Genomic DNA, 196,974 nt, shown 5'->3' with positions numbered 1-196,974 from the left:
CCCCCTGCCCCTCTCACCGCGTCGGATCCCCAGCCCGCCTCAAGGCGCTGGCTTGCGCACATCGTCCCTGCGGCGCTGGTGGTGTTGATCCTGTGGCTGCCGTTCGGCTTCGCGCTGACCGGACTGATCGAAGAGTGGGACGTCCTGGGCCTGTTCATCAAACATGGCGTCTTCTTTTTCGCCGACACCTCCAGCCCGCTCGCGCCGCACGCCTTGAGGCCGCTGACGATCTTTCCCCACGCCCTGGCCTTTTGGCTGGACAGCAACTCCTTCTTCTACTGGCATGTCCTGCTGATGCTCGCGCTGGTGATCAAGGGCGCCTCCGTCAGCTACCTGATGGAGAAGCTGACGGGCAGCCTGAAGCTGGGCGTCATTGCCTGTGTGCTGGTCATCATCTACCCGGCCGACACGATGCAGCTCTCCTTCAGGGGCGTGCACATCAACTGGGCACTCAGCCTGGCCTTGCTGGGCAGCGCCATTTTCCTGCATGCACTGTCGCTCAAGCACAAGTTCCGCGCCTGCCTGTTCAGCGCCCTGGCCAGCGCCTTGTTCGCCTCCGCGTGCTTCATGTACGAGGCCTCGCTGCTGCTCGCCTGCATCCCGGCCCTGATGCTCTTTGCCCGGGACGGCCTGGTGACGACGCTGCGCCAGATCAGGCCGAAGCTGGCGGAGCACGCGATCTGGGTCGCCGGCCCCGCCGCCTATGTGATCTACGCCCTGCGCACATCCGCCGCGGTCAAGAGCTATCAGGCCGGCGTCGTCGGCACCGACCTGCTCTCGACGCTCAAGCTCACCTATCCGAAACTGTTCAGCGTCGGTCTGCTGCGCAGCACGCTGGGCGGGTGGTTCGACGCCCTGAGGATCACTGCCGAAGAGTTCGCCAACTACGGGTACGTCGTCGCGGCGAGCGCTGTCTTGTCCGTGGCCATCATGGCGCTCCTGCGAAAGGACAAGGCAAACCCGGCCGGCACCCGGAACACGTCCGCCCTGGCCTTCAACATCAGACTCGGCCTCACCGGCCTGACACTGATCCTGCTCGGCTACTTCCCTTTCCTGACCTCCTATTCCCACCTTGCGATCAGCCAGAGGACTTTTCTGTTCGCGACACCAGGCGCGGCCTTGCTGCTGGCGGCGATACTGAACGGCGGGTTCAGCCTCTCCAAAGCGCTGACCCGTGCGGCCATCGGCTTTTTCTTCATCACGGGCATTTCGTTTCAGCTCTATCAGTTCCATCACTACATCGAGATATCCCGGACGCAGACGGCCGTACTGAGCGACATCACCCGTCAGTTTGACGGGAACTCCGAAAACAAGACGTTGCTGATCCTCGATCACGGCAATCGGCTGAACCACAATTGGATGTTCATCAATGCAAGCCTGACGGGGGCGTTGTCGTTCCTGTACGACAAACCGATTTCGAACGTCCAGGTCTGCCACCTGCCGAGCAAGTATTGGCAGCGTTCGGACGAACTGGGCCGCAAAGGGCGATGCGTTGAAGGCGCACAGGACTGGACATTCGAGTATCCGACCCCGGTCAGCGGACCGGGCTTCCCCACCAGCCTCCAGCCTGCAAGCCTGGTGATACCGAAAGCATCGATCGTCACTGTGGAGATCGGCAGGACCGACGAGACGCCCCAGGACATCCGGACCGCCCCCAAAGGCGTAGCCGAAAAGCGCTACGAAAGCCTTATCGACTCAATGAATGCGAAGACACGCTTCATCCGCTTCAAGGACACCGTCACGACCGACCGGTACGACTGGACGTTCGGCAAATGGTGGAGCATGGAGATACCGACCCACGGCGCTGGCTGGCGCCAAGGGGAATGGGAAGTCAACAGCTTTCATCACCAAGCATTGGCCTGGAAAAGCGAGCGCTACTCAAGCCTCATCTTCCCGTTCAAGCCCAAAGACCAGCGCACCTACGAACTCAAGGGCCGATTCACGATCTTCGCCGGAAAAACCGACCGGAGCAGCATGAAGATTACGCTCAACGGTCAGCCGCTGGCGCTGCAGTGGAGTGCGGACGGCACGTTCTCGGCCACGATCGCACAGGGAGCGCTCAAAGACGGCGACAACCTCCTGGAGTTCGACTCACCGACCGACGACAGCTACTACGGCCTTGCCGCAAGGCTCGAAGGCATCCATATCGCCCGGCAGCCCTGATACCCCCACGGAACCTGCCCGCCGGCCGCTGAAACGCGCGCCGGCCGGCCAACGCCGGATCCTGTCGACCGAAGCCCGCCAGCGCGCTTCAGTCGGCAATCCCCGCAGCGCAGCTAGCGCTCCTCGACACCCAATTCCCGCGCAATGGATCTCACGACGAAGTCCGACCCCCGAGGGGTCAGATGAACGATGTCGAGATAGAAGGCATCACCGCTCGATGCCGACTCCCGCATGAGGCAACCTTCGTCATTGCACATTTTCTGTATGACCGAGATGTAGACGGCCCCGCCTGTCGGGCGTGGGTCGGGAGGTACTGTTCCGCCGCAGCGGTCTGGCTGTCCTGGCCGCCTTCGGTTCAACCGGCGGCCGGGCCGGCGCTATCGTTCGCAAACCTTGCGATAGAGCGCCGCGTAGGCGGCGACCATCGTGTCGGCCGAAAAGACGGACTCGTAGCGGTGCATTGCGCGTCTGCCCATGCCTTCGGCCAATTCGGTGTCTTGCCACAGGGTGTTCATCGCCGCCGCCAGCGACTGAGCGTCGCGGGGAGGCACCACCAGCCCCGTTTCACCGGCGATGTTGATGAACGTGGTGCCGGAACCCATTTCGCACGAAATGAGCGGCTTGCCGTACATGGCAGCCTCCAGCAGGGAAATGCCGAAGGACTCCGAACGCAGGTGCGAAGGGAAGACGAACGCGTGGCAAAGCGTGAGCAGCGCCGCCTTGTCCTCGTCGCCCAGCCCTCCCAGGAAGCGCACATTGGAAAGCCCGAGGCGCTGCGCCTGCGCCTTCAGCTCGGCCTCCTCATGGCCGCCGCCGAGGATCACCACCGGCAAGCCGGTGATCCTGGCCGCCTCCAGCAAGTAGTCCAGGCCTTTGTAGTAGCGCAACGCCCCCACAAAGAGAAAGAACTTCTCGCCGACCATTCGCCGCCACTCGGCGAGCTTCGCCTCGGGAACGGCCGGATAGGTGGCCCGGTCCAGCCCGTAGGGAATGATTTCGACCTTGTCACGGAAGCGGGACAGCACCGGGCTGCTCTGCGCATAGTTCGGCGAAGAGGCGACGATGCTGTCGACGCTGGACAGGAAGCGGTTCATCAGCGGCTGGTAGAGCTTGAGCAGGGTCTTCTGCTTGACGATGTCGGAGTGGTAACTGACCACCGCCGGCTTGCCGTGGCGGGTCGCGAAATGCACCAGGTCCATGAAGGGCCACGGAAAGTGGTAGTGCACCACGTCGGCCTCTTTCGCCAACTGCGAAAAATCCTTGAAGGCCGACAGCGAGAACCCGGTGGACGCGACGTGCAGGTCCAGCTTCGAACGGTGGGTGATGTGATTGCCCACCGTTTCGCCACGGGCGGCCCCCCGCTCGCTCAGGTAAAGCACCTCGGAGGAAAAGCCGTGGCCGGCGCCGCCCTGGGCGATCTGGAAAATGACCTGTTCGATCCCGCCCATCGTTTCCGGGTAGTAGGTCTTGAAGAAGTGCAGAACCTTGATCATTTTCCGTCGACGACCCTTCGATAGACCTGTTGGGTTTCCCGGGCGCAGCGCTCCCAGGAAAACCCTTGCGCATGCTGCATGCCTTTGACCACCGCGATGTCTCGCCAGGCTTCGTCGACCAGGCCCCGCTCCAGCAGCCGGGTCAACTCGTCGATGTCCATCGGTGCGCACATCAACGCCGCGTCGCCGGCCACTTCCGGCAGCGAAGAACTGTTGGAGCACACCACCGGCACGCCGGAACTCATGGCCTCGAGCACCGGCAAGCCGAACCCTTCATAGTGCGACGGGAAAGCGAACAGACGCGCGCCGGCGAACAGCAGGGGAAGATCCTCGCTCGGCACGAATCCGAGGTAATGCGCCCAGCCTTCACGCCGGGCGGTTTCCAGCTTCTGGTGAATCACATCGCTGCGCCAGCCGTGGTAGCCCGTGAGGATCAGCGGCCAACGCGTGCGCACGTCCACCGGCAGACGGCTGTAGGCGTCCAGCAGCGTTTCGATGTTCTTGCGCGGTTCGATGGTGCCGACGAACAGCGAGTAGCCGTTCGCCTTGAGGCCGTAACGGGCCAGTGCCGGCTCAAGTTCGGCCAGCGGCCTCGGGTAGAACTCAGGGGAACTGGCCAGCGGCACGGTGTGGATCCGCTCGATGGGCCAGTTGAAATATTCGGCCAGCTCCCGGCGGGTGAATTCCGAATCGGTGATCAGCGCATCGGCCCTGGTCAACGTGGCCTTCAGCTCTTTCTGCAGGTAGCGCACCAGTTGCGGGGCGTGGCAATGGGCCCAGGTGAAGGGCGACAGGTCGTGGAACGTCGCCACGCTGCGCCCGGCGAAGGGCGGCAGATAGTAATTGGGGCTGTGGTACAGGAAATCGCCGTGACCCTTGAGCGCCGCCTTGCGCAGCATCGGCATCAGCAGCCGGTAGGCCTCGACGGCGAGGAAGTTTTTCTGCACCGCACGCTTCAGGCCATAACCGCTGCCGGACTCGTCGGCGGCCGTGGGCAGTTCTGGCAAAAAGCGTCGACCCGCAAAGAACTGCAGGTCTGAAATGTCTGAACTCTGCTGAAGCCTCAGCGCAAGTTCGTAGGTATAGCGACCGATGCCGGTCAGCGGGAAGCGGATCGGCTCAACAGACAGGATTAGCTTCATTTAGTCCGCCGAAAGCATCCAGCTCAACGTTTCATCCAGCGCCGGCGTCTCCCACCCCTTCACCAGTTCACGGAGCCGGGTGTTGTCGCCGCACAGGATCTTCACCTCATTGGCCCGGACGAAGGCCGGGTTCACTTCGACTTCGATGCTGTGGCCGGTGAAGGCCGAACACATATCGATGACTTCGCGAAGGGAATGGCTCTTGCCCGAACTGACGTTGACGGTCTGCCCCAACGGCCTGGCTTCGATCAAGCCGCGGTAGGCCTTGACCACCGCGCGGACATCGCTGAAGTCCCGGGAGACGTCGAGGTTGCCCAGTTCGATCTTGTCGGCGCGCCGACGGAAATGCGCGACGATCTTGGGCAACAGGAAACTGTCGGCCTGACCGACGCCCGTGTAGTTGAACGGCCTGGCGATCACGATCGGAAGACGGTCGAACCAGAGGCGGGCCATGTACTCCATCGCCAGCTTGCTGACCGCGTAATCGTTGGCCGGCGCCGGAAGCGTCGCTTCACTGAGCAAGCCGGTGGAGGCATTGCCGTAGACGTTCGCGCTGCTGGCCAGCAGCACGCAGTCAGGCACCTTGCCGCAGGCCGCGATCGCTTCCAGCAGGTGACGGGTTCCGATCAGGTTGACCCGATAGAACGTGTCGGCGGCGCCATGCCCGACGAAGGCCAGCGCCGCCAGATGGATCACGACATCCGGTTGAATGGTTGCCAGCAACTCGCGCAGTGCGGAGCCATCCGCCAGATCGGCTTGAAAGTACCCGGGCTCGTCGGAGGGCTGGGTACCCAGCCCGAACACTTCATAGCCGCCAGCCTTGAGCTCGGCGGCCATGTAACGCCCGGTGAAACCTTGAACTCCTGTAATCAGCGCTCGTTTACCGGCAATACTCATCAGAAGGAAAATCCTTTCTCATTTCGACGCAGGTCAGCCTCGACCATCATGCGGCACAGCTCTTCCAGGGTGGTCTTCGGTTCCCAGCCCAGGGTGGCCTTGGCCTTGGCCGGGTTGCCGATCAGCAGCTCGACTTCCGCCGGACGGTAGTACTTAGGATTGATGCTCACCAGCACCTTGCCGGTCGCGGCGTCGGTGCCCTGCTCGTCTTCGGCCGAACCGCTCCAGGCCAGGTCGATGCCGACGGCCTTGAACGCCATGGTGACGAAGTCGCGCACGGTTTCAGTGCGGTTGGTGGCCAGCACGAAGGTGTCCGGCTCGTCGGCCTGCAGCATGCGCCACATGCCTTCCACGTATTCCTTGGCGAAGCCCCAGTCGCGCTTGGCGTCGAGGTTGCCCAGCTCCAGCTTGTCCAGCAGGCCCAGCTTGATCTTGGCCACGGAGTCGGTGATCTTGCGGGTCACGAACTCACGGCCGCGCAGCGGCGACTCGTGGTTGAACAGGATGCCGCTGGTGGCGAAGATGCCGTAGGACTCGCGGTAGTTGATGGTCATCCAGTGGGCGTACAGCTTGGCCACACCGTACGGGCTGCGCGGATAGAAAGGCGTGCTTTCGATCTGCGGGATCGCCTGGACCTTGCCGAACATCTCGGAGGTCGACGCCTGGTAGAAGCGCACTTTCGGGTTGACGATCCGGATGGCTTCCAGGAGGTTCACGCAGCCCATGCCGGTGATGTCGCCGGTGGTCAGGGGCTGGTCAAAGGACACGCCTACGAAACTCTGGGCCGCGAGGTTGTAGACCTCGGTCGCGCCGGTGGTCTGGAGCAGACGGATGCTGGCCGACAGGTCGGTCAGGTCGTACTCGACCAGATGCAGCTCAGGGTGCTTGTCGATGCCAAGCTCCTCGATGCGCCAGAAGTTGACAGAACTGGTCCGGCGGTAGGTGCCATACACCGTGTAGCCCTTTTCCAGCAGCAGTTCCGCCAGGTAGGCGCCGTCTTGCCCAGTAATGCCGGTAACGATAGCTTTCATGCGAATCCTCTAAACTCCATTTGAGCGCCTAGTCAGCAGGCTCTGTTGTGTCGTGTGCGCCATTGGGCTCCGGTCGGCAGAGCCGCAAATTCTTGCAGATCATACAGAATGCGGCCCGGAACGACGATACCCAACCGACCGACAATACGTGTCCGGTCCTTTCCCGTCGCCGCCGGAGAAACCATTGCCCGATGCTGCACAAGGCGTCCGTTCGGTTTTCTCGCCTGCCGGGCGTTACCTTGAAAATTCAATCACTTGAGGGTTTCCGACCGAAGGCCCCGATCTTGCCCCGCCGACTGTAAAGAAAAGATGTAGAAAAGGTGACACTCCCCGCCCCCCAGCCTAAAATGGCGTGTTTTTTTGATCAATAATCTGGTGCTCTTAATGCGCAATGGTTCAGTAAGTATCGCCGTGTCGGACATCATCGCCGCGACAAGGCGGTACGCTTTGGTAGGGACGCTAGGCTGGCAAGACGTGCGACAGCGCTACAGGAGGTCCGCGCTCGGCCCCTTCTGGCTGACCATCAGCATGGGCGTGATGATCGGCACCATCGGCGTGGTGTTCGGCCAGATCTTCAATTCCCCGATGCAGGAGTTCCTTCCGTTCCTGGCCATCGGCATGATCCTCTGGAGCTTCATGTCGACCGTGGTCACCGAAGGCTGCACCGGCTTCATCGCCGCCGAGGGCATCATCAAGCAACTGCCCATTCCCCTGTTCACCCACATCCTGCGCATGATCTGGCGCAACATCCTGATCCTGGGGCACAACATCGTCATTTTCCCGCTCGTGCTGCTGGCCGTCGGCAAGCCGTTGACCTGGCTCGCCCTGATCAGCATTCCGGGCTTCATCCTCGCATTGGTCAACCTGACCTGGATCGCCTTGCTGCTGGGCATCCTCTGCGCCCGCTACCGCGACCTGCCGCAGATCGTCGGCAGCCTGCTGCAAGTGGTGTTCTACCTCACCCCGATCATGTGGATGCCGAGCCTGCTGCCGCAGCGCGCCGGGCTTTACCTGCTCGACCTGAACCCGGTCTACCACGTCATCTCCGTGGTCCGCTCCCCGCTGATCGGACAGATGCCGACCGCCACCAACTGGTGGTTCTCCGTGAGCATGGCCGTGATCGGCTGGATCGTCGCCCTCATGGTGTATGGCCGCTACAAGCGCCGCATCGCTTACTGGCTCTGAGAAGAACTCCCAATGTCCTTGATCGAATTCAATAACGTCAGCGTGGATTTCCCGATCTACAACGCCAACGGCCGTTCCCTGAAGAAACGCCTGATCCAGGTGGCCACCGGCGGGCAACTCGGCGCCGACCAGCAGGGCCGCGTCATCGTCCGGGCCCTCGAAGACCTCACGTTCACCTTGCGCGACGGCGACCGGGTCGGCCTGCTCGGCCACAACGGCGCCGGCAAGAGTACCCTGCTGCGCCTGCTCAGCAGCGTCTACGAACCGTCCTCCGGCACCGCCCGGATCGACGGCGAGATCGGCTCCCTGATCGACATTTCCCTGGGCACCGACCCGGAAGCCACCGGCCGGGAAAACATCTACCTGCGCGGCGCCATCCTCGGCATGACCAAGGCGCAGATCACCGAAAAGCTCGACGAGATCATCGAGTTCTCCGAGCTGGGCGACTTCGTCGACATGCCGATCCGCACCTATTCTTCGGGCATGCACCTGCGGCTGGCGTTCGCGGTGTCGACCACGATCAAGCCGGAAATCCTTCTGATGGACGAATGGCTGTCGGTCGGCGACGAAGGCTTCAAGCACAAGGCCGAAATCCGCATGAACGAACTGGTGAAGTCGACCAACATCCTGGTGATCGCCAGCCACTCGCGCGAACTGGTCATGCACACCTGCAACCGGGTGCTGTGGCTGGAGCACGGCAAGATCAAGATGGACGGCGACCCGGCGACCGTCACCGCTGCGTACTTCGGAGGCTGAAGCCAGTGAACAGCATCAAGCGCAACGGCGTTGACATCGCAATGGCATTCACTTCGGCGTCCAGGCGCATGCGGATCGCTGCAGTCGTCCAGCCTGTCGCAGCCGCACCGGCCGACATCGCCGAGGCAGCCGTCCACAGCGTGGGCGATGTCGCCGGCGGCGCCCGAACGAGGATCAGCACGATGTTACGACACCAGATCAAACGAGTGCTTCGACGACTGGCCCGCAGCGCCTATCGCGCGACCAAGCCTTTCGCGCGTCCGGTGCTCTTTCGTGTACGCAGCTATTTCACCAGCGCCCTGCGCGAGGAAATGCAGCAGCAGTTCGCCAGGCTGCAGGAACATCAGCAAGAGCAAACCCGGCAAATCATGCAGGAGCTCCAACGCCTGGCGAATGCGGCCAATGTTCAGACCTCGCTCTCTCGCAAACTCATTGCCGAGCAGCTCCCCCTGGAGAAGGCCGGACCGCAGCTGGACCGCATCGAGCACTACTCGCTCATCGACGTCAACCGCGTCGCCATCAACTCCGGATCCGACGAGACCCTGGTGAAATCGGCTGTCGGTTATGTCCTGTGCGGCGCCAAGGATCATGCCCTTCTGGCCAACCTGATGGAAGCCGGGGAGCTGGAGCCCGGAACCCGAAAGCTCATTGAACGGCTCGTCCGCCCGGGCGACACCTACATCGATGTCGGCGCCAATATCGGCATGCATTCGATCGCGGCGGCCCGGGCGATGGCGGGACGCGGCAAGGTCATCGCCTTCGAGCCGTTCGAACCCACCCGCAAAATGCTCGAAAGGAACCTGTGGCTCAACGGCTTCTCCGAGATCAGCGAAGTTTCCCACTACGCCCTGTCGGACACCACGGGCACCCACAAGCTGCACCTGGGTGCCACCAGCGGCCACCACTCGCTCTACGAACTCGAGACCCCGTCGTTCTCGTCTGCGGCATCGGTCGACATCTCAACGACCACCCTGGATGAGTTCCTGCCCGAACTCCAGACCGCGCGGCTGCTGAAGCTCGATGCGGAAGGGGCCGAGATCGATATCGTCAAAGGCGCAAAACGCCTGCTTTCGACCAACCCGCACATGTTCATCATCGTCGAGCTTGGCCTGTCCCACCTGAAACGGAACTCGATCGCGCTCGAAGACTGGCTGCGACATTTCACCGCCCTGGGGCTTGCCTTCAACGTCGTCAACGACCAGACCGGCGATCTCGAAGACTGGTCGGCCGAACGGCTGTCCCAGGCCGAGTCCGTCAACCTGCTTTTCACCTCCCCCGAATCAATGCAAGCCGCAAGGACGCAAGCATGAAGACCGAAGTCATCGTCATAGGCGCCGGCGGACACGCCAAGGTCTGCATCGAACTGCTGCAGGCCCAGGGCGACACCGTCGCCTGCTGCGTCGGCAATCCGGACAGCCCGGACACCTGCGTGGGCATCCCCGTGCTGAAAAGTGACGACCACCTGTCCGCGCTCTTCAATGAAGGCTATCGGCGGGTGTTCGTCGCCATCGGCGCAAACGCCGTCCGAAACAAGCTCGCCGCCAAGGCCACCGCCCTGGGCTTCACGCTGGTCAACGCCGTCAGCCCGGCCGCCACCGTTTCGCCCTCGGCCCGGCTTGGCGCAGGGGTCGCCGTGATGGCGGGCGCCGTGATCAATGCCGAGGCGACGATAGCCGACCTCTGCATCGTCAACACCGGCGCCACCATCGACCATGACTGCGTCCTGGGCCAGGCCGTCCACATCGCTCCCCAGTGCGCACTGGCGGGCAACGTCCAGGTCGGCGACCTCAGTTTCGTCGGCGTAGGCAGCAAGATCATTCCGGAGATTCGCATCGGCGAGTCTTCCATGGTAGGCGCCGGCAGCGTCGTCATTTCCAATGTCGGTTCGGCAGTCACGGTTGTGGGCGTGCCGGCCAAAGCTTTAAACAAATTTTGAAGGAAGAGACATGAAACGTATTTCCGTTGCACAACCGAAGCTTGCCGGAAACGAGCGCAAGTACGTACTCGATTGCCTGGACACCAACTGGATTTCCTCCAACGGCAAGTACATCACCGCCTTCGAAGAAAGCTTTGCGGCCTTCTGCGGGGTCAAGCACGCGATCGCGACCAACAACGGCACCACCGCCCTGCACCTGGCGCTGGTCGTGCTCGACCTGCAGCCCGGCGACGAAGTCATCATTCCGACCGTGACATACATCGCGACCGCGAACGCCGTCCGCTACTGCGGCGCCACACCGGTGCTGGTGGATGTGTGCGCCGATACGATGAACATCGATCCACAGACCATCGAAAGCAAGATCACCTCCAAGACCAAGGGCATCATCCCGGTGCACCTCTACGGCCATCCGGCGCAGATGGACGTGATCAACGACATCGCCCGCAAACACAACCTGTGGGTCGTCGAAGACGCCGCCGAAGCCCACGGCGCCGAGGTCAAGGGCAGCAAGGTCGGCAGTCTCGGCACGTGCGCGACCTTCAGCTTCTTCGGCAACAAGATCGTGACCACCGGCGAAGGCGGCATGGTCACCACCAACGACGATGCGCTGGCCGCCAAGCTGCGCCTGTTCCGCGGCCAGGGCATGGATCCGAACCGTCGCTACTGGTTCCCGGTGATCGGCTACAACTACCGCATGACCAACATCCAGGCCGCCATCGGCCTGGCCCAGATGGAAGGCATCGCCACCTCGCTGGCAGACCGCGAACAGATCGCCAACTGGTACGACGAGGCGCTGGCCGACCTCAAGGACAAGATCGTCCTGCCTACCGAGGCGGCCTGGGCCAAGCAGGTGTTCTGGATGTACAACATCTTCCTGGCTGACGGCGACGAGCACAAACGCGACGCCGTCATGCAGAAGCTGGACGCGATGGGCATCGAGACCCGGCCGGTGTTCTACCCGATGCACGTCCTGCCGCCCTACAAGGAAGACGGCATCTATCCGGTGGCGGACCTGTGGTCCGGCCGCGGCATCAACCTGCCGACCCACCAGGACCTGACCCGCGAAGACATCATCAGGATCGCGGCCAGCTTGCGTGAGGTCTTGGCGGCCTGATGAAAATCGCCCTTTGCTCTTCATTCGTCCCTTTCATCAAGGGCGGCGGAAGAAACATCGTCGACTGGCTGGCTTCGACCCTGATCGAAGCCGGACATCAGGTGGAGGTCGTGTACCTTCCGGAGTACGACGCTCCGCCCGACATCCTGTTCCAGCAGATGATGGCGTTGCGCTGGGTGGACCTGCAGGCGGCGGACCGGGTCATCTGCTTCCGCCCTCAGGCGCACCTGATACCGCACCCGCACAAGATTCTGTGGTTCATTCACCACATCCGCACCTTCTACGACCTGTGGGACACCCCGTACCGGGACTTTCCCGACAACGCCGAGAACCGGGCGATCCGCCAATCCCTGATGGAGGTGGACACCCTGGCGATGGGTGAAGCGAAGACCGTGTTCAGCAACTCGAAAGTCGTCTCCCAACGCCTCAAGACCTACAACGGCATCGACAGCGAAGTCCTGTATCCGCCGGTCTTTCAGCCGGAGCGCTTTTTCTGCGCCGGGTACAACGACGAGATCGTCTACATCTGCCGCCTGGAGCACTACAAGCGCCAGCACCTGCTCATCGAGGCGTTGAGCTACACCACCACGCCGGTTCGCCTGCGCATCCTGGGAACGGGCGCGAGCCCGGACTACGGCAACGCCCTCCGGCAGGCGATCGAGACCTGCAACGTCGCGGACCGGGTCACGCTGGAAGACCGCTGGATCAGCGAGGAGGAGAAGGTGGAGCATCTGTCGCAGTGCCTGGCCGCCGCCTATCTGCCGCTGGACGAAGACTCCTACGGATACCCCAGCCTGGAAGCCAGCCACGCGCAGAAGCCGATCCTCACGACCTCGGACTCCGGCGGCGTGCTGGAGCTGGTCCAGGACGGGCACAACGGCTACGTCGCCGAACCGACCCCCGAATCCCTGGCCGACGCCATGGACAAACTCTACCGGGACAAGAACGTGACCCAAACCATGGGCAGGAATGCCAGTCAGCGGCTGGTCGACCTGAAGATCTCCTGGACACAGGTTCTGGAGCGTCTTCTGGCATGAAAGTATTGATCGTGAACAACATGGCGCCCTTCATCTGGGGGGGCGCGGAAGAGCTGGCCGTCAATCTGCAGAAGAACCTGACCGTCGCCGGGCATGACGCGGAAATCCTGCGGATCCCCTTCCAATGGGAGCCGGCCACCCGCATCCCGTCGCAGATGCTGTTGGCGCGGACGCTGGAGATCGCCAATACCGATCATGTCATCGCCCTGAAGTTTCCGGCGTACCTGGTGCGCCACCACCGCAAATCGCTGTGGCTGCTGCACCAGTACCGGCAAGCCTATGACCTGTACGATGCGGGCCAGACCAACCTGCCCCCAGGCGAGACCGGAGCGGACATCCGCAAAGCCATCGCCCATGCCGACAACGAGACCTTCGCACAGAGCCGGCACATCTATACCAACTCGGAAGTCACCCGACAGCGCCTGCTCAAGTACAACGGCTTCGACTCCAAAGTGCTGCTTCCGCCCGTCAACGACCCGGAAGCCTTCACCGGCGGCGAAGACGACGGCTACATTTTCGCGGGCGGCCGGGTCAACGGCATGAAACGCCAGTACCTGCTGCTGCAAGCCCTGGCCAAAGCCGACCGGCGCGTGAAAATGATCATTGCCGGCCCGCCCGAAACGCCTGCCGACACACAGCAACTGCATGCGATCATCGAGCAGTTCGGCCTGCAGGACCGCGTCAGGCTCGACCTGCGCTTCCTGCCTCGCGCGACCTACGTGGACTACGTCAACCGTGCGCTGGCCGTTGCCTACATTCCGTTCGACGAAGACTCGTTGGGTTACGTCAGCATGGAAGCGGCGACCGCCCGCAAGGCATTGATCACGACCACCGACAGCGGCGGGATCCTCGGCCTGGTGGTGCCCGGCGAAACCGGATGGCGGGCAGAGCCGTCGGCGGAGAGCCTGGCGCAAGCGATGAACGCCGCTTACGAGAACAGGGCCAGGACCCGACAGTACGGGGAAGGGGCACAGACGCTGTGGAACAGCCTGGGCATCAATTGGCCGGAGACGGTCGAGGCACTGATCAAATGAAACTTGTCATGTTCACGCCGGCCGTCAAGACGTCGGCCATCGGCCGGATGACCCGGCTCGTCGTCCGCCAGCTCCTGGCCCAGCAACACCAGGTCGTGGTGGTCCGCACCGAAAGCCAGCACGTCACGGTCGACGAGCTGCACGACTTCGGCTGCACCGTGCTGCCATGGACCGACGAAGCCCAAGTCGCCCGGGAAATCGAAGCGGCCGACGAATGCGTCTATCAGATCGGCAACAGCTACGAGTTCCATGAAGGCGGCATCGCCTGGCTGACCAAGGCTCCCGGCGTCGTCTGCCTGCACGACTTCTTTCTCGGGCATCTGTTTTTCGGCTGGTCGCAGAACCGGCGCGAAGAGGCGGTCAGGATCCTGGAGCAGTGGTATGGAAACGCCGTTGCGCAGGGGTACTTCCAGATCCATGACGGTTCGGTCTTCATCAGCCAGACCCTCAACGAAGCCCCGCTCACCGAGTGGATCAGCTCAATGGCCAGCACCGTGATCACCCACAGCAATTGGGGTTGCGAGCGCGTGCTGGCGGCCTGTGCCGGCCCGGTCTACGTGACGCCGCTGGCCTACGACGCCCCCGGCGCCACAGGCAACGACGGGCACACCGGCGGTGACCGTCTGAATGTCCTGACCATCGGCCACGTCAACCCCAACAAGCGGGTCGAACGCTGCATCCAGGCCATCGCCCAAAGCCCTTCACTGCGGGCGAACGTCCGTTACCGGCTGGTCGGCGCCATCCTTCCGGAAACGGAAAAACGACTGTCCGAGCTGGCGCTCGACAGCGGCGTCGAGCTGATCATCTCCAACGAGGTCGATGACGCGGCGCTGTCCGAAGCCATCCGCGAAGCGGATGTCATCAGTTGCCTGCGCTGGCCCAGCCTGGAGGCCGCCTCCGCCTCGGCCATCGAAGCGATGCTCTACGGCAAGGCCACGATCGTCACGGACACCGGCTTCTACAGTGAGCTGCCCGACGCGTGCGTCCTGAAGATATCGGCGGACAATGAAGTGGAGGACCTGAAACGGATCTTCCTTTCGCTCCACGAGGACCGGACATCGGCCAATGCCATCGGGCAGCGGGCACAAGCGTGGGCACGGGAAACGTTCACGGCCGAAAACTACGCACAGAAGCTGGAGCTGGCGGTCGGCGCTTCGCTTCGGGCGAAGGTGCTGCTCAAGGCCGTCGATCACTTTTCAGGCATCATCGAACAATGGTCGGCCAACCCTGCCCTGCTGGCGACGGCGGACATTCAGGCGCCGCTGAGCGTGTTCAACACCAACACCATCGTCTAGGTCTCGCGGCGCAGGCCCGGATCGCCGGGCCTGCGCCAACGCCTGACTATCTCGAACTGTCGAAAACGACCTGAGCGGTCTCTTTCCAGGCCACCGGCAGGTAGCGCTGGCGGATCGCCTCTTCCTTGGCGGCCAACGCCGCCGGGTCGAAGGCGTACTTTTCCAGCTCCGCCGCCCACACCGTGACGTCCCACGGCTCCAGGTAATCCAGCAGATCCCCACCGACCTCCGGAATCGAAGCCGCACTGGAGGCCAGGCAGTACTTGCCCGCCGCCAGGCTTTCCGCCACCGGCAGGCCCCAGCCTTCGTACAGCGACGGGAAGGCCGTCATCATGCAATGGCGATACAGGTGCATCAGATCCGAGTCGGAGACATTGTTGAGGATGCGGATGTGGTCTTTCGTGCGCGGATCAAGGTTGATGTCCATCAGCAGATCCCCCACGCCCCAGCCCGGCATGCCGACGAACACCAGCTTGGGCAGGTCCTGCACGCCTTTGTCGACCAGGCGCGTGTAGGCCCGGTACAGCACCTCATGGTTCTTGCGACGCTCGATGGTCGACACGAACAGCACGAAACGCTCCTTCAGCAGGGCCTTCACGTCCGCGCTGATGTCGTCGCTCAACTCATGGGACAACTGGCAACCCAGCTTGACCACTGCCATCTCAGGAACAGGCGCACCCAACTCGCCGAGCAGCGAAATCAGGTCTTTGCGGGTGCATTCCGAAATGCACAGGATCTTGTCCGCGCACCAGGCGACATCGGTGAAGTAGTTGGCGAACTTGGCCGCCACGTCACCCACGCACAGGTGCGGCAAGCGCACAGGGATCACGTCGTAGCAGCAAAGGACGACCCGCAGGCCGACCTTCTTCTTGAGCTCGTACAGGTACGGCAGATCCTTGTTGTCCCAATCCAGGCCGACGGAAATGTAGCTGTCGCCCTTGGAGAAGGGATGCCCGGCAATGCCGGCCTTGCGGGCAACCGGCGCGAACACGTAACCGCGGTTGGCCGGCTTCAGGAAGGCCTTGGCCGCCGAACGCAAATGCCGCACGCCGATCACCGCCTCGACGATCGAGACCCGACGCTGCTGGAAGAACTGATAGATCCGCCCGCTCAGGCGCGTCGGCAGCCGGTTCAGCACCTTGATGGCCTTATCCTTGAGCCGGGCTTCGATCGAGCTTTTGTTCGCGGCGCCGCTGGCGACCTTTCCTGGCGCCACGGCGTGGGCGCCGGAAATGCGCTTCAGCGTGGCCGCGACGTCACCGGCCGAGACCGCCGCGTAGCCGGCGGCATGGTCGTAGGCGCAGAACTTCACGTCTTCGCCGGCAGCGATCAGCTCAAGCGCATGGGCGGCCGCTTCCGCTTCGGTACGGATAATGCCTACCGCTGGCCGGCGCCAGCCCAGAATGGTCGTCACATCAAACCAGGTGGTCATGCCTCTTGCGCCTTCTTCTCAATGACTTGTGCCGCTGCTTGCGGAATCGGTTCCAGGCTCCGGGCCCAGGTCAACGGCTCACGGGACGCTCTGTCCGGTCCCTTGCCCTCTGTCGACGCCGGCCCGGTCAAACGGCCACGGATCGCAGCGTGAAACTCGGCAGGCGAACGCGCGACGCTGATTTCCGGCTGGCTCAGATGCTGCTCGAACCCGCGGAACGCCGACTCGGTGCCGACCACATACTTGCCCGAATAGATGGCTTCCGCCGTCTTGATGTTCGAGCCGCCGCCATGGGGGATCGGCAACAGGAACGCATGGGCGAGGGTCTTCACGGCATCCAGGTCTTCGTCGGGCAGCATGTACAGCAACTGCAGGCGCGACAGGTTCAACTGACCCCAACGGCTGTCGCGCAGCGTCGCCTCCAGGTGCTCGCACACGCTGCCGACCACCACCAGCTTGCTGTCCGGCGGGATGCACGCCAGGGAACTGCCCAGGCACTCGTTGAACCCCTTGAAGTTCGGCGGGTGGGCGCTGGCGACGTAGAGGATCCACGGCGATTCCGGCAGGCGCGCCTTCCAGGTCTCGAGGACCTCGGCCTTGGCGGTCCACGGCGCGATGCCGTTGGGTGCGAGCAGCGGCATCGCCGCGCCCCAGGCCTTGAGGATGTCATAGTCCGCCTGCGTGACGGCCACGGCGATGTCCGCCTCCAGCGCCGCCTTGCGCTCCAGCGCCTCGATGTCGGCGATCACCGGCGCTGCGCCCTTGATGCCGTAGCTGTCGAGGATCTCCTGCTTCAGCGGCGCTTCGATGTTCTGCGAACCGTAGATCAGGCAGGCGTTGCGGTACTGGGGCATCTGCTTGATCTTCAGCACCAGCGGCCACAGCCACGGCTGCTCGACATGGATGACGTCGATGGCCGGCGGCAGCTTCTTGAGGATCTCCGGGAACCCGCCCTGCTCCGAGGCCGCGAACTCCCCCGAAAGCAGGTCATTGATCAAGGGCACGTACGCGCCCTTGTACTTCCTGAAGTCGCTGCCGGCCGGGAACTTGACGTCGTTCGGCCCCAGCGTCGACGGCGGATAACCTTCCGGCTCATAGACCGCCAGGTGAGTCACGCTCCAGCCGCTTTGCTCGAAGGTCGAGGCGATGTTGGCCACCCGCACCTGCCCGCCGTGCCGGGGACTGGCGATCGGATAGGTACTCAGCAATAAAACCGTTTTCAAATTATGAACCTTCAGAATTGATGCTTCGCGACCGGCGACCGCGCCTGACCGCTTCGCTCACAGAAGCGCGGTCGCCGTTGGCTGCCAAAAGACCCGGCGCCTCAGGCGCCCGTGATCAGCGCCTCGACGTCCTTGAACCGTTCCTGCATCAGCGCCTCGTCGCCCTTCGCTTCGACATTGAGCCGCAACAGCGGTTCGGTGTTGGAACCGCGCAGGTTGAAACGCCAGTCACCGAAGGACAGGCTGATGCCGTCGGTCTTGTCGAGCTCCGGGCCGTGCGGCAGGTAATGCGCCAGTACCTTCTCCAGCACCGCCGGCACGTCCGCCACCCGGTAGTTGACCTCGCCGCTGCAGGGGTAAGCGGCAATCCGCTCGTCGACCAGCTGGGCCAGCGTCTTGCCGGTGGCGGACATCAAGGCCGCCACGAGCAGCCACGGAATCATCCCGCTGTCGCAGTAGGCAAAGTCGCGGAAGTAGTGGTGGGCGCTCATTTCGCCGCCGTAGATCGCATCTTCCAGGCGCATGCGCTCCTTGATGAACGCGTGCCCGGTCTTGCACAGCACAGGGACGCCGCCGGCCTGCTCGACCTGGTCGATGGTGTTCCAGGTCAGGCGCGGGTCGTGGATGATCTTGCTGCCCGGGTGCTGCTTGAGCAGCATCTCGGCCAGCAGGCCCACGATGTAGTAACCCTCGATGAACCGCCCGTTGCCGTCGAAGAAGAAGCAACGGTCGAAATCGCCGTCCCAGGCCAGGCCGATGTCGCAGCCGTTGTCCAGCAAGGCCTGGCGGGTCAGGTCACGGTTTTCCGGCAGCAGCGGGTTGGGCACGCCGTTGGGGAAATGGCCGTCCGGCTCGGCGTTGATGACCACCCACTCGAACGGCAGCCGGTCGATCAGCGCCTGCAGCGCCGGGCCTGCGGCACCGTTGCCCGGGTCGGCCAGCACCTTCAGGGGCTTGAGCGTGGCGACGTCGATGTAGGTCAGCAGGTGCTCGATGTAGCGGCCCTTGTCCGCTTCGACGCGGACGCTGCCCGGCGTGGCGGCCAACGGGCCCAGGTCACCGCTGTCGACGCGGTCGCGGATGGCGTTGAGCCCGGTGTCGCCGCTGATCGGCCGCGACTGCGACTTGACCAGCTTCATGCCGTTGTAGCCCTTGGGGTTGTGGCTGGCCGTGATCATCACGCCGCCGTCGGCGCCGAACGCGCTGGTGGCGAAATACACCTCTTCGGTGCCGCACAGGCCGATGTCGATCACATCGGCGCCGGCTTCGAGCAGGCCCCGCGTCATCGCCTCGGCCAGCATCGGGCTCTCGAGCCGCATGTCCCGACCCAGCACAATGCTTTTGCCTTGAAGCTCAGTGACCATCGCCCGGCCGATCCGGTAGGCGACCTCTTCATTGAGGTCCGAAGGCACCTGGCCGCGAATGTCGTAAGCCTTGAAGCACTGGGTCTTGATAGGGGTATGCATGCTGGTCTCTTGCTCGGGATTCAGGTGATGGCACGCCGGGAACATCCGCTGCGCGCCGTCGGGATGGATGGGTGTCGAAGATCGACACATGCAAATAAGCCTGACCGGCAGAACATGCACCGGTCAGGCTTATGGCGTCCGGCCCGCAGTTACTTGTCGACGCGGCCGTAGTTGTCTTCGAAGCGGACGATATCGTCCTCGCCCAGGTAATCGCCGCTCTGCACTTCGATCAGCACCAGCGGAATCACGCCCGGGTTCTCCAGACGGTGCTGGTGGCCGGCGCGGATGAAGGTCGATTCGTTGGTGTTCAGCATCAGCTTCTGCTGATCGTTGACCACCACCGCCATGCCCTCGACGACGATCCAGTGCTCGCTGCGGTGGTGATGCATCTGCAGCGACAGCGAGGCCTTCGGCTTGACGACGATGCGCTTGATCTTGAAGCGCTTGCCCTCTTCCAGGGTGGTGTAGGTGCCCCACGGGCGATGGACCGTGCGGTGCAGCAGGTGCACCGTGTGGCTGCAGGCCTTGAGCTGGCTGACGATGTGCTTCACGTCCTGGGCGTGGTCCTTGTGGGCGATCATCACGGCGTCAGGCGTGTCGATGACCAGCAGGTCCTCCACGCCGACCAGGGCGGTCAGGCGCTCTTCGCTGTTCACGTAGTTGTTGCGCGAGTCGTGGGCCAGCACTTCGCCTTCGAACCGGTTGCCGTTCTCGTCCGCCGGGGTCAGTTCGCTCACCGCGTTCCAGGAACCGATGTCGCTCCAGCCGATGTCGCAAGGGATGGTCGCGACCTTCTGGGAGCGCTCCATCAGCGCATAGTCGATGGAGATGTCCGGCACCTGGGCGAACAGCCCGCTGTCCAGGGCCAGGCAACGGTAGTTGTCGGACGACGTCAGGCGCGACGCCTCGATGGTCTTGGCGACCGCGGCGACGACGTCGGGAGCGTGCTGGCGCAGCTCCTCCAGCACCGTGCCGACGCGGAAGCAGAACATGCCGGAGTTCCAGAAGTAGTTGCCGGCGCTGAGGTAGCCTTGGGCGGTTTCCAGGTTCGGCTTCTCGACGAAACGCGCCACCTTCAGGCCGCCCTTGAGCGGAGCGGACTTTTGCGCCTCGATGTAGCCGAAGCCGGTTTCAGGATAGGTCGGCTGGATGCCGAAGGTGACCAGCCAGCCCTCGGAAGCCAGGGTGACGGCGTTGGCCACGGCCGCCGCAAACGCTTTCTCGTCCTTGATCAGGTGGTCGGCCGCCAGCACCAGCATGTGGGCGTCGGCGCCGTGGCTGGCCTCCAGCGAGAGCGCCGCCGCAGCGACGGCGGCTGCGGTGTTGCGGCCGAACGGCTCGAGGATGAAGCCCTGGGCGTGCCCGGCCTTGTTGACCAGGCCGTACTCGTCCTCGGTCTTGAACAGCAGCTCACGGTTGGTGACCGTCAGGACTTCGACAACCCCTTCCAGGCGCGAAGCGCGCAGGAACGTCTTCTGGATCAGATTCTGGCCATCCGGCAGCTCCATGAACGGCTTTGGATGGGCCTCACGGGAAACCGGCCACAACCGGCTGCCCACTCCGCCAGACAAAATTACGGGAATCAGTTCCATGCTCTAAATCCTTAAGCCCCTTCCCGCGGATGACCGGCGGGCAAGCGGGTTCAGTTATGTTTCTGGTCGTTCGTGCACCGGATTCAGTGCAAAACCCTCGCCGCTGGCGGCCATTCTACAGCGCCAGCCCCCCATAGATCACTCGGCACGTGCATACGGGCCACAGCAACCGACAGAACGGCCGGCCTCACATCGTCGGGTGGTCCAGCAGCTTCTGAAGATACTGACCGTAACCGGTCTTCTTCAGACGCTCGGCCTGAACCTTCAGTTGCTCTGCGTCGATCCAGCCGTTGTTGTAGGCGATCTCTTCCAGGCACGCGACCTTCAGCCCCTGACGGTGCTCGATGGTGTGGACGAAGTGCCCGGCCTCCAGCAGCGAATCGTGCGTACCGGTGTCCAGCCAGGCGAACCCGCGGCCCAGCATTTCGACGTTGAGGGTCTTCTGCTCCAGGTACGCGCGGTTGATGTCGGTGATTTCCAGCTCGCCGCGCGCCGATGGCTTGATGCCTTTCGCGATCTCGACCACTTTGTTGTCGTAGAAGTACAGCCCGGTGACCGCATAGTTGGATTTGGGCTTCAGCGGTTTCTCTTCGATGCTCAGGGCGCTGCCCGATGCGTCGAATTCGACCACGCCGAAGCGCTCCGGGTCACTGACGTGATAGCCGAACACCGTCGCCCCGGAAGGCTGGGCATTGGCCGAACGCAGGTTTTCGGTGAAGTACTGCCCGTAGAAGATGTTGTCGCCCAGGATCAGGCAGCACGGATCGTCGCCGATGAACGACTCGCCGATGATGAACGCCTGCGCCAGGCCGTCGGGGCTTGGCTGCTCGGCGTAGCTCAGCTCGATGCCGTAGAGGCTGCCGTCGCCCAGCAGCTTGCGGAAATTGGGCAAGTCTTCAGGGGTGGAAATGATCAGGATTTCACGCATGCCGGCCAGCATGAGCACCGACAGCGGATAGAAAATCATCGGCTTGTCGTAGATCGGCAGCAACTGCTTGGACACACCCAGCGTGACCGGATGCAGACGGGTGCCCGAGCCGCCGGCCAGGATGATGCCTTTACGGTTTGTCTTGATCATTTGTTGAGAATTTCCCTAAGCATTCGTGTGACGCCACTTTGCCAATCCGGCAAGTGCAAAGAAAAGTTGTCGCGCAGTTTCTGGTTGCTCAGCCGCGAGTTCAGGGGACGGCGGGCCGGGGTCGGATAGGCGGCGGAATCGATCGGATTGATCTGCGTGACCGCCAGCGCCTCGCCGAAGTCCCGGGCAAGGCCGATGACGAAAGCGGCGTAGCCGTGCCAGGACACCTCACCGCCGGCCACCAGGTGATATACGCCTGCCAGTTCGGGACGCTGTTGGACCTGCTGGATGGCGTGGGCCGTGACGTCCGCGATCAGGTCCGCACCGGTCGGCGCGCCGACCTGGTCGGCGACGACGTCGAGGCTTGCGCGCTCACGGGCCAGCCTCAGCATGGTCTTGGCGAAATTGCCGCCGCGGGAGCCATAGCACCAACTGGTGCGGAAAATCAGGTGTTTGCAGCCGCTGGCGATGATCGCCTGCTCACCCGCCGCCTTGCTGGCGCCGTAATGGTTCAGCGGGGCCACCGCATCGGTCTCCAGCCAAGGCGCGGATCCCTCGCCGCTGAAGACGTAATCGGTGGAATAGTGGATCAGCCACGCCCCCAGGCGCACCGCCTCCTCGGCCATGACCCGGCTCGCCTGGGCATTCACCCGTTCGGCCAACTCCCGCTCGGCCTCTGCCTTGTCGACGGCGGTGTAGGCCGCGGCATTGACGATGACGTCCGGCCGCACCGTTTGCAGGGTCGCGCGCAGACCGTCCAGGTCGGCAAGATCTCCGCACAGCCCCGGCGCCCCATGACGATCCAAGCAGATCAGCTCGCCGAGGGGCGCGAGCGAGCGTTGCAGCTCCCAGCCCACCTGCCCGCTTTTGCCCAGCAGTAGAATCTTCATGGCTTGCCCGAACGGCCCGCGTAGTTCTGCTCGATCCACTGCTGGTAGCTGCCGCTCTTGACGTGGGCCACCCACTCCGCGTTGTTCAGGTACCACTCGACGGTCTTGCGGATGCCGGTCTCGAAGGTTTCCTCGGGCGCCCAGCCCAGCTCACGCTGGATCTTGCTGGCATCGATGGCATACCGCTGGTCGTGGCCGGGGCGATCCTGGACATACGTGATCAGGTCCGCATGCGGGCGATGGGCGGATTCCGGACGCAGCTCATCGAGCAAGGCGCAAAGCGCATGCACCACTTCGATGTTCTGCTTTTCGTTGTGCCCGCCGATGTTGTAGGTCTCGCCGACGACGCCCTCGGTCACGACCTTGTAGAGCGCCCGCGCGTGATCTTCGACATACAGCCAGTCGCGCACCTGGTTGCCTTTGCCGTACACAGGCAACGGCTTGCCTTCCAGCGCGTTGAGAATGATCAGCGGGATCAGCTTCTCGGGGAAATGGCAGGGGCCGTAGTTGTTGGAGCAATTGGTGACCAGGGTCGGCAGGCCATAGGTACGGGCCCAGGCGCGAACCAGATGGTCCGAACTGGCCTTGCTCGCCGAATACGGGGAGCTCGGCTGGTAGGGCGTGGTCTCGGTGAAGAGGTCTTCCGGCCCTTCCAGGTCGCCGTACACCTCGTCGGTCGAGATGTGATGGAAGCGGAAGCGCGCCTTGCGCGCCTCGTCCATCGCGCCCCAGTACTGGCGCGCGGCCTCAAGCAGGGTGTACGTGCCGATGATGTTGGTCTGGATGAATTCGGACGGCCCGGAGATCGAGCGGTCGACGTGGGACTCCGCGGCCAGGTGCATGATCGCATCCGGCTGATGCTCATTGAGGACGCGGTCGATCTGCCCGCGGTCGCAGATGTCGACCCGCTCGAAAACGTAACGCTCGTCCTGGCTCACTTGCGCCAACGATTCGAGATTACCGGCGTAGGTCAGCTTATCGACGTTCACCACGGAATCGGGCGTGTTGGAAATGATGTGACGGATAACGGCCGAGCCGATGAATCCGGCACCGCCGGTTACGAGAATTTTCACGCGAAGTCATACCCTTGAGCTGCTGACGGATCGCCGACCGGGCGATGTCAAATCCACGAATACAAAAGCCCCTGAACGAAGAGGCCTCTATCGAAATCGGTCCTGACGGAAGCGCAAAGATGCCTCCAGTCGGTCAGGGCGGCATTTTACAGCTTAATGAACGATTTACTAATGGATCTGGATAGGCTGCGGATCAAACGGAACAGCATCGACATTCGGCTTTGTCGCCGCATGTGTCAGGCGAGACGTTTGCGGGACGCCCTGGACGACCGCCCGAAAAGCCAGCCGATCAGCGGGCCGATCAACATGCCGAACAGCAACGCCAGCACCATGATCAACGACACAGGCAGCTCGGGGCCGACCCAACCCATGAAGCGCAGCGAAAGCGGTTGCTGGTTTTCCAGCATGAACGCAAGGGTGGCCAGCACCGGCACCAGCAGGAAGACGCCTGCCACGATACGTTTGAGAGGGCTCATGCCGACTCCCCGGAAAGCAGCATGACGATCAAAGCCCCTCCTCCTCTTCGTTCACACGGTCACGCAATTCCTTGCCTGGCTTGAAGTGCGGAACGAACTTCCCGTCGAGGCTGACGGATTGGCCGGTCTTTGGGTTGCGGCCGACGCGCGGCGCACGGTAGTGCAGGGAAAAGCTGCCGAAGCCACGGATCTCGATGCGATCCCCGGTCGCCAGGCATTGGGACATTTGCTCAAGCATGGTCTTGATGGCCAACTCCACATCCTTGGATGAGAGCAGCCCTTGATGGGTGACAATTCGTTCGATCAACTCCGACTTCGTCATGTTTTTCCCTTCTTTTTCAAGCAGCTAGATCAGCGCTTCAAAGGTTTTAGCACGCCCTGAAGAATTTGAACAGCCCAGGGATTGACATATCTTCAACGCCCCGGAAACACCCGCTTTCGGCCCTGCGACGGCTGCGGAGTCACCGACAGATCACCAGCATGGTGCGCGTCACGTAGCCTGCCGGGTTGAACCCGAAAGGAAAGACGTCCTCCTCCTTCGCGTCGTCGGATCTCGCCAACACCTTGTAGCCAGCCCCCTTGCACTCCTTGGCGGCCCGCTTGAGACACCTGTCCCATCCGGACCCCAACCCCGAACAATCAACCTCTATGCCGCTGACGCCGTGCACCGCATGCGTCTTTGCGCCAGTCGTGCACCCCGCCAACGCCAACATTGCAAACAAAACAATCAGCTTGCTCATTCCGATCCTTATGCCAGGCAAACAGCCCGACCACTGCACTCTTCAATTCAAGCCTAGCTGCGATTGGGCAATTGATCCGCCCAGAGAAACAGACCGCAAAAAAAACGATCCGGTTTCATTCAGTTGCCGAAACCGCTTCATCAAGACCGCGAACGTCAAATCGCAGGCACAAAAAAGGGCGACCGAAGTCGCCCTTTTTCATGACCGATCAGAACTTAGTTCTGTTTGGCCATTGCTTGCTTCAGCAGTGCCGCCATGGTGGTGTCGACTGCTTCGCCTTCCGGAGCTGCTTTCAGGCTCTGGATGGCTTCTTTCTCTTCAGCGTCGTCTTTCGACTTGATCGAGAGCTGGATTACGCGGCTCTTACGGTCAACGCTGATGATCTTGGCTTCGACTTCCTGGCCTTCTTTCAGGACGTTACGCGCGTCTTCAACGCGGTCACGGCTGATTTCGGAGGCTTTCAGGGTCGCTTCGATGTCGTCGGCCAGAACGATGATGGCGCCTTTGGCGTCAACTTCTTTCACGGTGCCCTTGACGATAGCGCCCTTGTCGTTCTCTTGAACGTACTCGGAGAACGGATCGCTTTCCAGTTGCTTGATGCCCAGGGAGATGCGCTCGCGCTCTGGGTCAACCGACAGGATAACGGTGTCCAGCTCGTCACCCTTCTTGTAACGACGCACGGCTTCTTCGCCGGTTTCGTTCCAGGAGATGTCGGACAGGTGAACCAGACCGTCGATGCCGCCGTCCAGGCCGATGAAGATACCGAAGTCGGTGATCGACTTGATGGTGCCGGAGATCTTGTCGCCCTTGTTGAACTGGCCAGAGAAGTCTTCCCATGGGTTCGACTTGCACTGCTTGATGCCCAGGGAGATACGACGACGCTCTTCGTCGATGTCCAGAACCATGACTTCCACTTCGTCGCCGACTTGTACGACTTTCGAAGGGTGGATGTTCTTGTTGGTCCAGTCCATTTCGGAAACGTGCACCAGACCTTCAACGCCTTCTTCCAGCTCAGCGAAGCAGCCGTAGTCGGTCAGGTTGGTCACGCGCGCCATGACGCGGGTGCTTTCCGGGTAACGGGCTTTGATGGCAACCCACGGGTCTTCACCCAGTTGCTTCAGGCCCAGGGAAACACGGTTACGCTCGCGATCGTACTTCAGAACCTTGACGTCGATCTCGTCGCCGACATTGACGATCTCGGAAGGATGCTTGATGCGCTTCCAGGCCATGTCGGTGATGTGCAGCAGGCCGTCCACGCCACCCAGATCGACGAATGCGCCGTAATCGGTGAGGTTCTTGACGATACCTTTGACTTGCTGGCCTTCCTGCAGGGATTCCAGCAGAGCTTCACGCTCGGCGGAGTTCTCGGCTTCCAGGACGCTGCGACGGGAAACGACAACGTTGTTGCGCTTCTGGTCCAGCTTGATGACCTTGAATTCCAGCTCTTTGCCTTCCAGGTGCGTGGTGTCGCGCACTGGACGGACGTCAACCAGGGAACCTGGCAGGAACGCACGGATGCCGTTAACGTCGACAGTGAAGCCGCCCTTAACCTTACCGTTGATAACGCCCTTGACCACTTCCTCGGCTGCGAAGGCTGCTTCCAGAACGATCCAGCATTCAGCGCGCTTGGCTTTTTCACGGGACAGTTTGGTTTCACCGAAACCGTCTTCAACCGAGTCCAGAGCAACGTGAACTTCGTCACCGATGTTGATGTTCAGGTCACCCGAATCGCTCTTGAATTGCTCCAGAGGGATGAGTGCTTCCGACTTCAGGCCAGCGTGGACGGTTACCCAGCCCATCTGGTAGTCGATATCAACGATAACGCCGGTGATGATGGAGCCTGCCTGAAGGTTCAGGGACTTTAGGCTTTCTTCAAAGAGTTCCGCAAAGCTTTCGCTCATTTTAATTCCTGTAGATTAGGGCGAAGGATACGCCCATAGCCACACCCCAGACGGTATGGATCAGTTTCATTTAAAAGAAGCGCCGCAGGACTATGACTGGTCCCCTGCGGCCTTCTGGTCACCCGGCGATATCGCGGAGGGCGATCTCGCTCATGATGCGTTCAAGCACCTGGTCGATGGACAACTCCGTGGAATCCAGCTGTATCGCGTCGGCCGCCGGCTTGAGCGGGGCTACGCTTCGCTGGGTGTCACGCTCGTCGCGCGCACGGATCTCATCTAGCAGACTCGACAGACTAACACCCTCGACTTTGCCCTTCAACTGCAAATATCGGCGGCGCGCCCGCTCCTCGGCACTGGCCGTCAGGAAAATCTTCAGGGGGGCGCCGGGAAAGACCACCGTGCCCATGTCGCGGCCGTCGGCCACCAGGCCCGGCATTTCCTGGAAATCGCGCTGGCGCTGCAGCAGCGCCTCGCGCACCGCCGGCAACGCCGCCACCTGGGAGGCGCCGGCGCCGACGCTCTCGGTGCGGATGACATCGCTGACTTCGTCGCCTTCCAGGATGATGCGCTGGAGCTGACCGTTCGTCGCCGGGATGAACTGAACATCCAGATGAGCGGCGAGTTTCTTAAGCAGCTCTTCATTGGTCAGGTCGACACCATGGTTGCGCGCCGCGAACGCCAACAGGCGATACAGCGCGCCGGAGTCCAGCAGGTTCCAGCCCAGGCGCTCGGCCAGAATGCCGGCTACCGTGCCCTTGCCCGAGCCGCTTGGCCCATCGATGGTGATGACCGGTGCGATGCTGTTCACGACTGTGCCTCTTTTGCCACACGGATGCCCACCTGCGCGCACAGCGCCAGGAAGTTCGGGAACGAGGTCGCGACGTTGGCGCAGTCATGGATGCGGATCGGCGCATCGGCGCGCAGCGAGGCCACGCTGAAGGCCATCGCGATGCGATGGTCGCCGTGACCGTGCACTTCGCCGCCGCCGATGCGGCCGCCGTCGATGATGATGCCGTCCGGGGTCGGTTCGCACTTGACGCCCAGCGCCAGCAACCCGTCCGCCATCACCTGGATCCGATCCGATTCCTTGACCCGCAGCTCTTCGGCGCCGGTCAGGACCGTGCGGCCCTCGGCGCAGGCAGCGGCCACGAACAGCACCGGGAACTCGTCGATGGCCAGCGGAACCAGCGCCTCGGGAATCTCGATACCTTTGAGTTTAGCTGCCCGCACCCGCAGGTCGGCCACCGGCTCGCCGCCGACTTCACGCTGGTTCTCCAGGGTGATGTCCGCGCCCATCAGGCGCAGGATGTCGATCACGCCGGTGCGGGTCGGGTTGATGCCGACGTGCTCGAGCACAAGCTCGGAGCCCTCGGCGATCGAGGCCGCCACCAGGAAGAACGCCGACGAGGAAATGTCGCCCGGCACTTCGATGTGGGTTGCGGTCAGCTTGCCGCCCGACTCGACCGAGGCGGTCGCGCCGTCGACGTCCACCGAATAGCCGAAGCCGCGCAGCATGCGCTCGGTATGGTCGCGGGTCGGCGCAGGTTCGGTGACGGTGGTCTTGCCGTCGGCGTACAGGCCGGCCAGCAGCAGGCAGGACTTCACCTGGGCACTGGCCATCGGCATGGTGTAGGTCAGGCCCTTGAGCTTGTTGCCGCCGCGGATGGTCATCGGCGGACGACCCTCGGCGGCGGTTTCGATCACGGCGCCCATCTCGCGCAGCGGATTGGCCACGCGGTTCATCGGACGCTTGGACAGCGAGGCGTCGCCGGTCAGGGTGCTGTCGAAGTCCTGCGCCGCCAGCAGGCCAGACAGCAGGCGCATCGAGGTGCCGGAGTTGCCCAGGTAGATCGGACCCGGTGCCGGCTTGAGGCCGTGCAGGCCGACGCCGTGAATGGTCACACGACCGTGGTGCGGGCCTTCGATGACCACGCCCATGTCGCGGAACGCCTGCAAGGTCGCCAGAGCGTCTTCGCCCTCAAGGAAACCTTCGACTTCGGTGACGCCATCAGCCAGGGAGCCGAGCATGATCGAACGGTGGGAAATCGATTTGTCGCCCGGTACGCGAATCCGACCGGACAGGCGGCCACCAGGTTGAGCCAGGAAGATCAGATCGTTGGAGTTCATAGCGTCCACATAGGCCCTGCGGGCCAGGATTTTACTGAAATGCTCGCGGGCAACCCGGGCGCGCGTGAAGACGCCCAACAGTTGGTGCCCATCCCCTGCATCGACCGCGTCGCGCAAGGCGTCGAGATCGCTGCGAAATGTATCGAGTGTGCGCAGGACCGCCTCGCGGTTGGCGAGGAAGATGTCGTGCCACATGACCGGGTCGCTTCCGGCGATTCTTGTGAAATCGCGGAAACCGCCCGCAGCGTAACGGAAGATCTCCAGGTTTTCATTGCGCTTGGCCAGCGAATCGACGAGACCGAAGGCCAGCAGGTGCGGAAGGTGGCTGGTCGCGGCCAGCACCTCGTCGTGACGGTCGTCCTGCATGTGCTCGACGTCGGCACCCAGTTCGCGCCACAAGCGGTCGACGACCGCCAGCGCTTGCGGATCGGTCTGCTCCAGCGGCGTCAGGATCACTTTGTGACGGCGGAACAGCTCGGCATTGGAGGCTTCCACGCCGCTTTGCTCGGAACCGGCGATCGGATGCCCCGGCACGAAACGCGGCGGCATGCCGCCGAACGCTTGCGTGGCGGCGCGTACCACATTGCCCTTGGCGCTGCCGACGTCGGTCAGGATCGCCTGCCCCAGCTCCATGCCGGCCAGACGGCCCAGCACTTTTTCCATGGCCAGGATCGGCACGGCCAGCTGGATCACGTCAGCGCCCTGACAGGCGGCGAGCAGATCCTCCTCGCAGCGATCCACCACGCCCAGCTCGACCGCAAGCTTGCGCGACTGCGGGTCGAGATCCACCCCGACCACTTCGCGGCACAGGCCGCTTTCCCGCAAGCCCTTGGCAAAAGAACCACCGATCAACCCCAGACCGACCACCACCAAGCGACCGATCATAGGTGCAGCAGGTTGCAGCGCAGTGACATCAACCACGGGCCAAAACCTTGCTCAACGCTTCGAGGAAGCGACGGTTTTCCGCCGGCAGACCGATGGTCACCCGCAGATGGTTCGGCATGCCGTAGTTGGCCACCGGACGCACGATCACGCCCTCGCGCAGCAGCCCCTGGAACACCGGCGCCGCCTCCCGGCCGAGGTCGACGCAGATGAAGTTGCCCTTGGACGGGATCCAGCCCAGCCCCAGATCGCGGAAACCCGCCTCGAGCTGCTGCATGCCGGACTCGTTGAGCTGACGGCTCTGCGCCAGGTAGTCCTCATCCTTCAGCGCAGCGCAAGCCGCCGCCAAGGCCAGGCTATTGACGTTGAACGGCTGTCGTACGCGGTTCAGCACGTCCGCCACCACCGGCGTGGAGAGACCGTAGCCCACGCGCAGGGCCGCCAGGCCATAGGCCTTGGAAAAGGTGCGCGACACCAGCAGGTTCGGGTAGGCCGCCAGGAAGTCCAGGCCGTCCGGCAGGTCGGAGCCTTCGGCGTACTCGATGTACGCCTCGTCCAGCACCACCAGCACATGCTCCGGCACGTCCTGCAGGAATTCGTCCAGCGCTTCGGCACCGAACCAGGTGCCGGTCGGGTTGTTCGGGTTGGCGATGAACACGACACGGGTGTTGGCGTCGATGGCCGCCAACATCGCCGGCAGGTCATGCCCCCAGTCCCTGGCCGGCACGACCTTGGCCTGCGCGCCGACGGCCTGGGTCGCGATCGGGTACACCGCGAAGGCGTGCTCGCTGAACACGGCATTCAGGCCCGGGGCCAGGTAGGCCCGCGCCACCAGTTCCAGAATGTCGTTGGAGCCGTTGCCCAGGGTCACCTGGTTCAGCTCGACGCGGCATTGCTCGGCCAGCAACGACTTGAGCGCAAAACCGTTGCCGTCCGGATAGCGGGTCAGTTCGGCCAGCTCGTCGCGGATGGCCGCCAGGGCCTTCGGACTTGCGCCCAACGGGTTCTCGTTGCTGGCCAGTTTGACGATGCTGGCCGGATCCAGGTCCAGCTCGCGGGCCAGTTCGTCCACAGGCTTGCCCGGAACGTAGGGCGAAAGTTGCTGCACGCCCGGCTGCGCCAGGTCGAGGAAGTTACCGCTCATTAGGCTGATACCCCTTAGAGAACTGCTTTCGGGTAGGAACCCAGCACCTTGAGTGCCACCGCTTCCTGACTGATTTTCTCCAGCACACCCTTGACCAGCGGGTCGCGGTGATGGCCGACGAAGTCGATGAAGAACACGTAGGTCCACTTGCCGCTGCGCGACGGACGGGTCTCGATGCGGGTCAGGTCGATGCCGTTGTCATGGAACGGCACCAGCAGCTCGTGGAGCGCGCCGGGCTTGTTGCTCATGGACACGATGATCGAGGTCTTGTCGTCCCCGGTCGGCGGCACTTCCTGGTTGCCGATCATCAGGAACCGCGTGGAGTTGTCCGGACGGTCTTCGATCTTCTCGGCCAGACGGGTCAGGCCGTACAGCCCGGCCGCCATGTCGCCGGCGATCGCCGCCGAGTTCCACTCGCCCTTGACCCGCTTGGCCGCCTCGGCGTTGCTCGGCACCGCTACGCGCTCGACGTTCGGGTAATGGGCGTCCAGCCACTTGCGGCACTGGGCCAGCGACTGGGCGTGGGAATAGATGCGGGTGATGCTGTCGGTCTTGGTGTTCTCGCCCACCAGCAAGTGATGGTGAATGCGCAGCTCGACTTCGCCGCAGATCACCATGTCGTGCTCGAGGAAGCTGTCGAGGGTGTGGTTGACCGCACCTTCGGTGGAGTTCTCCACCGGCACCACGCCGAAGTTCACCGCACCGGCGGCCACTTCGCGGAACACCTCGTCGATGGCCGCCATCGGCTTGCTGATCACGGCATGGCCGAAGTGCTTCATGGCCGCCGCCTGGGTGAAGGTGCCTTCCGGGCCGAGGTAGGCCACTTTCAGCGGCTGCTCCAGCGCCAGGCACGAGGACATGATCTCGCGGAACAGCCGCGCCATCTCTTCGTTGCCCAGCGGCCCCTGGTTGCGCTCCATCACCCGCTTGAGCACCTGGGCCTCTCGCTCGGGCCGGTAGAATACCGGCACCTCGCCTTCGGCCAGCGACGCCATCTTCACCCGGGCGACTTCCTGGGCGCAGCGCGCACGCTCGCTGATCAGGTCCAGGACCTTTTCGTCCAGGGCATCGATGCGCAGGCGCAGCGCCTTGAGTTCTTGTTCGGACATCAGCCGTGTTCCTTCTCGAACTCCGCCATGTACGCCACCAGCGCGTTGACCGCGTTGATGTCGACAGCGTTGTAGATGGAGGCGCGCATGCCGCCCACGGAGCGGTGCCCCTTGAGGTTCAGCAGGCCATGTTCTTCGGCGCCGGCCAGGAACGGCTTGTCCAGACGGTCGTCGGCCAGGCGGAACGGCACGTTCATCCAGGAACGGTCCGATTTCTTGATCGGGTTGTTGTAGAGGCCGCTGGCGTCGATGAAGTCATACAGCGTGCGCTGCTTGGCGTCATTGAGCTTGGCGATGGCCTCTACGCCGCCCTGCTCCTTCAGCCACTGGAACACCAGGCCGGACAGGTACCAGGCCAGGGTCGGCGGGGTGTTGTACATCGAGCCGTTGTCGGCCGCGACCTTGTAGTCGAGCATGGTCGGGCACAGTGCGCGGGCCTTGCCCAGCAGGTCTTCGCGGACGATGTTGACGACGATGCCGCTCGGGCCGATGTTCTTCTGGGCGCCGGCGTAGATCATGCCGAAGCGAGAGATGTCCACCGGGCGCGAGAGGATGTCGGACGACATGTCGGCCACCAGCGGGACGTCGCCGGTTTCCGGGATCCACTGGAACTCCAGGCCGCCGATGGTTTCGTTCGGCGCGTAGTGAACGTAGGCCGCGTCTTTCGACAGCGTCCACTCGTCCTGGCCGGGAATGGCGAAGTAGTCATAGGGCTTGGCGCTGGCGGCGACGTTGACGCGGCCGTAGCGGGACGCCTCTTCGATGGCCTTGTGCGACCAGATGCCGGTGTCGATGTAGTCGGCGCTGCCGCCTTCGGGCAGCAGGTTCAGCGGGATCTGCGCGAACTGTTGGCTCGCGCCGCCCTGCAGGAACAGCACTTTATAGTTCGAGGGGATATTCAGCAGGTCACGCAGATCCTGCTCGGCCTGGGTGGCGATGGAGACGAACTCATCGCTGCGATGGCTCATCTCCATGACCGAAAGACCCTTGCCGTGCCAGTCGAGCAGCTCGGACTGGGCACGCAACAGGACAGCTTCAGGCAGCGCAGCGGGACCTGCGCAGAAGTTATAGGCTCGTTTGCTCACATCCACTCTCGCTATGCAATCACGGTAGCGGACAGAGCAAACACTCTGCCCTGCTACGATTGGGTTAGTCTTGCGACTCTTCTTCGTCTGCGGCGTCCGCCTGCAGGTTGTCGCCTGCGTCGTCCGGCTCGGCGCCGATCACGCCGTCGTCCAGCTCGACACCCTCTTCACCTTCAAGCTCGTCACCCTCGATTTCCGACGGTTCCTGCACCCGCTCAAGGCCCACCAGGGTCTCGTCCTTGGCCAGCTTGATCAGGGTCACGCCCTGGGTGTTACGGCCCAGGCTGGAGACTTCGTCGACACGGGTACGCACCAGCGTGCCCTGGTCGGAGATCAGCATGATCTCCTCGCCGTCGAGCACCTGCACCGCCCCAACCAGACGGCCGTTGCGCTCGTTGCTGACCATGGCGATCACGCCCTGGCCGCCACGCTTGTACTCAGGGAACTCGGAGATCGCGGTGCGCTTGCCGTAGCCGCGCTCGGAAGCGGTGAGGATCTGGCTGCCCTCTTCCGGGATCAGCATGGAAATCAGCTTCTGGCCTTCCGGCAGGCGCATGCCGCGCACGCCGCGGGCGGTACGGCCCATGGCACGAACGTCGGATTCCTTGAAGCGGGTGACCTTGCCGCCGTCGGAGAACAGCATCACTTCGCGTTCGCCGTCGGTGATGGCCGCGGAGATCAGCACGTCGCCTTCGTCCAGCTCCAGCGCGATCAGACCAACGCTGCGCTGACGGCTGAAGGATTCCAGCGGGGTCTTCTTCACGGTGCCGTTGGCGGTGGCCATGAAGATGTAGTGGCCTTCGGTGTATTCCTCGACCGGCAGCATGGTGGTGATGTACTCACCGTCATCCAGCGGCAGCAGGTTGACCAGCGGACGGCCGCGGGCGGCGCGGGACGCCTCCGGGATCTCGTAGGTCTTGAGCCAGTACACCTTGCCCTTGCTGGAGAACAGCAGCAGCGTGGTGTGGCTGTTGGCGACCAGCAGGTGAGCGATGTAGTCCTCGTCCTTGACGCCGGTGGCCGACTTGCCTTTGCCGCCGCGACGCTGGGCCTGGTAAGCGGCCAGCGGCTGGGTCTTGGCGTAGCCGCCGTGGGAAATGGTCACGACGCGATCCTCTTCCGGGATCATGTCGCCCAAGGTCAGGTCCAGGCGCGCATCGAGGATTTCAGTGCGGCGCACGTCGCCGTATTCGGCGCGGATCACTTCCAGCTCTTCGCGGATCACTTCCATCAGGCGCGCGGAGCTGTTGAGGATGCGGATCAGCTCGCCGATCTGGTTGAGGATCTCCTGGTACTCGGCCAGCAGCTTCTCGTGCTCCAGGCCGGTCAGGCGGTGCAGGCGCAGTTCGAGGATGGCCTGGGCCTGCTCCGGCGACAGGAAGTACTTGCCTTCGCGCAGGCCGTACTGCGGATCGAGGTTCTCCGGACGGCACGAATCGGCGCCGGCGCGCTCGACCATCGCCATCACGGCGGTGGATTCCCACGGGGTGCTGACCAGCGCTTCCTTGGCCTCGGACGGCGTCGGCGACGCCTTGATCAGGGCGATCACCGGGTCGATGTTCGACAGGGCGACGGCCTGGCCTTCGAGGATATGACCGCGCTCGCGGGCCTTGCGCAGTTCGAACACGGTGCGGCGGGTGACGACTTCGCGACGGTGGCGCACGAAGGCTTCCAGCAGGTCCTTGAGGTTGAGGATCCGCGGACGGCCGTCGATCAGGGCCACGATGTTGATGCCGAACACGCTCTGCAGCTGGGTCTGGGCGTAGAGGTTGTTGAGCACCACCTCCGGCACTTCGCCGCGGCGCAGCTCGATCACGATGCGCATGCCGTCCTTGTCGGATTCGTCGCGCAGCTCGGTGATGCCTTCGAGTTTCTTCTCTTTGACCAGCTCGGCGATCTTCTCGATCAGACGCGCCTTGTTCAGCTGGTACGGCAGCTCGGTGACAACGATCTGCTGACGGCCGCCGACCTTGTCGATGTCTTCGATGATCGAGCGGGCGCGCATGTAGATGCGGCCGCGGCCGGTGCGGTAGGCCTCGATGATGCCGGCACGGCCGTTGATCACGGCGGCGGTCGGGAAGTCGGGGCCGGGGATGTGCTGCATCAGCTCATCGACGGTCAGCTCGGGGTTGTCGATGAGGGCCAGGCAACCGTCGATGACCTCGCCGAGGTTGTGCGGCGGGATGTTGGTCGCCATGCCCACGGCGATGCCGCTGGAGCCGTTGACCAGCAGGTTGGGGATCTTGGTCGGCATGACCGCCGGGATCAGTTCGGTGCCGTCGTAGTTCGGCACCCAGTCCACGGTTTCCTTGTGCAGGTCGGCCAGCAGCTCATGCGCCAGCTTGGTCATGCGCACTTCGGTGTATCGCATGGCCGCGGCGTTGTCGCCGTCCACCGAACCGAAGTTGCCCTGGCCGTCGACCAGCAGGTAGCGCAGGGAGAAAGGCTGGGCCATGCGCACGATGGTGTCGTACACCGCGGTGTCACCGTGCGGGTGGTACTTACCGATCACGTCACCGACCACACGGGCGGATTTCTTGTACGGCTTGTTGTAGTCGTTGCCTAGTTCGCTCATCGCGAACAGCACGCGACGGTGCACGGGCTTCAAGCCATCGCGCGCATCCGGCAGTGCACGGCCGACGATCACGCTCATCGCGTAGTCGAGATAGGACTGTTTCAGCTCGTCTTCGATATTGACCGGGAGGATTTCTTTGGCCAGTTCGCCCATGAGAAGCCTGATTCCTTTGTTCTGGTGAAACTTCGTCATATCCATATGGGACCAACGAAGCTCGTCGCTGCAGGCCGGATGCCATGCCACGACTTACGACAAATCGGCGCGCTGCGGCGCGGATTTGCGCAGTGAAGACAACTCCGCGGAGCTGTCTCGGAAAACGCCGGATGTTATCACAACAGCCGCCACGCACCTATCCCCCAGATGCGCATGGAGCATAGTTAGATGACCGATGACAGCCTTAAAGGGGACGTGAGGGGCTCAGAGGCTCATCGGGCGCAAAAATCGGGCCCGAATTGCAGATGTTTGTTGACCTTAAGGCCCCGATCGCCAGTCGGTTGGATCCCACAGGTGGGGCGGCCGGCGCCATTGATGCGAAAGCAAGCCTGCGCGCGACGGCAATGCGCAGGCCGCCCACCGGTCTCAATGCAGGCGTTTGCGGCACATCAGCTGGGCCATTTTCGCGGCATCCGGGCGCTCGACCACGCCCTTCTCGGTCACGATCGCATCGATCAGGTCCGCCGGCGTCACGTCGAACACCGGATTGAAGGCCTGGACATCCGCCCCGACGCGCTTGCCGCCGACCTCCAGCAGTTCGGCGCCGTCACGCTCCTCGATCGGGATGTCGTCGCCGCTGGCCAGGTTCATGTCGATGGTCGAGCTCGGCGCTACCACCATGAAGCGCACGCCGTGGTGCATGGCGTTGACCGCCAGCTGATAGGTGCCGATCTTGTTCGCCACGTCGCCGTTGGCGGTGATCCGGTCGGCGCCGACGATCACCCAGGTGACGCCCTTGGTCTTCATGATGTGCGCCGCCGCCGAGTCGGCATTGAGCGTGACAGGAACGCCTTCGTTGGCCAGCTCCCACGCCGTCAGGCGCGAGCCCTGCAGCCAGGGCCGGGTTTCGTCGGCGTACACATGCTCGACCATGCCCTCGATGAACGCGGCGCGGATCACGCCCAGCGCAGTGCCGAAGCCGCCGGTGGCCAGGGCGCCGGTGTTGCAGTGGGTGAGCAGCGCCTGGGCGTTGCCCTGGTGCTTGCGGATCAGGTCGACGCCCAGCTGGGCCATGGTCAGGTTGGCTTCGCGGTCGCTTTCATGGATGGCGACGGCTTCGGCCTCCAGCGCCGCCAGCGGATCGGCGTGCTCCTTGAGGCGCTCCAGGCGTTCACGCATGCGGCCCAGCGCCCAGAACAGGTTGACGGCCGTCGGGCGGGATTGCGCCAGCAGCGCGAAGTCTTCCTCCAGCGCCGCCTGCCAGTCGCCGCCGGCCGCGAACCGGGCACGGGCGGCCAGCACCACGCCATACGCCGCCGCGATGCCGATGGCCGGCGCACCGCGCACCACCATCGAGCGTATCGCTTCGGCCACGCCGGCGGCGCCGGTGTAGGCGATCCAGGTTTCCTCGAACGGCAAAATACGCTGATCCAGCAGGTAAAGCGCGCCATCACGCCAATCGATGGCCTTCACTTTCTCTGCAGCCAACAGACGATCGCGCATCCCTCACCCCGCACTCATGAACAAAAGCGGCCGATTATAGCGATCCCCCCGCGAAGACGCTCGGGTATACTTCGCCATCCTTCACAAAAGCCCTGGAACCGATCCTCGATGCCGAAACCTGCCATTGCGCTCGACTTACTCTTGCTGCCGACCTGGCTGGTACCCGTCGAACCCGCAGGCGTGGTGCTCAAAGACCACGGCCTGGGCATCCGCGACGGTCGCATCGCGTTCATCGGCCCGCGCGCCGAAGCGCTCAAGTGCGACGCCGCTCAGGTTCGCGAGTTGCCGGACACGCTGCTCAGCCCAGGCCTGATCAACGCCCACGGCCACGCCGCGATGACCCTGTTCCGTGGCCTGGCCGACGACCTGCCGCTGATGACCTGGCTTGAGAACCACATCTGGCCCGCCGAAGCCAAGTGGGTCGACGAGGCGTTCGTGCGCGACGGCACGGACCTGGCCATCGCCGAGCAGATAAAAGGCGGCATCACCTGTTTCTCGGACATGTATTTCTTCCCGAAGGTTGCCTGCGAGCGCGTGCACAACAGCGGAATCCGCGCGCAGATCGCCATCCCGATCCTGGATTTCCCGATTCCGGGCGCCGCCGACGCCGACGAAGCCATCCGTCAGGGCGTCGAGCTGTTCGGCGACCTCAAGCACCACGAGCGCATCAAGGTCACCTTCGGCCCCCACGCACCCTACACCGTGGGCGACGAGAACCTGGAAAAGATCCGGGTGATCGCCGAAGAGCTCGACGCCTCCATCCACATGCACGTCCATGAGACCGCGTTCGAGGTGCAGCAGGCCACCGAACAGCGCGGCGAGCGCCCGCTGGCCCGCCTCGGCCGCCTCGGCCTGCTCGGCCCGCGCTTCCAGGCCGTGCACATGACCCAGATCAGCGATGACGACCTGGCGTTGCTGGTAGAAAGCAACACCAGCGTGATCCACTGTCCGGAATCGAACCTGAAGCTGGCCAGCGGCTTCTGCCCGGTGGAGCGGCTGTGGCAGGCCGGCGTCAACGTGGCGGTCGGCACCGACGGCGCGGCCAGCAACAATGACCTGGACCTGCTGGGCGAGACCCGCACCGCCGCGCTGCTGGCCAAGGCCGTCGCCGGCTCGGCCACCGCGCTGGACGCCCACCGGGCGCTGCGCATGGCCACCCTCAACGGCGCCCGGGCGCTGGGCATCGACGCGCAGACCGGCTCGCTGGAGCTCGGCAAGGCGGCGGACATCGTCGCCTTCGACCTCTCGGGGCTTGCGCAGCAACCGGTCTACGACCCGGTTTCGCAACTGATTTATGCCACCGGACGCGACTGCGTGAAACACCTTTGGGTCGCCGGCAAGCCACTGCTCGACGACCGGCGCCTGACGCGCATGGACGAACAGCAGCTGGGCGAGACCGCCCGGGCCTGGGGCCTGCGCATCAGCGGCCGCACCGAATCGTAAACACCCCGGGGCAGGCTCCGGGGCTACAGACCTTTTCAGTTTTTCGAGGATTCAATGATGAGCAACGTCGACCACGCCGAAATCGCCAAGTTCGAGGCCCTGGCCCATCGCTGGTGGGACCGCGAAAGCGAGTTCAAACCGCTGCACGACATCAACCCGCTGCGGGTCAACTGGATCGACGAGCGGGCAAGCCTGGCCGGCAAGAAAGTCCTCGACGTCGGCTGCGGCGGCGGCATCCTCAGCGAGGCCATGGCCCAGCGCGGCGCCACGGTCATGGGCATCGACATGGGTGAAGCGCCGCTGGCGGTGGCGCAGCTGCATCAGCTGGAGTCGGGCGTGAACGTCGAATACCGGCAGATCACCGCCGAGGCCCTGGCCGAGGAAATGCCCGAGCAGTTCGACGTGGTCACCTGCCTTGAGATGCTCGAGCACGTGCCGGACCCGTCTTCGGTGATCCGCGCCTGCATGCGCATGGTCAAGCCCGGCGGCCAGGTGTTCTTCTCCACCATCAACCGCAACCCCAAGGCTTACCTGTTCGCCATCATCGGCGCCGAATACATCATGAAGCTGCTGCCGCGCGGCACCCACGACTTCAAGAAGTTCATCCGCCCGTCCGAGCTGGGCGCCTGGAGCCGCGCCGCCGGCCTCACCGTCAAGGACATCATCGGCCTGACCTACAACCCGCTGACCAAGCACTACAAGCTGGCGGCGGACGTCGACGTCAACTACATGATCCAGACCCTGCGCGAGGAGTGAGCCGATGACCATCAGAGCAGTCCTTTTCGACATGGACGGCACCCTGCTCGACACCGCGCCGGACTTCATCGCCATCTGCCAGGCGATGCGCGCGGAGCGCGGCCTGGCGCCGATGAACGACAAGCACATCCGCGACGAGATCTCCGGCGGCGCCCGGGCCATGGTGGCGGTGACGTTCTCCATGGATCCGGAATCGCCGGGCTTCGAGGAACTGCGCCAGGAGTTTCTGGAGCGCTACATGGCCGGCTGCGCCGTGCACAGCAAGCTGTTCGACGGCATGGGCGAGCTGCTGGCGGACATCGAAAAGGCCAACCTGACCTGGGGCGTTGTCACCAACAAGCCGGTGCGCTTCGCCGAACCGATCATGCAGCAGCTGGGGCTGGCCGAGCGCTCGGCGCTGCTGATCTGCCCGGATCACGTGAAGAACAGCAAACCGGATCCGGAGCCGCTGATCCTGGCCTGCAAGATGCTCGACCTGGATCCGGCCAGCGTGCTGTTCGTCGGCGATGACCTGCGCGACATCGAGTCCGGGCGCGACGCCGGCACCAAGACCGCCGCCGTGACCTACGGCTACATTCACCCGGACGACAACCCGCGCCACTGGGGCGCGGACGTGGTGGTGGATCACCCGCTGGAGCTGCGCAAGGTCATCGACAGCGCGCTGTGCAGCTGCTGAATGCAGGAGCCGCTCACCTGACGCCTTCGCGGGCAGGCCCACTCCCCCAGGCCCTGCGAAATACCTGTGGGAGCGGGCTTGCCCGCGATGACCGCGCAGCGGTCGCTTGGAAGCACTTACCGTTTTGTTGAGGTTTTTATGTTTGACTACTCCGCCCGCCCCGAACTGCTCAAGGACCGCGTCATCCTGGTCACCGGCGCCGGCCGCGGCATCGGCGCCGCTGCCGCGAAAGCCTACGCCGCCCACGGCGCGACCGTGCTGCTGCTGGGCAAGACCGAAGCCAACCTGACCCAGGTCTACGACGAGATCGAAGCGGCCGGCCATCCGCAGCCGGCGGTGATCCCGTTCAACCTCGAGACCGCCCTGCCCCACCAGTACGATGAGCTGGCGGCGATGATCGAGACCGAATTCGGCCACCTCGACGGCTTGCTGCACAACGCCTCGATCATCGGCCCGCGCACCCCGATCGAACAGCTCTCGGGCGAAAACTTCATGCGTGTCATGCAGGTCAACGTCAACGCCATGTTCATGCTGACCAGCACCCTGCTGCCGCTGCTCAAGCTGTCGCAGGACGCCTCGGTGGTGTTCACCTCCAGCAGCGTCGGACGCAAGGGCCGCGCCTACTGGGGCGCCTACGGCGTCTCCAAGTTCGCCACCGAGGGCCTGATGCAGACCCTGGCCGACGAAGTCGACACCGTGGCTCCGGTGCGCGCCAACAGCATCAACCCGGGAGCGACCCGCACCAGCATGCGCGCGCAGGCGTACCCGGGGGAAAACCCGCTGAACAACCCGACGCCCGAGGAGATCATGCCGGTCTATCTGTACCTCATGGGCCCGGACAGCGCAGGCATCAACGGGCAGGCGTTCAACGCCCAGTGATGCCATACGTCGCTTTTGTTGCCGCGGCGGTTTCCCGTCGCGGCAGGTTTTTACCGCTCATCCGTGACCGCATCAGTCAATAAACCAGCGCCTCGCTCCTCCCTTCAGTCACAACCCATTGATTCGTAACGATTTAAAAGATTGCGAACTGAATGGCACGACTTTCGCTCTAAATTTCCTCAAAGCACGCCGTGTGAAGGCAGTCGGGCGGGGCTTGATTCGATAGCTGACTAATCGACATCAAGCAGACTAAACTTGCGCCAAATGTCCTACGGGACTGATGGATCAGTATGACGCGCAGCCCATAGCCGCTTCACCCAGCCTGTAAGACAGACTTACTGCTTAGGGGCTCACGCCATATGAAATCACCCTCCCAGACCACTGCAATTGATTTTGACAGCGCAAAATTGCAACGCCTGGGCTTCGGTCAACAGCCTCCGCTTCTGGAACGGCCGGTCACTGTCGCGCAATTGCGCCAGCAACTGGGCCTGCAGCTGCAAACCAGTCTTGAGCCGCAACGCATCCTCGGCCTGTTTTTTCGCGAAGTTCAGCGCCTGGTGCCCCTCGACGCCCTGAGCTATCAGCACCAGAGCAGCGACCTGCGCCTGGAATTCGGTACCCGCGGCCGTCACTCGGTCAGCTACAGCCTCAGCCATGAAGGCGAGCACATGGGCGAACTGGTGTTCCGCCGCAACGAGCGCTTCAGCGAACAGGACCAGGGCCATCTCGAATCGCTGCTGTCGGCGCTGCTGTATCCGATGCGCAACGCCCTGCTCTATCGGGCGGCGACCCAAAGCGCGCTGCGCGATCCACTGACCGGCACCGGCAACCGCATCGCCATGGAGCAGACCCTGCAGAGGGAAATCGAGATGGCGCGCCGGCACCAACAGCCGCTGTCGCTGCTGATGCTGGACATCGATCACTTCAAGCGGGTCAACGACATCCACGGGCACACCGCCGGCGACGATGTGCTGAAGGCCGTGGCGGCCTCGATCAAGAGCCAACTGCGCAACGTCGACATGGTGTTCCGCTACGGCGGGGAAGAGTTTCTGGTTCTGCTGTCGAACACCGGCCGCGAGGCGGCGGCGATGGTCGGAGAACGCCTGCGCCAGGCTACCCAGGCCCAGGACTATTACGCCAGCAACCAGTTGATCGAACTGACCGTGAGCCTGGGTTGCTCGACCCTGTTGCCGGGCGAATCGGTCGACAGCCTGCTGCGCCGGGCCGACAGCGCGCTGTACGTGGCCAAGCGCGAGGGACGCAACCGCCTCACCATGGCGGGCTGACGGCCCGTCTTCGTTCCGTCAGGCGGCGCGCCCGCTGGCGCCATTGCCAGCAGGCCGGCTCCCGCAGGTTCCGTGACGCAACCGAACTTCCTGCGGGAGCAACCTGATCAGCTTTCGACCAGTTCCCGCCGCTCGCGCCCGGCCATCACCCGCTCCGCCGGCTCCAGCTGCATGCACCGCTCAAGGAACAGGTACATGTAGTCGTAGCTCTTGCAGATGGCCTGACGCAGCTCGACCTGCAGCGCCTTGCTCGGGTTCAGGCCCGCCAGCGTGCAGATGATCTCCAGCGCTTCCCAGGGGTGCGCATCGTCGTACTGGGCGTGCATCTTCAGCCATTTCATGGCCCGCTTGCGGTCTTCCTCAGGGAAGGCGGCGGCATAGACGCCGGTGGAGCAGACCAGCGCCGACCACTCCCCGGTCGCGCCTTCGATGGCGTAGTTGGTGGCGGCGATGGCCACGATGAGCGAGTCCGCCGAGCTGGTGTGCCAGCACCAGTGGCTCAAGGCATGCAGCTCCGGCGGCACTTGCTGGGCCTGCAGGTCTTCCAGGCTCACCCCATGGGCCCGGCTCCAGTTCAGCCAATAGTCGGCGTGGTTGAGCTCGACGCGAATGTTGCGCATCAGCCAGCGCCGCGCCATGTCTTCGCCGGGATGGCGGGCGAACTTGGTCTTGGTGAGGTTCTGCGCCATGTACAACGCAAATTGCTCGACCACCGGCCAGCCCCCGATCAGGTACTGACGCATGGTCTTGGCACTCAGTTTGTTGTCCCGCATGCGCAGATACAGTTCATGTTCGACAACCCGGCGTTTGCTCTCGCTGCAATCCTGGATCAACTGTTGCGCCCAGGCTGGGTAACTAGCGGCTTCCATGAGTGGACCGGTTCGGTTGAATGTGTCGATCACTGTTCGGCTCCTTTTGATTTGTGATTGTAAGGATCGGCGAGAGTCTTCAACGGAACGTGCCAGGCGCTTTGAACAACAGCGGCTGCGGCCTGGCGGGCCGACTTTGCAAACTGTCACAGGTGAACAACTGCGGGCGGTCGATGACATAACCCTGAGCGTAATCCACGCCGATTTCAAGCAATGCCTGCTCGATCTGCGGCGTTTCGGCAAACTCGGCAATCGTCCGCTTGCCCATGACATGCCCGATGTGATTGATCACTTCGACCATTGCGCGGTTAATCGGGTCGTCCAGCATGTCCTTTACGAAACTCCCGTCGATCTTCAGGAAGTCTACAGGCAAATGTTTGAGATACGCGAACGAAGACATTCCGGCGCAAAAGTCATCGAGCGAAAAGAAACAACCTAAACCTTTGAGCTCATTGATAAATCGAATGGCGCTGCCGAGATTGGCGATTGCACTGGTTTCGGTGATTTCAAAACAAATCATTTCAGGCGGAACATTGTAATTAACAAACTGTTCACGCAAGAAGTGCAAGAACGCATCATCTCCGATAGTTATGCCTGAAAGATTAATCGCACACATCGCCAACGGCCCAGGACACTCCTCTTCAATGCATTGGCCAATGACCTTGAATACGTTCTGCACCACCCAACGGTCCAGCGACGTCATCAGGCCGTAGCGCTCGGCCGCCGGAATGAAACTGTCCGGGAGGATCATGCGCCCGGCCTCGTCATGCAGGCGCAACAGGATCTCGATGTGCCCGCGCGCGCCGTCGGCGGGGCCCAGCGGCGCGATCTCCTGGGCGTACAGGCAAAAGCGGTTTTCCTCCAGCGCCATATGCAGGCGCTGCACCCAGGCCATTTCGCCGAAGCGCAGCGACAGCTCCGAATCGTCGGCGTGATAGACCTGCACCCGGTTGCGGCCCTTCTCCTTGGCCATGTAGCAGGCCATGTCAGCGGCGCGCAGGGACGCTTCAAGGGTGGTAGGGGTCTGGGCGATGTGCACCAAGCCGACGCTCACGGTGGTCAGGAAGGGCCTGCCCTTCCAGACGAAATGCAGGTTCTGCACGGTCTGGCGCAGGCCCTCGGCGATCTTTTCCGCGGCCTCCGGCGCGCAGTTCTCCAGCAAGACGCCGAACTCGTCACCGCCCAGCCGCGCCAACGTATCGCCCTCGCGCAGACCGGACTGCAGCAGCGCGCAGATGTGCCGCAGCAACTCGTCCCCCGCCGCGTGGCCGCAGGTGTCGTTGACCAGCTTGAACTGGTCCAGGTCGAGAAACATCAACGCATGCCGCCCGGCCTGGCGGGACAGGTTATGCAGGGCCTGCTCCAGGCGGTATTCGAACTCCCGGCGGTTGGCCAGCCCGGTCAGCGCATCGTGGGTGGCCTGCCACGACAGATTGGCGATGTATTGACGCTCCTGGGTCATGTCGTGCAGCACCAGCACCGAGCCGCTGACTTTGCCGGCGTTGCGGATCGGCGCCCCCACCAGGGTCACCGACACCGTGCTGCCGTCCAGGCGCTGGATGAGCCTTGAATGCTCGCTGCCGCCGGTGAGCTGGCCGCTCAGGATGCGTTCGATCAGCGTCGGGCCTTCGGCCTGGGCATTGTCGTCCAGCAGGTTGAACAGCGCCGCCAGCGGCAGGCCGGCGGCCTGCTCCGCCTTCCAGTGGCTCAGGGCTTCGGCGGCGGGGTTCATGTAGTCGATCGCACCGTTGACGTCGGTGGTGATCACGCCGTCGCCGATCGAGTGCAAGGTGATGTGGGCGCGGTCCTTTTCCAGTTGCAGCGCCTCGGCGAACGCGTGCCGCTGCTTGAGCAGCTTGCGGGTGCGCCACAGGGCCAGCACGATCAGGCCCAGCGCCGTGGCCAGGTTGGTGAACAGCAACAAGCGCAGGATCACCCGCGATCCTTCACCCAACGCGTCGCTGAACGCCTTCGCCGCAGGCGTCACGCCATCGTTGATCGCAAAGATGCGCCCCTTCCAGCGTCGAATGTCTTCATCGCCGGCGGCGTTTGCGCTGATTTTCTCGTGCATCTCCCGGGCCACGCCGTCGAGCTCCACCAGATAGGCGTCGCCCAGGGTCCAGCGGTCGATGGCGGTCTCCAGATAGCTGAAGTGCCGGAAATTGAGGTACAGCCAGATCAGGCTGGAGACATCGTCGGGATGGTTGCCGCCCTTGAGGATGCCCTCCCGCGCCGCCTGCAGGTCGGGCGGACGCCGATCCAGGGCCAGACGCAGTTGATGCCCGCCCTGGGGCACGGCGATCGCGTTCTGGTACTTGAGGTAGATCGCCTCGTCGCGGCTGTCGGCGTAGAGGTTGAGGTAATAGATGGCGTCCTTCTGGCCCTTGGACCAGAGGCTCTCGCCTGCGACATAGCCACGTACCGCCGACAGGACGTAAAGGCTCACGCCCCCCAACAGAGCCTGAAACAGCACGACGGCGATGAATGGCCAGACGATGCCCAGCAACCGCGGCGTTCCGAGAGTACGCGTTCGAGTCATGTGGTTCCTTGCATGGTCACTGCCTGATCGTCCGTCTCTATCAGACCATCTCCCCAAGACTAGGAGGCCTTGCGGGTTACGGCAAGCGGCTGATCGGCCACCCTGCGGCAGAATCGTGCGCCCTGCATATGTACCGCCAACCGGGACGCGGACGCCGATTTACTGGGCACTCCGGATTCCCGACATGCCTGTCGGGACCATCGCCAAGGACTGCGACATGACCCAGACAACCGAAACGGCAACCGACACGACCGTCACCGATGAACATCGCGCGCGGCAGGCGCTCGGTCTCGATGACGTCCCGAGCGTGGAACGGCTGATCCGTCAGCCCGGTGCCAAGGACCGAAAACTGTTCCGATGGCTGCAGCGCCACCATCGCGCCACCCTCCAAGCGCTGACGCTCGAAGACTTCGCGGCAAAGCGTCGCGACGCGCTGATCGTCACCACGGTGAAGCACTTCATGGCCGGCCGGCCGTCGCTGATCAGGAGGCTGGGCGCCGATGTACTGCGCTCCGTCAGCGAAAAGGAATTGCGCGCAACACCTTGGGCACTCCTGTCAAAAGTGCTGGAATCGCCGCCGGCGCAGGAGCTCACCGGCCGCCTGCTCCAGACGCTGAGGTGGCATGGCGCCGCCCCCGGCGAGCAGACCCCGGACTCATTGCGCCATCAGTTGCTGTGCCGGGCCATCACCGTCTACTCGTCCGGGCCGACGACGGACGATCCGCAAACCCTGGCCGGCTTCCGCTGGGGGGATCCTGCCCTCTGGGGCCATGGCTATCAGACCCTGCGCGAGCGCTTCGAACAGCACTTGCGGCAGACGGGAGCGGCTCGAACCGCCAAGGAAGCGATTTTGCTGGCCCATGTGCTGCAGACCCGGCTGTCAAAGGACTTCGCCGTGCGAGACATCCCCTGCGACCTTCGCTACAAGAGCTCGGTGGTGTGGGTGAACTTCATGCACGGTGTGCTGTTGTCCGAGGAACTGAGCCTGGATGATGCACAGCCGCTGTCGTTCCAGCAGCTCGTCGACCTGCCTCTGGAGCGCAGCGTCGATGCCTCCGCGCAGGAACTGGCGATGATCACACGGTTGCGGCTGACGCCCGCACTGGAGTGGGCGGTGTGCAACGGGGTGATTCGCTCCCGTCCCGCCGGCGATTACGAAAAGGCCGATATCGAACAGGTGTTCAGAGCCCTGGAGGCTCACGAAACCAGCCTGATCAACGCTGTGCTGGCACTGGACTCGCCGCCTCCAGAGAGAATGAAGATGGCCAAACAGATCAAGGACCGCCTGTTCGGCGCCGACGCGTTCGAGTCCGACGGCCGCACACTTCTGCCGAACAGCCCCTCGAACAAGTACGGACACGGGCGCGTACCGACCCACACGCATCGAGGCAATACGTTTGTCGATGTCTATGCCGACGGACAATTCGAAAACGCCAGGAAGTGGTTTGTCACCAAGACTGACGGCAGGACACACAACGGCCACTGGATCAGGATCGACGGCCAGAGGATCGTCCACCACGAGGCAGAGGAAGCCCGGGGCAATGGAACGCTGCCGGTCATCTTTCTGGGAAGACCCAATCCAAACGGCAAGACACTGCCTGACATCAATGCTTTGTTCGAGGACAGTTTCAGCCTTTACCTTTCGACCGCCAGGGCCGCCTACCGGACCCTGATCACCGGCCTGCTGGCCTCTTTGCCGCTCAGCGACCGCCGTTTGCTGGAAACGGGCGAGATCCGTGTGCTGTGCCTGCGCAAGGTGCTGGGCGCAGGCCGAGGGCTTGAGACGGTTCAGGCAAGAAAGGGATTTCTTCTGGAGGTGCTCATCGACGATGACGCCCATTACTACGAGCTCATTCCGAGCGCCGGGATCGTTCGCCGACACACCGCCCTGAAGTTCGTCCTCTCCAGCGCGGAGGGCACCGAATACCCCTTGCGCGCCCCGATCTCGGGGAAACCGTTTGACCCGGCGGCCCACCATGACCTGTTGCTCGACTGGAACGCACACTTGAACGGCACGCCGCCCAAGAATGCAGCCTATTGCATTGCCTACATTGACGAAGTCGCCCATTTGTCCGCCGCCACGTCAACCGCCCCGGCCAACCGCGACGAAGGCCCCACGAGCTGGCACTCCCCAAGAATCATGGCACTGGCGCAATGCGTCGCTTCCGAGTTTCTGTTTGTCGACGAACACCGCTTGCGCACCCAGGCCCGTGGCTTGACCGTCTTCGACGAGCAAAGGGCCAGGGAGGCAGAGCGCTGGGAAACGCTGCTGGCGATCATCAAGGGACTGGTGCCTTTCTGGGGCAGCACTGAAGACCTTCAGTCCGAGAAGACCACCGACAGGATCATGGGCGGCATTGCGCTCTTCCTGGATCTGGCGTCCTTTCTTTTTCCTGTCGGCAAGTTCATATCGGGCTCGGTGCGCCTCGCCAGGGTCGGCGCCAAAGCCTCACAAATGGCGGTAAAGGCCAGTCTGCCTACATTCTCCACGCTGTCGCGCAAACTTTTTGTCAGCTCACTGAACAACCTGAATCCGCTCGACGGCCTGCCGACGCTGTTAAAGTCCCTGGTCAGCGGCGTACGCCTGGCAGGTCAGACCGGCCTGCACGCGCTCAAGAACCTGAGCACGGGAAAAAAATCCTTTCCCCCGCTCCATGACGGTTCCTACGCAATCGACCCTGCGCGCTGGAAGCCCATGACCGAGCGCGACCGACTGGCAACGGTCAACGGAACGGATGACGTGTGGGTGCGCAACACCCGCCCATCGAATCCGGCGCGGCACCATCGGGTCGATCCGTCGACAGCGTTGCCCTACGGCCCCCGCCTGTCCCTTTACCCCAAGGATTTCGTGCAGGGACAGTCATCCTTCCCGATGCTGCCGCCGACCGACACCCATGCGCTGGCCTTGATTCCCGAAAAGGCGCATGTCCGGGAACTGCTCGAAGTCGACGGCCGCACAACGCTGCTGATCGATGACATTCCCTATCGGCTGGACGGCGATCAACTGCGCCGCGCCGACCTGATCGACGATCGGGTGATGCACAAACCCTTGCCTTGCCGGGCAAAGCGTTCGCCGGGAGATGAAGTCTGCCGCACGATCTATGTCACCCGGGAACCGGCCCCGACGCCCCCCATCGGCAGCCAGGACGAAAGCAAGGGCTGGGCGCCGTGGTTCGGCGATTTCCTCTACCAACCCGCCGTCGCAAGACAGCCGACAGCGTTGAAGGCCCTCAAAGGCATCAGAGGGCTCAAGGCCTACGTCAATTTCCAGAAAGGGATCTACGCACGGATCAAGGCAAGGATTCCCTATGGGCGACGCAATCTGTTCGACGAGTTCAAGGTCGGCGCCATCCTTGTCCCGTCGAAGGACGAATCAACGCGCTACCTGTTCACTCGGCTCTATGCAGGCGATTTCTATGTCGCCGAACTGGCGCCGGGCCAGAACATCTTTCCGCCGCTGCCCTTGCGCAAGGCAGATACCTTGCCCGCAGACCTGGCCGAAGAACTGAAGACGGTCTACACAGGCTCGCTCAACGCCAACAACATGGTCAGGATCCACGGAAAGGCGCTGGTGGAGCGCGCGCTGAAAACCATGGAGGAGATCGCCATTCCGATCGGCGGACATGCCAATCCTCCGCAAACGCTGAAGCGGCTCAAGGTCGACACCAGCCCGGGGGAAGCCCTGCTCTTTGACCACGCCACACGCATGATGGTCAGCCGCCTCCCGGCCGGAACCGCCTCATGGTCGCGCAGCAAGACCGCCGACGAATCCTTCCGCCGCCGGGCCGCCGAGATATTCGATACCTTGTTCGGGGAAAAGACCATTGCCGTCAAACCGAACAGTGACCTGAAAATCAACAAGGCGATGGACAAGTTTCAGAACCTGTTGCCTGAGCAACAGAGAACGACGAATGCGCGCAACATCGCGTATGCCGACGTCGAGACGGCAACCGGAGCTCGCGAAGTCTACGTAAGCGTTTCCGGCGGACAAGGATTGACGGGGGAACTGCCGCTGTTCAAGTCGGCGTCGGCCCAAGAGAAGGTTGTCGTCGACGGCACCACCTACATCAACGCTGACTTCGGTCAGGACGTTGCCAGAACGTCGTTGGGCGTCTCCGGCGAAGGAAAGGTGTACGCGATTCCCCTTACGATCCTCGACGTGGAAACCTACACGCCGGCAAGGACCGGCCGACCGACCTCGCTGGACAGCGAGGCCAAGCTGATCGCCCTCCTCAGGGAACGGTATCCGGACAAAAACAGGCTCAGATCGGTGGACGTGGCCACGACCATGCCGCCCTGCACCAGTTGTTCGGTCGTCATCAAGGAGTTCGGGTACGACGGTTCGGCAGAGGCGCTGAACATCCTGTGGGGCTGACCTACAGCCGCTGCAGGTGCCCGTAGAGCTTGGCGTACAGCCCGCCGTCGGCGATCAGTTGCTGGTGGTCGCCGTCTTCGGCCACCTGCCCGCCGTCGAACACCAGCACCCGGTCGGCCTGTTTCACCGCCGACAGGCGATGGGCGATGATCAGGGTGGTACGGCCGTCGAGGAACCGCGCCAGGGCCTGGTGCAGGTTGTACTCGGTGGCGGCGTCGAGGGCCGAGGTGGCTTCGTCGAGGATCACCACTTTCGGCTCGGCCAGGATCATCCGCGCGATCGCCAGGCGCTGGCGCTGCCCGCCGGACAGGCGTACGCCGGAGCGGCCGACGATGCTGTCCAGGCCATCGGGCAGCGCACGGATGGCGGGTTCGAGCTGAGCGATCTGCAACGCCTGCCAGCAGGCCTCGTCGCTGCGGGTGCGGCCCATGGTCAGGTTGGCCCGCACCGTGTCGTTGAACAGCGCCGGATGCTGCAGCACCACCGCCACGTTTTCCCGTACCGTCTCCAGGCCGATGTCCTGCTGGGTGCAGCCGCCGAAGCGGATGGTGCCGGCCAGCGGCGTGTACAGCCCCAGCAGCAGTTGCACCAGGGTGCTCTTGCCGCCGCCGCTGGCGCCGACGATGGCCACCTTCTCGCCGGGGGCGATGGACAGATCCATCCGGTCCAGCACCAGCTCGTCGCCGTAGCCGAAGCTCAGGCCCTGCACCTGGATGCCGACCGTCTCGCGGCCCTTGAACGGATCGATGCCGCCGGGGTACTGCGGCTCGTCGGCGCGGGCCAGCAGTTCGTTGATCCGCGACAGCGCGCCGCCCGCCGCGTAGTAGGCATATTGCAGGTTCAGCAACTGCTCGACCGGGCCGATCATGAACCACAGGTAGCTGAACACCGCGAGCATCTGGCCGATGGACAGGTCCGAGAACAGCACCGTGAGCATCGCCGCCGCGCGGAAGATGTCGATGCCGAACTGGAACAGCAGGCCGCTGGCCCGATTGGAGGCGTCGGTCTTCCACTGCGAGTTGACCGCGTAGTTGCGCACCTCCTGGGCGCGCAGGCCGAGGCGACCGAGGAAGAAGCCCTGGCGGTTGCCGGCGCGCACTTCCTGGATCGCGTCGAGGGTTTCGCTCAGCGCCTGGGTGAAGCGCGACGTGCTGTCGTTCTCCAGTTTCTTCAGGTGCTTGACCCGTTTGCCCAACTGCACCGTGGCGTAGATCACCAGCGGGTTGAACAGCAGGATCAGCAGCGCGAGCTTCCAGTGCATCCACACCAGAATGCTCGCGGTGCCCACCAGGGTCAGCATCGCCACCAGGAAACGGCTGAGGGTTTCGCCAACGAATTTGTCGAGGGTGTCCAGGTCGGTGACCAGGTGCGTGGTCACCGTGCCGCTGCCCAGGCTTTCGTATTCGCCGAGGGAGATGCGCTTGAGGCGCTCGATCAGCCGGATCCGGATGCGGTAGACGATGTCCTTGGCCAGCCGGGCGAACAACCGCGCCTGCAGCACGCCGAAGCACAGGGCGCTGCAGCGCAGGGTCAAGGTCACCAGCAGCATGAGGCCGATGTAACCGGCCGCCTGCTGCCACATCGACGGCAGCACGTGGTTCATGACCTTGAGCGCGGCGTCGCCATGGCCCAGCAGGACTTCGTCCACCAACAGCGGCAACAGCAGCGGGATCGGCACGCTGCACAGCGTCGCCAGCACGGCCACGCCGTTGGCGATCCACAGGGATTTCTTGTGATGCAGCGCCAGTCGCCGGACTTCAGCCCAGCTCAGCCGGTCGACACGCTTGACGGCTGGCGTGTCATCGGCCGGGTCAGACACAGGCGGCGCGCTCCAGCCATCGGCCGAGCAACGGCGACAGTTCGCCCAACGGCTGATAGCCGTTGGTCAGCAGCGCCAACTGGCCGTTGCGTTCGGCCAGCAAGGTCGGGAATCCGGCGATGCCCAGGTCCTGCACCCAGCTGAAATCGGCGGCGGTGGCCGCGTGCTGCTCGGCGCGGTCGAAGGCTTCGGCGAACTCGATGCGCGGCACGCCGGCCCGCTCCGCCAGCTCCACCAGTACGCTGGCGTGGGTGACGTCGCGGCCTTCGGCGTAGAACGCGTGCTGGATCAGGCTCAGCAGTTTCCAGGCGCAGTCCGGCGCCAGGCTGCGTGCGGTGACGATGGCGCGGCAGGCAGGCTCGGTGTCGTAGACGAAACCGTCAGGCAACGCGCCTTCGAACCGGAACGGCTGGCCCGTGGCCTCGGCGACCGCGTGCCAGTGCTCAAGGATGTAGCGCCGGGTGGTCGGCTCCAGCGCCGCACCGCTGCCGGTGCGCAATCCGCCGACCACCAGGTGCAGTTCCACCCCCGCCGCCTGCGCCTGCTCGACCAGGGCCTTGGCCACCGGAGCGAACCCCCAGCACCAGGAACACATCGGATCCATCACATAGAGCAGGCGCGCAGACATGGTTCAGGCCTCGGTGGATGCTTGCTTATAGTTGTAGCCGATCGGGTGCGGCATGTTGCGCGCCTTGGCCAGTTCGATCTGCTTTTGCCGGTCGATGGCGCTGCGGCGGGTCTTCTCGCTGAGGGTGTCCCAGCAGTGCGGGCAACTGATCCCGGCCACGTAGTGTTCGGAGGCGCGATCCTCGACGCTCACCGGGTTGCGGCAGGCGTGGCATTGGTCGTAGTCGCCTTCGCTCAGGTCATGGCGCACGGTGACGCGGTTGTCGAACACGAAGCAGTCGCCCTGCCACTTGGTCTCTTCCTGCGGCACTTCTTCGAGGTACTTCAGGATCCCGCCCTTGAGGTGGTAGACCTCTTCGAAGCCTTCGCCCAGCATGTAGCTGGAGGCCTTCTCGCAACGGATGCCGCCGGTGCAGAACATCGCGACCTTCTTGTGCACGGCCGGGTCGAAATGCGCCTTGATGTAGTCCGGGAACTCGCGAAAGGTCGTGGTCTTCGGATCGATGGCGCCTTCGAAGGTGCCGATCGACACTTCGTAGTCGTTGCGCGTATCGATCAGCAGCACTTCGGGATCGCTGATCAGCGCGTTCCAGTCCTGCGGTTCGACGTAGGTGCCGACCTTCTTGTTCGGGTCGACGCCCGGGACGCCCAGGGTCACGATCTCTTTCTTGAGCTTGACCTTGGTGCGGTAGAACGGCTGCTCGTCGCAGTACGATTCTTTGTGGTCGATGTCGACCATGCGCGGGTCGTCGCGCAGCCAGGCCAGCAGCCCGTCGATGCCTTCGCGGGTGCCGGACACGGTGCCGTTGATGCCTTCCTCGGCGATCAGCAGGGTGCCTTTGATGCCGTTGTCGAGCATGGCCTTGAGCAGCGGCTCGCGCAGGTCGACGTAATTTTCGAGGGTGACGAACTTATACAGTGCCGCCACGACAATCGGTTGTGTCATGGGTGTCTCTCCAGGTGGCTACCCTCGCAAAGGGTGAACCGGATGCGAAAAAAAACGCGCCGGGTCAGCGGCGCGTTGCGGATTCTAGCAAAAAACCAAGGGTCAATGCTTGCTGCCGCCAGCGCAGGTCGGCGACGCCGGGGCGGCCCCGACCTGCGCCCATTCCTGCGGGGTGTAGGTGTGCAGCGCCAACGCATGGAACTCGCCCATCAGCTCGCCGAGCGTGCCGTAGACCTTCTGGTGGCGCTTGACCCGGTTCAGGCCCTCGAACTGGGCGCTGACCACCACGGCCTTGAAGTGGGTCTGCAGGCCGCGGCTGTGCATGTGGCTTTCGTCCAGCACCTGCAGGTGTTCAGGCTGAAGCAGGGCCAGCGTCGATTCGATGCGTTGTTGCATGGTCATCACGGACTCCGCTTACGGCTTTTTCTTGGCCGGTGCCGCGCCTTTCGGGGCCAGCTCGTTGGTCATGTCGTCCAGCAGCTTGTTGACCACCGGCACGGCGCTTTCCAGCTTGGCCTGGGTCATCTGGGCCGATTGCTGGGTCAGCTGCGGCATTTTCTCCAGGACTTTCTTGCCCAGCGGCGACTGGTAGAACGCCACCAGGTCCTTGAGCTCCGATTCGCTGAAGTTGCTGGTGTAGAGCTTGACCATGTCCGGCTTCAGCTTGTTCCAGCCGATGGCCTGGTCCAGGGCGGCGTTGGCCTTGGCCTGGTAGGTCTCCAGCACGGCTTTCTTGGATTCGGGCGCCTTGGTCTGTTCAAAGCGTTGGGCGAACATCTGCTGAACCTGCATGTACACCGGAGTGCCCAGCTTGTCGGCGTGCGCCAGGGTCAGGAAAGCTTCGGCACTGGCGTTGTGGCTGGCGGTATCGGCAAGCACCTGGCCGCTGGCGCAGACCAGGGCAACCGCGGTGCAGATGGCACGAAGACGAGTCATCGAGTTTCCTTTTCTAGCAGGCGAGGTAAAACCCCAAGGGCGACCATTCTGCGCCTGATTAACATCGGGGCTCAACCCCCGGGCCTTGCCGCGCTTGCCTGGCGGGCGTGAGCGGTCAACAATCGGTTCGATGGAACCACCTTGGCCGAAGCCGGCCTAAACAGCGCAAATCAGACCGACAGGAGTGTGCACGATGAGCCGTATCGAAACCGACAGCCTGGGCCAGATCGAGGTCCCGGACGACGCTTACTGGGGCGCTCAGACGCAACGCTCGCTGATCAACTTCGCCATCGGCCAGGAGCGCATGCCGTTGCCGGTGCTGCACGCCCTGGCGTTGATCAAGAAGGCCGCCGCCCGGGTCAACGACCGCAACGGCGACCTGCCCGCCGACATCGCCCGCCTGATCGAACAGGCCGCCGACGAAGTGCTCGACGGCCAGCACGACGACCAGTTCCCGCTGGTGGTCTGGCAGACCGGCAGCGGCACCCAGAGCAACATGAACGTCAACGAAGTGATCGCCGGGCGCGCCAACGAACTGGCCGGCAACCCGCGCGGCGGCAAGCTGCCGGTGCACCCGAACGATCACGTCAACCGCTCCCAGAGCTCCAACGACTGCTTCCCCACCGCCATGCACATCGCCACGGCCCAGGCGGTGCAGAGCCAGTTGCTGCCGGCCATCGCCGAGCTGTCCGGCGGCCTCGCGGAGCTGTCGGCGCGGCACCTGAAGCTGGTCAAGACCGGCCGCACCCACATGATGGACGCCACGCCGATCACCTTCGGCCAGGAAGTCTCCGGCTTCATCGCCCAACTGGACTACGCCGAGCGGGCGATCCGCGCCGCCCTGCCGGCGGTGTGCGAACTGGCCCAGGGCGGCACGGCCGTCGGCACCGGCCTGAACTCGCCCCACGGCTTCGCCGAAGCCATCGCGGCTGAACTGGCGGCGCTGTCCGGGCTGCCGTTCGTCACCGCGCCGAACAAGTTCGCCGCCCTCGCCGGCCACGAGCCGCTGACCACCTTGTCCGGCGCCCTGAAGACCCTCGCCGTGGCCCTGATGAAGATCGCCAACGACCTGCGCCTGCTCGGCTCAGGTCCCCGCGCAGGCTTCGCCGAAGTGAAGCTGCCGGCCAACGAGCCGGGCAGCTCTATCATGCCCGGCAAGGTCAACCCGACCCAATGCGAAGCGCTGTCGATGCTGGCCTGCCAGGTGCTGGGCAACGACGTGGCGATCGGTTTCGCCGCCAGCCAAGGCCACCTGCAACTGAACGTGTTCAAGCCGGTGATCATCCACAACCTGCTGCAATCGATCCGTCTGCTGGGGGACGGCTGCAGCAACTTCCAGCAGCACTGCATCGCCGGGCTGGAGCCGGATGCGGAGAAAATGGCGGAACACCTGGAACGCGGCCTGATGCTGGTGACGGCGCTGAACCCGCACATCGGCTACGACAAATCGGCGGAAATCGCCAAGAAGGCCTACAGCGAAGGGCTGACCCTGCGGGAGGCGGCATTGCAGCTGGGTTACCTGACCGATGAGCAGTTCGACGCCTGGGTGCGGCCGGAGAACATGCTGGAGGCCGGGGCCAAGGGCTGATCCTTGCGGCGCCTTCGCGGGCGCCATCGCCAGCAGGCTGGCTCCCACAAAAGGCTCGGGTGAATGCAGCCCCTGTGTTCACCGCAGAACCCTGTGGGAGCCAGCCTGCTGGCGATGGGGTCGGCAGAGCGCCGCCTAGATTGTGGGAGCTCGGTTTGCCCGCGATGGCGTCAGCGAGGGCCCCGCTCAGCCCGGCACGACCTTGGCCCGCCGCGCCTTGAGCCCGGCGATCAGCGAAGGCCCCAGGGCCACCAGCGCCGAACCCAGCACCACCAGCACCGCCCCGCCGTACGCCAGAAGGTTGATCTGCTCGGCGTGCACGTAGTCAGGCCAGCACCAGGCCGCCACCGCCACCGCCCCGAACGTCACCAGCGGCGTGATCGCCAACGTCGCGCTGACCCGCGACGCCTCCCAATGCGCCAGCGCCTCGGCGAACGCGCCGTAGGCGATCAGGGTGTTCATGCAGCACGCCAGCAGCAGCCAGCCCTGCAACGGGCTGAGGCCGAGCGCCTCCTGCGGATGCACCCAGGGCGTGAGCAGCAAGGCGCAGAACAGGTAGATCACCATCATCACCTGCAGCGAATTCCACACGGTCAGCAACTGCTTCTGGCCCAACGCGTAGAACGTCCACACGGTCGAGGCCAGCAGCACCAGCAGGACGCCGGCGGTGTAGTCGGACAACGACGTCAGCAGCTCCGCCAGGCGCTGGTTGAAAAACAGCGCGAAGCCGATCAGCAGCACCCCCAGGCCGATGCCCTGGCCGATGCTGAAGCGCTCCTTGAACACGAACAGGCTGGCGATCAAGAGCATGATCGGCCCCATCTGCACCACCAACTGCGCCGTGCCGGGACTGAGCAGGTTCAGGCCCATCAGGTACAGCACATAGTTGCCCACCAGCCCGAGCACCGCCATCAGCACCAGCCAGCCGCCCTTGGGCCCGAGCGCCTTGCGGCTGGGCAGGCGCCGGGTGGCCGCCAGATAGACGAACAGGCAACCGCCGGAGACCAGCAGGCGGAACCAGGTCACCGTGACCGGATCCATCGCCACCAGCACCTGCTTGAGCTTGATCGGCAGGATTCCCCACAGGAACGCCGTCAGCAAGGCCAGGAACATGCCGTACACCCAACGGCCCGATGAAATGTGCATGAGTCCCCCGGAAAACGACTGACGAGTGCGCTCATTCTAGGCGCGGCGGCCGGCGCGACACAGGGACAGTTGGGGTCAGGCCGCAAACGGAACGGTGCGGGTCGCAGCGGAATGTTGACGTACGCCCGTTGATCGGCTCGGCAGGCGCGCCAAGTGCTTCAGGCATAAGCTCATTGGATCCTTCCAGCGCCCCTCCAGGAGACCCACCATGTACGGCATGCGCGCCCAGGATCCGGAACCCGCCATGCACTTTCGCAGCGACCGGCTGTGCCGGGTCAACGGCGAACTGTTCTTCAGCACGCGGGAGAACACCCTCGAAGGGCCGTTCGACAGCCTGGAGAAAGCCGAGCAGGAGATCCGCGCCTACATTGCGCGGATGCAACTGCTGGATGCTGGCAGATAGAGCAAGAACCTGTTCCCTGCTCGCGATGGCGGTCAATCAGGCGACCTTGCTGTCTCAGGGCTCAACGCACCGCCTCGAACAACCCCGTCGCGCCCATTCCGCCCCCCACGCACATGGTGACGATCCCGTAACGCAGGTTGCGCCGCTGCAGTTCGCGCACCAGATGCCCGACCTGCCGCGATCCTGTCATGCCGAACGGGTGGCCGATGGAGATCGAACCGCCGTTGACGTTGTACCGTTCGTTGTCGATCTCCAGCCGGTCGCGGCTGTACAGGCACTGTGAGGCGAACGCCTCGTTGAGCTCCCACAGATCGATGTCCGCCACTTGCAGGCCCTTGGCCTTGAGCAGTTTCGGCACCGAGAACACCGGGCCGATGCCCATTTCGTCCGGCTCGCAGCCGGCCACGGTGAAACCGCGGAAAAACGCCTTGGGCTTGAGCCCCAGCTGCAGCGCTTTCTCAAGACTCATCACCAGGGTCATCGACGCGCCGTCGGACAATTGCGACGAGTTGCCGGCGGTCACCGAACCGTCTTCGGCGAACACCGGCTTGAGCCCGGCCAGGCTTTCGTAGGTGGTGTCGGGGCGGTTGCAGTCGTCGCGGTCGACGATGGCGTCGAGGATCTGTTCGGCGCCGGTGGTCTTGTCCTCGACCCGGTACTTCACCGCCATCGGCACGATTTCGTCGTCGAACAGCCCCGCCGCCTGGGCCTGGGCAGTGCGCAGCTGGCTTTGCAGCGCATAGCGGTCCTGCGCTTCGCGGGTGACGCCATAGCGCCGCGCCACCGTTTCGGCGGTCTGGCCCATGGTGTGGTAGATGCCCGGCACCCGTTGCTTGAGCAGCGGGTTGATCAGGTGGTCGGTGTTGACGCTCTTGAGGGTCAGGCTGATCGACTCGACGCCGCCGGCCACGATGATGTCGCTGCAGCCGGACGCGATCTGGTTGGCCGCGATCGCGATCGCCTGCAGGCCCGACGAGCAGAAGCGGTTGAGGGTCATGCCGGCGGTGCCGGTGCCCAGGTGCGACAGCACCGCCACGTTGCGGCCGATGTTGTAGCCCTGGGCGCCTTCGTTGGAGCCGGCGCCGACGATGCAGTCCTCGACGCTGGCCGGGTCGATGTCGTTGCGGGTGAGCAAGGCATTGACGCAATGGGCCGCCATGTCATCGGGACGGGTCATGTTGAACTTGCCGCGAAAGGATTTGGCCAGGCCGGTCCGGACGCTGTCGACGATCACCACTTCACGCATCGCACACCTCATTGCAGTAGTCGGTTGGGAGTGGCTCCGAGCATAAGTCCACCCCTGGACCTGCCGCGACGATCATTCACCCGGCGTATGCGTGTCCATCGGTTCAGCTCTTGTGCTTTTTCTCCCGGCGGTCGGACTTTTCGAAGGCCTCCTCCAGCGCCCGGTTGATCGTGCGCAGCACCTTGACCCGGGCCCAGCGCTTGTCGTTGGCCTCGACCAGCGTCCACGGCGAGACCTCGGTGCTGGTGCGGTCGACCATGTCGCCCACCGCCGCGCGGTAGGCATCCCACTTGTCGCGGTTGCGCCAGTCGTCCTCGGTGATCTTGAAGCGCTTGAAGGGGATCTCTTCCCGGGCCTGGAAGCGTTCCATCTGGGTGTCCTTGTCGATGGCCAGCCAGAACTTGACCACGATCACCCCGGCGTCGGCGACCTGCTCCTCGAAGTCATTGATCTCGCCGTAGGCCCGCAGCCAGTCGGCCTTGCTGCAGAAGCCTTCGACCCGCTCCACCAGCACCCGGCCGTACCAGGAGCGGTCGAACACGGTGAACTTGCCCCGCGCCGGAATGTGCCGCCAGAAGCGCCACAGGTACGGTTGCGCACGTTCCTCTTCGGTCGGTGCGGCAATCGGCACGATGCTGTACTGACGCGGATCGAGCGCCGCCGCCACCCGGCGGATCGCCCCGCCCTTGCCGGCCGCGTCGTTGCCTTCGAACACCGCCACCAGCGCATGGCGGCGCATGCGCTTGTCGCGCATCAGCCCGGACAGCCTGGCCTGTTCGGTGATCAGTTGCTCTTCGTAGTCTTTCTTGTCCAGGGACTGGGTCAGGTCGAGGCTGTCGAGCAGGTTCATCTGATCGACCGGCGTGCCCAGCGGCGCGGCGTTGACCTCTTGCGCGTGCACGTCCTGACGCTTGAGCGCGTTCTGCAGCCCCTCCAGCAGGATCTTGCCCACCGCCAGGCTGCGGTAATGGGCGTCCATCCCCTCGATCACATGCCAGGGCGCGTAGTCGCGGCTGGTGCGGCGCAGCACACGCTCGCCGTATTTGACGAACTTGTCGTAGGTCTGCGATTGCTGCCAGTCCAGCGGGCTGATCCGCCAACTGTGCAGCGGGTCGTCGGCCAGGGCCTTGAGCCGCGCCTTCATCTGTTTCTTGGACAGGTGGAACCAGAACTTGAAGATCAACGCGCCTTCGTCGCAGAGCATCTTTTCCAGGCGCTCGGCGGCGTTGATCGCCTGATCCAGCCGCGGATCCTTGAACAGCCCGTGCACCCGCCCCTGCAGCATCTGGCTGTACCAGTTACCGAAGAAGATACCCATCCGCCCCTTGGCCGGCAGCATCCGCCAGTAGCGCCAGGCCGGCGGCCGGGCCAGTTCTTCGTCGGTCTGCTGATCGAAGGTGCGCACCTCGATCAGGCGCGGATCCATCCATTCGTTGAGCAACTTGACCGTTTCGCCCTTGCCGGCCCCCTCGATCCCGTTGATCAGGACGATCACCGGAAAACGCCGTTGCTGCTGCAGCTCGAACTGGGCTTCGAGCAGCGCTTCGCGCAGGGCCGGCACCGCGGCTTCGTAAGTGTCTTTGTCGATGGCGTGACCGATTTCAGCGGATTCGAACATGGGGCGGCTCCTTCCAGGGTTCAGCAAGACTAGCGGATCAGGCACCGGCGCGGCACAGAAATTCCGGCGGGCGGCGGATTGTCCGTAAACCTGCGGCCGCAAGCTTTGCCATGGATCAAGCCGCCCCTGCGCAATCGGCTAGAATGGCGGCCTTGCCGTTGCCGAGCCTGCCATGAAACCTGAACTGCCCCACGCCCAGCTCGACTGGGACGACCTGGGACGCCCGCGTTCGCGGGCCTTTGACGATGTGTACTTTTCCGACCAGTCCGGGCTGGAAGAGACCCGCTACGTGTTCCTCGAACAGAACCGCCTGGCCGAGCGCTTCGCCGCTTTGCCGGCAAACGGCAGGTTTGTGATCGGCGAGACAGGCTTCGGCACCGGGCTGAACTTCCTCTGTGCCTGGCAACTGTTCGAACAGTCTGCCCCGGCCGGTGCACGGCTGCATTTCGTCAGCGTCGAAAAGTACCCGCTGAGCCCTGCGGACCTTGAGCGAGCGCTTTCGCTGTGGCCGGAACTGACCACGTTCGCCGATCAATTGCTCAAGCGCTATGTAGCGATCCATCAAGGGTTCCAGCGCATCGTGCTGGACAACGGCCGGGTCACCCTCACCCTGCTGATCGGCGATGCGCTGGAGCAACTGCCGCAGTTGGACGCCCGGATCGACGCCTGGTTTCTCGACGGTTTCGCGCCGGCGAAGAACCCGGACATGTGGACCGCCGAACTGTTCGCCGAACTGGCCCGGCTGGCGGCGCCCGGCGCGACCCTCAGCACCTTCACCAGCACCGGCTGGGTGCGGCGCCTGCTCAATGCGGCGGGCTTCAAGATGAAGCGCACACCGGGCATCGGCCACAAGTGGGAGATCCTGCGCGGCGAATTCCTCGGCTGGCCGGCGCAAGTGCCCGCCCCCGCGCCGGACAAGCCCTGGTTCGCCCGCCCGGCACCGTTGACCGGTGAGCGCCGAGCGCTGGTGATCGGCGCCGGGCTGGCCGGTTGCGCCAGCGCCGCCAGCCTCGCGGCCCGGGGCTGGCAGGTCAGCCTGCTGGAGCGCCACGGTGCAGTGGCGCAGGAAGCCTCGGGCAACCCCCAAGGCGTGCTGTACCTGAAACTGTCGGCCCACGGCACGGCCTTGTCGCAGTTGATCGTCAGCGGCTTCGGCTACACCCGCCGTCTGCTGGAAAGCCTGCAGCGCGGCACCGACTGGGACGGCTGCGGCGTGCTGCAACTGGCGTTCAACGACAAGGAAGCCGAGCGTCACGCGCAACTGGCCGCCGCGTTCCCGCCGGACCTGCTGCAATGGCTCGACCAACCCGAGGCGCAAGACCGTGCCGGGATCGGCCTGGCCCACGGCGGCCTGTTCTACCCTGAGGGCGGCTGGGTTCACCCGCCGGCGCTGTGCCAGGCGCAGGCCGCGCAACCGAACATCGAACTGCTGCGCCATCACGAAGTGCTGGAGCTGCGCAAGGTCGATGGCCAGTGGCAGGCCTTCGACGGTGATCGCTTGATCGCCAGCGCGCCGGTTGTCGTGCTCGCCGGCGCCGCCGATGTCCGACGCTTTGCGCAAAGCGCCGAACTGCCGCTCAAGCGCATTCGCGGGCAGATCACTCGCCTGGCGCAAACGCCACAGAGCCAGGCGCTGAAGACCGTGGTGTGCGCCGAAGGCTATGTCGCCCCTGCCCGCTTGGGCGAACACACGCTGGGCGCCAGCTTCGATTTCAACAGCGACGACCTGACGCCGACCGCCGCAGAACACCTGGGCAACCTGGCGATGCTCGACGAGATCTCCGCCGACCTGACGGCACGCCTGAACATCCCCGGGCAGGACGTGAGCCATCTGCAGGGCCGCGCGGCCTTTCGCTGCACCAGCCCCGACTACTTGCCCATCGTCGGCCCCCTCGCCGACCGCGAAGCCTTCGCCCACGCCTTTGCCGCACTGGCCAGGGATGCCCGCCAAGTGCCGCAGGTGCCCTGTCCGTGGCTCGATGGCCTGTACATCAACAGCGGGCACGGTTCGCGCGGCCTGATCACCGCACCGCTGTGCGGCGAGCTGCTGGCGGCATGGCTGGACGACGAGCCGCTGCCCTTGCCCAAAGCCGTTGCCCAAGCCTGCCATCCCAACCGGTTCGCCCTGCGCCGCCTGATCCGAGGCAAATGACGCCGGATCCGCAACCGTTCAGAAATCGGACAAGGCGCATACGCCCAGTTCGATGCGCTTGATGACGTCGTCGGTCAAACGCTTCATCAGGTTCGTTTCGGCGGTTTGCCTTTCAAGCGAAATCGCACTGACCTGTTCGAGGTAGTCAGAATCCGTCAGGGTATCGGCCTTCTCGAACAGGGCTTGCAGCCTGGGCGGATAGATTGCTTCCGTCGAGCTGAACTGACGGGGATGATGCTGCCTCATGAGGTCGCACCAGAACGGCTGCTGCGCCAGATACGTCGGAAACCGTGTCGACAGCTCGGCATTCTTGACCTTGAGCAACGCGCCCTTGAGGTCATCATCGGTGACGCCGCTCAAGAACTCGAAACGCATGTGCCTGGGCTGGCCGGGCAGATCCAGGGCCTCGGCCAGGCCCGTGCGATAAGCCAGGCCAACCTCCAGCACATCGACCCTCGGATGGCTGTCGATGTGGGCTTGGACGATCTGATCCACCTGCTCCAGGCGAAACAGCCTCTGTCCCAGCCTCAGCAGGTCCGCGGCGCTCGCCTCGGCATTCGTCTGACGGTGGAGGATCTGATGCACCTCCACGGCCACTTCCAGATGACTGAAGTTCAGCGCGGCCGAGTCCGTGCAGTGGATCGGGTTGGCCGCCAGGTCCAGAACCTGTTCGCAAAGCACCGCATCGCCCTCGGCAGCCTGCAGCACACGCCAGACCCGGCGCGCCATGTCCTGATGAACGAATTCGGAGTCAGCGGTGTTCCCCAACTCCGAGAGCAGATGAAACAGACCGCCGGCCCGTGAATCTTCCTTGAAGGCCGTCCAGACCCTGTTTCGTTGCTCGAACATCTGCCCGGCCCGGTCCGTGAACCACAGTTCCTTGGCCTGTCGCTCGCTGAGACGGGTGATGTCGTCTTCGAAGAACCCCATCCCTACCCCGACACGGTCCCTGTATGCCAACAACAAACCGCGGCTGGGATCTTGCAGCGGATTGTGCCGCAGGTTGACCGTCTCGCTCATGCGCCTCGGCGCCTGGAACAACCAGTTCGGCAGTTGCCGGATATCGTTGTCGCGCAGATCGACCCGGTCGAGGTTCGGCAAACGGGACACGCCTTTGGGCAGCTCGGTCGCCCGGGTGTTTCGCAGGGACAGGAAGCGCAGATCGAACATCTTGCCGACATCCGGGGTCGCCCCCAGCGCGTTGCCGCTCAGGTTCAGCGAGTGCAACGAGCGCAGCCCGGACAGTTTCGCCAGTGTCTGCTCGGTCAGTTGCACGCGATTGTCCGAAAGGCTCAGGCGCGTGAGCGCAGGCATGTGCGAAATCACCTCCGGCAGCCGGGTCAGCTGGTTGCCGTCCAGGTCAAGGGACTCGGCGTTCTGGAAAGCCTTGAGAAAATAGACCCCGTCATCCGTCAGTTGCATGTTCTTCAAGGACACGTGCCTCACATGATCGAACGAAGCATTCGCGGGCAGGTGCGGCAGTTTTCCGATGCGCATGTCGTCGAGCCTGAGGCTGCAATGCCCGTCGGCCATCCTGGTCTTGCGCCGCCAGGCCTCAATGATCAGCCGAGCCGCCTGTCGCCGGCTCTGGCGGGCCTCACGCAGTTCGCCGCCCATGGCTTGCAGCGCCTCACCGTCCTCGCTCCAGCGTTCAAGGCGGGTGGTCAGGTCCTTCAGCGCCTGTTCCAATTGCCTGACCGCCCGGGCGCGGGTCAGGCGATCCGGGCCCAGTCCGTCGAGAAGCGCGTTGGCCTGCGCATCGGAAAACAACGGATAGAGCCGCTTGACCTTGCGTCGCAGGGCATCGGCGTGTTTCGGCGAACCGACGGGACTGTCGCCCTGCACGCACGCCACCCCCTTGCGCACCGGCAACGGCAGATCGTTGATCAGCGCCCGTTCGGCATCGAATCGACCGTCCAGTGCGGTCTCCAACAGCCGAGCACGCAGGCGTGCGGCATCACCCGGCCGTTGTTCGGCAAACCCCGTGGCGGAGCGCCACGACGCCGGCATGCCTTTCAGTACAGCGGCATACAGGCTTTCTGGCCCTGGCAGCACCCGGCCCAGGGACCGGTTCCCCTTGAACACCTCAAACCCGGCCGACGATTTGACGATCGTGCAGGTCTCGGCAAGCGCGGCACCCGGATGGCCGATGGCTTCCAGCAACGGGCCGGGGAACGTCCGTTCGCGCAGTTCCAGCCGCCAGTCCGCCTGCCAGCCGTCCAGATGCGCCAGCAACCGAATGCCCAGCCTCTGGGTATCGTCATCGGCCAGTTCGGGCAGGTGGAATCCGGCCAGCGCCCTGTCCATCCGCACCGCGTCGCGGATCCGGCGCATCCTTTGCGCCAATCCCATCGGCAGCCGTCCGGTGGCCTGCAAGTGCTGGCGCTCGACGCTGGGGGCCAGATCGATGAGCTGCCGGGCACAGCGCTCAGGCAGGCCAGGAAACGCTTCACAGGCCTTTTTCACATCGCTAGCCCCGCCTGAGTCGTAGAGCCGGTAAAGCTGCTCGAACAGCGGCCGCCGCCCGGCCTTGAGCTCGGCGCCCAGTCGCTTCGCCAGTTGCGTGTCCTGCCCTGCGCCGATGGCGGGGGCGCCGATCAGCGTTTGCGCCTCTTCGGGGTAGAGTCCCCCGACAACCGTCTGCAGCAATTGCCCGGCGGCCAATTGAGTCTGGGTCACGTGGACGCAAAGGTCAGGGTCGCTCACCGCAGTGGGCGGGTATGTCGCCATGACGTTCGCCTCGTCATCCAGCACTTCGATGTAGCGCCCATGGGGCCAACCCTTGAGCATGGGCAACGCTTGCAACTGCTCTTGGGCATGCAGCGGGGCGCCCGCATTGCCTTGCTCCATGTCGGCGATGAAACGGCGCAACTTGCCGTCGAGCTCGAAGCGCTTGGCCATGTCCTGCAGACGCAGCGGCAGGGGCGTACTGTCCTGCGCCAACCGATGCAGTTCGTCGAGCGGTGTATCGGTCAGCCTGCAGATCATCCCCAACTGCCTGTCATCGATACCGGACAGACGCGGGTTCATGCGCTTGAGCACATAGGCAGAATCACGCCATCGCTCGACCTGCTCACCGGGACGCAGCCAGCCCCCTTCGCCATTGGGCAGGGGCTCAGGCGCAAAGGCCGTCTTGCGCGTCGGATGCAGGATCCGCCAGGTCTTCGAATCGGGATCGAGCGTCACGGCATAGTGCTTGTCCTCGATCTGCAGGAACGTCCGGTCGCGGGCCTGATACAACCCTGAATAATCGACCTGCGTCGGCGCCTCCGTTGCCGCAGGCTGCTCATACCCCTGCAACGACTGCATCCACAATCGCGATCTGCCCGCCCGATCGAACACCGCAGCGAAACGCCCGAAGAATTCCGGGTGCCGTGCAAGCGAGCGACTCACCACGCCCCCCAACGATTTGGCCACGCCTGCCGTCGCGGCCATGAGGGCAACGTTTTCCGCCACCCCGAGCATGTGCGCCAGGGCATCGTGGCGGTCGCCGCTGCCCCAGTCTTCGATGCCCTCGTAGACTTCCGCCAACAGTTGGCCGACCGCCACGCCCATCATCAGCTCGCCCACCACCGGCAAGAAAAACCCTGCCAGCCCGGCGATGGTCACGCCGGTGTCCAAATAGCCGAGCCAGCGTTCACGCGATGCCTCGGCGTCCACGTCGGCGGTGGGCACCGCAAGTACCCGCGCATCGATCTGAAGCTTGCCGACGTGGCTGTGCAGCATGAAATCGAACAACGACCGTGCAATCGGCCGGGCCTGGAGCGTCCCCAACTGCCGTGTGCGGGCGAAGGTCTGGAAAAAGTCCGCCTTGCTGTCTTCATCCAGATAGCGGGCGAAAGGCGCCGCATAGCTGCGCAGACCCAGCTTCAGCGTCAGGTATAGCTTGAACGTGCTGAAGGCGGGGTATTCGAACAGCGGACGGTAGGGTTCGCCGGGCATGTAGACAAGACACCACTCATCCGGATGTTCCTCCACCGGGCGTCGCGAAAACACCACCACACCCCAGAAGCAGATGTCCTGCCCCCCGAGGCCCTGCATAAGCAAGGGACGCCCCGCGTAATGCAGTGCCTTCGCGTCGCCGGCACCCTCGGCATCGATCAGCCGCTGCAGCATCTGATGCCCCTCCTGGGTGATGTCCCCTTTCATAGAGGCCAGATGCATGTCGAACGCCAGCAAGCGCTTTTTCAAGCGGACGATGTCCGGGCCCAGGGCGCTCGTCACCTCCGTTCGCCCGGCCCGCTCCTGCAGGCCGAATATCTGCGCGAAGTGCTCCTGATAGCGCTGCCCCAGATTCAGGTCGCGGCACAGGCCGGCAAAGGCCGACGGCGTCAATCCGGCAACGCCTTGCGGGTGGTTCTTGAGCTGGATCTCGCTGCCCTTGGGCAAGCCGTCGGAGCCCGCCTCTTCCACGGTGAAGTTCTGCATGGCCGCGTCCAGCAAGGTGCGCGTGCCCTGGTGGTCGCCCTTGAGCACCAGGCCATCGTGCTCGACCTCGAACGTCACCGGCCAGCGCAGGCGCAACGCGTGGGTCAAGGCGGAGGCGCAAAAGGCCTCCAACGGCCGCAGGTGGCTCAGTCCGACTTCGACCTTTAGCTGACTGGCCCGAAGCTCCGAGGCAGCCTGCATCAATGCGGCGATCCTTGCAGCGGAGGCCTTGAGCAGCCATGAAGGGATTCGTTCCTGCAGCACCTCGGCGGTGTCCAGGTCCCCGGTGGCGTCCAGCAGGATGGCGAGCACCTGTTCGTTCGTGAGCGTGACAGGTGTCAGGGGAGTATCCGGGCTCGGCATCGGCAATCGTCCTTAATTGCGGGGTTCAGGCCTTTAACTTATCGATCCCGCCGAGCGATTGATAACGCGAAATCCTGCGCGTTTGCCGTTGCGGATCAGCAAGAATTCCCATGTTTTGCATAACCCTGTACCGCACAGAATCGTGGCGAAGCTGTTATGGGTTCTGGCCGACGACGACGCTTTATAACCGATCGTTCTAAAACTACCGGTTCCTGCGCAGGTCAGTTTTTCAGTACCGGCCATTCCGGCGCGGTGCGTCTTGACCTCCCCAACGGAAAAAACCGGTAAGGAACTTATGTGCGGATTAGCTGGCGAGTTACGTTTTGACCAACGCCCTGCAGACCTTGCAGCCCTCGAACGAATCACCCATCACTTGGCCCCCCGCGGCCCCGACGCCTGGGGCTTCCACGCCCAGGGGCCGGTCGCCCTTGGCCATCGACGCCTGAAAGTCATGGATCTGTCGGACGGCTCGGCGCAGCCGATGATCGACAGCAGGCTGGGCCTGGCCCTGGCCTTCAACGGCGCCATCTACAACTTCCCGGAACTGCGCGCCGAGCTCGAAGGCCTCGGCCATGTCTTCCATTCCGGCGGCGATACCGAAGTGCTGCTTCGGGGCTATCACGCCTGGGGCGAAGCGCTGCTGCCCAAACTCAACGGCATGTTTGCCCTGGCCATCTGGGAACGTGACGCCCAGCGGCTGTTCATCGCCCGCGACCGGCTGGGCGTGAAGCCCCTGTACCTGTCGCGCACCGGCGAGCGCCTGCGCATTGCCTCAAGCCTGCCGGCGCTGCTCAAGGGCGGCGACATCAGTCCGGTCCTGGATCCGGTGGCCCTCAACCATTACCTGAACTTTCATGCCGTCGTCCCGGCGCCGCGCACCTTGCTGGCCGGCATCGAGAAACTGCCCCCGGCCACCTGGATGCGCATCGGCGCGGACGGGCGCACCGAACGCAAGACCTGGTGGACGCTGCCCTACGGCCCGCACGAAGACGAGAAAGGCCTGACGCTTGAGGACTGGCGCGACCGCGTGCTCGACAGCACCCGCGAGGCGGTCGCCATCCGCCAGCGTGCGGCGGTGGATGTGGGCGTGCTGCTGTCCGGCGGCGTCGATTCGAGTCTGCTGGTCGGGCTCCTGCGCGAAGCCGGCGTGGACGACCTGTCGACCTTCTCCATCGGCTTCCAGGACGCCGGCGGCGAACGTGGCGACGAGTTCCAGTATTCGGACCTGATCGCCAGGCATTACGGCACCCGCCACCATCAACTGCGCATCGACGAAAAAGAGATCATCGAACAGTTGCCCGCCGCGTTCCGCGCCATGAGCGAGCCGATGGTCAGCCACGACTGCATCGCCTTCTACTTGCTCTCCCGCGAGGTGGCCAAGCACTGCAAGGTGGTGCAGAGCGGCCAGGGCGCCGACGAACTGTTCGCCGGTTATCACTGGTATCCCCAGGTGGACGGCGCGGCCGATCCGTATGCGGCCTACCGGCAGGCGTTCTTCGACTGCACCCACGACGGCTACAAGGCCACCGTGCAGCCGAAATGGCTGACGGCCCATGACGCGGCCGGCGACTTCGTGAAGGAACATTTCGCGCAGCCCGGCGCTGACGCGGCGGTGGACAAGGCCTTGCGCCTGGACAGCACGGTGATGCTGGTGGATGACCCGGTCAAACGGGTCGACAACATGACCATGGCCTGGGGCCTGGAGGCGCGGACACCGTTCCTTGACTATCGCCTGGTCGAACTGTCGGCGCGGATCCCCGCCCGCTTCAAGCTGCCCGACGGCGGCAAGCAAGTGCTCAAGGAAGCGGCGCGGCAGGTGATTCCTGCGCAAGTGATCGACCGCAAGAAGGGCTACTTCCCGGTGCCCGGCCTCAAGCACTTGCAGGGCGACACCCTCGACTGGGTCCGCGAACTGCTGCTCGACCCAAGCCAGGACCGCGGCCTGTTCGACCCGGCGATGCTCGACCGCCTGCTGACCGACCCGCAAAGCCACATCACCCCGCTGCGCGGCTCGCGCCTGTGGCAACTGGCGGCCCTGAACCTGTGGCTCAGCGAACAAGGAATCTGACCGATGAAACCTCATGCCACGGCCTTTGGCCAGCGCCTGCTGCGCGGTCAGTCGCCCTCCTACGAACGCTTGCAGGCGCGCCTGGCCGAAGACGGCAGCGCGCCGGCCGGCGCCCCGATCGCGGTGCATTGCGGCTGGGGCCGCCTGCTGATCGGCCATACGTTCCCGGATCCTTCGAGCCTGGCCGCAGAACTGCTCAAGGAGCAGCCGGGCGAACGTGACATCGCCCTGTACGTCGCCGCGCCGCAGCAGGTGCTCGGCCTCGAACCCGCGCAGCTGTTTCTCGACCCCTCCGACACCCTGCGCCTGTGGTTCAGCGACTACCGCCCGGCGACCCGGGTGTTTCGCGGCTTCCGCATCCGCCGCGCCCAAAGCGACACGGACTGGCAAGCCATCAACCGGCTGTATCACGCCCGCGGCATGCTGCCGGTGGATCCCGCCCGGCTCACCCCGCACCACCGGGGCGGGCCTGTGTACTGGCTGGCCGAGGACGAGGACAGCGGCGCGGTGATCGGCAGCGTCATGGGCCTCAATCACCGCAAGGCGTACCACGATCCGGAAAACGGCAGCAGCCTGTGGTGCCTGGCGGTGGATCCGCAGTGCCCGCGCCCGGGGGGCGGCGAAGTACTCGTGCGCCACCTGATCGAACACTTCATGAGCCGCGGCCTGAACCACCTCGACCTGTCGGTGCTGCACGACAACCGGCAGGCGAAGACCCTCTACGCCAAACTGGGCATGCGCAGCCTCCCGACCTTCGCCGTCAAGCGCAAGAACGGCATCAATCAGTCGCTGTTCCTGGGGCCGGGGCCCGAAGCGCCGTTCAATCCCTATGCGCGGATCATCGTCGAAGAGGCGCACCGGCGCGGCATCGATGTGCAGGTGGACGACACCGAAGCCGGGCTGTTCACCCTCAGCCACGGCGGACGCCGGGTGCGTTGCCGCGAATCCCTGAGCGACCTGACCAGCGCCGTCAGCATGACCCTGTGCCAGGACAAGAGCCTGACGCACAAAGTGCTGAAGGGCGCCGGGCTGAACGTGCCGACGCAGCGCCTGGCGGGCAACGCGGATGACAATCTGGCGTTCCTCGACGAGCACCTGCGCGTCGTGGTCAAGCCGCTGGACGGCGAACAGGGCCAGGGCGTGGCGGTGGACCTGCAGAGCATCGAAGAGGTGCAGCAAGCCGTCGAAGCGGCGAAGGCGTTCGACAGCCGGGTGCTGCTGGAGAGTTTCCACGAAGGGCTCGACCTGCGGATCCTGGTGATCGGCTTCGAGGTCGTGGCGGCGGCGATCCGCCGACCGGCGCATGTGGTGGGCGACGGCCTCCACCCGCTCGACGCCTTGATCGACGCCCAGAGCCGGCGCAGGCAGGCGGCCACCGACGGCGAAAGCAAGATCCCCATGGATGAGGAGACCCGGCGCACCCTGCACATGGCCGGCTACGACTGGGACAGCGTCCTGCCGGCGGGCGAACACCTGTCCGTGCGGCGCACCGCCAACCTGCACACCGGCGGCACCCTGGAAGACGTCACGGCCATCCTGCACCCGACGCTGGCCGATGCGGCCGTGCGCGCCGCACGGGCGCTGGACATTCCGGTGGTCGGCCTCGACCTGATGGTGACCGCCGCCGACCGGCCGGAGCATGTGTTCATCGAAGCCAACGAACGGGCCGGCCTGGCCAACCACGAGCCGCAGCCGACGGCGGAGCGGTTTGTGGATCTGTTGTTTCCCCACAGCCGGCCGGCGGTCTGACCCGGATGCGTTGAATGGGCCACCGCTTTCGCGAGCAGGCTCGCTCCCACAGGCGTGCAGCGAGCTGCCCGCGGAGGTGCCCTGACGATCAGCGCATGCCTCTCACCCAACAGGAGATTCCATGTCCCCTCAACTTCCCGAACCGGACCTGAACTACCTGCAGAAAGTCCTGCTGGAAATGCTCGCCATCCCCAGCCCCACCGGGTTCACCGACACCATCGTGCGCTATGTCGCCGAACGCCTGGAGGAACTCGGCATCCCTTTCGAGATGACGCGCCGCGGCACGATCCGCGCCACGCTCAAGGGCAAGAAGAACAGCCCCGACCGGGCGGTGTCGGCGCACCTGGACACCATCGGCGCCGCCGTGCGCGCGATCAAGGACAACGGCCGCCTGACGCTCGCGCCGGTCGGCTGCTGGTCGAGCCGCTTCGCCGAAGGCAGCCGCGTCAGCCTGTTCACCGACAGCGGTGTGATCCGCGGCAGCGTCCTGCCGCTGATGGCTTCCGGGCATGCGTTCAACACGGCGGTGGATGAACTGCCGGTCAGTTGGGATCACGTCGAGCTGCGCCTGGACGCCTACTGCGCGACACGGGCCGACTGCGACTCGCTGGGCATCGGCATCGGCGATGTGGTGGCCTTCGACCCGTTGCCGGAGTTCACCGAAAGCGGCCACATCAGCGCCCGCCACCTCGACGACAAGGCCGGCGTGGCCGCCCTGCTGGCGGCGCTCAAGGCCATCGTCGACAGCGGCCGGGAACCGCTGATCGATTGCCATCCGCTGTTCACCATCACCGAGGAGACCGGCAGCGGCGCGGCGGCGGCCCTGCCGTGGGACGTCAGCGAGTTCGTCGGCATCGACATCGCGCCGGTCGCGCCCGGCCAGCACTCCAGCGAACACGCGGTCAGCGTCGCGATGCAGGACTCCGGCGGGCCGTACGACTATCACCTGTCGCGGCACCTGCTGCGCCTGGCCGACGAACATGAACTGCCGGTGCGCCGCGACCTGTTCCGCTACTACTTCAGCGACGCCCATTCGGCGGTGACCGCCGGCCACGACATCCGCACCGCCCTGCTCGCCTTCGGCTGCGACGCGACCCACGGCTACGAACGCACCCACCTCGACAGCCTGGCGGCGCTCAGTCGCCTGCTGGGGGCGTACATGCTCAGCGCGCCGGTGTTCGCCAGCGACGCGCAGCCGGCCGATGCGTCCCTGGAGCGCTTCAGCCACCAGATCGAACATGACACGCAGATGGAGAGCGACACGCGGGTGCCGTCGGTGGACAGCCTGGTGGGTCAGCGGTCCGACAGTTAGGTCGGCGGTGTCTGGGCCGGCGCCTTCGCCGGCAAGCCGGCTCCCACAGAGATCGGGCTTGCCGGCGAAGGGGGCGAACAGGCCACTGGTTCCTCCCGCGCTGGCCGCCGACCGCCAATCGCCGTAGCATCACGGCATTGATCGAGCCGAGGCCCCCATGCTGATTCCCCACGACATGCTTGAAGTCGACACCCTCACCCGTCTGATCGAGGACTTCGTCACCCGCGACGGCACCGACAACGGCGACGACACCCCGCTGGAGACCCGCGTGCTGCGGGTTCGCCAGGCCCTGACCAAAGGCCAGGCGCTGATCGTGTTCGACCCGGAAAGCGAGCAATGCCAACTGATGCTCAAACACGACGTACCCAAGCACCTGTTCGACTGACCCTCAGCGCCCCTTGCCTGCGGCCTGCTTGCGCTGGATGCGCTCGTAGACCTCGGCGCGGTGCACCTCGACCTGCTGCGGCGCCTCGACGCCGAACCGGACACTGGAGCCGTTGACCGACAGCACGCGCAGGGAAATGTTGTGGCCGATGGAAATCTGTTCTCCGACGACACGGCTGAGTACAAGCATGGGGTTGATCCTTCAAGGTAAACGGGCCTTGAAGATGCGCGGCTTGCCCGCGCCCCACAATGCATGCCGGACAAATCAGTCATGCCCTACACGCGGTGGGTACATCGCCCTTCGGACGTTTCCCGCAAAGCGGCGATGGCCTACACCGTTTCAGGCAGCGGAAAAGCGCGGGCCGAACAGGATCACCGTGGCGCCGATCACGCACAGCGCGACGCCGATCCAGTCCGAACCCAAGGGCCGGATGCGCTCGACCACCGCCAGCCAGCCGATCGACGCGACGATGTAGATGCCGCCGTACGCGGCGTAGGCGCGGCCGGCGTAGGTCGCCTCGATGCGCGTCAGCAGCAGCGCGAACAGGGTCAGGCTCAGCAGTGCCGGGATCACCCACACGGCGCTCTTGCCCTGGCGCAGCCACATCCAGAAGGCGAAGCAGCCGGCGATTTCGAACAGCGCGGCCAGAAGGAACCACAGGTAATTGAGCATGCAAGACGTCTCGTCAGGGTGACAGTTGCGGCCACCCTAGCGATGAGGCCCTGCGGGAGCAAGTTCAGCCGTTGTTCTGCCGTGCCTTGGCGCGCATTTTGTCGGCCATGGCGGTCATTTCGTCGTACAGCAATTGCGGATTCTTCTGCTTGAGCGCCCAGGCCATGCGCCCTTGCTCGTGGGGCAGGATCATGAACTCGCCGGCGGCGACCCGGTTGAAGATGTAGTCGGCGATATCGGCGGCGGTGATCGGCGAACTCTCCAGCAACTTGCCGACCTGGGCCTTCATGGCCGGCGTCGGGCCACGGAACGAGTCCAGCAGGTTGGTCTGGAAGAATGATGGGCACACCACGTGGACACCGACCTCCTGCTGGGCCAGTTCCACCAGCAGGCTCTCCGACAGCGCCACCACGCCGGCCTTGGCCACGTTGTAGTTGCTCATGGCCGGGCCCTGCATCAGCGCCGCCATGGAGGCGATGTTGATGATCTTGCCCTTGCTCTGCTCCAGCAGCGGCAGGAACGCCTTGCAGCCCTTGACCACGCCCATCAGGTTGATCGCGATCTGCCAGTCCCAGTCTTCCAGCGACAGCTCGCTGAAGAAGCCGCCCGACGCCACCCCGGCGTTGTTGACGATGATGTCGATGCCGCCGAACTTCACCTCGCAGGCCTGGGCGAAGGCGGTGAGCTGGCTGTAGTCGCGCACGTCGCAACGCTGGACGAAGCCGTCGCCGCCGGCCTCGCGCACGAGTTTGAGGGTTTCCTGCAGGCCCGCCTCGCTGACGTCCGACAAGGCCAGCCGCCACCCCTCACGCGCCCAGCGCAACGCGATTTCGCGACCCAGGCCGGAGCCTGCACCAGTGATCATCATGCGATTTTGCATAGCAGACAGCCTTGTTGTTCTTTGGAAGATGCGCGGAGTGTAGCGAAGGAACCGCGGCCACCCACGCTCCATCAGAGTGCTGAATGGCGAGGGCAAACCGCCACGCGATGCGTGGCTCGGGCCTGGGCGGAGCGCGTTGCGGACAGCGCCAAAAAACATTGAATTTTCTGTCGGGCGCGCCGGTCGGAACTGGTAAGACGCCTGGATCCGCATGGTTTCCAGCCGGCCTTGGACTGCAAGACTTTCCGAAACCTTCTCGACAAGGAAACAGACATGGGCACAATCCTCATCATTATCCTGATCCTGTTGCTGATCGGTGGTCTGCCGGTCTTTCCGCACTCCAGAAGTTGGGGCTACGGCCCTTCCGGCATCATCGGCGTCGTGCTGGTCGTGCTGCTGGTGCTGTTGTTGCTCGGCCGGATATAGCGTTTTTCGCAGGCAAAAAAAGAGGCCCTTCAAGGGCCTCTTTTCATGGGGCGGAACCTGGCGTGCCTGACAGTCAGTCCGGCTTGCCGTTGACCACACCGGCGGTGTTGTCGATCAGGCTCTTGGTGGCCGTCTGCAGGAACGCTTCGAGCTTGTGCTTGAGCTCGGCGGTGCGCGGCGCATCGGGAATGACCTCGGCGTGAGGATTGGCGCCCAGCTCGTAGGCGTAGATCTTCGGCGCCATGTCCTTGTCCTTCGGCAGCACCAGGATCTGGTCGGCGGTCACGATGGCGGTGGTCTGCTCGCTGCCGGACGGCTTGATCACGCCGAAACCGGTGTCGCCCTGCGGCAGGTTGAGCAGGTCGCGGCCCCAGCACTGGTGACGCACTTCGCCGCCCAGGCGGCCCATGATGGTCGGCACGATGTCGATCTGGGTGCCCACGGTGTGGTCACGCTGGCCGAACTTCTCCTGGATGCCCGGCGCGATCATCAGCATCGGCACGTTGAAGCGGCCCAGGTCCATTTCGGTGATCTGGCGTTCGTTGCCGAAGCCGTGGTCGCCGACGATGACGAACAGGGTCTCCTTGAAGTACGGCTCCTTGCGGGCCTTCTCGAAGAACTGGCCCAGCGCCCAGTCTGCGTAACGCATGGCGGTCAGGTGCTCGTTCAGGGTGCCGCGGTCGGTCACGCGCTCCACCGGCAACGGCGTCGGCAGCGCATACGGGGTGTGGTTGGACAGGGTCTGCAGCAAGGCATAGAACGGTTTCTTGTCCTTGCCGTCGCGGGCCTTCAGTTCTTCCAGGCCACGGTCGAACATGTCCTGGTCGGACACGCCCCACGTCGGGTCGGAGAACACCGGATTGACGAAGTCGTTGCGGCCGACGAAGTTGGTCATGCCCTGGTTGCTGAAGAAGCCCGACTGGTTGTCCCAGGCGAAATCGCCGTTGTAGACATAGACATCGTCAAAGGCGCGGGCACTGAGCAGTTGCGGCAGGCCGGACAGCTTGTGGCTGCCTTCCGGCGTCTGCATCAGGTATTCGAAGCCCGGCAGGTTCGGGAAGCACGCCATGGTGGCGAACATGCCCTGGTGGGTGTGGGTGCCGTTGGAGAAGAACCGGTCGAACAGCAAGCCTTCCTTCGACAGCTTGTCCAGGTACGGCGTGATGTTGCCCGGGCCGCCCAGCGCGCCCACCGAATGGCCGGCCATGCTTTCCATCAGGATCACGACGACGTTCTTGATCGGCAGGGTCTTGTCGGCCGGTGGCGTGTACTCGCGACGCACGGCGGCGATGTCGGCATCGACCAGCTTGTCGTCCGGCATCAGCAGCATCTCGCGCACCACCTTCTGCGCCTCAGGCTGCGGCAGCGTGGCCTTCCAGATGTTGTTGCGGTCTTCGCCCATCCGGTCCTTGGCCGCCGCGATCAGCGACAGCGTGCCGTTGAGGCCCAATTGGTTGGCGAAGTTCGACTCGGTGGTGTACACGTCGCCCCAACGCAGCGGCGGGCCTTGACGCAGGGTGCCGCGGGCGGCGACCACGCAGACCACCAGGCAGACCACGAACACCGCAAGGCGCGCATACCACGGCGCCACCTGACGGGTGCCGACGTTACCGCCGCTGAACGGCCCGCGCGGGCGGGTGGCGCGGTCGGCGCCCTTGAACGCCAGGGTCAGGATCAGCGTGCCCACGGCCCAGGCCAGCAGGTAGCGCACCACCGGGAAACCGTACCAGAGCATGCTCATGACGGTTTTCGGGTCTTCCTTCACGTACTGGAACACCAGGCCGTTGAGGCGCTGGTGGAACTCGCGGTAGAAGTCCATCTCCATCAGGCCGAGGAACAGCGCGATGCTGGAGACCACGGTCAGCCACAGGCGGAAGAACCCGCGGGCGGCCATCGCCCGGACGCTGAACAGCGCCAGCAGCAGCGGAATGCACAGGTAGACCACCAGGCGCAGGTCGAAACGCAAGCCGTTGGCGAAAGCTTCGAGGAAGGTGGAAGCCGGGGTGTCGAGGATCATCTCGCGGTTGTAGACCAGCAGCGCGAGGCGCAGCACGGACAACATCACCATCATGACCAGCGCGCACAGCAGCGTGTAGGCCAGATGCGATTTGACGGTCGGTTGCAGCAGGCGACTGGAAGATCGCTGCCGGTTCAGGGCGTCCGGGTTTGCCATGTCGTTTTAGGACCCATTGGAAGTTGAAATTGCAAGAAACAGCTGCGCCCTGCCCTCTGTTGGCCATTCCCAGGCCCCGGGGCTCGCGCGGTGCGCAAATGTTGCACGATAGACGGCGGCATTGCCATTGATTACTGCCCCGGCGCCGGACACTTTCATGTCGGGCCGGCAGGGTGCAAGGATGCGGGCGAATTGTCGGGAAGCAATTGTGAAAATTTCGTTCAACGCATATCCGGAAACACAAAATAAGTACAAAACCACCACAAAACAAAACGCCCCGAGGGATCAGGGCGTTTCGTCCATTGCGCCGGCGCTTACTTCTCGGCGCGGGCCTTGAGGGCCTTGAGCGTGTTGAACGGCGCATCCACCACGAACTTGTTGGCGACCATCGCCGGCACGCTGCCGCCCGGCTCGGTGTGCACCTGGTAGGTCACTTCGACCTGGTCGCCCTTGGGCACGAACTTCCAGAAACCCTTGACCTGGGCAACCCGCACATAGCCTTTCTCTTCCGGAACGTACTTCGGCACGCCTTCCAGGTTGCGGGTCAGGCTGCCGTCGGCGCCTTCGACGGTGGTGATGTGCAGCACCGAGTCACGGGGGGTGACCGGCCATGGCGTGTTGAAGCGGGTGTAGGTCCAGCTCTGGTCGCCTTCGTGCTTGAGCAGCTTCTGGGACTCGCACTCGTGGATCCATTTGCAGGCGCCGGCAACGTCTTCCTGGAGGGCGCGCAGCTTGGCGACGGTGGTCTTCATCAGCGTCACGCCCTGATAGGACTTGTAGTCCGAACCGGGCACTTCGCTCAGGGACACCTTGATCCCGTCCTCGTTCTTGGCGACTTTCCAGTCTTCGGCCTGGGCGGCCGAGGTGGCCAGCACGGCGGTCAGACCGCACAACACAGCGATACGGTGCAGCGAACCCATAGTCTTGTTCCTTATTGTTGAAGTTCCGTTCGTTTGACGCATCACGCCGCCGTCATCTGCTCCCACCAGCCGATCAGCCTGACCGCCTCTTCGCGGCTGTCGCCGCAGACTTCAGGATCGGCCTTGAACCCCGAACAGACCGCCGGACGCTCCGGACGGCCGAAAATGCTGCACAGGTTTTCGACCGAGAGCTGCACGCAGCGTTCCCCAGCGGGCTTGCCGTCTGGCATGCCGGGAATCGGTGAACTGATGGATGGGGCAATGCAGCAGGCGCCACAACCTTCACGGCAGTTCATGGCAACAGATTCCTCGCGGCGGGCAATGCATGAAAAGGACAGGGAACAGAGTAACGGCTAAAACGCCTGTTTTAAATTCCCTGAAACGGAGTTTTTGCGTGTAAACGGAAATGACCGACCAGTCTCCGACAAAGTATCTGGCCGGCGGGTCACCGATGAGCGGGTTTCACTGCTTGAATTCGAAATCCAGCGCGGCCCCTTCGACATCCCGCCGCTCCTCGTTGCGCAGCTGCAACTGCATTTCGTTGCTCAGCAGACGGCCGTTGAGCTGGAAACCGCTGTTCTTCTCGCCGAACATCTGCGGCAGGATCGCCTCATGCTTGGGCAGCGGCACGGCGCCGGCCGGCTTCAGTTGCTGCACCATCTCCTTGGGCAGGCTCAGGTCGAGCCTGGCGGGCGGCAACGGCGTCTTGGCCACTTCACTGGCCGACTTCGACTTGGAAGCGACCGGCGCACGCTTCTTGACCGGCGCGGCCTTCTTTTGCGGCGCCTTCTTTTGCGGCGCCTTCTTCGCCGGCGTCGCCTTGGCGGCAGCGGCCGGCTTTTTCGCGGCGGCGGCAGCGGGTGCCTTGTCCTGGGCAGCAGCCGCCAGGACGCCAGGCACCTGTGCGAACGCAAACAGGCAAAGCAAAACCCGGACGGCAGGAAGAATCGCTTTCATGAATCCAACGGGGCTAACGGCAGAGGGCCATATGCTCGCCTGTCGCAGAGCCTGTGACAAGCTCTGCCATCGACTCAGAAGCCGCCGGCAGTCTCTTGGCAGAGTTGGGTCGCCAGCAGGCCGAGGGTCATCAGCGTCCGCTCCGCCTCGCGGTTCCAGGAAATGCCGCAGTTGAGCCGGATGCAGTGGTTGAACTGCTCGGTGTTGCTGAAGATCAGGCCCGGCGCAATGCTGATGCCCTGTTGCAGGGCCCGCACGTGCAGCTCCTGGGTGTTGACCCGTCCCGGCAGGCTCACCCACAGAATGAAGCCGCCGGTGGGCCGGGTCATCTGGGTGCCTTCAGGGAAATACTGCTGGACCGCCAACTGGAAGGCGCTGAGGTTTTTCCGGTATTCCTGACGGATGTACCGTAAATGCCGGTCATAGCCGCCGTTCTCCAGGTACGCGGCGATCGCCATTTGCGTGACGCTGCACGCCGAATGGGTGCTGAAGGTCTGCAGCCGCTGGATCTCCTGCTGATACTTGCCGGCGATCATCCAGCCGATGCGCACGCCGGGCGACAAGGTCTTGGAAAAGCTCGAACAGTAGATCACCCGGTCGAGCCGGTCGTAGGCCTTGAGCGCCTTGGTGCGGCCCTGCTCGAACATCAGCTCGCCATAGATGTCGTCTTCGACGATCTGGATGTCGAAATCCGAAGCCAGGCGCAGCAGCTGTTTCTGCCGCTCTTCGGGCATGGTGCCGCCCAAGGGGTTGCTCAGGCGCGTGGTCAGCACCAGGGCTTTGATCGACCATTGGTTGGCCGCCAGCTGCAGGGCCTCCAGGCTCATGCCGGTGGCCGGGTCGCTGGGGATCTCGATGACTTTCAGGCCCAGCAAGTCGGCCAGCTGCAGCAGGCCATAGTAGGTCGGGGATTCGGCGGCGATCAGGTCGCCGGGCCGGGTCAGCACCCGCAGCGACATCTGCAGGGCATCGACGCAGCCGTGGGTGATCACCACTTCGGATGGGTCGACCACCACGCCCGCGTCGCGCATGCGGATCGCCACTTGCCGGCGCAGCGGTTCGAAACCGGGGCTGAACATATAGCTGAACGCCCGCGGGCTGTGGAACCGCGTGACCTTGGCCAACTGCTGGTGCAGCGCCCGCACCGGCAGGTAATCGACGCTGGGCACCGCAGCGCCCAACGGGAACACGCCTTCGCGGCGGGACTCGACCAACACTTGCTGAATGATGCTGCTGCGGGTGACCAGGCCCGGCCGTTCGACCCGCGCGATGTCCGGCGTCGGCGCCGTCAGGGCGGGTGTCTGGTGCACGTAGTAGCCGGACTGCGGCCGCGCCCGGATCAGCCCCTGATCCTCAAGGTTGGCGTAGGCCTGCAGCACCGTGGCATGGCTGACGTTGAGCTGCGAACTCATCTTGCGCACCGACGGCACGCGTTCCCCCGGCTGATACACGCCGCGACGGATGTCTTCAGCCAGTTGTTGAGCAATACGCTGGTAGAGCAAGAGATTGGTCATGACGCAGCACTCGATTTCACGGGGCGTTTTATTCTTGTTCGAAACAATACCGGAACAGTTTAGAAGTGTACTGGGACAGTTGCCACATTACTCGACCGTACAGTGCAGTGTCAGCCGTCGGCCTGAATATTTGAGCGCTATTCGACAGACGTAAAAAAGCCCGGCGCTGCCTGACAGCCCGGGCTTTCCAGTGACGCCGGCCTCAGCGGGCGGCGCCGAGCTGGCCTTTTTCGTCGGAGAACACGATTTCCACCCGACGGTTCTGCGCACGCCCACGCTCGGAAGCGTTGGCGTCCACCGGGTACTCGTCACCGTAGCCTTCGACCTGAATGCGCTTGTCGTCGATGCCCAGATCCATCAGCACATCGGCCACCGACTGGGCGCGGTCGCGGGACAGCTTGAGGTTTTCCTGCTTGCCGCCGGTGCTGTCGGTGTAGCCCTCGATGCGCACCACCCGCTTCGGATTGAGCTGCAGGAACTGCACCAGCTTGAGCACCACGCGGTTCGCCGAGTTGTTGAGCTCCGCTTCGCCGGTGTCGAACAGCACGTCGCCGAGGGTCATCACCAGGCCGCGGTCGGTCTGGGTGGTGGCCAGGGCAACGATCTGCTCTTCCAGCCATTTGCCTTGCTGCTGCACGCTCGACAACTTGGATTCGCGCAGGGCCAGTTGCAGGCGCTGGCGCTCAAGCTCCAGTTTCGCGGCGTGCTCTTCGTTGAGCACCTGATTGGTGTGTTCGCGGGCGATCGCGCTGTAGCGCTGGCTCAGATAGGCGTAATGCTGCACGTCGCCGCCGCTGCCCCAGTACGTGGAGAGACGGTCGGCACGGGCCAGGGATTCGCCGGCGCGGATCACGTCCTTCGGCGCGATGCGCAGCACGTTGGAGTCTTCCTTGACCTTCTGGAAGTCGGCACCCGCCTGCTGCAGCGCCGATTCGCTCTGCTGGCCGGCGCAGCCGTAGAGACCGACGCAGCCGGCCACGACCAGGCCGCCAAGGAGTCTGGACGTAAGGCTCATTGGGCATCCCCCAGTTGCTTGCGCAGACGGGCGATGCGGGTGTTGAGCGCATTCACCTGCTCTTCGCTCTTGTGGGTCAGCACCTTGGCCTCCGCCAGCCGCGCGTCCAATTCGGCCTGCTCGGCCCGCATCCGCGCGTTCTTGTAGGACTCGCCGGCCATGCTGCCCTTGGCGCGGTTGTACTTGTCTTCGGCCAGTTTCATTTCCGGCACATCGTCGGCACTGGCGCCCACGGCCTTGGCCTGTTCCAAGGCCTGCCCGGTCAGGCGCATCTGCTCATTGGGCGCAGGATCGTTGGCGCAGCCGGCCAACGCCAGAACGGCCACCGCTGCGAAAAGAAGTCGATTGCTCACTAAGAATCCCTACTGTTTTGGGGCACTGACAGGTTGCTGCGGCTGTTGCTGCTGCGCCTTCCAGCGCTCGATGTTGCGCTGCAGCGCGGCTTCCGTCAGTCCGGACGCGGGCAATTCTGTCATCTTTTTGGCCAACTGTCCGCGCAACCACGGATCGTTGCAGGCCGAGTTGTGCGAAACCGCCAGGTACAGCCCCGGCCGGTCGACAGGCTGCTCGAAGGCCAGCAAGTCATCGGCCATCCCCAGCGCCTGCGCGGCCGCCATGCCCGAGTAGCGTCCGGCGAGTACATATTCCACTTCGCCCAGCAGCAATTTCTGCAAGGCCTGGGCGAGGTTTGCCGTACGGGTGAGGGTCAAATGCTGCTCGGCATAGAGGCTGAATGCCTGGGTCAAACGAGACTTTTCCGACAGAGCGCCCGAATGTCCGTTAAGGTCCTTCGCTTCGCCGTAGACCAACGCCGAGCCCTTCTTCGTCCATACCAGGTAATCGTTCTCCAGCAGCGGCGGGTGAATGTAGTCCAGATGCTCCAGCTCGTTGAAGGCCAGCGGCGCGTCGGCCAGCATGTCCATGCGCCCGCTGCGCACTTCGTCCAGCGCCTGGGAACGTTTGCCGGCGTACAGCAGCTCGACCTTGATGCCCAGCTCCTTGGCCGCCTGCTGAAGCAGGTCGGCACTGGCGCCGATCAGTTGCTTGGGGTTCTGCGGGTCCTGCCACAGGTACGGCGGCGCATCCGGACTGCCGGTGACCACCAGGCGCTCGCACTTGCCCGCGGCCATCGACAGGCCCGGCAACGACAAAAGACCCAGCAGCGACATAAGGCCCAACCGGCGACGCAGATCCATGGCGAAACGCTCCCACTCAAATCCGGAACAAAAAAAAAGCCCGACCAACAGGCCGGGCTCTTTATAAGTGAAGCCGCCGGATTAGACCAGCTTCTCCAGCTCAGGCACCGCTTCGAACAGATCCGCCACCAGGCCGTAGTCGGCCACCTGGAAGATCGGCGCTTCTTCGTCCTTGTTGATCGCGACGATCACCTTGGAGTCTTTCATGCCGGCCAGGTGCTGGATCGCGCCGGAGATGCCGACGGCGATGTACAGCTGCGGCGCGACGATCTTGCCGGTCTGGCCGACCTGCATGTCGTTCGGCACGAAGCCTGCGTCGACGGCAGCGCGGGAAGCGCCGACGGCGGCGCCCAGCTTGTCGGCCAGGGCGTACAGGTGCTTGAAGTTGTCGCCGTTCTGCATGCCGCGGCCGCCGGAAACGACGATCTTGGCAGCGGTCAGTTCCGGACGGTCGGACTTGGCCAGCTCTTCGCTGACGAAGCTGGAGATGGCCGGGTTGTGGGCAGCGGCAACCGATTCAACGGCAGCCGAACCACCTTCGGCGGCAACCGGATCGAAACCGGTGGCGCGCACGGTGATCACCTTGATCGCGGCGGTCGACTGCACGGTGGCGATGGCGTTGCCGGCGTAGATCGGACGCTTGAAGGTGTCGGCGCTCTCAACCGAGATGATCTCGGAGATCTGGTCGACGTCCAGCTGGGCGGCGACGCGCGGCAGGATGTTCTTGCCGTTGGAGGTGGCGGCGGCCAGGATGTGGCTGTAGCCCTTGCCCAGTTCGGCCACCAGCGGCGCGACGTTTTCCGGCAGTTGGTGGGCGTAGGCGGCGTTGTCGGCGTTCAGGACCTTGCTCACGCCAGCGATCTTCGCGGCGGCCTCAGCCACGGCGCCAGCGCCCTGGCCTGCGACCAGGACGTGGATGTCGCCGCCGATCTTGGCAGCGGCAGCAACGGTGTTCAGCGTGGCCGGGGCCAGCACTTTGTTGTCGTGTTCAGCAATAACCAAGATAGTCATTTAGATTACCTTCGCTTCGTTTTTCAGTTTCTCGACCAGTTCAGCCACCGACTTGACCTTGATGCCCGCGCTGCGTGCAGCCGGCGCTTCGACCTTCAGGGTCTTGTTGGTGGAGGCGGTGGAAACGCCCAAGGCGTCCGGAGTCAGAGTCTCCAGAGGCTTCTTCTTGGCTTTCATGATGTTCGGCAGGGACGCGTAGCGCGGCTCGTTCAAACGCAGGTCGGTGGTGACGATGGCCGGCAGCTTCAGGGAAACGGTCTGCGCGCCGCCGTCGATTTCGCGGGTCACGGCAACGCTGTCGCCGGAGACTTCGACTTTCGAGGCGAACGTGCCCTGGCCGTAGCCGCTCAGCGCGGCGAGCATCTGGCCGGTCTGGTTGTTGTCGCTGTCGATGGCCTGTTTGCCCAGGATCACCAGCTGAGGCTGTTCCTTGTCGACCACGGCCTTGAGCAGCTTGGCCACGGCCAGGGAGGTCAGGTCTTCAGCGGATTCGACGAGGATGGCGCGGTCGGCACCCAGGGCCAGTGCGGTACGCAGTTGCTCCTGAGCGGTGGACGGGCCGATGGAGACGACGACGATTTCGCTCGCCACGCCCTTCTCTTTCAGGCGCACGGCTTCTTCCACTGCGATTTCGCAGAACGGGTTCATCGACATCTTGACGTTGGCGAGGTCTACGCCGGAATTGTCCGCCTTCACGCGAACCTTGACGTTGTAATCCACAACGCGTTTGACAGCTACAAGAACCTTCATGGATTCCTCGTTACTCTCCGGTGAAAAGGAAATCGCCTAGGCGAACCTGGCGGTTGGTGCTCATCGGGCACAAGGGCACCTCTAAAAACGCCGGCTTCAGTACGGCTGACTTCTCCAGCGAACGACTGACCGTTCGTCAGGAGCGACCCGCAGGTCATTCATCTTCCCGGTGTGCAGACTGCGCGCTGCGCCTCACCGCCGTACCGCCCACGCCCTGTCTTTAGAGGTGCTCTTGAAACCACCATTCAGCCTACGGCGAGCGCAAAACCGCCCGTATCTTGACCGGAACGCCTATTCCGGTCAATACGGCAAAATGGTCGTCCATAAGCCGCGCTTCTTTGATTTCTCTGGCCTGCGGCCGATTCAAACAAACGTTTGTATTGGACGCTGGGAGTGGTGTAGATATAATGCGCCCCCTAGAGAGACGGGTGGCTTATCCATTATTTCCTTTGACGTTAACGTAAAGGCAATAACGAATGCGACATCAAACCTCCAAATTAGAAAAAAAACTGTTGAGCCTTGAGTAGGAGATAGCCTGTGGAACGCGAATACATGGAATTCGACGTGGTCATCGTCGGTGCCGGCCCCGCTGGCCTTTCCGCCGCCTGCCGCCTGAAGCAGAAGGCCGCCGAAGCCGGTAAGGAAATCAGCGTCTGCGTGGTCGAAAAAGGCTCCGAGGTCGGCGCTCACATCCTGTCCGGCGCGGTATTCGAACCACGGGCCCTGAACGAGCTGTTCCCTGACTGGAAGGAACTCGGCGCTCCGCTGAACACCCCCGTCACCCGCGACGATATCTTCGTGCTGAAAAACGCCGAAAGCGCGCAGAAAATTCCTGACTTCTTTGTGCCCAAGACCATGCACAACGAAGGCAACTACATTATTTCCCTCGGCAACCTGTGCCGCTGGCTGGCCCAGCAGGCCGAGAACCTGGGCGTAGAGATCTACCCAGGCTTCGCCGCCCAGGAAGCGCTGTTCGACGAGAACGGCGTGGTGCGCGGGATCATCACCGGTGACCTGGGCGTCGACCGCGAAGGCCATCCGAAGGACGGCCTGTACACCCCCGGCATGGAACTGCGCGGCAAGTACACGCTGTTCGCCGAAGGCTGCCGCGGCCACATCGGCAAGCAGCTGATCAAGCGCTTCAACCTCGACAGCGACGCCGACGCCCAGCACTACGGCATCGGCCTGAAGGAAATCTGGGAAATCGACCCGGCCAAGCATCAGCCGGGCCTGGTGGTGCACACCGCCGGTTGGCCGATGGACATCATGGGCACCGAGAACACCGGCGGCTCCTTCCTCTATCACTTGGAGAACAACCAGGTGGTGGTCGGACTGATCGTCGACCTGTCCTACAGCAACACCTACCTGTCGCCTTTCGACGAGTTCCAGCGCCTCAAGCATCACCCGGTGCTCAAGCAGTACCTGGAAGGCGGCAAGCGCATCAGCTACGGCGCCCGCGCGATCTGCAAGGGCGGCCTGAACTCGCTGCCGAAGATGGTGTTCAAGGGAGGCGCGCTGATCGGCTGCGACCTCGGCACCCTGAACTTCGCCAAGATCAAGGGCAGCCACACCGCGATGAAGTCCGGCATGCTCGCGGCCGAGTCCGTGGCCGACGCGCTGTTCGCCGACAAGGACGGCACCGAAGAGCTGACCGCCTACGTCGACGCCTTCAAGAACAGCTGGCTGCACGAAGAGCTGTTCGCCAGCCGCAACTTCGGCCCGGCGATCCACAAGTTCGGCGCCATCGTCGGCGGCGGCTTCAACTGGCTCGACCAGAACATCTTCGGCGGCAAGCTGCCGTTCACCCTGCACGACACCAAGCCGGACTACGCCTGCCTCAAGCCAGCGGCCGAGTGCAAGAAGATCGACTACCCGAAACCCGACGGCAAGATCAGCTTCGACAAGCTCAGCTCGGTGTTCATCTCCGGCACCAACCATGAGGAAGAGCAGCCGTGCCACCTGCGGCTGACCGACCCGAGCATCCCGCTGACCAAGAACCTGCCGATCTACGACGAACCGGCCCAGCGCTACTGCCCGGCCGGCGTGTATGAAGTGATCACCAAGGAAGACGGCGAGAAGCGCTTCCAGATCAACGCCCAGAACTGCGTGCACTGCAAGACCTGCGACATCAAGGATCCTGCGCAGAACATCACCTGGGTGGCGCCGGAAGGCGCCGGCGGCCCGACTTACCCGAACATGTAAGCCACACCGCAGAACAACGAGGCTCCCGAATGGGGGCCTTTTTGTTGCCCGGCATCTACAGGGCAGCGGGAAAACGGCAAGGCCTTCATCGCCAGCAGGCTGGCTCCCACAGTGGGCCCGGGTGCCCACAGAATCGGCGATGACCGCAAACCTGTGGGAGCGGGCTTGCCCGCGAAAGCGCCCGTACTGGCAACATCAATGCAAGCTGCCCCACCCGCAAGGCAGCAACGGTTCAGGCCGCGCGCTCCTCGCCCGGGCTGCGTTCGAAGTAGCGCTTGTACTCGCGGCTGAACTGCGACGTGCTCTGGTAGCCCACCCGGTGCGCCGCCTGCGCCACGCCCAGCCCTTCGGCGATCAGCAGCGTCTGGGCCTTGAGCAGGCGCAGGCGCTTGAGGTACTGCACCGGCGACAGCAAGGTGCTGCGCTTGAAGTGCTCGTGGAAGGTCGACACGCTCATGTTGGCGCAACCGGCCAGGGTCTCGACGTTCAGCGGTTCAGTGTAGTGGGTGTGCAGATGGCTGATCGACGCGGCGATCCGGGCAAACTGCCCCTGCTGCTCCACCAGCGCCCGCAGCACATCGGCCTGGGGCCCGCGCAACGCAGTGAACAGCAGCTCGCGGATGCGCGCCGGGCCGAGTATCCGGCAGGCCAGCGGATCGTGCAGGCAGCCGAGCAAGCGTTCGACGCAGCCGCGCATGTCGTCGTCGAGCACCACCGAGGTCATCGACTCCGGCGTCTGCGCCGCAATGTGCCGCCCCGGCGCCAGCCCCATGGCCAGCACCAGCTCGCCGAGCAGCACCCGGTCGATCGACACCGACACCCCCAGCAGCGGCGCATCCGGCTCGGCATAGGTCTCGCACTCGAACGGCACCGGCAATGCCTGGATCAGGTAGTGCCCGGCGCCGTACTCCATTGTGCGCGGGCCCAGGTACGCCAGTTTGCTGCCCTGGGCGATGATCATCAGGCTCGGCTCATAGATGTGCGGGCCCCGGGCGACATCGCAACTGGCGCGCAGCACCTGCACGCCCGGCAACCCGGTCTGGCTGAAACCGTCGCGCCGGGCCAGCGGCTCGATCAGCGAAACCAGCGTGGCATTGGCATCGAGGTGGCGGGTCAACTGCATGGAAAACTCTTCACGGAAAAGTGACGGAAAAAGGCACGAAACCATCATCGCAGATCCTTTGGCCCATGCGGCGCGCCAGCCCCGCATGCCGGAGGAATAGGCATGATACCCGGAGGAATCGTCATGGCCGGACACCCGGCCTGCGCCCAGAATGCGCCGCCTCATTTGTCAGCGCTTTTGCGAGGTTCCCCATGTACACCGCCATCGGCTACGCCGCCCAGACGGCCACCACTCCCCTCGCCCCGATGACGTTCGAACGCCGCAGCCTGCGGGCCGACGACGTCGCCATCGAGATCCTGTTCTGTGGCGTCTGCCACTCTGACATCCATCAGGCCCGCAACGAATGGGGCATCGCGGTCTACCCGCTGATGCCGGGCCATGAGATCGTCGGAAAAGTCACCGCAACCGGTGCGAACGTCACCCAGCACAAGGTAGGCGACCTGGTCGGCGTCGGCTGCATGGTCGACTCCTGCCGCACCTGCGAAGCCTGCAAGGCCGACCTGGAGCAGTACTGCCTCGAAGGCCCGACCATGACCTACGCCACCCTGGACCGGGTCGACGGCAGCAACACCATGGGCGGCTACTCCGACAGCATCGTGGTCAGCGAGCATTTCGTGGTGCGCATCCCCGCGACGCTGGACCCGGCCAACGCCGCGCCGATCCTCTGCGCCGGCATCACCACCTACTCGCCGCTCAAGCACTACGGCGTGAAGGCCGGCGACAAGGTCGGGATCCTGGGCATGGGCGGCCTCGGCCACATGGGTATCAAGTTCGCCAAGGCCATGGGCGCCGAAGTGACGCTGTTCACCCGCTCCGCCAGCAAGGCCGAGGAAGGCCGCCGCCAGGGCGCCGACCATGTGATCGTGTCCACCGACGCCGAACAGATGGCCGCCGCGGCCGGCCGGTTCGACTTCCTGCTCGACACCATCCCGGTGCAGCACGACCTCAACCCCTACCTCGACACCCTGCGCTTCGACGGCGTGCACATCCTGGTGGGCCTGATCGAACCGATCGATCCGCCGGTGCACGCCGCCAAACTGGTGCTGGGCCGCCGGGTGCTGGCCGGTTCGCTGATCGGCGGCATCGCCGAAACCCAGGAAGTGCTGGATTTCTGCGCCGAGCACAACATCACCTGCGACATCGAAATGCTCGACATCCGCCAGATCAACGAAGCCTACGCGCGGATGATCGCCGGGGACGTGAAGTACCGTTTCGTGATCGACATGGCGACGCTCAAGCGCTGAGGTTCAGACCTTAAGGCCAAGCTCCGCCGACAGCCGGGACGTGACCCCTTTGATCAGGGGAATCAGCTCGGCCATCTTCTCCAGCGGCATGTACGGCACGGTGCTGGCGATGCTGATGGCCGCGACGATGCGCTTGCTGGCATCGCGCACCGGCGCCGCCACGCAGCGGATCGACGGTTCGTTGTCTTCCAGGTCGAACGCGTAGCCGCCTGCCACATACTCGCTCATGCGCTGTTCGAGCTGTTCCCAGGACTGCTGCGGATGCTGCGGCCAGAACTGGCTTTTCCCACCCGCCGGCAGGCTGATGTCGTACAGCCGCTGCCACTCTTGCGGAGCGTCGTCGAGCATCAGCGCCTTGCCGATCCCGGTGCGCGCCAGCGGCATGCGGTGACCGACCCGCGAACGCATCTCCGGGCCGTTGCGCCCCGGATTCTTCAGCAGGTACAGCACTTCGTCGCCCTCGCGGATGCCCAGGTGGACGGTGTCGCCGGTCAGCGCCGACAACTCGTCCAGATAAGGCCCTGCCAACGTCACCAGCGGCAGGTCTTCGCGGGCCTGGAAGCCCAGCTCGATCAGCTTCGGCCCCAACAGATAGCCGACCTGCGGCACCACCCGCAGGTAGCGCTCGTCCACCAGGCAACTGGCCAGACGGTGGGTGGTGCTGCGCGTGGTGCCGATCAGGCGGGCGATCTCCTTGAGGTCGCGGGCGCCGCTGGCGACGGCCTGCACCACACCCAACCCGCGAAGCAGGGTCTGGGTGCCGGTGGGCGCGGCGTCCTTGGCGGGTTTCGGGGCGTCTTCCTGCATATCCAGCCTTTACCGTTGAGCGAGGGAACGGGCGGCATTATGGTCGCCCGGCGCCGGCGACTACAACTCGATGCGCTCCACCTTGCCCACCAGCAGCACGTAGGACAGCGCACCGATCAACGCCAACAGCGCAATGTAGGTGATTGCCGGAGCGAACGAATCGCCGCTGGCCAGGAAACCGATGACGATCGGCGTGGTGATCGCCGACAGGTTGCCGATGAAGTTGAACACCCCGCCGGTCAGGCCCAGCAGCCGCGCCGGGGCCAGCGTCGAGACCAGCGACCAGGTGATCGAGGCCAGCCCGTTGCCGAAGAACGCCAGCGCCAGGAAGGCGATCACCAGCGGCGTCGACTCGACGAAGTTGGCGCCGATGATCGAGGTGGAGATCAGCAGCCCGCCGATGATCGGCAACTTGCGCGCGAAGCCCACCGTGCAGCCGCGCCGGATCAGGAAGTCGGAAAAGAACCCGGAACACAGCACGCCGACGAACGCCGCCAGAAACGGCAGCGAGGCCAGCAGGCCGGACTTGATGAAATCCATGCCGCGGTATTTCACCAGGTAGGTCGGGAACCAGGTCAGAAAGAACCACAGCGTCGAGTTCAGGCAGAACTGGCCCAGGTAAATCCCCCACAGCTTGCGCTTGCTCAGGACGATGCCCAGATCGCGCCAGTTGAACGCCGCCTTCACCTTCGCCGCATCGGCCTGGATGTCCACCAGCCCGCCGCCCTCGCGGATCAGGTCGATTTCCGCGTCGTTGGCCCCCTTGAAATCCCGGGGCTCGCGATACACCGCGTACCAGATCGCGGCCCAGACGATGCCCACCGCGCCGGTGGCGACGAACACCATGTGCCAACCGAACGCATGCTGGAGCCAGGCCAGCACCGGCGTCAGGAACGCCAGCCCGACGAACTGCCCGGACGTGTAGAAGCCGATGGCCGTGGCCCGTTCGCGCTCGGGAAACCAGGTGGTGACCACCCGGCTGTTGATCGGGTAGGCCGGCGCCTCCAGCGCGCCGACCGCCATGCGCAGCACGAACAGCGCGATGAAGCTGGCGGCGAAACCGAGCATCACCGTGGCCAGCGACCACAGCAGCAACGCGGCGCTGTAGAGGAGGCGCGGCGGCACCCGGTCCACCAGCCAGCCGCCGGGGATCTGCATGGCGGCGTAGGTCCAGCCGAACGCGGAGAAAATCAGCCCGACATGGATCGGGTCGATGCCCAGGTCGCTGGTCAGCGCCGGAGCGGCGATCGACAAGTTGCTGCGGTCCAGGTAGTTGATGACCACGGTGATGAACAACAGCACCATGATGAAAAACCGCTTGCGGCTGGGCGTGACCAAGGACGCCTGCCCGGTGAGGGTTTGCGGTTGCATGGGGAGCCTCTTTCTTGTGTTTATTGAGGTCTGGGATGAAGGCCGATCCCCTGTCTCTGGAGATCACGCTGCGGGAGCCGGCAGGGCTGGCTCCCGCAGGGGATTGGCGGCGGGTCAGGCAGGACTCACCACTCGGCGAAGCTGCCGTCGGCATGGCGCCACACCGGGTTGCGCCAGCGGTGGCCGACGGCGGCGCGCTCGGTCACGTATTCTTCGTTGATCTCGATCCCCAGCCCCGGCCCGTTCGGGATCCTGACGAAGCCCTGGTCGTAGTCGAACACCCGCGCATCCTTCACGTAGTCGAGCAGGTCGTTGCTCTCGTTGTAGTGGATGCCCAGGCTTTGCTCCTGGATGAACGCGTTGTAGCAGGCCGCGTCCAGCTGCAGGCACGCCGCCAGCGCAATCGGCCCCAGCGGGCAGTGCAGGGCCAGCGCCACGTCGTAGGCTTCGGCCATGTTGGCGATCTTGCGGGTTTCGGTGATGCCGCCGGCGTGGGACGCATCCGGCTGGATGATGTCGACGTAGCCTTCGCTCAGCACGCGCTTGAAGTCCCAGCGGGAAAACAGCCGCTCGCCGAGGGCGATCGGGGTGCTGGTCAGCGGCGCCAGTTCCTTCAAGGCTTCATAGTTCTCGCTGAGCACCGGCTCTTCGATGAACATCAGCTTGAACGGATCGAGCTCCTTCATCAGCACCTTGGCCATGGGCTTGTGCACCCGGCCATGGAAGTCCACGCCGATGCCGACGTTGGGCCCCACCGCATCGCGCACGGCCGCCACGTTGGCCAGGGCCTGGTCGACCTTGTCGAAAGTGTCGAGAAACTGCAGCTCTTCGGTGCCGTTCATCTTCACCGCCGTGAAGCCGCGGCCCACCGCCTCTTTCGCCGCCCGCGCGGTGTCCGCCGGACGGTCGCCGCCGATCCACGAGTACACGCGGATCTTGTCCCGCACCTGACCACCGAGCAGGTCGCTCACCGACACCCCGAGGGCCTTGCCCTTGATGTCCCACAGCGCCTGGTCGATGCCGGCCAGGGCGCTCATGTGCACGGCGCCGCCGCGGTAGAAGCCGCCGCGGTAGAGCACCGTCCAGATGTCCTCGATGTTGCGTGGGTCCTTGCCGATCAGGTAGTCGGACAATTCCTCGACGGCGGCGGCGACGGTGTGGGCGCGGCCTTCGACCACGGGCTCGCCCCAACCGGTGACGCCCTCGTCGGTCTCGACCTTGAGGAAGCACCAGCGCGGCGGGACGATGAAGGTGGTGAGTTTGGTGATTTTCATCTGTTTGTCTCTCTTGTAGATGAGCCGAATGCTTAGCGCAGGGCGTTCCAGGCAGCGACGTAGGCCTTGGCGCTGGCCGCCACCTGCTCCGGGGTCATGCCGGGCTTGAACAGGCCGGAACCGAGGCCGAAGCCTTTGGCGCCGGCGTCGATGAACGCTTGCATGTTGTCCGGGGTGACGCCGCCGACCGGCGCCAGCACCGTCCCGACCGGCAGCACCGCCAGCCAGGCTTTCACCACCGCAGGTCCCATCTGTTCGGCCGGGAACAGCTTGAGAATGTCCGCGCCCTCCTCCAGCGCCGCGAAGGCTTCGGTCGGCGTGGCCACGCCCGGCGACAGGTACAGCCCTGCCGCCTTCGCCGCCCGCAGGACTTTGGCGTCGCTGTGGGGCATGACGATCACCTGGCCGCCGGCCTCCTTGACCTGCTCCACCTGCTCCGGGGTCAGCACCGTGCCGGCGCCGATCAGGCAGTCGGCGGGCAACGCCTGACGCAAGATGCGGATGCTTTCGTACGGCGCAGGGGAATTGAGCGGCACTTCGATGACGCGAAATCCGGCCGCATACAGGACGTGTCCGATCGCGGCCGCTTCCTGCGGATGCAGGCCGCGCAGGATCGCGATCAGACCGTTTTGCGCCAATGCTTGCTTGAGCATGTCTGGCCTCCAGTCGGGGGTTAACGGGATGGGGAAACGATCAGTCCGGCGGCCAGCGCCAGTTGCCACAAGCCGCGCTCGGTGGCCTGCTCGGCCAGCGTCACGCGGGCGAAGCCGCAGGCGTCGAGGGCTCGACCGTAGCGGGCGCACAAGGCGCCGTTGCCGATGAGGACGATCGCAGGAAGGTGCACGCTGTGGCGCCGCTGCCGCTGCACCTGGGCGAGGGCCGCCAGCTCATGGCCGATCAGCAGGCCGGACAGATAGTCAGGTTGCGCGGTGGCGCTGAGTTCGCCGGTGAGGCCCAGGCTGCGGGCACTGAACAGGGTGGACAACACGCCGATCTCACCCTCCGCCGACAACGCCACCTGCACGCCCCGGTCGAACGCCTGGCCGTCGAAGGCCGCGCCGAGCTGCTGGGTCCGCCCGAGGATGCTGTGCTCGCTGAGCACGGCGAACACTTCGCCGGTCATGAAAGTGTCGAACCGGGTGATGCAGCCTTCGGCCACCTCCACCCATTTCGAATGGCTGCCCGGCAGGCCGATCAACAGATCGCCGCCCGCCCCCGGCGCCAGGTTCTGCAGCGCGCCGAGGACTTGGGTCTCCTCGCCGCGCATCACGTTCGGCAGGCGCGAACGCTGGATCACGCCCGGCACGATGTGCACATCGACACCGCGCTGGCTGCGCACCACCTGCAGGGAATGGCCGAGGTCGGCGACGTCGGCCGGCGTCTCGCGGTAGGCCGCCTCGCGCCAGCCCTGGGCGCTGCCGACCATGCCGCAGGCGATCACCGGCAGGCCGGGCTGCGCATCGAGCCAGTCGCCGCAGGCCTCGTCGAACGCCAGTTCAAAACCGTCGACGCATTCGCGGCCATGGATGACCCGCGCCGTCTTCGGCAACTGCATAATCCCGAACGACAGCGACCGCTGCTCCAGCACCTGGCCGTCCGGCCCGAGTTTGTAAGCACGTAGGGAGGTCGTTCCCCAATCGAGGGCGATCAATTGCGCCAGCATCGCTTCACCTGTTTTGTTTTTGGCAGTGAGTGGGCTGGACTATAAACCTGGGCGCTGCAGAATCTCAATATATAAATATCAATCCCATATTTTGGGACGACGCAAATATGACGCGCGGGCCTGCGCCAACGCTCTAGAATGCGCGCCTGCGGCACGACTGCCCGACGGATCAAGGAAGAAAGAAATGGGACATCCGCTGAAAACGCTGCTGCTCTGCGCTGCCCTGGCTTCAGCAAGGGGAAGGCCGGGGCGGGGCGACAAGCGCTGGATGGGTGGGTGCAGGGTAGTTGGGAAGAATCAGGCGGGTTTCATCCTTAGGGTGAGTTCATGGCTGCACGTCACCCAAAAACAATCTCTTTACCGACCATTCCTTCACTCAATGGCGCGCACAACCTCAACTGCCGGAACATTCATTGAATTCGAGTAATAACCGCCATATGAGTAAGAGGAAGTAAAAACCCTGCAAGCCAATAAATCCTGCCCCCTCAATACTTCCAGCAGTTGAGCCTTGGGAATGAAAGTGCTCGATATTCCGCCATCCGGTGTTTGCATGGCAAAGAGGCGAGCGGAGTAAATATGCTTCCCATCCGGCCCTGGCGCAGTGCCACCGACCTCAACCATTTCACCCTCAAGGTAACGCGGCAAATCCTGCCTCCTCTCAAAGGGAACATTCTGATCCAAAGAGCAGATCAGCGCTTCTCCCAATTGATCCTCGCCGGTATTTGACTTAAAGAACATCAACAGGTCGGTCTTCGAACTGAAGTGAAGATCAAGAAAAGGACTGCCTTTAATCTCCGCCACGGAAATAAACTCTATGCGCGGCTCAGGGAGCTTGATTTTTTTTACACAAGATGCACAAAGCATCAAGAAAAGTATTGAAAATTTGATCTTCACATCAGGATTACCTATTTGAACTTCTCGACCTCTCTCAGAAGGTCGGCCACCGGCAATCTCATTTCCTCTGACAAGTACACCTTATAGGAGTAGGAGTTTATCCTTACCTTACAAACAAGAAACTCTCTCCCCAGCAAACGTGATTTCAACCCTTCACTATCTAGGACTTTCTCGCTGGTAGCATCCTTCCTCTCGAAAAACAATACATCAGCCCTAAACTCCGGACTTTTACTTGAAACTATCGACTCTATAGATCCTTCCCCATAACTATCCATGGCATGAGAAACCGAAAAGTCCAAATCATCTCCAAACGAACAGATTAAAGCCTGACTTATTTTCGATTTGAATAAATCAACAACATCAACATCAGAAGCGAATCTTACCTGATATATATTCCTATCCAGATAGCGATCCACCCCGAGATATTTTAGGTTAGCAATAGGCTTCCCATGATTCATGGCACAGGACGAGCTAAGCAACAGAGCAACAAACAATATAAAATTACGCACACTGTCTTCCTTTAAAATGTTTGACAACAGACTGCATCAAAACATCTCTAGCCGATTTCCCACTCGGCAGTGCCCTTGTATATACATACCCAGCATCGGCGTGATTTACATCTACCCTTCCGTTCATATTGGGCCCGCTTTTCATATCCCATTGCTCCCCGAAATCAGCCACCAGATCAGAAAAGTTCCAGTTTTTCGCGTCGCCCCTGACATTTACCCAGTACTCGGCCTTCGGCTTCGGCTCCTGACGATAGATATTGGATATCCCCCACACAATCTTTCCTTCACCTACTGGATCAAGTGTGGCTAAAAACGAAACTCGATACCCCCTATCCGTCAAAACAGCGGACAAATGTGCACCATTCCAGCCCCCAAGGCTATGCCCAACTATGTATACGGGAGTCGTCATATCAGCAATCTTATCTAGCACATTACTTTTCAGGTCTTCATCATTAAAAAATAGTTATAGCCAATATGATGCGCATCATAGTTATCTGCGCAAAGCCCCTCAGCATCCATATTCTTCACAAATATTTTTTGCACATCGGCAACGTTATTATTCGGCCCTGTACCATAATAGCTTTCTTTATCTCCAGCACCGCCCACGAAAAAGAGGACAATTTTCTTGGGAGCAACCGTCGCCTGCTTTACAGTCCCATCAGTTTTGCAAGTCAAGTCATGGGCCACGACCAGCCTTTGACACCCTTTAAGCGCAGGATTTTCAGCTGCCATAGTTTACTACTCCACAAACAACTTGATGGTTTCACGCAGATGCGAACTCACCATATGGGTGAAGCCCGCCTCATTCGTTACGCCGTGCTCTACGCTCCCATCACCACGCTGAATCGCATAAGGGTGATTTGGCATTGGTTCGCCGGTGATTTCATTGACCACCTGCATCCGGTCATTGAAATGCACCGGCATCGGCAACAACCCACTGAACGCCGCCCCTCCCCCGCTCTGCCCGATGATCACCGTCCCGGAACCGCCCACCACGACATTGCCGTGGCCTCCGGTGCTGTCGAGCGTCGCGGCGTTCAGGCCGTTGATGAATACGGTGGCGGAGACGCCGCCGGTGATCGGGCTGCCGCAAGCGGATTTGTCGGTCATGCGCGCGGCCGGGAGGCCGTCGAAGAACACGTTAGGGGAGCCGGAGACGATCGGGTTGTTGCCATGGCCAGGCAAAGGGCACGCGGTCGGGTCTGAGACGCGGGCGGCGGGTTTTCCACTCAATTCAAAGCTCCTTGCTTCAAGGGTTCCGGGTGAGGCTGATGGATATCAATGTCGGTCGCGGCGAAGCGCCAGCGGTTGTCGGTGGGGTCGAACAAGCCGTGGCGATGCCCTCGGCCGTCGTGGGCGATGACGGTCTGCGCGCGCTGCCAGGCTTGGTCGGCCTGCCAGGCCAACTCCGCTGGCGTGGCGTCGTCGAGTTCGTTGAGCCAATCGTTGTAGTGGCGCAAACCGTGCGACCGGTAAGTGTCTTGCAGCAGTCCGGCCATTTGCGGGCCGAGCTCCAGGTAGTGCCCTTCCGTCCAGCGCCCGGCTTCGAGGTAGACATACCAGCCCATCGGCGACAGCGTGCCTTCATGCAGCATCGCTTGCCCGGCCGGGGCGGTGAAGCCGCAGCACACGTGAAGGATCAGCCAGCCGCAATGGGCGCCGATGAACGCATTCGGGTCGAAGGTGCGCAGCGGTATCACGCGGTAGCCCTCCAGCCCCGCGCTGCGCGCCATCAGTTCGGCGTCGAGGCGCGACACGAAGGCGCGGATGGCGTTGCCGCCCGTGCGGTTGACGGTGCAGAGAATGTCCACCGCCTGCCGATGGGGGTTGTCGGTAGAGCCGAGGTTTTTCACCAGGCCCTACAGACGCATGGACGCCCGTAGTCCGCTCATCGCCGGTCACTCATTGACGCAGCGAAGGCTCCACGGGCGTGGAGAAAGAGTGCCGAAGGCATTGCAGGTGTCGTCCGTGAGCGCGCAAAAAAAGGCGCACAGGATGCCGGACGGGAAGCGTGCGGACAATCAGGCGAACCCTGAATCGCCCGCCTTTTTTCAGCCCTCGGCAAACTCCCGCAGCACCTTGCCGTCCATGCGGTAGCGCACCCACTCTTCCTGCGGCTGGGCGCCGAGGGATTTGTAGAACTCGATGGCCGGGGTGTTCCAGTCCAGCACGCTCCACTCGAAGCGGCCGCAGTCGTTGGCGCAGGCGATCTTGGCGAGGTGGCGCAGCAGGGTCTTGCCGGCACCGCCGCCGCGCTGCTCCGGGGTGATGTAGAGGTCTTCGAGGTACAGGCAGTTGCTGCCGAGCCAGGTCGAATAGCTGAAGAAGAACACCGCGAACCCGATGGGCAGGCCGTCGCGCAGGCAGATCAGGCCGTGGGCGGTGGCGCCTTCGCTGAACAGGCTGCGCTCGATGTCGGCGACGCTGGCGATGACTTCGTGGCGGGCCTTTTCGAAATCGGCGAGTTCCGTGATGAACGCGAGGATTTGCGGTGCATCGCTGGGGGTCGCCGGGCGGATCTCGATCGTCATGGACGGGCCTTGTCGGAAATGGAAAAGCGCCATACTACGGCGGCACGCAGCGCTCGTCACATGGCGATGCACGCACTACCCTATCCGGCCAGCCAGGCGCCGCCTGGACTGACGCCATCGCCAGCAGGCTGGCTCCCACAGGATCTTCGCATGCCGGACACAACGCCCATGAACAACCTCGCCTTTTCCCCATTGGCCCCGCTCGCCGCCCAACTGCTGCCCCACGCCCTGGAACCCTCGGAAGACGGCGCCCACGACCTGTCGCACCTGCAGCGGGTATGGCACAACGCGCGGGCCCTGCAGGCAGAGGAAGGCGGAGATCTGCCGGTGCTGCTGGCGGCGGTGCTGCTGCACGACTGCGTGGCGGTAGAGAAGAATTCGCCACTGCGCTCGCAGGCATCGCGGCTGGCGGCGGCGAAGGCCGCAACGGTCTTGACGACGCTGGAGTGGCCCCAAGCCGAGATCGACGCCGTGCGTCACGCCATCGAGGCCCACAGCTTTTCCGCCGGCATCGAGCCGCTGACGCTGGAGGCCAGGATCCTGCAGGACGCCGACCGGCTCGATTCGCTGGGCATGCTCGGCGTCGCCCGCACGTTCTACACCGCCGGGCGCATGGGCAGCGCGCTGTACGATCCGCTCGACCCCGAAGCCAAAGACCGGGAGTACGACGACCGCCGCTTCTGCCTCGACCACTTCCAGACCAAGCTGCTGCACCTGGCCGCCGGTTTCCGCACCGTGGCCGGCCAGCGCCACGCGCAACTGCGCCATCAGCGCCTGAAGCAATTCATGGAGCAGTTCAAGGAAGAGATCGGCATCGCCTGACGGTTACTCCGCCCGGCGCCGATCCTGACTCCACCAACCTTTGACCTAACCCGCCCGCCCGGCATGGTAGATAGGGGACGCTCATTTCTGTCGGCTGAAGGAAACGCGTCATGCCTCACGCAACACCCAAGGTTCCGGGCAGGCTGTTCGGCCTGTTTTGCCTGGCCAGCTATCTGCTGTCGCTGTCCTACGGCGCGACGTTTCTGCTGTCGCTGCTGATCGGTTCCCGCGGCGGCAACGAACACGACGCCGGAAGCGTGATCAGTGCGGCGATGCTCAGCACCTTTGCGGCGGTTCTGGTGTCCGGGCACCTGTCCGACTGGCTGGGCGCGGCGCGCTCCATTGCGCTGTTCGGCCTGCTGCTGGCGGCGGCGAGCCTGGGGTTTGCGCTGACGCCGGGGTTCGGTTCGCTGCTGCTGTTTTTCGGCCTGCTGCTGGGGCTGGGCTGGGGGGTGTTCTACACGCTGGGGCCGATCATCGTCGCCAGCCTGGTGAGCCCGACGCAACGGGCGAAGTATTTCGCCCTGCTGTCCGGCAGCATGATGACCGGGATCGGCAGCGGCCCGCTGCTCGGCCGTGCGGCCACCGCGCTGGATTGGCCGGTGACGTCGGCGTTCGTCCTCGCGGCGGCGGCGAGCCTGATCGGCGCAGGGCTGTTCTGGCGCCTCGGCGCACGGCTCAACGGCAGCCAGGCGACATCGGCCGCGCGCATTTCCTGGCGCGCGACGGCACAGGTGCTGGGTTCCCGGGCGGTGCTGCCGATCATCATGGTCGGGCTGGGCGGCGCGGTGTTCGGCGGCCTGTCGAGCTTCCAGACCAGCTACGCCGCCGGCCGCTCGCTGGATTACTCGCTGTTCTTCATCGGCTTCATGAGCGCGGCCATCAGCAGCCGCCTGCTGATCGCGGGGTGGGTGGTCAAGCGCGATCCGCTGCGGGCGTCGTGCCTGTTGTCGGGGCTGATGCTGGGCTCGATCGTGCTGTTCGCCTTCGGTGTGCACAGCGGCGCCGCTTACCTGCTGGCGGCGCTGATGCTGGGCGTCGGCTACGGCCTCACCTATTCGGTGATCAACGGCCTGGCGGCCAACGAAGCGCCGCCGGGCACCATGCCGCAGGCGTTGCTGCTGTTCAGCCTGGCGTACTTCATCGGCGTGTTCGGCTTTCCGCTGCTGGCGGGCAAGATTATCGTCGAGCGGGGCATGCCGGCCCTGCTGCTGACGGTTCTGGCGGTGGCGGCGCTGAACTGGCTGATCACCGTCGCCCGCCTGCTGTGGCGACGGTCACGGGCGCGCTGGGCACAAACGGCCTAGACCGTTCGTCACCGGCCGGGCACCTCGGCGCGGCAGCAGCAGACCAACGACAGGTAAGGACATCCATCACTGGAGACTCGCCATGATTGCGTCAAGGCTGACTGCCCTATTGCTCACCGCCGCGCTCTGCCCGGCGGCCTTCGCCGCCACGGTCACCGCCGCCGGCACCGGCCCCACCGATCCGGTCGAGCGGCCCAAGGCGCCCGCCATCCAAAGTGCCCCCGGCATGAACACCGATGGTTCGGGCGTGGAAAACGCCCTGCCGCCGGCCACCGGCATCGACCCCCGCACCCAGGGCAACGATCCGGGGCGCCAGGGTGGCACACCCGGCAATCCCGTCCCGCCTGCCGACCCCGCCCCCGGCAGCGGCAAGACGCCCGACGCCCTGCCGGGCTCCGGCAGCGGCAACCCGTAGGAGGAACACCCCATGCCCCGTGGAAGCAAAGCCAAATACACCGCCGAGCAAAAGCGCAAGGCGCAGCACATCGAAGAGAGCTACGAACACAAAGGCGTGCCGAAGGACGAAGCCGAAGCCCGCGCCTGGGCGACGGTGAACAAGCAGTCCGGCGGCGGCGAGAAGGCCGGCGGCTCGGGCCGCAAGAAACCGGCGCCGGCCAAGGCCAGGGACCGTGAGGAATCAGCGCGTCGGGCGGCCGCCAGCCGTGAAGGCCACCCGCGCGACAGCCGGGCTTCGCGCAACACCCAAACGGTCGAGAGCCTGAGGAAAGAAGCGCGGGCAAAGGCCATTCCGGGCCGCTCCACGATGCGCAAGCAGGAACTGATCGAGGCCTTGCGCAAGGCGGGATGAGTTTCTTCTGCGGATCTTGAGGTGCTTGGGCCTACGCCATCGCCAGCAAGCTGGCTCCCACCCTTTGCGACTGCGCGGTGCCTGGGCTGACGCCATCGCGGGCAAGCCCGCTCCCACAGGGTTCTCGGCTGAATGCAGGGTTTGCGTTCACCGCAAAACGAGGTGGGAGCCAGCCTGCTGGCGATAGCGTCGGTTCAGGCGCTGCCGGTCAACGCTGCTTGAGGCGGTCGATGACCACCGCCAGCAGCAGGATCGAGCCGCGGATCACGTACTGGTAGAACGTGTCGATGTTCTTCAGGTTCATCGCGTTCTCGATGATCGCCAGGATCAGCACCCCGGCGATCACGTGCCGGATCATGCCGATCCCGCCGCTCAGCGAGACCCCGCCCAGCACGCAGGCGGAAATCACCGTCAGCTCGAAACCCTGGCCGATCATCGGCTGGCCGGAGGTCATGCGCGAGGCGAGGATGACCCCGGCCAGCGCGCCGATCACCCCGTGCACGGCGAAGATGATGATCTTGGTGCGGTCGACGTTCACCCCCGCCAGCAGCGCCGCTTCCTGGTTGCCGCCGATGGCCATGGTGTTGCGTCCGTAGGTGGTGCAGTTGAGCAGCCAGCCGAAGAACAGGAAGCACAACACGGTGATCACGATGGGCACCGGCACGCCGAACATCTGCCCGTTGCCGAACACGAAGAACGATTCCCGGGACACGCCCACCGCTTTGCCGTTGGCGAAGATGTAGGCCAGGCCCCGGACGATCTGCATGGTCGCCAGCGTGGTGATCAGCGCGTTGACCCGCAGCTTGGCGATCACGATCCCGTTGATCAGCCCGACGATCAGCCCCATCGCCAGCGCCGCGCCGATGCCGAGCAGCACGCTGTCTGTGTCGCGCATCACCACCGCCGCCACCACGCCGGCGCAGGCGATCACCGAGCCCACCGACAGGTCGAAGTGCCCCGACGCCAGGCAATACAGCATGGTGCAGGCGGCGATCCCGGTGGTGGAGATCGCCAGCCCCAGCCCGCGCATGTTCAGCGGCGACAGGAAGTTGTCGATCAGCAGCGTGCAGGCGACGAAAATGCCGACGGCCGCCAGCAGCATCACCCAGTCGTCGAGAAAGCGCCGCAGGTCCATGGGCTTGCGCGGCGTCGGCAAGGTTTCGTTTTGAGTCGTCATCATGTTCACCTCTCAGTTCGCCGCGCCGGCGCGTTGGCGCGGCAGAGCCAGTTGCAGCAGGTTGGATTCGTTGGCCTGGTCGCGGCTGACCTCGCCGCGCACGGCGCCTTCGCACAGCACCAGGATGCGGTCGGAAATGCCCATCACTTCCATCAGGTCGCTGGACACCACAATCACCGAAATGCCGCCGGCGGCCAGGTCGTGGATGATCTGGTAGATCTCGGCCTTGGCGCCGATGTCAATGCCGCGGGTGGGCTCGTCGAGCAGCAGCACCTTCATCGGCATCGACAGCCAGCGGCCGAGGATCGCCTTCTGCTGGTTGCCGCCGGAGAGGAACTTGATCGGCTGCCCGGCGTGGGGCGTCTTTACCTTCAGCGCCTTGATCTGCTGGTCGGCGTTGCCCCGCTCCCAGACCCCGCGCAGCAGGCAGCCGAGGCCGGAGTGGGCGCCGCGGGCGCTGATGTTGATGTTCTCGGCGACGCTGGCCAGCGGGATGATGCCTTCCTTCTTGCGGTCCTCCGGGCACAGCAGGATCCCGGCGGCGATGGCGTCGCGGGGCGAGCGCAGCTTCAGTTCATGGCCGCGCAGCAGCAGGCGTCCGGCACTGTTGCGCGACAGGCCGCTGAGCAGGCGCAGCAGCTCCGTGCGCCCCGCGCCGACCAGCCCGAACAGGCCGAGGACTTCGCCCTTGTGCGCCTCGAAGCTGACCGGTTCGCGCAGGCCCGGCCCGAGCAGGCCGTCGACCTTGAGCGCCACCGCACCCCGGGGCCGGCTGCGGTAGTCGTAGATGTCCTGGATGTCGCGCCCGACCATGCAGGTCACCAGGCGGTCATGGGTCAGTTGGCTCATGTCCTCGAACGTGCACACGTAGCGGCCGTCCTTGAACACCGTCACTGCGTCGCAGAGGCGGAACACCTCCTCCATGCGGTGGGAGACGTACAGCACCACTTTGCCTTCGTCGCGCAGGCGGCCGATGATCGCCATCAGACGCTCGATTTCCCGGGCCGAGAGGCTGCTGGTCGGTTCGTCGAAGGCAATCACGTGGGCGCCCCGGGACAGCGCCTTGGCGATCTCCACCAATTGCCGCTGGCCCAGGGACAGGCGTCCGACCTTGGTCTGCGGGTCGATCTCATCGGCCAGGCCCTTGAGGCAGGCCAAGGCCTGACGGCGCAACGCGCCGCGGTCCACCAGGCCGAAGCGCGCCGGCAGGTGACCGAGAAACAGGTTCTCGGCCACGGTCATCTCCGGCACCAGATGCAGCTCCTGGTGGATCACCGCCACGCCGCTGGCGATGCTGTCGGCGGTGGAGCGGAACGCCATCGTCCGCTCGCCGATCTGCAGCTCGCCGCTGCTGGGCAGGTAGGCGCCGCCGAGGATCTTCAGCAACGTCGATTTGCCGGCACCGTTCTCGCCCATCAGGGCGTGCACCTGCCCCGGCCGGGCGACGAAGCTGATGCCGTCCAGCGCCTTCACGCCGGGAAAGGTCTTGCCGATCCCGTTGAAGCGCAGGCTGCCGCCGGTAGAAGGCGGTTCGTGTTCGTGTGTCTGTTCTTGCGCGTGCATAAAGCCACCTCTTCACACCGTCCGGACAGTCTTCAGTTCCACAGGCCGATCTTTTCCAGCTCTTGCTTGAAGTTGTCGCGGGTGATCAGGGTGACGTCATCCATCGCGGTGTACTTGGGCGGCTCTTTGCCGGTGGTGACCCACTCGTACATCATGCTCGCGGTGTTGTAGCCCTCGATGTGCGGGCTGGGCAGCATGGAGCCGTGGAAACCGCTGGCGGGCTTTTTCAGCTCACCGATGGCGTCGGTGCCGTTGATGCCGATGCCGATCACATTGCCGGCCGCGAACCCGGCCGCTTCGGTGGCGCGCACGCCGCCCAGCACGGTGTTGTCGTTCATGCCGCCGATGATCAGGTTCTTCGCCGCGCCCGGCAGCTTCACCAGGGCCGAGTTGGTGGCGTCCATGCTGCCCGGAACATCGAGGGTCTTGAGCGCCGAGAACAGAATGTTGGCCTTCGGCATGCCGGCATCCTCCAGCGCCTTGACCGAACCGTCGGTGCGCTTCTTGCCGGTGTCGAGCTCGTTGTAGGTGTTGATCACCGCGTAGGTGTCTTTCCAGTCCCAGTTGCGCTTCTTGGCTTCGGCGGCCATGGCGGCGCCCTGCTTCTGGCCCACCTCGAACGCGGCCATGCCCAGGTACGGCACGTCCTCCATGAACTTGCCGCTGGCGTCGACGAAGCGGTCGTCCACGGCGATCACCTTCAGGTCGTTGAGCTTGGCCTTGGCCATGATCGCCGGGCCCAGGGACACATCCGGCGGGCAGATCACAAAGCCCTGGGCGCCGTTGGCGGCCAGGCTGTCGATGGCCGAGAGGGTTTTCTCGCCGTCCGGCACAGCGATCTTGATGAGCTCGAAGCCTTTGTCCTTGGCGGCCTTTTCGGCGAAGGCCCATTCGGTCTGGAACCAGGGCTCTTCCGCCTGCTTGACCAGAAAGCCGATCTTCACCGGGTCGGCGGCCAGCAGCGAGCCGCTGAGGCTGAACGCAGCGGTCGCCAGCGCGGCACTGCACAAATTGCGGATTCCGTAACGACGTTTCATGAGCAGACTCCTTGTTGTTTTTCTTGAGCGTTGTTCGAAAGCGTTAAGTCTTGGCGGCGAGGGCGCTTGCGCCTGCCAAGCGGCGAAGCCGCCCTCCCTCCGTACCGACAATAGTCATATCGTATGATGATTGAATTTCAGACGGACTGATCCGCCCCAAACGCCATTGCGTCAGTCGTGGTACAGCACCGAACGGCCGCCATCGATGGTGATGCACGAGGCGTTGATGAACGGCGCTTCGTCGCTAGCCAGGAACACCGCCGTCATCGCCACCTCGATGGGCTGGCCGATGCGGCGCGGCGGGTGCAGGTCGAAGGCGCGCTGGCGTTCGGCATGGGGGTCGTCGAAGCCGTTCCAGTAGTCGACGTTGAGCTGGGTTTCGATGTAGCCCGGCGCGATGGCGTTGACCCGGATGCCCTTGGGCGCGTACTCGATGCCCAGGGCGCGGGTCAGTCCAAGCAGGCCGTGCTTGGCCACCGGGTACGGAAAGCAGCCTGGAATGATGTTCGTCGAATGGGTCGAGGCGATGTTGATGATGCTGCCGACGCCCTGCTCGATCATCTGCGGCAGCACAGCCTTGCAGCCGTACCAGGCGCCGTCCAGGTCGATGGCGAAGCAGCGTTTCCAGTCCTCTTCGGTCATCTGCAGCGGGTCGCGGAACACGTTGACGCCGGCGCAGTTGACCAATACGTCGATGCGCCCGTGCAGGCCCACGGCCAGTTCGGCCATGGCGTGCAGGTCCTGCTGGGAGGACACGTCAGCCCTGACCGCCTGAACGTCGGCGCCCTGCCCGCGCCAATGGGCGGCGACCTTCTCGACTTTCTCGGCCTGGATATCGCTGATCACCAGCCGGGCCTGCTGCGAAGCGAACGCGGCGACGATCGCCTCGCCGATGCCCTGGGCGGCACCGGTGAGCAGCACGACCTTGTTCTTCAGGCGCTCGCCTTTCGGCGGTTCAGGCACCGGCGGCAGGGAAAGGGGTTCAGCCATGGATCAGGACTCCTGTTTCAAAGCGCAAAAAAAACCGGACATCTGACGATGTCCGGTACGGAAGGCTTCTGGAACAAACAGGCGCATGGACGCGACGGCACCGAAACGGCCCGAAGCGCCGGCTCCACTGGGGAGTGCAAGGGAGATTGGCTGCATCACTTCACCTGTTTTGTTCTTTTTGAGTGTGAGTGCGTGTCACTGCTGGGGCCGACTATAAACCCGACCGCCAAATAATCTCAATATATAATTTTGCATCCCATATTGTGGGAATCACCCAGCAAAGCGGGTGCAAGCCACGCCGGCGATATCCACCCGCATCGACAGCACCGCGCCGTCCAGCGGGTGGTTGCGCGGGCTCTTGGCACTGGTGATGTACAGGGTTTTCATGTCTTCGCCGCCGAACACGCAACTGGTCGGCCGGCTGACCGGCAGTTCGATCCGGCGGTCCACTTGGCCGTCCGGGGTCAGGCGCAGCAGGCAACCGCCGTCCCAGCGGGCGTTCCACACGTAGCCGTCGACGTCCATCGCCGAGCCGTCCGGCCCGCCGTGCTTGCCCTGGTGCTGGCCGGGGCCGTACCAGATGTAGGCGGTGTCGAGGTTGCCGTCGGTATGGACGAAGTAGCGGTAAAGCGTGCCGTCGAGGCTGTCGCCGAACAGCAGCGTGGTGCCGCCGTCGCGCCACAGCAGCGTATTGGGGATCCCCAGGCCGCGCAGCAGAGGCGTGACGCGCCTGTCCGGATCGATGCGGAACAGCCCGCCGGAGCGCCGCACGATGGGCAAGTCCTCGCCCTGTTCGCCGATGTTGTTCTGCATGGTGCCCAGCCACAGCCGGCCCAAGGCATCGCAGCGGGCCTCGTTGGGCCGGTTGCCGGGCTGCGGGTCGGCGACGCAGAACAGCGTCAGCCTGGGCTCAAGGCCCGGCGAGTCGAGGTCCAGGCGGTACACGCCGCTGCTCAGGGTCACCAGCGCATCGCCGCTGGCGCAGGGAATGAACGCCGACACGTGCTCCGGCATCTGCCAGATCTGCACGTTGTGGCCGATCAGCCGCAAGGCCTGGCGGCCGGCGATGTCCACCCAATACAGCGCCTGGGTCGGCGCATCCCAGAACGGGCCTTCGCCCAGGTGCGCCCGGTGCTGGGTCACTGCGGTCCACGTCATGCAACCTCCTTCGATCGTCTGTGTTGGCTGGGGATGGCGGTGTGTCAGTCGCTTCTGTGTCGGCCGAGAATCCGCCGTCGCAAGCGGGCTCGCTTCCACAAGGGCTGCGCTGCGGTCAGCCCTGTTGTCTGTCGGCCATCACCTGCGGGTAATGACGCTTGATCGCCAGATCCGCGTCGTCGATCAACGTCATGCAGGCCCAGACGCCCCGCGCGGCGTCACGGGCGGCGATGGCGTCGGCCATGTCTTTGTGGATCGGCAACGTGCGGCGCAGCTCATTGGGGTCGGCGGCGGACACCTCGAAGGACACCGCCAGCAACGCGCCGAGGGCCGGCACCATCTGTTCGATGAACTGGTTGTGGCTCGCGGCGAGGATGCATTCGTGAAAGGCCTGGTCGGCGCGGTTGTAATCGAGGCCGCCGTCCACCGCCCGTTCCAGCGCGTTGTAGGCCAGTTGCACGGCGTGCAGCTGTTCGGCCGTGGCCCGCTCGCAGGCCCAGCGCACCGCCATCGGCTCGATGGTGCGGCGCAGGTCCAGAAGGTCGTCGACGAAATTCTCCGGCAGCCCGTTGCGCGACAGCCAGCCCACCACCTGCGGATCGAACAGGTTCCAGCGCCGCACCGGCAACACCCGGGTGCCGACTTTCGGCCCGACCTCAAGCATGCCTTTGGCGACCAGGGTCTTGATGGCTTCGCGGATGACGGTGCGGCTGACGCCGAGCTGCTCGCCCAGATCGGCCTCGACCTTGATGGCCTGCCCCGGCTGCACATGGCCGGCCGCGATCCATCCGCCGAGCCAATCGACCGTTGACGCATGAAAGCTGCTGGACATGGACACCTCAACGCCATTTGCGATGGGTGCCCACGCTAATCATCATACGATTGGGAGTCAAATCGGATTATTCGATCCCACGCAAAAAACCTGCAGGAGCCAGCCTACTGGCTCCTGCAGATGATGCATGAACATCAGGGTTCCAGGCCGATGGGGAAGAACTCGCCCCCGCTCCACACGCCGAGCCAGCGCTGGCCGTCGATTTCGCGGCTGACCGCCAGCTCCACCAGTTGGTAGAACACGTTGCGGTGAATCAGCGCTTCCAGGTTGCTGCGCACATGCACATACGGCGCGGGCTCTTGCGTGAGCGGATCGGTCTGCACACGGATCGGGTGCTCCGCGCCGGCCTCGGCGGTCTCGTCGACGTTGGTGGTGAAACGCAGGACCTGCGCCTCGCCCTCGCCTTGCGCCTCGACGGCAATCGCCACGAACGGCGCATCGTCGACCTTGATCCCGACCTTCTCGACCGGAGTGATCAGGAAATAGTCATCGCCGTCGCGGCGGATGATGGTGGAGAACAGTTTGACCATCGGCTTGCGCCCGATCGGCGTGCCCAGGTAGAACCAGGTGCCGTCCCGGGCGATGCGCATGTCGATATCGCCGCAGAAATCCGGATTCCACAAGTGCACCGGGGGCAAGCCTTGGGTCTTGGGGATCTGCCCCAGCAGGTCATTGGCCTTTTGCGGTCCGCTCATGGCGCATTCCTCTGGTTATTGGTCGGCCACGCCCAGCAGGCTGCGCGCATATTGGGCAAGCGGCGGGCCGATCAGGTCTTCCGGCTTGTTGTCGTGGAACGTCAGCAACCCGCCACGGCTCTTGATCCGTGCAGTATCGATCAGATACTGGGTGCTGGTCTCGATCAACATGATCTGAATCACGCCGCTGTCGATGCCCAGGCGGTCCACCGCCTCCTCGTCGAGCCATTCATCGGAGTTGCCGATGCGGTTGTCGGCCTTGGCGAAACGGGTATACAGCAGGTAGTGGGCGCCGGCCTCGCGGGCCTCGCCCATCGCCTGGTCCAGGCCTTCCGGCGCACGGGCGCGGCGCACCATCGGGAAATACTCGACGAAGCCCTTGAAGGCTTCCTCGGCGACCACGTTCGGGCGCGGGTAAGAACCGCCCGGCGGCGCGAACGCCCCTTGGGCGATGTAGATGAACGAGTCCGGCTGAATGCGCAGGTTGTTCACGCGCCGGCTGTCACTGTGATCCAGCAGGCCCGCGTCGCTCATCTGATAGCGGGTGCCCTCCGCCATATCGCTGACAGTCATACAGCCACCAAGCGCCAGAACGGCCAGCAGCAAAACCAGGCTACGCATCCTCATCCTCCAGAAGCCGGTGACGGAAAACCGGCGAATGGCCGTAGGATGCAGCTTTTGCGCCAGCTCGGTCATCCGGTGCGTCTCACAGCTCGCAAAGAGGCCGGCTCAGCCACCGATGATCTTCATCACCGTCGCGCCGCCGGAGAACGCCACCTCCTGCTTGTCCCCCAGCGCCTTGACCAGCAACCGTTGCAACGCCGGCAACGCCTGATGGCGAGGCTTGTCGAGCAGGTCGCCGACATAGTGGCGGTTGCTCGACGACAGGCAGCCATGCAGCCAACCGGTGGAAGACAGGCGCAACCGCGAGCACGTCCGGCAGAACGGCACGCTTTCATTGGCGATCACGCCGAAATGACCGACGCCGGGAATCCCGTAGCGCACGGCGGTGGCATCGATGGGCGCATCGGCCTGGGCGAACTCGTAATGCTCGCCGATCAGGCTGAGCAACTGCTGCAGGCTGACGAACTGCTGCAGGAAGGCATTGGTGTCGTTGGCCAGGTGGCCCATGCGCATCAGCTCGATGAAGCGCAGCTCGTAACCCCGCGCCAGGCAGTAGTCGAGCAGCGGCATCACCTGATCGAGGTTCTGCCCGCGCAACGGCACCATGTTGACCTTGATCTTCAGGCCCGCCGCCGCGGCCTGCTCCATGCCGTCGAGCACCGTGGCCAGGTCGCCGCCACGGGCGATGCTGCGAAAGGCACCGGCGTCCAGGGTATCGAGGGAAACGTTGATCCGTCGCAGGCCGGCGTCGACCAGCAACGGCAGTTTTTTCGCCAGCAACTGACCGTTGGTGGTGAGGCTGATGTCCTCCAGCCCCATCTGGCCGACGGCGCCCATGAAGGATTCGAGCTTGGGGCTGACCAGCGGCTCGCCACCGGTGATGCGCAGACGCTCGATGCCCGCCGCCTCGATCAGATAGGCCACGCCGCGCGCCATGGCCTCGGCCGACAGCTCATCCTGCGCAGCCACCAGCCGCTTGCCGTTCGGCACGCAGTAGGTACAGGCGTAATTGCAGGCAGAGGTCAGGCTGATCCGCAGATTGCGAAAACGCCTGCCTTGACGGTCAACGATCATGATCACTCCGGCAACAGTAAATCGGGCGGCTAAAACTTGACTCACAAATCAAGTTTTAGCAACCCCTATGCCTGAGTATATTCCTGTGGTACTGCGCCATGCAGCGAAAACATGGCGCGATAAGGCAACTGAATGGCTTCAGTTGGTCGGCGCTTCAGGGTCACGCTTGCGCTTGTTGCCCATGCGCACGCCGATGTCCATCAGGAACTGGAAGAAACCTTCCTGGTCCTCCAGCACGTTGCTCCAGAACGGCGAGTGATACAGCGCCACGGCGCCGTGCACCAGCGCCCAGGACGCGCAGTAGTGGAAGTACGGCGGCACGTCCTCCAGCTTGCCTTCGCTGATGCGGCCTTTGATGAGCAGGGTCAGACGTTCGAAGTTCGAGGCGCGGATCTTGTGCAGCTCCTCGACCATTTCCGGCACCTGATTGCCCTTGACCACTTTTTCTTCCAGCCGGTCGAACAGGCGGTAGCGCTGCGGATCGCGCATGCGGAATTCAAAGTAGGCACGGGACAGGGCTTCCTTGTCCTTGTCGACATCGGCCGAATGCAACAGCGCGTTCAGGTCCCGCTCGTAATCGAGCATCAGGCGCAGGTAGATCTCCGCCTTGGACTTGAAGTGCTTGTAGATCGTGCCTTTGCCGATACCCACGGCATCAGCAATCATCTCGACGGTGACACTGTCTTCACCTTGTTCGAGGAACAGCTTGAGCGCGGTATCGAGAATTTCTTGCTCGCGGCGACGAAACTCACGGACCTTACGAGGTTCTTTGTGCATAAGAAAAGGTCTGTAGGGGTCAAAATACGAAGCCGCGTATTATGCCTAACTTGCGCAAAAATGCACGGATCATCCGACCATATCTGTGTTTCCCGTTCGTTTCACGAACGTTTGCCCGGGAATGAGAACTCAACCGAAGCGATCGTATTCCAAATTTGTTTAAAAACCCCGGCCGACCCACTGGACTGAACGCCAGACTGATCAATACTTGAACTGTCGGGCGGCATCTCCCCCAAGTGCCGCGCCGGTAAAGGTACCAAAGGACCGCGTGCCTTTGTTTTACTCCTAATGGTCTTAACCCGGATTCACCCCCCAGAACCCGGGTTTTTTTTGCCCGCGATTCAGGCGCTTACGTGAGCCAGCGGGAACAGCCGCCTGAAGTTCGCGGTGGTCTGCGCGGCAAAGCTCTCGTAGCTTTCCCCACGCAGCATCGCCAGGAACTCTGCCACTTCCCGCACGTACTGCGGCAGGTTCGGCTTGCCCCGGTACGGGATCGGCGCGAGATACGGCGAGTCGGTCTCCACCAGCAGGCGGTCCGCCGGCACCCGGCTGGCCACATCGCGCAGCGCATCGGCGTTGCGGAACGTGACGATGCCCGACAGGGAAATGTAATAGCCCATGTCCAGGGCGGCCTTGGCCATGTCCCAATCCTCGGTGAAGCAATGCAGCACGCCGGCCTGGGGCAGCGCCGCCTCGCGCAGCAGCGCCAGGGTGTCCTCGCGCGCTCCGCGGGTATGGATGATCACCGGCTTGCCGGTCTGCTTCGCGGCCTGCAGGTGCAGGCGGAAGGATTCCTGCTGCAGTTCGGCGGCTTCCGGTTCGTAGTGGTAGTCCAGCCCGGTCTCGCCGATGGCCACCACCTTGGGGTGATCGACTTCACGCAACAGCCAATCCAGCGCCGGCGCCGCGCCCGGCTGGACGTCCAGCGGATGCACGCCCACCGAACAGTCGACGTCGTCGTAGCGTTCGGCCAGCGCTTTCACGTCGGCGGCGTTGTCGGCACTGATGCCGATGCACAGGAAGTGCCCGACACCCCGCTGCCGGGCGGCGTCCAGTGCGGCATCCAGGGAGCCGTCGTGGGCGGCGAGGTCAAGGCGATCGAGGTGGCAATGGGAATCTACAAGCATAAAAGGACTGCAACTTACATCGTATGAGTGGGACGGTCGGACTTCAGGGCTCCGGCCAGATGGGTTTCGATGCGACTGCGGGCGGTGTTGTCGCCATCGTTGAACTGCACGCCGACGCCCGCCGCGCGGTTGCCTTGCGCCCCTTTGGGGGTGATCCAGGCCACTTTGCCGGCGACCGGTATCTTTTCCGCCTCGTCCATCAGGTGCAGCAGCATGAACACCTCATCGCCCAACCGATAGCTTTTGTTGGTCGGGATGAACAGGCCGCCGTTCTTGATGAACGGCATGTAGGCGGCATACAGCACCGACTTGTCCTTGATGGTCAGGGAAAGGATGCCGTTGCGCGGCCCGGGGCTGACAGGTTCATTCATGTTGACCTCCACTGCTGATCTTCAGAGTCTAGGCACACACCGCCGCTTTTGCGGCGCTCTCGCAAGCGTCAGCGCTGGGCAGGCAAGCCCGCCCACTGCACCAGCAGCGACTCCAGCAACAGCGCCGGATTGAGGTTGGCCTTGCTCAGCACCTTCTGGCGCTGGGCCAGGATCCAGTCCTGGATGTCGAGCACTTTGCCCTGGGCGCTTTTCTGCGCCAGGTACTGCACGACCTTCTGCATGTCGCTCAGACCCAGGCCGGTTTCATCCTGGGTCAACTGATAGCGCAGGATCAGGTTCGACCAATCGCAAAACCAGTCGAACAGGCGCAGCATCGGAATGTTCTTCCATTCCTCGGCCAGTTGCATCGGCGATTGCTGTTGCTTGAGCAGCTTCTTCACCCCGTCGACCACCTGCGCCCGCTGCTCGCGCACGCCCTGATTGTGCAGGGTGACCGCTGCCAGCGGCGAACCGGCGGCCAGGGTCAACAGTTCGACACGCTCGTCTTCGGAACATTCCGGCAAGGCGCCGGCCAGCCAATTCAGGCTCATCGCCTCGCCCGGCAGCGGACAGGCCTGCTGCACGCAGCGGCTCTTGATCGTCGGCAGCAGGCGGCTCGGCTGATGGCTGACCAACAGCAGCACGGTATCGCCGGAAGGCTCTTCAAGGCTCTTGAGCAAGGCGTTGGCGGCGTTGATGTTCATCGATTCCACCGGTTCGATCAGCACCACCTTGCGCCCGCCCAGTTGCGCGGTCTGCACCACAAAGCTCACCAGATCGCGCACCTGGTCGACCTTGATCGCCTTGTCGGCCTCCTCCGGCTCCAGGATGTAGTTGTCCGGATGGCTGCCGGCCTTGAGCAGCAGGCAGGATTTGCATTCGCCGCAGGCGTCCGGTGTCGGGCGCTGGCACAACAGGCTGGCCATCAGCCGTTCGGCCAACGCCCGCTTGCCGATGCCGGCAGGCCCGTGCAGCAAGTAGGCGTGGGCGTGCTGGCTGCGTCCGGCCAGTTGCTGCCAAAGGCTGTCCTGCCAGGGGTAGGCTTCAGCCACGGCTGCGCTCCAGGAGACGCGGCAGCAAGGCGTCGAGGGATTGCTGAACCTGCGCCAAGGGCTGCGCGGCATCGATCAGCACATAGCGCTTTGGGTCAGCCTCGGCCCGCTTGAGGAACGCGCCGCGCACCGCTTCGAAAAACGCCTGACCTTCCAGCTCGAACCGATCCAACCGGCCACGGGCAGCGGCCCGGGCCAGACCGACGTCCACCGGCAAATCGAAAACCAACGTGAAGTCCGGACGCAGATCGCCCTGGACAAAGCTTTCCAGCGCGGCGATGCGCTCCAGCGACAAACCACGGCCGCCGCCCTGGTACGCATAGGTCGAATCGGTGAAGCGGTCGCACAGCACCACCGCTCCCCGGGCCAGCGCCGGACGGATCACTTCGGCCAGGTGCTGGGCACGGGCGGCGAACACCAGCAGCAGTTCGGCGTCGGAGTTCATGACTTCGTCGGCCGGGGCCAACAGCACCTCGCGGATGCGTTCGGCCAGCGGCGTACCGCCGGGCTCGCGGGTCAGCACCACTTCGATGCCGGCGGCGCGCAGCCGCTCGGCGAGGTATTCGCGGTTGGTGCTTTTGCCGGCGCCTTCCGGGCCTTCCAGGGTGATAAACAAGCCAGTCACGGACAGTCCTTCATCAAATTCATTGCGTCGTTTGCGGAGCGGTCGCCTCAGGGGCCGGCGCCGGCTCCTGCGGCGGAACCGGCGGCAACGATTCCGGCGCAGCATCGGGCGCGGCGGCGGGGATCACGTCATCGCCTGCCGGTGCGGTCTCCTGCGTCGGGGCCTGGCCGGCCGGCGCAGGGCTGGAGCGGTAATCGGCACGGCGCTTGAGCTGAAACTCGCGCACCGCGTTGTTGTGCGCCTCCAGGTCGTCGGAGAACACATGGCTGCCGTCGCCCCGGGCGACAAAATACAGGCTGTTGCCTTCCACCGGGTTGAGGGCGGCATGGATCGCCTCGCGTCCGACCATGGCGATCGGCGTCGGCGGCAATCCTGGAATCACATAGGTGTTGTACGGCGTGGCTTCCTTGAGATGGGCCCGGGTCAGTTTGCCGGTGTAGCGGTCGCCCAGCCCGTAGATCACGGTCGGGTCGGTCTGCAGCTGCATCCCGAGCGCCATGCGCCGCACGAACACGCCCGCGATCTGGCCGCGCTCCTGAGGCACGCCGGTTTCCTTCTCCACCAGCGAAGCCATGATCAGCGCCTGGTAAGGCTCGGTGTAAGGTGCATCGGCCGAGCGGTTCTCCCACTCCTTGGCCAACACTTCGTCCAGGCGGTCGAAGGCCTTCTTGAGCAGTTCGGTGTCGCTCATGCCACGCACGAAACGGTAGGTGTCCGGGAAGAAACGGCCTTCCGGGAACAAGCCGCGATGGCCGATCTTCTCCATCACCTGGCTGTCGCTGAGGCCGTTGAGGGTCTGTTCGAGCTTCTCGTCCTTGGCCAAGGCGGCGCGCACCTGATGGAAGTTCCAGCCTTCGACCAGGGTCAGGCTGTACTGAACCACATCGCCCCGCTTCCACAACTCGATCAGCCCGTTGACGGTCATGCCCGGCTGCATGCGGTATTCACCGCTGTGAATCGGGGTTCCGGCCAGGTTGAATCGCCAATAGACCCGCAGCCAGAAAGCGTCCTTGATGACGCCGTCCGCTTCGAGCCCGAGGAACGTGCGGGTGGGGGTCGACCCCTTGGGAACATTCAGCAGTTCTTCCTGCGTGATGTTCAGCGGCTGTTCCAGCGCCGAATGGATCTTCCAGGCGCTGGCGCCCATCAGCAGCCCTGCCAGAACCAGTCCGGTCTCCAGCAGCAGCAAAAGTTTACGTCTCACGAATCAGGCATCCAGTAGCGCGCGGGCAATGGTTTGCAGTTTACGGGTGAGCGGACCAACCGGCCAGCTCAGTGCAGCGCAGGCACGTACCGGCCAGACGCCATAGACGCTGTTGCAGACAAACACTTCATCGGCCCATTGCAGCTGTTCGAGGCCGATGTCGGTGATTTGGGTGGCAATTCCGAGGGCACAGGCCTGTGACAGCAGCTCGGCGCGCATCACGCCGGCCACCCCGCAGCGCTTCAGGTCCGCCGTGACCAGGACGCCGTCGCGCACCAGGAACAGGTTGCTGAACACACCCTCGATCACCCGGCCGGCCTGGTCGAGCATCAAGCCTTCGGCGTGCTCGCTGTCCTGCCATTCGCTGCGGGCGATGACCTGTTCGAGTCGGTTGAGGTGCTTGAGCCCGGCGAGGAGCGGCTGGTGGGAAAGGCGCGTGCTGCACGGAAACAGGCGGATGCCCTGCTCACCGTGGGCGGCGGGATAGGACGGCGCAGGGCTGGCCTGCAGAATGCGCCGCCCCGGCGCCGTCGTGTCGGGCGCGTAACCGCGCTGGCCGTCGCCCCGGGTGAGGATGAGCTTGAGCACACCCTCCCCCATCGCAAGCGCATAGCTCGACAGCTCATCGCGGATCCGCTCGGGATCGGCCGCGATGGCCAGGCGCGAACAGCCTTCGGCCAGACGCGCCAGATGCCGGTCCAGCAGCAACGGTTGCCCGCCCCGCACGGCGATGGTCTCGAAAAGACCGTCGCCGTAGGCCAGGCCGCGATCTTTCAGCGACAGTGCGTCAGCCGGTTGACCGTCGACCCAGCAGTCCATCAGCCGGCGAACCGACGGAACGCCAACGTGCCGTTGGTGCCGCCGAACCCGAAGGAGTTGGACAGCACGACGTCGATGTCCATGTTGCGCGCGGTGTGCGGCACGAAATCGAGGTCGCAGCCATCGTCCGGCTCATCGAGGTTGATCGTCGGCGGCGCCACCTGGCTGTTGATCGCCAGCACGCTGAAGATCGCCTCGACCGCGCCCGCCGCACCCAGCAGGTGGCCGGTCATGGACTTGGTCGAACTGACCGCCAGCCGGTAGGCATGGTCGCCGAACACGGTCTTGATCGCCTGGGCTTCGGCGAGGTCGCCGGCCGGGGTCGAGGTGCCGTGGGCGTTGATGTACTGCACCTGGTCGGCGTTGATCTTCGCGTCGCGCAGCGCATTGGTGATGCAGCGCGCGGCACCGGCGCCGTCGGCGGGCGGCGACGTCATGTGGTAGGCGTCGCCGCTGGTGCCGAAGCCGATCAGCTCGGCGTAGATGGTCGCGCCGCGGGCCTTGGCGTGCTCCAGCTCTTCAAGCACCAGGGCGCCGGCGCCGTCGGACAGCACGAAACCGTCACGGCCCTTGTCCCATGGACGGCTGGCGCGGGTCGGCTCGTCATTGCGGGTCGACAGCGCACGGGAGGCACCGAAGCCGCCCATGCCCAAGCCGCAGGCGGCCATTTCGGCACCGCCGGCGATCATCACGTCGGCTTCGCCGTACATGATGTTGCGGGCGGCCATGCCGATGCAGTGCGTGCCGGTGGTGCAGGCCGTCGCGATGGCGTAGTTGGGGCCCTGTGCACCCAGGTGGATCGACAGGAAACCGGAAATCATGTTGATGATCGAGCCCGGCACGAAGAACGGGGAAATCCGGCGTGGGCCGGTCTCATGCAACGTGCGGCTGGTCTCTTCGATGTTGGTCAGTCCGCCGATGCCCGAACCCATGGCCACGCCGATGCGTTCGCGGTTGGCGTCGGTGACTTCCAGGCCGGCGTTGCGCACGGCCTGAAAGCCCGCCGCGAGACCGTACTGAATGAACAGGTCGAGCTTGCGCGCTTCCTTGACCGACAGGTATTCCTCGACATTGAAGCCCTTTACCGAGCCGCCGAAACGGGTGGAATAGGCAGAAAGGTCGGTGTGTTCGATCAGACCAATGCCACTGCGGCCAGCCAGAATGCCCTGCCAACTGCTCGGCACGTCCGTGCCCAGTGGCGACAACATACCCATACCGGTGACTACGACGCGTCTACGCGACACAGCACTCTCCTTTTTCAAATGACGATTTGCATCAGACCTAAAGAAAAAACCGCACGCCATGATGGCAGTGCGGTTTTTCCATGACAGCGAACAACGATTACAAACTATTACGCCTGATGAGCGTTAACGTAATCGATTGCAGCTTGTACGGTAGTGATCTTCTCGGCTTCTTCGTCAGGGATTTCGGTCTCGAATTCCTCTTCCAGAGCCATCACCAGCTCAACGGTGTCAAGGGAGTCGGCACCCAGGTCGTCAACGAAGGAAGATTCGTTCTTCACTTCTTCTTCTTTAACACCCAGTTGCTCGGCAACGATTTTCTTGACGCGCTCTTCGATGGTGCTCATACCTTGTTTTCACTCCTAATGGACAAATTCAGGCAGCTGGCCGGTGGGTAAGTGTATAGAAAGGCTTTTCAGCTTTTCAACTGAAAGCTTCACTCCTCGAACCCTGCGGCCCCCTGCCTATAAATAGATTGCAGCTTTATAACGGATTTTAGACAGCTCGTATGACATTTTTTTGAAGCAATCCGTCACATTTGTCTTACATGTACATCCCGCCGTTCACCGGGATTGTAGCCCCGGTCACGTATGCCGCGCCGTCGGACGCAAGAAAAGCGACCACGGATGCGATCTCTTGAGCCTGCCCCAGACGACCCAGCGGAATTTGCGTCTGCAAGGCTTCGCGCTGCGCTTCCGGCAGCTCGCGGGTCATATCGGTGTCGATGAACCCTGGGGTCACCGAGTTGACCGTAATCGAGCGCGAACCGACTTCACGGGCCATCGCACGGCTGAAACCTTCCAGACCGGCCTTGGCGGCCGCATAGTTTACTTGCCCGGCGTTGCCCATGGCACCCACCACCGAGCCGATACTGATGATCCGGCCCCAACGCGCCTTGGTCATGCCGCGCAGAACGCCCTTGGACAGGCGATACAGACTGTTCAGGTTGGTATCGATCACGTCGTACCATTCGTCGTCTTTCATGCGCATCATCAGGTTGTCACGGGTGATGCCGGCATTGTTGACCAGGATCGCCGGTGCGCCGAACTGCTCCTGGATGCTTGCCAGCACCGCGCTGACCGATTCGTCGCTGGTGACGTTGAGTTCCAGGCCGGTGCCTTGGATGCCGTGTTCCTTCAGGGTGGCGGCGATGCGCTCGGCGCCCGAGGCGGAGGTCGCGGTGCCGACGACGATGGCGCCTTGACGACCCAGTTCCAGGGCGATGGCCTGGCCGATGCCACGGCTGGCGCCGGTGACCAGTGCAACTTTACCTTGCAGACTCATGCAAGCTTCTCCTGATTCAGGCCAGCGCTGCGCGGGCGGCAGCGAAAGCGTCTGGGGTGTTGAGGTTGGAGGTCGATACGCCTTCGGCGCAGCGCTTGTTCAGACCGGCCAGGACTTTGCCCGGACCGCATTCGACCAGGCTGGTGGCGCCATGGGCGGCCAGGGTCTGCACGGACTCGACCCAACGCACCGGCTTGTACAGCTGCTCCAGCAGATCGCGCTTGAGGGTGTCCAGATCCGCCGGCACCTGCGCGCTGACGTTCTGCACCACCGGGATCTGCGGCGCCTGCCAATCGATGGCGGCGACGGCTTCGGCGAAGCGCTCGGCGGCCGGACGCATCAGCTCGCAGTGCGACGGCACGCTGACCGGCAGCGGCATGGCACGCTTGGCGCCCTTGGCCTTGCAGAGCTCGATGGCGCGGTCGACGGCTGCCTTGGCGCCGGCGATCACCACCTGGCCCGGCGAGTTGAAGTTGACTGCGCTGACCACTTCGCCCTGTGCCGCTTCGGCGCAGGCCGCCTGCACGTCGGCGTCTTCCAGGCCGAGGATGGCGGCCATGCCGCCCTGGCCGGCCGGAACCGCTTCCTGCATCAGTTGACCGCGGCGCTCGACGAGCTTGACCGCATCGGCCAGGCTCAGGCTGCCGGCGGCGACCAGCGCGCTGTACTCGCCCAGGCTGTGGCCGGCGACGAACGCCGGACGTGCGCCGCCTTCAGCCAGCCACAGGCGCCACAGGGCGATGGAGGCGGTCAGGATGGCGGGTTGGGTTTTGTCGGTCTGGTTGAGCAGCTCTTCCGGGCCCTGCTGGGTCAATGCCCAGAGGTCGTAGCCCAAGGCGTCGGAGGCCTCTTTGAAGGTTTCGAGGATCAACGGATGTTCCGCGCCCAGCTCGGCCAGCATGCCGAGGGACTGCGAACCCTGTCCTGGAAAGACGAATGCGAGGGAAGCAGACATGTAACAAGCCCCTAATGATCTTGTCGTCGAAGAATTGGCGCCCCGCCGGGGGACGCAAGAAACTGAACAGTTGGATGGCCCTTTGAACCGGGCGGTCACATTTAAGCATTGTCCGACGAAAACGCCTAAGACAACAAATCACCCAGACGACCGTGAAGACGCTCGGGCAGGTTCTCCTGAATTTCGATCAGGGCACGCTGAATGGCGCTCTGAAAGCCCTGCACCCCTGCCGAACCGTGACTTTTCACCACAATGCCCTGCAACCCGAGAAAACTCGCACCGTTGTGCCGCGCCGGCGCCAGATCGGCCTGCAAACGCTTCATCAACGGCAACGCCAGCGCGCCGACCGCACGGGACGCCAGGTTTTTCCTGAACAGCGCCTCGATCCGCGCCGCGATCATCGCCGCCAGGCCTTCGCTGGACTTGAGCAGGATGTTGCCGACGAAGCCGTCGCACACCACGACATCCGCCTCGCCCCGGTACAGCCCGTCCCCCTCGACGAACCCGATGTAATGGATGCCCCGGGCCGCCTGCAGCAGCGTGGCCGCCAGCTTGACCTGCTGGTTGCCCTTGATGTCTTCGGTGCCGATGTTCAGCAGCGCCACCCGCGGACGGGCGATGCCCAGGGTCTGCGCCGCCACCGAGCCCATCACCGCGAACTGCAGCAGATGCTCGGCGCTGCAGTCGACGTTGGCGCCCAGGTCGAGCAACTGGCAATAGCCTGTCTGGGTCGGGATGGCCGCGACCATCGCCGGACGGTCAATGCCGGGCAAGGTCTTGAGCACGAAGCGGGAGAGCGCCATCAGCGCGCCGGTGTTGCCGGCGCTGACGCAGGCCTGGGCCTTGCCGTCGCGCAGCAGCTCAAGGGCGACGCGCATCGACGAGTCCGGCTTGCCGCGCAGGGCCTGGGCGGGTTTTTCGTCCATGGTGACGACTTCGGACGCCGGCATGATCGTCAGGCGCGAGCGATCCGCAGCCGACTGGCCGCTGAGCAGTTCTTCAAGCAGGGAGGGTTGACCGACGAGGGTCAGGTGCAGCGAGGGTGTGGCGGAGAGGCAAGCGAGGCTGGCCTGAACAATGCTGCGGGGACCGAAGTCCCCGCCCATTGCGTCAATCGCGATGACTTGAGCGGACAAGTGATTACTCGTCGGCGCCCTTGTCGATCACTTTACGGCCACGGTATACGCCTTCTGGCGATACGTGGTGACGCAGGTGTACTTCACCGGTGGTTTTTTCCACGGACAGAGCGTTCGCCTCGAGAGCGTCGTGCGAACGGCGCATGTCACGGGCAGAGCGGGATTTTTTGTTCTGCTGAACAGCCATAATTGATTAACTCCTAAACGTTTGGGTCACGCTTTAACTGCGCCAATACACTGAACGGGTTGGACCGCGTTACCTCGTCCTCGCTCGGCTCGGGCTCATCTGCGCCCGCCGGCTGCTGGCATTCTTCCGGATGATGAGCAGGCACAATGGGCAAGGCGAGCAGAAGCTCTTCCTCGATCAGTGACTGCAGATCCAAAGGATCTTCGCCCAGTTCCAGCACGTCATAACCTTTCGGTAACGACTGGGTATTCGCACCCTCCTTCACCACCGCGTAACTGCATTCGCTGTGGATCGGCAGGGTGACCAGCTCAAGACAACGCTGGCAAACCATTTTGACTTCAGTGTCGATAACGCTGTGGATCACCACGGCATTACGTTCATCTCGTTCAAAAACGAATTTGGCCTGCACCGTACCGACATCGTCGGAAAGCGGGTCGCAGAGTCTCTCCAAATCGGCCAGCAGCAGCTCACCTTGAAGGGTGGCGCCACGATCAGCCAATTTGCGCGGGTCAACGTGAGGTGGAATCGGGTCATTCAACATAGGCGCAGCATTATAGGGATGCCCCCGCCCATGTCAAAGGAAATTCCGCCCTGTCCGTCAGTTGCCTGCCTCCGCTAGAATCCCGCCCCTGCCTCAGGAGACGCGAATGCTGCCTTTATTACTCGCTTCAAGCTCGACGTACCGCCGGGAATTGCTCAGCCGCCTGCGCCTGCCGTTCACCTGCCGCTCGCCGGACATCGACGAAAGCCACCGCCCGGGCGAGTCCGCCACCGAGCTAGTCAAACGCCTCGCCGAACAGAAGGCCCGCGCCCTTGCCGGCAGCCACCCCGACCACCTGATCATCGGTTCCGACCAAGTCGCCGTGCTCGGCGAGCGCATCATCGGCAAGCCGCACACCTTCGAAAAGGCCCGCGAACAACTGCTGGCCGCCAGCGGCGCCGGCGTCACCTTCCTCACCGGCCTGGCCCTGCTCAACAGCCGCACAGGCCACTGCCAGATCGACTGCATCCCTTTCACCGTGCACATGCGCATCCTGGACGAAGCCCGCATCGAACGCTACCTGCGCGCCGAACAGCCGTACGACTGCGCCGGCAGCTTCAAGGCCGAAGGCCTGGGCGTGAGCCTGTTCCAGCGCACCGAAGGCCCGGACGCCACCAGCCTGGTCGGCCTGCCGCTGATCCGCCTGACCGACATGCTGCTGGCCGAGGGCGTGCAAATCCCTTGACCACAAAAAACCGGCCCTCAAGGCCGGTTTCCGTTGTCAGCAAGCGCTCAGCGCAGCGACGGACCGTGAAAGCCCATCCACATCGCCAACTGCTCGGCCACGCTGGCGCCGAGCTTCTTGGAGAAACGGTCGAACGGCGATTCCTGCACCGTGAAGTCCACCAACTCCTTTTCGCCGATCACGTCACGGGCCACCGAACTGGCGTTGCCCAGCCCGTCGATCAACCCCAGCGGCAAGGCCTGCTCGCCGGACCAGACCAGGCCGGAAAAGAGCTCAGGGTGCTCCTTGTCCTTGAGCCGGTCGCCACGCCCCTTCTTGACGCTGTTGATGAACTGCTGATGCGTCGTGTCCAGCACACCTTGCCAGAACGCGGTCTCTTCAGGCTTCTGCGGCTGGAACGGATCCAGGAATGACTTGTGCTCACCAGAAGTGTAGGTGCGACGCTCGACCCCCAGCTTCTCCATGGTGCCGACGAAGCCGTAACCCGCCGCCGTCACGCCGATGGAGCCCACCAGACTGGCCTTGTCGGCATAGATCTGGTCCGCCGCACTGGCGATGTAGTAGGCACCGGACGCCCCGAGATCGGAAATCACCGCATACAGCTTGGTGTCCGGATTGAGGCCGCGCAGGCGCTTGATCTCGTCGTACACGTACCCGGACTGCACCGGACTGCCGCCAGGACTGTTGATCCGCAGGATCACGCCCTTGACCTTCTTGTCCTCGAACGCCGCCCTCAGGCTGCCGACGATGTTGTCGGCGCTGGCCGGCTCCTTGTCGGCGATCATGCCGTTGATGTCGATCAACGCCGTGTAGTTCGAGCCGCGGGTGGCGTTCTTTTCCATGTCCATCAGCGGCGTGAACAGGATCAACGCAACGAACAAGTACACGAACGTCAGCAGCTTGAAGAAGATCCCCCAGCGCCGCGAGCGGCGTTGTTCCTGCACGCTGGCCAGGAGGGTCTTCTCCAGCAGCTTCCAGCTCTTTGCGTCACCGTCGTCGGCACTTGCCTTGGCCGGTGCTTTCCATTCGTCGGTCATGCCATCCACCCCAGCGAAAACGTATTAGGCCTGCTGCCCCAGCCAGGCATGCAATTGGGAAAAGCGATCGATCGCCAGGCGCGGCTCGAACACCTGCAACGCCTCGATCGGCTGAGCGCCGTAACTGACCGCCACCGACCCCATGCCGGCGTTGCGCGCCATCTGCAGGTCGAAGGAAGAGTCCCCGACCATCAGCGCCTGCGCAGGCTCCACGCCGCAATGGGCGAGGATCTGCTCAAGCATCAGCGGGTGCGGCTTGCTCGCGGTCTCGTCGGCGGCGCGGGTGATATCGAAATAATCTTCCCAGCCGTGCGCCCTCAGCACCCGATCCAGACCGCGCCGGGCCTTGCCGGTCGCCACCGCCAGGCGGTAGCCGTCGGCGCGGAACGATTCCAGCGATTCCGCCACGCCCTCGAACAGCGGCGAAGGCACGGCTTCGGCAGCGATGTAGTGATCGGCGTAGTGCCCGCGGAAGGCGATCAGTTCATCATCGCCGATCTCCGGGTACAGCGTGCGGATCGCCTCGGGCAACCCCAGCCCGATGATGCCCTTGACGGCAGAATCATCGCGCAATTCAAAGCCGGAACGCTCGGAGGCGACGTGCATCGCCTCGACGATCCGACCGATGGAATCGGCCAGCGTGCCGTCCCAATCGAAGATCAGCAGCTCGTAGTCAGGGTGCCGCACTGAGTCGCTCCACGGTCTTGGCCCACATGTCGTCCACCGGGGCCTGCAATTTCAGTTCACCGCCGTCGGGCAGCGGCACCGTCAGCATGTACGCATGCAGAAACAGACGCTTGCCGCCCAGCTCGCGGATTTCCTTGGTGAAATCGTCATCGCCGTACTTGCTGTCACCGGCGATGCAATGCCCGGCATGCAGGGTGTGCACGCGGATCTGGTGGGTACGCCCGGTCACCGGCTTGGCCTCGACCATGGTCGCGAACTCGCCGAAGCGGCGCAGCACCTTGAACACGGTCAACGCTTCCTTGCCCTCGTCGTTGACCTCGACCATGCGCTCACCGGAACGCAGGTTGCTCTTGAGCAACGGCGCCCGCACCTGCTTGATCGATGTGGCCCAATGGCCGCGCACCAGCGCCATGTACCGTTTGTCGACGCCGTCGCCGCGCAATTGCTCGTGCAAGTGGCGCAGCATGCTGCGCTTCTTGGCGATCATCAGCAGGCCGGAGGTGTCGCGATCGAGGCGGTGCACCAGCTCCAGCTCCTTGGCATCCGGACGCAACTGACGAAAGGCCTCGATCACGCCGAAGTTCAGCCCGCTGCCGCCGTGGACCGCAATGCCGGCAGGCTTGTTAATCACGATCAGGGCCTTGTCTTCGTAGACGATCGACTCTTCCAGGCGCTGCAGCAGGCCCTGGGCGACCGGCACCGGCTCGTCGCGCTCAGGCACGCGAACCGGCGGCACGCGCACGACATCGCCGGCCTGCAGCTTGTACTCAGGCTTGATCCGACCCTTGTTCACGCGCACTTCGCCCTTGCGCAAAATGCGGTAAATCAATGTCTTGGGCACACCCTTGAGGCGGGCGAGAAGGAAATTGTCGATTCGTTGGCCGGCATATTCCGGCGAGACCTCAAGCATTTGAACGCCGGAAGTCGGAGGGGTCGTAGTCGTCATGGCGCGGATGATAACAATTTTTATGGAATTGAAGCACTTAATCATTGCTGCTATAGTCGCGAACGCCGCCAAAAGCGGCCTGGACAGCGGAACCACGGTCAAAGACCGGCCCTGACCAACGCAATTCACCAGGACGCAAGGCCGTCCTACGGGGCTTTCGCTACGTAACGGTGGAGTTTGCAGATGCAACGAGCGCAGGTGACATGAGGCCTGATTCACGCCGCCAGGCAGAGTTTCCACTCGCCAGGCGCGCCATATTCACGGCCAGTTCACAAAGTGCAGTCGTCTGCGGATGACCCCGAGCGAAGGCGTCGGAAACATCGCCTGAAAAGCCATGATGCGTGACCTCCCCAAACCGGAGCTCACGGTAAATGCCAACCCGCTGCGGATTCTGCGCGCGGCAGCACCCGAATTATCAGGGATACGTGTAGGGTGGAGATGCACAACCGCTGGACTGCGTAGCGACAGGCTTTATCAAGACGCTTCATCCCGTCCGCAGCCGCCGGTTGATTCCTCCTCCTGACTGAGTGCTTAAGTAGCCACAGCAAGCAGGACGCGTACGTCGCGATACCCGCGCCACAGGCCGGACATCGCTGGACACGGGAATGGCCAGCCACTCCCGACGCACCTGACACCGACCGTGAGAAGTCGTGTGTGCCGAACGCCGTTTCCGGCAGCCCGGAAACCGACGGTACTACATGAAAAGAATGCTGATTAACGCAACTCAACCCGAAGAGTTGCGTGTTGCCCTGGTAGACGGCCAGCGCCTCTACGACCTGGACATCGAGTCCGGTGCCCGCGAGCAGAAGAAGGCCAACATCTACAAGGGCCGCATCACTCGCATCGAACCTAGCCTCGAGGCCGCCTTCGTCGATTTTGGCTCCGAGCGCCACGGATTCCTGCCCCTTAAAGAAATCTCCCGCGAATACTTCAAGAAAGCCCCCGAAGGCCGCGTCAACATCAAGGACGTCCTGAGCGAAGGCCAGGAAGTCATCGTCCAGGTCGAGAAAGAAGAGCGTGGCAACAAGGGCGCCGCCCTGACCACCTTCATCAGCCTGGCCGGCCGTTACCTCGTCCTGATGCCGAACAATCCGCGCGCCGGCGGCATCTCCCGCCGCATCGAAGGCGAAGAGCGCAACGAACTGCGCGAAGCGCTGAACGGCCTGGTGGCTCCGGCCGACATGGGCCTGATCGTGCGCACCGCAGGCCTTGGCCGCAGCAGCGAAGAGATGCAGTGGGACCTCGACTACCTGCTGCAGCTGTGGACCGCCATCAAGGAAGCCTCGCTGGACCGTTCCGCGCCGTTCCTGATCTACCAGGAAAGCAACGTCATCATCCGCGCCATCCGCGACTACCTGCGCCAGGACATCGGCGAAGTGCTGATCGACAGCGTCGAAGCCCAGGACGAAGCCCTGACCTTCATCCGCCAGGTGATGCCGCAGTACGCCAGCAAGATCAAGCTGTACGAAGACAGCGTGCCGCTGTTCAACCGTTTCCAGATCGAAAGCCAGATCGAGACCGCCTTCCAGCGCGTCGTCGAACTGCCGTCCGGCGGCTCCATCGTCATCGACCCGACCGAAGCCCTGGTGTCCATCGACATCAACTCGGCGCGCGCCACCAAAGGCAGCGACATCGAAGAGACCGCCCTGCAGACCAACCTTGAAGCCGCCGAAGAGATCGCCCGTCAGTTGCGCCTGCGCGACATCGGCGGCCTGATCGTCATCGACTTCATCGACATGACCCCGGCCAAGAACCAGCGCGCCGTGGAAGAGAAAGTCCGCGAATGCCTGGAAGCCGACCGCGCCCGCGTGCAGATCGGCCGCATCTCGCGCTTCGGCCTGCTGGAGATGTCCCGTCAGCGCCTGCGTCCGTCCCTGGGCGAAAGCAGCGGCATCGTCTGCCCGCGCTGCAGCGGCACCGGCATCATCCGTGACGTCGAGTCGCTGTCCCTGGCGATCCTGCGCCTGATCGAAGAAGAAGCCCTGAAAGACCGCACCGCCGAAGTCCGCGCCCAGGTGCCGATCCCGGTGGCCGCGTTCCTGCTCAACGAAAAACGCAACTCGATCACCAAGATCGAACTGCGCACCCGCGCCCGCATCGTCATCCTGCCGAACGACCACCTCGAAACCCCGCATTTCGAAGTTCAGCGCCTGCGCGACGACAACCCGGAAGCGGCGAACAACCAGTCCAGCTACGAGATCGCCGCTGCCGCCGCCGAAGCCGAAGAAGCCCAGCCGACAGCCGCGACCCGCACCCTGGTACGCCAGGAAGCGGCCGTCAAGACCGCTCCGGCCCGCGCCAACGCTCCGGTTCCGACCGAAGCCGTCGCCCCGGCCCCTGTGGCCCCGGCCCCTGTCGCTGCGCCTGAGCCAAGCCTGTTCAAGGGCCTGGTGAAATCCCTGGTCAGCCTGTTCGCCAGCAAGGAAGAGCCTGCCGCTCCGGTCGCGGTCGAAAAACCGGCCACCGAACGCCCGGCCCGCAACGAAGAACGCCGCAACGGCCGTCAACAGAGCCGCAACCGTAACGGTCGCCGCGACGAAGACCGCAAGCCGCGCGAAGAGCGTGCGCCGCGTGAAGAACGCGCACCGCGCGAGCCTCGTGAAGAGCGTCAGCCACGCGAAGCCCGTGAGCCACGTGAACTGCGTGAGCCTCGCGAAGCCCGTGACGATGCGCCGGCTGCCCGCGAAGAGCGCGCACCGCGTGCCCCGCGTGAAGAACGTGCGCCACGCGCACCGCGCGAAGACCGCAAGCCACGCGGCGAGCGTGAAGAGCGCGTGCGCGAACTGCGCGAGCCTCTGGATGCCGCACCGGCCGCCGCCGCTGAAGAGCGTCCGGCGCGTCAGCCACGCGAAGAGCGTGCGCCGCGTCCTCCGCGTGAAGAGCGTCAACCGCGTGCCGAGCAGGCCGCTGCCGCCGTGGCGGAAGAGGAACTGAACGCACAACCGGTCGTCGGCGAAGAGCAACTGCCGGAAGACGGTTCGGAAAGCGCCGAAGGCGACCGCCCACGCCGCCGTTCCCGTGGCCAGCGCCGTCGCAGCAACCGTCGCGAGCGTCAGCGTGATGCCAACGGCAACGTGATCGAAGGTTCGGACGAGTCCGAATCCGGCGAAAACGTACCGACGCCAGCCGCTGCCGACCTGGCCGCCGGCCTGGCGGTCACCGCTGCCGTCGCCGGCACCGTGATCAGCGCACCGGCCGAAGCCGAGGCCAACGAACAGGCCGAACGCGCCACCGCCGCCGTCCAGGACGCTGCACCAGCGGAAGCGCCGGTCGTCGAAGCGACCTCGCCGGTGGAAGCGATTGCCGCACCGGAAGTCGAAGTGGCTCCGGCCCGCGAAGAACAGCCTCAGGCTGAAGCGGTCGCCGAACCAGCCGTCGCCGAGGCACCGGTCGTTGTCGAAGAGTCGGTTGTCGAAACCGTCGCTGAAACCGTGACCGAAACCGTGCGTGAAGTCCGCGAAGAGCAGACCGCATTCAACTGGGCCGCCGAGCCTGCTGCCGAACCTGCCGTCGCCGAAACGCCTGCGCCTGCGCCTGCCGTTGAGGCAGCGCCGGTTGAAGAAGCCAAGGTAGAGGAAGCGGCTGTCGAGCCGGCTCCAGCCGTCGAAGAAGCGCCAGCCGTCGCCGAAGCTGCACCAGCGGCAGAAGCGGCTCCGGCCAGCGCCCTGAGCCCGAGCGGCCGCGCACCGAACGACCCACGTGAAGTGCGTCGCCGCAAGCGTGAAGCCGAAGCCGCTGCTGCAGCCGCCGCTGCCGCAACCGTTGCCGTCGTGGAGCCGGTCGCTGAAGCCGTGGTCGAGGCAGCCCCTGCCCCGGTCGCCGAAGAAGCCACTGCGCCGGTTGAGTCCGTGATCGACGAAGCGCCGCGCTCCGTACAGGAAGCGGTCGAGCAGCACGAACGGTCCGAGGAAAAAGAACACGAGAGCAAACCGCTCGTCTGATTCCGACAGCCGTTAAAAAGCCCCGCCTGGTGATCCAGGCGGGGCTTTTTTTGCCTTCGCGAACTGTGAATCCCCTGCTCGCTCCTACAGGGGCACGTCAGGATGGCGTGAAAAGCAGCGCCTGCGGCACATCGATGTCCCATAACACCCCGGGATCATCCACCGCCACCTCCACCACCATCCGACCTTGCTCAAACAGCCGCCTGGCGCCCCGATCGCCGGACAGCGCCTGCAACTTCGGCCCGAACGCGTGGCCAAATCCGACCGGATGCCCGAACTCGCCGTTGAACACCGGCACACTGACGCCATCGTCAGCGACGGCAGCCACCACCTGCTCAATGCTGGACGGCAGGATGAACGGCATGTCGCCCAGCACAATCAGCCAGCCGTCCAGATCAGGACATGCCGCAACCCCCGCCGCAATGCTGTCGCCCATCCCGGTGGACTCGATCGAGACGATGTCACAACCATACGCCTGCGCCATGCGCATGGCCTGCGGGCGCGCTTCGGTGGTCACCAGCACGCGCCTGTCGAGTTCAGCCGGCAGATTCACCAGCACCTGTTCGATCACCGAGCGCACCGCGCCGTCACGCCCGGTGCAATCGGCCAGCAGCTTGTCCTTGTCGGCCCCCGCCACTTCGCGAAACCGTCTGCCCTCGCCTGCCGCGAGCACAATCACGCCGATGGATCGACTCATACGCTCTCCATTGCCTCTTTCTGTTTCTGCCCGGCACCGTTTTTCAACGCCACGATTTCCGCCAGCAACGACAAGGCGATCTCCGCCGGGGAATGGCTGCCGATGGGCAGGCCGATCGGCCCGTGCAAGCGGGCGATGGCCTGTTCCGACAAGCCTAGCTCAGCCAGGTTGTCGCGCCGCTTGCGGCTGTTGACCCGCGAGCCGAGGGCGCCGACGTAAAACGCCCTGGAGTCGAGCGCCGTGAGCAACGCCATATCGTCGAGGCGCGGGTCGTGGGTCAGCGCCACAATCGCCGTGCGTTCGTCGGCCTGGATGCTCAGCACGGCGTCGTCCGGCATGCCGGGGACGAACCGCCCGTGCAGCGCTTCCCAATCCTGCACGAACTCCGTGCGTGGATCGCAGATCAGCACCTCGAAATCCAGCAGCCGTGCCATCTCGGCCACATAACGCGACAGTTGCCCGGCGCCGATCAACAACAGCCGCCAGCGCGGGCCGTAGATGGCGCGCAGGACCCGGCCGTCGAAGGTCAGCGAATCCTGCTTGCCGGCCGCCTGCAACGTCACCTCACCTGTCTCGACATTCAGTGTCCGGGCGACGATTTCGTGGTCATCGCAACGGGCGATCAGCTCGGCGACCCAGGCCGGATCACCGACCCGCTCCTCGGTCAGGCGCAAGGTGCCGCCGCAAGGCAGGCCGAAGCGCGCCGCTTCCTCCTGGGTCACGCCATAGGTGATCAACTGCACCGGCGGCCCGTCGGCAGGGATCCGGCCGTCGTGCAGACGGGCGATCAGATCGTCCTCGACACAACCGCCGGACACCGAACCGATCACCACGCCATCCTCACGCAGCGCCAGCATCGCGCCAGGCGCCCGGGGCGCGGTGCCCCAGGTCTGCACCACGCTGAACAGCACCACCCGCTGCCCGGCGCGGCGCCACTGGAGCACGCTGCGCAGGACGTTGAGATCGACGCTGTCCATCACGCCTGCGCCTTTTGCCAGCCCTGCAACTGGTAGCGCACCGGCAGGCTGCGGATCCGCTGGCGGGTGGCAGCGAAGATCGCGTTGCACAGCGCCGGCGCAATCGGCGGCACGCCCGGTTCGCCGACGCCGCCCAGCGGCACGTCGCCCGGCGGCGTGACCAGGTGCACCGCTACCTCCTTCGGCGCCAGGGACATGCGCGCCACTTCATACATATGGAAGTTGTCCTGCTGCACCTTGCCGTCCTTGAAGCTGATTTCGCCCCACACGGCATTGCCCAGCCCCATCACACAGGCGCCCTCGAACTGCGAACGGATGCGCTCGGGGTTGATCTGCGGCCCGCAGTCCACGGCGATGTCGGCCTTGTGCACGATCAGCGTGCCGTCGTCCTTGACCTCGACTTCGATCACCGCCGCCACGTAGGTGACGAAGCTGTAATGCACCGCCAACCCCAGCCCGCGCCCTTTCGGCAGCTTGCGGCCCCAGCCGGCGGCCTTGGCTGCTGTCTCCAGCACGGTGCGCATGCGCCCGGTGTCGATCGGATAGCGCTCCGGGGATTCGCCGTAGTTCCACTCTTCGCTCAGGGTGCGCGGGTCGATCTGCCGATCCGGGCCGAGCAGCCGGACCTGGTACTTGAGCGGATCCTCACCGGCCCTGTGCGCCAGCTCATCGACGAAGCTCTGGATCGCGAAGCCATGGGGAATGTTGGACACCGAGCGGTACCAGCCCACCCGGGTGTGCACGGCGGCTTCGGGGTTCTCCAGGCGAACGTTGGGGATCGCGTACGCCATGTTGGTGAAGCCCATGCCCAGCTCGAACGCCGCCTCGTGGTTCATGCCCGGCGCGAACAGCGCGCTGATGCTCGGCGCCACCGTGCGATGCAGCCAGGCGGACGGCAGGCCGTCCTTGCCCACGCCGGCCTTGAGGTACTCGGCGGAGACGGTGTGGAAATACGAATGGTGGATGTCGTCTTCCCGCGTCCACTGCACCCGCACCGCCTTGCCGGGGAATTCCTTGGCCAGGATCGCGGCTTCGATCACGAAGTCCGGTTTGGATTTGCGGCCGAAGCCGCCGCCCAGCAGGGTGACGTTGAAGGTGACGTTGTCGAACGGCAGGCCCAGACGCTCGGCGATCCGCTCGCGGGTGACCTGGGGTGCCTGGCTCGGCGCCCAGGCTTCGCAGGTGCCGTCCTTGTAGCGGGCGACGGCGACCATCGGCTCCATCGGCGCCTGCGCCAGGTGCGGCAGGTAATAGGAGGCGTCCAGGGTGCCGGCGGCTGCGGCGATGGCCTTGTCGACGTCGCCGGTGTTGCGCACCACTTTGCCCGGCTTCAGCGAAGCGGCTTCCAGCGTCTTGCGGTAGGCCACCGAGTCGTAGCTGGCGTTGGGCCCGTCGTCCCACTCGATCTTCAGGGCTTCGCGGCCCTTGAGCGCCGCCCACGTGTTGCTGGCCACCACCGCCACGCCGCCCAGCGGCTGGAACTCCGAAGGCAGCGGACGGCCGTCGATCCGGATGACCTTGAGCACCCCCGGCACTTTCAGTGCGGCGCTGTCGTCCACCGAGCGGACCGTGCCGCCATAAACTGCCGGCCGGGCGATGACGGCGAACAGCATGCCGTCGAAATGCACGTCGGCCCCGTACACGGCACGTCCGTTGACGATGTCGGCGCCGTCGATGGCCTTGGTGCCTTCCTTGCCGATGTAGCGGAACTCCGACGGCTGCTTGAGTCGCAGGCCGTCACGGGCCGGCACCGCCAACGCACTGGCGGCGGCAGCGAGTTCGCCATAGCCCAGCTCGCGCCCGGACGGTTTGTGAATGACCTTGTGCAGTTGCGCATGGCATTCGCTCACAGGCACCTTCCACTGGGCGGCGGCCGCCTGTTCGAGCATGGTGCGGGCGGCGGCGCCGCAACGGCGCATCGGCTCGTACCAGTGGCGCATGCTGCGCGAACCGTCGGTGTCCTGGTTGCCGAAACGCACCTCGTCACCCGGTGCCTGCTGCACTTTCACATGGGCCCAGTCGGCTTCCAGTTCGTCGGCGACCACCAGGGACAGGCTGGTGCGCACGCCCTGGCCCATTTCCGAACGGTTGCACACCACCGTCACCGTGCCGTCGGCGGCGATGCTGACGTAGACCTTCGGGTCGTCCACCCAGCCGTTGGGCATGCCGTCGGCGCCGAACTGCTTGGGCTTGTCCTCGGCCAAAGCGTCCTGCCAGCCCCAGCTCGCCGCCAGCACCAGGGCGCCGGTCGCGCCGACGCCTTTGAGAAAGCCCCGGCGGCTGAGGTTGCTCAGAGCGAAATCGTTGGGTAGACGGCTCATGCCTTGGCCTCCTTCAGGTGGGTGGACGCCTGGCGGATGGCGGTCTTGATCCGGTTGTAGGTGCCGCAACGGCAAATGTTGCCGACCATCGCCTCTTCGATCTGCTCGTCGCTAGGGTTCGGGTTTACCTTGAGCAACGCGGTGGCGGACATGATCTGCCCGCCCTGGCAGTAACCGCACTGGGCCACGGCGGTGTCGAGCCAGGCCTGCTGGACGATCCGGCCCACCGGGTCGGCATGCAGGTTGTCGAGGGTGGTCACGTCCTGCCCGGCCACCGAACCGATCGGCGTGATGCAGCTGCGGGCTGGCGAACCGTCGATATGGATGGTGCATGCACCGCACAGGCCCATGCCGCAGCCGAACTTGGTGCCGTTGTAGCCGGCGACGTCACGGATCGCCCACAGCAGCGGCATGTCTTCGCCGACATCGAGTTGATGGTCTTGACCGTTGAGTTTCAGGGTAATCATGGGCACGCCCGCATATTCATGGAGGTTATGGGGTCGAGCAATCTGCCGCCGCAGGCACGGCGGTGGTTCGTGCAGATCGACTCAGGCTAATGCGGCTCTCTTGTGCCGACGGCATACGTCTGCACCGGGCCTTTGGTGAAGCAAATGACTCGTATCGTTAGCTCGCTAAGTTAACCCAGCATTAACAAAAAAGCCCTGCACCGGTGTCCGGTGCAGGGCTTTGGGCCGGGCCTTGGAAGCGTAGCCTCAATACCGGTTGGGCTCCATTTCCAGCTCGACATTGAAACGTTCCGCAATGTCTTTCTGGATGCGTTGCGCCAGGTCGAACAGTTGCAGCCCGGTGGCCGCGCCGTAGTTGACCAGCACCAGGGCCTGGAGCTTGTGCACCCCCGCGTCGCCCTCGCGGAACCCCTTCCACCCGGCCCGCTCGATCAGCCAACCGGCGGCCAGCTTCACCTGACCGTCCGCCTGCGGATAAGCCACCAGGTCCGGGTGCTGCGCCTTGATCTGCGCCGCCGTGTGCGCCGGCACCAGCGGGTTCTTGAAGAAACTGCCGGCATTGCCGAGCACCGCCGGATCCGGCAGTTTCTCGCTGCGGATGCTGCAGATGGCGCGGCTCACGTCGCTGGGGGTCGGCTGCTCGATGCCCTGTTCGGTCAGGCGCTGACGCACCGGCCCGTATTCCAGATGCAGATGGGCCGCCCGGTTCAGGTTGAAGCGCACCCGCAGGATCAGCCAGCGACCAGGGTGCTGCTTGAACACGCTGTCGCGGTAGGCGAACCCGCACTCCGCCAGCGTGAAATCGCGCAACGCTCCGGTCTGGCGATCCAGCGCCGTCAGGCCGGCGAACACGTCCTTGATCTCGACGCCATAGGCGCCGATGTTCTGCATCGGCGCCGCCCCGACGGTGCCGGGGATCAGGCTGAGGTTCTCAAGGCCCGACAGGCCCAGCGCCAGCGTGTGCTGCACGAACGGATGCCACGGCTCCCCGGCCTCGGCTTCCAGCACCACACGGTCGCCGTCGTCGCCGACCACCCGGATCCCGCGGCTGACCATGCGCAGCACCAGCGCCGGCACATCCGCCGTCAGCAACAGGTTGCTGCCGCCGCCGATCACCAGCAGCGGCACGTCCTGCTGCGCCGCATAAGCCAGCGCGTCACGCACATCGGCATCGTTGCGGGCTTCGGCGAACAGCTGCGCCCGCACGTCCACGCCAAAGGTATTGAACGGCTTCAGGGAAACCTGCGGTTGCACCGACAGACTCATAGCCGCCCCTTCACTTCGATCAGCAGTTGGTCGCAGGCGCGCTCGATCAGGTCAAGCACCTGCTCGAAACCCTGATCGCCGTCGTAGTACGGATCCGGCACTTCATCGACCTCACCTTCGTAGCGGCGCAGGAACAGATCCAGTTCGGCCTTACCGGTAGACGGCTGCATCGCCTTGAGGTTGCGCAGGTTGCTGTTGTCCATGGCCAGGATCAGGTCGTAGCTGGCGAAGTCGGCCCGACTGACCTGCTGCGCCCGTTGGGCCGACAGGTCATAGCCGCGCAGCTTCGCCGCCGCCTGGCTGCGCTTGTCCGGCGGATTGCCGACGTGCCAGTCGCCGGTGCCGGCGGAGGCCACTTCGACCTGCCCCGCCAGCCCCGCTTCGCGCAGCTTGTGGCGCAGCACGCCTTCGGCGGTGGGCGAGCGGCAGATGTTGCCCAGACACACGAACAGAACGCGCATCAGGCCTCCAGCAGGCGACGGACGCGCTCGAGGTCTTCGGCGGTGTCGACCCCCGTCGGCGGTGCGATCAGCGCGTCGGCCACATGGATGCGCACGCCGTGCCACAGGGCACGCAGCTGCTCCAGGGACTCGGTGTTCTCCAGCCAGCACGGGCCCCAGTTCACGAAGTCCTGGAGGAACCCGGCGCGGTAGGCATAGATGCCGATGTGTCGGCGGTACGGCACGCCCTCCGGCAATTGCTCGCGGCTCTTGGCGAACGCATCGCGGGCCCACGGCAAGGTCGAGCGGCTGAAGGTCAGCGCCAGGCCGTTGAGGTCGCTGACGACCTTGACCACGTTGGGGTTGAACAGCGTGTCCACGTCCTCGATCGGCTCGGCCAGGGTGGCCATGCGCGCCTCGGTGTGGGCCGCGAGGTTGGCGGCCACCTGGTCGATCACGCTCGGCGGGATCAACGGCTCGTCGCCTTGCACGTTGACCACGATGGCGTCCGGCGCCAGGCCCAGTTTCGCGGCCACTTCGGCCAGGCGGTCGGTGCCGGAATTGTGGTCTTCGCGGGTCAGCACCACTTCGGCGCCAAACGCCTTGCAGGCCTCGACGATGCGCGCATCATCGGTGGCCACCACCACGCGGTCGGCGCCGCTCTTGCTCGCCTGTTCCCAGACGTGCTGGATCATCGGCTTGCCGGCGATCGGCAGCAGCGGCTTGCCCGGCAGGCGGGTGGAGGCGAAGCGCGACGGGATGACGACGGTGAACGCTGTGCTCATTTGTCCAGGCGCTCGTCGCTGGTCAGGGTGCGGGCTTCGCTTTCGAGCATCACCGGGATGCCGTCGCGGATCGGGTAGGCCAGGCCTGCGCCCTTGCTGATCAGTTCGGTCTTGTCGGCGCTGAGCTTGAGCGGGCCTTTGCAGACGGGGCACGCGAGGATGTCGAGCAGTTTGGTGTCCATGAACATTCCCTGGATGAAAACGGTTTAAGGCAAAAGCCGATCCGGCAGCAGGCGCATCAGTTGGGTGTCGAACCAGGCCACGAAGGCCGGCGACGGCACGGCTTCGACCGCCAGGTACCACCAGTCGGCGGCGGCGAAAGCGCGGCACTTCACCGCATCCTTCTCGGTCATCACCAACGGCAATGACGGCGTGAAATTCAAGGCCTGCACGCTGTACTCGGCGTGGTCGGCAAACGCATGCGGAACCGGTCGCCAGTCTAGCGCTTCGAGGGTATTGAAGAAACGTTGCGGATTGCCGATCCCGGCCACCGCGTGCAGGGCCTGGCCGGCAGGGAAATGATCCAGCGGCCGGCGTTCGCCGCTGCGCAGGTTGACCAGCGCCGTGGGTTGCAGGCGGAAGGCGAAACCGTCGTCGCGGTCGGCGGCGGCGCCGTTGTACAGCACGCCGTCGACGCTCTGCAGGCGCTCGACCGGTTCGCGCAGCGGCCCTGCGGGCAGGCAGCGCCGGTTGCCCAGGCCGCGGGCGGCGTCGATCAGCACCAGCTCCAGGTCCCGTGCCAACCGGTAATGCTGCATGCCGTCGTCGGACAGGATCAGATCCAGCGGCTCGCGCTCGAGCAAGGCTTTGACGGCAGCGCTGCGGTCGGGGTCGATCATCAGCGGCACGCCGGTGCGCCGCACGATCAGCAACGGCTCGTCGCCGGCGACGTCGGCGCCCTGATCGGCCTCGACCCGCCAAGGAAATTGCGGCGGCCGGGCGCCGTAACCGCGGCTGACCACGCCGACCCGCAGGCCGCTGCGCCGGCAGTGCTCGATCAGCCAGAGGATCATCGGCGTCTTGCCGGTGCCGCCGACCGTGATGTTGCCGACCACGACCACCGGCACCGGCGCCTGATAGATCGCGCCTTCGCCGTCCAGGAAGCGCCGGCGCTTGCCGTCGACGACGCGGCGGTACAGCCACTCCAGCGGCCGCAGCAGGCTCAGGGCCGGATGCCCCGCGTACCAGGCAGCGAGCAATCGATCGGACATGGCCATCAGGATTTGGGCGCCGCCTCGACCGTGGTCATGCGCAGATGGCTGAAACCGAGCTTGCCGGCCGCGTCCATGGCGGTGATCACCGATTGGTGCTGGGTCTTGCCGTCGGCGCTGATCGACAACGGCATGTTGGTGTCGCCGTTGGATTCCTTCTGCATGGCTTCCATCAGGGTCGCCAGATCGCTCTTCGGCAGGATCCGGTTGTTCACCGAGAACACGCCCTCGGCGTTGATGGCGACGTCCAACTGCTTGACCTGCTGGTCTTCGGCGGGCGAACCGCTGACCGCTTCCGGCAGGTCGACGCGCAGCTGGGTCTCACGGGTGAACGTGGTGGTCACGACGAAAAACAGCAGCAGGATGAACACCACGTCGATCAGCGACGCGAGGTTGATGTCGATGGTTTCCCGGGGCTTGCGACGGAACTTCACGCTTTGGCTCCGGCCAGGTCGACGTCACGGTCGCCCTGCACCACCTCGACCAGCTTGATCGCTTCCTGCTCCATGCCCACCACCAGCTCATCGATGCGCCGCTGCAGGAAACGGTGGAAGAACACCGACGGAATGCCCACCATCAGGCCCGCCGCCGTGGTGATCAACGCCTTCGAGATGCCGCCGGCCAGCACGGACGCGTTGGTGGTCATGCCGGAGCCGGTGAACGCACTGAAAATGTCGATCATGCCCAGCACCGTGCCCAAAAGGCCCAGCAGCGGAGCCATGGCGGCGATGGTGCCCAGGGCGTTGACGTAGCGCTCCAGCTCGTGGATGACCCGGGCGGCCGCCTCCTCGATGCACTCCTTCATGATCTCGCGACCGTGCTTGGAGTTGGCCAGGCCCGCCGCGAGGATCTCGCCCAGCGGCGAATTGGCGCGCAGTTCCTTGAGTTTTTCCTTGTTGAGCTGCTTGTCCTTGATCCACACCCAGACCTGACCGAGCAGGTGCTCCGGGGTCACGCGGCTGGCCCGCAGGGTCCACAGGCGCTCGGCGACGATCGCCATGGCGGCGACGGAACTCAGAATGATCGGCAACATCATCCAGCCGCCGGATTTGACCAATTCCCACACAGTGACAGCCCCCTCGAAAAAGTGCGCCACTTTACCATACCGGTTCGCGATGACGACCCGTCGCTCCGACGACCGTGCCCTGCGGCGGCTCAACGGTGCGTCTCGGCCGGCGGCGGCGCGTCGCGCCAGAACCGTCGCTGCTGGCGCAGCGTACGGGGCGGCTGGAACCGGCCGAGCCGAAGGTGGATGGCGCCGTGCCGGGCGCTGTCGTAGACGTGGATGCCCTGATGGCGGTAACGCGCGGTCACGGTGGGGTGCGGATGGCCGAACGAATTGCCTTGCCCCCGGGAAATCAGCACGGACTCGGGACGCAAGCCCCTGAGCAACGCCATCGACGATGACGTGCGGCTGCCGTGGTGCGGCGCCTGCAGCCAGCGCACCGGCTGCGCCAACGGGCTGTCGAGCAGGGCGCGCTCGGCGGCGGCATCGATGTCGCCGGTCAGCAGCAGGCGCTCACCGGCGGCGTCGACCTGCAAGACACAAGAGCGTTGATTGCTGTCATGGGCCGCGTCCCATTGCCACAGCCGGAAACCGACGCCGTCCCACTGCCATTGCCGACCGCTGGCGCACGCCTCCGCCGTCAATCCGGCGGGAAGCCCTCCCGGATCGCCGCTCATCACCCGGCCGACCGGCAGCCCGCGCATCAGCGCCTGTGCTCCGCCGGCATGGTCGGCGTCGGCATGGCTGAGCAACAGCAGGTCCAGCCGCCCGACATCCAGTTTGCGCAGGGCCGGCAACACCACCCGCTCACCGGCATCGAAATCGCCCATGCGCGGACCGGCGTCAAACAGCAACGCGTGATGGCGAGTACGCACCAGCACCGCCAGGCCCTGCCCGACATCGAGCTGCCAGACGTCGGCCACGCCCTCGTCCAGCCGTTCCCGGGGCGGCGCCGCCAGCAGCAACAGCAACGGCCAGCCCAAGGGGCGCATCGGCACACCCCTGGGCAACAGCAGCAGAAAGGCCCCCAGCCCTCCCGCCGCCAAGACCCAGCCCGAGACCATGGCAGGCGTCCATGCCGGCCATTGCCCGGCGATCACGGCCAGACCGCGGAACAGCCCCTCGATCAGTCCGCCGGCCAGCCACAGCAGGGCTTCTCCCACCGGCGCAACCGGCAGCAGCAAGGTGCCGAGCAAGGCCGGCGGCAGCACCGCCAGACTGACCCAGGGCACCGCCAACAGGTTGACCAGCGGCCCGCTGAGGCTGACCGGCAAGCCCAGCGCCAACAGCACCGGGCACAGCCCGAGCGCAATCAGCCATTGCGCTCGCGTCCAGGTCTGCCACCATCGCCATGGCCCCAAACGTCCGCCGAAGGTGAAGATCAGCACTGCCACCGCCGCAAACGACAGCCAGAACCCCGGGCGCAGGCTGGCCAGCGGATCCATCAGCAAAACGGCGTCGAACGCCAGCAGCAGCGGCCACCAGAGGCCCAGATGGCGAAAGCGCAGGCGCCACAGCAGCACCAGCGCGACCATCACGCAGGCGCGCCGCACCGGCACGTCGAACCCGGCCAGCAGCCCGTATCCCAGGGCCGTCGCGAACGCCAGGCCGCAGGCCCACGGCAACCAAGGCCAACGCACCGGCCACAGGCCCCACCTCGCCAGGCCGGCGACCAGCCCATAGACGACCGCCGCCAAAAGGCCGATGTGCTGGCCCGAGATCACCAATAGGTGCACGGTGCCGGTGTCCTGAAGGATCTGCCAGTCTTCGCGCGCCAGCCCCGAGCCGTCGCCCAGCACCAGCGCCGCCAGCGCGGCATTGCGGCCCTGCGCGTCCACGGCGAGCAGGCGCTGGCGGACGCCGTCGCGCCAGGCCCCCTGCGCCGCCGACAACCGTTGGCCGTCCTTGACCGTGCCGGTCGCGCCGATGCGCTGCGCCAGCGACCAGGCCTCGGGGTCGAAGGCGTCGGGATTGAGCAGGCCGCCCGGGCGCTTGAGCTTCACAGCCAGCCGCCAGCGCTCGCCGCTGTTGACCGGCGGCCCGTCGTACCACGCCAGGCGCATCTTCGCCGGCAGCCGTTCATGGCGCGAACGGGCGTCGGCCAGCTCGAACCGCACCACGCCTGCGCCGTTCTGCGGCAGGCCGGTCACCCGCCCCTCGACCCAACGGGTCTCGCCCTCCAGCGCCGCCGGCAAGCGGTCGTCCAACGCCCAATGGGCGCCGAGGCCCGTCCACATGAAACCGAACAGCAGAAAAGCCAATGGATAGCTGCGAAACGGCAGCAGCATCAGCACCGCCACCGGCATCGCCCACAAAAGCCCGACCGGCGGCAAGGCCGGCAAAAAAACCGGGGCCAGCAGACCGGCTGCCAGCGCCATCATCCCTGTGCGCATACGCCCGTCCTTGAGAGTCCCGCCTTCAGGCATAGCGGATCCGGGGCCCTGGCGTCGTCAACAATTGTCACAAAGTCTGAATGGGCCGCTTCTAGAATCCAGACATACTTGCCGCCTTGACCGACCGAGAAGCCTTATGCCCCGGCGCCTATTCAAACGTTACATGCCCGATCCGACGAGCATCAGGGAACACAAGTCCTTACGCTTTCTCGGCACGTTGCTGCATGACCCCAACCTCTGGCACCTCAACCGCCACTCGGTGGCCCGCGCCATGGCGGTCGGCCTGTTCGCGGCGTTCCTGCCGATCCCGGCGCAGATGCTGGTGGCGGCCGTGCTGGCGATCATGGTGCGCGGCAACATGCCGATCGCCGTCAGCCTGGTCTGGCTGACCAACCCGATCACCATGCCGGCAGTGTTCTTCTGCACCTATCAGGCCGGCGCGTGGCTGATGGACGTTCCGGCCAGGACCCTGCCCGACGAACTGACCTGGGAATGGATCAGCGGCGAACTCTCCACCCTGTGGAAGCCGTTCCTGCTGGGGTCGGTCGTGACAGGGCTGGCGCTGGGCGCCCTCGCCTATTTCACGGTGATGATGTACTGGCGCTGGTGGGTGGCCCGGCAATGGGCGCGCCGCAAGAAGAACCGAATGCCATGAACGCAAACGGCCTCCATCACTGGAGGCCGTTTTCTTTGGGGTGCCTGGTGTGCAGCCATCGCCAGCGGGCTGGTTCCCACAGAGTCAGGTGCGCATCCCGCGCCCGCTCACCAGCAACCGTGCGCAACCGATGTACAGCACCACCGTGGCCACCAGCATGAACGTGATGGCGGTGCCGATGCTGATGTCCGACACGCCGAGGATCCCGTAGCGGAACGCGTTGACCATGTGCAGCACCGGGTTGGCCAGCGACACGGTCTGCCAGAACGGCGGCAGCAGGCTGATCGAATAGAACACGCCGCCCAGGTAGGTCAGCGGGGTCAGCACGAAGGTCGGGATGATCGAGATGTCGTCGAAGTTGCGCGCAAACACCGCGTTGATGAAGCCCAGCAGCGAGAAGATCGTCGCGGTCAGCATCACCACCAGCACGGTCACGCCCAGGTGATGCACCTGCAGGCGGGTGAAGAACAGCGACAGCAGGGTCACGATGATGCCCACCATCAGGCCGCGCAGCACGCCGCCCAGGGTGTAGCCGACCAGGATCGTGTGCGGCGACACCGGGGAGACCATCAGTTCTTCGATGGAACGCTGGAACTTGCTGCCGAAAAAGCTCGACACCACGTTGCCGTAGGAGTTGGTGATCACCGACATCATGATCAGCCCCGGCACGATGTACTCCATGTAGGTGAAGCCGCCCATGTCGCCGATCTGCCGGCCGATCAGGTTGCCGAAGATCACGAAGTACAGGACCATGGTGATCGCCGGCGGCAGCAGGGTCTGCGGCCAGATCCGGGTGAAGCGTTTGACCTCGCGATAGACGATGGTGTTCAGGGCGACGAGGTTGGGGCGCAGTTCGGAACTCATACCGCCACCTTCGACAGGTTCTTCTCGACCAAAGACACGAACAGCTCCTCGAGGCGATTGGTTTTGTTGCGCAGGCTCAGCACTTCGATGTTCTGCAGGGCCAGTTGGCCGAACAGCGCGGTGATGCCCATGGATTTGTCGACCTGGACCTCCAGGGTGTGGCCGTCCACCAGCCGGCACGGATAGCCGGCCAGTTGCGGCGCGGCCTGCAGGCCGGTCTTGAGGTCGAGCAGGAAGGTCTCCACATGCAGTTGGCCGAGCAGTTGCCGCATGCTGGTGTTCTCGACGATGGTGCCGTGGTCGATGATGCCGATGTTGCGGCACAGCTGCTCGGCCTCCTCCAGGTAATGCGTGGTGAGGATGATCGTGATGCCCTTCTGGTTGAGCTCGGTGAGGAAGCTCCACATCGAGCGGCGCAGTTCGATGTCGACGCCTGCGGTCGGTTCGTCGAGGATCAACAGGCGCGGCTCGTGGATCAGCGCGCGGGCGATCATCAGGCGCCGCTTCATGCCGCCGGACAGCGAACGCGACGGCACGTCGCGCTTGTCCCACAGGCCGAGCTGGGTCAGGTACTGCTCGGCGCGCTCCTTGGCGATCCGCGCCGGGATGCCGTAGTAGCCGGCCTGGGTCACGACGATGTCGAAGGTCTTTTCGAACTGGTTGAAGTTGAACTCCTGGGGCACCACGCCGATCGAGCGCTTGAGCGCGGCGGGGTTCTTGTCCAGGTCGTTGCCGAAAATGTTGACCGTGCCGCTGGTCTTGTTCACCAGGGTCGACAGGATGCCGATGGTCGTGGACTTGCCGGCGCCGTTGGGGCCGAGCAAGGCGAAGAAATCACCTTCGGCGACGTCCAGATCGATACCGTTCAAGGCCTGGAACCCGTTGCCGTAGGTTTTGGTTAGCTGCCGGATGGACAGAGCGGAACTCATATCGGATTTACGCACCAAGAAGGAAATATGGAATGGGGAAAAGCCGGCGGCGAGGGAAACAACCGCGACGCATGGGCGCCATGGTGCTTGCCGTCGCCGCACAAGTACAGTCAAGTGTGTCGATAGTAGGTATTAAGTCAACGCGGTCATGACCGCCTTGCGGTAAGCCGGACGCTGCTTCAGTCGCTCGTACCAGGCCTGCAGGTGCGGCAACGGCGCCCGCTCGATGGGCATTTCGAACCAGGCATAGATGAAACTGCCCAGCGGAATGTCGCCCATGCCGATTTCGTTTCCGGATAAGTACGGCTGCTGCTTCAGGGCTTCGTCGGCCATCGCCAGCAGCCCTTCGCATTCCTTGATGGCGGCGTGGATCGCCGGCCAGTCCTGTTGCTGGGCCGGCGTGCGCAGCACACCCCAGAACACGGTGCGAAACGGCCCGGCGAAACTGGAGGTCGTCCAGTCCATCCACTTGTCGGCGACGGCGCGGGTGCGCGGATCGGCCGGATACCAGGCGGTGCCGGCCGCATGCGTGGCCAACAGGTAACGGACGATGGCGTTGGACTCCCACAGCACCAGACCGTCGTCCTCGATCACCGGCACCCGGCCGTTCGGGTTCATGGCCCGGTACTGCGGCGTATCGACCACGCCGAACGCGCCGCCGGCATCGATCGCCTCGTAGGCCAGCCCCAGCTCTTCGGCGGCCCACAGCGGTTTCCTGACATTCGACGAATTCTTGCGACCCCAGATCTTCAGCATGACCGCCTCCTTTCCATTGAACGGGCGGGCAGCATACGCCGGATCAGCCGCCCTTGGCATCACACGTCAGGTCGCCCTGCATGTCTCCCAGCAACGGCGGTTGCCCCTCGCCGAACAGGTGCGGGTAGCACTGCCTGATATGCCCGAAAAACAAGTCGTCCGGCACGTCGGCGAACTGGCCGTGATCCACCAGGTACTCCATCAGCAGTTCGCCGTCGCGGTTGTAGGGGTGGAACACGCTGTCATGAACCCCGTCGAACTCCAGCGGCGCGACGTTGAACAGCTCGCAGAGCCCTTGGTTGAACGCCGGCGTGGCCTTGACCCAGCGGCCGTCCAGGAATAGCTCGGTGTAACCGTGCATGGCGAACACATCGCTCCTGAGCAGCTCCAGCAGGCGCGGGGTCGACAGATGATTGCGCACGTCGGCCAGGCCGATGCGCGCGGCGATCCCGCAATGCCGTGCGCAACCGGCCAGCAGCGTGGCCTTGGGCACGCAATAGCTCTCGCCCGCGGCCAGGGCATAACTGCCGCGCAGGGTGTCCGGGTCGCGGCTGAAGGTATAGGGGTTGTAGCGCACCGCCTCGCGCACGGCGTAATAGAGACTGACCGCCTGCGCGCGCGGATCGCGGTCCGGGCCACGGTGCAGTTCTGCGAACTCCACCACCGCGGGGTGGTCGCTATCAATGAAGCGGCCGGGACTCAAATACTCGCGCATGACGGTTATCTCCTGGGTGAATCCCGAGTCTAGCGAGCGCCCGGGCGCAGAGATAACGACGTTTCGGCCAAACATGCACGCAAAGCTGCGGGATTGACGAACGATTTCCCACAGCTGTTGCCCACCGAACTTACGAAAGCCATCCGGGGCTTCCCACGCGTTCAGTCAGCCCGATCCGACCGTCCGTTTTCGCGGATGCCGTCTAAGCTCTGGGAGGTCGTTTTGCCCTGGTTCACGGAGGACTCAATATGCTGTTGTTGTGGATACTGGTTCTGATCGTCGGCGTGGCGTATCTCGCCCATCGCCGGACCGCACCGCTGCCGGCACTGGGCATCGCCGCCGCCTACCTGCTGGCCATGGGCATTTTCGGGCGGGCTCCCGGCGGGCTCTTGCTGGTGTTATGGATCGTACTGGCGCTGGTCGCCGCCCCGCTGCTGCTGCCGGACCTGCGTCGCCGGCACTTCAGCGCACCGCTGTTCGCCTGGTTCCAGAAGACCCTGCCGCCGATGTCGCAGACCGAACGCGACGCCATCGACGCCGGCACGGTCTGGTGGGACGGCGAACTGTTCAGCGGGCGTCCCGACTGGGACAAGCTGCTGTCCTATCCCAAGGCCGAGCTGACCGAAGAGGAACAGGCGTTCATCGACGGCCCCACCGAAGAACTGTGCGCGATGGTCAGCGACTGGCAGATCGGCCAGGCGATGGATCTGCCGCCCGAAGCCTGGACGCACATCAAGGAACACGGCTTCTTTGCCCTGATCATTCCCAAGGAGTTCGGCGGCAAGGGCTTCTCGGCCTATGCCCACTCCCAGGTGGCGATGAAGCTGGCCACCCGCAGCGGCGACCTTGCCTCAACGGTCATGGTGCCCAACTCCCTGGGACCGGCCGAGCTGCTGCTGCACTACGGCACCGACGAGCAGCGCAACCACTATCTGCCGCGCCTGGCCCGTGGCGACGACATCCCGTGCTTCGCCCTCACCGGGCCGCTCGCCGGCTCCGACGCCGGCGCCATGCCCGACACCGGCATCATCTGCAAAGGCCAGTGGGAAGGCGAGGAAACCCTCGGCCTGCGCCTGAACTGGGAAAAGCGCTACATCACCCTCGGCCCGGTCGCCACACTGCTCGGCCTCGCCTTCAAGGCCTATGACCCCGATCACCTGCTGGGCGACCAGGAGGACCTGGGCATCAGCCTGGCGCTGATCCCCACCGACACCCCCGGCGTGAACATCGGCCGTCGCCACCTGCCGCTGGGCGCGGCGTTCATGAACGGACCGAACTCGGGAACGGACGTGTTCATCCCCCTGGACTTCCTCATCGGCGGTCGGGACATGCTCGGCAAGGGCTGGATGATGCTGATGAACTGCCTGTCGGTGGGACGTTCGATCTCGTTGCCGGCGGTCGGCACCGGCGCGGCCAAGTTCACCAGCCTGGTGACCGGGCAGTACGCGCAGGTTCGCGAGCAGTTCAACGTGCCGCTGTCCGCCTTCGAAGGCATCCAGGAAGCCATGGCGCGCATCGGCGGCAACGCCTGGATGATGGACGCCGCGCGGATGCTGACCGCCAATGCGGTGGACCTGGGCGAGAAGCCTTCGGTGCTGTCGGCGATCCTCAAGTACCACCTCACCGAACGCGGCCGCGAATGCATCAGCCACGCCATGGACGTGCACGGCGGCAAGGCGATCATCATGGGCCCGAACAACTACCTGGGGCGCAGCTGGAACGGCGCGCCGATCTTCATCACCGTCGAAGGCGCGAACATCCTGTCGCGCAACCTGATGATCTTCGGTCAGGGCGCGATCCGCTGCCATCCGTTCGTGCTCAAGGAAATGGCCCTGGCCGGCCGCGAAGACAAGGAACAGGCACTGAAGGAGTTCGACGGCCTGTTGCTCAGGCACATCGGCTTCGCCGTGGGCAACGCCGCCAGCACCCTGGTGCTGAACCTGGGCCTGGGCCACTTCGAAAAGGCGCCGGGAAACCGGCTCAGCCAAGGGTATTTCCGCGCGCTCAACCGCCAGGCGGCGGCCTTCGCCCTGCTGGCCGACCTGAGCATGATGCTGCTGGGCGGCGAACTGAAGCGCCGCGAACGGCTGTCGGCGCGGCTGGGCGATGTGCTGAGCAACCTGTACCTGGCCTCGGCGGCGCTCAAGCGCTACCACGACCTGGACTCACCGGAGCACATGGAGCCGCTGTTCACCTGGGCGATGGAGGAAAGCCTCGGCCAATCGGAGAAGGCGCTGGACGAGTTGCTGACCAACTTCCCGAACCGGGTGTTCGGCTGCCTGCTGCGGCTTGTCGTGTTTCCGTTCGGCCGACGCCACAAGGGCCCGTCGGACAGGCTCGGCGCCGAAGTGGCGGCCGTCATCGGCCGCGCCAAGGGGGATCCGGCCTTGGAGGAACTGCTAGGCGGCTGCTATCGCCCGCAGTCGGCCGAGGATCCGGTGGGCGCCCTGCAGCACGCCAGCGACCTGCTGTCGGCTGCGCAGCCGCTGCACAAAAAGCTGCACACGGCGCTCAAGAGCGGGCAGGTCAGACCGTCCGCAGGGGAACATGCCATCGAGGCGGCGCTGGAGGCCGGCGTGCTGCAGCCGATGGAGGCCCAGACCCTGCGCAACGCCGAGGCGGCGCGACGCAAGGTGATCGATGTCGATGACTTCGACAAGGCGCAACTGGCGCTGGCCGAAGGCAAGGTGCGCTGAGCCTTCGGGCCATGCGGCGCTTTGGCCGTGAAAAAGGGGCGCGGTGGCTTTATACTCCGCGCCCGTTTTGCTCTTGAGGACTTATCCCGTGTCCAACATCGTTGCCGATCATCTGGTTTTGCTCGACCACCTGCGCACCATCCTGGTCGCCGTGGGCGAGGCTGATCAAGTGCCTGAAGAGAGCCATGCCCTGTTCCTGGAGCGCTTCGACGAGCTCCGCGCACAACTGCCGGTCGACCCGATCGAGAGCCAGTACCTGGGCCAGGACATCCTGTGCCAGATCATCAGCCGCTACCCGCAGATCGCCCACCTGATCCCGCGGGATCTGCTGTGGTACTTCGGCGGCGACTGCCTGCACTACCTGGCCGACGAAGAGATCGACCTTTACCAGGCGCTGGAAGAGCGTCGCTACGAAGCCGAACAGAACGACGAACCGTTCGACTGGAACCAGGAAAAGCAGTTGCTGGCGATGCCGGACCAAGACATCAAGCACTGAGTCTCCCGGTGATACGAAAAGGCCCGCATGGTTGTCCATGCGGGCCTTTTCATTGCGCTTCGCCTACAGCAGGCCGTCGCTTTCCGGCAGTTCGTAGGCGGCCATGACCTTGTTCGCGCCACCCGGCTTGCCGGGCTTGCTCAGGGTCGGTTCCTTTTCCAGGCACGCCACCAGATAGTCGATGAACACCCGCAACTTGGGCGGCAGGTACCGCGTCGGCGAATGCAGCAGCCACAAGCCGCCGTGGTAGGACGCCAGGAACGTCCAGTCCGGCAGCACCTGCACGACCAGGCCCTGCTCCAGGGCATAACGGGCGGTGAAGTACGGCAGGCTGCCGATCCCGATGTGCTGCAGCACCGCCCCCAAGCGCACGCCGGTGTGGTTGGCGGCATACCGGCCGCGTACGCCGACGGTCACTGACTTGCTGCCTTTCTTGAACTTCCAGCGCGCATCGCTCGGGGTTTCGCCCAGATAGATGCAACTGTGGTTGAGCAAATCGTGGGGGTGGGTCGGCGTGCCGTGTTCGGCCAGATACTGCGGCGTGGCGCACAACAGATGGTCGATGGTCAGCAACTGACGCCCGACCAGCCCGGCCGGAGGGCGGTCGGTGATGCGGATCGCCAGGTCGACATGATCGTCGATCAGATCCACCTGACGGTCCTCCAGCAATAATTCCACATCGACCTTGGGATAGCGGCGCAAGAACTCCGGCATGTGCGGATGGATCACGAACCGCCCCACCGCTTTCGGCACGCTGACCCGCACCAGCCCTTCGGCCTCATGGGTGTACTGGCCACTGATCTCCATCACCGACCTGGCGGCGCTGACCATTTCCCGGCAACGCTTGAACACCTCTTCCCCGCCATCGCTCAGGCGCAGCTTGCGTGTGGTGCGCTGCAGCAGCCGCGTGGCCAGAGCCTTCTCCAGACGGGAAATGCTGCGGCTGACCGCTGATGGCGAAGAGCCCAGTTGGCGGGCCGCCTCGGAGAAGCTGCCGGTCTCCACGACCTTGACGAAGATCGCCATTTCACCCAGCAGCGGCAGCGGTAGATTTATGCTCACAGCGCAACAGTCCTTTGATCTTTGAACGGATTATCACGTTATTGCACGATTCATATAATTAAAAAAGAAACTTTAATAAGGGCATGGAATATGACGCTCCGCCTCTTTTTCCATAGTGATGACCTCAAGGCCAATGTGGAAGTCCTCGACTGCACGCCCCACGAAAGCGAATTCGCCGTGGTGCTGCGCGCGACCCTGTTCCACCCGCAAGGCGGCGGCCAGCCCTGCGACACCGGATGGATCGGCGAAAGCCAGGTGCTGCGCGTGGTGCAAGAGCCGGAGCGGATCGTCCACTACGTCGACCGGCCAGTTGCGCCGGGCATGGTGCAGATCCGCGTCGACGAACAACGCCGCCGCTTCAACACCCGTATGCATTCGGCCGGCCACCTGATCGGCCATTTCGTGCAGGCCCTGGGCTGGACGCCCGTAAAGGCCCATCACTGGCCGGACGAAGGCCGGGTACAGTTCAAGCCGGGGGACGCAGCGCAGGAAGTCGACGCGCAGACCGTTCAGTACGGCATCGGGCAATGGATCGAACACGACCTGCCCCGCTTGACCTCCCTGCGCGAAGGCGCACGGGAAATCGGTTTCGGTGCGCTGCCGGCCTACGGCTGCGGCGGCACCCATGTACGTAGCCTGAAGGATTTGGGCACAGTCACGATCGCGTCCCTTTCGCAGAAAAAGGGCACGTTATCCGTCCACTACAGCGTGGATTGAGCATTTCGGACGCTGACTTGCGCAGCGTCCGACGCCGGGGAACCGCCTTCGCCGGTTCCGTTGACTATTCGATAGATGGACCTGACAACATGATGCTTGACGTCGAGCGTCTCGATGAGACGTGCATAAAAAAACTGGCCAACGAAGAAGTCCTCGCCATCCGCGTCAAAGGCTTTTTGCCCCAGGCGCTGGCGATCCAGATTGGCGACAAAATCCTGGCCCCCGGCTTCGAGGGCTACATCAACGCCCCCAGCATCGGCCGCATCGGCATGGCCTTCTACGAGGCGGAAAACCAGCCGCTGCTGATCGAGGACTACTTCGAACGCGCCACCAGCAACATCGCTGAGTTGCGCAACCGCTGCGCGCCCTACTCTTCGCCGGTCGACACCTTGCGCTGCATGCTCGACGAATCCTGGCCCGCCGGGGCCCATCTGGAAAACCTCTACGGCCGCAAGATGTACGTCGGCCTCTCCCGGGTGGTGAAGCCGGGCGTGTGCTTCCTGGCCCACCACGACATTTTCGCCAAGGATGCGCCGGAAAGTTTCCAGGCCAAGAGCCTGGCGGCGCAGTTCGCCTGCAACGTGTACCTGAACATGCCGACCGAAGGCGGCGCGCTGCAGATGTGGAACGACGACATCTCCCCCGACCGGTTCGACGAAATGCGCGGCGACAGCTACGGCATCGACCCGCAGCTGCTCGGCCCGCCAGCGCTGGAAGTGCGGCCGCAGCCGGGGGATTTCATCATGTTCAACTCGCGGCGCATGCATTCGGTGACGCCCGGCGTGGCCGATCCGCGCCTGAGCCTGTCCTTCTTCGTGGGCTACCGCGGCAACGCTTCCCCCCTGACTTTCTGGAGCTGAAATGCAATCGAACTATCTGGGCGAGTTTCTCGCGCTGGCCACTATCCACTTTCTGGCCGTGGTCGCTCCCGGGCCGGACTTCGCCGTCACCATCCGCCAAAGCGTGCGTTTCGGCCGGCTGGTCGGCATCTGCACGGCGCTGGGCATCGGCGCAGGCATTTCCGTGCACGTGCTGTACACCCTGCTGGGCGTCGGCGCCTTGATGCACGCCACGCCCTGGCTGCTGACGGTGGCCAAGGTGGTGGGCGGCGCCTACATCTTCTACCTCGGCATCAGCCTGATCCGCAGCCAGCCCAAGTCGGCCCTGGAAGGAGACAAGCCCACGACCGAAACGCCTGAGGGACAGTCGCTGTTCAAGGCCTTCACCACCGGGTTCCTGACCAACGCCACCAACCCCAAGGCCACGCTGTTTTTCCTGGCGATCTTCACCACCGTCATCAGCGCCACCACGCCCCTTGAAATACAGGCGCTGTACGGCGTCTGGATGTGCAGCGTGAACGCCTTGTGGTTCGTGATCGTCGCGCTGTTCTTCTCCAGCAGCCGGGTGCGCCTGCTGTTCATGCGCCTGGGACACTGGTTCGAGCGCAGCATGGGGGTGATCCTGATTCTGTTTGCCGGGCGTCTGGTGCTGTCGATGTAGCACAGTCGGATCAGTGAAAGGCTCGACCCGTCAGTCAGGGTCGGGCCTTTTTCGTTTCTGCGCCGAATTTGCGGTTCTGTGCGACAGATCCCGTTTCCGGGGCTCCCCTATCGTGGGATGGCGGTGTTAGTTTGGAAAAGTATCTGTCTGATCGTTCAGACATTTCCCACTCACCGCCTGCAAAGGAATGCCCACAGCAATGAACGTCCCCTTCAAGCGCCTAGCCGCTTCGACCCTGATCCTGGCCGGCCTGTCCGCGCTCGCCCTGCCTGCCGCCGCCAACGTCACGCCGCAGCAGAGCGCGGCCATCATCAAAACCTTCAGCGAGACGCCGGCCACCGATTTCCGGCAGTTTCTGGGCAACCTGGCCAAGAGCGACCTGGGCAACACCGCAGACGTCGGCCCGGCCATCAAGGCATTCCTCGACAACAAGGACCTGACCGCCGAACAACGCAACGAGATCCATCGCCTGCTCGGCCTCTATACCCGGGTCAAGTACGGCAATGCGGCCAAGGAGACCCTGCGCGAACTGGTGGAGATCCCGACCTTCCGCAAGGACGGCGTCGCCCAGCACGAGAACCCTGAATTCATCAAGATCGCCGACAAGATCAAAAGCCTCGCCCAAGCGTTCAACCTGAACTATCGCAACATCGACAACCGCGTCTACGAGATCTCCCTGGAAGGCAGCGGCAAGGAAGTCGTGGGCATCCACGCCCACGCCGACGTGGTGCCGGTGACGCCGGAGAACTGGGTTCTGCAGGACGGCACCCGCCTCGACCCGTTCAAGGTCACCGTGATCGGCGACCGCATGTACGGACGCGGCACCGAAGACGACAAGAACGGCATTGTGGTGACGCTGTACGCGATGAAGGTCATCAAGGAAGAGAAGCTGCCGCTGGCGCGCAACTTCAAGCTGCTGGTGGACACCACCGAAGAGACCACCGGCGATGCGATCCCTTACTACTTCGAACGCAACCCGACGCCGGAGTACAACCTCGCGCTGGACGGCGGCTACCCGGTGGTGATCGCCGAAAAGGGCTACGGCACCGTGATGGCCCATTTCCCTCTGCGCAAGGCCGAGGGCAAGGGCGCCGAGATCGTTTCGATGACCGGCGGCCTGGCGACCAACCAGATTCCTTCGGTTTCGGTCGTCACCCTGGTGACCGACAAGCCCGCCGAACTGGCGGCCGGCCTGCAGAAGGCCGGCGATGAGTACGCCAAGCGCAACGGCGGGGACTTCCAGGTCAGCGCCAAGGTCGACGGCAAGGACGTCAAACTCTCGGTCACCGGTGTTTCCGCCCACTCCTCCGAACCCGAATCCGGGGTGAACCCGGTGGCGCGGATGCTCGATTTCATTCACGGCCTCGACGGCAAAGTCGCGCTCAAGCGCAACGCCTACACCGATGCGGCCCGCTACGCCGCCGACAACTGGGGCCTGGACTACAAGGGCAACAAGCTGGGCGTGGGCTTCTCGGATGCGTTCATGGGGCCGCTGACCACCTCCTTGACCTATGTCGGGAAAGACGAGAAAGACTTCAAGCTGGCAGTGAACCTGCGCGTGCCGAAGGGCAAGACGCCGGAGGTGCTCAAGACGGAAATCGCCGACAAGCTGGCGGCCTGGAGCAAGAAGAACAAGGTCGCGGTCAACTTCGACTACTCGGTGGCCGAACCGATGTACCGCAACCCCGAAGGCGAGTGGGTCAAGGCCTTGCTGGCCGTGGCCAGCGAAAACCTGGGCATGAAGCATGAGTTCGGCACGTCGGCCGGCGCCACGTCGGTGCACGAATTGCCCAACGGCGTGCAGTTCGGCCTGGCCCGGCCTGAAGAGAAGTACACCGGCCACACCGACGGCGAGTTCAAGACCAACGAGCAGTTTTTGCTGGATCTGCAGATCGTGACGGAAATGATGGGACGCATCGGGCAATTGCCGACGCTTTGAGGAGATGACAGGGCCTGCCCGAGCGGCGGGCCCGACCCTTCAGCGCTGCATTGGCTGACGCACCGTCAGCGCGGGCAGGCTCGCGCCCACAGGCCACACAAACTCTGGACAAACAAAAACGCCGCTCATCTCTGAGCGGCGTTTCTGTGAAATTGGAGCGGGAAACGAGACTCGAACTCGCGACCCCGACCTTGGCAAGGTCGTGCTCTACCAACTGAGCTATTCCCGCAAATGGCGTCCCCTAGGGGACTCGAACCCCTGTTACCGCCGTGAAAGGGCGGTGTCCTAGGCCACTAGACGAAGGGGACACGCTACCCGGAACACATGGTGTGTGTTTCGGTGTCCAGATCCGCATCCTAAGACTTGGTTCTGGTTTCACTCGACCCTGCCCGAAAGCAGTGCCGTTTAAAATTGGAGCGGGAAACGAGACTCGAACTCGCGACCCCGACCTTGGCAAGGTCGTGCTCTACCAACTGAGCTATTCCCGCATTGGCGTCCCCTAGGGGACTCGAACCCCTGTTACCGCCGTGAAAGGGCGGTGTCCTAGGCCACTAGACGAAGGGGACACGCTACAACATTCACTCCCTGCTTCGTTTCGCTGTGTGCTTTACGCTGCAAGTGGCGCGCATTCTATGGATGGTTTGAGAGGTCGTCAACCCCCTGATATAAATTTATTTAAATCAATGACTTCGACCTGCTTTCAGAGGCCGTCCGGGCTTTTCTGCCGTCCGGCGTTTGACGCCTATATTCCGACACCCGCCAAGGCGCTATAGTCCACGGCATAGGTGATGGCAATCTGAACCCAACGCGCCAGCATTCATATAAGCAGGCGCCTGGCCGATACAGGTTCAGCCACGCCGATCCAACTCGTCGAGCGGCCCTAGGCGCTTAAATGCCTAGCCACTACACTCGATCGTGAACCCTATAAAGAGGTCTTACCGGTGACACCACTCATGATCACCCTGCTAGTCGTAGCCGGGATCGCCCTACTGATCGCCATTGGCTACATGAACCATGTGGTGGAAAACAACAAACTGGAGAAGGCCCGCACCAAGGTCGAGCTCAACGACCGCCTGCGCCGCTGCGGCGAACTGACCGAAACCTTCCCCGGCCAGTTCATGACCCCGGCCCTCAAGCTGCTGCTGACCCGTCTGGAGCTGAACGTCTGCCAGCGCCTGCTGAACCTGGAAAAGACCAGCGCCACCACCAAGGCACGCATCACCGAACTGAGCGCGCTGGTGGCCCAGGGCGAATCGATCCCGGTCAACAACCCGCCGTCGCCGATCCAGACCGAAGCCAAGGCCAAGGACGTGCGCTTCCTGCTCGAAGCCCTGCACGGCCAGATCACCCGCGCCGCCCAGGACGGCTTCCTGCCGCCGAACGAAGCCAAGCACTGGGTCCGCGAGGTGCGCCATATCCTGGTGCTGCTGCACATCGAGTTCTTCAACAACCTCGGCCAACACTTCCTGCAGCAGAACCAGCCGGGCCAGGCCCGCCTGGCCTTCGAGCGCGGCGTCCAGTACCTGCGCAAGCAGCAGGACCCACGGATCTACGCCGAACAGCTGGAGTACCTGGAAAAGCTCCTGGCCCGGGCCAACGCGCAGGTCATGGACAAGATCGCGCCGGTGGAAGGCGAAGAGAACCAGTTGACCGCCGGCCTGAAGGAAGTCGAAGCCGATGCGGACTGGAAGAAACGTGTGATCTACGACTGATCGGATCCGCAATGAGAAAAGCCACCGCAAGGTGGCTTTTTTGTGGCTGGCATAAACCGGGGCGCGTCGCGCGTGGGGTTCAGAGCCTGAAGTGCCCCACCATCCCCTTCAGTTCATGCCCCAGCTGCGCCAGTTCCACGCTGGACGCCGCATTGCCCTGCATCGCAATCGAGGACTGGTCCGCGCTCGCCCGGATGCTGGTCACGCTGCGGTTGATCTCCTCGGCCACGGAACTCTGTTCCTCGGCCGCCGCCGCGATCTGCTGATTCATCTGCTGGATCAACGACACCGCCGCCGCGATGCTGCCTAGCGCGCTTTCCGTCTGCAGGGCATCGCTGACCGCCAGCTTCACCAGTTCGCCGCTGCTCTGGATCTGCTGCACCGACGCATGCGCCGCCGCCCGGAGCGCGCTCACCAGCCGCTCGATCTCTTCCGTCGACTGCTGGGTACGCCGCGCCAGCGCGCGTACCTCGTCGGCCACCACCGCGAAGCCCCTGCCCTGCTCGCCGGCCCGGGCCGCCTCGATGGCCGCGTTGAGCGCCAGCAGGTTGGTCTGCTCGGCGACACTCTTGATCACACCGAGCACCGTGCCGATGTTCTGGATTTCCGCGCTGAGGCTTTCGATGCTGGAACTGGCGGTCGTCGCCGACTCCGCCAACTGCTCGATGCGCGCCATGCTCTGGCGCACTACCTGCTGGCCGCTCTCGACCTTGCCGTCGGCCGTCTGCGCCGCCAGCGCCGCCTCTTCAGCGTTGCGCGCCACGTCATGGACGGTGGCGGTCATCTGGTTCATGGCCGTGGCGACCTGTTCGGTCTCTTCCTTCTGGCTGCTGACCTCAAGGTTGGTCTGCTCGGTGACCGCCGACAGCGACTGCGCCGAACCGGCCAATTGCTCGATGCCCGCCTGCAATCCGCTGACGATGGCACTGAGCCCGTCGCCCATCTGCTGCATGGCGGCCATCAGTTGGCCGATCTCATCGCGGCGGGTCACTTCCACCTTCGAACTCAGGTCGCCGGCGGCGATCTGCTGCGCGACACGGATCACGCTGCGCAGCGGCGCGACGATCAGGCGGGTGATCACCCAGGCCGCGACCAGGCCCACCAGCAACGCCAACGCCGAAGACCCGACGATCAGCACCGAGTTTTTCTTCAGTTCCGCCTGCATCGAGCCGTCTTCGTCGGCATAGGCCTGATCGACCCGCGCCACCACCTCGGCGGCGCGCTGATGCAGTTGTTCGTACACGGTCTTTTCCTGAGCCAGCAGGCCGGTGTACTCGGCCAGCTTGTCGTTGAAACCGGCGATGTGCCCGGACACCTCGTTGAGCACCGTCAGATAGCCCTCGTCCTTGACCGTCGTCTTCAACTGCTCGGCCTGGGACAAGGCCTGGGCCGCCTGCTCGATGTTGCCTTTGCCGGCGCTGTCGGCATCGCCCTTGCGGCTCTGGTCCAGGCGCACCCGCGCCTCGTTCATCGCCTGCAGCATCAGGCGCGACACCTGGCTGACCTGGCTGGCCTGCTCAATGAACTGCGCACCGTCCTTGCCCTCGGAATCCTTGAGGGTGTACGCGCCGTCATCGGCCAGACCGGCCTGCAGCACGTCCAGGTTGTTGGCCACGCTGGACACCGACCAGCTGGCCATCTCCAGCGCCAGATCCTTGGCCTGGGTCAGGGACACGAACTCGTCGAACGCCTTGCGGTAGGCGCCCAGCGACTGTTCGACGTCGCTCATCACCGAAGCGTTGACCGCCGATTGCGCCTTGAGCTGTGCGGCCAGGGCCAACAGGCCGTCGACGCCCTCGTGCAAGGCGTCGACGGTTTTCGGATTGGCGTGCAGCGCGTAGTCCTGCTCCAGCAGACGCACCTTGAGCAGGCCGCTGTTGAGCGATGACATCTGCTTGAGGCCGTCGAAGCGCTGACTGATCGTTTGCAGGGACCAGACGCCGATGGCTGCCACCAGGGCGGTCAACAGCAGCACCAGAACAAACCCGACACCCAGTTTTTTCGCCATACCGAGGTTGGCAAAACGTCCTTGCACGGCCGAAATCATTGCGCGTAGTCCCCTGCCATTGTCTGTAGCCGAAGATTCGCAACGGCCATGGAACAGCACAAGTCTCTGGCGTCGGAATAATGGCAAAAAGCTAGACACCCGTCGTTTTCAGAACATTCGAGGTCGATCTGCCGCCACTCCCCGGAAGAACCGCCGGGCCCGGGGATCGCAGGCGTAGGCCACGTTGATGCGCTGCCAGTCGCTGTATTCGCCGCTAGGGCTGAACGCATCGGCCGATGCCAGCATCACGCCGCAACCGCGCGCCCGCTCGCGCACCCGCGCCTGGTCGTCCCGGGTCGGGCGGGCCCAGATGAACAGCCCCCCTGCCGGTTTGCCGAACACCTCCCAATCGGCCTCCTCCAACATCTCCAGCGCGGCCGTGCGGTCGGTGCTCAGACGCTGCCGCTGACGCTGCACCAGTTTGCGGTAGGCACCGCTGGCCAGCAGGCTCGCCATCACCGCTTCGCAGAAGCCCGACCCGCCCAGGCTGCTGACCGTCTTGACGCGGGCCAACTGCGCGATGGTGTCGGCATCGGACGCCACGAAGCCGACCCGCAGCGAACTGCTGAGGGTCTTGGAGAAACTGCCGACGTAGATCACGCCCTGCCCGTCGCCCTGGGCCGCCAGCCGTACGCCTCGGCCATGATGCAGGTCCGCGTAGACGTCGTCTTCGATCAGACGCACGCCGTGGGTCGTGCACAGTTGCAGGACCCGCCTGGCCACCGCCGGCGCCAGGCTGCTGCCCGTGGGGTTCTGGTGATGGCTGTTGATGAACAGTGCCTTGGGCCGCAGGCTTCGGATCAGCGCCTCGAGCGCCTCGGTGTCCGGACCGTCGGGCAGCCGCCGCACCTCGAGCATGCGCACGCCCTGCAACCGCAGGAGATCGAACAGCGGCGCGTAGCCGGGGGACTCGACGAGCACGCTATCGCCCGCCTTGAACAGCGCCCGTACGATCAGGTCGAGGCCCTGGCTGGCCCCGGCCGTGGTCAGCACCTGTTCGTCGCCGACCTGGATGTCCAGGCCCTTGAGGCGTTTGACGATCTGCGCGCGCAGGGCCGGCAGACCCAGCGGCGTGCCGTAGTTGAACAGGCCGGCCATGTCCGTGCGGGCCACCTGACGGATCGCATAGCTGAGGTCATCGGGTTCGCGCCAGCTCTCGGGCAGCACGCCGCAGCCCAGCATCAACGCCTCGGCCTGGCCTGGCGCCCCCACGGCATAGGCGGCGCCGCTACATCTCACCGAGCCTCCCGGGGCCACCATGAAGCCCGAACCCGGCCGCGCCGCCAAAAGGCCTTGGGCCACCAGACGCTCGCAGGCCTCGGCCACGCACGACTGGCTGAGCAGGTTGCAGCGCGCGATCTGCCGTACGGACGGCAATCGCGTGGACGGGGCCACGTCGCCCTGCAGGATCCATTCGGTCAGTCCGTCAACGATCTGCTGGACGACGGGCACCAGTGCCTGTCGATCAATTCTCAATTCCATGAGCAAGCCAACTCCTGTCCGTTTTGCTGACGGCAGTAAAGCACAGCGGCGCCGGGCACGTTGTGCGACAACGCCGCCAAAAGGGGCTCCCCTAACTATTTGAAATACAATGTTTAAATGGCTCACCGAGCCAGTTGAAAACAAAAAACCCGCACGAAGGCGGGTTTCCCGAGGCGTTGTCCCGCCTGCATTCAGAACGCCGTGACGCCGCCGTCCACCGCCAGGGAATGGCCGGTGGTGAACGCCGCGCCGTCGCTGCACAGGTACAGCACCGCGCTGGCGATCTCCTCGACCTTGCCGATGCGGCCGACCGGATGCATCGCGTTGGCGAACTCGCCTTTCTTCGGATCGGCCTCGTAGGCCCGGCGGAACATGTCGGTGTCGATCACCGCCGGACACACAGCGTTGACCCGGATCTTTTTCTTGGCGTACTCGATGGCCGCCGACTTGGTCAGGCCGATCACCGCATGCTTGGAGGCGGCATAGATGCTCATCTTCGGCGCGGCGCCGAGCCCGGCCACCGACGCGGTGTTGACGATCGCCCCGCCACCCTGGGCCAGCAACAGCGGCAACTGGTACTTCATGCACAGCCAGACGCCCTTGACGTTGACGCCCATGATCGCGTCGAACTCGTCCATCGAGCCTTCGGCCAGCTTGCCCTTCTCGATCTCGATGCCGGCGTTGTTGAAGGCATAGTCGAGACGGCCGTAGGCGTTGATCACTTCGTCCATCAGATTTTTCACTTCGCTTTCGACGGTGACGTTGCAGCGCACAAAGGTCGCTTCACCGCCGGCGGCGCGGATCAGCGCCACCGTGCCTTCCCCTCCGGCCGCATCCAGGTCCGCCACCACCACCTTCAGGCCCTCGGCGGCGAACGCCAGGGCGGTGGCGCGGCCGATGCCGTTGGCCGCGCCCGTCACTACGGCAACCTGGCCGGAAAACGTCATGCTCATTGTTGTGTCCTCGAAGGATTGTCAGCACAGGGAAACATCGGCGTCGAGGATAGCCACAACGCCCGGCGGCGCGTCAGCACTATCAAGAGCCCCGTTGGCGGCCCATGGATCCCAGTGATGGATACCCCTGCAGCACTATCACCGAATCGGATAAACCTGCATTCGCCCCGTCAGCCGACCTTGCGGCATCGGCGATGACGGTCTATCAACAAGGCTTCACACCGTCCGAGTGCCTGCCATGACTACCCAGAACAACCGCCAGTTCCTGCTCGCCAACCGCCCCGTGGGCGCCGCGACCCGCGAAACCTTCACCTATCAGACCGTACCGGTCGGCGAACCGGCGGCCGGGCAGATCCTGGTCAAGAACGAATACCTGTCCCTGGATCCGGCCATGCGCGGCTGGATGAACGAAGGCAAGTCCTACATTCCGCCGGTGAACATCGGCGAGGTCATGCGCGCCTTGGGCGTGGGCCGGGTCACCGCCTCGAACCACCCCGGTTTCGCGGTCGGCGACTACGTCAACGGCGCCTTGGGCGTGCAGGACTACTACCTCGGCGAGCCGAAGGGCTTCTACAAGGTCGATCCGAAACTGGCGCCGCTGCCGGTCTATCTGTCGGCGCTGGGCATGACCGGCATGACCGCCTACTTCGCGCTGCTGGACGTCGGCGCACCGAAGGCCGGCGACACGGTGGTGCTGTCCGGCGCGGCCGGGGCCGTGGGCAGCATCGCCGGGCAGATCGCGAAAATCAAAGGCTGCCGGGTGGTCGGCATCGCCGGCGGCGCCGACAAGTGCAAGTACCTGGTCGACGAGCTGGGCTTCGACGGGGTCATCGACTACAAGAGCGAAAACGTGCTGGCCGGCCTCAAGCGCGAATGCCCGAAAGGCGTGGACGTGTACTTCGACAACGTCGGCGGCGACATCCTCGACGCGGTGCTCAGCCAACTGAATTTCAAGGCGCGGGTGGTGATCTGCGGCGCCATCAGCCAGTACAACAACAAAGAGGCGGTCAAAGGCCCGGCCAACTACCTGTCGTTGCTGGTCAACCGCGCACGGATGGAAGGGTTCGTGGTGCTGGACTACGCCGCGCAGTACGCCGACGCCGCCAAGGAAATGGCCGGCTGGCTGGCCAAGGGACAGCTCAAGAGCCGGGAAGACATCGTCGAAGGGCTGGAGACCTTCCCCGAGACGCTGGCGAAGCTGTTCAGCGGCGAGAACTTCGGCAAGTTGGTGCTGAAGGTCTGAAGCCCCCGGAAACCACTGCGGGAGCGACGGTGCAAGGTTGCACCGCCGCTCCCGCAGATGTTCGGCTATGTCCGGGTCAGGCCAGCTCGGCCACGACCGCCGCCAGGGCCTTGGCCGGATCCGCCGCCTGGCTGATCGGGCGACCGATCACCAGGTAGTCGGAGCCTGCGTCCAGCGCCTGACGCGGGGTCAGGATACGGCGCTGGTCGTCCTGGGCGCTGCCCGCCGGACGGATCCCCGGGGTCACCAGTTGCAGCGCCGGATGCGCCGCCTTCAAGGCCTGGGCTTCCTGGGCCGAGCACACCAGGCCGTCCATCCCGGCCTTTTCGGCCAAGGCGGCCAGGCGCAGCACCTGCTCCTGAGGCTCGATGTCCAGGCCGATGCCGGCCAGATCCTCGCGCTCCATGCTGGTCAGCACGGTCACGCCGATCAGCAGCGGCTGCGGGCCGCTGCGCTTGGCCAGCTCTTCGCGGCAGGCCGCCATCATGCGCAGGCCGCCGGAGCAGTGCACGTTGACCATCCACACACCCATCTCGGCGGCGGCCTTGACCGCCATCGCGGTGGTGTTGGGGATGTCATGGAATTTCAGGTCAAGGAACACCTCGAACCCCTTGTCGCGCAGGGTGCCGACGATTTCCGAGGCGCAGCTGGTGAACAGTTCCTTGCCCACCTTGACCCGGCACAGCTTCGGGTCCAACTGGTCGGCCAGCTTCAGGGCGGCGTCACGGGTAGGGAAATCCAGGGCGACGATGATGGGCGTCTGGCAGGCGGACATGGGCGGGCTCTCAGGCAAGTCGAAATCGGCGCGCATTGTAGCGGAACCGGCGCCCGCGCGGCACCCGATGATCGGCAAATCGTGGCGAAGGCCGTGTCCGGGGCGGCGTTCGGCGCTATTGTGTCGATCCCGATACACAACCGACACGCCGGCAACATGCGTGCGCGCTAGCCTCGCCCGCCGCAACACGTCCCTACAGCAGCCCTTCCCGCCCCACGGCCGGACGCCTATGCTGAAACCACAACCTCGCAGCCTATCTTTGTGGTTGGCGGCCCACTGGCAGATGAACAGCCCCATGCACAACACCCAAGCCCCCGTGAACGAAGAGCACAAAGACGACAAGCGCTGGAGCATCCGCGCGCTGATCGTCGACGATGACGTGCCGATCCGCGAGCTGATGATCGACTACCTGGCCCGCTTCAACATCCACGCCAGCGGTGTCAGCGACGGCGCCGCCATGCGCCAGGCCCTGCTGGCCGAACATTTCGACGTGGTGGTGCTCGACCTGATGCTGCCCGGCGAGGACGGTCTGTCGCTGTGCCGCTGGCTGCGCGCCGAGTCGGACATCCCGATCCTGATGCTCACCGCCCGCTGCGAACCCACCGACCGCATCATCGGCCTGGAACTGGGCGCCGACGACTACATGGCCAAGCCGTTCGAGCCCCGGGAGCTGGTGGCGCGGATCCAGACGATCCTGCGTCGTGTGCGCGACGACCGCACCGAGCAGCGCGCCAACATCCGCTTCGACAACTGGCGCCTGAACAGCGTCCTGCGCCAGCTGATCGCCGACGACGGCCTGGTCGTGCCGCTGTCCAACGCCGAGTTCCGCCTGCTGTGGGTCTTCATCGAACGCCCGCGCCGGGTGCTCAGCCGCGAACAGCTGCTCGACGCCGCCCGGGGCCGCTCGATCGAGGCGTTCGACCGCAGCATCGACCTGCTGGTGTCGCGCCTGCGGCAAAAGCTGGGCGACGACCCGAAAGCGCCGCAGCTGATCAAGACCGTGCGCGGCGAGGGCTACCTGTTCGACGCGCGGGACATCGGCTGATGCGGGCGCGCTTCGACACGCTGTTCGGCCGCCTGTTCGGCGTGCTCTTTCTGGCGATCGTCCTGGCGCACCTGTTGGCCTTCGCCTGGTTCAGGCTGTACGGCCCTCCGCCGCCGCCCCCGATGCCTGCGCAGTTCTCCGGGCAGTTCGACCCCAAGCGGCCGCCGGATCCGCGCTTTGCCCAACGCCCTCCCCGGCCCTGGTTCGGCGGCCCGCTGGTGCCGCTGACCTTCCAGTTCGTCTCGCTGATGATTGCCGCCTGGTACGGCGCCAAGCTGCTGAGCCGGCCGATCCAGCGCCTGAGCGACGCCGCCGAACGCCTGAGCGAGGATCTCGACAGCCCGCCGCTGGACGAATCCGGCCCGCGGGAGGCGCGGCAGGCGGCGCACACCTTCAACCTGATGCAGCGACGCATCCGCGAGCAGGTGCAGCAGCGCGCCCGGATGCTCGGCGCGGTGTCCCATGACCTGCGCACGCCGCTGTCGCGCCTGAAGCTGCGCCTGGAGAACATCAGCGACGACCGCCTGCAAGGCCAGATGCGCCAGGACCTGGACGACATGATCGGCATGCTCGACGCCACCCTGACCTACCTGCACGAACAGCGCACCAGCGAAGCGTTGCAGTGGATGGACGTGCAGGCGCTGGTCGAGTCGTTGTGCGAGAACGCCCAGGACCAGGGCGCCGACGTCCAGGTCAGCGGCCACTGCGCGCCGTTGCAGGTGCAGCCGATGGCGCTGCGTTCGTGCATCAACAACCTGATGGACAACGCCCTGCGCTACGCCGGCCAGGCGCACATCGAACTGCACGACCAACGCGGGCACTTGCTGATCCGGGTGGTCGATCACGGCCCCGGCATCGCGGCGGACAAACGCGAAGCGGTGTTCGAGCCGTTCTACCGGCTGGAAGGCTCGCGCAACCGCAACTCCGGCGGCGTCGGCCTGGGCATGACCATCGCCCGGGAGGCGGCGCAGCGCCTCGGCGGGCAACTGACCCTGGAAGAGACCCCGGGCGGCGGTCTCACCGCCGTCATCCTCCTGCCCCGCGCCTGAGATCCGGCCGAGCCCCCCCTGTGGGGACGAGCCTGCTCGCGATAGGGCCCTCACCCCCACCAGAGAGACTGGCTGACAGAACGCCTTCGCCAGCAGCCTCGCCCTCACGCGTGTGTACTGCCCGGTACAAAACCCACATACCCACGACAACTCGCCCCCCGAGGCTGCACAAGCCGGTGCACCCACCGGTTTCCAGCCCAAGGAGTGAGCCCGATGATCGGCAGCGTCAGCAACTACACGAGCTATACCGGCACCAGCAGCACCGCCACGCAAAACGCCCGCAGCCAGCAACTGCAGAAGGAGCTGTTCGCCAAGCTCGACAGCAATGGCGACGGTTCGGTGGATCAGGACGAGTTGGGCAGCGCCCTGTCGCAGAAGTCCGACGATGGCCTGCTGGTCAGCCTGAGCCAGCAGTTCGGCGATCTGGACAGCGATGCCAGCGGCAGCCTCAGCGCCGATGAAATGACCGCCATGGCGCCTCCGCCGCCACCGCCCCACGACCAAGCGCCGAACACCGAACTGGCCGATGCCCTGATCAGCGCCCTGGACACCGACGGCGACGGCGCCATCAGCGGCGACGAGCTGAGCACCGGCCTGACCAGCGCCGGCAGCACTGCCGACAGCAGCGAAATCTTCTCGGTTTTGGACAAGAACCAGGACGGCGTCGTCAGCCAGGACGAGCTCGCCGCCAGCCTCGCTCCTCCATCGCCGCCGCAGCAGCCGATGTCCGGCGATGAACTGTTCAGCCAGCTCGATGCCGACAGCGACGGCAGCGTCACCGCCACCGAACTGAGCAGCGCCGTGCAGACCGGCGCCAGCGCCTCGTCCTCCGACACCGACAACGCCGCCGCGCTGCTCAAGGTGCTGGACAGCGACGGCAGCGGCGGTGTCAGCAGCGACGAGTTGAAGGCTGCGCTGCAGGCCGGCCGCGAACGCCCGAACGACGAAGCGACGGCCGACACCCGACAGTCCACGGCCCAGGCGCTGAACCGCATGATCGCCAACCTGAGCAAGCAGTACTCGCTCGACAACGCGGCGCCGGTGGGCAAGTACCTGAATGTGTCGACTTGAGCCGAAGGCATGACGGGCAGGCCCGCTCTTGCAGGTTCCTGTGGGCGCAACTGCCTTGATCCGGCCTTGCGGCGCCTCGACTGACGCCATCGCCAGCAGGCTGGCTCCTACAGGGGATCTCTGCTGAACGCGAGATTGTCGTTCAACGCAAAACCCTGTGGGAGCCAGGCTGCTGGCGATGAAGACGCCGCCGATGGCCGGGCAACGCCTCAGCGCCGGTCTTCGACCCGCGCCTGGCTCTTGCTCCAGTCGGTCAGCAGGCTGTAGGCCACCGCCAACAGGGTCGGCCCGATGAACAGGCCGATGAAGCCGAACGCGATCAAGCCGCCGAACACTCCGAGCAGCACGATCACCAGCGGCAGGTTGCCGCCGCGGCTGATCAGGTACGGCTTGAGCACGTTGTCCACGCCGCTGATGATGAACGTGCCCCAGATCCCGAGAAATACCGCCATCCCGTAGTCGCCCTTCCAGGCCAGCCACGCCGTGGCCGGGATCCACACCAGCGGCGGCCCCATCGGGATCAGGCTGAGCAGGAAGGTGACGATCCCCAGCACCAGCGCCCCCGGCACCCCGGCGATCAGGAAGCCGATCAGCGCCAGCAGCCCCTGGGCCGCCGCCGTGCCGATCACCCCGTTGACCACCCGCTGCACCGTGCCGGCCACCAGTTCGATGTAGTAACCGGCGCGGTCGCCGATCAGCCGCTCGAGCAGGCTGTGGACGAACGCCGCCAGCCGCGGGCCGTCACGGTAGAAGAAGAACACGAAGACGATGCTCAGGGTCAGTTCGAGCATGCCGCTGCCGATCTGCGCGCTGCGCGCCAGCAGCCAGTTGCCGACCTGCCCGAGGTAAGGCTTGACCGCCACGATCACCGCGGCGCCCTGCTGATCGATGCTGTTCCAGACCCGCACCAGCCGCTCGCCCACCAGCGGCACGGCGCCCAGCCAGTCCGGCGCCTCCGGCAGGCCGTCGACCTGCACGTCCTTGATGAACGACGTGGCGTCACGCACATGGTCGGCCAGGTTGAACCCCAGCCATACCAGCGGCGCCGCCACCAGCAGCATCCAGCCCAGGGTCAGCACCAGCGCCGCCAGGGACTCGCGGCCATTGAGCCAACGGGTCAGCAGGCGCATCAGCGGCCAGCTGGCGAACGCCAGCACCGCGCCCCAGAACAGCGCCGACCAGAACGGCGCCATCACCCACAGGCTGGCGCCGAACAGCACCAGCAGGAGGATCTGCACCAACAGCCGATCGTTATTGAGCATGTGAGGTCCCGAAACAATGATTCAGCCAAAGAGTAGGCGAACACGCCGCCCGTGTCCGCCCGATGTGCCTAGCGCAACAGGTCGATGCGCAGGCCGGAACCATCCCCGCTGCCGGTTTCCATCCGGGCCGCACGCACGCCGGAGCCGATCAGCGCCTGGCGCCAGGCCTCGGCCTTCGGCCCTGCGACCGTCACCCGCAGCGTGGTGTCGAGGTTCAGCCCACGGGACAGCAGGCGCAGCCAGGTGTCGTCCGGCTCGCCGGAGAGTTTCGGGAAATCCAGCTCGCCGGTGCTCTTGAGCTGGCGCAGCAAGGTCGCGGAGGTCGGCAGCAGGTCACCCAGCGGCGCGCCGGATTCGAACTGCTCGACGTGCAGGTAGGCCTTGCGGTTGCCCCGCGTGATGCCGTAGAGCGCCACCAGCGTGTTGTCCCGTGGCGCCGCCAGCCTCAGCAGCAGATAGGCCTGCTGCTCGTCGGCGCCGTACAGCTTGGCGTTGCCGAACACTTCGTTGGCCCACAGGCTGCTTTCGCCGCAATCCCGGGCCTGACACCAGAACAGCAGTTCGGCGTCCTGCTTCTGCAGGGCCTCGCGGGCGACGGTGAAGGCTTCGGTGGAGGAATGCTCCGGCGGCAGCTCATAGGTGACGGAGGTGGTCTGGCCGCGGGCACCGACCTGGCCGTCGAAGCGCAACTGGCCGCTGATCTTGCGGATGGCGCCCAACGGGTAGATGCGTTCCATCTCGACGGGCGCGCGGTAATCGACGATCTGGGCGTCGGCCAGGCGCGGCACGATCGGCAGATCCTGGCTGCCGGGCAGGTCGGCGGCCGACGCCGCGGCGCTGAAGCAGCCCAGCGCCAGCAGGCTGATGAATCGAATGCGCAGGCTCATCGGATCGGCATGGCCTGGGCGCCCTGGAGGCGGTGCGGGGTTGCGGTGCGGAAATCCATCTTGGTCGTCTCCCATTTCAACCCGCTCAGCCTCGACAGTTGCCCGGCGCAAGTCAAGGAATGGCGAAGAACCGATTGAAACAGTCTGCGACAAGCCCCGCGCCGGACGCGTCGTTCAGGTGCAGGTGGTGCCCGCCGGGCAGCTGTTCACGACTGAAGGGTAGACGCTCCAGCAGCTGCGGATGCTTGGCCAGCATGCCGTCGGCCGCCACCACCAATTGCGCGGGGCAGGTGATGCGCTGGACGAACGCTAGCGCCTGCTCCTGGGTCAGGCGCAGCGGCGACGGCAAGGTCAGGCGATTGTCGGTGCGCCAGGTGTAGCCGCCCGGCACCGGCATCAGCCCGCGTTGCGCCAGCAGTTCGGCGGCCTCGCGGCTGACCGCCACCAGGCCTTTCATGCGCGCTTCGACGGCGCGGTCGAGGGTGGCGTAGACCGGTTTGCGCTTGTCCCGCAGATCCAGTTGCGCCTGGAGGGCCATGCCCATGCGTTCGGCGGCGTTTTCGCCCTTGTCGGTGGGCGGGATCACCCCGTCGATCAGCGCCAGGTGGCTGATGCGCTCCGGCATCGAGCCGGCCAGCACCAGCGAAACGATGGCCCCCAGCGAATGCCCGAGCAGGCCGAAGCGCGTCCAGCCCAATTGCTCGGCGACTTGCAGCACATCGTGGGCGTAGTCCCACAGCGCATAGCCGGCGCCGTTCGGGCGGTGCCCGGAATGCCCGTGGCCGGCCATGTCCAGGGCGACGATGCGCAGGCCTTTGAGCATCGGCGCCAGGCGGGCGAAGCTGTTGGCGTTGTCCAGCCAGCCATGCAGGGCGATCACCGGCAGGCCGTCTTCGGGGCCGAACAGGTGCGCCGCCAGTTCGATGTGCGGCAGGCTCAGGCGCACCTCTTCGACGGCCGGGCTCATGCGCAGTCCTTGCTTTGGCGGCTGTCCCAGCGTTCGAACAGCCCTTTGAGCAGCCGCGCCGTGTCCTGCGGGCGTTCGAGGGGAAACATGTGGCCGCCGGGCATGCTCAGCGCCTCGCCCTGGGGCAGGCGCCCGACGTGACGGGTGTGGTGGTTCATCACCACCCGGCTCTTGTGCCCGCGCACCACCGCCAGCGGCACTTTCAGCTGACGGGTGCGGCCGGGGCTGGTGTGCGGCACGCTGCGGTAGATGCTGATTTCGGTGGCCGGGTCGAAGCGCAGGCGCAGCTTGTCGCCGACCTTGTGCAGGCCGTGCTGCAGGTAGGCATCGAAGCATTCCGGGTCGAAGCCCCGGAACAGGGTCTTGCCGGCGAAGTAGCTGCGGGCGCTGGCGAGGTCGGCGAACTCTTCGCGCCGGCCCAGGGTGCGCCCTGCCGGGGTCAGCCGGTCGATGAAGCCGAAACGCTTGGCGGCGCGGATCACCCACTGATCGGTGCGGGTCAGCACCGGCGAGTCGAGCATCACCACCCCGCGGTACAGCTCCGGGCACCGCAGGGCGGCATGCAGGTGCAGCATGCCGCCGAAGGAGTGGCCGACGCCCCACACCGGTTCGTCTTGCTGGCGCAGGTGATGAACCAGCTCGTCCACGAGGTTGTGCCAGTTGTCGTCCGCCGGGAAACGCGGGTCATGGGCGTGCTGCTCCAGATGCGCGACCCGGTATTCCGGCGCCAGCGCCGCGAACAGTTTGCCGTAGGTGCCCGAAGGGAACCCGTTGGCGTGGGCGAAGAAAATCGGTTGCGGCATACCGGCAGATCCATGAGCGGAAAACATGCGGCGATTGTCCGCAAGAGCGCGCCGCGCAGCAATGACCGTAACTGCCAGGAATGATGACAGTCCGGTCATGGCTATGGCGCAATCGTCACTCAGCGCGCCGGCGGTCGCTCGCCCAGCGGCACCACCGCCATGGTCAGCCGCGACACGCAACTGGCCTTGCCTTCGTCGCTGGTCAGGCGGATGTCCCAGACATGGGTGGTGCGCCCTAAGTGAATGGCCTTGGCCACCGCCGTCACCCGCCCGCTGCGCAGGCCGCGCAAGTGGTTGGCGTTGATCTCCAGGCCCACGCAATAGAATTTGCTGGCGTCGATGCACAGGTAGCTGGCCATCGAGCCGACGGTCTCGGCCAGCACCACCGAGGCGCCGCCGTGCAGCAAGCCATAGGGCTGGTGCGTGCGGTGGTCGATCACCATGCTGGCGGTCAGGGACTCGTCGTCGAAGGCTTCGAAGCGGATGTCCAGCACTTCGCCGATGGTGTTTTTCTGGATCGCGTTCAACTGCTCGATGTTCGGGGTGGTGCGCCACAGGCTCATCGCAGGGTTCCCTTTATTGTTTTGTTCGTCGCTCAATCCTGCCACAGCACCGCCTCGCCGCGCTCGCTCCATTGAGCAAAGCTTGCCCCGTAGGCGTCCTCGATGACGTTGCGCTTGATCTTCAGGGTCGGCGTCAGGAAGCCGTTCTCCACCGCCCACGTGTCCTTGACCACCACCAGCCGATGCAGGCGCTCGTGCTTGTCGAGTGCGGCGTTGACGTCCTCCAGCAGCCTTTCCAGGCTCGAATGCAGCCCGGCGCGGCCCTCGTCCCGGCCGGCGAGCGACAGCACGCACAGCCCCAGCGGCGCGATCAGGCCGTCCCCGACCACGCACACCTGCTCGATCCGCGAATGCACCGCCAGGCGGTTCTCGATGGGCGCCGGCGCCACGTACTTGCCTTTGCTGGTCTTGAAGATTTCCTTCAGCCGCCCGGTCAGGCGCAGGCGCCCCTCGGCATCCTGCTCGCCCTTGTCGCCGGTGCGCAGGAAGCCGTCGTCGGTCAGGGTCTCGGCGGTCTTCTGCGGATCCTTGTAGTAGCCGAGCATGTTCGCCCGGCTGCGCACCAGCACTTCGCCGGACGCGTCGATGCGCACCTCGACGTCCGGGCACGGCTTGCCGATCCAGCCCTGCCGGTACTCGCCGGGCAGGCAGATGTGCGAATAGCCGCAGCTTTCGGTCATGCCGTAGACCTCCAGCACCTCAAGGCCAAGCTTCTGATACCAGTCGAGCAAGGCCTGCGGCACCGGCGCCGCGCCGGACAGCGCCACGCGCAGGGCGTCCAGCCCCAGCCCGGCCAGCACCTTGTGGCCGACCCGCTTGCCGATGAAGGGCAGCCCCAGCAGAAAATCGAGACGCTTGGCCGGGATCTTGCCGTACACCCCCATCTGGAACTTGGTCCAGATCCGCGGCACGCCGAACATCGCCGTCGGCCGCGCCCGTCGCAGGTCGGTTAGGAAGGTGTCGAGGCTTTCGGCGAAGAACACCGTCTGGCCGGTGTAGACCGCCGCCAGTTCGACGAACATGCGCTCGGCGACATGGCACAGCGGCAGATAGGACAGCAACCGGTCATGCTCGCCCAGGCCGAACAGCTGCGTGCCGCGGGTGGTGGCGAAACCGAGGTTGCCGAAGCTGTGCATCACGCCCTTGGGCAGGCCGGTGGTGCCGGAGGTGTAGATGATGGTCGCCAGTTGATCGGCGTCGGGACGCGGATCGTCCTGGATCGGCGAGCTGCGCTGCAGGTCTTCCCAGCTGAAGTCGAAGCTGCCCCCAGGATGCAGCGGCAGGCTGACGGTCGGCAGGCCCTCCGGCACGCCGGCCGACATCGCCGGCCAGTCGTCCAGCTTGCCGATGAACGCCAGCACGCTGTCCGAATGGCGCAGCACCTGGCCGGCCGACTCGGCGGTGAGGTTCGGATAGAGCGGCACCGACACGTGCCCGGCCATCCAGATCGCCAGATCGGCGATGATCCAGTGCGCGCAGTTCTTCGAGATCAGGGCGATGTGGCTGCCCTGGGGCAGTTCGCGGGCGCGCAGCCAGTGCGCCGCACAACGGGCCTGATGGCCGACGTCGGCCCAGGTCAGGGTTTCGACCTGCCCGCCGCCGAGGGGCTGCACCAGGAAGCGTTGTCGGGGGTGACGGGCCTCGCGTTCGTAGAACACGTCCAGCGGCAATCGGAAAGGGGCAGGCATGGGACTCGCTCCTGGTTTTGGGTCAGGAGCAAGCGTAGTCAACCAAGCAAGTGCTTGGTTGGAAATTTCGCACAAATCATTTCAAGGCAATCCCGTGCTGCGGTGCGCCGTCTGACGCCATCGCGGGCAAGCCCGCTCCCACAGGGATCCGGGGTGCATGCAGAATCTGCGGCCGCCGAAAAACAAAGTGGGAGCAGGCGCCTGCGCCTCAAGGATGCTTGAGGCTGTTGAGCGTCATCGAGCCGATCAGCAGTTCGCTGTGCTCAAGTTCGGCCAGCCCGGCGGTGCTGACCTTCTCCGGCGGATAGCCGGCGCCGTGCTGCAGGTAGCTCAACAGGTGCCCCACCAGCGGGTTGTGGCTGACCAGCAAGACATTGCTGACCGACACCAGTTGCTCGGCGACCTTGTCCGGGTCGGTTTCCGGCATGAGCCAATCCACCGTGCGGATCTCCGGCTCGAAGCCGAGCGCCTCGCGCACCAGTTGCGCCGTCTGCTGCGCCCGCAGATAGGGGCTGGCGTAGATCGCCGTCAGCGGCTGGCCCATCAGCCTGGCCGCGCTGCTCAGCACTTCCTTGCGGCCATGGGCGGTCAGTTCCCGCTCGGAGTCGGCGCGCGAGCCGTAGGGCTCGGCCTCGCCGTGACGCAATACCCAGAGTTTCATAGCTTGGGTTCCTCATCTCGAACCGGGTGCGCAGCCGGCGCAACGGTGTGCGGCGCTTCGCCTTCCGGGGTGCGCGGCGTCGGCCAGTCGGCGAACGGCCAGGGTTTCTGGTCGCTGTGGAAACTGCCGAAACGGCCGATCTGAGCCAGGAACTGGCTCAGGCTGTCGCCGAAGTTCATCAGGCCGGCGTTCGGGGCGCCGTAGATCAAACGATAGATCAACTGCACCAGCACCACGGCCCCGAGGATGAACTGCGCCACCTGCCAGACCAGCGCGTACACGATCATCCACAGTACCCGCAGGAGAATGGATTCGTAGCCCGCTTCGTTTTTCGGATCGCTCATGTCTCGTCCCCTGCTGACTCAGTTGAAACCACTGGTGGAAATGAAATCGACATCGGTCTTCGGCTCGCCGCGCATCAACAGGCCGATGACCTGCTCCAGCGTGCGCCCTTCGAACAGAATCGCATGCAGCCCGGCGACCAGCGGCATGTACACGCCGACCTCCTGCGCCTTGGCCTTGAGCACCTTGAGCGTGTTGACCCCTTCGGCCACCTCGCCCAGGCGCGACACCGCCTCGTCCAGGCTCAGCCCTTGGCCCAGGGCGAAGCCGACCTGGTAGTTGCGGCTCTTGGGCGACGAACAGGTGACGATCAGATCGCCCACCCCGGCCAGCCCCAGGAACGTCATCGGGTTGGCGCCCTGGTTCACCGCGAACCGAGTCATCTCGGCCAGGGCGCGGGTGATCAGCATGCTCTTGGTGTTTTCGCCCATGTCCAGCGCCACCGCCATGCCGGCGATGATCGCGTAGACGTTCTTCAGCGCCCCGCCCAACTCCACGCCGAAGCGGTCGGCGCTGGCGTAGACGCGGAAGGTGCGCCCGTGCAGCGCGGCCTGCACCTGGCGGCACAGGTCTTCGTCCTCGCTGGCGACCACCGTGGCGGTCAACGCATGCTCGGCGATCTCCCGCGCCAGGTTCGGCCCGGACAGCACGCCGATGCGCGCCTCTGGGGCGATCTCTTCGAGGATCTGGCTCATCAGCTTGAAGGTGTGGGCTTCGATGCCCTTGGTCAGGCTGACCAGCATCTTGCCCCGCAGCCGTTCGGCATGGCTGGCCAGCACGGTGCGCAGCGCGCTGGAAGGCAGCGCGACAAAGCACAGGTCGCAGGCGTCGAGGGTCTCTTGCAGGTCGGTGACGGGGGTCACCTGAGGCAGGATCTTGATGCCTTTGAGGTAACGCGGGTTCTCGCGGTTGACCCGGATGGCCTCGGCCTGCTCGGGGTCGCGCATCCACTGCCGGACTTGATGGCCGTTCTCGGCCAACAGATTGGCCACGGCGGTACCGAAACTTCCGCCTCCCAGGACCGCGATCGGGCGCTGTTCAGTCATATGTAATCCGTCAATCCATACCAGTGGCGATGGCGGCATTATACGGGGCGGCCCCCGCCGGGACAGCCCCGGCAACAATTACCGCCGCATGTAGGAAGAAGACCAAGAAAACCGAGGAAAATGCCTGCATCGTGAATGGAAAAGTCACTGCGCTCGGTTAACATGCGCGCCACTTATTCGCTATCAAGGCTGTCTCGTGTCTTTTGGTCCATCTTCCACACGTTCCTCCCTGCTGCTGGCGCTGCTGTTCAGCCCGGCCGTGCTGGCGGACGACCTCTTTCTGGACAGCGAGGCCCTGCCGCAGATCCTGACCGCCACCCGCCTGAAACAGTCGCCGGCCGAAGTGCCCGGCAGCATGACCGTGCTCGACAGCGAACTGATCAACGCCAGCGGCGCCCGGGACATCAGCGAACTGCTGCGCCAGGTGCCGGGCATGATGGTCGGCGACATCAGCGGCAACCAGGCCGCCGTCAACTACCACGGCACCAACGCCACCCAGGCGCGGCGCATGCAGGTGCTGATCGACGGCCGTTCGGTGTACCGCGCCGGCCTGGCCACGGTGGACTGGAGCGACATCCCGGTGGCCATGGAAGACGTGGAGCGCATCGAGGTGTTCCGCGGCCCCAACACCGTCAGCTACGGCGCCAATGCGCTGATGGCGGTGGTCAACATCATCACGCGCAACCCGGCGGACAGCCACGGCACGCGCATCAAGATCAGCCGCGGCCAGCGCGGCATCAACGACTACTACGCCAGCCAAGGCACCGGCTGGAACGGCGGCAACCTGCGCCTGTCGCTGTCCGGCCAGCAGGACGACGGCTTCGATGAAGACCGCACCGGCGCCGACTACCGCGACAGCCGACGCCTGGACCGCTTCAGCCTGGCGGTCAGCCACACGCTCAGCGACGATCAGAGCCTGGATTGGCAGATCAACGCGAAGGACGGCACCAACCAGCGCCCCTACACCTACCGGCCGGTGTTCTACGGCATCACCGCGGCCGGCAACAATTCCGACGTGATCGCCAAGGACTACGCCGGCTCGGTGCGCTGGAACCTCGACGTGAATCCCGACCACAGCCTGTATGTGCAGGGTTCGGCGCAGCACTGGGACCGGCAGCAGACCTGGCGCGCCTGCGACGCCGAAGTGTCGTTCAGTCCGCAACTGACCGAGCTGTGGAAACTCAACCCCAACTACACCGAACTGCTGGCGCGCAACATGAACCGCTTCACCGGCCCGGGCGCACCGCCCGGCACGCCGGCCGAGATGGCGCTGGCCAACCAGGTGCTGGACCAGTGGCGCAACGGCGCCAGCCGCACCGTGTGCGGCGACATCGACCAGAGCATCCGCGAGTCGCGCTATGACCTAGAATTGCAGGACACCCTCAGCCTGTCCGACAGCCTGCGCCTGGTCAGCGGCATGAACTACCGTTACGACCGGGCCGAGTCCGAAACCTATTTCAACGGCACGCTGGACGACACCACCTGGCGCACGTTCGGCCAGTTGGAGTGGCGCGCCAGCGAACATTGGCTGCTGCAGGGCGGTGCGATGTTCGAAGACACCCGGCTGGTGGGCAGTTCGCTGACGCCCAGGTTCGCGGTCAATTACCTGATCAATCCGCGCCACGGCCTGCGCGCGGTGTATTCGGAGGCGATCCGTTCGCCGGGCATGTTCGAGAACAACGTCAACTGGAGCTATCAGGTCTCGGGGCTGCGGCCCTACGCCTACGGTCAGTCCTCGGCCCGCTACTTCGTCAAGACCCGCGGCCCCGGCGACCTCGACCAGGAACGCATGCGTTCGCGGGAACTGGGCTACAACGGCTTTTTCGCCGACCTGGGCCTGGCCCTGGACGTGAAACTGTTCTACGACGAAATCACCGGCATGATCAGCGAGCCGCTGCGCAACAATCAGTTCATCGCCAGCAACGCCAACAGCGCCCGCTTCCGCGGCACCGAAACCCAGGCGGACTGGCGCCTGAGCGCCGTCGACCGGTTGCGCGTGACCTATGCCTTCGTCGACGCGCAGGCCAGCAACCCCCAGGACCAACAGTTCACCGCGCGCAACAGCGGTTCCGCCGGCTGGCTGCGCGACTGGGGCCGGGGCTGGAGCAGCGCCCTCTTCTACTACGGCGACAACGCGCTCAACGGTTACCGCTTCGAGCGGGTGGACACGCGCATCGCCAAACGCATCCCCCTGGGCAAGGCCCAGCTGCAATTGGCCGGCGTGGTGCAGCAGCGTCTGGACCATGAGCCGACCACGTTCGTCGACAACAACTACGACGACCGCCGCGTGATGTACCTCAGCGCGGAGCTGGAGTTTTAAGATGCGTCTGCCCCTGTCACGGAAGATGCCGGGCGTCGGCCACTGGCTGGCCGGGCTCTGCCTGTTCCTGACAGCGTGGCTGCACGGCGTGGCCGTGCAGGCGGCGGACATCCTGTTGACCGGCGCCGAGGAAAGCCCGGGGGTGCAGTCCTTCGTCCAGGCCCTGAGCGAGCTGCGCCCCACCGACCGCGTACGCTTCCAGCCGTTGGCCAGCCTGCCGGCCCCGGGCAAGCTGCCGGCCAGCCTGCGCCTGATCCTGCTGGATCTGCCGAGCCTGGACTGGCGCCTGCAAGAGACCCCGGGGCCGGCCACCCTGGTGCTGCGCATCAGCCGCCTGCAAGCGCAGCAGCGCTTCGGCAACGCCCAGCCGCCGTCGCACCTGAGCCTGCTGTGGAGCGACCCGATGCCCGGCCGCCAACTGCAGCTGATCCGCCGGCTCCTGCCCCAGGCCCGCCGGGTCGGCGTGCTGTTCGACCGGCACAGCGAGTTTCTTTTGCAGGAGCTGCACCTGGCGGCCCGGTCGCTGGATCTGGAAATCGTCGGCGAGCGCTGGGACAACACCCGCGACAGCCGCCCGTTGCAGGCCTTGCTGAAAAACAGCGACGTGCTGCTGGGGCTCGACGACCCTGACCTATACAACCCCAAGACCGCGAAAAACCTGCTGCTCAGCAGTTATTCCCGACAACTGGCGCTGATCGGCCCCAACGTCGCGTTCGTGCGCGCCGGCAGCCTGGCCAGCAGCTACAGCGACCAGAGCGACTGGCTGGCCATTCTCGACGCCTTGCTCGACCGTCCGCCGGCCAACTGGCCGCGCACGCTCTACCCCGATCGTTTCAAGGTCTCAAGCAATGCCCAGGTGGCTCGTTCCTTAGGTATCGAACTGCCCGATGAAGTGTCTGTGGCCAAGGATTTGGCCGAAGGAGAGCGCCGCCCATGATTTTCCGCCGCCGCTGGGACATCAACACCCGCACCCAACTGATCAGCCTGGGCCCTGCGCTGTTGCTGACTTTGCTCCTGATCACCTTCTTCACCTTCGTGCGCATCCAGGATCTGCGCCAGGAGCTCACCCGCACCGGCCAACTGATCGCCAACCAACTGGCGCCGGCCACCGAATACGGGGTGATCTCCGGCAACAACGAAGTGCTGGAGAGCCTGCTCAAAGCCACCCTGGCTACGCCCAACGTACGTTTCCTGGAGGTGCAGGACAGCGGCAACCGAGTGCTGGCCTACGTCGAGCAAGCGGCGAACGCCCACAACCGCCCGCATCAGGTCGAGGTGTTCCAGGCGCCGGTCAGGCTGCAGCGGATCGCCCTGCACAACGACTTTTTCCAGGACAGCCGTCCGGCCAGGAACGGCACCGGCGAGGATTACCTGGGCCGGGTGATCGTCGGCCTGTCCAGCGACGCCTTCAGCCAGCGCCAGCAGGAAATCCTGCTCAAGGCCGGCATCCTCGCGCTGTTCGCCCTGCTGTTCACCTTCGTCCTAGCACGGCGGCTGGCCGGCAGCCTGTCCCAGCCGATCCGCGACATCGGCCATGCGGTGCGGGCCATCCAGGACGGCGACTTCAAGACGCCGCTGCCGATCGTCGACGACACCGAACTGGGCGCCCTGTCGCAGCACATCAACAACCTGGCCCAGGCCCTGGAACAGGCCAGCCGCGAACAGCAGCAGGCCATGGCGCAACTGATCCAGACCCGCGAAGAGGCGGAAAAGGCCAACAACGCCAAATCGGACTTCCTGGCGATGATGAGCCATGAACTGCGCACGCCCATGAACGGCGTCCTCGGCATGCTGCAGTTGCTTGAGACCACCGAGATGACCGAAGAGCAGATCGAGTACGCCGCCCTGGCGTCCGAGTCCACCGAGCACTTGCTCAAGGTCATCAACGACATCCTGGACTTCTCGCGCATCGAGCGTTCGGAGCTGGAACTGGAGCACATCCCCTTCAACCTGGCCGACCTGATCGCCGCCTGCGCCCAGTCGTTCCAGCACAGCGCCCTGCAGCGCGGCTTGAGCCTGCAGTTGCGGATCCCGGACGACATGCGCGATCTGCAGGTGCAAGGCGATCCGACGCGGATCCGACAGATTCTGGTCAACCTGGTGGGCAACGCGCTGAAGTTCACCGAACAGGGCCAGGTCGGCATCGAAGCGCAATGGCAGTCGCTGGACCACGAACTGCTCTGGTTCACCTGCTCGGTGCGCGACAGCGGCATCGGCATCTCCCCGCAAAGCCTGGAACTGATGTTCAACGCGTTCCAGCAGGCCGACAGTTCGATCTCCCGACGCTACGGCGGGACGGGGCTGGGCCTGCCGATCGCCCGCACCCTCGCCGAACGGATGGGCGGCACCCTGCGGGCGCAGAGCGAAGAAGGCCGCGGTTCGGTGTTTACCCTGGAAATCCCCTTGGCTATATATAAGCAGGCGTTGCCGACACTGGCGGCGCCACGCCTCTTGGCCGGCGACGGCCACGGCGAAGGGCGCAAGGTGCTGCTGGTGGAGGACAACCCGGTCAACCAGACCGTGATCGAAGCGATGCTGCGCAGCCTGGGCTTTGCCGTCAGCATCGCCACCGACGGCGCGCAAGCGGTGCGCTGCGCCGACGGGCAGCGATTCGAAGCTATCCTGATGGACTGCCGGCTGCCGGTCATCGACGGCTACGAGGCGACGCGCCAGATCCGCCGCCTGCCCGCCTGCAACGATGTGCCGATCATCGCGCTGACCGCCAACGCCTTGCAGGGCGACCGGGAAAACTGCCTGTCGGCGGGGATGAACGACTATCTGGCCAAGCCGTTCAAACGCAACGATTTGCAGCAGATCATGCAGCGCTGGGTGCAGTAAGGGACAGCCTTTCAAGCATCTGCGACTGGCGTGGAAAGCGAAAGTGCGGCAGTCTTAGGCTCCCGAACGGGCCTCAAAAGGGGCTTGAATAAAAATTTCAGTGCACAAGTGTACATTCATGTCCTTGGTGCTGTGACTTTCACTACAACGCAATAGTCTATGAGTAGGCTGCCGGATCGAGGCATGAACGCTTCGGTCGGCCGGGAAGAACGCCCCACCTGCCGCATGGGACTATTGAGGAGCTCGCATGACCAAACAAAACGCCTTTACCCGGGAAGACCTGCTGCGCTGCAGTCGCGGTGAGCTGTTCGGCCCAGGTAACGCGCAACTGCCCGCCCCGAACATGCTGATGGTGGATCGCATCACCCACATCTGCGAAGAAGGCGGCAAGTACGGCAAAGGTGAATTGGTCGCCGAGCTGGACATCACCCCGGACCTGTGGTTCTTCGCCTGCCATTTCGAAGGCGATCCGGTGATGCCGGGCTGCCTGGGCCTGGACGCCATGTGGCAACTGGTCGGCTTCTTCCTAGGCTGGCAAGGCCTGCCGGGCCGCGGCCGTGCGCTGGGTTCGGGCGAAGTGAAGTTCTTCGGCCAGGTGCTGCCGACCGCCAGCAAAGTCACCTACAACATTCATATCAAGCGCGTCCTCAAGGGCAAGCTGAACATGGCCATCGCCGATGGTTCGGTCAGCGTCGACGGTCGCGAAATCTACACCGCCGAAGGCCTACGGGTCGGCGTGTTCACCTCCACTGACAACTTCTAAGGGTTATCCGCATGCGCCGCGTCGTTATCACTGGTCTGGGCATCGTTTCTTGCCTGGGCAATGACAAAGAGACCGTCTCCGCCAACCTGCGTGCAAGCCGCCCTGGCATCCGGTTCAACCCGGAATACGCCGAAATGGGTCTGCGTAGCCAGGTTTCCGGCTCCATCGACCTCAACCTCGAAGAACTGATCGACCGCAAGGTCTACCGTTTCGTCGGTCACGCAGCCGCCTACGCCTACCTGGCGATGGCTGACGCGATCAAGGACTCCGGCCTGACCGAAGAGCAGGTGTCCAACCCGCGCACCGGCCTGATCGCCGGCTCCGGCGGCGCCTCCACCCTGAACCAGATGGAAGCGCTGGACATCCTGCGCGAGAAAGGCGTCAAGCGCGTCGGCCCGTACCGCGTGACCCGCACCATGAGCAGCACCGTGTCGGCCTGCCTGGCCACACCGTTCAAGATCAAGGGCCTGAACTACTCCATCGCCTCCGCCTGCGCCACCAGCGCCCACTGCATCGGCACCGCGATGGAACAGATCCAGATGGGCAAGCAGGACATCGTCTTCGCCGGCGGCGGCGAAGAAGAGCACTGGAGCCAGTCGTTCCTGTTCGACGCCATGGGCGCCCTGTCCAGCAAGCGCAACGACACCCCGGAAAAGGCCTCCCGCGCCTACGACGCCGACCGTGACGGTTTCGTCATCGCCGGCGGCGGCGGCATGGTGGTGGTCGAGGAGCTGGAGCACGCTCTGGCCCGCGGCGCGAAGATCTACGCGGAAATCGTCGGCTACGGCGCGACCTCCGACGGCTACGACATGGTCGCCCCGAGCGGCGAAGGCGCGATCCGCTGCATGCAGCAGGCGCTGTCCACCGTCGACACCCCGATCGACTACCTGAACACCCACGGCACCTCAACCCCGGTCGGCGACGTCGCGGAAATGAAAGGCGTGCGCGAAGTCTTCGGTGACAAGGCGCCGGCCATCAGCTCCACCAAGAGCCTGTCGGGTCACTCCCTGGGCGCCGCCGGCGTTCACGAAGCGATCTACTGCATGCTGATGATGGAAGGCAACTTCATCGCCGGCTCCGCCAACATCGACGAGCTGGATCCGGAAGTGGCCGACCTGCCGGTGCTGACCCAGACCCGCGAGAACGCCAAGATCGACACCGTGATGAGCAACAGCTTCGGCTTCGGCGGCACCAACGCCACCCTGGTGCTGAAGCGCTGGACCGGCAAGTGATTTCACGCTGCTGAGCCGCACATGAAAAACGCCCCGACCGGTTCGGGGCGTTTTTTTTTCGCCTGGAGAAACCTCGCCGCCGGACGCCCGCCAAGGCACAACGGCTTGCGCAAAGGGGTGCGCAACGCCCCGCCAACATGAAACATCTGTCATGCAACTTCCCGCCCTGCGACTGAATGTCGCGTATCACGCGGGCTCCAGCACTGTTGCGAAATCCGCAAGGATACATTGCAGAAACCGAACGTTTACTTAGCAAGCTAACAAACTCTATAAAAGAGTCCTGCACATGCCTTGCTGCAGATAACAGAGATTGGAGCTAGCAGATGACTGTAAAAGTGACTGAACGCGACGATTCACACATGTCCCATGAAGGCGTGGCCGCCGGCGTACGGATCTGGGACGTGCATCAACAGGACTTGCTGGTGGGGATGTTCCACAACGAGGCCGACGCCCACAGCTACAAGGCCGAGCTGGAGCTGCTGGAGCGCCAGCGCGAACAGGGCTGAGCGGCAAGCGACACAGCATCCATAACGACGAACCCCGCCATGAGCGGGGTTCGTCGTTATGCGTGTCGGACGCTTACCACATCAGATCGTCAGGGATCTGATAGGCCGCGTACGGATCGTCCTCGTCCGTGACCTCTTCGGTCTTCTCGTTCATCTGCACGATGCGCTGCGGATCGCGCTCCTGGATCTTCAGGGCGGCCTCGCGCGGGATCACTTCGTAGCCGCCGGCGTGGTGCACGATCGCCAGCGAACCGCTGCTGAGCTTGTTGCGCATCAGCGTGTTGACCGAAAGGCGCTTGACCTTCTTGTCATCGACGAAGTTGTAGTAGTCCTCGGTGTTCAGCTTCGGCAGGCGCGACACCTCGATCAATTGCTTGATCTGCGCGGCGCGGGCCTTGGCCTCGGCCTTTTCCTGCTGCTGGCGGTTCAGCTCCTGGTCGCGCTTGACCTTCTCGGCCTGGGCCTCCTGGGCCGCGCGCTGCTGCGAGTCGTCCAGCTCGATTTGCCCCTTGTGGGCCAGGCGTTGCTGCTTTTGCTTGTCCTTGCTGACTTGCTTGACCTGCTTTTGGTTGACCAGCCCTGCCTTGAGCAACTGGTCGCGAAGGGAAATACTCATGGTGCTTACTCACTTGGGCAAATTGCTCAGCCGCAGCCGGGCGCATTCTTTTCCTGTCGTTTGGCTTCGCCCCACAAGGCGTCCAACTCTTCGAGGGTGCAATCTTCCATGGGACGACGGGTGTCGCGCAATGCCTGTTCGATAAAACGGAAACGCCGCTCGAACTTGCCGTTGGCGCCGCGCAGCGCGGTTTCCGGATCGACCTTCAGGTGCCGGGCCAGGTTGACCACCGAAAACAGCAGATCGCCGATCTCGTCGGCCACCGCCGCCGGGTCGTTTTCCGACATGGCCTCAAGCACCTCGTCGAGCTCCTCGCGCACCTTGTCCAACACCGGCAAAGCGTCCGGCCAGTCGAAACCGACCTGCCCGGCGCGCTTCTGCAGCTTGGCCGAGCGCGACAAGGCCGGCAGCGCGGCGGGCACGTCGTCGAGCAGCGACAGTTGCTGCGGCTCGGCGGATTTCTCGGCGCGCTCTTCGGCCTTGATCTCTTCCCAACGCTCCTTGACCTGCTCTTCGTTCAGCCGCGGCACGTCCAGCGGCGCATACAGGTCGCCGGTGGGAAACACGTGCGGGTGACGGCGCACCAGCTTGCGGGTGATGCTGTCCACCACGCCGGCGAACTCGAACCGACCCTCCTCCCGGGCCAGCTGGCTGTAATACACCACCTGGAACAGCAGATCGCCCAACTCGCCCTGCAAGTGATCGAAATCGCCGCGCTCGATGGCGTCGGCGACCTCGTAGGCCTCTTCCAGGGTGTGCGGGACGATGGTGGCGTAGGTCTGCTTGATGTCCCACGGGCAGCCGTACTGCGGATCCCGCAGACGGTTCATCAGGTGCAGCAGGTCTTCCAGGCTGTACGTCATGTCTGTCTCACCACAAAACCCTGCGCAAGCGGGCAGGCCCGCTTGCGCCGTTGCTCCTCAAGGCGTGCGGTTGCGCCGCGTCTCGATGATGTTCGGCAACTGGGAAATCCGCCCCAGCAACCGCCCCAGCGCGTCCAGCCCCGGGATCTCGATGGTCAGGGACATCAGCGCGGTGTTGTCCTCCTTGTTCGAGCGGGTGTTGACCGCCAGCACGTTGATGCGCTCGTTGAGCAGCACTTGCGAGACGTCACGCAGCAGCCCGGAACGGTCGTAGGCGCGGATGACGATGTCCACCGGGTAGGTGAGCACCGGCACCGGGCCCCAGCTGACCTGGATGATGCGCTCCGGCTCGCGGCCGGCCAGTTGCAGCACCGAGGCGCAGTCCTGGCGGTGGATGCTCACGCCGCGGCCCTGGGTGATGTAGCCGACGATCGCGTCGCCCGGCAACGGCTGGCAGCAGCCGGCCATCTGCGTCATCAGGTTGCCGACGCCCTGGATCTGGATGTCGCCGCGCTTGCCCGGCTTGTAGCCGGCGGCCTTGCGCGGGATCAGCTCCAGCTGCTCGTTGCCGCGCTCCGGCTCGACCAGCTGCTGCGCCAGGTTGACCAGCTGCGCCAGGCGCAGGTCGCCGGCACCGAGGGCGGCGAACAGGTCTTCGGCGGTCTTCATGTTGGCCTTGTCGGCCAGCTTGTCGAAGTCCACCGCCGGCAGGCCGAGGCGGTTGAGCTCGCGCTCGAGCAGGGTCTTGCCCGCCGCGACGTTCTGATCCCGGGCCTGCAGCTTGAACCAGTGGACGATCTTGGCCCGCGCCCGGGACGTGGTGACGTACCCCAGGTTCGGGTTCAGCCAGTCGCGGCTCGGGGTGCCATGCTTGCTGGTGATGATCTCGACCTGCTCGCCGGTCTGCAGGCTGTAGTTAAGCGGCACGATCCGCCCGTTGATCTTGGCGCCGCGGCAGTTGTGGCCGATCTCGGTGTGCACGCGGTAGGCGAAGTCCAGCGGCGTCGCGCCCTTGGGCAGGTCGATGGCATGGCCGTCCGGGGTGAAGATGTAGACCCGGTCCGGCTCGATGTCGACCCGCAGTTGCTCGGCCAGGCCGCCGATGTCGCCCAGCTCTTCATGCCACTCGAGCACCTGACGCAGCCAGGAGATCTTCTCTTCGTAGTGGTTGGAGCCGGACTTGACGTCGGTGCCCTTGTAGCGCCAGTGCGCGCAGACGCCGAGTTCGGCCTCCTCGTGCATGGCGTGGGTACGGATCTGCACCTCCAGCACCTTGCCTTCCGGGCCGATCACGGCGGTGTGCAGCGAGCGGTAGCCGTTCTCCTTCGGGTTGGCGATGTAGTCGTCGAACTCTTTGGGGATGTGCCGCCACAGGGTGTGGACGATGCCGAGCGCGGTGTAGCAGTCGCGCATCTCCGGCACCAGCACGCGCACGGCGCGCACGTCGTAGATCTGGCTGAACTCCAGGCCCTTGCGCTGCATCTTTCGCCAGATCGAATAGATGTGCTTGGCCCGGCCGCTGATGTCGGCCTCGACGCCGGTGGCCTGCAGTTCGTTCTTGAGCTGGGTCATCACGTCGCTGATGAAGCGTTCGCGGTCGAGCCGCCGCTCGTGCAGCAGCTTGGCGATCTGCTTGTACTGGTCAGGCTCCAGGTAGCGGAAGGACAGGTCCTCCAGCTCCCACTTGATGTGGCCGATGCCGAGCCTGTGCGCCAGCGGCGCATAGATGTCGAACACCTCCCGGGCGACCCGGTTGCGCTTCTCGTCGTCGGCGGTCTTCACCGCCCGGATCGCGCAGGTGCGCTCGGCCAGCTTGATCAGCGCGACGCGCACGTCGTCGACCATGGCCACCAGCATCTTGCGCAGGTTCTCGACCTGGCCCTGGGTGCCCAGCACCATGGACTGACGGGGGCTGAGGCTGGCGCTGATCGCCGCCATGCGCTGCACGCCGTCGATCAGCTTGGCGACCACCGGGCCGAACCGCTGGCTGACCGCCGCGAGCTCGATCTGGCCTTCGCGCACGCCGCGGTACAGCACGGCGGCCACCAGGGAATCCTGGTCGAGCTTGAGGTCGGCCAGGATCTCGGCGATCTCAAGACCGGTGCTGAAGCTGCCGCTGCCCTCGGTCCACAGATTGTTCGCCGCTTTGGATTGCTGCTCGGCCTGACGGGCGTATTCGCAGGCCTCCTTCAAGGCTTCGCGATCCAGCGCCAGATCGACGCTGACCGCATGATCGAGCCAAGCCTCGAGATTGATACTGCCGTCGGTGTTGATCGGCTGGTGTGCTCTCACCTGTACCATCTTGCTTTACCTTCCCTACGACGCAGATTCAATGCGTCAAATCGCTGACCTTCATTGCCCGTTCGCGCTCGCGGGGCTGGGACGAGCGCTGTCCGGGCGGACCAGACGGATCAGACGGGCCATCCTAGCCCGCTTCAAATAACGCCATGGCCTCGACATGCGCCGTCTGAGGAAACATATCGAGAATCCCGGCACGTTTTAACCGGTAGCCCTGCTTGATCAATTCGACCGTGTCGCGCGCCAGAGTTGCAGGGTTGCACGACACGTACACCAGCCGTTGGGCACCCAGGGTCGCCAGCTTGCGCACCACCTCGAAAGCACCGTCACGGGGTGGGTCCAAGAGTACCGCAGAAAAGCCGTTTCCGATCCATTCGGCATCGGTCAAAGGCTGGGATAAATCGGCCTGAAAAAACTTTGTGTTATGCAAATTGTTGCTGGCGGCGTTCTCCGCCGCACGGTCGACCATCGTCTGCACGCCTTCGACCGCCACCACCTCACGCACGGCCTTGGCCAACGGCAAGGCAAAGTTGCCCAGGCCGCAGAACAGGTCGAGCACACGCTCATCGCCCGTGGGCTTGAGCCACTCCAGTGCCTGGGCGACCATCGCCTCGTTGACGCCGGCGTTGACCTGGATGAAGTCGCCCGGACGCCAGGCCAGCTCCAGCCCCCACGTCTCCAGGCGGTAGCCCAGCGACTGCGCAGGGTCCGTAGGCTGCGGCTCGCCTTCGCCGTGCAGCCACAGCTGCGCCCCGTGGAACGCGCAGAAATCCTTGAGGATCGTCAGGTCCGGCTCCGACAGCGGCGCCGTGTGCCGCAGCAGCACCGCCAGCGACGAGCCGCTGAACAGTTCCACATGCCCCAGCGCCTGAGGCTTGCCCAAGCGGCGGAGCATGTCCGGCAGCCGGCTCATGATCGGCTGCAAGGGCTGTACCAGCACCGGGCACTCATCGATCGCGACGATGTCCTGGCTGCCGGCGGCGCGAAAGCCGACGTCCAGGCGCTTCGCCTTGGCGTCCCAGCGCACCGCCACCCGGGCGCGGCGCCGGTAGCCGAATTCGGGGCCGGTCAACGGCGTGGCCCATTCTTGCGGTTCGACGCCGGCGACCCGCGACAGCTGCTCGGCCAGCATGCGCTGTTTCAGGGCAAGCTGTTCAGCGTGGGGCAGATGCTGCACGCTGCAACCGCCGCAGCGGCCCGCGTGCGGGCAAAGGGCCGGACGGCGCAATTCGCTGGCCTTGAGCACGCGCTCGGCGCGGGCCTCGACCACTTTACCGTGGGCGCCGAGCACCCGCGCCTCGACCTCCTCGCCTGCGAGGGCGCCGAGGACGAACCAGGTGCGGCCTTCGAAGAACGCGATGCCGCGACCGTCATTGGCCAGGCGCTCGATGCTCAGGCGCTGCTTCTTGCCGGTCGGGAGTTGCGGGGCCTTGCTGCCGCCGGTGGGCTGGAAGCGCAGGCCTCTTGCTTGCTTGGCCATCAGTTGGGCGCGTCGAACAGGCCGGTCGACAGGTAGCGGTCGCCGCGGTCGCAGATGATCGCGACGATCACCGCGTTCTCGACTTCCTTGGACAAGCGCAGCATCGCCGCCACCGCACCGCCCGAGGACACGCCGCAGAAGATGCCTTCTTCGCGGGCCAGGCGACGGGTGACATCTTCGGCTTCGCTCTGCGCCATGTCGACGATGCGGTCGACGCGGTCGGCCTGGTAGATCTTCGGCAGGTATTCCTGCGGCCAGCGGCGGATGCCGGGAATGGCCGAGCCTTCCATCGGTTGCAGGCCGATGATCTGCACGTTGTCGTTCTGTTCCTTGAGGTAGCGCGACACGCCCATGATGGTGCCGGTGGTGCCCATGGAACTGACGAAATGGGTGATGGTGCCCTGGGTCTGGCGCCAGATCTCCGGGCCGGTGGTGGCGTAGTGGGCTTCGGGGTTGTCGCCGTTGGCGAACTGGTCGAGCACCTTGCCGCGGCCTTCGGCCTCCATCCGCTGGGCCAGGTCGCGGGCGCCTTCCATGCCCTCTTCCTGGGTGACCAGGATCAGCTCGGCGCCGTAGGCGGTCATCGCCGCCTTGCGCTCAGCGGTGGAGTTGTCCGGCATGATCAGGATCATCTTGTAGCCCTTGATCGCAGCGGCCATCGCCAGGGCGATCCCGGTGTTGCCCGAGGTCGCCTCGATGAGCGTGTCGCCGGGGCGGATCTGCCCGCGCAGCTCGGCGCGGGTGATCATCGACAACGCCGGACGATCCTTGACCGAACCCGCCGGGTTGTTGCCTTCCAGCTTGAGCAAGAGGGTGTTGCTGGTGGCGCCGGGCAGGCGCTGCAAACGCACCAGCGGCGTGTTGCCGACGCAATCGGCGATGGTTGGGTACTGCAAGGTCATGGCGTTTTTCGCAATCCGGACAGCGGGGGCGCCTATCATACCGGCAAACCCGCGCCGGCCATATCACGCAAAGTATGGTGCTTATGGCTTATGGGAATAAGTGAAGAAACCGTGGGGCCGTCAGCTGATCTGCGGCTGCAGCCCGTCCGCCGCCGGCGCAGGCCGGCCCTGCACCGCCTCGCAGGCGGCGTCGTGCGCCTTCAACCGCAGGTTCAGCCGCAAGCCGTCTGCGCCGTTCTCGGCCCACAGCCTGCCGCCCTGACGCTGCACCGCATTGCGCGCGATGCTCAGGCCCAGGCCGAACCCGCCGTCGCCGGGCCGCGAGCCGTCGAGCCGGATGAACGGCGAGAAGATCCGCTCCAGGTCCGCCTCGGCCACGCCACCCCCCTGATCCTCCAGCCACAGGTGCCAGCAATCGCCGTCGCGTCGCCCGCCGAGCCGCACCACGCCGCCCGGCGGCGAATGGCGGATGGCGTTGCGCAGAATGTTCTCCAGCGCCTGGGCCAGGGTGTTGAGGTGGCCGCGCACCCAGCAGGAGGCCTCCACCGTGCACTGCAACTGCAGGCTCGGCCAGCCGCTTTCGTAGCAGGCGTTGTCGGTCAGCATTTCCCACAGGGCCTGGATCTGGATCGCCTCGTCGGGCAGCGGCGTGCGCTCGGTGTCGAGCCAGGCCAGCTGGAGGGTGTCTTCCACCAGCCGCTGCATGATGTCGACCTCGCGCCCGATCCGTTCGCGCAACGGCAACAGCGCCTGCTCGCCTTCGCTGGCCACCCGCAGGCGGCTCAATGGCGTGCGCAGTTCGTGGGACAGGTCGCGCAACAGTTGCTGCTGCAGCGCGACGGTCGATTGCAGGCGCTCGGCCATCGAGTCGAAGGCCCGGGCCAGTTCGCCGAGTTCGTCGGGACGCTCGGTGATGCCGCTCGACAGCCGCACATTCAGTTGGTCGGCGCGCCAGGCGTTGGCCAGTTCGCGCAGGTTGTTCAGCGGCATCACCAGCAGGCGGTACAGGCCGACGCACAGCAGCAGCGTGAACAGGCCGGGGATCACCCCGTTGGTGATGACCCGCCAGAACGTCTTGTAGCGCCCCGGCAGGAAGCGCTCGGGCAGCTCGATCACCAGGCTGCCGGCGGACGGGTTCTCGGGGAACGGCACCCGCAGCCACGGCAGGCCCTTTTTGTGGATCGGCCAGTCAGGCCCGCGCAGGAAGGTCAGGCGCAGGGTCTCGGCCTCGCTCAACGGCTGGCTGCCCAACGATTGCAGGTGGCCGCCGATCACTCCGACCCAACCCGCCTCGCGCCAGTGCATGGTCCGCAGCCAGGCGTCGACGCCCTCCTGCCGCCCTTCCCGCCAGGCCTGCTCGGCCTCGGCCGCATAACGGGCCAACGTGCCCCGAGCCTCGTCGGACAGGAACTGATTGCGCTGCTCCATGTAGCGACCCCAGGACCAGCTCAGCCAGATCATCAGCAGACAGAACGCCACCAGCAGGCAGGCCAGTTTCCAGAACAGCGAGTGTCGCCCCGGCAGCTCAGACGGTTTCATCGGGTGCGCTCAATACGTAACCCTTGCCCCACACCGTGCGCACTTCGCGCTCGCCGTAGCCGACGGCCTTGAGTTTGCGGCGGATCTGGCTGATGTGCATGTCGAGGCTGCGGTCGTGGGGCGCGTAGCCGCGCTGCAGCACGTGCTGATAGAGGAAGGCCTTGCTCAGCACCTCTTCGGGGTTGCGGTCGAGGGTCTCCAGCAGGCGATACTCGCTGCGGGTCAGGCCGGCGGGCCGGCCTTGGTAGGACACATCGCACTGTTCATCGTCGAAACGCAGCGCGCCCGCCGCCACGGGTTCGGCCAACGGCGCCGGACGCCGGTCGAGCGCGACGCGCCGCAGGATCGCCTCAATGCGCACATGCAGCTCGGCCATGCTGAACGGCTTGGGCAGGTAGTCGTCGGCGCCGAGGCGAAAGCCGCTGATGCGGTCGGCTTCGGCGCCCAGGGCGGACATCAGCAGCACCGGCGTGGAGTGGCTCTGGCGCAGTTGCGTGAGCACATCGAGCCCGTCCAGCCCCGGCAGCAGGATGTCCATCAGCACCACGTCGAACGGCTGGTGCCGGGCGACATCGAGGCCCTCCTGGCCGTTGCGGCACCAGGTCACCTGAAAGCCGCTGCGGCCCAGGTGCTCGTGGACATAGGCACCGAGCACAGGATCGTCTTCGATGGAAAGGATGCGGGGCTGGCCAACAGAGACAGGAGTCATGACTATCTGCAAATAATTCTCAGTTGGCGGATTATTCAAGATTGCCGGGCGCCGGGCAACCCGAGCCTGATCCGGCAGACGGACGTCGCGGCTGCGGCCGATGGACGGCGGCGGCATTTTTCCCAAGATTGCCCGCGAGCAAATCGCTACACTGCGCCAAAGCCGCGTGCCGGACGCACGCGAGAGTCAACGGATCAGCGGGATGCGGGAGATGGGCGTGCTCAAGAAACTGGGAATCAAAGGTCGCGTGCTGTTGCTGACCCTGTTGCCCACCAGCCTGATGGCGCTGGTGCTGGGCGGCTACTTCACCTGGACGCAGCAAGTCGACCTGCAGGCCCAACTGATGCAGCGCGGCGAAATGATCGCCGAGCAACTGGCGCCGCTGGTGGCGCCGGCCATGGGCCACGGCGACAGCGAACTGCTCGAACGCATCGCCACCCAGTCCCTGGAGCAGTCCGACGTGCGCGCCGTGACCTTCCTGGCGCCGGACCGCTCGCCCCTGGCCCACGCCGGCCCGACCATGCTCAACCAGGCCCCCAGCGGCGACAGCCTGCAACTGCTGCGGCGCAGCGGCAACGATGCGACCCGCTACCTGCTGCCGGTGTTCGGCAAGCACCGCAACCTGGCCGGCGAACTGATCCCCGAAGAGTCCGACCGCCTGCTCGGCTGGGTCGAACTGGAACTGTCGCACAACGGCATGCTGCTGCGCGGCTACCGCAGCCTGTTCGCCAGCCTGCTGCTGATCGGCGCAGGCCTGGCCGGCGCGGCGCTGTTGGCCGTGCGCATGGGGCGCACCATCAACCGGCCGCTGAGCCAGATCAAGCAGGCCGTCGCGCAGCTCAAGGACGGCCACCTGGAAACCCGCCTGCCGCCCCTCGGCAGCCAGGAACTCGACGAGTTGGCCTCCGGCATCAACCGCATGGCCGGCACCTTGCAGAACGCCCGGGAAGAACTGCAGCACAGCGTCGACCAGGCCACCGAAGACGTGCGCCAGAACCTCGAAACCATCGAGATCCAGAACATCGAACTGGACCTGGCGCGCAAGGAAGCCCTGGAGGCGAGCCGGATCAAATCCGAGTTCCTGGCCAACATGAGCCATGAGATCCGCACGCCGCTCAACGGCATCCTCGGCTTCACCCACCTGCTGCAGAAAAGCGAGCTCACCCCGCGCCAGCTCGACTACCTGGGAACCATCGAGAAGTCCGCCGACAGCCTGCTGGGGATCATCAACGAGATCCTCGACTTCTCCAAGATCGAGGCCGGCAAGCTGGTGCTCGACCACATTCCGTTCAACCTGCGCGACCTGCTGCAGGACACCCTGACCATACTGGCCCCGGCCGCCCACGCCAAACAGCTGGAGCTGGTCAGCCTGGTCTACCGCGACACGCCGCTGTCGCTGGTCGGCGATCCGCTGCGGCTCAAGCAGATCCTCACCAACCTGGTCAGCAACGCGATCAAGTTCACCCGCGAAGGCACCATCGTCGCCCGGGCGATGCTCGAAGAAGAGCACGAGGACAGCGTGCAGCTGCGCATCAGCATCCAGGACACCGGCATCGGCCTCTCGGCCCAGGACGTGCGCGCCCTGTTCCAGGCCTTCAGCCAGGCGGACAACTCGCTGTCGCGCCAGCCGGGCGGCACCGGCCTGGGGCTGGTGATCTCCAAGCGCCTGATCGAGCAGATGGGCGGCGAGATCGGCGTGGACAGCACGCCTGGCGAAGGCTCGGAGTTCTGGATCAGCCTGAGCCTGCCCAAGACCCGCGACGACACCGACGACCTGCCGGCCGCGCCATTGCTCGGGCGCCGGGTGGCGGTGCTGGAGAACCACGAACTGGCCCGCCAGGCGCTGCAGCACCAACTGGAGGACTGCGGCCTGGACGTCACCCCGTTCAACACCCTGGAGAGCCTGACCAACGGCGTCACCGGCGCCCACCAGACCGAGCAGGCCATCGACCTGGCGGTGCTCGGCATCACCAGCAACGACATGCTTCCGGAACGGCTGAACCAGCACATCTGGGATCTCGAACACCTGGGCTGCAAAGTGCTGGTGCTGTGCCCGACCACCGAACAGACCCTGTTCCACCTCTCGGTGCCCAACCCCCACAGCCAGCTTCAGGCCAAACCGGCCTGCACGCGCAAACTGCGGCGGGCGCTGTCGGACCTGGTGCTGCCGCGCCAGACCCGCAGCGAGCCGGGCGAGCCGCTGTCCAGCCGTGCACCGAAAGTGCTGTGCGTCGACGACAACCCGGCCAACCTGCTGCTGGTGCAGACGCTGCTCGAAGACATGGGCGCCAAGGTGCTGGCCGTGGAAAGCGGCTACGCGGCGGTCAACGCCGTGCAGAGCGAAGCGTTCGACCTGGTGCTGATGGACGTGCAGATGCCGGGCATGGACGGCCGCCAGAGCACCGAAACCATCCGTCAGTGGGAAAGCGAACGGCACTGCACGCCGCTGCCGATCGTCGCCCTCACCGCCCACGCCATGGCCAACGAAAAGCGCGCCTTGCTGCAAAGCGGCATGGACGACTACCTGACCAAGCCGATCAGCGAACGGCAACTGGCCCAGGTGGTGCTGAAGTGGACCGGGCTGGCGCTGCGCAATCCGGTGCAGGAGCGCGCCGCCGACGGCGTGGCCGGCCCTCAGGATCTGCCGGTGCTCGATCACGAGGAAGGCCTGCGCCTGGCCGCCGGCAAGGCGGATCTGGCGGCGGACATGCTGGCGATGCTGCTGGCCTCGCTTGAGGCCGACCGGGAAGCGATTCGCACGGCCCGCGACGGCAACGACCAGAACGCCTTGCTCGAACGGGTGCACCGCCTGCACGGCGCCACCCGGTACTGCGGCGTGCCGCAACTGCGCGCCGCCTGCCAGCGCAGCGAAACCCTGCTCAAGCAGCAGGATCCCAACGCCGCCCAGGCGCTGGACGAGCTGGATCGGGCGATCAACCGCCTGGCCGCGCAAGCCAGGATCAGTGCCTGATCCAGGACAACGCCGGCGGCGCCACGGACGGCTACAGTGAGCGTGGGCCATCAGGCCCCGCGACCCGGTTTCAGGAGGCCAGCATGCGCACGATCGTTTTCAGCAGCCAGACGTATGACCGCGACAGTTTCCTCGCCGCCCCCTGCCCGGACGGCATCGAGCTGCACTTCCAGCCGGCGCGGCTGTGCCTGGACACCGCCGCGCTGGCCGAGCATCACGAGGTGGTCTGCGCCTTCATCAACGACGACCTCGGCGCACCGGTGCTGGAACGTCTGGCCGCCGGCGGCACGCGGCTGATCGCGCTGCGTTCGGCCGGCTACAACCACATCGACCTGGCCGCCGCCCGGCGCCTGGGACTGGCGGTCGTGCGGGTGCCCGCCTACTCGCCCCATGCCGTGGCCGAACACGCGGTGGCGTTGATCCTGGCGCTCAACCGGCGCCTGCACCGCGCCTACAACCGCACCCGCGAAGGCGATTTCAGCCTGCACGGCCTGACCGGCTTCGATCTGGTGGGCAAGACCGTCGGCATCGTCGGCACCGGGCAGATCGGCGCCACGTTCGCCAAGATCATGCACGGCTTCGGCTGCGAACTGCTGGCCTACGACCCGTACCCCAACCCCGCCGTCGAAGCGCTGGGGGCCCGCTACCTGAGCCTGCCCGAGCTGCTGGCCCGGTCACGGATCATCAGCCTGCACTGCCCGCTGAACGCGCAGAGCAAGCACCTGATCAACCGCCAATCGCTGGCGTGCCTGCAACCGGGGACGATGCTGATCAACACAGGGCGCGGCGGGCTGGTCGACACACCCGCGCTGATCGACGCCCTGAAGGACGGCCAGTTGGGGTATCTGGGGCTGGACGTCTATGAGGAGGAGGCGCAGCTGTTCTTCGAAGACCGCTCCGACCTGCCGCTGCAGGACGATGTCCTCGCCCGCCTGCTGACCTTCCCCAATGTGATCGTCACCGCCCACCAGGCCTTCCTGACCCACGAGGCCCTGGGGGCGATCGCCGAGACGACCCTGCGCAACATCGCCGCCTGGGCGCAGGGCGCGCCGCAGAACCGGGTCGAGGCCTGAGCCGGCTCAGGACGGCTTGAGCGACGACGCCAGGATCAGCAACGCCAGCCAACCGAAGCCCAGCAGCCGCTGTTTGGCCGAGTGGCCGCTGCGCAGCAGGAACCAGACAAAAAAGCCCGGCAGCAGGAACACCATGATCTTCAGCCAGCCTTCCACCGGCCGCGAACCGTCGGCGTTCAACTGAGGCTCGACCGGTTGCGCCGCCTGCGCACGCCGGCGGCGACCGGCCGCCGCCGGCGTGGCCCGTGGCTGCGGCGCAGGCGCTGCGGGCGCGATCGACGCTTCGGGAACGGATTCGTTGCGCGGCAGGCGGCCAAAGGAAATCGGCGACTTCGTTGCCTCAGCGCCGCCCGCGCCGTGCTCCAGCGGGGCTCCGCAATGGATGCACGCCGATGTCTGCGAGCTGATGCTGCGCTTGCATTCATAACATTCGATCAGCGCCATGTTCCGTTCCTTAGAAAAAAGAAGCGGCAGTTTGCCATGACTGCGGTGCCGGTTTGAACCGGATCGAAGGTCGCAAGCGCGCGTCATTCTGCAATCCGGCCCGTGCTAGCATGTCGCGCATATTTGGAGGCTCCATGGTCGAACACGATTTCCGCTACACCCTGATGAACCCGCAACACACCCTCACCGAATGCCGCGCCATCGTGCCGGGCCGCTATCAGGTCACCGGCAACGGCGGCTCGATCCGCGTCGGCGACGTCCTGGTGGTCACCCTCAAGGGCAGCAAGGACCTGTCCATGCGCCTGACCGTCGAAACCGTCCGCCACCTGATCAACCCGCCGGGCCAATGGACCGCGATGACCCAGGGGCCGGTGTTCGGCGAACTGGCGATCCACACCTGGCAGGTCAACTGCGATGCGTGCGCCAAAGCCCTGAGCTTCGAGTTCGCGGTGGACGCCAAGCTCGGCAAGCCGGCCGAGACGGCCGCCGCCACCGCACGCATCGCCGAACTGGGCTGGCAGGCCGTGGGCGGCAAGCATGTGTGCCCGAGCTGCCGGGAGTCCGCGTGATGAAACACCTGGCCCTGACCGCCGCCGTCGGTGCCGGCCTCGCCGGGTGCGCCGCCGAGCCGGTGCAGCTGCAGCAGAACCGCAGCTACATCCTGGAATGGATCGGCGAACGCCCGCTGATGGACTACAGCCACTTGACCGTCACCCTGGGCGACGATGGCCGGGCCTACGGCAACGGCGGCTGCAACCATTGGTTCGCGCCGTACACCCTGGACGGCGACAAACTGAGCTTCGGCAAGATCGGCAAGACCCGCAAGCAATGCGCGCCGGCGCTGATGGAGCAGGAACAGCGCTTCTTGCAGGCGCTGGAGAAGGTCGAGCGCTGGGACGTCTCGCCGATCGAGCAGATGCGCTTCTGGCCCGTCGAAGGCAAGCCGTTGCGCTGGTGGCTGGAAGAAGGCTGAAGCCTTTTTATGGCGAGGGAGCACGTTCCCTCGCCACAGCACCCCTTCAGTTGGTCGCCTTCAGCGCCTCCAGCTTCGCCATCACCCCCGCCGCCGTCTGCTCGCCCAGCAACTGCTCACGCACCTTGCCCTTGTTGTCGATGATGTAGGTCACCGGCAAGGCCTCGCTGCGCGGCAGTTCGAACAGGTCCGCCGGATCCTGCGCCAGCACGGTGAAGCGGATGCCCAGCTTCTCGCTGGCGCCTTTGAGCTCCTCACCTTGCACGTTGTCGAAGTTGACCCCGAACACGCCGATCTTCCTGTCCTTGAGCTGCTCGGCCAAGTGGTTGAGCTCCGGGATCTCGGTGCGGCACGGGCCGCACCATTCGGCCCAGTAGTTGAGCACCACCCACTGCTTGTCGAGGCGCTCGGAGGCCACTTTCTGCCCGTTCTGATCGATGCCATAGTCGTTACCGCAGCCCCCCAGCATCAACGCTCCGATGATCGTCAATGCCGCTGCCAGTCGCCGTGTCATGTCATGTTCCTTGTGAAAAATTGAATGCGCCTGCGACCCGTCGCCTCCCGAGGTTCTGGATTGCGCGCTGCACAGTTAGAATAGCCGCCACTTTACGCCATAAGCGACCCGCCATGACCGATCTGACGCTCTATCACAACCCGCGCTGCTCGAAATCCCGTGGCGCACTCGAACTGCTCGAAGCCCGTGGCCTGACCCCGAACGTGGTGCGTTACCTCGAAACCCCGCTGGACGCCGCGCAGATCAAGGCCTTGCTCGGCAAGCTGGGGATCGGCGCCCGGCAACTGCTGCGCACCGGCGAAGATGAATACAACACGCTTCAGCTGGCCGACAGCAGCCTCAGCGAAGAACAACTGATCGCCGCCATCGCGGACCATCCGAAACTGATGGAGCGCCCGATCCTCGAAGCCGGCGACAAGGCCGTCATCGGCCGTCCGCCGGAGCGGGTCCTGGAGCTGCTGCCGTGAGCGATCCGTACATTCTGGTCCTGTATTACAGCCGCAGCGGCTCGACCAACGAGATGGCCCGGCAGATCGCCCGCGGCGTCGAACAGGCCGGGCTCGAAGCGCGCCTGCGCACCGTGCCGGCGATCTCCGCCGAGTGCGAAGCGGTGGCGCCGGACATTCCCGACGAAGGCGCGCTGTACGCCACGCTGGACGACCTGAAGAACTGCGCCGGCCTGGCCCTGGGCAGCCCGACCCGCTTCGGCAACATGGCCGCGCCGCTCAAGTACTTCCTCGACGGCACCAGCAACCTCTGGCTGACCGGCGCCCTGGTGGGCAAGCCGGCCGGCGTGTTCACCTCCACCGCCAGCCTGCACGGCGGCCAGGAGACCACGCTGCTGTCGATGATGCTGCCGCTGCTGCATCACGGCATGCTGATCACCGGCCTGCCCTACAGCGAATCGGCGCTGCTGGAGACCCAGGGCGGCGGCACGCCGTACGGCGCCAGCCACCATGCCGGGGCCGACGGCAAGAGCGGCCTGGACAGCCACGAAATCGCGCTGTGCCGCGCCTTGGGCGCACGCCTGGCGAAAACCGCGCAGAAGCTGGGGAGCTGAGGATGGCGAAAAAGCCCAAAGTCTTGCCCGCCGTCGAATGGCTCGCGCCGCGGGTGCGGGTGATGCGGATCGTCAGCCTGCTGTGCTTCTTCGCCCTGGCCGGACTGCTCGCCGCCTACTACCTGGTGTTCGCCGACCTGCACGGCGCGCGCCCCTGGGTGATCCTGCTGATCGAGCTGATCCCGTGGATCGTGCTCGCGCCGGGCATGGTCACGGGCAGCCCGCGGGGGCATTCGTGGATGTGCTTTGCGGTGAACCTGTACTTCATCAAGGGCGCGCTGGCCGCGTATGACCCGGGCCGTCAGCTGTTCGGCGTGCTGGAGATGATCGCCAGCCTGGCGGTGTTCTGCTCGGCGCTGCTGTATGTGCGGTGGCGGTATCAGCTGGACCGCAAGCGGGCGGGCGAAGGCGAGGTCAGCGTCGCCTGACCGCTCGCCATCGCCAGCAGGCTGGCTCCCACACGGGACCTGCGGTGCTCACCAATCCCCTGTAGGAGCCAGCCTGCTGGCGATCGCAGACAACCCCGATCTTAATGATTGACGGTATAGGCCAGCATCATCGAGATCTGGCTCATCGGCCGTCCGCCGCTCTCTTCGTGCCAGCGGTTGAAGGCGTCCTGCACCGTGGCCAGGTCGCGCAGGCTGCTCGGCACCTTGTCGATGATGCCTTGGGCGTTCAGCGCCGCCACCACGTCGTAGCTCGGCACGAAGGTGTCCTTGCCGGCCATCCGCAGGAACCGCGGCGCCGACAGCCCGCCCAGTTGGTGGCCGCGCTTTTTCAGGTACGTCCACAGGCCGACGATGTCGGTCACCGGCCAGTCGGCGAGCAAGGCGCCGAAGCTGCCCTTCTCTTTCTCCACATCCAGGATGAACTGCGCATTGCGCGGCACGCTCTTGAGCTTGCCCAGGTGGCGGATGATCCGCGCGTCCTGCATCAGGCGCTCAAGGTGCTCGGCGCTCATCAGCACGACCTTTTCCGGGTCGAAGCCGAAGAACACCTCCTCGAAGGCCGGCCACTTGGCGTCCACCAGGCTGTGCTTGAGCCCGGCGCGGAACACTCGCAGGGCCATGGTCGACAGGTAGCGGTCGTCGCCCACCGCACGCAGTTGCGCCGCGGTCTTGGGGACAGGCAGGTGGGCTTCCAGTTCGGCCGCCGAACCGAAACGGTTCAGACAGTATTCGTGCAGCCACTTGTAGTCGCGCATGCCCTCTCCTGAGGTCTGAAATGAATGTCGCCCGAGAACACAAACGACAGTGGGAGCCAGCCTGCCGGCGATGACGCTGCATCAGTCGTGACGCACCGGATCGCCAGCAGGCTGGCTCCCACCTTGACGGGGCTTAGAGATTGACGACGTTGACGAAGCGCGAAGCCGCCGTCTCGTCGATCTTCAGGCTGGTGAAGTCGAACAGG

General features: G+C 64.7%; 181 protein-coding genes, 4 tRNA genes and 1 pseudogene (1 of these 186 only partly in view). 56 read left to right on the top strand and 130 right to left on the bottom strand.

Annotation, left to right across the window (positions count from 1 at the left end; translation table 11 throughout):
- A partial coding sequence (locus CAG33_RS28455; RefSeq protein ID WP_170929929.1) for a hypothetical protein occupies positions 1 to 2,163 on the top strand: 2,163 nt, incomplete at its 5' end.
- 377 nt (positions 2,164 to 2,540) lie between these two features.
- On the opposite strand, the gene CAG33_RS02640 is transcribed toward CAG33_RS28455, so the two are convergent.
- From CAG33_RS02640 to gmd, 4 genes are read right to left on the bottom strand one after another with little or no spacing between them, the layout of a single operon-like run.
- Complete coding sequence (locus CAG33_RS02640; RefSeq protein ID WP_085636773.1) at positions 2,541 to 3,656, bottom strand: glycosyltransferase family 4 protein; 1,116 nt, start codon at positions 3,654 to 3,656, stop codon at positions 2,541 to 2,543.
- Positions 3,653 to 4,798, bottom strand: a complete 1,146-nt coding sequence (locus CAG33_RS02635; RefSeq protein WP_085578026.1) for a glycosyltransferase family 1 protein — start codon at positions 4,796 to 4,798, stop codon at positions 3,653 to 3,655. The genes CAG33_RS02640 and CAG33_RS02635 overlap by 4 nt, the downstream gene beginning before the upstream one ends.
- Positions 4,799 to 5,695 carry a GDP-mannose 4,6-dehydratase gene (locus CAG33_RS02630; RefSeq protein WP_085578027.1) on the bottom strand — a complete coding sequence of 299 codons (897 nt, stop codon included), beginning with the start codon at positions 5,693 to 5,695 and terminating at the stop codon, positions 4,799 to 4,801. It abuts the gene before it with no gap.
- Complete coding sequence (gmd, locus tag CAG33_RS02625; RefSeq protein ID WP_085578028.1) at positions 5,695 to 6,726, bottom strand: GDP-mannose 4,6-dehydratase; 1,032 nt, start codon at positions 6,724 to 6,726, stop codon at positions 5,695 to 5,697. The genes CAG33_RS02630 and gmd overlap by 1 nt, the downstream gene beginning before the upstream one ends.
- 384 nt (positions 6,727 to 7,110) lie before the next feature.
- Here gmd and CAG33_RS02620 point away from each other — a divergent pair, with 384 nt between their 5' ends.
- From CAG33_RS02620 to CAG33_RS02585, 8 genes are read left to right on the top strand one after another with little or no spacing between them, the layout of a single operon-like run.
- The gene (locus CAG33_RS02620; protein ID WP_085578029.1) at positions 7,111 to 7,911 is read left to right on the top strand and encodes an ABC transporter permease; all 801 of its coding nucleotides are present in this window, start codon (positions 7,111 to 7,113) and stop codon (positions 7,909 to 7,911) included.
- A gap of 12 nt (positions 7,912 to 7,923) precedes the next feature.
- Positions 7,924 to 8,667, top strand: coding sequence for an ABC transporter ATP-binding protein (locus CAG33_RS02615; protein ID WP_085636770.1), 744 nt, complete (start codon positions 7,924 to 7,926; stop codon positions 8,665 to 8,667).
- 5 nt (positions 8,668 to 8,672) lie between these two features.
- Positions 8,673 to 9,977 carry an FkbM family methyltransferase gene (locus CAG33_RS02610; protein ID WP_085629773.1) on the top strand — a complete coding sequence of 435 codons (1,305 nt, stop codon included), beginning with the start codon at positions 8,673 to 8,675 and terminating at the stop codon, positions 9,975 to 9,977.
- On the top strand, positions 9,974 to 10,603 hold the full coding sequence (locus CAG33_RS02605; protein WP_085578032.1) for an acetyltransferase: 630 nt from the start codon (positions 9,974 to 9,976) through the stop codon (positions 10,601 to 10,603). The genes CAG33_RS02610 and CAG33_RS02605 overlap by 4 nt, the downstream gene beginning before the upstream one ends.
- A 10-nt stretch (positions 10,604 to 10,613) precedes the next feature.
- Positions 10,614 to 11,717 (top strand): DegT/DnrJ/EryC1/StrS aminotransferase family protein, encoded by a 1,104-nt coding sequence (locus CAG33_RS02600; protein ID WP_085578033.1) that lies wholly within the window; start codon positions 10,614 to 10,616, stop codon positions 11,715 to 11,717.
- On the top strand, positions 11,717 to 12,754 hold the full coding sequence (locus CAG33_RS02595) for a glycosyltransferase family 4 protein (RefSeq protein WP_085578034.1): 1,038 nt from the start codon (positions 11,717 to 11,719) through the stop codon (positions 12,752 to 12,754). Before CAG33_RS02600 ends, CAG33_RS02595 begins: the two co-directional genes overlap by 1 nt.
- On the top strand, positions 12,751 to 13,788 hold the full coding sequence (locus CAG33_RS02590; RefSeq protein WP_085578035.1) for a glycosyltransferase family 4 protein: 1,038 nt from the start codon (positions 12,751 to 12,753) through the stop codon (positions 13,786 to 13,788). The genes CAG33_RS02595 and CAG33_RS02590 overlap by 4 nt, the downstream gene beginning before the upstream one ends.
- 8 nt (positions 13,789 to 13,796) lie before the next feature.
- Positions 13,797 to 15,083: a glycosyltransferase gene (locus tag CAG33_RS02585; RefSeq protein WP_170929930.1), complete on the top strand. Its 1,287-nt coding sequence runs from the start codon at positions 13,797 to 13,799 to the stop codon at positions 15,081 to 15,083.
- A 46-nt stretch (positions 15,084 to 15,129) separates the two neighbouring features.
- On the opposite strand, the gene CAG33_RS02580 is transcribed toward CAG33_RS02585, so the two are convergent.
- From CAG33_RS02580 to mtnA, 18 genes are all read right to left on the bottom strand, one after another.
- Positions 15,130 to 16,515: a glycosyltransferase family 1 protein gene (locus CAG33_RS02580; RefSeq protein WP_085636768.1), complete on the bottom strand. Its 1,386-nt coding sequence runs from the start codon at positions 16,513 to 16,515 to the stop codon at positions 15,130 to 15,132.
- Entirely contained in the window at positions 16,512 to 17,738 is a 1,227-nt protein-coding gene (locus CAG33_RS02575) for a glycosyltransferase family 4 protein (protein WP_139831346.1), read from the bottom strand. Before CAG33_RS02575 ends, CAG33_RS02580 begins: the two co-directional genes overlap by 4 nt.
- 101 nt (positions 17,739 to 17,839) lie before the next feature.
- Positions 17,840 to 19,204 (bottom strand): phosphomannomutase, encoded by a 1,365-nt coding sequence (locus tag CAG33_RS02570; protein WP_085636796.1) that lies wholly within the window; start codon positions 19,202 to 19,204, stop codon positions 17,840 to 17,842.
- A gap of 149 nt (positions 19,205 to 19,353) precedes the next feature.
- Entirely contained in the window at positions 19,354 to 20,796 is a 1,443-nt protein-coding gene (locus CAG33_RS02565; RefSeq protein ID WP_085578039.1) for a mannose-1-phosphate guanylyltransferase/mannose-6-phosphate isomerase, read from the bottom strand.
- 187 nt (positions 20,797 to 20,983) lie between these two features.
- The gene (gene rfbA, locus CAG33_RS02560; protein WP_085578040.1) at positions 20,984 to 21,874 is read right to left on the bottom strand and encodes a glucose-1-phosphate thymidylyltransferase RfbA; all 891 of its coding nucleotides are present in this window, start codon (positions 21,872 to 21,874) and stop codon (positions 20,984 to 20,986) included.
- On the bottom strand, positions 21,871 to 22,764 hold the full coding sequence (gene rfbD, locus CAG33_RS02555; protein ID WP_085636766.1) for a dTDP-4-dehydrorhamnose reductase: 894 nt from the start codon (positions 22,762 to 22,764) through the stop codon (positions 21,871 to 21,873). Before rfbD ends, rfbA begins: the two co-directional genes overlap by 4 nt.
- Positions 22,761 to 23,837 carry a dTDP-glucose 4,6-dehydratase gene (gene rfbB / locus CAG33_RS02550; RefSeq protein WP_085629763.1) on the bottom strand — a complete coding sequence of 359 codons (1,077 nt, stop codon included), beginning with the start codon at positions 23,835 to 23,837 and terminating at the stop codon, positions 22,761 to 22,763. The genes rfbD and rfbB overlap by 4 nt, the downstream gene beginning before the upstream one ends.
- Before the next feature lie 236 nt (positions 23,838 to 24,073).
- A complete protein-coding gene (locus CAG33_RS02545; RefSeq protein WP_085578043.1) occupies positions 24,074 to 24,313 on the bottom strand; it encodes a LapA family protein in 240 nt (79 codons plus the stop codon).
- 28 nt (positions 24,314 to 24,341) lie between these two features.
- Complete coding sequence (gene ihfB, locus CAG33_RS02540; RefSeq protein ID WP_077047287.1) at positions 24,342 to 24,635, bottom strand: integration host factor subunit beta; 294 nt, start codon at positions 24,633 to 24,635, stop codon at positions 24,342 to 24,344.
- Positions 24,636 to 24,774: 139 nt separating this feature from the next.
- A complete protein-coding gene (locus CAG33_RS02535) occupies positions 24,775 to 25,053 on the bottom strand; it encodes a hypothetical protein (protein ID WP_085578044.1) in 279 nt (92 codons plus the stop codon).
- 215 nt (positions 25,054 to 25,268) lie between these two features.
- A complete protein-coding gene (gene rpsA, locus CAG33_RS02530; protein WP_085578045.1) occupies positions 25,269 to 26,954 on the bottom strand; it encodes a 30S ribosomal protein S1 in 1,686 nt (561 codons plus the stop codon).
- A 118-nt stretch (positions 26,955 to 27,072) separates the two neighbouring features.
- Positions 27,073 to 27,762 (bottom strand): (d)CMP kinase, encoded by a 690-nt coding sequence (cmk, locus tag CAG33_RS02525; protein WP_085578046.1) that lies wholly within the window; start codon positions 27,760 to 27,762, stop codon positions 27,073 to 27,075.
- On the bottom strand, positions 27,759 to 29,966 hold the full coding sequence (locus CAG33_RS02520; protein ID WP_256576712.1) for a bifunctional prephenate dehydrogenase/3-phosphoshikimate 1-carboxyvinyltransferase: 2,208 nt from the start codon (positions 29,964 to 29,966) through the stop codon (positions 27,759 to 27,761). Before CAG33_RS02520 ends, cmk begins: the two co-directional genes overlap by 4 nt.
- A 28-nt stretch (positions 29,967 to 29,994) precedes the next feature.
- Positions 29,995 to 31,107, bottom strand: a complete 1,113-nt coding sequence (gene hisC, locus CAG33_RS02515; protein WP_085636762.1) for a histidinol-phosphate transaminase — start codon at positions 31,105 to 31,107, stop codon at positions 29,995 to 29,997.
- Between the two features lie 14 nt (positions 31,108 to 31,121).
- Positions 31,122 to 32,216 (bottom strand): prephenate dehydratase, encoded by a 1,095-nt coding sequence (pheA, locus tag CAG33_RS02510; RefSeq protein WP_085578049.1) that lies wholly within the window; start codon positions 32,214 to 32,216, stop codon positions 31,122 to 31,124.
- Positions 32,216 to 33,301, bottom strand: a complete 1,086-nt coding sequence (gene serC, locus CAG33_RS02505) for a 3-phosphoserine/phosphohydroxythreonine transaminase (protein WP_085578279.1) — start codon at positions 33,299 to 33,301, stop codon at positions 32,216 to 32,218. The genes pheA and serC overlap by 1 nt, the downstream gene beginning before the upstream one ends.
- Before the next feature lie 64 nt (positions 33,302 to 33,365).
- Entirely contained in the window at positions 33,366 to 36,029 is a 2,664-nt protein-coding gene (gene gyrA, locus CAG33_RS02500; RefSeq protein WP_085578050.1) for a DNA gyrase subunit A, read from the bottom strand.
- Positions 36,030 to 36,455: 426 nt separating this feature from the next.
- Positions 36,456 to 37,532 (bottom strand): S-methyl-5-thioribose-1-phosphate isomerase, encoded by a 1,077-nt coding sequence (gene mtnA / locus CAG33_RS02495; protein WP_085578051.1) that lies wholly within the window; start codon positions 37,530 to 37,532, stop codon positions 36,456 to 36,458.
- Between the two features lie 108 nt (positions 37,533 to 37,640).
- Here mtnA and CAG33_RS02490 point away from each other — a divergent pair, with 108 nt between their 5' ends.
- The 5 genes from CAG33_RS02490 (at position 37,641) to CAG33_RS02470 (ending at position 42,572) form a co-directional block, all read left to right on the top strand.
- Positions 37,641 to 38,975: a TRZ/ATZ family hydrolase gene (locus CAG33_RS02490; RefSeq protein WP_085578052.1), complete on the top strand. Its 1,335-nt coding sequence runs from the start codon at positions 37,641 to 37,643 to the stop codon at positions 38,973 to 38,975.
- Between the two features lie 57 nt (positions 38,976 to 39,032).
- Entirely contained in the window at positions 39,033 to 39,731 is a 699-nt protein-coding gene (gene ubiG / locus CAG33_RS02485; protein WP_085578053.1) for a bifunctional 2-polyprenyl-6-hydroxyphenol methylase/3-demethylubiquinol 3-O-methyltransferase UbiG, read from the top strand.
- Between the two features lie 4 nt (positions 39,732 to 39,735).
- Positions 39,736 to 40,407, top strand: coding sequence for an N-acetylmuramic acid 6-phosphate phosphatase MupP (gene mupP, locus CAG33_RS02480; RefSeq protein ID WP_085578054.1), 672 nt, complete (start codon positions 39,736 to 39,738; stop codon positions 40,405 to 40,407).
- A gap of 138 nt (positions 40,408 to 40,545) precedes the next feature.
- Positions 40,546 to 41,286 (top strand): YciK family oxidoreductase, encoded by a 741-nt coding sequence (locus CAG33_RS02475; protein WP_085578055.1) that lies wholly within the window; start codon positions 40,546 to 40,548, stop codon positions 41,284 to 41,286.
- Positions 41,287 to 41,645: 359 nt separating this feature from the next.
- Positions 41,646 to 42,572 carry a GGDEF domain-containing protein gene (locus CAG33_RS02470; RefSeq protein ID WP_085578056.1) on the top strand — a complete coding sequence of 309 codons (927 nt, stop codon included), beginning with the start codon at positions 41,646 to 41,648 and terminating at the stop codon, positions 42,570 to 42,572.
- A 107-nt stretch (positions 42,573 to 42,679) separates the two neighbouring features.
- On the opposite strand, the gene CAG33_RS02465 is transcribed toward CAG33_RS02470, so the two are convergent.
- Positions 42,680 to 43,441: a TenA family transcriptional regulator gene (locus CAG33_RS02465; protein ID WP_371856086.1), complete on the bottom strand. Its 762-nt coding sequence runs from the start codon at positions 43,439 to 43,441 to the stop codon at positions 42,680 to 42,682.
- Between the two features lie 79 nt (positions 43,442 to 43,520).
- Positions 43,521 to 45,980 (bottom strand): EAL domain-containing protein, encoded by a 2,460-nt coding sequence (locus CAG33_RS02460; protein WP_085578058.1) that lies wholly within the window; start codon positions 45,978 to 45,980, stop codon positions 43,521 to 43,523.
- A 217-nt stretch (positions 45,981 to 46,197) separates the two neighbouring features.
- On the opposite strand from CAG33_RS02460, the gene CAG33_RS02455 reads away from it, so the two are divergent.
- Positions 46,198 to 50,355 carry a deaminase domain-containing protein gene (locus CAG33_RS02455; protein WP_085636793.1) on the top strand — a complete coding sequence of 1,386 codons (4,158 nt, stop codon included), beginning with the start codon at positions 46,198 to 46,200 and terminating at the stop codon, positions 50,353 to 50,355.
- Position 50,356: 1 nt separating this feature from the next.
- Here the strand turns inward: CAG33_RS02455 and CAG33_RS02450 are convergent, their stop codons facing one another.
- The 5 genes from CAG33_RS02450 to CAG33_RS02430 form a co-directional block, all read right to left on the bottom strand.
- Complete coding sequence (locus CAG33_RS02450) at positions 50,357 to 52,174, bottom strand: ABC transporter ATP-binding protein (RefSeq protein WP_085636760.1); 1,818 nt, start codon at positions 52,172 to 52,174, stop codon at positions 50,357 to 50,359.
- Positions 52,167 to 52,769 carry a DsbA family protein gene (locus CAG33_RS02445; protein ID WP_170929936.1) on the bottom strand — a complete coding sequence of 201 codons (603 nt, stop codon included), beginning with the start codon at positions 52,767 to 52,769 and terminating at the stop codon, positions 52,167 to 52,169. The genes CAG33_RS02450 and CAG33_RS02445 overlap by 8 nt, the downstream gene beginning before the upstream one ends.
- 36 nt (positions 52,770 to 52,805) lie before the next feature.
- On the bottom strand, positions 52,806 to 53,747 hold the full coding sequence (locus CAG33_RS02440; RefSeq protein WP_085629751.1) for a rhodanese-related sulfurtransferase: 942 nt from the start codon (positions 53,745 to 53,747) through the stop codon (positions 52,806 to 52,808).
- Positions 53,748 to 53,849: 102 nt separating this feature from the next.
- Positions 53,850 to 54,149: a BolA family transcriptional regulator gene (locus tag CAG33_RS02435; RefSeq protein WP_085578062.1), complete on the bottom strand. Its 300-nt coding sequence runs from the start codon at positions 54,147 to 54,149 to the stop codon at positions 53,850 to 53,852.
- Between the two features lie 12 nt (positions 54,150 to 54,161).
- Complete coding sequence (locus tag CAG33_RS02430) at positions 54,162 to 54,683, bottom strand: DUF2059 domain-containing protein (RefSeq protein WP_085578063.1); 522 nt, start codon at positions 54,681 to 54,683, stop codon at positions 54,162 to 54,164.
- Positions 54,684 to 54,876: 193 nt separating this feature from the next.
- On the opposite strand from CAG33_RS02430, the gene CAG33_RS02425 reads away from it, so the two are divergent.
- Positions 54,877 to 56,271, top strand: a complete 1,395-nt coding sequence (locus CAG33_RS02425; protein ID WP_085578064.1) for a class II fumarate hydratase — start codon at positions 54,877 to 54,879, stop codon at positions 56,269 to 56,271.
- 186 nt (positions 56,272 to 56,457) lie between these two features.
- Here CAG33_RS02425 and CAG33_RS02420 read toward each other — a convergent pair whose 3' ends face one another.
- Positions 56,458 to 57,417 carry a DMT family transporter gene (locus tag CAG33_RS02420; protein ID WP_085636756.1) on the bottom strand — a complete coding sequence of 320 codons (960 nt, stop codon included), beginning with the start codon at positions 57,415 to 57,417 and terminating at the stop codon, positions 56,458 to 56,460.
- 208 nt (positions 57,418 to 57,625) lie between these two features.
- On the opposite strand from CAG33_RS02420, the gene CAG33_RS02415 reads away from it, so the two are divergent.
- Complete coding sequence (locus tag CAG33_RS02415; RefSeq protein WP_085578066.1) at positions 57,626 to 57,820, top strand: DUF6316 family protein; 195 nt, start codon at positions 57,626 to 57,628, stop codon at positions 57,818 to 57,820.
- A gap of 61 nt (positions 57,821 to 57,881) precedes the next feature.
- Here the strand turns inward: CAG33_RS02415 and CAG33_RS02410 are convergent, their stop codons facing one another.
- Together CAG33_RS02410 and pap are read right to left on the bottom strand one after the other, a co-directional pair.
- Positions 57,882 to 59,066: a thiolase family protein gene (locus tag CAG33_RS02410; RefSeq protein WP_085629745.1), complete on the bottom strand. Its 1,185-nt coding sequence runs from the start codon at positions 59,064 to 59,066 to the stop codon at positions 57,882 to 57,884.
- A 103-nt stretch (positions 59,067 to 59,169) separates the two neighbouring features.
- Positions 59,170 to 60,684: a polyphosphate:AMP phosphotransferase gene (gene pap / locus CAG33_RS02405; RefSeq protein ID WP_085629743.1), complete on the bottom strand. Its 1,515-nt coding sequence runs from the start codon at positions 60,682 to 60,684 to the stop codon at positions 59,170 to 59,172.
- A gap of 172 nt (positions 60,685 to 60,856) precedes the next feature.
- Here pap and mnmC point away from each other — a divergent pair, with 172 nt between their 5' ends.
- Positions 60,857 to 62,836 carry a bifunctional tRNA (5-methylaminomethyl-2-thiouridine)(34)-methyltransferase MnmD/FAD-dependent 5-carboxymethylaminomethyl-2-thiouridine(34) oxidoreductase MnmC gene (gene mnmC / locus CAG33_RS02400; protein WP_085578069.1) on the top strand — a complete coding sequence of 660 codons (1,980 nt, stop codon included), beginning with the start codon at positions 60,857 to 60,859 and terminating at the stop codon, positions 62,834 to 62,836.
- Between the two features lie 18 nt (positions 62,837 to 62,854).
- Here the strand turns inward: mnmC and CAG33_RS02395 are convergent, their stop codons facing one another.
- Positions 62,855 to 67,627, bottom strand: coding sequence for an NEL-type E3 ubiquitin ligase domain-containing protein (locus CAG33_RS02395; RefSeq protein ID WP_085636754.1), 4,773 nt, complete (start codon positions 67,625 to 67,627; stop codon positions 62,855 to 62,857).
- Positions 67,628 to 67,922: 295 nt separating this feature from the next.
- Between CAG33_RS02395 and CAG33_RS02390 the strand changes: the two genes are divergently transcribed.
- From CAG33_RS02390 to CAG33_RS02375, 4 genes are all read left to right on the top strand, one after another.
- Entirely contained in the window at positions 67,923 to 69,695 is a 1,773-nt protein-coding gene (locus CAG33_RS02390) for an N-acetylglutaminylglutamine amidotransferase (protein ID WP_085629737.1), read from the top strand.
- Positions 69,696 to 69,698: 3 nt separating this feature from the next.
- Positions 69,699 to 71,444, top strand: a complete 1,746-nt coding sequence (gene ngg, locus CAG33_RS02385; protein WP_085636752.1) for an N-acetylglutaminylglutamine synthetase — start codon at positions 69,699 to 69,701, stop codon at positions 71,442 to 71,444.
- Positions 71,445 to 71,565: 121 nt separating this feature from the next.
- Positions 71,566 to 72,756, top strand: coding sequence for an osmoprotectant NAGGN system M42 family peptidase (locus CAG33_RS02380; RefSeq protein WP_085629733.1), 1,191 nt, complete (start codon positions 71,566 to 71,568; stop codon positions 72,754 to 72,756).
- 157 nt (positions 72,757 to 72,913) lie between these two features.
- Positions 72,914 to 73,141: a YheU family protein gene (locus CAG33_RS02375; protein ID WP_085578074.1), complete on the top strand. Its 228-nt coding sequence runs from the start codon at positions 72,914 to 72,916 to the stop codon at positions 73,139 to 73,141.
- Between the two features lie 3 nt (positions 73,142 to 73,144).
- Here the strand turns inward: CAG33_RS02375 and csrA are convergent, their stop codons facing one another.
- The 3 genes from csrA to CAG33_RS02360 all read right to left on the bottom strand — a co-directional run bounded on the left by csrA (position 73,145) and on the right by CAG33_RS02360 (position 74,693).
- Positions 73,145 to 73,330 (bottom strand): carbon storage regulator CsrA, encoded by a 186-nt coding sequence (gene csrA, locus CAG33_RS02370; RefSeq protein ID WP_085578075.1) that lies wholly within the window; start codon positions 73,328 to 73,330, stop codon positions 73,145 to 73,147.
- Between the two features lie 150 nt (positions 73,331 to 73,480).
- The gene (locus CAG33_RS02365) at positions 73,481 to 73,813 is read right to left on the bottom strand and encodes a YnfA family protein (protein WP_085578076.1); all 333 of its coding nucleotides are present in this window, start codon (positions 73,811 to 73,813) and stop codon (positions 73,481 to 73,483) included.
- Positions 73,814 to 73,877: 64 nt separating this feature from the next.
- Entirely contained in the window at positions 73,878 to 74,693 is an 816-nt protein-coding gene (locus CAG33_RS02360; RefSeq protein ID WP_085578077.1) for an SDR family oxidoreductase, read from the bottom strand.
- Between the two features lie 273 nt (positions 74,694 to 74,966).
- Between CAG33_RS02360 and CAG33_RS02355 the strand changes: the two genes are divergently transcribed.
- Entirely contained in the window at positions 74,967 to 75,119 is a 153-nt protein-coding gene (locus CAG33_RS02355; protein ID WP_003226960.1) for a DUF3309 family protein, read from the top strand.
- Between the two features lie 73 nt (positions 75,120 to 75,192).
- On the opposite strand, the gene CAG33_RS02350 is transcribed toward CAG33_RS02355, so the two are convergent.
- The 10 genes from CAG33_RS02350 to CAG33_RS02305 all read right to left on the bottom strand — a co-directional run bounded on the left by CAG33_RS02350 (position 75,193) and on the right by CAG33_RS02305 (position 84,655).
- Positions 75,193 to 77,292 (bottom strand): LTA synthase family protein, encoded by a 2,100-nt coding sequence (locus CAG33_RS02350; protein ID WP_085578078.1) that lies wholly within the window; start codon positions 77,290 to 77,292, stop codon positions 75,193 to 75,195.
- A 314-nt stretch (positions 77,293 to 77,606) separates the two neighbouring features.
- A complete protein-coding gene (locus CAG33_RS02345) occupies positions 77,607 to 78,212 on the bottom strand; it encodes an START domain-containing protein (protein WP_085578079.1) in 606 nt (201 codons plus the stop codon).
- Positions 78,213 to 78,253: 41 nt separating this feature from the next.
- Positions 78,254 to 78,508: a YkgJ family cysteine cluster protein gene (locus tag CAG33_RS02340; RefSeq protein WP_085578080.1), complete on the bottom strand. Its 255-nt coding sequence runs from the start codon at positions 78,506 to 78,508 to the stop codon at positions 78,254 to 78,256.
- Positions 78,509 to 78,674: 166 nt separating this feature from the next.
- Positions 78,675 to 79,169: a translation initiation factor 2 gene (locus tag CAG33_RS02335; protein ID WP_085636750.1), complete on the bottom strand. Its 495-nt coding sequence runs from the start codon at positions 79,167 to 79,169 to the stop codon at positions 78,675 to 78,677.
- 74 nt (positions 79,170 to 79,243) lie between these two features.
- Entirely contained in the window at positions 79,244 to 80,683 is a 1,440-nt protein-coding gene (locus CAG33_RS02330) for a PLP-dependent aminotransferase family protein (RefSeq protein WP_085578082.1), read from the bottom strand.
- A 202-nt stretch (positions 80,684 to 80,885) separates the two neighbouring features.
- The gene (locus tag CAG33_RS02325) at positions 80,886 to 81,698 is read right to left on the bottom strand and encodes an OmpA family protein (protein WP_085578083.1); all 813 of its coding nucleotides are present in this window, start codon (positions 81,696 to 81,698) and stop codon (positions 80,886 to 80,888) included.
- Positions 81,695 to 82,051, bottom strand: coding sequence for a DUF4398 domain-containing protein (locus CAG33_RS02320; RefSeq protein ID WP_085578084.1), 357 nt, complete (start codon positions 82,049 to 82,051; stop codon positions 81,695 to 81,697). Before CAG33_RS02320 ends, CAG33_RS02325 begins: the two co-directional genes overlap by 4 nt.
- Positions 82,052 to 82,060: 9 nt before the next feature.
- Complete coding sequence (locus tag CAG33_RS02315) at positions 82,061 to 82,894, bottom strand: ABC transporter substrate-binding protein (protein WP_085629725.1); 834 nt, start codon at positions 82,892 to 82,894, stop codon at positions 82,061 to 82,063.
- A gap of 81 nt (positions 82,895 to 82,975) precedes the next feature.
- Positions 82,976 to 83,905: an electron transfer flavoprotein subunit alpha/FixB family protein gene (locus tag CAG33_RS02310; RefSeq protein ID WP_085629723.1), complete on the bottom strand. Its 930-nt coding sequence runs from the start codon at positions 83,903 to 83,905 to the stop codon at positions 82,976 to 82,978.
- Positions 83,906 to 84,655, bottom strand: coding sequence for an electron transfer flavoprotein subunit beta/FixA family protein (locus CAG33_RS02305; RefSeq protein WP_085578087.1), 750 nt, complete (start codon positions 84,653 to 84,655; stop codon positions 83,906 to 83,908).
- 537 nt (positions 84,656 to 85,192) lie between these two features.
- Here CAG33_RS02305 and CAG33_RS02300 point away from each other — a divergent pair.
- A complete protein-coding gene (locus CAG33_RS02300) occupies positions 85,193 to 86,857 on the top strand; it encodes an electron transfer flavoprotein-ubiquinone oxidoreductase (protein ID WP_085578088.1) in 1,665 nt (554 codons plus the stop codon).
- A 232-nt stretch (positions 86,858 to 87,089) separates the two neighbouring features.
- On the opposite strand, the gene CAG33_RS02295 is transcribed toward CAG33_RS02300, so the two are convergent.
- A complete protein-coding gene (locus CAG33_RS02295; RefSeq protein WP_085578283.1) occupies positions 87,090 to 87,980 on the bottom strand; it encodes an AraC family transcriptional regulator in 891 nt (296 codons plus the stop codon).
- Positions 87,981 to 88,171: 191 nt separating this feature from the next.
- Here CAG33_RS02295 and CAG33_RS02290 point away from each other — a divergent pair, with 191 nt between their 5' ends.
- On the top strand, positions 88,172 to 89,224 hold the full coding sequence (locus CAG33_RS02290) for an NAD(P)-dependent alcohol dehydrogenase (protein ID WP_085636748.1): 1,053 nt from the start codon (positions 88,172 to 88,174) through the stop codon (positions 89,222 to 89,224).
- A gap of 3 nt (positions 89,225 to 89,227) precedes the next feature.
- On the opposite strand, the gene CAG33_RS02285 is transcribed toward CAG33_RS02290, so the two are convergent.
- The 11 genes from CAG33_RS02285 to CAG33_RS02235 all read right to left on the bottom strand — a co-directional run bounded on the left by CAG33_RS02285 (position 89,228) and on the right by CAG33_RS02235 (position 98,273).
- Positions 89,228 to 90,031, bottom strand: a complete 804-nt coding sequence (locus tag CAG33_RS02285) for an IclR family transcriptional regulator (protein ID WP_085636746.1) — start codon at positions 90,029 to 90,031, stop codon at positions 89,228 to 89,230.
- Between the two features lie 60 nt (positions 90,032 to 90,091).
- Positions 90,092 to 91,402, bottom strand: a complete 1,311-nt coding sequence (locus CAG33_RS02280; RefSeq protein WP_085636744.1) for an MFS transporter — start codon at positions 91,400 to 91,402, stop codon at positions 90,092 to 90,094.
- Positions 91,403 to 91,527: 125 nt separating this feature from the next.
- Positions 91,528 to 92,676 (bottom strand): galactonate dehydratase, encoded by a 1,149-nt coding sequence (dgoD, locus tag CAG33_RS02275; RefSeq protein ID WP_085578092.1) that lies wholly within the window; start codon positions 92,674 to 92,676, stop codon positions 91,528 to 91,530.
- A gap of 32 nt (positions 92,677 to 92,708) precedes the next feature.
- Positions 92,709 to 93,329 (bottom strand): 2-dehydro-3-deoxy-6-phosphogalactonate aldolase, encoded by a 621-nt coding sequence (locus CAG33_RS02270; protein WP_085636742.1) that lies wholly within the window; start codon positions 93,327 to 93,329, stop codon positions 92,709 to 92,711.
- A gap of 20 nt (positions 93,330 to 93,349) precedes the next feature.
- Complete coding sequence (locus CAG33_RS02265; protein ID WP_085636740.1) at positions 93,350 to 94,339, bottom strand: 2-dehydro-3-deoxygalactonokinase; 990 nt, start codon at positions 94,337 to 94,339, stop codon at positions 93,350 to 93,352.
- Positions 94,340 to 94,711: 372 nt separating this feature from the next.
- Positions 94,712 to 95,233 carry a hypothetical protein gene (locus tag CAG33_RS02260; protein ID WP_085636737.1) on the bottom strand — a complete coding sequence of 174 codons (522 nt, stop codon included), beginning with the start codon at positions 95,231 to 95,233 and terminating at the stop codon, positions 94,712 to 94,714.
- 11 nt (positions 95,234 to 95,244) lie between these two features.
- Positions 95,245 to 95,742, bottom strand: a complete 498-nt coding sequence (locus CAG33_RS28075; RefSeq protein ID WP_139832987.1) for a hypothetical protein — start codon at positions 95,740 to 95,742, stop codon at positions 95,245 to 95,247.
- A gap of 438 nt (positions 95,743 to 96,180) precedes the next feature.
- Positions 96,181 to 96,474: a hypothetical protein gene (locus CAG33_RS28715; protein ID WP_256576706.1), complete on the bottom strand. Its 294-nt coding sequence runs from the start codon at positions 96,472 to 96,474 to the stop codon at positions 96,181 to 96,183.
- Between the two features lie 6 nt (positions 96,475 to 96,480).
- Positions 96,481 to 96,975, bottom strand: coding sequence for a PAAR domain-containing protein (locus tag CAG33_RS02245; protein ID WP_085629709.1), 495 nt, complete (start codon positions 96,973 to 96,975; stop codon positions 96,481 to 96,483).
- Positions 96,972 to 97,595: a hypothetical protein gene (locus tag CAG33_RS02240; protein ID WP_256576707.1), complete on the bottom strand. Its 624-nt coding sequence runs from the start codon at positions 97,593 to 97,595 to the stop codon at positions 96,972 to 96,974. Before CAG33_RS02240 ends, CAG33_RS02245 begins: the two co-directional genes overlap by 4 nt.
- Positions 97,596 to 97,793: 198 nt before the next feature.
- Complete coding sequence (locus CAG33_RS02235) at positions 97,794 to 98,273, bottom strand: GNAT family N-acetyltransferase (RefSeq protein WP_041475599.1); 480 nt, start codon at positions 98,271 to 98,273, stop codon at positions 97,794 to 97,796.
- Positions 98,274 to 98,441: 168 nt separating this feature from the next.
- Here CAG33_RS02235 and CAG33_RS02230 point away from each other — a divergent pair, with 168 nt between their 5' ends.
- The 4 genes from CAG33_RS02230 to CAG33_RS02215 all read left to right on the top strand — a co-directional run bounded on the left by CAG33_RS02230 (position 98,442) and on the right by CAG33_RS02215 (position 101,210).
- Positions 98,442 to 99,095, top strand: coding sequence for an HD domain-containing protein (locus tag CAG33_RS02230; RefSeq protein WP_085578099.1), 654 nt, complete (start codon positions 98,442 to 98,444; stop codon positions 99,093 to 99,095).
- Positions 99,096 to 99,205: 110 nt separating this feature from the next.
- A complete protein-coding gene (locus CAG33_RS02225; protein ID WP_085578100.1) occupies positions 99,206 to 100,402 on the top strand; it encodes an MFS transporter in 1,197 nt (398 codons plus the stop codon).
- Between the two features lie 82 nt (positions 100,403 to 100,484).
- Entirely contained in the window at positions 100,485 to 100,817 is a 333-nt protein-coding gene (locus CAG33_RS02220) for a hypothetical protein (RefSeq protein WP_085578101.1), read from the top strand.
- Positions 100,818 to 100,829: 12 nt separating this feature from the next.
- Positions 100,830 to 101,210 (top strand): Rho termination factor N-terminal domain-containing protein, encoded by a 381-nt coding sequence (locus CAG33_RS02215; protein ID WP_085629703.1) that lies wholly within the window; start codon positions 100,830 to 100,832, stop codon positions 101,208 to 101,210.
- Between the two features lie 208 nt (positions 101,211 to 101,418).
- On the opposite strand, the gene araH is transcribed toward CAG33_RS02215, so the two are convergent.
- From araH to CAG33_RS02100, 23 genes are all read right to left on the bottom strand, one after another.
- Positions 101,419 to 102,387 carry an L-arabinose ABC transporter permease AraH gene (araH, locus tag CAG33_RS02210; RefSeq protein ID WP_085636790.1) on the bottom strand — a complete coding sequence of 323 codons (969 nt, stop codon included), beginning with the start codon at positions 102,385 to 102,387 and terminating at the stop codon, positions 101,419 to 101,421.
- A 12-nt stretch (positions 102,388 to 102,399) separates the two neighbouring features.
- Positions 102,400 to 103,950, bottom strand: coding sequence for an L-arabinose ABC transporter ATP-binding protein AraG (araG, locus tag CAG33_RS02205; protein WP_085629701.1), 1,551 nt, complete (start codon positions 103,948 to 103,950; stop codon positions 102,400 to 102,402).
- Positions 103,951 to 103,982: 32 nt separating this feature from the next.
- Entirely contained in the window at positions 103,983 to 104,987 is a 1,005-nt protein-coding gene (locus CAG33_RS02200; protein ID WP_085578104.1) for a substrate-binding domain-containing protein, read from the bottom strand.
- 171 nt (positions 104,988 to 105,158) lie between these two features.
- Positions 105,159 to 105,977, bottom strand: a complete 819-nt coding sequence (locus CAG33_RS02195; protein ID WP_085636735.1) for an SDR family oxidoreductase — start codon at positions 105,975 to 105,977, stop codon at positions 105,159 to 105,161.
- Between the two features lie 270 nt (positions 105,978 to 106,247).
- Positions 106,248 to 107,135: an SMP-30/gluconolactonase/LRE family protein gene (locus CAG33_RS02190; RefSeq protein WP_085636733.1), complete on the bottom strand. Its 888-nt coding sequence runs from the start codon at positions 107,133 to 107,135 to the stop codon at positions 106,248 to 106,250.
- Between the two features lie 115 nt (positions 107,136 to 107,250).
- A complete protein-coding gene (locus CAG33_RS02185; protein ID WP_085578107.1) occupies positions 107,251 to 107,967 on the bottom strand; it encodes a FadR/GntR family transcriptional regulator in 717 nt (238 codons plus the stop codon).
- 134 nt (positions 107,968 to 108,101) lie between these two features.
- Entirely contained in the window at positions 108,102 to 108,662 is a 561-nt protein-coding gene (locus tag CAG33_RS02180; RefSeq protein WP_085636731.1) for a DUF1285 domain-containing protein, read from the bottom strand.
- Positions 108,663 to 108,677: 15 nt separating this feature from the next.
- Positions 108,678 to 109,283 (bottom strand): DUF4823 domain-containing protein, encoded by a 606-nt coding sequence (locus CAG33_RS02175; protein WP_085578109.1) that lies wholly within the window; start codon positions 109,281 to 109,283, stop codon positions 108,678 to 108,680.
- Between the two features lie 108 nt (positions 109,284 to 109,391).
- Positions 109,392 to 110,360 carry a GTP 3',8-cyclase MoaA gene (locus CAG33_RS02170; RefSeq protein WP_085578110.1) on the bottom strand — a complete coding sequence of 323 codons (969 nt, stop codon included), beginning with the start codon at positions 110,358 to 110,360 and terminating at the stop codon, positions 109,392 to 109,394.
- 138 nt (positions 110,361 to 110,498) lie between these two features.
- A complete protein-coding gene (locus tag CAG33_RS02165; RefSeq protein ID WP_085578111.1) occupies positions 110,499 to 111,137 on the bottom strand; it encodes a TetR/AcrR family transcriptional regulator in 639 nt (212 codons plus the stop codon).
- Positions 111,138 to 111,478: 341 nt separating this feature from the next.
- The gene (locus tag CAG33_RS02160; protein ID WP_085636729.1) at positions 111,479 to 112,264 is read right to left on the bottom strand and encodes a TatD family hydrolase; all 786 of its coding nucleotides are present in this window, start codon (positions 112,262 to 112,264) and stop codon (positions 111,479 to 111,481) included.
- Between the two features lie 14 nt (positions 112,265 to 112,278).
- Positions 112,279 to 112,635, bottom strand: coding sequence for a PilZ domain-containing protein (locus CAG33_RS02155; protein ID WP_085578113.1), 357 nt, complete (start codon positions 112,633 to 112,635; stop codon positions 112,279 to 112,281).
- A 68-nt stretch (positions 112,636 to 112,703) separates the two neighbouring features.
- Positions 112,704 to 113,687 carry a DNA polymerase III subunit delta' gene (locus CAG33_RS02150; protein ID WP_085578114.1) on the bottom strand — a complete coding sequence of 328 codons (984 nt, stop codon included), beginning with the start codon at positions 113,685 to 113,687 and terminating at the stop codon, positions 112,704 to 112,706.
- Entirely contained in the window at positions 113,680 to 114,312 is a 633-nt protein-coding gene (gene tmk, locus CAG33_RS02145) for a dTMP kinase (protein WP_085578115.1), read from the bottom strand. Before tmk ends, CAG33_RS02150 begins: the two co-directional genes overlap by 8 nt.
- A 19-nt stretch (positions 114,313 to 114,331) precedes the next feature.
- Entirely contained in the window at positions 114,332 to 115,516 is a 1,185-nt protein-coding gene (mltG, locus tag CAG33_RS02140) for an endolytic transglycosylase MltG (protein ID WP_085578116.1), read from the bottom strand.
- Positions 115,517 to 115,519: 3 nt separating this feature from the next.
- Positions 115,520 to 116,335: an aminodeoxychorismate lyase gene (gene pabC, locus CAG33_RS02135; RefSeq protein WP_085578117.1), complete on the bottom strand. Its 816-nt coding sequence runs from the start codon at positions 116,333 to 116,335 to the stop codon at positions 115,520 to 115,522.
- Positions 116,335 to 117,579 (bottom strand): beta-ketoacyl-ACP synthase II, encoded by a 1,245-nt coding sequence (fabF, locus tag CAG33_RS02130; RefSeq protein WP_085578118.1) that lies wholly within the window; start codon positions 117,577 to 117,579, stop codon positions 116,335 to 116,337. Before fabF ends, pabC begins: the two co-directional genes overlap by 1 nt.
- 107 nt (positions 117,580 to 117,686) lie before the next feature.
- Positions 117,687 to 117,923 (bottom strand): acyl carrier protein, encoded by a 237-nt coding sequence (gene acpP, locus CAG33_RS02125; protein ID WP_085578119.1) that lies wholly within the window; start codon positions 117,921 to 117,923, stop codon positions 117,687 to 117,689.
- Positions 117,924 to 118,119: 196 nt separating this feature from the next.
- Positions 118,120 to 118,860 (bottom strand): 3-oxoacyl-ACP reductase FabG, encoded by a 741-nt coding sequence (gene fabG, locus CAG33_RS02120; RefSeq protein WP_085578120.1) that lies wholly within the window; start codon positions 118,858 to 118,860, stop codon positions 118,120 to 118,122.
- 16 nt (positions 118,861 to 118,876) lie between these two features.
- Positions 118,877 to 119,815: an ACP S-malonyltransferase gene (fabD, locus tag CAG33_RS02115; RefSeq protein ID WP_085636727.1), complete on the bottom strand. Its 939-nt coding sequence runs from the start codon at positions 119,813 to 119,815 to the stop codon at positions 118,877 to 118,879.
- Between the two features lie 125 nt (positions 119,816 to 119,940).
- Positions 119,941 to 120,951 carry a phosphate acyltransferase PlsX gene (plsX, locus tag CAG33_RS02110; protein WP_085636725.1) on the bottom strand — a complete coding sequence of 337 codons (1,011 nt, stop codon included), beginning with the start codon at positions 120,949 to 120,951 and terminating at the stop codon, positions 119,941 to 119,943.
- Between the two features lie 4 nt (positions 120,952 to 120,955).
- The gene (rpmF, locus tag CAG33_RS02105; RefSeq protein ID WP_009406838.1) at positions 120,956 to 121,138 is read right to left on the bottom strand and encodes a 50S ribosomal protein L32; all 183 of its coding nucleotides are present in this window, start codon (positions 121,136 to 121,138) and stop codon (positions 120,956 to 120,958) included.
- A 13-nt stretch (positions 121,139 to 121,151) separates the two neighbouring features.
- A complete protein-coding gene (locus CAG33_RS02100) occupies positions 121,152 to 121,679 on the bottom strand; it encodes a YceD family protein (protein ID WP_085578123.1) in 528 nt (175 codons plus the stop codon).
- Between the two features lie 106 nt (positions 121,680 to 121,785).
- Here CAG33_RS02100 and CAG33_RS02095 point away from each other — a divergent pair, with 106 nt between their 5' ends.
- Positions 121,786 to 122,364, top strand: a complete 579-nt coding sequence (locus CAG33_RS02095; RefSeq protein ID WP_085636723.1) for a nucleoside triphosphate pyrophosphatase — start codon at positions 121,786 to 121,788, stop codon at positions 122,362 to 122,364.
- A gap of 47 nt (positions 122,365 to 122,411) precedes the next feature.
- Here CAG33_RS02095 and CAG33_RS02090 read toward each other — a convergent pair whose 3' ends face one another.
- The 3 genes from CAG33_RS02090 to rluC are packed head-to-tail and all read right to left on the bottom strand — an operon-like array spanning position 122,412 to position 125,034.
- A complete protein-coding gene (locus tag CAG33_RS02090) occupies positions 122,412 to 123,401 on the bottom strand; it encodes a S49 family peptidase (protein WP_085578125.1) in 990 nt (329 codons plus the stop codon).
- A gap of 24 nt (positions 123,402 to 123,425) precedes the next feature.
- Positions 123,426 to 124,088: an HAD-IA family hydrolase gene (locus CAG33_RS02085; protein ID WP_085578126.1), complete on the bottom strand. Its 663-nt coding sequence runs from the start codon at positions 124,086 to 124,088 to the stop codon at positions 123,426 to 123,428.
- A complete protein-coding gene (gene rluC, locus CAG33_RS02080) occupies positions 124,075 to 125,034 on the bottom strand; it encodes a 23S rRNA pseudouridine(955/2504/2580) synthase RluC (RefSeq protein ID WP_085629685.1) in 960 nt (319 codons plus the stop codon). Before rluC ends, CAG33_RS02085 begins: the two co-directional genes overlap by 14 nt.
- A 698-nt stretch (positions 125,035 to 125,732) precedes the next feature.
- On the opposite strand from rluC, the gene rne reads away from it, so the two are divergent.
- Positions 125,733 to 128,975 carry a ribonuclease E gene (gene rne / locus CAG33_RS02070; RefSeq protein ID WP_085636721.1) on the top strand — a complete coding sequence of 1,081 codons (3,243 nt, stop codon included), beginning with the start codon at positions 125,733 to 125,735 and terminating at the stop codon, positions 128,973 to 128,975.
- Positions 128,976 to 129,072: 97 nt separating this feature from the next.
- Here rne and CAG33_RS02065 read toward each other — a convergent pair whose 3' ends face one another.
- From CAG33_RS02065 to CAG33_RS02010, 12 genes are all read right to left on the bottom strand, one after another.
- Positions 129,073 to 129,672, bottom strand: a complete 600-nt coding sequence (locus CAG33_RS02065) for a nucleotidyltransferase family protein (protein ID WP_085578129.1) — start codon at positions 129,670 to 129,672, stop codon at positions 129,073 to 129,075.
- Positions 129,669 to 130,649 carry an XdhC family protein gene (locus CAG33_RS02060; RefSeq protein WP_085578130.1) on the bottom strand — a complete coding sequence of 327 codons (981 nt, stop codon included), beginning with the start codon at positions 130,647 to 130,649 and terminating at the stop codon, positions 129,669 to 129,671. Before CAG33_RS02060 ends, CAG33_RS02065 begins: the two co-directional genes overlap by 4 nt.
- Complete coding sequence (locus tag CAG33_RS02055) at positions 130,649 to 132,970, bottom strand: xanthine dehydrogenase family protein molybdopterin-binding subunit (protein WP_085629679.1); 2,322 nt, start codon at positions 132,968 to 132,970, stop codon at positions 130,649 to 130,651. Before CAG33_RS02055 ends, CAG33_RS02060 begins: the two co-directional genes overlap by 1 nt.
- Positions 132,967 to 133,437 (bottom strand): (2Fe-2S)-binding protein, encoded by a 471-nt coding sequence (locus tag CAG33_RS02050; protein WP_085578132.1) that lies wholly within the window; start codon positions 133,435 to 133,437, stop codon positions 132,967 to 132,969. The genes CAG33_RS02055 and CAG33_RS02050 overlap by 4 nt, the downstream gene beginning before the upstream one ends.
- A 246-nt stretch (positions 133,438 to 133,683) precedes the next feature.
- The gene (gene murB / locus CAG33_RS02045; protein ID WP_085578133.1) at positions 133,684 to 134,703 is read right to left on the bottom strand and encodes a UDP-N-acetylmuramate dehydrogenase; all 1,020 of its coding nucleotides are present in this window, start codon (positions 134,701 to 134,703) and stop codon (positions 133,684 to 133,686) included.
- Entirely contained in the window at positions 134,700 to 135,164 is a 465-nt protein-coding gene (locus tag CAG33_RS02040) for a low molecular weight protein-tyrosine-phosphatase (RefSeq protein ID WP_085578134.1), read from the bottom strand. Before CAG33_RS02040 ends, murB begins: the two co-directional genes overlap by 4 nt.
- Positions 135,164 to 135,928 (bottom strand): 3-deoxy-manno-octulosonate cytidylyltransferase, encoded by a 765-nt coding sequence (gene kdsB / locus CAG33_RS02035; protein WP_085636719.1) that lies wholly within the window; start codon positions 135,926 to 135,928, stop codon positions 135,164 to 135,166. The genes CAG33_RS02040 and kdsB overlap by 1 nt, the downstream gene beginning before the upstream one ends.
- Positions 135,925 to 136,110 carry a Trm112 family protein gene (locus tag CAG33_RS02030; RefSeq protein WP_085578288.1) on the bottom strand — a complete coding sequence of 62 codons (186 nt, stop codon included), beginning with the start codon at positions 136,108 to 136,110 and terminating at the stop codon, positions 135,925 to 135,927. The genes kdsB and CAG33_RS02030 overlap by 4 nt, the downstream gene beginning before the upstream one ends.
- Positions 136,111 to 136,134: 24 nt before the next feature.
- Positions 136,135 to 137,145 carry a tetraacyldisaccharide 4'-kinase gene (gene lpxK / locus CAG33_RS02025; RefSeq protein ID WP_085636716.1) on the bottom strand — a complete coding sequence of 337 codons (1,011 nt, stop codon included), beginning with the start codon at positions 137,143 to 137,145 and terminating at the stop codon, positions 136,135 to 136,137.
- The gene (locus CAG33_RS02020; RefSeq protein WP_085578137.1) at positions 137,145 to 137,573 is read right to left on the bottom strand and encodes a biopolymer transporter ExbD; all 429 of its coding nucleotides are present in this window, start codon (positions 137,571 to 137,573) and stop codon (positions 137,145 to 137,147) included. The genes lpxK and CAG33_RS02020 overlap by 1 nt, the downstream gene beginning before the upstream one ends.
- A complete protein-coding gene (locus tag CAG33_RS02015) occupies positions 137,570 to 138,205 on the bottom strand; it encodes a MotA/TolQ/ExbB proton channel family protein (RefSeq protein ID WP_170929931.1) in 636 nt (211 codons plus the stop codon). The genes CAG33_RS02020 and CAG33_RS02015 overlap by 4 nt, the downstream gene beginning before the upstream one ends.
- Before the next feature lie 89 nt (positions 138,206 to 138,294).
- On the bottom strand, positions 138,295 to 140,538 hold the full coding sequence (locus CAG33_RS02010) for a DNA internalization-related competence protein ComEC/Rec2 (protein ID WP_085578139.1): 2,244 nt from the start codon (positions 140,536 to 140,538) through the stop codon (positions 138,295 to 138,297).
- A gap of 136 nt (positions 140,539 to 140,674) precedes the next feature.
- Here CAG33_RS02010 and CAG33_RS02005 point away from each other — a divergent pair, with 136 nt between their 5' ends.
- A complete protein-coding gene (locus tag CAG33_RS02005; protein WP_085629673.1) occupies positions 140,675 to 141,193 on the top strand; it encodes a DUF2062 domain-containing protein in 519 nt (172 codons plus the stop codon).
- Positions 141,194 to 141,277: 84 nt separating this feature from the next.
- On the opposite strand, the gene CAG33_RS02000 is transcribed toward CAG33_RS02005, so the two are convergent.
- The 4 genes from CAG33_RS02000 to CAG33_RS01985 all read right to left on the bottom strand — a co-directional run bounded on the left by CAG33_RS02000 (position 141,278) and on the right by CAG33_RS01985 (position 144,457).
- Positions 141,278 to 142,057 carry an ABC transporter permease gene (locus CAG33_RS02000; RefSeq protein ID WP_085578141.1) on the bottom strand — a complete coding sequence of 260 codons (780 nt, stop codon included), beginning with the start codon at positions 142,055 to 142,057 and terminating at the stop codon, positions 141,278 to 141,280.
- Positions 142,054 to 142,986, bottom strand: a complete 933-nt coding sequence (locus tag CAG33_RS01995) for an ABC transporter ATP-binding protein (protein ID WP_085578142.1) — start codon at positions 142,984 to 142,986, stop codon at positions 142,054 to 142,056. Before CAG33_RS01995 ends, CAG33_RS02000 begins: the two co-directional genes overlap by 4 nt.
- Positions 142,987 to 143,118: 132 nt before the next feature.
- On the bottom strand, positions 143,119 to 143,742 hold the full coding sequence (locus CAG33_RS01990; RefSeq protein ID WP_085636714.1) for a glutathione S-transferase family protein: 624 nt from the start codon (positions 143,740 to 143,742) through the stop codon (positions 143,119 to 143,121).
- A gap of 43 nt (positions 143,743 to 143,785) precedes the next feature.
- Positions 143,786 to 144,457, bottom strand: coding sequence for a transglutaminase family protein (locus CAG33_RS01985; RefSeq protein ID WP_085629671.1), 672 nt, complete (start codon positions 144,455 to 144,457; stop codon positions 143,786 to 143,788).
- 248 nt (positions 144,458 to 144,705) lie between these two features.
- Between CAG33_RS01985 and CAG33_RS01980 the strand changes: the two genes are divergently transcribed.
- Together CAG33_RS01980 and CAG33_RS01975 are read left to right on the top strand one after the other, a co-directional pair.
- A complete protein-coding gene (locus CAG33_RS01980) occupies positions 144,706 to 147,153 on the top strand; it encodes an acyl-CoA dehydrogenase (RefSeq protein WP_085636712.1) in 2,448 nt (815 codons plus the stop codon).
- Between the two features lie 88 nt (positions 147,154 to 147,241).
- Complete coding sequence (locus CAG33_RS01975) at positions 147,242 to 147,649, top strand: PA2817 family protein (protein ID WP_085578146.1); 408 nt, start codon at positions 147,242 to 147,244, stop codon at positions 147,647 to 147,649.
- A 63-nt stretch (positions 147,650 to 147,712) separates the two neighbouring features.
- Here CAG33_RS01975 and CAG33_RS01970 read toward each other — a convergent pair whose 3' ends face one another.
- On the bottom strand, positions 147,713 to 148,711 hold the full coding sequence (locus tag CAG33_RS01970) for a LysR family transcriptional regulator (protein ID WP_085578147.1): 999 nt from the start codon (positions 148,709 to 148,711) through the stop codon (positions 147,713 to 147,715).
- Positions 148,712 to 148,801: 90 nt separating this feature from the next.
- Between CAG33_RS01970 and CAG33_RS01965 the strand changes: the two genes are divergently transcribed.
- The 4 genes from CAG33_RS01965 to CAG33_RS01950 all read left to right on the top strand — a co-directional run bounded on the left by CAG33_RS01965 (position 148,802) and on the right by CAG33_RS01950 (position 152,867).
- On the top strand, positions 148,802 to 149,428 hold the full coding sequence (locus CAG33_RS01965) for a hypothetical protein (RefSeq protein WP_085636710.1): 627 nt from the start codon (positions 148,802 to 148,804) through the stop codon (positions 149,426 to 149,428).
- Positions 149,429 to 149,517: 89 nt separating this feature from the next.
- Positions 149,518 to 150,288 carry a 2OG-Fe(II) oxygenase gene (locus CAG33_RS01960; RefSeq protein ID WP_085578149.1) on the top strand — a complete coding sequence of 257 codons (771 nt, stop codon included), beginning with the start codon at positions 149,518 to 149,520 and terminating at the stop codon, positions 150,286 to 150,288.
- Between the two features lies 1 nt (position 150,289).
- Complete coding sequence (locus tag CAG33_RS01955) at positions 150,290 to 150,928, top strand: LysE family translocator (protein WP_085578150.1); 639 nt, start codon at positions 150,290 to 150,292, stop codon at positions 150,926 to 150,928.
- 199 nt (positions 150,929 to 151,127) lie between these two features.
- A complete protein-coding gene (locus CAG33_RS01950) occupies positions 151,128 to 152,867 on the top strand; it encodes a dipeptidase (RefSeq protein ID WP_085578151.1) in 1,740 nt (579 codons plus the stop codon).
- A gap of 153 nt (positions 152,868 to 153,020) precedes the next feature.
- Here CAG33_RS01950 and CAG33_RS01945 read toward each other — a convergent pair.
- The 4 genes from CAG33_RS01945 to CAG33_RS01930 form a co-directional block, all read right to left on the bottom strand.
- Positions 153,021 to 153,096 (bottom strand) — tRNA-Gly (locus tag CAG33_RS01945).
- 3 nt (positions 153,097 to 153,099) lie between these two features.
- Positions 153,100 to 153,175: transfer RNA gene (locus CAG33_RS01940), tRNA-Glu, on the bottom strand.
- A gap of 104 nt (positions 153,176 to 153,279) precedes the next feature.
- A tRNA-Gly gene (locus tag CAG33_RS01935) sits at positions 153,280 to 153,355 on the bottom strand.
- Between the two features lie 2 nt (positions 153,356 to 153,357).
- A tRNA-Glu gene (locus CAG33_RS01930) sits at positions 153,358 to 153,433 on the bottom strand.
- 387 nt (positions 153,434 to 153,820) lie between these two features.
- Here CAG33_RS01930 and CAG33_RS01925 point away from each other — a divergent pair.
- A complete protein-coding gene (locus tag CAG33_RS01925) occupies positions 153,821 to 154,579 on the top strand; it encodes a hypothetical protein (RefSeq protein ID WP_225927212.1) in 759 nt (252 codons plus the stop codon).
- A gap of 79 nt (positions 154,580 to 154,658) precedes the next feature.
- On the opposite strand, the gene CAG33_RS28950 is transcribed toward CAG33_RS01925, so the two are convergent.
- The 4 genes and pseudogenes from CAG33_RS28950 to CAG33_RS01910 form a co-directional block, all read right to left on the bottom strand.
- A complete protein-coding gene (locus CAG33_RS28950; RefSeq protein ID WP_371857105.1) occupies positions 154,659 to 155,522 on the bottom strand; it encodes a methyl-accepting chemotaxis protein in 864 nt (287 codons plus the stop codon).
- Positions 155,517 to 155,744: pseudogene (locus CAG33_RS28945) on the bottom strand (HAMP domain-containing protein); the annotation flags it as partial. The gene CAG33_RS28950 and the pseudogene CAG33_RS28945, both read right to left, overlap by 6 nt.
- Before the next feature lie 990 nt (positions 155,745 to 156,734).
- A complete protein-coding gene (locus CAG33_RS01915) occupies positions 156,735 to 158,108 on the bottom strand; it encodes a PLP-dependent aminotransferase family protein (protein ID WP_085636705.1) in 1,374 nt (457 codons plus the stop codon).
- Positions 158,109 to 158,299: 191 nt separating this feature from the next.
- Positions 158,300 to 159,061 carry an SDR family oxidoreductase gene (locus tag CAG33_RS01910; RefSeq protein ID WP_085578155.1) on the bottom strand — a complete coding sequence of 254 codons (762 nt, stop codon included), beginning with the start codon at positions 159,059 to 159,061 and terminating at the stop codon, positions 158,300 to 158,302.
- A 238-nt stretch (positions 159,062 to 159,299) separates the two neighbouring features.
- Between CAG33_RS01910 and CAG33_RS01905 the strand changes: the two genes are divergently transcribed.
- Positions 159,300 to 160,304, top strand: a complete 1,005-nt coding sequence (locus tag CAG33_RS01905; protein WP_085578156.1) for an NADP-dependent oxidoreductase — start codon at positions 159,300 to 159,302, stop codon at positions 160,302 to 160,304.
- Between the two features lie 76 nt (positions 160,305 to 160,380).
- Here the strand turns inward: CAG33_RS01905 and pyrF are convergent, their stop codons facing one another.
- Positions 160,381 to 161,079 carry an orotidine-5'-phosphate decarboxylase gene (gene pyrF / locus CAG33_RS01900; RefSeq protein ID WP_170929932.1) on the bottom strand — a complete coding sequence of 233 codons (699 nt, stop codon included), beginning with the start codon at positions 161,077 to 161,079 and terminating at the stop codon, positions 160,381 to 160,383.
- 295 nt (positions 161,080 to 161,374) lie between these two features.
- Here pyrF and CAG33_RS01895 point away from each other — a divergent pair, with 295 nt between their 5' ends.
- From CAG33_RS01895 to xopAW, 3 genes are all read left to right on the top strand, one after another.
- Positions 161,375 to 162,124 carry a response regulator gene (locus tag CAG33_RS01895; RefSeq protein ID WP_085578158.1) on the top strand — a complete coding sequence of 250 codons (750 nt, stop codon included), beginning with the start codon at positions 161,375 to 161,377 and terminating at the stop codon, positions 162,122 to 162,124.
- The gene (locus CAG33_RS01890; protein WP_085629663.1) at positions 162,124 to 163,173 is read left to right on the top strand and encodes a cell wall metabolism sensor histidine kinase WalK; all 1,050 of its coding nucleotides are present in this window, start codon (positions 162,124 to 162,126) and stop codon (positions 163,171 to 163,173) included. The genes CAG33_RS01895 and CAG33_RS01890 overlap by 1 nt, the downstream gene beginning before the upstream one ends.
- 213 nt (positions 163,174 to 163,386) lie before the next feature.
- The gene (gene xopAW, locus CAG33_RS01885; protein ID WP_085636703.1) at positions 163,387 to 164,244 is read left to right on the top strand and encodes an EF-hand domain-containing protein; all 858 of its coding nucleotides are present in this window, start codon (positions 163,387 to 163,389) and stop codon (positions 164,242 to 164,244) included.
- A gap of 209 nt (positions 164,245 to 164,453) precedes the next feature.
- On the opposite strand, the gene CAG33_RS01880 is transcribed toward xopAW, so the two are convergent.
- From CAG33_RS01880 to CAG33_RS01840, 9 genes are all read right to left on the bottom strand, one after another.
- The gene (locus CAG33_RS01880) at positions 164,454 to 165,506 is read right to left on the bottom strand and encodes an AI-2E family transporter (protein ID WP_085578161.1); all 1,053 of its coding nucleotides are present in this window, start codon (positions 165,504 to 165,506) and stop codon (positions 164,454 to 164,456) included.
- A gap of 68 nt (positions 165,507 to 165,574) precedes the next feature.
- Positions 165,575 to 166,381: a DUF4892 domain-containing protein gene (locus CAG33_RS01875; RefSeq protein ID WP_085578290.1), complete on the bottom strand. Its 807-nt coding sequence runs from the start codon at positions 166,379 to 166,381 to the stop codon at positions 165,575 to 165,577.
- 124 nt (positions 166,382 to 166,505) lie between these two features.
- A complete protein-coding gene (locus CAG33_RS01870) occupies positions 166,506 to 167,360 on the bottom strand; it encodes an alpha/beta hydrolase (RefSeq protein ID WP_085636701.1) in 855 nt (284 codons plus the stop codon).
- Complete coding sequence (locus tag CAG33_RS01865) at positions 167,357 to 168,163, bottom strand: alpha/beta fold hydrolase (protein WP_085578163.1); 807 nt, start codon at positions 168,161 to 168,163, stop codon at positions 167,357 to 167,359. Before CAG33_RS01865 ends, CAG33_RS01870 begins: the two co-directional genes overlap by 4 nt.
- A gap of 119 nt (positions 168,164 to 168,282) precedes the next feature.
- A complete protein-coding gene (locus CAG33_RS01860; protein ID WP_085629657.1) occupies positions 168,283 to 168,726 on the bottom strand; it encodes a hotdog fold thioesterase in 444 nt (147 codons plus the stop codon).
- A gap of 32 nt (positions 168,727 to 168,758) precedes the next feature.
- A complete protein-coding gene (locus CAG33_RS01855) occupies positions 168,759 to 170,414 on the bottom strand; it encodes an AMP-binding protein (RefSeq protein WP_085578165.1) in 1,656 nt (551 codons plus the stop codon).
- 208 nt (positions 170,415 to 170,622) lie between these two features.
- Positions 170,623 to 171,075 carry a phosphohistidine phosphatase SixA gene (sixA, locus tag CAG33_RS01850; protein ID WP_085578166.1) on the bottom strand — a complete coding sequence of 151 codons (453 nt, stop codon included), beginning with the start codon at positions 171,073 to 171,075 and terminating at the stop codon, positions 170,623 to 170,625.
- On the bottom strand, positions 171,072 to 171,419 hold the full coding sequence (locus CAG33_RS01845) for a DUF4389 domain-containing protein (RefSeq protein WP_085578167.1): 348 nt from the start codon (positions 171,417 to 171,419) through the stop codon (positions 171,072 to 171,074). Before CAG33_RS01845 ends, sixA begins: the two co-directional genes overlap by 4 nt.
- 18 nt (positions 171,420 to 171,437) lie before the next feature.
- On the bottom strand, positions 171,438 to 172,463 hold the full coding sequence (locus CAG33_RS01840) for an NAD(P)H-dependent glycerol-3-phosphate dehydrogenase (RefSeq protein WP_085578168.1): 1,026 nt from the start codon (positions 172,461 to 172,463) through the stop codon (positions 171,438 to 171,440).
- A gap of 196 nt (positions 172,464 to 172,659) precedes the next feature.
- On the opposite strand from CAG33_RS01840, the gene CAG33_RS01835 reads away from it, so the two are divergent.
- From CAG33_RS01835 to CAG33_RS01810, 6 genes are all read left to right on the top strand, one after another.
- Complete coding sequence (locus CAG33_RS01835) at positions 172,660 to 174,783, top strand: TonB-dependent siderophore receptor (RefSeq protein ID WP_085636699.1); 2,124 nt, start codon at positions 172,660 to 172,662, stop codon at positions 174,781 to 174,783.
- 1 nt (position 174,784) lies between these two features.
- Positions 174,785 to 175,720 carry an ABC transporter substrate-binding protein gene (locus tag CAG33_RS01830; RefSeq protein ID WP_085578170.1) on the top strand — a complete coding sequence of 312 codons (936 nt, stop codon included), beginning with the start codon at positions 174,785 to 174,787 and terminating at the stop codon, positions 175,718 to 175,720.
- A complete protein-coding gene (locus CAG33_RS01825) occupies positions 175,717 to 177,621 on the top strand; it encodes an ATP-binding protein (protein ID WP_085636697.1) in 1,905 nt (634 codons plus the stop codon). The genes CAG33_RS01830 and CAG33_RS01825 overlap by 4 nt, the downstream gene beginning before the upstream one ends.
- A 247-nt stretch (positions 177,622 to 177,868) precedes the next feature.
- Positions 177,869 to 178,384, top strand: coding sequence for a 3-hydroxyacyl-[acyl-carrier-protein] dehydratase FabA (gene fabA, locus CAG33_RS01820; RefSeq protein WP_085578172.1), 516 nt, complete (start codon positions 177,869 to 177,871; stop codon positions 178,382 to 178,384).
- 11 nt (positions 178,385 to 178,395) lie between these two features.
- Positions 178,396 to 179,616 carry a beta-ketoacyl-ACP synthase I gene (gene fabB, locus CAG33_RS01815; RefSeq protein ID WP_085578173.1) on the top strand — a complete coding sequence of 407 codons (1,221 nt, stop codon included), beginning with the start codon at positions 178,396 to 178,398 and terminating at the stop codon, positions 179,614 to 179,616.
- A 323-nt stretch (positions 179,617 to 179,939) separates the two neighbouring features.
- Positions 179,940 to 180,122 (top strand): hypothetical protein, encoded by a 183-nt coding sequence (locus CAG33_RS01810; protein ID WP_085578174.1) that lies wholly within the window; start codon positions 179,940 to 179,942, stop codon positions 180,120 to 180,122.
- A 73-nt stretch (positions 180,123 to 180,195) separates the two neighbouring features.
- On the opposite strand, the gene CAG33_RS01805 is transcribed toward CAG33_RS01810, so the two are convergent.
- The 7 genes from CAG33_RS01805 to CAG33_RS01775 form a co-directional block, all read right to left on the bottom strand.
- A complete protein-coding gene (locus CAG33_RS01805; protein WP_085578175.1) occupies positions 180,196 to 180,738 on the bottom strand; it encodes a DUF2058 domain-containing protein in 543 nt (180 codons plus the stop codon).
- 26 nt (positions 180,739 to 180,764) lie between these two features.
- Entirely contained in the window at positions 180,765 to 181,601 is an 837-nt protein-coding gene (gene mazG, locus CAG33_RS01800; RefSeq protein WP_085636695.1) for a nucleoside triphosphate pyrophosphohydrolase, read from the bottom strand.
- 57 nt (positions 181,602 to 181,658) lie between these two features.
- Positions 181,659 to 183,902, bottom strand: coding sequence for a GTP diphosphokinase (gene relA / locus CAG33_RS01795; RefSeq protein ID WP_085578177.1), 2,244 nt, complete (start codon positions 183,900 to 183,902; stop codon positions 181,659 to 181,661).
- Between the two features lie 124 nt (positions 183,903 to 184,026).
- Positions 184,027 to 185,379 (bottom strand): 23S rRNA (uracil(1939)-C(5))-methyltransferase RlmD, encoded by a 1,353-nt coding sequence (rlmD, locus tag CAG33_RS01790; RefSeq protein ID WP_085636693.1) that lies wholly within the window; start codon positions 185,377 to 185,379, stop codon positions 184,027 to 184,029.
- On the bottom strand, positions 185,379 to 186,281 hold the full coding sequence (gene cysM, locus CAG33_RS01785) for a cysteine synthase CysM (protein ID WP_170929933.1): 903 nt from the start codon (positions 186,279 to 186,281) through the stop codon (positions 185,379 to 185,381). Before cysM ends, rlmD begins: the two co-directional genes overlap by 1 nt.
- A 120-nt stretch (positions 186,282 to 186,401) precedes the next feature.
- Complete coding sequence (locus CAG33_RS01780; protein ID WP_085636691.1) at positions 186,402 to 187,820, bottom strand: sensor histidine kinase; 1,419 nt, start codon at positions 187,818 to 187,820, stop codon at positions 186,402 to 186,404.
- Complete coding sequence (locus CAG33_RS01775) at positions 187,807 to 188,529, bottom strand: response regulator transcription factor (RefSeq protein WP_085578181.1); 723 nt, start codon at positions 188,527 to 188,529, stop codon at positions 187,807 to 187,809. Before CAG33_RS01775 ends, CAG33_RS01780 begins: the two co-directional genes overlap by 14 nt.
- Positions 188,530 to 188,746: 217 nt before the next feature.
- Between CAG33_RS01775 and CAG33_RS01770 the strand changes: the two genes are divergently transcribed.
- Positions 188,747 to 191,500, top strand: a complete 2,754-nt coding sequence (locus CAG33_RS01770; protein WP_085578292.1) for a response regulator — start codon at positions 188,747 to 188,749, stop codon at positions 191,498 to 191,500.
- Positions 191,501 to 191,583: 83 nt separating this feature from the next.
- A complete protein-coding gene (locus tag CAG33_RS01765; protein ID WP_085636689.1) occupies positions 191,584 to 192,573 on the top strand; it encodes a 2-hydroxyacid dehydrogenase in 990 nt (329 codons plus the stop codon).
- Between the two features lie 6 nt (positions 192,574 to 192,579).
- Here the strand turns inward: CAG33_RS01765 and CAG33_RS01760 are convergent, their stop codons facing one another.
- Positions 192,580 to 193,017, bottom strand: a complete 438-nt coding sequence (locus CAG33_RS01760; RefSeq protein WP_085636687.1) for a hypothetical protein — start codon at positions 193,015 to 193,017, stop codon at positions 192,580 to 192,582.
- A gap of 134 nt (positions 193,018 to 193,151) precedes the next feature.
- Here CAG33_RS01760 and CAG33_RS01755 point away from each other — a divergent pair, with 134 nt between their 5' ends.
- Together CAG33_RS01755 and CAG33_RS01750 are read left to right on the top strand one after the other, a co-directional pair.
- Positions 193,152 to 193,586 carry a hypothetical protein gene (locus tag CAG33_RS01755; protein ID WP_085578184.1) on the top strand — a complete coding sequence of 145 codons (435 nt, stop codon included), beginning with the start codon at positions 193,152 to 193,154 and terminating at the stop codon, positions 193,584 to 193,586.
- Positions 193,586 to 193,990 (top strand): META domain-containing protein, encoded by a 405-nt coding sequence (locus CAG33_RS01750; protein WP_085578185.1) that lies wholly within the window; start codon positions 193,586 to 193,588, stop codon positions 193,988 to 193,990. Before CAG33_RS01755 ends, CAG33_RS01750 begins: the two co-directional genes overlap by 1 nt.
- Before the next feature lie 46 nt (positions 193,991 to 194,036).
- On the opposite strand, the gene CAG33_RS01745 is transcribed toward CAG33_RS01750, so the two are convergent.
- Positions 194,037 to 194,504: a TlpA disulfide reductase family protein gene (locus CAG33_RS01745; RefSeq protein ID WP_085578186.1), complete on the bottom strand. Its 468-nt coding sequence runs from the start codon at positions 194,502 to 194,504 to the stop codon at positions 194,037 to 194,039.
- A gap of 113 nt (positions 194,505 to 194,617) precedes the next feature.
- On the opposite strand from CAG33_RS01745, the gene arsC reads away from it, so the two are divergent.
- The 3 genes from arsC to CAG33_RS01730 are packed head-to-tail and all read left to right on the top strand — an operon-like array spanning position 194,618 to position 195,992.
- The gene (gene arsC / locus CAG33_RS01740) at positions 194,618 to 194,971 is read left to right on the top strand and encodes an arsenate reductase (glutaredoxin) (protein ID WP_085636685.1); all 354 of its coding nucleotides are present in this window, start codon (positions 194,618 to 194,620) and stop codon (positions 194,969 to 194,971) included.
- A complete protein-coding gene (gene wrbA / locus CAG33_RS01735) occupies positions 194,968 to 195,564 on the top strand; it encodes an NAD(P)H:quinone oxidoreductase (RefSeq protein ID WP_085578188.1) in 597 nt (198 codons plus the stop codon). Before arsC ends, wrbA begins: the two co-directional genes overlap by 4 nt.
- A 2-nt stretch (positions 195,565 to 195,566) precedes the next feature.
- The gene (locus tag CAG33_RS01730; RefSeq protein ID WP_085578189.1) at positions 195,567 to 195,992 is read left to right on the top strand and encodes a DUF2069 domain-containing protein; all 426 of its coding nucleotides are present in this window, start codon (positions 195,567 to 195,569) and stop codon (positions 195,990 to 195,992) included.
- 101 nt (positions 195,993 to 196,093) lie between these two features.
- On the opposite strand, the gene CAG33_RS01725 is transcribed toward CAG33_RS01730, so the two are convergent.
- Both CAG33_RS01725 and ttcA read right to left on the bottom strand, forming a co-directional pair.
- A complete protein-coding gene (locus CAG33_RS01725; RefSeq protein WP_085629637.1) occupies positions 196,094 to 196,768 on the bottom strand; it encodes a DNA-3-methyladenine glycosylase I in 675 nt (224 codons plus the stop codon).
- 133 nt (positions 196,769 to 196,901) lie between these two features.
- Positions 196,902 to 196,974: the final stretch of a tRNA 2-thiocytidine(32) synthetase TtcA gene (ttcA, locus tag CAG33_RS01720; RefSeq protein ID WP_085578191.1), read on the bottom strand. Its footprint extends 752 nt past the window's final position; 73 of the gene's 825 nt are visible here — the last part of the coding sequence; the start codon falls outside the window, past its right edge; it ends in the stop codon at positions 196,902 to 196,904.

The organism is Pseudomonas sp. B3(2017), assembly GCF_002113595.1.
Lineage (GTDB): Bacteria > Pseudomonadota > Gammaproteobacteria > Pseudomonadales > Pseudomonadaceae > Aquipseudomonas > Aquipseudomonas ekonensis.
Note: the sequence above shows the minus strand (reverse complement) of the source record. Positions and strands in the feature narration are given on the sequence as shown.

Coding starts and splice junctions, on each gene's coding strand:
- CAG33_RS02640 (WP_085636773.1), bottom strand. CDS start 3,656: ATGATCAAGGTTCTGCACTTCTTCAAGACCTACTACCCGGAAACGATG.
- CAG33_RS02635 (WP_085578026.1), bottom strand. CDS start 4,798: ATGAAGCTAATCCTGTCTGTTGAGCCGATCCGCTTCCCGCTGACCGGC.
- CAG33_RS02630 (WP_085578027.1), bottom strand. CDS start 5,695: ATGAGTATTGCCGGTAAACGAGCGCTGATTACAGGAGTTCAAGGTTTC.
- gmd (WP_085578028.1), bottom strand. CDS start 6,726: ATGAAAGCTATCGTTACCGGCATTACTGGGCAAGACGGCGCCTACCTG.
- CAG33_RS02620 (WP_085578029.1), top strand. CDS start 7,111: ATGCGCAATGGTTCAGTAAGTATCGCCGTGTCGGACATCATCGCCGCG.
- CAG33_RS02615 (WP_085636770.1), top strand. CDS start 7,924: ATGTCCTTGATCGAATTCAATAACGTCAGCGTGGATTTCCCGATCTAC.
- CAG33_RS02605 (WP_085578032.1), top strand. CDS start 9,974: ATGAAGACCGAAGTCATCGTCATAGGCGCCGGCGGACACGCCAAGGTC.
- CAG33_RS02600 (WP_085578033.1), top strand. CDS start 10,614: ATGAAACGTATTTCCGTTGCACAACCGAAGCTTGCCGGAAACGAGCGC.
- CAG33_RS02595 (WP_085578034.1), top strand. CDS start 11,717: ATGAAAATCGCCCTTTGCTCTTCATTCGTCCCTTTCATCAAGGGCGGC.
- CAG33_RS02590 (WP_085578035.1), top strand. CDS start 12,751: ATGAAAGTATTGATCGTGAACAACATGGCGCCCTTCATCTGGGGGGGC.
- CAG33_RS02585 (WP_170929930.1), top strand. CDS start 13,797: ATGTTCACGCCGGCCGTCAAGACGTCGGCCATCGGCCGGATGACCCGG.
- CAG33_RS02580 (WP_085636768.1), bottom strand. CDS start 16,515: ATGACCACCTGGTTTGATGTGACGACCATTCTGGGCTGGCGCCGGCCA.
- CAG33_RS02570 (WP_085636796.1), bottom strand. CDS start 19,204: ATGCATACCCCTATCAAGACCCAGTGCTTCAAGGCTTACGACATTCGC.
- CAG33_RS02565 (WP_085578039.1), bottom strand. CDS start 20,796: ATGGAACTGATTCCCGTAATTTTGTCTGGCGGAGTGGGCAGCCGGTTG.
- rfbA (WP_085578040.1), bottom strand. CDS start 21,874: ATGATCAAGACAAACCGTAAAGGCATCATCCTGGCCGGCGGCTCGGGC.
- rfbD (WP_085636766.1), bottom strand. CDS start 22,764: ATGAAGATTCTACTGCTGGGCAAAAGCGGGCAGGTGGGCTGGGAGCTG.
- CAG33_RS02545 (WP_085578043.1), bottom strand. CDS start 24,313: ATGAGCCCTCTCAAACGTATCGTGGCAGGCGTCTTCCTGCTGGTGCCG.
- ihfB (WP_077047287.1), bottom strand. CDS start 24,635: ATGACGAAGTCGGAGTTGATCGAACGAATTGTCACCCATCAAGGGCTG.
- CAG33_RS02535 (WP_085578044.1), bottom strand. CDS start 25,053: ATGAGCAAGCTGATTGTTTTGTTTGCAATGTTGGCGTTGGCGGGGTGC.
- rpsA (WP_085578045.1), bottom strand. CDS start 26,954: ATGAGCGAAAGCTTTGCGGAACTCTTTGAAGAAAGCCTAAAGTCCCTG.
- CAG33_RS02520 (WP_256576712.1), bottom strand. CDS start 29,966: ATGATCGGTCGCTTGGTGGTGGTCGGTCTGGGGTTGATCGGTGGTTCT.
- hisC (WP_085636762.1), bottom strand. CDS start 31,107: ATGAGCGGTAACTTCCTCGACCTGGCGCAGCCGGGCGTGCAGCAACTT.
- pheA (WP_085578049.1), bottom strand. CDS start 32,216: ATGTCCGAACAAGAACTCAAGGCGCTGCGCCTGCGCATCGATGCCCTG.
- gyrA (WP_085578050.1), bottom strand. CDS start 36,029: ATGGGCGAACTGGCCAAAGAAATCCTCCCGGTCAATATCGAAGACGAG.
- mtnA (WP_085578051.1), bottom strand. CDS start 37,532: ATGCGCGATCGTCTGTTGGCTGCAGAGAAAGTGAAGGCCATCGATTGG.
- CAG33_RS02490 (WP_085578052.1), top strand. CDS start 37,641: ATGCCGAAACCTGCCATTGCGCTCGACTTACTCTTGCTGCCGACCTGG.
- ubiG (WP_085578053.1), top strand. CDS start 39,033: ATGAGCAACGTCGACCACGCCGAAATCGCCAAGTTCGAGGCCCTGGCC.
- mupP (WP_085578054.1), top strand. CDS start 39,736: ATGACCATCAGAGCAGTCCTTTTCGACATGGACGGCACCCTGCTCGAC.
- CAG33_RS02475 (WP_085578055.1), top strand. CDS start 40,546: ATGTTTGACTACTCCGCCCGCCCCGAACTGCTCAAGGACCGCGTCATC.
- CAG33_RS02470 (WP_085578056.1), top strand. CDS start 41,646: ATGAAATCACCCTCCCAGACCACTGCAATTGATTTTGACAGCGCAAAA.
- CAG33_RS02465 (WP_371856086.1), bottom strand. CDS start 43,441: ATGGAAGCCGCTAGTTACCCAGCCTGGGCGCAACAGTTGATCCAGGAT.
- CAG33_RS02460 (WP_085578058.1), bottom strand. CDS start 45,980: ATGACTCGAACGCGTACTCTCGGAACGCCGCGGTTGCTGGGCATCGTC.
- CAG33_RS02455 (WP_085636793.1), top strand. CDS start 46,198: ATGACCCAGACAACCGAAACGGCAACCGACACGACCGTCACCGATGAA.
- CAG33_RS02445 (WP_170929936.1), bottom strand. CDS start 52,769: ATGTGTTCCTGGTGCTGGGGGTTCGCTCCGGTGGCCAAGGCCCTGGTC.
- CAG33_RS02440 (WP_085629751.1), bottom strand. CDS start 53,747: ATGACACAACCGATTGTCGTGGCGGCACTGTATAAGTTCGTCACCCTC.
- CAG33_RS02435 (WP_085578062.1), bottom strand. CDS start 54,149: ATGACCATGCAACAACGCATCGAATCGACGCTGGCCCTGCTTCAGCCT.
- CAG33_RS02430 (WP_085578063.1), bottom strand. CDS start 54,683: ATGACTCGTCTTCGTGCCATCTGCACCGCGGTTGCCCTGGTCTGCGCC.
- CAG33_RS02425 (WP_085578064.1), top strand. CDS start 54,877: ATGAGCCGTATCGAAACCGACAGCCTGGGCCAGATCGAGGTCCCGGAC.
- CAG33_RS02420 (WP_085636756.1), bottom strand. CDS start 57,417: ATGCACATTTCATCGGGCCGTTGGGTGTACGGCATGTTCCTGGCCTTG.
- CAG33_RS02415 (WP_085578066.1), top strand. CDS start 57,626: ATGTACGGCATGCGCGCCCAGGATCCGGAACCCGCCATGCACTTTCGC.
- CAG33_RS02410 (WP_085629745.1), bottom strand. CDS start 59,066: ATGCGTGAAGTGGTGATCGTCGACAGCGTCCGGACCGGCCTGGCCAAA.
- pap (WP_085629743.1), bottom strand. CDS start 60,684: ATGTTCGAATCCGCTGAAATCGGTCACGCCATCGACAAAGACACTTAC.
- mnmC (WP_085578069.1), top strand. CDS start 60,857: ATGAAACCTGAACTGCCCCACGCCCAGCTCGACTGGGACGACCTGGGA.
- CAG33_RS02395 (WP_085636754.1), bottom strand. CDS start 67,627: ATGCCGAGCCCGGATACTCCCCTGACACCTGTCACGCTCACGAACGAA.
- CAG33_RS02390 (WP_085629737.1), top strand. CDS start 67,923: ATGTGCGGATTAGCTGGCGAGTTACGTTTTGACCAACGCCCTGCAGAC.
- ngg (WP_085636752.1), top strand. CDS start 69,699: ATGAAACCTCATGCCACGGCCTTTGGCCAGCGCCTGCTGCGCGGTCAG.
- CAG33_RS02380 (WP_085629733.1), top strand. CDS start 71,566: ATGTCCCCTCAACTTCCCGAACCGGACCTGAACTACCTGCAGAAAGTC.
- CAG33_RS02375 (WP_085578074.1), top strand. CDS start 72,914: ATGCTGATTCCCCACGACATGCTTGAAGTCGACACCCTCACCCGTCTG.
- csrA (WP_085578075.1), bottom strand. CDS start 73,330: ATGCTTGTACTCAGCCGTGTCGTCGGAGAACAGATTTCCATCGGCCAC.
- CAG33_RS02365 (WP_085578076.1), bottom strand. CDS start 73,813: ATGCTCAATTACCTGTGGTTCCTTCTGGCCGCGCTGTTCGAAATCGCC.
- CAG33_RS02360 (WP_085578077.1), bottom strand. CDS start 74,693: ATGCAAAATCGCATGATGATCACTGGTGCAGGCTCCGGCCTGGGTCGC.
- CAG33_RS02355 (WP_003226960.1), top strand. CDS start 74,967: ATGGGCACAATCCTCATCATTATCCTGATCCTGTTGCTGATCGGTGGT.
- CAG33_RS02350 (WP_085578078.1), bottom strand. CDS start 77,292: ATGGCAAACCCGGACGCCCTGAACCGGCAGCGATCTTCCAGTCGCCTG.
- CAG33_RS02345 (WP_085578079.1), bottom strand. CDS start 78,212: ATGGGTTCGCTGCACCGTATCGCTGTGTTGTGCGGTCTGACCGCCGTG.
- CAG33_RS02340 (WP_085578080.1), bottom strand. CDS start 78,508: ATGAACTGCCGTGAAGGTTGTGGCGCCTGCTGCATTGCCCCATCCATC.
- CAG33_RS02335 (WP_085636750.1), bottom strand. CDS start 79,169: ATGAAAGCGATTCTTCCTGCCGTCCGGGTTTTGCTTTGCCTGTTTGCG.
- CAG33_RS02330 (WP_085578082.1), bottom strand. CDS start 80,683: ATGACCAATCTCTTGCTCTACCAGCGTATTGCTCAACAACTGGCTGAA.
- CAG33_RS02325 (WP_085578083.1), bottom strand. CDS start 81,698: ATGAGCCTTACGTCCAGACTCCTTGGCGGCCTGGTCGTGGCCGGCTGC.
- CAG33_RS02315 (WP_085629725.1), bottom strand. CDS start 82,894: ATGGATCTGCGTCGCCGGTTGGGCCTTATGTCGCTGCTGGGTCTTTTG.
- CAG33_RS02310 (WP_085629723.1), bottom strand. CDS start 83,905: ATGACTATCTTGGTTATTGCTGAACACGACAACAAAGTGCTGGCCCCG.
- CAG33_RS02305 (WP_085578087.1), bottom strand. CDS start 84,655: ATGAAGGTTCTTGTAGCTGTCAAACGCGTTGTGGATTACAACGTCAAG.
- CAG33_RS02295 (WP_085578283.1), bottom strand. CDS start 87,980: ATGCAGTTGACCCGCCACCTCGATGCCAATGCCACGCTGGTTTCGCTG.
- CAG33_RS02290 (WP_085636748.1), top strand. CDS start 88,172: ATGTACACCGCCATCGGCTACGCCGCCCAGACGGCCACCACTCCCCTC.
- CAG33_RS02285 (WP_085636746.1), bottom strand. CDS start 90,031: ATGCAGGAAGACGCCCCGAAACCCGCCAAGGACGCCGCGCCCACCGGC.
- CAG33_RS02280 (WP_085636744.1), bottom strand. CDS start 91,402: ATGCAACCGCAAACCCTCACCGGGCAGGCGTCCTTGGTCACGCCCAGC.
- dgoD (WP_085578092.1), bottom strand. CDS start 92,676: ATGAAAATCACCAAACTCACCACCTTCATCGTCCCGCCGCGCTGGTGC.
- CAG33_RS02270 (WP_085636742.1), bottom strand. CDS start 93,329: ATGCTCAAGCAAGCATTGGCGCAAAACGGTCTGATCGCGATCCTGCGC.
- CAG33_RS02265 (WP_085636740.1), bottom strand. CDS start 94,339: ATGCTGGCGCAATTGATCGCCCTCGATTGGGGAACGACCTCCCTACGT.
- CAG33_RS28715 (WP_256576706.1), bottom strand. CDS start 96,474: ATGGCAGCTGAAAATCCTGCGCTTAAAGGGTGTCAAAGGCTGGTCGTG.
- CAG33_RS02235 (WP_041475599.1), bottom strand. CDS start 98,273: ATGACGATCGAGATCCGCCCGGCGACCCCCAGCGATGCACCGCAAATC.
- CAG33_RS02230 (WP_085578099.1), top strand. CDS start 98,442: ATGAACAACCTCGCCTTTTCCCCATTGGCCCCGCTCGCCGCCCAACTG.
- CAG33_RS02225 (WP_085578100.1), top strand. CDS start 99,206: ATGCCTCACGCAACACCCAAGGTTCCGGGCAGGCTGTTCGGCCTGTTT.
- CAG33_RS02220 (WP_085578101.1), top strand. CDS start 100,485: ATGATTGCGTCAAGGCTGACTGCCCTATTGCTCACCGCCGCGCTCTGC.
- CAG33_RS02215 (WP_085629703.1), top strand. CDS start 100,830: ATGCCCCGTGGAAGCAAAGCCAAATACACCGCCGAGCAAAAGCGCAAG.
- araH (WP_085636790.1), bottom strand. CDS start 102,387: ATGACGACTCAAAACGAAACCTTGCCGACGCCGCGCAAGCCCATGGAC.
- araG (WP_085629701.1), bottom strand. CDS start 103,950: ATGCACGCGCAAGAACAGACACACGAACACGAACCGCCTTCTACCGGC.
- CAG33_RS02200 (WP_085578104.1), bottom strand. CDS start 104,987: ATGAAACGTCGTTACGGAATCCGCAATTTGTGCAGTGCCGCGCTGGCG.
- CAG33_RS02195 (WP_085636735.1), bottom strand. CDS start 105,977: ATGGCTGAACCCCTTTCCCTGCCGCCGGTGCCTGAACCGCCGAAAGGC.
- CAG33_RS02190 (WP_085636733.1), bottom strand. CDS start 107,135: ATGACGTGGACCGCAGTGACCCAGCACCGGGCGCACCTGGGCGAAGGC.
- CAG33_RS02185 (WP_085578107.1), bottom strand. CDS start 107,967: ATGTCCAGCAGCTTTCATGCGTCAACGGTCGATTGGCTCGGCGGATGG.
- CAG33_RS02180 (WP_085636731.1), bottom strand. CDS start 108,662: ATGAGCGGACCGCAAAAGGCCAATGACCTGCTGGGGCAGATCCCCAAG.
- CAG33_RS02175 (WP_085578109.1), bottom strand. CDS start 109,283: ATGCGTAGCCTGGTTTTGCTGCTGGCCGTTCTGGCGCTTGGTGGCTGT.
- CAG33_RS02170 (WP_085578110.1), bottom strand. CDS start 110,360: ATGATCGTTGACCGTCAAGGCAGGCGTTTTCGCAATCTGCGGATCAGC.
- CAG33_RS02165 (WP_085578111.1), bottom strand. CDS start 111,137: ATGCACAAAGAACCTCGTAAGGTCCGTGAGTTTCGTCGCCGCGAGCAA.
- CAG33_RS02160 (WP_085636729.1), bottom strand. CDS start 112,264: ATGCTTGTAGATTCCCATTGCCACCTCGATCGCCTTGACCTCGCCGCC.
- CAG33_RS02155 (WP_085578113.1), bottom strand. CDS start 112,635: ATGAATGAACCTGTCAGCCCCGGGCCGCGCAACGGCATCCTTTCCCTG.
- pabC (WP_085578117.1), bottom strand. CDS start 116,335: ATGGACTGCTGGGTCGACGGTCAACCGGCTGACGCACTGTCGCTGAAA.
- acpP (WP_085578119.1), bottom strand. CDS start 117,923: ATGAGCACCATCGAAGAGCGCGTCAAGAAAATCGTTGCCGAGCAACTG.
- fabG (WP_085578120.1), bottom strand. CDS start 118,860: ATGAGTCTGCAAGGTAAAGTTGCACTGGTCACCGGCGCCAGCCGTGGC.
- fabD (WP_085636727.1), bottom strand. CDS start 119,815: ATGTCTGCTTCCCTCGCATTCGTCTTTCCAGGACAGGGTTCGCAGTCC.
- rpmF (WP_009406838.1), bottom strand. CDS start 121,138: ATGGCTGTTCAGCAGAACAAAAAATCCCGCTCTGCCCGTGACATGCGC.
- CAG33_RS02100 (WP_085578123.1), bottom strand. CDS start 121,679: ATGTTGAATGACCCGATTCCACCTCACGTTGACCCGCGCAAATTGGCT.
- CAG33_RS02095 (WP_085636723.1), top strand. CDS start 121,786: ATGCTGCCTTTATTACTCGCTTCAAGCTCGACGTACCGCCGGGAATTG.
- CAG33_RS02090 (WP_085578125.1), bottom strand. CDS start 123,401: ATGACCGACGAATGGAAAGCACCGGCCAAGGCAAGTGCCGACGACGGT.
- rluC (WP_085629685.1), bottom strand. CDS start 125,034: ATGACGACTACGACCCCTCCGACTTCCGGCGTTCAAATGCTTGAGGTC.
- rne (WP_085636721.1), top strand. CDS start 125,733: ATGAAAAGAATGCTGATTAACGCAACTCAACCCGAAGAGTTGCGTGTT.
- CAG33_RS02065 (WP_085578129.1), bottom strand. CDS start 129,672: ATGAGTCGATCCATCGGCGTGATTGTGCTCGCGGCAGGCGAGGGCAGA.
- CAG33_RS02060 (WP_085578130.1), bottom strand. CDS start 130,649: ATGGACAGCGTCGATCTCAACGTCCTGCGCAGCGTGCTCCAGTGGCGC.
- CAG33_RS02055 (WP_085629679.1), bottom strand. CDS start 132,970: ATGAGCCGTCTACCCAACGATTTCGCTCTGAGCAACCTCAGCCGCCGG.
- CAG33_RS02050 (WP_085578132.1), bottom strand. CDS start 133,437: ATGATTACCCTGAAACTCAACGGTCAAGACCATCAACTCGATGTCGGC.
- murB (WP_085578133.1), bottom strand. CDS start 134,703: ATGAGTCTGTCGGTGCAACCGCAGGTTTCCCTGAAGCCGTTCAATACC.
- CAG33_RS02040 (WP_085578134.1), bottom strand. CDS start 135,164: ATGCGCGTTCTGTTCGTGTGTCTGGGCAACATCTGCCGCTCGCCCACC.
- kdsB (WP_085636719.1), bottom strand. CDS start 135,928: ATGAGCACAGCGTTCACCGTCGTCATCCCGTCGCGCTTCGCCTCCACC.
- CAG33_RS02030 (WP_085578288.1), bottom strand. CDS start 136,110: ATGGACACCAAACTGCTCGACATCCTCGCGTGCCCCGTCTGCAAAGGC.
- lpxK (WP_085636716.1), bottom strand. CDS start 137,145: ATGGCCATGTCCGATCGATTGCTCGCTGCCTGGTACGCGGGGCATCCG.
- CAG33_RS02010 (WP_085578139.1), bottom strand. CDS start 140,538: ATGCGCACAGGGATGATGGCGCTGGCAGCCGGTCTGCTGGCCCCGGTT.
- CAG33_RS02005 (WP_085629673.1), top strand. CDS start 140,675: ATGCCCCGGCGCCTATTCAAACGTTACATGCCCGATCCGACGAGCATC.
- CAG33_RS02000 (WP_085578141.1), bottom strand. CDS start 142,057: ATGAGTTCCGAACTGCGCCCCAACCTCGTCGCCCTGAACACCATCGTC.
- CAG33_RS01995 (WP_085578142.1), bottom strand. CDS start 142,986: ATGAGTTCCGCTCTGTCCATCCGGCAGCTAACCAAAACCTACGGCAAC.
- CAG33_RS01990 (WP_085636714.1), bottom strand. CDS start 143,742: ATGCTGAAGATCTGGGGTCGCAAGAATTCGTCGAATGTCAGGAAACCG.
- CAG33_RS01985 (WP_085629671.1), bottom strand. CDS start 144,457: ATGCGCGAGTATTTGAGTCCCGGCCGCTTCATTGATAGCGACCACCCC.
- CAG33_RS01980 (WP_085636712.1), top strand. CDS start 144,706: ATGCTGTTGTTGTGGATACTGGTTCTGATCGTCGGCGTGGCGTATCTC.
- CAG33_RS01965 (WP_085636710.1), top strand. CDS start 148,802: ATGACGCTCCGCCTCTTTTTCCATAGTGATGACCTCAAGGCCAATGTG.
- CAG33_RS01960 (WP_085578149.1), top strand. CDS start 149,518: ATGATGCTTGACGTCGAGCGTCTCGATGAGACGTGCATAAAAAAACTG.
- CAG33_RS01955 (WP_085578150.1), top strand. CDS start 150,290: ATGCAATCGAACTATCTGGGCGAGTTTCTCGCGCTGGCCACTATCCAC.
- CAG33_RS01950 (WP_085578151.1), top strand. CDS start 151,128: ATGAACGTCCCCTTCAAGCGCCTAGCCGCTTCGACCCTGATCCTGGCC.
- CAG33_RS01925 (WP_225927212.1), top strand. CDS start 153,821: ATGATCACCCTGCTAGTCGTAGCCGGGATCGCCCTACTGATCGCCATT.
- CAG33_RS28950 (WP_371857105.1), bottom strand. CDS start 155,522: ATGGGCGACGGGCTCAGTGCCATCGTCAGCGGATTGCAGGCGGGCATC.
- CAG33_RS01915 (WP_085636705.1), bottom strand. CDS start 158,108: ATGGAATTGAGAATTGATCGACAGGCACTGGTGCCCGTCGTCCAGCAG.
- CAG33_RS01910 (WP_085578155.1), bottom strand. CDS start 159,061: ATGAGCATGACGTTTTCCGGCCAGGTTGCCGTAGTGACGGGCGCGGCC.
- CAG33_RS01905 (WP_085578156.1), top strand. CDS start 159,300: ATGACTACCCAGAACAACCGCCAGTTCCTGCTCGCCAACCGCCCCGTG.
- pyrF (WP_170929932.1), bottom strand. CDS start 161,079: ATGTCCGCCTGCCAGACGCCCATCATCGTCGCCCTGGATTTCCCTACC.
- CAG33_RS01895 (WP_085578158.1), top strand. CDS start 161,375: ATGCACAACACCCAAGCCCCCGTGAACGAAGAGCACAAAGACGACAAG.
- CAG33_RS01890 (WP_085629663.1), top strand. CDS start 162,124: ATGCGGGCGCGCTTCGACACGCTGTTCGGCCGCCTGTTCGGCGTGCTC.
- xopAW (WP_085636703.1), top strand. CDS start 163,387: ATGATCGGCAGCGTCAGCAACTACACGAGCTATACCGGCACCAGCAGC.
- CAG33_RS01880 (WP_085578161.1), bottom strand. CDS start 165,506: ATGCTCAATAACGATCGGCTGTTGGTGCAGATCCTCCTGCTGGTGCTG.
- CAG33_RS01870 (WP_085636701.1), bottom strand. CDS start 167,360: ATGAGCCCGGCCGTCGAAGAGGTGCGCCTGAGCCTGCCGCACATCGAA.
- CAG33_RS01865 (WP_085578163.1), bottom strand. CDS start 168,163: ATGCCGCAACCGATTTTCTTCGCCCACGCCAACGGGTTCCCTTCGGGC.
- CAG33_RS01860 (WP_085629657.1), bottom strand. CDS start 168,726: ATGAGCCTGTGGCGCACCACCCCGAACATCGAGCAGTTGAACGCGATC.
- CAG33_RS01855 (WP_085578165.1), bottom strand. CDS start 170,414: ATGCCTGCCCCTTTCCGATTGCCGCTGGACGTGTTCTACGAACGCGAG.
- sixA (WP_085578166.1), bottom strand. CDS start 171,075: ATGAAACTCTGGGTATTGCGTCACGGCGAGGCCGAGCCCTACGGCTCG.
- CAG33_RS01845 (WP_085578167.1), bottom strand. CDS start 171,419: ATGAGCGATCCGAAAAACGAAGCGGGCTACGAATCCATTCTCCTGCGG.
- CAG33_RS01840 (WP_085578168.1), bottom strand. CDS start 172,463: ATGACTGAACAGCGCCCGATCGCGGTCCTGGGAGGCGGAAGTTTCGGT.
- CAG33_RS01830 (WP_085578170.1), top strand. CDS start 174,785: ATGCGTCTGCCCCTGTCACGGAAGATGCCGGGCGTCGGCCACTGGCTG.
- CAG33_RS01825 (WP_085636697.1), top strand. CDS start 175,717: ATGATTTTCCGCCGCCGCTGGGACATCAACACCCGCACCCAACTGATC.
- fabA (WP_085578172.1), top strand. CDS start 177,869: ATGACCAAACAAAACGCCTTTACCCGGGAAGACCTGCTGCGCTGCAGT.
- fabB (WP_085578173.1), top strand. CDS start 178,396: ATGCGCCGCGTCGTTATCACTGGTCTGGGCATCGTTTCTTGCCTGGGC.
- CAG33_RS01810 (WP_085578174.1), top strand. CDS start 179,940: ATGACTGTAAAAGTGACTGAACGCGACGATTCACACATGTCCCATGAA.
- CAG33_RS01805 (WP_085578175.1), bottom strand. CDS start 180,738: ATGAGTATTTCCCTTCGCGACCAGTTGCTCAAGGCAGGGCTGGTCAAC.
- mazG (WP_085636695.1), bottom strand. CDS start 181,601: ATGACGTACAGCCTGGAAGACCTGCTGCACCTGATGAACCGTCTGCGG.
- relA (WP_085578177.1), bottom strand. CDS start 183,902: ATGGTACAGGTGAGAGCACACCAGCCGATCAACACCGACGGCAGTATC.
- rlmD (WP_085636693.1), bottom strand. CDS start 185,379: ATGGCCAAGCAAGCAAGAGGCCTGCGCTTCCAGCCCACCGGCGGCAGC.
- cysM (WP_170929933.1), bottom strand. CDS start 186,281: ATGACCTTGCAGTACCCAACCATCGCCGATTGCGTCGGCAACACGCCG.
- CAG33_RS01780 (WP_085636691.1), bottom strand. CDS start 187,820: ATGAAACCGTCTGAGCTGCCGGGGCGACACTCGCTGTTCTGGAAACTG.
- CAG33_RS01775 (WP_085578181.1), bottom strand. CDS start 188,529: ATGACTCCTGTCTCTGTTGGCCAGCCCCGCATCCTTTCCATCGAAGAC.
- CAG33_RS01765 (WP_085636689.1), top strand. CDS start 191,584: ATGCGCACGATCGTTTTCAGCAGCCAGACGTATGACCGCGACAGTTTC.
- CAG33_RS01760 (WP_085636687.1), bottom strand. CDS start 193,017: ATGGCGCTGATCGAATGTTATGAATGCAAGCGCAGCATCAGCTCGCAG.
- CAG33_RS01755 (WP_085578184.1), top strand. CDS start 193,152: ATGGTCGAACACGATTTCCGCTACACCCTGATGAACCCGCAACACACC.
- CAG33_RS01750 (WP_085578185.1), top strand. CDS start 193,586: ATGAAACACCTGGCCCTGACCGCCGCCGTCGGTGCCGGCCTCGCCGGG.
- CAG33_RS01745 (WP_085578186.1), bottom strand. CDS start 194,504: ATGACACGGCGACTGGCAGCGGCATTGACGATCATCGGAGCGTTGATG.
- arsC (WP_085636685.1), top strand. CDS start 194,618: ATGACCGATCTGACGCTCTATCACAACCCGCGCTGCTCGAAATCCCGT.
- CAG33_RS01730 (WP_085578189.1), top strand. CDS start 195,567: ATGGCGAAAAAGCCCAAAGTCTTGCCCGCCGTCGAATGGCTCGCGCCG.
- CAG33_RS01725 (WP_085629637.1), bottom strand. CDS start 196,768: ATGCGCGACTACAAGTGGCTGCACGAATACTGTCTGAACCGTTTCGGT.